Genomic DNA, 228,470 nt, shown 5'->3' with positions numbered 1-228,470 from the left:
AGCTTTTCCGCGCTGGCGCAGACCACCTCGACGCCACCAGTTGCGGGTGCGGTTCCGCCTGTTCTGTTCGTGCACGGCAATGGCGATCATGCCGCACTCTGGATCACGACGCTGTGGCGGATGGAATCGAATGGCGTGCCGCACGAGCGGATGATGGCGATCAGTTTCACCGATCCGCTGGCGCGCACCGATGACCAGGTGGAGCAACCGAACCGTTCCTCGACTGAAGACCAGCGCCGCGAGCTCGGCGACGCTGTCAAGGAATTCAAGCAGCGCACCGGCGCGTCGCGCATTGCGCTGGTCGGCAATTCGCGCGGCGGCTATTCGATCCGCAATTACATCAGGAATGGCGGTGAGGCCGACATCAGTCACGCCGTGCTGTGCGGCGTTCCCAATCACGGCATCTACCATTGGGATGAGGGATTAGGCGGCGAGTTCAACGGCCGCGGTCCGTTCCTGCGCGGCCTGAACGAAGGCGAGAGCGAGGTCACGCCGGGCACCGCGTTCCTCACCTTGCGCAGCGACGGCAACGATAAATTTGCGCAAGCCGACGGTCGCTTTGTCGGCAAGCCGGGCACGCCGACCGGCGTCTCGTCGGACGGCCCCGCGTTGAAAGGTGCGACCAACCTCGTGCTCGGCGCGCTCGATCATCGCGAGGTCGCGTTTCATCCGCGCGCGTTTCGCGAGATCTATAAATTCATCGCGGGCAGGGAGCCGTCGCATATCGAGATCGTGCCGGAAGCGGAAGTGAGGCTGAGCGGATTGGTGACGGGTACGCCGGGCGGCGTCGTCACCAACCGTCCCGTCTCCGGCGCGACGGTCGAAATCTATCGCGTCTCTCCGGACCGCGGCGAACGGAGCGGCGGTCCGATCCATTCGTCGCAAACCGGCGCCGATGGCCGCTGGGGCCCGGCGCAGGTCGAGCCGACATGGTATCTCGAAATCGTGCTGACATCGGCCGGTTCGCCGACGACGCATATCTACCGCTCGCCGTTTCCGCGCTCTTCCGACGTCGTGAATCTGCGTGCCGCGCGCCCGCTTGGTCCGGCCGATGCCGGCGCGGGCGCCGTGGTGCTGATGTCGCGCCCGCGCGGCTATTTCGGCCTGCCGCGCGACGTGGTGCTGATCGACGGCAAGGAGCCGAAAGATGTGAAATCCGGCGTGCCGACCGATTCGATGACGACGTTGCGGCTTCCGGCCGAGGAGGTTGGCCGCTCCGTGGTAGCGATGTTCAATACAGAACGAATCGTGGCGCGAGCCTGGCCGGCCTCGGAAAACCGGATTGCGATTGCCGAACTGACTTATTAGCTGTTGTTGGATCGGTGCGCCTTTGCGGCACCCGGATCAAAGACTTAAATACGATCGTAGCCCGCATGAGCGCAGCGATATGCGGGGCTTTGGCAGAATCCCGGATATCGCGTCGCTCATCCGGGTTACGGGAGTCGCACCCATGAGCATTGCCGGAGTCTACGACATGCCGGTGGCGCGATCACCGCTGGTGCCACCGAGCCCGCCACGGGCGCCCGACGACATGACGGTGTTCGGGCGGATGAAGGCGATCCGCGAAAGTCCGATCGGCAGTTGGGGCCGGCGGGCCTATGAGGACGATATCGTCCAGGGCCGCTTCTTCGGGCGCAGCACCTTCATTCTCAACATACCGGATGCGATCAAGCATGTGCTGGTCGACAATTACGAAAACTATACGCGCACGCCGGTCGGCATCCGGGTGCTGCGGCCGATTCTCGGCAACGGCCTTCTGATCGCGGAAGGACGGGCGTGGAAACATCAGCGCCGCACGCTGGCGCCGGCGTTCACGCCGCGCGCGGTGACGCCGCTCGTTCCGCACATGCTGGCGGCGACCGACGAGACGGTCGCCAAGCTCCGAGCCGCCAGCAACGCCCCCGTCGATCTGCGCGAGGCAATGCAGCGGATGGCGCTCGAGATTGCCGGGCGCACCATGTTCTCGTTCACCATGGACCGCCACGGCTCCGCCTTGCGCGATTTCGTGATGGAGTATGGCGAGCGGCTGGCGCACCCGCATTTCCTCGATATGCTGTTGCCGCTGAGCTGGCCGAGCCCGCAGGACATTTCGCGCGCCCGCTTCCGCAAGCGCTGGACCGCCTTCGTCGGCATGCTGATGGCCGAGCGCCGCGCCGCCGGCAAGACCGCGGGCGCGCCGGCGCGCGACCTGTTCGACCTGATGGGCGACGCCCGCGATCCGGAGACGGGCGAGGCCTTCACCGACGAACAGCTCGGCGACCAGGTCGCGACCATGATTCTCGCCGGCCACGAGACGACGGCGACGGCATTGTTCTGGGCGCTCTATCTGCTGGCGCTCGATCCCGCCACGCAGGAGCAGGTGACGGCGGAAGTGCAGGACGCAACCGTCAACGGCGCGCTCGATATCGACAGACTGAAATTCACCCGCGTGGTGATGGACGAGACCATGCGGCTCTATCCGCCGGCGTTCCTGATCGCCCGCGCGGCGAGCGGGCCGGACACGATCGCTGGTCTGCCGGTCAAGAAGAACGACGTGATCCTGATCGCGCCGTGGCTGCTGCACCGGCATGAAAAATTGTGGCGCGATCCGAACGCCTTCATCCCACAGCGTTTCATGACCGGGACGCCGCCCGACCGCTTCGCCTATCTGCCGTTCGGCGTCGGCGCCCGCGTCTGCATCGGCGCGCATTTCGCGCTGGTCGAAGCCACGCTGGCACTGGCGAAGATGATAGGTGCGTTTCGCGTCATGCTCGTCGACAAGGAGCCGGTGATGCCGATCGGCGTGGTGACGACACAGCCCAGCCGTTCGCCGATGTTTGCCATCACGCCCCGGTAGTATTTTTTTGATCGGGCGGATTGCCGGTTCGCGCCGGGAAAACGCGTCTGAAAGAACGGAGCACCTTGCGGAGTTGGTCCCGTAGCGTCATCTAGTTCTACAGCATCATAACCGCTCAACCTCCTCATCCTGAGGAGCGCGCGAGACGCGCTTCGCGCTCCTCACCATGAAGGGCTTGTGACAGAGTAGGACTAGGTTGTCAGCATGAGCGATACCCAGGCCCAGTTCTCAGTCCTGAAGCAGACCGCGGATCCCGCGGTCGTCGACGCCATCTCGCAACTGATCGCCAAGGGCGAGGATCGCGATCTCAACCGGATCAACCTGCTGGATTTTTCCGCGCGCTACGGGCTCGACGAGGAAAAGGTCATTTCGGCCTTCCTGCATTCGGCGCGGCTCGGGCTGTTCGATCTCACCTGGAATGTGTTGTGTCCCGGCTGCGGCGGCGTGCTCGGTGCGCACAACACGCTGAAATCGCTGCGCCACGACGACTATAATTGCGCGCTGTGCGCGCAAGGCTATGAGGCTTCCGTCGACGACCGCGTCGAGGTCGCGTTCACGGTCAGCCCGCGCGTCCGGCGGATCGCCGCGCACGATCCCAACACGTTGCCGATCTGGGAATATAACCGCCAGATGTTCTGGAGCTCAGGCATGGACCTGAGCGAAGAATCGATCAATCGGCTGATCGACGAGGTCTCGCTCGAAGCCATCGAACTGCCGGCGGGCGAAAAGGCCGTGCTGTCGCTGCAACTGCCCAATCAGTTCGTGATCGTGTTCGAGCCGGTGACGCATTCGGCGCACTTCTTCGATGTCCAGGGCGAGCCGACCCGCGAGCGGCAGCTGTTTTCGATCGTCTTCAACAAGCTGCATGCCCCGACGGGCTCCACGGTGATGCGCCCGGGACCGCTGCGCCTGTCGCTCGAAAACCAGACTGATACACGGGTGCTGCCCGCGGTCTGGATCGCCAACGATACGCTTCATGAGCTGCTCGGCAAGCGCAAGCCGATCCTGACCGCCAAGCGGATGCTGTCGAACCAGACCTTTCGCGACGTGTTCAAGGCGGACAATCTCAACGTCGATCAGCGCTTGAAGATCACCTCGCTGACATTCCTGTTCACGGACCTCAAGGGCTCCACCGCGCTCTATGAGCGGGTCGGCGATCTCGCCGCCTTCGACCTTGTGCGGGCGCATTTCCATGCACTGCTCGAAATCATCGCTTCCGAGAAGGGTGCGGTCGTGAAGACGATCGGCGATGCCGTGATGGCGACCTTCATCAGGCCGGAACATGCGATCGTCGCGGGTCTGCGCATGCGCGCGGCGATGGCGGCGCTGAATGCCGAGCGCGGCCGCGAGGATTTGATCGTCAAGATCGGCATCCACGAGGGGCCGTGCTTGGCGGTGATGCTGAACGAGCGGCAGGATTATTTCGGCCAGACCGTCAACATCGCGTCGCGCGTGCAGAGCCTGTCGACCTCGCAGGAGATCCACATTACGGGTCCGGTGATCGAATCGCCGGCGGTCGCCACCATCCTTCAGAAAGAGGCGATCAGGCCGATCCAGAAAGAAGCCGCGCTGCGCGGCATCGCCGACAAGATGGTGGTGTACGAGATTCCGTGACAAGGTTAGAGAGCGAGCCAGCAAACCGAACTCGTCATGCCCGGCCTTGTGCCGGGCATCACGTCTTTGCGGCATCGAAAGCAAGGAAGACGTGGACGGCCGGGACGAGCCCGGCCATGACGGAGGATGGACTGCTGCCTAAAATGCTTTGTGCGCACTACTCGATCACGATCTCGCCGACCATGCCGAGCTCGGCGTGGGTCTTGCCGTCGCTGCTCTTGATGTCGCAGCGCAGATCGTTGACGCGGCCGGCCGCGACTGGCACCAGCCACCATTCGGCAGATTGTCCCGGATAGACCTCGACCTCGCGGATCGGGCCCTTGAACTCGGCAAGGGTGACCGTCTTGCCGTTCTGCTGCTGCGTCACCTGGACCTTGCGGGTGAATACCATCTGCGAGAACGCGTGCGAGGTGAAGTAATGCGGGTCGTTGCTCGCGTTGCGCAGGATCAGCTTGTAGAGCTTGCCCGTTTCCAGCTTGAGCTGCTTCGGCGCGAATTCGTGTTTGCCGGGCGAGCCGAGATCGACCGTCACCTCGATCGGCGTCTGCCGCGACAGGTCACCTGCCGCAAGCGCGGCTCCGGAAGCAATTCCAAGCACAACGGCCGCGCCAAGCGCGAAGCGGAAGATGGTCATGCACGTTCCCCCGAAATCTCTTGTTGAAACAACGAGTTCATTCTTAATGCAAATGCGAATGACTTGCAATTAGATATTGCCCTGCTTCCTGCGGCGAATCGCGCAACCGGCCGCCTTCTTTCCGAATGCGGCAAGGTTGCGCGCGTTGAACCGGCGCTTGCCCGCCTCGACTCAACAGGATGCGCGGTTCGCTGAGCGGGCCATGGGTGCTGCCCAGGTTTCGCGCAGAAGTTTTCCGCTACCTTCAACGTGACGCCGATTTAATCTGCTTACGTTATCCGTCACGCATCGCGCGGATTGCGAAGGCCAAAGCTTCAACCCATATTCGTTCAACGGCTTCTTCGAATTTTGCAAGGTAGTGTGATGCTCGACGGACTGCGCCAGTTCATTGCCGATATCGTTGCCCCCAGCGCGGATTCGGATCTCGCGTTCGACGACACCGGCTATCTGCTCGCTGCGACCGCGCTGCTGGTTCACGTCGTCTCACTCGACGGCGATCCGAGCGCGGCCGAGAAGCGCAAATTGCACTCTCTGATCGAGAGTCGCTTCAAGCTCGATCCAGGCAAGGCGGATCATCTGATCGCATCGGCAACGCGGGCCGAAGGCGAGGCAGTGGATCTCTATCGTTTCACCAGCGTCATCATGCGCTCGGTCAACGAAGAGGGCCGGCTTCGCATCATCGAGATGATGTGGGAACTGGTATACGCCGACGGCCAGGTCAGCGAATTCGAGGACAACGTCGTCTGGCGCGCGGCCGATCTGCTCGGTATTTCATCACGCGACCGGATCGATCTGAAGCACAAGGTGGCAGAGCAGCGGCAGGCAGGCTTGTCCGACAGCGTTTCGAAAACGGCTGACGCCGCGACGTGACGGCGACGGGCGCCATCGCGCGCTCCCCTCAGATGACGAAACTTTAATGTGCCCTGCGGTCAGCCGCGAAGATCTGCGATGCGTCTGAAACTATTCAGGTTCAATTGCCGGAGCACGTAGCCGCGCATGGGTATATGCCATGCACGTGGCTTGCGTCACACCTCGCGCCTATGCTCTCGTTCCATCGCTATCACTACCACCTGCAATTGATTTCAAGAGCATTCGATCGTGACCGAGCGTGTGACGCTGATTACCGGTGCATCGGCCGGAATAGGCACCGAACTGGCGCGCGTCTTTGCATCCCATGGCCATCGTCTGGCGCTGGTGGCACGGCGCGCCGATCGCCTGACGGCGCTGGCTGCTGAGATCACGGCGGCGGGCGGCAAGGCTCCGATCGTCATTCCCTGTGATCTCGTGCAGTCTGACTGCGGCGACAAGATTGCCGAGGCGCTGGCGGCTTCCGGTGTGGAGGTCGAATACGTTGTCAACAATGCGGGTTTCGGACTGTTCGGCAAGGCGGTGCAGCGCGACCGCGCCGAGCAGCTCGACATGATCGCCGTCAACATCCGCGCGCTGACCGATCTGTCGCTGCGGTTTTCGGACCAGTTGATCCGCAATCGCGGCGGCCTGCTCAATGTCGGCTCGATCGCCGGCTTTCTGCCGGGGCCTGGGATGGCGATCTACTACGCCACCAAGGCCTATGTGCTGTCATTTACGGAGGCGATGCGCGCTGAGTTGGCGCCGCATGGCGTGCGTGTGACGGTGCTGTGTCCCGGTCCCGTGCCGTCGGAATTCCAGGCGCGCGCCGGATTCCGGCCTGGATTCGATACGGCGCTGCTCAAGGTCTTGCCTGCCGATGTGGCGCAGCAGGCCTATCGCGGATTTATGGCTAACAAACGTGCAGTGATGCCCGGTCTCGGCATCAAGATCGTGCCATTTCTGCTCAGACTTTTCCCGCGCGCCTTTATCCTTGGGGCAGTCGGCCGTTTCCAGCTTCGCCAGCGCTAAGGAAATCCCGGGTTTTTCCGGTGTCCCGGCCTGTTCGCTCCGCGATCGGGCGCCTGAGCGCGTCTGGCCCGCGGTTTGCTTACATTTTTGCTGTGTGCGTGAACTCACGCGAAATTAAGACTCACTTAGGTATGGTTTCGATTCGAGGCACCTGAGCAACGGCGATGTCGTTCCGGTCGTACAGTAGTCACCAAAACGTGCTGCCCTTTCCGGGCCGACGCGCGTTGGGTGCGCCTGACGCCGCGCCGCTCAAGCCGATCCTGATCGTCCTGCACCAGGAGACCTCGACGCCGGGCCGTGTCGGCAACGCCCTGCGCGCCCTCGGCTACCCCCTCGACATCCGGCGCCCGCGGTTCGGCGATCCCTTGCCGGAAACGCTGGCGCTGCATGCCGGCGCCGTCATCTTCGGCGGTCCGATGAGCGCCAACGATTCCGACGACTATGTCCGCCGCGAAATCGACTGGATCGAAATTCCCCTGCGCGAACAGCGGCCGTTTCTCGGCATCTGCCTGGGCGCGCAGATGCTTGCCAAACAATTGGGCGCGCCCGTCGCGCCACATCACGAGGGGCGGGTCGAGGTCGGCTACTATCCGATCCGCCCCACCGAGGCCGGACATGCGCTCTGCCCCGACTGGCCGGCGCTCGTCTATCATTGGCACGGCGAAGGATTTCAGTTGCCTGATGGCACTGAGCTGCTTGCCGAAGGCGACGACTTTCCGGTGCAGGCCTTTCAGCACGGTCATGCATTCGGCCTGCAGTTTCATCCCGACGTCACCTACGCGATGATGCATCGCTGGACCACGCGCGGCTGCGTGCGCATGGATTCGCCGGGCGCGCAACCGCGTCACCTTCACTTCGAGAGCCGCGCGGTGCACGACGTGGCCGAACGCGCGTGGTTGAAGAATTTCATCGCGGGATGGATCGCGCGCGTGCCGCAAGCTGTCATGCTGGAAGCTGCCGAATAGCCGCCACGCGGAATTTTCCCCGCGCGTTTCGGACGTCTTTCAAAAACCCCTGATGTGATAATGTTGCCGCGGCCAAAGAGCTCGCGCGTCAAACGCCAATAAGAAATCAACAGGGAGATCGCCGTGACCTATCAGCACATTCTCTACGAGGTGAGCGACAAGATCGCGACCATCACGCTCAACCGGCCCGACCGGATGAATGCATGGACCGCGACCATGGAGCGCGACGTCCGCCACGCGATGGAGGCGGCGGCCGGCGACGACAATGTCCGCGTCATCATCCTCACCGGCGCCGGCCGCGCCTTCTGCGCAGGCGCAGACATGGAGGCCTTGAAGGCCATCGATCCCAGCGAAATCAGGCGCGGCGAGAATACGCCGTCCTTCGACATGAATCGCCGGGCGGACTGGCAGACGCGCTACGCCTATTATCCGGCGATCCCCAAACCCGTGATCGGCATGCTCAACGGCGCCACCGCCGGCATCGGCCTCGTCCATGCGCTCTATTGCGACCTGCGCTTTGCCGCCGACAACACCGTCTTCACCACCTCGTTCGCGCGCCGCGGGCTGATCGCCGAGCATGGCATCAGCTGGATGCTTCCGCGCATCGTCGGCCACGCCAATGCGCTCGATCTGTTGATGTCCGCGCGGCGGGTGGGAAGCGAGGAAGCGCTGCGGATCGGGCTGGTCAACCGGCTCTATCCGCCGGAGCAGTTGCGCGAGCAGACTTATGCATATGCGCGCGATCTCGCCGATTTCGTCTCGCCCAGCGCCATTTCGGTGATCAAGCGCCAGCTCTACGACGTGCCGTTCCAGACGCTGGCGGAAGCCACCATCGACGCCAACCGCGAAATGCAGATCGCGCTGAAGGGGAGTGATTTTCGGGAGGGGGTGGCGAGCTTCGTGGAGAAGCGGCCGCCAAGGTTTACGGGGAAGTGAGGGGCTGTGGGGGCTTGCCTAGGCCCGTCTTCGCCCTTCGGGCTACGCCGAGGCAGCCTTCGCTACGAGAGGGCTTGCCGAGCCGAAGCAGGCGCAGCCCGCGAAGGCTGGTGGAGCCAGGCGGGATCGAACCGCCGACCTCGTCATTGCGAACGACGCGCTCTCCCAGCTGAGCTATGGCCCCGTCGCGACTGCCTCAAGGTGACCCGAAGCAGCCGACAATCGGCGTCATTTACAGTCCGGCCCAAGGCCAAGTCAAGAACGGTGCAAGAAACTTGAAATGGCCGATTTTGGCGTCTTTTTGCCGGGAACTTCCCTTGTTTGCGGGGGTATGAACCGATATCTAGCTGAATATCCCTCCTCGCGAGCCCCCTCCACATGCGCGCTATCCTGGAAGTCATCCTTATTGTCTTGGATCTCTACATCTGGCTGCTGATCGCCTCGGCTATCCTGTCGTGGTTGATCGCTTTCAATGTCGTCAACACCCGCAACCAGTTCGTGGCGGCGGTGGCCGAGTTCCTGTACCGGATCACCGAGCCGGCGCTGGCGCCGATCCGCAGGTTCATGCCCAATCTGGGTGGACTCGACATCTCGCCGATCATCCTGATCCTGCTCATCATCCTCGTTCAGAAGCTGCTCGCCTACAACGTGATGCCCTTGGTCGTTTAGCGCGCTGATGGATCCCTGGCGCTATTCCAGTGAGGGCATCAGCATCGCGCTGCGGGTGACGCCGCGCGGCGGCCGTGACGATATCGACGGCATCGAGACGCTTGCCAACGGACGCAGCGTGGTCAAGGTGCGCGTCCGCGCCATTGCCGAGGGTGGCGAGGCCAACCGGGCGGTAACCGAATTGCTGGCCAAGGCGCTGGGGGTGCCGAAGGCGAGAGTGAAGATTCTGTCAGGCGTCACCTCGCGCCTCAAGCAGGTCGCCGTCGACGGCGATCCCAAAATGCTCGGCGAAACGCTCCGAAAAGCGGCAGGCGAAAAATCGAAGACGAAGGATTGAGATGACGGCACGCATTATCGACGGAAAGGTCATTGCTGCGGAGCTTCGCGCCCGCGTCGCGGAAGAGGTCGCGCGGGTCAAGCGCGAGCATCGGCTGACGCCGGGCCTTGCGGTGGTGCTGGTCGGCAATGATCCCGCCAGCGAAGTCTATGTCCGCAGCAAGCATACGCAGACCCAGGCCGCCGGCATGGCCTCGTTCGAGCACAAGCTGCCCGCCGATGTCGCGCAGGCCGATCTGCTCGCGCTGATCGCAAAGCTCAACCGCGATCCCGCCGTGCACGGCATTCTCGTGCAATTGCCGCTGCCGAAATCGATCCATACCGAAACCGTCATCAACGCGATCGATCCGGCCAAGGATGTCGATGGCCTACATCCGAACAATGCGGGACGGCTGGCCGGCGGCTTTGCCGCGCTGTCGCCCTGCACGCCGCTGGGCTGCATCATTTTGACCAAGAGCGTGCATGCCTCGCTGGAAGGCATGAACGCGATCGTCATCGGCCGCTCCAACCTGGTCGGCCGCCCGCTGGTGCAATTGCTGCTGAATGAAAATGCGACGGTGACGATCGCGCATTCGCGCTCCAAGGATTTGCCGCAACTCTGCGCCCGCGCCGATCTGGTCTATGCCGCCGTCGGCAAGCCGGAGATGGTGAAAGCGAACTGGATCAAGCCCGGCGCCACCGTGATCGATGTCGGCATCAACCGCACGCCGCTGCCCGACGGCAAGACCCGCCTCGTCGGCGACGTCGCGTTCAAGGAAGTCGCCGAGGTGGCAGGCGCGATCACGCCAGTGCCGGGCGGCGTCGGACAGATGACGGTGGCCTGCCTCCTGGTCAACACGCTGCGCGCAGCGTGTGCGATTAGCGGGTTACCGAAGCCGGCGGTGTAGGTTGCGGTCATTCCGGGGCTATGCGAAGCATCGAACTATGGGGCGCCCCTCGCGCCCCTGAGAATCTCGAGATTCCGGGTCTGGTCCTTCGGACCATCCCGGAATGACGACTAAGTCCTCAGCCCGCCGCGTTCTCGATCAGTCGCCGGTAGAACCGGATCATATCGGCATAACCCTCGATCGAGAGGCGTTCGTTGGTGCCGTGGAAGCGCTTCAGATCATCCGAGTTTGCGCGCACCGGCGAGAAGCGGAAGATCTTGTCGGTAATTCCTGCGTAGTGGCGCGAGTCGGTGGCAGCGACCATCAGGCCGGGCGCGACGATCACGTCTGGATAGACTTCCCGGATGGTGCGGTTGAGCATCTGGAACGACGGGCTTGCCGTCGGTGTCACCGGCGGCGGGTCGGTGTTGCCGGGAAACGGTTTGATGGAAATCCGATCGTTGGCGATCGTGCGGCGGACATGCTCGGTCACGCTCCCTTGCGTGTCGCCGGGGATCAGGCGGAAATTGACGGTGGCCTCGGCGTTGCCGGGCAGCACGTTGTCCTTGTCGCCGGCGTTGAAGATCGTCAGCGCGGTGGTGGTGCGCACGGTCGCCTCGGTCGGCCCGCTCTTTTCGAATTCGCGCAACAGCAGCGGCTTGAACAGCCAGAGGTTCGACAGCACCACGCGGTTGAAACCGGACATCTCGGGCGCCAGCGTGTCGAACATTTCCGCGACCGTGCCGCGGATCTGCATCGGCAGGCGGTGGTCTTCGAGCCGCGCCAGCGCCGCGCTCATCATGCCGATTGCGGTATCGCGTGGCGGCATCGACGAATGACCGGGTGTCGCCTGCGCGTTCAGCACCAGCGTGACATAGCCTTTTTCCGCAACACCGATCAGTGCGGCCGGCTTGTCGAGCCCCTTCATGATGCCTTCGGTGATCAGGAGGCCCTCGTCGATCACGAAATCGAGGCGGACGCCGCGCGAGGCAAGCAATGCCGCGATCGGTTTGGCGCCCGCCGTGCCCGCCGTCTCCTCGTCATGGCCGAAAGCAAAATAGATCGTTCGCTTGGGTCGGAAGCCGGCCTTGGCCATGGCTTCGGCGGCTTCCAGCATGGAATAGAGGTTGCCCTTGTCGTCCCAGGAGCCGCGGCCCCAGATGAAGCCGTCAGCGATCACGCCGTCAAAGGGCGGCTGCTGCCAGTCCTTCTCGGTGCCCGGCGCAATCGGGACGACGTCCTGATGGGCGAGGAAGGCGATCGGCCGCGCCTTCGGATCCGAGCCTTCCCACGTGTAGAGCAGGCTGAAATTGCCGACGAGTTCGCGCCTGGCCGCGGCATGAAAGGCCGGAAAGCTCTTTTCGATATGCGCGTGCATGTCGCGCAGCGCGTCGGCGTGCTGGTCGGGTTGTTCGTAGCTGGAAATGGTGCGGAAGCGGATGGCTTCAGCAAGACGCGCCGCTACGGCCTGTGCATCGACGGGCGCGCGCGGCACGGAAGCGACCTGAAGCTGGCGCGAGCCGTGGGTGAAGGTGTTGAATGCGAGAACGCCGGCGAGGATCAGGACCGCTGCGACCACGAGCAGCAGGATGTTGCGGATCAGCCGGCGCATGATAGCCCCACCATCTCGTCATGCCCGGCCCTGTGCCGGGCATCCACGTCTTAACAGTCCAGCAGCGCCGAAGACGTGGATGGCCGGGACGAGCCCGGCCATGACGGTGAAAGAACGTCCTTCGTTCTGCGAAGCCCCGCCTACTTCTTCTTCGCGCGCTCGATGCCTTCCAGGATCAGCCGGTGGGCGTCGTTGGCGTCGCACCAGCGCAGCACCTTCACCCACTTGCCTTTTTCGAGATCCTTGTAGTGCTCGAAGAAGTGCTGGATCTGCTGCAGCGTGATGTCGGGGAGGTCGCTGTAGTTGCGAACCTTGTCGTAGCGCTGGGTCAATTTTGATGACGGCACGGCGATGATCTTCTCGTCGCCGCCGGCTTCGTCCTCCATCAGCAGCACGCCGACCGGCCGCACGCTCATCACCGCGCCCGGCGCGATCGCGCGGGTATTGGCGACCAGCACGTCGCAGGGGTCGCCGTCGCCTGACAGCGTGTGCGGGATGAAGCCGTAATTGCCGGGATAGCGCATCGCCGTGTAGAGGAAGCGATCGACCACCAGCGTGCCGGCTTCCTTGTCCATTTCATATTTGATCGGCTCGCCGCCTACCGGCACCTCGATGATGACGTTGACGTCGTGGGGCGGATTTACTCCGATCGGGATGGCGTCAATGCGCATTAGGAACTCCGCTTGGCGTTGAAATGGCGCCTGGAATCAGGCGCGCGTCAGGGTCCCTTTAGACCCGCAGCGGAGCAGGGAAAAGGCTGAATTCGAGCATGATCCGGAAAAGTGGGTACCGGTTTTCCGCGCGACAAACGCAAGCGTTTGCGCGGAGATCATGCTCAAAACAAAGAGCTTCAGTTGGTCCAGGCGAAGGCGACTTTATCGAGCGATTTGGGCCCGAACTTCTCCGAGGAGCGGGCCACCATGCGGCCGCCGAGCGCGCGGTAAAACTCCGTCGCCGGATCATTGTCCGACAGCGCCCAAATCACCATGCTCTTCAGCCCGCTCTGCATCAGGTCGCGGCGGGCGGCGGTGAACAGGCGGCGACCGAAGCCGAGGCCCTGGAATTCCGGCCGCAGATAGAGCTCGTAAATCTCGCCTTCGAAATGCAGGCTGCGGGCGCGGTTGCGGCCGTAATTGGCGTAGCCCGCGACCTTGTCGCCGAACACCAGCACGCTGACGCGGCTGCCCTTGCGGATCGCGCTGTCCCACCATTGCGGGCCGCGGCGGTTGATGAGCTTTTCGAGCTCGGCGCCCGGAATGATGCCCTGATAGGCGGACCGCCAGGCTTCATCATGGGTAGCCGCCACCGCGGCTGCGTCTGCAGCCTTGGCGGGTCGAACCTCGATCAGGGTTGTGCTCATGAGCTAATCAAAGCAAGTCGGCGGGCCGGCTTCAAGGTCCATCGTTAATTATGGGTTAACCTGTGGATTTTGTGCATCAGTTTTAGCGTCGTATGTATCGAAAGAGGACAAGGGTGCTGTCCCAACTGGTATTCCCTGATGCGACGGAGGCGAAACGGTTGTCGGAAGCATCCAGCCCAACGCCTCCGCGACTTTCGTTCACGGAAAAATGCGCTGGATTTGATTCGGCGGCGGTATTCTGTTGGTGACGTCGCAATACGCCCCTCCTTCGGCTGCATCAGGCCAGTTCATGCACCCGCTAAACCTGCTTTTTGCGCTGGTTCTCGTTGCCGCGCTTGGTGTCAGGGCCGCATCCGCGCAGCCCGGCCCCGGTGCGCAAGGCACGGAAGGCGAGCCATATCGCCGGCAGCACTGGCTGGTGCCTGCGCCCGATCCTGTAACGGTTGCGCATGCGGTGCTGTTCAGGCCATCAGGCGAGGGACCGTTTCCGCTGGCCGTGATCGCGCACGCCTCCACCCAGAACGTGTTGCGGCGGGCGCAAATGCTGCAACCCGAATACCGCGCGCTCGCCGCCTGGCTGGTGGGCCGCGGTTTTGCGGTGCTGGTCCCCGAACGTCCCGGCCATGGCGCGACGGGCGGAAAATACGTCGAGGATCAGGGCGGCTGCGACGAGGCCGATTATGCGAAGGCTGGCCGCGCCACGGCTGATACAATCGCCGCCGCGGCGGGGTTCATGCGCAGGCAACCCTTCATTCGTCCCGAGGGCATGGTCGTGATCGGCCATTCGGCCGGCGCCTGGGGCGCGCTGGCGCTGGCGGGCGAAGATCCGAAGAGCATTGCAGCGATCGTCGCGTTCGCGCCGGGGCGCGGCGGGCATGCCAATGATCTCCCCAACCGGGTCTGCGCGCCGCATACGCTGACCGCGGCGGCGGGCGAGTTCGGCAGGGCGGCGCGCGTGAAAGTAATCTGGCTGGTGGCCGCCAATGACAGCTATTTTTCGCCGGCGCTGTCGCGCCAACTGGCCGATGCGTTTCGTGGCGCCGGCGGCAAGGCCGATTTTCGGGTGCTGCCGGCTCATGGCAGCGAGGGCCACTGGCTTGTGGAAACCGATGATGGCGTCAAGCTCGCCGCAGGCGAACTCGATCGCGCCTTGAAGGCGCGGTCTCCAAATCAGGCGAAGAAGCCATGACGCTGTATTTCCTGGTCAAATATCTGCATGTGATCGGCGCCATCGTCATCCTCGGCACCGGCGCCGGCATCGCGTTCTTCATGCTGATGGCGCATCGCAGCCGCGACGCGGCATTCATCGCGCACACGGCCGGGACTGTCGTGATCGCCGACATGCTGTTCACGCTCACGGCGGTGCTGCTGCAGCCGGTGAGCGGCGGCGTGCTGATGTGGCTGTCCTCCACCGCATGGAGCGAGCGATGGCTGCTGACCTCGCTCGGGCTCTATGCGGTCGTGGGGCTGTTCTGGGTGCCTGTTATCTTCATGCAGATCGAAATGCGCGACCTCGCGCGCAAGGCGGCGGAGCAAAACCGGGAGTTGCCGCCGCGCTATTTCGCACTTTTCCACCGCTGGTTTTGGTTCGGGATTCCCGGATTTGGCTCAGTCATGGCTATTCTCTGGTTGATGATCGCCAAACCGCTTTAGACACGCATGAACGCCGACATCCGAAAAATCCTGGTGCTCGGCGCTTCCGGCCTGATCGGCCGCTTCGTCACCGACGATCTGCGCGCGCGGGGATTTCGCGTGGTCGGCGTCGCCCGCAAACTGGCCGCTTCGCAGAAGGACGGCGCGCTCGATCTCGAACTGCCGATCATGTCGATGGACACGCCGGCGCTGGCGCGGCTGCTGCGCGATCACGGCATCGGCGTCGTCGTCAATTGCGTCGGCGTGCTGCAGGACGGTCCCGGCAGCGACACAGCCGCCGTGCATCGCGAATTCGTGGCGCGCCTGTTGCAGGCGATCCGCGAATGCCGCCACATGATCCGACTGGTGCATATCTCGATTCCCGGCACCGCCGGCACCGACGCCACTTCCTTCAGCACCACCAAGCGCGAGGGCGAACGGCTGATCGCCGAATCCGGCATCCCGTACGCGATCCTGCGGCCGGGCTTCGTGGTGGCTTTGGCCGCCTATGGCGGAAGTGCCATGCTGCGTTCGCTCGCCGCACTTCCGATCGATCTTCCGCCCGCCGAACGGCACACGCCGTTCCAGCCGGTCGCCATGGAGGACATCGCCGCGACGATTGCCTGGCTGGCCGAGCGCGATCCCGGCGAGGTGAACGCCGTGACATGGGACCTGATGCAGGAGCAGCCGGTCACGCTCGGCGACGTAATCGATCAATTCCGCGAGGTGTTCGGCACCATCAGATGGCGGCGCTTTGCGATGCCGACGTTCCTGCTCGACCTCGGCGCCAGGCTCGGCGATCTCTCGAGCCTGCTTGGCTGGGTGCCGCCGATGCGCACCACGGCAATCGCGGAGCTGCGCCGCGGTGTCAGCGGCAGTCCCGCGGACTGGATGAGCGCCACCGGCATCATACCGAAGACGATCGGGCAGATGGCGGGAAGACGCATGGCGACCATTCAGGACAAATGGTTTGCCCGGCTGTTCCCGATCAAGGCGCTTGTCATCGCAAGCCTCGTGCTGTTCTGGGTCGTATCGGGCTTCATTGCGCTCGTGATCTCCTATGACGCGGCGGCCGGAATCCTGCGCAGCCACGGCTTTCCGCCATGGCTTGTCGACCCCATCACCGTCGGCACCAGCCTGATGGACATGAGCATCGGCGTTCTGATCGCATTCCGCCGCACCGCGGCGTTCGGCCTGATCGCGGGTATAATCGCATCACTCGGCTATATGATCGGCGCCGCAATCCTGACGCCCGACCTCTGGATCGAGCCGCTCGGCGCGCTGGTGAAGACGGGTCCTGCGATCGTACTGATGCTGGTGGCGCTGGTAACATTGGATAATCGATGAGCCCAAGCCTATGATCGACTGGCCAGACGATGACGTGATCCTCTACGACGGCGTCTGCGTGTTCTGTTCACGCTGGGTCCGCTTCGTCGCGACACGGGACGTCGCGCGCAGGTTTCGCTTCACCGCGATCCAGTCAGCGTATGGCACAAGGCTGGCGCAGGCGTTCGGCATCGATCCCGATGATCCCGACACCAACGCGGTGGTCCATGGCGGCGTCGCATATTTCAAATCGGATGCGGCGCTGACGGTGCTGAGCGCGCTGCCGGGATGGCGATGGACGCGCATGCTGTTTGCCGTGCCGAAACCGTTGCGGGATGCGGTCTACAGTCTGGTCGCGAAAAATCGCTATCGGATTTTCGGGAAGTATGAAGAATGCTTCGTGCCGGATGCGGAGATGCGGGCGAGGGTGATGGAGTAGATCGCCTCAATCGTCATTGCGAGCGAAGCGAAGCAATCCATGTCACGGCAAGCTCAGAAATGGATTGCTTCGTCGCTTCGCTCCTCGCAATGACGGTGCGAGGCCTCAAGACTTGATCTGCGAAGCCTTCACTTCCTCCGCCGCCCTCTCACCGCTATCCCGCGCCCCGTGCGCGGTCGTGAAGAACTCCGGCGAGGTCGCTTCTCCCGCAAAGAACAGCCGGCCGTCGACCGGCGCTGCCAGTACCGCCCGATCCCCCGCATGTCCCGGCAGCGCGTGCGAGTAGGAGCCGCGCGCAAACGGGTCGTGGGCCCAGCGCGACTCGGCGAGCGGCTTCAGCTTGCGGCGGAAATCGTTGCCGAGGAATGAGACGATCTCGTCGATGCTGGCTGCGGCAATCGCGCCATCGCCGGCATCTTCCAGCGATTGCGCGTAACGGCCGCCGAAGAAGCCTTCGATGCAGGGCTGGCCGAATGGGCGGATGTGATAGGTGCCCATCGCGGTGCGCATGGTGGCGCCGCGCAGATTGCCCTCGATCGGCAGCGCCTCCGGCTCGTCCAGCGCCAGCGTCACCTTGTCGGCGAGGCCGAGCGGCAGGCCGCGCGCGGCGTCGACCTTGGCTGATAGCGCGGGGTGAAAGCGGATCGATTCGTCGGCGATCAGATTGGTCGGCACGGTGACGATTACCTTGTCCGCGGTCAGCGAACCTCGCGAGGTCTCGATGCGGACGCGCTTGCCTGCGTGATCGATCAGCGTCACCGCGCAATTGAGCGCGACTTGGCATGTCGCGCCGTAGGCTGCAACGAGGGCGCCGTAGCCGCGGCGGACGCGCCAGTTGATGTCGGTGTCCTCATAGGCGTCCATGTCGAGAATGGAGACCTGATCGAGCTCGCAGCCGTTCACGTAAGTCGAGATCGCGTCGATCATCGGATTCCAGCGATTGCCGGCTTCCAGATAAAGGCTGGCGACGGCGTCGCGACCGCTCTTCTCCGCTTCCGCCGCGGCCTGCTCGGCGCGGTCATAGAATGCGTTCAGCGCGCGGATGAAGTCGTCGCGGTCTTCCTGCGGGAACGCCTTGCCATGGGCGCGCTCGCGCCAGGGCGGCAGTGATCGGTTGATTTCGAAGCCGAGCTGTTCGGCGATTTTGACGAAGGAATTCTCGTCCGCCGAATGCAGCCAGCCGCAGCCAACGTCGAAGGTGACGTCGGGCGAGGCCATGATCGTGTGGGCACGGCCGCCGACGCGGTCGCGCGCTTCCAGCACGAGGACGGAGAGGCCGGAATCCTTCAGCGCATTCGCGGCGCCGAGGCCGGCAGCGCCGGCGCCGATGATGGCGACATCGACTGAGGAGGGGAGGGACGTCATGCCCTTGGCTCTAGCATGTTCGCCGGCGCGCCTGAAGCCATCCCGCACACAACCGTCGTTACCCGCGAAGGCGGGTGATCCAGTATTCAAGAGGCATTTGTGATTGAATCGAGAGGTCTCGGCGTACTGGGTCCCCCGCCTTCGCGGGGGACGACGGGTAGGGCGGGGCGCTTACGCCACCGCTTCCTTGGCCTTTTCCGCGCGCTTGCGGTCGTTGGCGTCCAAAAACTTCTTGCGCAGGCGGATCGACTTCGGGGTCACTTCGACCAGTTCGTCGTCCTCGATATAGGCCAGCGCCTTTTCCAGCGTCATCCGGATCGGCGGCGTCAGGCGCACCGCTTCGTCCTTGGAGGTGGTGCGGATGTTGGTGAGCTGCTTGCCCTTGAGCACGTTGATCTCAAGATCGTTGTCGCGGGTGTGCTCGCCGACGATCATGCCCTTGTAGACCTTCCACCCGGGCTCGATCATCATCGGGCCGCGGTCTTCCAGCTTGAACATGGCGTAAGCCACCGCCTCACCCTGATCGTTGGAGATCAGCACGCCGTTGCGGCGGCCCTGGATGTCGCCCTTGTAGTTGGCGTAGCCGTGGAACAGGCGGTTCATGATCGCGGTGCCGCGGGTGTCGGTCAGCAGTTCGCCCTGATAGCCAATCAGGCCGCGGGTCGGCGCGTAGAACACCAGCCGCAGGCGGTTGCCGCCGGAGGGGCGCATCTCGATCATCTCGGCCTTGCGCTCGCTCATCTTCTGCACGACGACGCCGGAATGCTCCTCGTCGACGTCGATCACGACTTCCTCGATCGGCTCCTGCCACTGGCCGGTGGCTTCGTCCTTCTGCAGCACGACGCGCGGACGCGACACGGACAGCTCAAAGCCTTCGCGGCGCATGGTCTCGATCAGGATCGCGAGCTGCAATTCGCCGCGGCCCGACACCTCCATGGAATCCTTGTCGGCGGCTTCCACCACGCGCAGCGCGACATTGCCTTCGGCCTCGCGCAGCAGGCGGTCGCGGATCATGCGGCTCGTCACCTTGTCACCTTCGGTGCCGGCGAGCGGGGAGTTGTTGACGATGAACGACATCGACACCGTCGGCGGATCGATCGGCTGCGCCTGCAGCGGTGTCTCTACGCTCGGATCGCAGAAGGTGTCGGCGACGGTGCCCTTGGTCAGGCCCGCAATCGCGACGATGTCGCCGGCTTCGGCTTCGTCCAGCGGGGTGCGCTCGATACCGCGGAAGGCGAGGATTTTCGTGATGCGGCCCTGCTCGATGGTCTTGCCGTCGGCGCCCAGCACCTTCACCTGCTGGTTTGGCTTGATCGCGCCCGAGGTGATGCGACCGGTGATGATGCGGCCGAGATAGGGGTTGGCTTCGAGGATGGTGCCGATCATCCGGAACGGACCTTCCTCGACGCTCGGCGGCGCGACGTGGCGCACGATCAGGTCGAACAGCGGCTGCATGCCGGCATCGTGGGAGCCGTCCGGGCTGTCGGCCATCCAGCCCTGCTTGGCCGATCCGTAGAGGATCGGGAAATCGAGCTGCTCCTCGCTGGCGTCCAGCGCGGCGAACAGGTCGAACACCTCGTTGATGACTTCGGTCGGGCGCGCGTCGGGACGGTCGACCTTGTTGATGACGACGATCGGCTTCAGCCCGACCTTGAGCGCCTTGGAGACCACGAACTTGGTCTGCGGCAGCGGACCTTCGGCGGCGTCGACCAGCACCAGCGCGCCATCGACCATGTTCAGGATGCGCTCGACCTCGCCGCCGAAATCGGCGTGGCCGGGAGTATCGACGATGTTGATGCGTGTGTCCTTCCACTGCACCGAAGCGGCCTTGGCCAGAATGGTGATGCCGCGCTCGCGCTCCAGGTCGTTGGAGTCCATCGCGCGCTCGGTCACCTTCTGGTTCTCGCGATAGGTGCCGGATTGCTGCAGCAGGCGGTCGACGAGGGTGGTCTTGCCGTGGTCGACGTGGGCGATGATGGCGACGTTACGAAGGTTCATGGCTCTTCTTCTGGTCGTGCAAATGGTGGAAGCGCGATCTCACCGGAAAACCGGGACCCACTTTTCCGGATCGCGCTCGAAACCTGGGATGCGAACGGGGCCCTGGCCTCAAACCCGGCCCCAAAAAGGAAGCCCGGCCAAAAGGACCGGGCACACCTTACGCGTTGCGGCGCAATATATTCAGAAAACGCCAAAAAACAATGGTTTGTTTGGCATTTGGTTAGCCGATTTTGGACCTGATTTGGATCTGGCACCGACCCTAATTGTCCTGCCCGGGGTCGGGGTAGACCCCCCGCAAAACCTCGTCAAAATGGCCTTTCACGGCCTCATTGCAGCGGCAGGACCGGTTCCGCAGCACATCCGGGTTGCGGATCACGATCGAACCGCGCCGGGTTTCCAGCGTGCCTTCCGCCTTGAAAGTCTGGATCACCCGGCTGGTGTAGGAGCGGCCGACGCCGAGCAGGGTCGCCAGTTGCTCGTGCGTCAGCGGCACGGTGTCCTCGCCATCGGTGCGCTCCATCGCCGATATGATCCATTTCGCGGTACGCTGCTCGATCGAATGGATCGCGTTGCAGGCGGTGGACTGGAAGATCTGCGCCAGCATGCAATCCGCATAGCGCGCGAAGATGTTGCTCAGCGTGCGCGATTTCGATTTTGCCGCATCGAGCTTTCCTACCGGGAGGCGCACGAACGGTCCGGCGAACTTGACGGTGATGCGGGTATAGGCGGGCAGGTGGCCCTGGCTGACGATGCCGCCGACCGCGCCTTCGCGGCCGATCAGGATGGTTTCGACGTCACGGCCGTCCTCGCTGGCGACCATGTAGGAGACGAGGCTGGGGCCGCAGGGGAAATGCACCGTCTCGACATTGTCGCCGGGACTGTAGAGCAGGTCGTTCGGATGGTTGTCGGCCGCGACGAGATGCGGTTGGATCAACGCGAAATCGGCATCGTTCAAACGGCGCAGCAGATTGTTGAACGGCCGCTCGCCGGCAATCCCTTTTTGTCGCGTAGGCATGAAGGTTCCTCGTTCCCTCCAACGGACAATAATCGGTTTGGCGCACCGATGTGTGCACAAGTGGACAGACGGTAGAACGGACATGTGGTGGTTTCAGTTCCGGAACCGGCAGATGCGCTTTGCAGGCGTCAGTCGCCAGCCCCCGGGGCTTCGGCCCGGATTCCCGATCACGTCTGAACCTTGAACTGGCGAGAACATGGACCGCGCCTCCCATGACGGCATGCCCGGCGACGTGCTGGTCGTCGAAGATGATCCGATCATCGCGCTCGACTTCGAAGACACGATTTTGGCTTTTGGCGTGAAGACGGTGCGGATCGCGGCGAACGTGACCAAGGCGCTCGAACTGATCGCGGACCGGCCGCCGGAATTTGCGCTGCTCGATGTCAGCCTTGTCAGCGAGAAGAGCTTTGCGGTGGCCGAACGGCTGGAAGCGCTGAAAATTCCGTTTGCCTTCGTCACCGGCTATGGCGCCGACGCCGCGCTGCCGGAGGCATTCGCGACCAAGCCGCGGCTGCCCAAGCCCTGTTCGGCGGATGCGCTCGAGACGATGCTAATGCGCCGCGGCGCGAGGTCTTGAGCGGCCGCTAGACCAGCTTGGGATCGAGCGTCGTCGACCACAGTGCAACATCGGCGCGGTCGCGCAAGGTCACCGTCATCTGCCCGCTGCTTCCGTCGATCCTGACGTGACCGAAGAACTGCATGCCGGCGGACGGCGGCAGGTTTTGATTGCCGGGCCCCGCCGCCTTGATGAACTTCACTTCGGGACCGAAGGTATTGTCGAGGTCGTTCGGACCGAATGTGCCGGCGTGGAACGGACCGGCGACAAACTCCCAGAACGGGTCGAATTCCCCGAACTGCGCCTTGTCGGGATTGTAGTAGTGCGCGGCCGCGTAGTGCACATCCGCGGTCAGCCACACGGTGTTGACCACGCCTGATGTCTTGATGAAGCGCAGGAGATCGGCGATCTCCAGTTCGCGACCGCGCGGCGGGCCGTCGCCCTGCGCAACGGCCTCCGAGCCCTTCTTGTTGCGGGCATCGTCATAGACGATGATGCTGAGCGGCATGTCGGATGCGATCACCTTCCAGGTGGCGCGCGAATTCATCAGTCCGCGTTTCAACCAGGCGAGCTGTTCGGGCCCGAGGAAATAGCTTTCGGGTCCGTAAGCGGTCTGCTGGTTCGGACCATTCGGTCCGCGATAGCTGCGCTCGTCCAGCATGAATACGTCGAGATGCGGTCCGTAATAGAGCGTGCGGTAGACCCGCCCCGGCTCCGTGATGCTCTCGCGGATCGGATACATTTCGTGGAAGGCGCGCGCCGCGCGGGCGGCGAGCAGGGCGATGTTGCGCTCCTTGTAGGCGGCAGGCAATTCCTTGGAGGATGACCAGTTGTTGACGACCTCATGGTCGTCCCACTGCACGAACACGGGCACCTCGGCATTAAACGCGCGCAAATGCTCGTCCATGAAATTGTACCGGTGCGCGCCGCGGAATTCGTCGAGCGTTTCGGCAACCTTTTCCTTCTCAGGCGTCGTCACGTTCTTCCAGACCTTGCCGTCGGCAAGCGTTACCTCGCTCTTGAGTGGTCCGTCGGCATAGATGGTGTCGCCGGAGTGCAGCAGGAAATCCGGCCGATGCTTGCGCATGGTGGCGAAGGTCAACATGCCACCGTCATCCGGGTTGATACCCCAGCCCTGTCCGGCAACGTCGCCGCCCCAGACGAAACTGACGTCGCGGCGATCGGCTGGCGCGGTGCGGAAGCGCCCGACCACCGGCTCGCTTTCAACGCCGATATGCGCGAGGTCGCGAAACCTGACGCGGTAGAAAATATCCTGCCCGGCAGGCAGGTTCTCCAACAGCATCTTTGCGGTGAAGTCGCTTTCGGGAAGGGCTGCAATCGGTGGCAGCGACCGCGCATTGGCAAAGGAATCCGAGGTGGCGACCTCGACCAGCATTTGCGAGGGACGATCGGCGCGCGCCCATACCACGCCGCCGTCGGTGCCGACATCGCCGGATTGCACGCCGGAGGTGATGAGTGGCCGGTCGGCGGCGCGGCTGAGATAGGGCGTTGCAAGTGCGACAGCGCCCGCGCCCGTCGTGGCGAGAAAGCGCCGGCGGGAAATCCTGCCTGAAATCCTGAACGTCATACGAGCCCCCGCTATTCCGCGGCCAGAATGCGCGGAAAGTGCCGAGAGGGCCAGAGCATGATCCGGAAAAGTGTGCAGCGGTTTTCCCTCGCGACAAACGCGAACGCGTTTGCGCGGAGATCATGCTCAAACAAAAAGATAAAGCGGGATGACGATTCGTCACCCCGCTTTAGACGGAATTGATGACGGTTCGATTACCGGATTGGCAGCTCAGGCATTGCTGGCCGCGCGGAATTGCGCGCTCGCCCGCTGCAGGTTCTGCGGCATGCTCATCAACAACGTCTTGCGGTCGGCCACCGCGTTGTGGAACTGCTCGATCGCGATGTTGAACGCGGTCAATGTGCCTTCCTCGATCGTGCCATGCTCGTAGCATTCCAGCGTGTGGCGCAGGATGTCATCCGCTTCCGCCTGCATCTGGTCGAGCTCTTCCATCGAATCGCATTGGCGGGCGGCGGTGAGCATGTCGAGCAGCCGGTCGCGCTGTGAGACGTTGACGTTGCGCTCGTCCTTCTTGAGATATCCGGCGAACCAGGCGCCGGCAGAGCCCATCGCCGATAGCGCCATCAGGCTCCACCAGATGTAGTCGCTGTAGCGGTCGAGGAAGGTTTTTTCCTCACCGTCGACAAAGGCGGCGGCGCCGGGATGCACGGGGATCGTGGCGTCCTTGTCGGTATCGGGCGTCTCGATCTTGGCGGCGAGCGGAAAATCGTTCTTCAAGTTCTGGCGGATCGCAAACAACTGCCGCGTAAAGATCGCGACGGTCGATTCCGAAATGCCTCGGCGCGCCACGATGTGATGCGCAAAACTGATGGTTTTGACCTCTTCCTCGGGCCGGCCTGGCGCGCTGCCAAAAGCGCCCGCCGGGATTTCGGCGGCCTCGTAGGCAGGAAAGTTCTGTGCAATCGCCTCGGCAGAATCGATCGCGAGGAATTTCGGCGTGCCGCCGTCGCGCACCGATGCGGCGATCGCGTCTGCCGTGATCTTGCTGTTGACCGGGCCGGCGGCGAGATAGGCATCTGCCTTCTGATGGCGGATGGCCTCCGCGGCCTCGTTGGCGGGGAACTGGACGATCTCGACCTTGGCCGGATCCACGCCGTATTGCCGCAGGATCACCTTCAGCAGATTGACGTTGGCCTGGGTGCGGCCAACGACGGCAATGCGGCGTCCGGCGAGCTGGCCGATTTTCGTGACGCCGGGGGCGGCCTTCTTGCCCTTGCTCTTGCCGGCCGACACGACCCATAGCACTACGACGTTCTTGCGCAGCGTCGCCACCGCCTGCGCATTCTTCGGTACGTCGAGGTCGCCCCGGATGATGGCGAGGTCGGCCTTGCCTTCTCCGAGCAGGTTGGCGCTGGCAATCGCGCCGTCGGTCTGCACCGGACGCAGCCGGACCAGGCTGTTGCGCTGGTTATTGAAGGCCTGCGCCAGGTTCTGAACCACCTTGAGGTCGTCGCTGGCGGCAGGGCCGACGGCGATCCGCAAGGTCACGGGCCGCATGGCAAAATAATAGCCGGCCGCCAGCGCGCCGACGATGGCGAGCACGCCAGCCAGGGTGACGAACGTCAGCCGTCGTTTCGCGGAGCGGGGCGAGGGCGGGGCCGGCATTGCCTCAGAATGGGGGCCGTCGGTCATCAATCCCTGGGTAATCGTTCGAGGTACAATTTTATGCCGTCGGCACGGTTACGCCGGCATCCTAGCAAATTCCCCCGCCTAACGATTATTACATCTGCGTCATGGTTACCGGCGTCCCCAAGCGGGCATTGGATGCCTTGCGGCCCATTTTGGGGCGGGCCGATGTGGCCTTCGGTGTTAGGGTGGAGAGGCTGTCTGAAACGGGAGACGATCATGGTGGAACGGCTGTCGTCGGAGGCGCGCAAATCAGCCCTGGCGGAACTTTCCGGCTGGTCCGAGGTATCAGGACGCGAGGCGATCCAGCGCACCTTCACCTTCAGGGACTTCAACGAGGCTTTCGGATTCATGTCCCGCGCCGCCCTGGTGGCCGAGAAGAACGATCATCATCCGGAATGGAAGAACGTCTACAAGACGGTGGAAGTCGTGCTCGCGACCCATGACGCCGGCGGCGTGACCCGGCGCGACATCGATCTGGCGAAGGCCATGAACGCGATCGCGCGGCAATTGGGCGTCGCCTGAGTTGGGTGGCCTGCGATCTTGCGTGGCGGGGTCGACATCCCCAATTCATCGTTATGTTGGGTGGAGGCGGCGATCTGCCGCGCCCGACTCTTGAGGGGAGCGCCGCAATGGCATCGTCCGACCACAGCATGGGTTTCGAACCGGCCGACCGGCTGGCGCGGGATCAGGAGAGCGTGCGCCGGCGCTTCTGGATCAAGCTCAAGCAGGTGGTGGCGCAGCTTCCCTTCGCCGAAGACCTGCTCGCGGCCTATTACTGTGCGTTCGACAAGGAGACGCCGCGGCATGTGCAGGCGGCGCTGCTTGGCGCCGTCGCCTATTTCATCGTGCCGTTCGATTTCATGCCGGACGTGCTGCCATTGCTCGGCTTCACCGACGATGCCGCCGTTCTGGCCACCGCCATCCGCATGGTCGCGAGCCACATCACGCAGGAGCATCGTGATGCCGCCCGCGCTGCACTCAAGCGCGGGATCGACACCGCCGAGGCGACGGAATAGCCGTCGCCTCATCAGCTACGGCTAGCGCTGCGTCGGCGCGGGACCTTGCGCTCTCGCGCTTCGCTCGGCTTCCCAGGCCTGGAACTGCTTGAACAGGGCTTCCTTGTCCGCGTCCGACTTTACGCCTGCTGCGGTGGTCGGGCTCTGTTTCAGGAATTCATCGAACCTGGCGCGCGACACCGCCTCGATATTGCGGGTCTTGAGCCACTGTTCGGCAACCGGAAGGCGCTGCCAGTCCGGCAACGGCGCCGCCAGCGAGACTTCCTTCCACTTCGGATGGAATGGCGGGTTCTGGAACGTCGGGAACTTGGTGAAGAAGGCGTCCACGAACTGGGCCAGCTTGCGGTAGCGGTCGGTGTTGGGCGCCCAATTGTAGGCCGCGAGCACCGCAGGCACGGCAATGGTATCGACCTTCGCCCCTTCCGCGATCAGGTTGGGATAATCCTTCGAGGTCAGTACCGCGGGCAGATAGTCGCCCTGCAGTGGCTTTGAATAGTCGACCGGAACCATATGGAAGCGGTCGTCCTTGAATGCTGCGACGGACTTGTACGGCTTGCCGCCGACGGCAATCACCGCGTCGATCTCGCCCGCCCGCATCTTCTCCATCGCGATGCGCTGCTCGATATAGAGGAAGTTCGGCTTGATGCCGAGCCGCTCGAAAACGATTGCCGCAGTGACGAAGGTGCCGCCATTGGGAAGGTCGACGCTGACCTTCTTGCCGTTGAGCTGGTTGATGTTCGTTATCGACTTCGACGCAAGGACGTACATCTCTTCATTGTAGAGCTTGGTCACATAGGTGAACTGCTTCTTGATGTCCTTCGCAAAGCCCTTCTTCTCGAGATAGTCGAGCGTGTCGGCGCGCACGATGCCGAGGTCGACACCCTGCAGGAACAGGATGTCGGCCACGCTCTGCACTGAACCGCGCCCGACGATGGGGAGTACGCGCAACTTGTTCCCATCGTCGAGCACGGAAGCGAGGTCGGCGCCGAATTGCACATAGGTGCCGCCGATCGTTCCGGAAATCAGTGTGACTGTGTTGGCGTTCAGCGCCTGCTTGGTGGCGACTGAGCCGAACTGGAAAATGGCCTTCAGACTTTCGCTTACTTTGGCCGGGTCGTACTCCGTATCAGCGGCCTTGGCCGCCGTATTGCTGCATGCCACCGTCATGGCAAGCAATGCCATTCCCAATAAGTGTCGCATGGGTTCCTCTATGCGCTGGTCGTGAGTAATTTTCTTGAGTAATTGCCCAAAGCGTGATGACTTTTCTTCGAATCGTCATCTCGCTTTATCTTTTGTTCTGAGCAGGACTTTTTCGGAAAACCGCTACACCCTTTTCCGGATCATGCTCTATTGCAACTGGCCGAGACGCCGCCTCGCGTCGGCCGAACCGAGCTGGGCGGCCTTCTGGTACCAGACCTTCGCCGCCGCGGGATCGGGTGTGACGCTCCGCAAATCCTGGCTGCCCAGCACTTGCGGATCATACGTGCCGGCCAGCATCAATGCTGCCTCCGGCTCCTGCGCGTCTGCCGCGCGCTCAAGCAATAGTCGGGCGGAAGTAATATCGCCGATCGCAAGCAGGCCCTTCGCCCGCTTCAGCAGCGCCGCGAGTTCGTCCGGATCGATGCGTCGTGCCGGAGGAGGGGCCGCTTGCGTGACGGGCGCCGGCTCACGAACCGTCGGCGCGACCGCAGCAACAGCCGGGGTCACCGGATTGATCGCAGCAACCACTTCGCGGGAGGCTTCGCGCGCCACTGGCTCGGGCACCGCGACCTTGTTGCCCTTTAGCGCGGTCTGATAGGCGGCGGCGATTTCGTCACGGGACGGCGACGCGGATGCCATTGCGTTGGCAGGCGAGCGGCGAGCGGCTGCCATCTCCGCGCCGGCCGGTTCTGCGGCTAGCGGCGGCGCAGCAACGCGCGCCGGTTGCGGTGCCGGCTCGGGTACCGCCGCAGCGAGCTGGGCAGGAGGCGGCGCACTGCCGCCTCCGCCGCCGCCGAGCGAGGCGTTGAAGATGACGGCACGCGTCGAGTCGATGGAGAACAGCGCGAGAACCGCCGCAATCGCCGAAACCACGGCGACGCCGGTCACGATGCGCCCGGCGCGGGCCTTCTTCAGCCCGCCGCTGCCGAACCTCCCGCTGCCGAACGAATATTCGGAAAGCTGCTGATGCGACTCTTCCTCGTAGTTGGAGAGGAAGAGCGGCACCGCTTCGTGCGGCGGCAGATCTTCCGGCAGTACATCTGTCCGATCGAAAGCCGGCGCAAAAGGCTGCGCATATTGCGGCTGGTCGTATTGGGACTGCTCGTATTGAGATTGTTGGTATTGAGGCTCGTCGTATCGGGGTTCGTAGCGGAGCTGTTCGTATCGAGGTTGATCGGCCTCATACAGCCTGGGATCGCTGATGGCTTCGTCAAACCTGTCGAACGGATCTCTCGCCTGAACAGGCCTGGTATTTTCCGCCATGGTGATGCTCCCCACTACCGAACGCAACTAACGGGCGTCCCCTGTACTTGCTTCTTGCTCTTGTTGACGTACAGGAGCCCCCTCATCCGGCGGCTAAAATCGCACACGGAATGGGTTCAAAAAACGACAATCGCCGGGGGGAATTAGGAAATTTTTTGGTATGATTAAGGCGGGCAAGCGGCATGACGCCGTTCAGAAACACGCATTGTTACCGAGAAGCCATATCAGTGATATGAAAAGGTGGAACAAAAACGGCCCGAGCAAGCCACGGGCCGTTTTCGCTTTTTCCAGCTGACGGCAATTCAATAGAGGGCCCGGTTCCCTCTCAGGGATGCAGGATCACCTTGCCCATCGCCTTGCGGCCGGCCAGCACCTTGAGGGCATCGGCGGTCTGTGCCAGCGGGAAGGTGCGGTCGACGTGGGAGGAGATCTTGCCTTCCGCAGTCCACTTCACGAGCTTTTCCAGGTTGGCGCGGTTCTTTTCCGGATTGACCCTGGTCCAGGCGCCCCAGAACACGCCGCGGATGTCGCAACCTTTGAGTAGCGCGAGGTTGAGCGGCATCTTCGGAATGTCGCCCGCGGCAAAGCCGATCACCAGGAAGCGGCCTTCCCAGGCGATCGCGCGCAAGGCGGCCTCGGCGTAAGTACCGCCGACCGGATCGAATATAATGTCGGCGCCCTTGCCTCCGGTGAGCCGGCGCAAGCCCTCTTTCAGGTCTTCCTTGCTGTAATTCAGCGTCAGTTCGGCGCCATGCGCCTTGGCAAACTCGAGCTTCTCGTCCGACGAGGCGCAGGCGATCACCTTCAGGCCCATCAGCTTGCCGAGCTCGCAGGCCGCAAGACCGGTGCCGCCGGCGGCGCCCAGCACGGCGAGCGTCTCGCCGGGCTTCGGGCTGGCGCGATCTTCCAGCGCATGCAGCGCGGTGCCGTAGATGATGATGATCCCGGCGGCGCGATCGAAATCCAGATTGTCGGGGATCTTCACGATCGAATTCGCCGGAAGCGCGATCTTCTCGCGTGCGCCGTTATGGCCGCACGAGGCCACCACGCGGTCGCCGACCTTCAGGTCGGTAACGCCGGCGCCGACACTTTCGATCACGCCGGCGACCTCGGCGGCCGGCGAGAACGGGAACGGCGGCTTGATCTGGTACTTGCCCTGGATCATCAGGATGTCGAAGAAATTCAGCGCGGCCGCCTTGATCGCGATCACGGCCTGTCCCGGTTCGGCGACCGGATCGGGCACGTCGGCCAGCACGAGATCGTCGGGTTGGCAATATTGCGAGCAGAGAATGGCTTTCATGGACGCACCTGATTGTCGGACCGGAAGGCTTGCAACTTCATGCCGGATTTGAAGCCGGGCTACAATCCGATTCGGATGCATGGCCTCATGGTGGTTCAAGGGGATTCAAACGATGTTTGAAAAGGGCTTGCTGGCGGGGAAGCGGATATTGGTCACCGGCGGCGGCTCGGGCCTCGGGGCTGCGATGGGGCGCCGCTTCGTCGAGCTCGGCGCGGAACTGATCATTTGCGGGCGCCGGCTCGAATTGCTGGAGACGACGGCAGCGCAGATGCGCGATGAACTCGGCGGCAAGGTCACGGTCGCGCAATGCGATATCCGCGACGGTGCCGCGGTCGATGCGATGATGGACCAGATCTGGCGCGCGGCGCCGATCGACGTTCTGGTCAACAATGCTGCCGCGACCTTCATCGCCCAGACCGAACATTTGTCGTTCCGCGCCGCCGACGCGATCCTGGCGCCGACACTGCACGGTGCGATGTATTGCACGCTCGCCGCGGGCAGGCGGTGGATCGACGGCAAGCATAAGGGCGTGGTCTTAAGCATTCTCTCGACCTCGACCATCACCGGCCGCGCCTTCACAGTGCCCTCGGCGATGGCGAAATCCGCCGTGCTCGCGATGACCAAAAGCCTTGCAGTGGAGTGGGGACCAAAGGGGGTGCGCACGGTCGCGATCGCGCCCGGCGCGTTTCCGACGCCGGGCGCCTCGGGTCAGCTTCGTCCCGAGGGCCGCGATGAAAGCTGGGCGCAGCGCAATCCGCTCGGCCGCGCCGGCGAGCATGACGAACTTGCGAACCTCGCGAGCTTCCTGATTTCGGATCAGGCCGGCTATATCAATGGTGAGATGGTAGTGCAGGATGGCGGCTCGCATTTGCGCAGTTCCGGCGCCGAGGATCTGCTGCAATGGACCGATGCGCAGTGGCAGAAGCAGCGCGAGCGTCGTCCCAAAGGATGATAAGGGGCAGAAACCGAAGCCCGTGCTCTGATTCGCTGAAAGCGACCTGAGACGAAGGGTCGCCACAGCGGTGACAGCGATGTAACCGCCTTCCCAAAAAAGCATTTCCCGGCTATCCATCCCCGGCGGCGCGATGCGCCCCCGGGCCATCATCCAGTCACAATGATAAGGGAACCAGTTGTCCGTGTTGCGAATACTGACATTTCTGGTTGCGATTGCGGCGTTGTGCGGGGCGACATCCCTCGCACAGGCACAGGGCACTGCTTCGAAGGGTGCCAAGGAGAACGCCAAGGATGCGGCGAAGTCTGCGCCTGCACCGGCGGCCAAGCAACCTGCCAAGCCGGAGTCGGCCGCAGCCGCTGCCGCAGGTGGCGCGGAGCCGACCCTGATCGGCCAGTACGGCACCTGGGGTGCCTACACGGCGACACCGAACGGCAGGAAGGTTTGCTTCGCGTTGGCGAAGCCGTCGTCGTCCAAAACCAATCCGCCGAATCGTCCGCGCGATCCCGCCTACGCATTCGTCTCGACGCGGCCCGCCGAAAGGGTCGTCAACGAAGTTTCGATCATGATGGGCTATGCGCTGAAGCCGGGATCGGAATCGTCACTCGAGGTCGGCGGCGCTGCCTACGCGATGTACACCCAGGGCGACGGGCTCTGGATCAAGAACGCCGCGGAGGAAGAGCAGATGGTCAGCGCCATGCGCAAATCCGCCGAAGTCACCGTCAAGGGCATTTCGGCCAAGGGCACCGAGACCACCGACATCTTCTCGCTGAAGGGGCTGTCCCAGGCACTCGACCGGCTGGCGCAGGATTGCAAGCGCTAGGCGGCTTTTAAGCCCCAAAATGGCGTTGTTTAAGGGCTCTGGAAGTCCTATTTGAGTGTACTTGTCGGGTGGGCAAAGTCGCGCAGCGCCGTGCCCACCATTAACGTTTCTGGTGGGTACGCTGCGCTTTGGCCCACCCTACGCCTCAACGATCCCGTGTGAGTAAATGACGCTTTCATCTTCCGTGGCGCCGCTCGAGAAGGTTCCGCTCGAAACCTATGTGCCGCCGGCAAAACCCTCGCTGATCGGCCTGTCGCGCGCCGAGATCGCCGACCGGCTCGGCGAGATCGGTATTGCGCCCGCCCAGCGCAAGATGCGCACGCAGCAGCTCTGGCACTGGATGTATTTTCGCGGCGCCAGATCCTTTGCCGAGATGACCAGTGTCTCCAAGGATATGCGCGCAGAGCTCGAACAGCATTTCACCGTCGACCGCCCCGAAGTGGTAGCCGAGCAGATTTCCAACGACGGCACCCGCAAATGGCTGTTGCGCCTGCCGAGCGGCGATGCCTTGCAGAAGGCGCACGAAGTCGAGTGCGTCTACATTCCCGAGACCGATCGCGGCACCCTCTGCGTCTCCTCGCAGGTCGGCTGCACGCTGAATTGCTCGTTCTGTCACACCGGCACGCAGCGGCTGGTGCGCAATCTCACCGCGGGCGAAATCGTCGGCCAGATCATGGTGGCGCGCGATCGCCTCAACGACTGGGCCGATCGCGAGACGCCGACCGGCAGCCGCCTCGTCACCAACATCGTCATGATGGGCATGGGCGAGCCGCTCTATAATTTCGACGCGGTGCGCGACGCGCTGCTGATTGTGGCCGACAATGAAGGCATCGGCATTTCCCGCCGGCGCATCACGCTGTCGACCTCGGGCGTGGTGCCCAACATCATCCGCACCGGCGAGGAGATCGGCGTCATGCTGGCGATCTCGCTGCATGCGGTGCGCGACGAGTTGCGCAACGAGCTGGTGCCGCTGAACCGCAAATATCCGATTGCCGACCTGCTGCAGGCTTGCCGCGACTATCCTGGCTCGTCGAACGCGCGCCGCATCACCTTCGAATATGTGATGCTCAAGGGCGTCAATGATTCCCTCGACGACGCCAAGCTGCTGGTGAAGCTGCTCAAGGGCATTCCGGCCAAGATCAACCTGATCCCGTTCAATCCGTGGCCGGGCACGCGTTACGAGTGCTCGGACTGGGAGCAGATCGAAAAGTTCTCCGAATACATCTTCAATGCCGGCTATTCCTCGCCGGTGCGCACCCCGCGCGGCCGCGACATCCTCGCCGCCTGCGGCCAGCTGAAGTCGGAGACCGAAAAACTGTCCGCACGCGAGCGCCAGGCACTGCGCGCCATGGCGATGACGGATTGAGGATGAGCAATCCCGTCATTGCTTCGTCGCTTGCGCTCCGTCGCGCAAACGTTTCGCGTTGGCCGTACGCAATGACGGGGTGTAAGCCGTGGCACTAATCGGCCGCATCTTCGTCGTCCTGTTCGCTTTCCTCGCCGCCTGCTTCGTGGCCGGGATGATCGTGGTCGGCGCGGTGTTGTATCCGGAATTCAGCGATCTCGGCGGCGTACCGATCGACCAGAGCGCGATCAACGTCGTGCTCGGCTTCGGCTTCATTTTTCTGTCTGGCTTTGCGCTGCTGCCGGCACTGGTCATCGTCCTGATTACCGAGGCTTTCTATATCCGCAGCGTGCTCGCTTACGCCGTCGGCGGCGCCATCGTCGGCGCGGCCTGCTATCTCGGCCTTACGCCATTCGATCCGGAATCGCTGCGCTTCGACGGCATCGTGCACCGCCACCTCGAAATCATGACCGGGGCGGGCATCGTTGCCGGCCTCGTTTACTGGATGATCGCCGGGCGATCCGCTGGCGCCTGGCGCGAACCGCCGCCTACCTTGCGGCCGCCGCCGCCGCTGCCATCGCAGTCACGGCCATTCTCCTGATGTTTTCTCCCCGTCTCCCCCAGGGGGCGGGAAGCGCGCTTGTGCCTTTTCATCCCCAATCGCCTCGGCTAAACCCCGCGCCATGAACCGTACCGGACTTATTATCGCGCTGGGCTTGTCGCTCGTCATCGGACTGCTGTTTGGAATCTTTCCCGAACTCGATCTGCAACTGGCGGCATTGTTTTACGATGCTGCGAGCGCCTCGTTTCCGCTGAAGCAGAACGGGCTGGCCGCGTTCGCGCGCGATGGCGCGATGTGGATCGCCTGGGCGCTGGCGTTGCCCGCACTGATTGCCATCGTCGCCAAAATAATGCGGCCGGATAGGCCGATCCTGGTTCCGGGACGCGCGGCAGTGTTCCTGCTGGTCACGATCCTGCTCTCTGCGGTCGTGCTGACCAATCTCACCTTCAAGAGCTATTGGGGCCGGCCGCGGCCTGTGATGGTGACGGAGTTCAACGGCCCCTGGCAATTCGTGCCGTGGTGGGATCCGCGCGGCGAGTGCGGCCGCAACTGCTCGTTCTTCTCCGGCGAGGGCGCCACGGCGTTCTGGGCTTACGCGCCGGCCGCGCTGACCCCGCCGCAATGGCGGCCCATGGCCTATGTGGCGGCGACCCTGTTCGGGGTCGCGACCTCCCTGCTGCGGATGGCGTTCGGCGGGCATTTCTTTACGGACGTCGCCGCCGCGGGCCTCGTCAGCTTTTTCGTGATCTGGCTGGCCTATGCCTTTATTTACCGCTGGCCGTCGACCCGGCTGACGAATGCGCAGATCGAGGCCGCCCTGGCGCGCTGGGGCTCGCCTGGATACCGCCTGTGGCAGCGCTGGCGCGGGCGCGAGGCGGGGTAATCCGACCTTAGGCGCGAAAGGCCACTAAACGCGTGCCCGTCAGCGCGAAATTTGATATTCGCGCGGGGCCAAGCCACTAGAGCTCAGCGGTTCTGATTGGATCAGAACCGAAGCTCCAGATTCTTGTTTTGACGCGTTTTCTTCACGCGAACCGGTATCCACTTCGCTTGAAAACGCTATAACGACCTCCGCCATTTCGACCGATTGGAAGCTCCATGAGTACGATTCTGAAAAGCCTGCCCAAGGGGGAAAAAGTCGGCATCGCTTTCTCCGGCGGTCTCGATACCAGCGCGGCGCTGCTCTGGATGAAGCAAAAGGGCGCGCGCGTCTTTGCCTATACCGCGAACCTCGGCCAGCCCGACGAGGCCGACTATGACGAGATTCCGCGCAAGGCGCTGGAGTTCGGCGGCGAGAAGGCCCGGCTTGTCGATTGCCGCACCCAACTGGTTCATGAAGGGATTGCCGCCATCCAGTCCGGCGCCTTCCATGTCTCGACTGGCGGCATCACCTATTTCAACACCACGCCGCTCGGCCGCGCCGTCACCGGCACGATGCTGGTCTCGGCCATGAAGGAAGACGGCGTCAACATCTGGGGCGACGGCTCCACCTTCAAAGGCAACGACATCGAGCGGTTCTATCGCTACGGCCTTTTGACCAACCCGAATTTGCGGATCTACAAGCCCTGGCTCGACCAGCAGTTCATCGACGAACTGGGCGGCCGCGCGGAGATGTCGGCGTTCATGACCGCCAATGGGTTCGCCTACAAGATGAGCGCCGAAAAGGCGTACTCGACCGACAGCAATCTGCTGGGCGCCACCCATGAGGCAAAGGATCTCGAGAACCTCGACAGCGGCATCAAGATCGTCAATCCGATCATGGGCGTGCCGTTCTGGCGCGACGACTGCGCCGTCAAGGCCGAGAAGATTGTCGTGCGTTTCGAGGAGGGCCAGCCCGTCGCGCTGAACGGCCAGACATTCACCGATCCCGTCGCGCTGTTCCTCGAAGCCAACGCGATCGGCGGCCGGCATGGCCTTGGCATGAGCGACCAGATCGAGAACCGGATCATCGAGGCGAAGAGCCGCGGCATCTATGAAGCCCCCGGCATGGCGCTCTTGCACATCGCCTACGAACGCTTGGTCACTGGCATCCACAACGAAGACACGATCGAGCAATACCGGATCAGCGGCATGCGGCTTGGCCGCTTGCTCTATCAGGGCCGATGGTTCGATTCGCAGGCGCTGATGCTGCGCGAAACCGCCCAGCGCTGGGTGGCGCGTGCCGTGACCGGCGAGGTGACGCTCGAGCTGCGCCGCGGCAACGACTACTCGATCCTGAACACCGAGAGTCCCAATCTGACTTATCAGCCGGAACGGCTGAGCATGGAGAAGGTCGAGGACGCCGCGTTCACGCCGGCCGACCGTATCGGCCAGCTCACCATGCGCAATCTCGACATCGCCGACACCAGGGCCAAGCTGAAGGTCTATGGCGATACGGGTTTGCTGTCGCCTGCGGAAGGCTCCGAGATCTTCAAGCTCGAGAGCGACAAGGGTTGAGCCACGCGGAGTTTCGGCTCCTCGTGTTACGGAGACGTCATTTTGTGCGGCTAGGCTCGCCGCGCAGCGCGCACGGCGTTGAATTCGGCCGGCCGCGGCATCACCAACGATCGCGGGGCATCCATCATGATCAAGCCAATCGCCGCCACCGCCATTACCGTCCTGTTGTCGGCATCGCCGGCATCAGCTCAAACGATCTATCCGATCGATCGCGCTGAAATCCTCGCCGGTGCCCGTTTCGATTTCAAGGTCGAATTTCCCGATCGCGTCGACCCGGCGAAACTGAAAGTCACGGTGAACGGGACGGACTATTCCGCCGTGCTCGGCCAGAGCGGAACCTTTGTCGATCGCGAAGACGGCAAGGATCAGTCGTCGTTGATCCTGCGCGATGTCGTATTGTCCAAGCCCGGCAGCGTGACGGTCGAGGCCAGTGACGGTACAAGCAACCGCAGCGTCGTGTGGACGGTCTACGATACCGGATCGCGCAAGGCCAAGAACGTGATCCTGTTCATCGGCGACGGTTTGTCGCCCGCCCACCGGGTCGCCGCGCGCATCCTCTCCAAGGGAATTACGGAGGGCAAGAGCCGCGGCAAGCTCGCCATCGACGACATGCCGCGAATGGCGCTCGTCGCCACCGCCGGCTCCGACTCCATCATCACCGATTCGGCGAATGCGGCCAGCGCCTACGCCACCGGCCACAAGACCGCGGTCAATGCGATGGGCGTCTATGCCGATCGCACCGCGAGTCCGTTCGACGATCCCAGGGTCGAAACCATCACCAGCCTGGCGAAGCGGCGGCATGGCATGAGCATCGGCATTGTCACCAACACCGAAATCGAGGACGCGACGCCGGCCGCGATGGTGGCGCACACCCGCCGCCGCGCCTCCTATGACGAGATCGTCGAGCAATTTTTCGCGGCGAAGCCGGACGTCCTGATGGGCGGCGGCAGCGCGAACTTTCTGCCCAAGGCTTCGACCGGTTCCAGGCGCAAGGACGATGTCGATTACATCGCGCGCTTTCGCGACGCCGGTTATCAGGTGGCGATGACCAAGCCTGAGCTGGATGCGTCGGCGGCGAAATCCGACACGCGTCAACTGCTCGGGCTGTTCGCCACCGGCAATATGGATGGTGCGCTGGATCGCAAGTTTCTCAAGGGCGGCGGCGTCAAGAAATTTCCCGAGCAGCCCGATTTGACCGAACAGGTGCAGGCGGCGCTGAACGTGCTCTCAAGGAACGAGGCCGGCTTCTTCCTGATGGTGGAGTCCGGGATGATCGACAAATACGCGCATCTGCTGGACATGGAGCGCGCCGTCTACGACACGATCATGCTCGACAACGCCGTTCGCCTGACACGCGACTGGGCGCGCGCTCGCGGCGATGACACGCTGATCCTGGTGCTGGCCGACCACAATCATCCGAACAGCCTGGTCGGAACCATCAATGACGACATGAGCACGACGCCCAACGTCTCCCTGCGCGAGCGCGTCGGCGTCTATGAGAAGGCCGGATTTCCCAACTATCCGGCTCCCGATGCGGATGGTTATCCGTCGCGCGTGGATGTCAGCCGGCGGCTCGCGATCTTTTCCGCCAGCCTGCCGGATCATTACGAAACTTTCCGCCCGAAGCTCGACAATCCCAACGAGCCGACGGTGAAGGGTGATGATGCCGGCACGTTCAAGGCAAATGACAAATACAGGGATGTCCCGGGCGTCGCACTGCGCTTCGGCAATCTGCCGGCGATGATCGGTGCCAGCGTGCATTCGGGCGAGGACGTCATCCTGACGGCAACCGGGCCGGGGAGCGAGCGGGTGCAGGGCTCGATGGATAACACCGATGTATTCCGCATCATGGCGGACGCACTCGGCCTCGCCGCGGTGGGGCCGTAGTTTCAGGAAGGCGAGGGCGGCGCAAACATCAGCTTGATGCAGCTTCGAAAGGTCAGAATCTGTCGTTCGAGGCGGCTCGGATCGTTCAGCGTCTTGGACATGATGATGGCGCCGTCGACGATGCAGGACAGCATGTCGGCGACATCGTCGAGATCGACCGGCTCCCTCGGCGGATAGACCACGGCGATGCCATCGAGAATGGCGCGGAAGCGCGCGTTCCAGGCGCGCACGGACTGCGCGGTGAGGTCGCGTATCTCGCGATCGAACAGCCGCTCCTGATAGCAGATGCTGGCGATGAGGCAGCCCGGATGGCCGCCCGGCAGATCGGCCATCGTTTCCGCCAGCAGCTTCAGCGAAATCAGGAACGCCTGCAGCGGGTCGTCAGAAAGCTCACGGCCGCGCCCGAAGATGTCGTCGAAGAGCTGGTCGTTGGTCGCGACATAGCGGCGGAGCATCTCGCGCGCGAGCGCATTCTTGTCCTTGAAGTGATAGAAGAAGCCGCTCTTGGTGAGGCCGGCTTCCGCGATCACCTCCTCGATCGAGGTGGCGCCGAATCCCTTGGCGAGAACGGCCGCCTCCGCGATTTCGAGAATTCGCTCGCGCGTCGCTTCGCCCTTGCTCATCCGGGGTTCCAGAACTGTACTCATGGTACGGTTTCTCCGCGGCGGCCAGTGCGACCGCGCTGCCGCTCAATCTACAACCATCTGATTTCGTACCACTTTGCGGCTTCCGGTTCAGCCGCACCGCAAGCCGTCTAGGCCACCGCGACACTATGAGGCACCAACATCGCCGGACTTATCAGATGCGGGAGAGACGTATCGAGGTCCCTCAATGGCGGAGATGTTGAAATGGCCAGATACCGAAACGCCCTGCCGCAGCGCCGCGGCGGCATTTTCCTTACCGATGGCGGCATGGAAACGACGCTGATCTTCCACCACGGCGTGGAGCTGCCGCACTTTGCCGCCTTTGTGCTGCTCGACAGCGCCGAAGGCCGGGAGCAGCTCAAGCAATATTACGCCGCCTACCTTGCGGTCGCTCGAGAGCATGGCACAGGCTTCGTGCTCGACAGCCCGACATGGCGCGCCAATCCGGACTGGGGCACCAAGCTCGGCTACGATGCGGTCGCGCTCAAGGCGATCAATGTCCGCTCGATTGCATTCCTGGAAGAGCTGCGCGCCGGTTGGGAGCGGCCGGGCGCGTCCTGCATCATCAGCGGCGCCATCGGTCCGCGCGGCGATGGCTACAAGGCGGGCAACATGGATGCTGCGGAAGCCGAGGACTATCATCGGGCGCAGATCGCGGCCTTCGTCGAGGGCGGCGCCGACATGATTACCGCCTACACGCTCACCAGCATCAATGAAGCGATCGGCATCGCGCGCGCCGCGAAGGCGCTCGCGATACCGGCGGCGATCTCGTTCACCGTCGAAACCAATGGCCGCCTGGTGAAGGGCGAGACGCTGCGTGAGGCGATCGAGGCCGTGGATCGCGAAACCGATAGCGCGCCCGAATACTTCCTGATCAACTGCGCGCACCCGACGCATTTCGAAGATGCGTTGCAGGCGGGCGAAGCCTGGACGGAACGCATCCATGGCATCAGGGCCAACGCCTCGACCAAGAGCCATGCTGAACTCGACGAATCCGAAACGCTCGATGCCGGTGACCCAGCCGATCTCGGGCGGCGTTACGTTGCCCTCAGAAGCGCGTTTCCGAAGATGCGGATTCTCGGCGGCTGCTGCGGCACCGATCACCGGCACGCCGCCGCTATTTGCGCGGCCTGCGTGACGCCGCGGGCGCTCAGCGCGTGATAGCGTTTTCGAGCGAAGTGGATACCGGTTCGCGTAAAGAAAACGCGTCAAAATAGAAACTCAAAAAAATGGCCGGGATCGCTCCCGGCCATTTTCGTTCCGTAACCAGCGCCTCAGCGCGGCGGCGCGGTGCCGGGCGGGGGCGGCGGCAGCGAGGCCTGCCCGCCATTGAGCAGCGGCGTGATGTTGCGGATGGTGACGCGCCGGTTGATCTCGCTCGGCCCGTCGACCTGCTCCTTCGGATACTGCTCGCCATAACCCTGCGAGGTCAGGTTCTCCGCCGGCACGTTGAACTGCTGCGTCAGCAGCGTTGCGGCGGATTCCGCGCGGCGGTCCGACAGCGACAGATTGTCGACATCGGAGCCCACCTTGTCGGTGTGACCTTCGATCAGGAACACTGCGCGCGGATTGGCCTGGACCGCCTGGTTCAGGCCGTCGGCGATCACCTGCAGCTTCGCCGCCTGGTCCGGCGGGATCTCCCACGAACCGGTCGCGAAGTTGATGGAGTTGACGTCGATGCTCGGCATCTGCATCCGCACATTTGGGCTGTAGCGGATTTCGTCGAGCGAGTAGCGCCGGTTGATCCGTTGCACCGGCGGCGCCCTCAGGGTTTCGTAGATCACTTCCGGGGGTGCTTCGTCCGCGGCGACGATGTAGCGGTCGTATGGCATGTTGACCACTGGCGGCGGCAGATCGACATAGAAGCCGCCGACGGCTTGCGGATCGCGGTAGCTGTTGTCGATGATGATGATCTCACGGCCACGGTCGTCGCGGCGGATGCGGCGCAGCAGCCGCCCGTCACTGCCGACCACGGTGATGATCTGGCTGCCATCCGGCCGGACTACGACGGTGCGGGTTTCGCCGCCGACGGTCTGGGTCTGGATGTCGCGCGCACCATAGCGGAAGCGATAGAGATCGTTGCCGCGGACGTATTGTTGTCCGCTCGGGTCACGGATGATGACGCGGTCCGGCTCATAGTAGACCGTGCGGCCGCCCTCGGTGACCTCCCGTCGCTGGCTGTGCATGTTGGCGATGGTCGCGCCGACCACGGCGCCTGCGACGACGCCCGCGCCGATCGCGAGCGGCGTCAGGTTTTCACGCCGTGGCTGTGGCGGTGGCGGTAGTGGCGTTGTGACCGTGGGTGCGGCCCGGAACGCGGGTGCAACCGTCGGCGGAGCGAATTGCGCCCTGCCGGGCGGGGGCGCTGCGGCTGGCGTGCCGGGGACGACACTTGGCGCCGCGGCGCCGGCGGGAGCCGCGCGCGGAGTTCCCGCGGCGGGCGGCGCGGCTGGAGCCCTCGCAGCCGGCGGCGTTGTCGGCGCACCGGGTCGCACCGGTGGCGCGCCGGCGGCCGGAGGCGTCGGAGTGGCTTGGCCCGCAGCCGGCGGCGCGCCGGGGCGGCCGGTCGGGGCGGTTGGCGCGGCCGTGGGTGCGCCCGCGGCCGGCGGCGTTGCGGTCGGTGCGCCAGGCGGTGTTGCACCGGGACGCGGCGGCGGCGCAGCGGTGCTTCCGCCGGGCAGAGGCGCGGTCGTCGGCGATGCCGCTGGTGCAGCCGGGGTGGCGGCAGGCGCCGGCGGCTGCCTGGTGCCGGCGGCCGGTGGCGGCACAGGCGAAGGCGTTCCCTTCTGGGGAGAAGCGGGCGGCGGTGGCGGTGTCGGCGCGGCAGGTTGCTTCGGCGCTGCAGGCGCTGCGGCCGGCGGCGGAGGCGGCGGTGCTGTCGGACGTGCAGGTGCCGCCGCGGGAGGTGCTGCCGGTGCCCTGGGGGCGGCGTCGGGAGGAGGTGTCGGGCGCGCAGGTGCAGCCGCCGGCGGCGGTGCAGGCGTCGGACGTGGTGGTGGCGCCGCAGCGGGCGGTGGCGGCGGAGGCGTGGGACGCGGCGGCGGCGCGGCTGCGGGGGGCGGCGGAGGCGGGGCCTGACGCTGAGGTGCTGCCGCCGGGGGTGGCGGCGGAGCCGCGGGCGCCTTGGGGGCAGCAGCCGGCGGCGGCGCGCCCTTCTGTGGCTGTTGGCCTCTCTGTGGCTGCTGGCCTCCCCTGGCTCGGCCATCCTCTTCCTTGGCTTGCGCCACGACGATCGGCGCGGCCTGCGCATGCGATGCGGAGGTCACGAACTGCGTCGCCGTCAAAGCAGTCGTGGCGAGTAGCAGAATGCGGAAGTTTGTCATGATATCCTTGGTCCCCGAAGATAGGCCTGACAGCAACGGAAGGGCCCTCATTGACATGTCAGTTGGTCGATGAGCGGCTAATCATTAGGCCGGAATGTGGCGGCCTACAAATGCTCGGATGCTTTTTATTTCATTGGCGCAATGGGTTGCATGCATCCCTGTTCATTGCGCGTTCAGGCGAGGTGTTCATCCGGCCCCCGGATCGGTGGCGGGGTTGGGTGTGCGGGGCCCGTTCGGCCCGCGTACTGGCAACTCGTCCGGCAGCTTGCCCGGCAACTCCTGCGGTTGTGGGGGTTGACCCGGTTCACGGAAGGGTGGTGGGACCTCCGGACGGGGGCTCCCGGGTGGGGCCTCCCGTGGCGGCTCGGTTGGTTGTCCTGGCGTCGCCGGCGGTATCTCCGGCGGTTCGATCGGCATCACATCTCCTGAACACTTAAGCTCCGGGTGCGACAACGACTGCGACAGCCTCAGGTTCCCATGCGATTCAAAATGGAACCGGTGGAACCGGCTCAAGCGGGCGCGTGGCAGACCGCCTCGATATTGTGGCCGTCGGGATCGAGCACGAACGCGCCGTAGTAATTCGGATGATAGTGCGCGCGAATTCCCGGTGCGCCGTTGTCGCGTCCGCCGGCGGCAAGCGCCGCCTTGTAAAAGGCGTCCACCGTCGCGCGGTCCTTTGCCACGATCGCGACATGCAACGGCTTGTCCAGCCCGCCTTCGCCGCCGATCCAGAAATCGGGTTTTCCATTGGCGCCGAAACCTGCGGCGAGCTCCTCGCCGGGTCGATCCTGCTCGACCTCCATCACGAGGACGTAGTCGAGCGGCGCAAGGGCTTTCAGGTAAAACGCCTTGGAACGCGCGTAATCCGAAACCGGAAATCCGACGTGGTCGATCATCAAGCTCTCCCGTGGTTGGAGGAATGATTTGCGCAGCGGTAATTCAGCCTCGTGCCAGCAGCGTGTTGCTGCGGGTTCTCCCGGTCTCGACATAACCCCGCGCCCGCATGTCGGCGAGGCAGTCCTGCTGCCATTCGTCCCTTGACAGATGCTCGATCACGACCGCACGCGGCCACAACGCCTGCGGCGCGTCGGCGAAGAAGCCGATCAACACGCGATCCTCAAACCCTTCGACATCGATCTTGAGCGCGTCGACACGCGCGGCGCCGGCTTCTTCGAGGATGCGCTGCAGTCGCAGCGACGGCACCGTGATCGCCTTGCCGGAGGCCTCGCCCGACACGATGTGGCTGGCGCCGAGATTGTCGCCGTCGGTTTCGATCATCAATTCGCCGTCGGCGGGACCGGCGGCGGCCGCCACCAGTCGCACCTGGCTGTAGCCGGACGCGGCGTTATTGAAGGCGAGCCGCGCATGGGTGACCGGATGCGGCTCGATCGCGATCACCTTGCCGCCGGCGCCGACATGGCGCGCCAAGGCAAGCGCATAGGTGCCGACATTGGCGCCGACATCGACGAATACGCCGCCGGCGGGCACATGCGCGCGCAGAAAATCCAGCTCCTCGATGTTGTAGGCGGGATTGAACAGCGCGCCGCGCTCGGTGGCGCTGGCCTGGTGATAGAAGCGGAACGAGGCGCCTTGATAGGGCACGTCGACCGGACCGGCGCGCAACAGATTCACCAGCCGCGACAGCCAGGGGCGAAACGCGCCGCGCTTCAGCCGCGTGCGGTGCGCAAGCGAAATGATCGCAGCCTGTGCGGCACTCGGGGCGAATGCGCCGAACGGCGCGGGCGAAGGATCGTTGTCGGGCGTCAAACGGTGGTCCTCGGATAGAAGCGGCGCATGCATAGCCGGTTTTGCAGCGGCGAAACAGGTTCAATTATGGCCGCGATCGGCTTGGTCATCGGAAAGGTAGTCGTCCGGTACGCCGCGGCCCATCCGCGTCATTGCGAGCGCAGCGAAGCAATCCATCGCGCGGCAAGTGGAGAGGTGGATTGCTTCGCTGCGCTCGCAATGACGGCCTGATAGATCGTTCACGCCACTCCGCGAGAAAAAGACTACGCCGCTTTCTTCGCGGCCTTCCGATGGCGCAGGAAGCGGCCGAGCAGGCGGCGTTTGTCCTTGCGCGGGATCAGGTCGACGTCGCTGACCAGCTTGGCGCCGCCCTTGCGCCGCTCCAGCACGATCTTGCGGCTGTGAAACGCCTCCAGTTCGGCGCGGTGGGCAACGCTGACGATGGTGGCCTTCGGCAGCTCCTTGATGACGATCTCCATCATCTTGTCCTGGCTCTTTTCATCGAGCGCCGACGTCGCCTCGTCCAGCACCACGATGTCGGGGTTGTGCAGCAACAGGCGTGCGAACGCCAGCCGCTGCTTCTCGCCGCCGGACAGCGTCTGGTCCCACGGTCCCTCTTCCTCGATCTTCTCCTTGAGATGGTCGAGGCCGACCTTGTGCAGGGCGTCGTGAATCTGCTCCGTGAGCCAGTCGTCGGCCGCGCCGGGATAGGCGATCGCGCGCCGCAGCGTGCCGGAGGGGATGTACGGCTTTTGCGGCAGCATGAAGAGCCGGCGATCGGGATGGAAGTTGACGCTGCCGCCGCCCCAGGGCCACAGCCCGGCGAGCGCGCGCACCAGCGTGCTCTTGCCGGTGCCGGACTCGCCCGCCACCAATAGCCGCTCGCCGGGATCGATCGCTACCTCGGTCTCGCCGACGACCGCCGTGCCGTCGTCGAGCGTCACCGAGAGATCGTTGAGGCTGAGCATGGCGCCGCCCTGGGTCTCGCCGCGCTGGATGCGGCCGATGCCGTCGCCCTGCTCGGCGCGCTCGAGGCCGTCGAGCGACATCATCAATGAGGCGATGCGGCGTGCCCCGGCGTTCCAGTCGGCGAGCCGCGGATAATTGTCGACCAGCCAGCCGAACGCGGTCTGCACGATGGTGAAGGCGGACGCCGCCTGCATCACCTGACCGAGCGTCATGCTGCCGTCGAGAAATTTCGGCGCGCACAACAATAGCGGCACGACCGGTGCGATGAGGCTGGATCCCTGCGATACCAGCGTGGTGCGCATATGTTGGCCGGCGACGCGCGCCCATTGCCGCAGCACGTTGGAAAATGTCCTGTCGATGCCGTCTCGCTCTTCCTCTTCGCCGCCGAGCAGCGCGATGCTTTCGCCGTTCTCGCGCACGCGGGTCAGGACGTAGCGGTATTCGGCCTCGGCCTGGTTCTTGTCTTCGGATACCTGCACGAAGCTTCGTCCGATCGCCATGATCGAGCCGGAGGCGATCGCGGCATAGACGATCGCGGCGATTACAAGGAAGCCGGGAATGGTGATGGTGGAGCCGCCCATCGTCAGTGTCAGCGCGCCGCCGATGGTCCAGAGCACGACGATGAAGGTGGCGGCCGACAAAAATGCCGACGTGACGCCGGCGACGAAATCCACCGGCGAGTCGGTCGCGATCCGCAAATCCTCGGCGATGCGATATTCCGGATTCTTGTGATCGCCGCCGACGAGATCGAGCTGGTAGTAGCGGCCATTGGCCAGCCAGCGCGAGATCACCGAATGGGTCAGCCACGCGCGCCAGCGGCGCTGGATGCCCATGCGGGCGAACACCTGCGCCACGCCGAGCAGCACGCTGCCGATCGCGAGCGGAAAGAATACCGCCGCGAGATAGTACACGGTAGCGGAATCGCGCTTCTCGATGGCGTCGAAGATCGCGCGATTCCAGACGTTGATGCCGTACTGAAAGCCGACATTGGTGATGATCAGGAGCAACAGCCCGATCGAGAACAGCCACGCCAGCCGGTCGCCGCTCCGGCCCCAATAGCCGCGCGCGCTGATCCAGAACCGCGTCAGCAGATAGTCCTTGCGGGCCTGTTCAGCCTCTTCGGGGGACAATTCCGGATCCGGCTCGACGACCTCCGGCGGCGGCGGTTCGACGTGATCGCCGGTTTCAGCGACAACCTCGGCGAGTTCGGCTTTTTCTTCGGAATCCGGCGTGCTTTCGCCGGGGTCCGGCTTCTTGCTTGCTTTGACGGGTTTGTTCGCGGCGGATTTCTTCGCTGACGATTTGCCGGTTGCTTTGCCCATGGCGGCCCAACGGCAGCCAAATCAAAAGGTTCCCCCGGGTTCCGGATCGCCTATGCCGGCGGCACCAGAAGGCCGCGCACGGACCTGTCTGCCAGCGATGCGGTTGCTTTCAGGATGATGCGGAGGCCGCCGCTTGTGTAACGCCTCGCCGGGCAACCCGGTGCAGCACGCGGGAGAGCTGCTCGATCGAATAGGGTTTTTGCAGCAGCTCGAAACCGTGGCTGCCGTGCTCCGACAGCACATGGCTGTAGCCGCTGGTCAACACCACCGGCAGCTCGGGGTAGTGGCGGCGGATTTCCTGGGCGAGTTCGATGCCGGACATTCCGGGCATCACGACGTCGGTGAATACGGCGTCGAATCGCTCGGCGCTGCTTGCGAGTTCTTCGAGCGCATGCGTAGCGTTGCCGACGAGTTTGGTGGCATAGCCGAGCTCGGCCAGCGCATCGGTCGTGAATCGTCCGACCTCGGCATTGTCCTCGACCACCAGCACCGACGTTCCGCTTCCATCGATCGCGGCGGCATCTGCCGCCGGTTGTCGCGACTTCCCGCTGCCGGCGGTGCGCGGCAGATACAGCGTGAAAATACTGCCTTTGCCGATTTCGCTGGCGACGGCTACTTCGCCGCCGGATTGCTTGGCGAAGCCGAATACCTGCGACAGGCCGAGCCCGGTGCCGTGGCCGGCCTGCTTGGTCGTGAAGAAGGGTTCGAAGATGCGTTCGAGCCGATCCGGCGGAATGCCGCTGCCGGTGTCGGCGACGGATACGGCGACATAGCCATAGGGATGTTGCGGCAGCGGGGCGGCATTGGGCAGGCTGGCCGCCATTCCCACCGCTATCGTCAGCCGCCCACGGCCCTCCATGGCGTCCCGCGCGTTCACGGCGATGTTGATGATGGCCGTTTCGAACTGGCTGGCGTCGGCGTTGACGAAACACGGCTCTTCCGACCCGAGGATGACGATCTCGATCCGAGGACCGACCAGCGTGCCGATCATTTCGCTCAGCATCTGCACGCTTCGGCTGACGTCGAACACCTCCGGCTTCAGCGCCTGCCGCCGCGCGAAGGCCAGCAACTGCCCGGTCAGCTTGGCGGCGCGGGTTACCGTGTCCGAGATCGCATCGATATAGCGCAACCGCCGCACATCCGGCAGGTCGGGGCGCCGCAGCAGGTCGACGGAAGCACGGATCACGGTGAGCAGATTGTTGAAGTCGTGCGCCACGCCGCCGGTCAGTCGGCCCAGCGCCTCCAGCCGCTGGCCGTGCATCAGCGCTTCCTCGGCCTGCTGGCGCCTTTCGGCCTCGAAAATTAGATGGCGCGTGCGGCGCAAGGCCAGCCCCAGCAGGGCAAATAGCAACGCGGTAGCCGGCGCGCCGAAGATCAGATGCTGGCTCATGGTGGAGAGCCAGCGCGAGCGTATGGTCGAAGTCTCGAGGCCCGCGCCCACATAAATCGGGTATTCCGCGAGCCGCCGGTAGCCGAGGCGGCGTTCGATGCCGTCGGTCGGCGACGTCACGGTGATGAGGCCCGCCTTGGGATTGGCCGCGACCAGTTTCCCGATCGGCCCGTTGCGGTCGAGGCGGATGTCGCGGTCGATGGGGAAGCGCGCCAGCACCGTGCCATCGGCGCGGCCGAGCGCGAAATAGCTGCCGGGCTCCCGGCCGATCCGGGCGTAGTAGTTCTCGAAGTACTCAGGGAATACCGAAGCCTGCAGCACGCCGGCGAAGTTGCCGTCCTCGCTCGGGCGTCGCCGGCTGACGCCGAAAAATGGCGCGCCCTGATAGGGCGGCCGCGGCTTCAGCGCTTCACCGATATAGGTGCCGATGTCGGCGTCGACATGGGTCTTGAAATAGTCGCGGTCGGAAAAATCGATTCCCGGCGCCGGGACGACCAGGCTGTTGACGAGGGCATGGCCCCTGGCGTCGAAGATCCAGGCCGACTTCACCTGCGGCAGCGAGGCGACCAGTCGTTTCAGCCGCAGATGCAGCATCTGCTCGCGCGCCACGATGTCGGCGTCGGGAACGTCGCGGATGATCTCGGCCATCTCCGACAGGCTGCGGTCGATGGTCTCGAATACTTTCAGCGCATGCTCGTGCGCGACATCCAGCGAATGCTCGATTTCGCGATCGGCGGTTTCGCGGATCGAGACCCAGGAGACGGCGGATGCAAATACAAAGAGCGCCAACGGAAGGGCCAGCGAGGCGACCATCATCCATTGCAACAGTCTCAGCGAATTACGTTGCGCGGTCTGCACGCTCGCTCCAGCTCCGCGGCGAGCTTAACGCAAAGTTGTGCGAGGAATAAAGCGGAGCCGGAAAGGGAACTTGTGCGGGAGGTGGGCGGCCGGGATCGATTATAATCGATTCAAATATGATCGGTCCCGTAGCCCGGATGGAGCGAAGCGCAATCCGGGGACAACGTTCCCCCGCCGAGAGAATCCCCGGATTTCGCGGCGCTCCATCCGGGCTGCGGGTCAGCGCCTAGATCTGGCGCTCGACCATCTTCAGCTTGAGTTCGGCGATGGCTTCCGACGGGTTGAGGCCCTTCGGGCATGCCTTGGCGCAGTTCATGATGGTGTGGCAGCGGTAGAGGCGGAACGGATCTTCGAGGTTGTCGAGCCGTTCGCCGGTGGCCTCATCCCGGGAATCCGTGACCCAGCGGTTGGCCTGCAGGAGTGCCGCCGGCCCGAGGAAGCGGTCGCTGTTCCACCAATAGCTCGGGCAGGAGGTCGAGCAGCAGGCGCAGAGGATGCACTCATAGAGACCGTCGAGCTTTTCGCGGTCCTCGTGGCTCTGCTTCCATTCCTTCTGCGGCGTCGGCGTCGTCGTCTTCAGCCACGGCTCGATCGAGGCATATTGGGCGTAGAAGTTGGTGAGATCAGGCACCAGGTCCTTCACGACCGGCTGGTGCGGCAGCGGGTTGACCTTCACCGCGCCGCCTGCGGCGACGTCGTGCATCGACTTGGTGCAGGCCAGCGTGTTCTGGCCATCGATGTTCATGGCGCAGGAACCGCAGACGCCTTCACGGCAGGAGCGGCGGAAGGTCAGGGTCGGGTCGATGTTGTTCTTGATCCAGATCAGGCCGTCCAGCACCATCGGGCCGCAGTCATGGATGTCGACGTGGTAGGTGTCGACGCTCGGGTTCTTGCCGTCGTCCGGATTCCAGCGATACACCCTGAACTCGCGCGTCTCGGTCGCGCCCGCCGGCTTCGGCCAAGCCTTGCCGCCGGTGATCTTTGAATTTTTCGGAAGCGTGAATTCAGCCATTATTCTGACCTCTTGTCATTCCGGGGCGATGCGAAGCATCGAACCCGGAATCTCGAGATTCCGGGTCTGGTCCTTCGGACCATCCCGGAATGACGGGGTGTGGTTCATCAATACACGCGTGCCTTCGGCGGAATGTACTGAACGTCGTTCGTCATCGTGTAGTCGTGCACCGGGCGATAGTCGATCGTGGTGTTGCCGCCATTGTCGATCCACGCCAGCGTATGCTTCATCCAGTTCTTGTCGTCGCGCTCGGAAAAGTCCTCGCGTGCATGCGCGCCGCGGCTTTCGGTGCGGTTCGCCGCCGAATCCATGGTGACGACCGCCTGCGCGATCAGATTGTCGAATTCGAGCGTTTCGACAAGGTCGGAATTCCAGACCAGCGAGCGGTCCGTCGTCGCGACGTCGCCGATGCCGCCATGCACCTTGTGGATCAGGTTCTGACCTTCGTGCAGGATCTCGCCGGTGCGGAACACCGCGCAATTGCTCTGCATGACGTGCTGCATGCCTTCGCGCAGCTTTGCGGTCGGCGTGCCGCCGGAGGCGTAGCGATAATGGTCGAGCCGGCCGAGCGCCATGTCGGACGAATCCTTCGGCAGGTCCGGCTGCTTGCCGTTCGGCGTCAGCTTTTCCGCAAGCCGTAGCGCGGCGGCGCGGCCGAACACGACGAGGTCGATCAGCGAGTTGGAGCCGAGCCGGTTGGCGCCGTGCACGGACACGCAGGCGGCTTCGCCGATCGCCATCAGGCCGGGCACCACGGCATTGTCGTCGCCGTTCTTCTTGGTCAGCACTTCGGCGTGATAATTGGTGGGAATGCCGCCCATGTTGTAGTGCACGGTCGGCACGATCGGGATCGGCTCGCGGGTAACGTCGACATTGGCGAAAATCTTCGCCGATTCGGAAATGCCCGGCAGCCGTTCGTTCAGCACCTTGGGATCGAGATGATCGAGGTGCAGGTAGATGTGGTCCTTCTTCTTGCCGACGCCGCGGCCTTCGCGGATCTCGATGGTCATCGAGCGCGAGACGACATCGCGGGAGGCGAGATCCTTGGCGGAGGGCGCGTAACGCTCCATGAAGCGCTCGCCCTCGGAATTGACGAGATAGCCGCCTTCGCCGCGGGCGCCCTCGGTGACGAGGCAGCCCGAACCGTAGATGCCGGTCGGGTGGAATTGAATGAATTCCATGTCCTGCAGCGGCAGGCCGGCGCGCAGCACCATGCCGCCGCCATCGCCGGTGCAGGTATGCGCTGAGGTGCAGGAGGCGTAGGCGCGGCCATAGCCGCCGGTGGCGAGAATCGTGGTCTGGGCGCGGAAACGATGCAGCGTGCCGTCGTCGAGCTTGAGCGCGATGACGCCGCGGCAGACGCCCTGGTCGTCCATGATCAGGTCGATGGCGAAGAACTCGATGTAGAATTCGGCCGAATGACGCAGCGCCTGGCCGTACATCGTGTGCAGCATGGCATGGCCGGTGCGGTCGGCGGCGGCGCAGGTGCGCTGCGCCTGGCCCTTGCCGTAGTCCATGGTCATGCCGCCGAACGGGCGCTGGTAGATCTTGCCGTCCTCGGTGCGTGAGAACGGCACGCCCCAATGCTCGAGCTCGTAGACGGCTTCCGGCGCGTTGCGCACCATGTATTCGATCGCGTCCTGGTCGCCGAGCCAGTCCGACCCCTTGACGGTGTCGTACATGTGCCAGCGCCAGTCGTCCGGATGCATGTTGCCGAGCGAGGCCGAGATGCCGCCTTGCGCTGCGACCGTATGCGAGCGGGTCGGGAACACTTTTGTGATGCAGGCGGTGCGGAGGCCAGCCTCGCTGCAGCCGACCACGGCGCGCAAGCCGGCGCCGCCAGCGCCGACGACCACGACGTCGTAGGTGTGGTCCTCGATCGGATAGGCTTTTCCGTTGGTGGCCGGGCCACTTCTGACACCGCCACTGCCGTTGGTGGCCTTGCCGTTACCTTCGGCCGAATTCCTAGAAGTCATGGGTCAGACTCCCGATGACAGTTTGAGGATCGCGTAGATCGACGCCAGCGCGACCGCGATACAGAAGAAATTGTTCGCCATCACGCTGGCGAGCTTGAGCTTCTCGTTGTGGATATAATCCTCGATCACGATCTGCATACCGATCTTCATGTGCCAGGCGCTGGCGATGATGAAGAGGACCAGGATGATCGCGATCGGCAACGAGCCGAGAATTTGCGCCGCACCGGCCTGGTTGCGGCCGATCAGCATCAGCACGATGACGATGACGGGCAGGATCAGGAGCGCCATCGCCACTGCGGTGAGGCGCTGGCGCCAGAAATCGCTGGTGCCGGAATGCGAGGAACCGAGATTGCGGACCCGGCCGAGCGGCGTGCGCATCGAGGAACGGCTGCTCATCGTCCGCCTCCGACCGTGTACGCGACGATCCAGACCAGCACGGTCAGCGAAATGCCCGCGATCAGCGCCCCCCAGGTGAGCGCCTCGCGCTCATTGGCCTTGAAGCCGTAGCCGAGGTCCCAGAAGAAGTAGCGGAAACCGCTGCACAGGTGATGCAGCAGCGCCCACGTGTAGCCGAATACGATCAGCTTGCCGATGATGCTGCCGGTGAAGGCCTGGACGTTGGCATAGGCCCCGGGCCCGGAGGCGGCGGCAATCAGCCACCAGGACAGCAGCAGGGTACCGAAATAGAGCGCAATACCGGTGGCGCGATGGATGACGGACAGCGCCATCGTCAGGGTCACGCGGTAGGTCTGCAAATGGGGCGATATCGGTCGTTCGATCCTGGCGGTCATTAGGCGACTTTATGTTGTGTGGGACCGCGGCCAGCCCCATCGGGGAACGCGGTAGATGAATTCTATTTACGGAGTCGAAACAGTCCGCGCAACGATCAAATGGCTTGAAATCGAACCGCGGTTCATTACTAGCGCGGCTATGAAACGCGTTTGATCAGCGGCTTGGTATACCAGAGCCGGCTGGCACAGTTGAAGAATTGAACATTGATTCTATCCATCCGTCTATGCGCTGAGTGACCAAGGGATCGCTGCTGCGTCACCGCTCAACGAGATAATCGACGACGGCCCGCGCCTTCGGAGAAGCCAGCAGCAACGGCTGAAACATCAGGTGCCGCAGCATCGGAACCGGCCGGCAATCGGCGAGCCCGCGCACCAAGAGGCCAGCGGCAAGATCGGGCTCCCGCCCGTCACGGCGGTGTACGCTCTGCCACCGTCTCGTTTGCGGCGGCCGCGAGCGCGTCGCGGCTATTCATCCAGAGCCGACCGGATATGCGGAATTTGCGACCCCGCTTTGGTGCCGCCGCTCGGCGCTGCCGGGTAGCTGAGAGCGCCAGGCAGCGATGATGGTCGCGATCAGGCGGCAAGGGTGTCCCCACGAGATAATGGATACTCCCGCATTTCAGAAACAGCTAAGGCTCCCCGCGGTCGCCACCCGCGGCCGAAAGTCCAGAACGCGAGATACGCAAGACATGATCGCCGGCCTCGATCCGAGAGAACTCATCGAACTCGCATTGCTGCTGATCGCGGTCGGGGCCCTGTCGGGGTTTCTTGCCGGCGTGTTCGGCATCGGCGGCGGCGCGATCCTGGTGCCGGTGTTTTATGAATGCTTCCGCCTCGCCGGCGTCCCGCTGGAGGTACGGATGCCGCTCTGCATCGGCACCTCGCTCGCCATCATCATCCCGACTTCGCTCGCCGCGTTTCGCGCCCATTACAAAAGGGGCGCGGTCGACATGGCGATCCTCAGGCGCTGGTGGCTGCCGATCGTGCTCGGCGTAGGCGCCGGCAGCGTCATAGCGCGCTACGCGCCGGAGCGCCTGTTCAAGATCGTGTTCGTGATGGTGGCGTGGTCGGCGGCGGCGCGGCTGTTGCTGGCACGGGAGACCTGGAAGCTCGGCGACGACGTGCCGAAGGGCTTTCTGATGCGCGTCTACGGTTTTTTCGTTGGCTTGTTATCGACCCTGATGGGCGTGGGCGGCGGATTGTTCGCGAACCTGCTGATGACGTTCTACGGCCGGCCGATCCATCAGGCGGTCGCGACTTCGTCGGCGATTGCGGTGCTGATCTCGATCCCCGGCGCGATCGGCTATGTCTATGCCGGCTGGCCGGCGGCGGCGCGCTTTCCCGACGTCGCCGCGCTGCAACTGCCGTTCACGCTCGGCTATGTCTCGCTGATCGGCGCGCTACTGGTGATGCCGACCACGCTGATCACGGCGCCGCTCGGGGTGCGTGCTGCGCATGCGATGTCGAAGCGCACGCTGGAGATGGCGTTCGGCGCATATATGTTCATTGTCGGTAGCCGGTTCGCGATCAGTCTGCTGTGAGCGCGTAGCCCGGATGGAGCGAAGCGCAATCCGGGACTCTCGCAGATGGATAGGAAGCTCCCGGGTTGCGCTTCGCTCCACCCGGGCTACAGCGCTGTACTACTTCGCGTAAATCTTCGCGTAGGTATCCCGCAAAATATTCTTCTGCACCTTGCCCATCGCGTTGCGTGGCAGTTCGTCGACGACGAAGACGCGCTTGGGCATCTTGAACTTGGCCAGCCGTCCGTCGAGCGCTTTCAGCACGCCCGCTTCGGTGACGTCGGCGCCCTTGTTGCAGACCACCACGGCCGTAACGCCCTCGCCGAAATCGGCATGCGGCACGCCGATCACGGCGGATTCGATCACGCCCGGCATGGCGTCGATCTCGCTCTCGATTTCCTTGGGGTAAACGTTGAAGCCGCCCGAGATCACCAGATCCTTGCCGCGGCCGAGGATGTGGACGTAGCCCTTGGCGTCGATCTTGCCGAGATCGCCGGTGATGAAGAAACCGTCGTCGCGGAATTCGGATTTTGTTTTTTCCGGCATCCGCCAGTAGCCCTTGAACACGTTCGGGCCTTTCACCTCGATCATGCCGATCTCGTCGCGCGCCAATTCCTTGCCGGTCTCGTGATCGGTGACGCGGACGGAGACGCCGGGCAGGGGAAGACCGACCGCGCCGGGCACGCGCTCGCCGTCATAGGGGTTGGACGTGTTCATGTTGGTTTCGGTCATGCCGTAGCGTTCCAGCACGGCGTGGCCGGTGCGCGCGGACCATTCGCGGTGGGTGTCGGCGAGCAGCGGCGCGGAGCCCGAAATGAACAGCCGCATGTGCCTGGTCGATTCCTTGGTCAGTGCCAGGCTCTGCAATAGTCGCGTGTAGAAGGTCGGCACGCCCATCATGACGGTCGCGCGCGCCATCAGCTTGATCATCAGTTCGGGGTCGAGCTTCGGCAGGAAGATCATCGAGGCGCGGGCGAACAGCGTGACGTTGCTGGCCACGAACAGGCCGTGGGTGTGATAGATCGGCAGCGCGTGGATCAGGACATCCTTGTCGGTGAAGCGCCAGTAGTCGACCAGGCTGTAGGAGTTTGACGCGAGATTGTCGTGCGTCAGCATCGCGCCCTTGGAGCGGCCGGTGGTGCCTGATGTGTAGAGAATGGCGGCGAGGTCGTCATTGCTGCGGGCAACCGTTGCGAACGCGGCGTCCGCCTTGGCGGCGGCCTCCGTCAGCGAGCCCTTGCCGTCGGCGCCGAGCGTCTCGACCTTGGCCTTCACCTTCGCCGCGATCGCGCCGATGCCTTCCGCCTTCGAGGGATCGCAGACGACCAGCGACGGCTCGGCATCGCCGATGAAGTAATCGAGCTCGTTCAGCGTATAGGCGGTGTTGAGCGGCAGGTAGACCGCGCCTGCGCGGACCGTCGCGAGGTAGAGGATCAGCGCCGGCACCGATTTCTCGGTTTGCGCCGCGACACGGTCGCCGGGCTTGACGCCGCGCGCCACCAGCACATTCGCCATTTGGCCGGCGCGGGCGATCAACTCGCCATAGCTGATGCGCGTGCCGTCGAGCATTTCGATCGCGAGCCGGTTCGGATCGTCGAGCGTATCGAACAGGCGGGAAAACAGATTGGCGTTGGCGGTCGTGTTCATGCATCATTCCCAAAGAGGGCGCTGGCCCGGGCGGAATTTTCGCCGGCTGGAATAGCAAGAACGCCCTTCAAAAAGCAACGGAGACAGTTTGCATGACAAATAACGGGAAACGGGTGGCCTGGGTGACGGGCGGCGGCAGCGGAATTGGCGCGTCCGGGGCGGAATTCCTGGCGGCGGATGGCTGGACCGTGGTGGTTTCCGGACGCCGGAAAGACGCACTGGACACGGTCGTGGCCAATATCACCAAAAACGGCGGCAAGGCCGAGGCGATCGCGCTCGACGTCAGCAGCAAGGAAGACGTCAACAAGGCGGCCGACCAGATTCTGGCCAAACACGGCCGGATCGACCTTCTGGTCAATAGCGCCGGCCTCAATGTGCCGAAGCGAAGCTGGGCCGACATGGAACTGGAGGGCTGGGACAAGGTCGTCGAGATCAACCTCAACGGCGTGCTCTACTGCATGCGCGCAGTGCTGCCGGCGATGCGCAAACAACAGGACGGCTGCATCATCAACGTCGCGTCCTGGGCCGGCCGTCATGTCTCGAAAATGCCGGGCCCGGCCTACACCACCACGAAACACGCGGTGCTGGCGCTGACCCATTCCTTCAACATGGACGAATGCGTCAATGGGCTTCGCGCCTGCTGCCTGTCGCCGGGCGAGGTCGCGACCCCGATCCTGAAGCTGCGTCCGGTGGTGCCGTCGGAAGCGGAGCAAGCGAAAATGCTGCAGCCGGAAGATTGCGGCCGCACCATCGCCTTCGTCGCCAGCCTGCCGCCCCGCGTCTGCGTCAACGAGATCCTGATCAGCCCGACGCATAATCGCGGATTTATCCAGACACCGGCCAACAGGGATTAGGCACGCGCCGTCATTGCGAGGAGCGATAGCGACGAAGCAATCCATCTATCCGGTATGCCGCGAAATGGATTGCGTCGCTTCGCTCGCAATGACGGTACACCACGATCCGCGCCCCCAAAAGTTTCAGCCATCACGATAATTTATTCGCCGAAACCGCCCCTAAAACCTCCCGTAGCTCGGCTCAACGACGACGAACACAACCGGTCCATCGACCAGCGTCGTTGTTTTCATCACCGGCGGATAACCCGCCGGCCATCGCAATCCTCGGGAGAAGATTCCATGTCCAAACGTATTGCACTGCTGTCGGCCGCCGTGTTCAGCGCACTGGCCTTCACCGCCACCATCACCGCGCCCGCCAGCGCGGAAGAAAAGACCGTGATGGTCGGTGGTGCTGCGATGTTCCCCTCCAAGAACATCATCCAGAACGCCGTCAACTCGAAGGACCACACCACGCTGGTTGCCGCGGTGAAGGCCGCCGGCCTGGTCGGGACGCTGGAAGGCAAGGGCCCGTTCACGGTGTTCGCGCCGACCAACACCGCCTTCGGCAAGCTGCCGGCCGGCACGGTCGAGACGCTGGTGAAGCCTGAGAACAAGGCGACCCTGACCAAGATCCTCACCTACCATGTCGTGCCCGGCAAGCTCGCCGCCGCCGACCTGAAGGACGGCATGAAGCTCAAGACCGCCGAAGGCGAGCAGCTGTCGGTCAAGCTCCAGGACGGCAAGGTCTGGATCATCGACGCCAAGGGCGGAACCTCGCAGGTCACGATCTCGAACGTCAACCAGTCGAACGGCGTGATCCATGTGGTCGATACCGTGCTGATGCCGGCGTCCTAAAACTCCCCGCGCGCACCTGACTGGTCCCAACGGGGGCGCGTGGATTGGGCGAGCCGGGGCAACCCGGCTCGCTTTTTTGTGAATTCGATACGCGCCATGCATCGATCTGATAGCGTCATGGCAGTAACGGAAAGCCGGTTCCCGGCGTATAAACCGATACCGAACCAGAAGCGGGGAAGAGCCATGTCGGCCGTCACAGTCAGCGACGAGCAAGCGACCTCAACCAAGGCCAAGGTCATCCAGCCGGCCTGGGTGCGGGCTCTGCACTGGACCAACGCCTTCGCGATGGTCCTGATGATCATGTCGGGATGGCAGATCTATAACGCCTCGCCGCTGTTCGGTTTCAGCTTCTCTTCGAGCATCACGCTCGGCGGCTGGCTTGGCGGCGCGCTGCTCTGGCATTTCGCCGCGATGTGGCTGTTGATGGTCAACGGCCTGATCTATCTGGTTATGGGCCTTGTCACCGGCCGCTTCCGCAAGAAGCTGCTGCCGATCACGCCGGAGGGCGTGATCTCGGACACCAAGGCGGCGCTGACCGGCGAGCTGTCGCATGCGGATCTCACCAAATACAATCAGGTGCAGAAGCTGCTTTATGCCGGCGTCATCATCGTCGGCATCCTCATCGTGCTGTCGGGTCTGGCGATCTGGAAGCCGGTCCAGTTTCAATATCTGACGGCGCTGTTCGGCGGCTATGAGGCTGCCCGTTACGTCCACTTCTTCTGCATGGCAGGCATCGTCGCCTTCATGGTGATCCATGTCGTGCTCGCTCTTTTGGTGCCGAAGAGCCTGCGCGCCATGATCATTGGCCGCTAGTTCAAGGGAGCAAGACCATGGGCCGCATGCGCAACCTCCTGATCCCCGGCGTCGACAAGACGCTTCTGGTCCGGGACGCCGTCAAGTCCATGCCTGACCTGACGCGCCGGCGCTTCATCACCAGCGGCGCCAGCCTCGGCGCGCTGACGTTGCTGACCGGCTGCGACGTCACGGACAGTTTTTCGGCCGAGGAGATGCTGAAGCAGGTCTCGAAATTCAATGACGGCGTGCAGGCGTTGATATTCAATCCCAATGCGATGGCGCCGACATACCCGGAAAGCGCAATTACAAAACCGTTCCCGTTCAATGGCTATTACGACGTCGACGACGCGCCTGAAATTGACGGCAAGAGCTGGAAGCTCGAAGTGCGCGGCCTGGTCGAGAACAAGAAATCCTGGACGCTGGATGAGCTTTATCAATTGCCGCAGGTCAAGCAAGTCACGCGCCACATCTGCGTCGAAGGCTGGAGCGCGATCGGAAGCTGGACCGGCGTCCCCTTGCGCGATTTCCTGAAAATGATCGGCGCGGATACGCGGGCGAAATATGTCTGGTTCCAGTGCGCCGACAGGGATGGCTACAATTCACCGCTCGACATGCCGTCCGCACTGCATGCGCAGACCCAGATGAGTTTCAAGTTCGCCGACGAGATCCTGCCGCGCGCCTACGGCTTCCCGATGAGAATCCGCGTGCCGACCAAACTCGGCTTCAAGAGCCCGAAATACGTGATCTCGATGGAAGTCACCAACGACTACAAGGGCGGCTTCTGGGAAGACCAGGGGTATAATTCGTTCAGCGGGAGTTAGCTCGCGTCATTCACTACGCGATGCTGCCTGAATTTCGAAACGCGCCACCGCTGTGCCTGCTCGTTTCGTGTTGCCTTTCAGCCGACGGATACGCCTGCCTTTGCCCGGCTTATTCCAAGCGCCAGAATGCGATGCAGCAGGTCCGGGTAATCCAGGCGATCATGCTTGGCGGCCGTCGCGAACTCCTGGCTCTTTGCGATCTCGGGATTGGGGTTCGCTTCAATGAAATACGGCGTGCCGTCGGCTGCGAGGCGAAAGTCGATGCGCGCGTATCCATCGAGGCCCAGCGTTCGGTAGATGCGTTTTGCTATTCGCTGAATACGGGTGCGTAGTTCCGGCGCAAGATCCTTGGCCGGCCCATCTTCAATTCCGACCCGCTCCTGATAATCGGGATCGTGTTTGACCTTCTCGGTGGCAATGTGCCGGGCACCCTGGCCGCCCATGCTGCCGAACTTCAATTCCCAAACCGGCAGGACTCGCAACCTGTTATTGCCGAGTACGCCGACGTAGAGCTCTCGCCCCTCGATATATTGCTCGGCGATGGCGGCAGTTCCGACCCGCTCGTGAATGAAGGCGACGCGCTCCGCGAGCTTCTCGTCCGTATCGACGATGGACGCTTGCGAGATGCCGTACGATCCATCCTCGCTCAAGCTCTTGACGATCAGCGGCAGCGCAAGACGCGCCGGCCGTTTGACCTTGCGGCGCATCGGAAACACGGCGAAGGACGGCACCGCGATCCGGCGATGGTGCACCAGCGTCTTGGAAAGATCCTTGCCGCGCGCCAGGATCAGGCCACGCGGATTGCACCCGGTATATGGGATCTGCATCAGCTCGAGATAGCTTGGAATATGCTGGTCATACACCGGCTCATGGTAAAACTGCTCGAGCAAATTGAAGACCACATGCGGCTTGAAGCCTTCGATCTCGTCGCGCACCGGCTTGATTTCCTCCTGCACGCCGAGTGGGTGAACTTCATGGCCAGCCGCACGCAAGGTACTCACGACGTCGTATTCTGTTTTCCATTCATTGATTTGCCGCGCCGTGTATCCCTCGGTGGAGTCCGGGGGCACGAAGTCCGGATGCATCAGCACCAGAATGCGCAGGCGTCTCATAGCGCGATCCATTTGCGCCGCGACGGACCGAACAGCGCGTGCATGGTCTTGGCTGTCAGCAATATGCTGAAATTGATCACCAGCTTCTGTTGGGAGCCGGCGGCACGCAGATTGAGCTCGCGACAGCGGGAGATCATGTCGTCAAGCACCGCATCCAGTGTAAGCTGGTTCTCGCCCGTCCACCGCGCAACCAGCTGCCTGATTTGAGCGCGGTGCCGCCTGATGAAGAGCGAAGCCGGTTGCTCCCGGCGATGCCGTGGATCGGCGGAGAACAGCCGGGAGAGATCGCGGTCGTAAGTCTTCGGAGGCTTGAATTCGTAGAACGCCTGCTTTTTCTTGTAGTGGTCGCCAAGCGTCTGACTGAGCTCATGCAGCGGATCGACACGCTCCCGCGTCGTGACGGGCGGTCGCTTCCCGGCGATTTCGCCCATCAATTCGTCGACATATTCGAGCTTCTTCAGTGCCGGCCAGCCGGCATAGCGCGTCCGCCAGTTCGAGCGCGGTCGCAGCCACACCGCGAAGGTTTCGGCAAAATCTTCGTCCGGATGGCTCTGTGCGTACCAGAGCCGAAGATGCTGGACATAGCTCCGGCTGGCCGGATTGGGCCGGTAATAGCGCGGGTAGTGCTTCGAGGACGGGCCGAACAGCTGCTGCCAGCGCCGGCGACGTTGCAGCTGGTAGGCGTGCTGTATGGCATGGCCTGCCTCATGACGGAGAATGGCCATGCACTCGGACCAGGTGCCGCCTTCGACGTCGAGCATCATTTTCTTCTCGATCTTCATCAGGCGGGGATGGGTGAGATAGAATGGGATGGCAATGCCGGGCACATCTGCCGGGCTAAACCATTCGCTCGATATCCATGCGTGCGGCCGCAGCCGGATGTCCCGTGCTCCGAGCTCTTCATAGAGCGCGCTGAGACAATCCTCGAGCCAGGTGTCTTCGACTGTAACCCTCAGGCTGCTGAGGCGTTGCTTGAGCAACTGCTCATCCGACAGCTTTTCCCAAGTGTATTTCCGCCGTGGCATAGGCATCCAGAAATCATAAAAACCCGACGCCTGGATGTTGTCACAGGATGCCGCCGGCAACAACCGCCGGGCCTTCGCAGCCTGCCCTTGCGGCGCCGCGAACGGCTACGCGGCCGCCATGTCCATGCGACGACAGAAGCAGGATGCCTTGATCGGAATTTCCGCGCGCGCCTGCGCCAGCTCGAGCCGTTGCCTGATCAAAGCCTTCTCGGCCTTTTCTCCGCGGCGGACCAGGCATTCGTGCAGGCCGTGCAGCGACCACAAATTGTCTGGATGCTGGCAGGCCCGGCTCAGCTTACCGTCAAGCCCGAGATCGGAGCGGTAGACCGCCTCGGCTTCCTCGATCCGTCCCTGCTCGAGGAGAAGGGCCCCCAGGGCATGGCGGGTCGGCTGCATCCATCCCCACGGCTCGTCATAGGGCAGGTCGTCGCTGAGCTCGACCGATTTGCGCAGATGCGCGAAGGCTACGTCATGGTTGCCCTTCCGGTACTCCAGCTCGCCATTCAGCATCGCTTCAGCGACATCCAGGAGATCGACGATCTTGTTGTTGTGGACACGGCGGCTCTCAGGCACGCGGGACTTCGCCGCCATGAACGATGCCTTCTCCGCTTCGGCCTCGGCGACATTGCCAAGCGCCGAATGCGCGACCGCCTTGGCGTAGTGGATCATGGCGACATTCGAGCAGTAGAGATCCCGATCCGCCGGCAGCTCCTGCGCGATGATTTCGCGCCATTTGCCGAAGCGCACGAGCACGTGCTGCTTCATCGTCAGATAGCCTTCGAGAAAATCCGCCATCGGCGGCGATTCAATCCGCAGCACCGCCTCGGGAATCGTGGCGATCAGTTCCTCGGCCGCCGCGATGGCAGGCGTGTACTGTCCCAGGAACATGGCGCCGTAGATCGCAAAGTGGAAGTTGTGAATGACGTAGACGAGGTAGACACCCGGATCTGCCGAATAGGCGAGGAATCGGCGGTCGGTCGCCAGCGCCTTCTGGTTATAGACAAGGACGTCCTTGTAGTGCCCGCACAGCACGTCGAGGTGCGTCGGCATGTGGATCAGGTGGCCGGAATCCGGAACGATCTCGCGCAAGCGGTCGCCGGCCCGCAATGCGGCTTGCGGAAACGGCGACATCTCCATCAGGTGGACGTAGAGGTGGAGCAAGCCTGGGTGGTCCCATGAAGCCGGGACCCGCTCGAGCGCGAATTCCAGCACCGCCCTGCATTCCTCGGTGCCCGCGCCCGCCGGTTTGCCGGAGGGCAGGTCCCACATCTGCCATGGCGTCTCGTTCATGAGCGACTCGGCGAACACCGCCCGGACGTCGAGGTCGTCGGGATAGGCATCGAAGATCTTGCGCATTTCCCTGGTGTAGACCTTGTCCCAGGGCGCCATGTCGTCGATCGCCTCGCGTTGTGGATAGCGCGCGGGAAGTGCCTGGATCATCGCCTGCTCGACCAGCGACGCCTTGCCGGCATGCGCAAGGGCTGCCTGCATGGCGTCGTAAGATGCCGACAGCGCCATCTGCCGTCCGAGCGGGTCGTAGCGAACCCAGGGCAGATTGTAGTTGGGGCCCGAGGCATAGCTGATGCCCCAGTGCGCCATCGCGCATGCGCCGTCGTGCCCCAGCGCCTTCTGAAAGCACTTGATCGCTTCGGCGTGATTGAACCCGAACAGCCAGTTGAGGCCCCGGTCAAACCAAAGCTGGGCGTCGGTCGATGACGTGGTGATGTTGCGGCTGTACTGCCCGAGATCGAAATAGGTTACGTCCCCCTTCGTCTCCATGATCGCTTCTCCGTTTTCGTGTTGCTGGGATGCTTCGGAGTGTCGGCCGATTACGTGCGGTGCTGCTCAGTCACTTTATCACAAGGCGCCGCCGCCTGCCCCCGCAAACTGCCGCAGGCGAGGAAAGCCGCTGGGCAAAGCGAAGCGTGCCCACCATCTCGCTCCGCGCAAGATCATGGTGGGCACGGCGCGAAGGCGCGCGCCTTTGCCCACCCTACGGATTCCGCGCAACCTTCTTCTGAAACGCCGACAGCACCGCACCCAGTGCCAGCATCGCCGCGGAAACGTTCAGCGCAAACGACAGGCTGCCCACCGCGTCCGTGATCGCGCCGACCACGATTGGCCCCAGCGTCTGGCCGATGCCGAAGGAAATGGTCAACGCTGCAATCGCGGTCGGCCAGGCCTGCGGCGGATAGTTGAAGCGGACGAAGGCGGTGGTGGAGCCGACCACCGCGAAGAAGGCGACGCCGAACACCAGCGCCGATATCGCGAGCAGCCACACCGATTGTCCGAAGATCGGCAGCGCGGCGCCGATGGCGTTGACGCCGAGAATGATCGTGGTGGCGAGGCCGCCGCGGTCGAGCGCGAGCACGCGGCGCCACACCCACGGCGTCACGAACGCGCTGACGCCGATCAGGCTCCAGAACGCGCTCTGCGCCGCGGCGCCGCCGCCGGCATCGCGCACATAGGCGATCATGAAGGTCATGTAGGCGATGTAGCCGGCGCCGAACAGGAAGTAGCCGGCGAGATAGATCACGACCGGGGCAATCGCGAATTTGGCCGTTGCTGTTGCGGCAGCCGTTACTCCGTCATGAAGCGGCGCCAATAGCACGGGGATCGTCATGACGACCGCGAGCGCCGTCATCGCCCACCAGACGATCCACCACGAGCCCGGCCCAAACCCTTGCAGCACAAACGGCGCGACCAGCCCGGACGCCAAAATGCCGATCCCGGGGCCGGCATAGAACAGGCTGAGCAGAAAATTCGCCCGCTCGGGCCGTGACTGCGCAATCGTCGCGGCCAGCGTGCCGCCGCCGACGAATCCGGCCGCGGCGCCGACGCCCGCCAGCAGCCGCGCAAAACTCAGGACGTAGAAGTTGCCCGTGATGGCGCACAGCGCCAGCGACAACACGCAGGCCAGCGTGCCCCACCGCACCGAAGCGACAAGGCCAAAGCGCCGGATCATGCGCGACGCCAGCAGCGCGCCCGCGAGATAGCCGGCCGCATTAACCGTGTTCATGAAGCCGGCCGCGGAATAGGACCAGAGCAGCGTGTCGCGCATATCAGGCAGCACCAGGGCATAGGCGAAGCGCCCGATGCCGAGGCCTGCGGTCGGCGCCAGCGACAGGATGAGGATCAGCCGCGCGGGATGCGCGTACGTCGCGGGGCGGTCGGGGGCGTGCAAGAAGTTACTCCGGTGGTGCTGCATTTTGGCAGGCAGCGTGGGGATTGCACAGGTGCGCTGTCCGCAACGGTGTCTTGCCAATCCTGCAACGGCATCACCCGGTCAACACCAGCACGACACCGAGCACGGTCAGCGCGGTGCCCGCTACGATGCGTGCGGTGATCGTGATGTGCTTCAGCACGACGGCGCTCAAGCCCACCGTGACCAGCGGATAGATTGCGGCCAGCGGCGCCACCAGCGTGATCGGTCCGTTGCGGACTGCGGCGAACAGCGTGAGTGCGCTCAGCCCGTTGCTGATGCCGGTCATCGCAAACCAGAACAGGCCGGCGCGCGGCGCCCGCACGACAAAGCTGCCGGTGCGGACACGCTGCACCGTCAGCACCACCAGCGACGACATGACGTAGCCGATCAGGCAGGCCCAAAGCGGGCTGGGCCAGACCGCAAGCCCGAGCTTGACGACCGGGGGCACGATGCCGCGGATCAGCGCGCTGCACAGCGGCAACAGCAGCGCCCAGCTCCGCCAGTGGCCGAGGTCGCGCGGACGGGTCACGGTAATGATCGCGGCGCCAGCGACGGCAACGATGAGGCCGAGCAGTTGCGGCGGATGCAGCGGCTCGTGCAGCAGGATCACCGCCACAGCCACCGCAAATAGCGGCGCGAGGTTGCCGAGCGTCGAGGTAATGACGGGCCCGAGCGCCCGGTTCGAGGCGAAGGTCAAAAGCGTCAGCGAGGCCGGAAAAAACAGGCCGATGGCGATGAAAATCGGCAGGCCGTGCCAGACTACCGGCTCGCCCTGCAGGATCAACGGCGACAGCAGCAGGAACAGGAGCGTGAAGGAGGGGACGCTGATCGCGGCGCCGGAGAGGGGATCGACGGTCCGCAGGCCCAATTGCGCCAGGACGACCCCGGCGCCGAGGAAGCCCGCCGAGGCAAAGGCGTAGATAATGGCAGATGTCATGAGGTCCGTCTTGGTGCCTTCTTGAGGGGCTTGCGGGTTGCTCGTTCCCTGCCTTTCTGGCCTGTCTGCGATGCCTTGCCAATCCGCCTCCGGCGTTTTAGCACTCCGCCCGCAACGAAATCGGTCGTCATGGCCGGGCTTGTCCCGGCCATCCACGTCTTGCCCGGGTTGAGGCAAAAAGACGTGGATGCCCGGCACAAGGCCGGGCATGACGAGTTGGACAAGGTGATGGACCCATGGCGACCCATAAACTGCTGCTTCTCTCTGGCGACGGTATCGGCCCCGAAGTGATGGGGGAGGTGCAGCGCCTGATCGACTGGATCAACGCGCAAGGCATCGCGAAATTCGAGACCGAGCAGGGGCTGGTCGGCGGCTCCGCCTATGACGCGCACAAGGTGTCGATTTCGGAAGGCGACATGGACAAGGCCAAGGCCGCCGATGCCATCATCTTCGGCGCGGTCGGCGGTCCCAAGTGGGACAGCGTCCCCTACGAGGTGCGGCCCGAGGCCGGTCTCCTGCGGCTGCGCAAGGATCTCGGCCTGTTCGCCAATCTGCGGCCTGCGGTGTGCTACCCGGCGCTCGCTGAGGCTTCCAGCCTGAAGCGCGAGGCGGTCGAAGGCCTCGACATCATGATCGTGCGCGAGCTCACTGGCGGCGTCTATTTCGGCGAGCCGAAGACGATCACCGATCTCGGCAACGGCCAGAAGCGCGCCATCGATACCCAGGTTTACGACACCTATGAGATCGAGCGCATCGGCCGCGTCGCCTTCGACCTGGCGCGCAAGCGCCGCAACAAGGTGACCTCGATGGAAAAGCGCAACGTCATGAAGTCGGGCGTGCTCTGGAACGAGGTGATGACGCAAGTTCACGCGCGCGAATACAAGGACGTCACGCTGGAGCACCAGCTCGCCGATTCCGGCGGCATGATGCTGGTGAAGGCGCCGAAGCAGTTCGATGTCATCGTGACCGACAATCTGTTCGGCGACATGCTGTCCGATATCGCGGCGATGCTCACGGGATCGCTCGGCATGCTGCCCTCGGCCTCGCTCGGCGAGATCGACGCCAAGACCAAAAAGCGCCGCTCGCTGTTCGAGCCGGTGCACGGCTCCGCGCCTGACATCGCGGGCAAGGGTCTTGCGAATCCGATCGCGATGATCTCCTCGTTCGGAATGGCGCTGCGCTATTCCTTCGACATGGGCGCGCTGGCCGACAAGGTCGATGCCGCGATCGCCGCGGTGCTCGCGAGCGGACTTCGTACCGCGGACATCAAGTCGGAGGGCACGACGGCGGCTTCGACCACGCAGATGGGCGAGGCGATCCTGAAGGAACTGCAGAAGCTGCACGCGTAAGCGACTTGTAGGGTGGGCAAAGCGCAAGCGTGCCCACCAGCCTACTTGCGCGAGAAGATGGTGGGCACGGCGCGAAGTGCGCCTTTGCCCACCCTACGTTTTCAGCGCCATCAAAAAAATGCCCGGTCGCGAGACCGGGCATTTTTCGTCAGGCTTTGGCCGCCATCAATACAGCGGGAACCGCGTCGGATAGCCACCCATGTCTGCCGGCGGGTTGAGCGGCTGGCGGTCGATCGGACGGTTGAGGTTTTCACGCGCGAAAGTCGGATAGCCGATCTCCGGCGGGAAGGCGTAGTCCTGGAACTTGCGGTCGCCCGGCAGCACTTCGGTGCCGGCATCGAGCCAGGAGCGCGTGGTGACGTAAACGCGGGTGCGACCCTGCTGGTAGGAGCGGTTGGGACCGTTCGCGCCGTAGTAAGGACGGCCGTCCCGGTCATATTGCTGCCTGGACTGGGCGCTGGCGGAGGTCGCGCTGACCGCGACGAGGGCGGCGGCAGCAAGCATCATCGCGAGCTTGCTCGCAGCAGGGAATTTTCGGGTCATTGCATCCTCGTCATTAGCTACCCCTGAGGGGGCCTGGCGGATCGCCAAATCTGGTTGTGCGCATTGTAGCCACGGCGGGACTACCGTCGCTAGGTCAATTGCGCCACACCGCGATGGAATAATACCGCAAGAAGCGAAAAAGTTTCATGAAAACCAGTGTCTTGGCCGCTTGTTGCCACAATTGTAGGGGGCGGGAGCCGAGTCCTGCCCGATGCCGGGCTACAGGGCGCCGCGCAGCCGCGGATTATCCGCGCCCATCACCCAGTCCGCGGACAAGGCCGGCACGCCCGTTACAGCGCAATCGCTGCGTCTGACCTCGGCACGGGCGAACAATTCCGCCAGTTTGGCATCGCTGCCGGCCGTCAGCAGGACCAGCCGGTTGAGCATGCAGCCGATCGCGGCGCGGCGGGCGGGCAGATCCTCGCCCAGGCAGGACCAGCCAGAGAGACGGAATTTCGGCTCGTCGACATGCCTGAAAAATCGCAGGCAGGAGCGGGCAGCCTCGGTGCCGCCGATCCGGCGAAACAGGGTCACGGCGCCGAACTTGCTGTCGATGATTCCAGCCGCCTCCAGCTCGCGCGCGCCCGCCGGATCCATCCGTGCGGCGAGGTAGCCGGCGGCCGAGCCGATCTGGTCGATTTCTTCACCCGGGCGATAGATTTCGAGTTCAGCGACCGGCGTGCCGCCGGCGCCGTTCCAGTGGAACACGTCCTTGCGGCCGCCTTCCGGGTGTCTGAAAATCTCGTAAGTCTCTGTCTTGCCTGGAAAAATAAACTGGCTGACGGCGAATGCCGGCGCCGTGCGGGCAGCTTGGCTCCAGGTTTTGGGCGAGGTCTCCATCGCCGTGACTTCGGGTAGATGCTGCCATAGCGCGATACCGCCAATGGCCATCAGCGCCAGCGTCATCAGATAGGCGCAGAGCCGTGCCAGCGTGCCGCAGACCTCGTCCGCGAAGTTCGCCAGCGCCGGGTGAATTCTCGCCCTATATTGGAAATTGGCCGTTCTGGCCGGAAACGCATGCATCAAACGCCCAAACGCAACCGTCACACGTTGTCTAGATTCTTGTTTTGACGCGTTTTCTTCACGCGAACCGGTATCCACTTCGCTCGAAATCGCTATAAGGACGTTTCTCGCATAGAAGCGCTGCCTTCTCCCTTTCCGCCTCAGGCGGCGGGGCGGCATTTTTTCTCGGAGAGTGAACGATGGGTTACAAAGTCGCTGTCGTCGGTGCGACCGGCAATGTCGGGCGCGAAATGCTCAACATTCTCGACGAGCGCAAATTCCCCGCCGACGAGGTCGTGGTGTTGGCCTCGCGCCGCAGCGTCGGCGTCGAGGTGTCGTATGGCGACCGCACCCTGAAGGTCAAAGCGCTCGAGCATTATGACTTTTCCGATGTCGATATCTGCCTGATGTCGGCCGGCGGCTCGGTGTCGAAGGAATGGTCGCCCAAGATCGGCGCCGCCGGCGCGGTGGTGATCGACAATTCGTCGGCCTGGCGGATGGACCCGGACGTGCCGCTGATCGTGCCGGAAGTGAATGCGGACGCGGCCAAGGATTTTGGCAAGAAGAATATCATCGCCAACCCGAACTGTTCGACCGCGCAGCTCGTGGTGGCGCTGAAGCCGCTGCACGACAAGGCCACCATCAAGCGCGTCGTGGTCGCGACCTATCAATCGGTGTCGGGCGCCGGCAAGGACGCGATGGACGAACTGTTCTCGCAGACCAAGGCCGTCTACACCAATGACGAGCTGGTCAACAAGAAATTCCCCAAGCGCATCGCCTTCAACGTCATCCCCCACATCGACGTCTTCATGGAGGACGGCTACACCAAGGAAGAGTGGAAGATGATGGCGGAGACCAAGAAGATTCTCGATCCCAAGATCAAGCTCTCCGCGACCTGCGTGCGCGTGCCTGTCTTCGTCGGCCATTCCGAGGCCGTCAACATCGAGTTCGAGAATCCGATCACCGCCGATGAAGCGCGCAATATCCTGCGCAATGCGCCGGGCTGCCTCGTCATCGACAAGCAGGAGCCGGGCGGCTACGTCACGCCCTATGAATCGGCCGGCGAGGACGCCACCTATATCAGCCGCATCCGCGAGGACGCGACGGTGGAGAATGGGCTGGTGCTGTGGTGCGTCTCCGACAATCTGCGCAAGGGTGCGGCGCTGAACGCGGTGCAGATCGCCGAATGCCTGATCAACCGCAAGCTGATCAGCGCGAAGAAAAAGGCGGCGTAAGGCGAGAATTCGGCGGGTGGCAAAGCCACCGGGTCGCGCAAATCCGCGCCCGATGACGGGCTCCGCGTGCCCACCATTCAGCATTGCGATCGAGGATGGATGGTGGGCACGGCGCTTCGCACCTTTGCCCACCCTACGGCTACACCGGCTCCCGCACGCTCTGAAACTCCTTTGCCTCCTTGTCGAGCACGAACAGCGAGCCCTCGGCGACGCCGAAATAGGCGCCGTGCAATTCCATTTCGCCACGCTCGACGTGGGTACGCACGAACGGGAACGTCATCAGGTTTTCGATTGAGCGGAAGATCGCGGCCTTTTCGATCCTGACGGTGAAATCCTGCATCGACTCGCGCTCGCGCTGCTCGACGATTTCACCCGGCTTGATGAACATCGCCATCCAGCGGCCGATGAAGTCGCCCGGCGACAGCGGGTCGATCTTGTCGATGAAGGCGCGGATGCCGCCGCACTGGGCGTGGCCGAGCACGACGATGTGCCTGATGCGGAGCACGTTGACGGCATATTCCAGTGCCGCCGAAACGCCGTGGGCGCCGCCGTCCGGCTGATAGACCGGCACCAGATTGGCGACGTTGCGCACCACGAACAATTCGCCGGGACCGGCATCGAAGATCACTTCCGGCGAGACACGGGAATCGCAGCAGCCGATCACCATCACGGCGGGCGACTGGCCGCGCTCGGAAAGTTCCCGATAGCGGGTCTGTTCGGTGGGCAGCCGCTGCGAGGTAAAGGCCCGGTAGCCGTCGAGCAGATGTTGCGGGAATGACGTTGCCATGTTGCCTGTGCCTGTCGTTAGCCCTGCCTAACCATAGACCGATGATCGGAACAAGGCTTTCGGACCGCGGTTTGAAATGTTAGGGCGTGGGGCTCAAAACGCCCCAGAGGAAACCGATCCATGACCCGTCCGCGCCGCAGCCTGTTGTTCATGCCGGGATCGAACGCGCGGGCGCTGGAAAAGGCGCGCAGCCTGCCCGCCGACGGCATCATTCTGGATCTTGAGGACTCGGTGGCGCCGGAAGCCAAGGCTGTCGCCCGCGACCAGATCGCCAAGGCGATCGCCGCCGGCGGCTTCGGCAAGCGCGAGGTCTTGATCCGCGTCAACAGCCTCGATACGCCCTGGTGGGTCGAGGACGTCACCATGGCCGGCAAGGCCCGGCCCGATGGTATTCTGGTTCCCAAGGTTTCCACCGTGGCCGATCTCAACGCCATTGCGAACCGCCTGAGCGATATCAACGCCGACATGTCGATCCGGGTCTGGGCGATGATCGAAACCGCGCGTGCCGTACTCGATGCGGACAAGCTGGCGGCGGCATCGAAGGATTCCGAAACAAGGCTCGCCGGGTTCGTGTTCGGGCCCAATGATATCTCGCGGGAGACGCGTATCCGGATGCAGCCGGGCCGCGCGGCGATGATCCCGATGATCACGCATTGCATCCTGGCGACGCGCGCGCACGGGCTGGAAATTCTCGACGCCCCCTACAGCGACATCAGCAACATCGACGGCTTCGCGACCGAATGCGCCCAGGGCCGCGATCTCGGCTTCGACGGCAAGACGCTGATCCATCCGAGCCACATCGAGGCCTGCAACGCAATCTTCACGCCGCCGGCCGAGGAGGTCGAGCAGGCGCGCAAGATCATTGCAGCGTTCGAAATGCCGGAAAACGCCTCGCGCGGCGCGATCCAGCTCGACGGCCGGATGGTGGAGCGGCTGCACGCCGACATGGCGCGGCGGACAATCGCGATTGCCGACGCAATCGCCGCCATGGGGCACTGAATTTTCCGGTAGATGTCTTCTTCCCTTCTCCCTTGTGGGAGAAGGTGGCGCGAAGCGCCGGATGAGAGGTTCTCTCCGCGCTCAAGACTCGTGGATAGAACCCCTCACCCGTCTCCGCTTCGCGAAGCCACCCTCTCCCACAAGGGGAGAGGGGGACGCGCCAGCCCCTGCGTTACGAAATGATCTGCTGACCAAAACCATCGATCGTCGGCGCATTGCCGCAATATTCCTGGTAATGCGCAGCCGCGGTGCCGGCGGCGAGATCTTTGTCACACTGGCGCTTGTGGATGCACATGGAGCAGACGCGCTCCATGTCACGGAGCACGAGCGGCTCAGTGCGCAATAGACTCTCCTGGTCGATGCCGAGCGCGGTGAGCATTTTCGGCAGCTCGTCCGCGGCATGCGGCCCCCGGCGGACCAGCGCCTCGAGATCGGCGGACGACATCCGCAGATCGCTCGCGATCTGACCGAAATTGGCGGCGTCCATCTCGCGCATCTCCCTGCGCTCGCGCCGGTGCTTCAGCCATTCGCCGAAGATATCGACCATGCGGCTGACGTTGGGATAGGGCTTTTCCTGAACGGTCATGGCACGGCTCCCTTGGGTCGCTCTGATGTCCCAAGGTGAGCGCAAAGCATGCGCCCGTCATTGCGCTGGATCAAATTTGGGAGCGGTGATCTTACCCTCCAGGGGAGGGTGAGTCATCGCGAGCCGAATCTCTCCGCTGCCCACGCATATAAGCTGCCGGGAATCGGCTTCTCGCCGCCGCGCCCTTTTGGCGAGATGTGCAGTCCGACGATCTCTGGATCAGCCAGCAGGCCTGCAAAATCCGTCGGCTCGAAGAACAGCTTCGGCTCGGCGTGCACTGCATAGAACGACCGTTTCGGCAGCGCGTGCTGCAATTCATTCGAGCGGCGCGCGAGCGCGGTGAGCGCGGCGGGGCCGTAGATGGCGACGCGGATGTCGGAGAGGCGGCTCGACCGGTGGCGCAACTGGCGCAGCATGAAGGTGAGGCGATGGCGCAGCGCCAGCCAGTCCGGCGTCAGGTCCTCCTGCTCCATCAGGTCCTCGAACGCCCGCACGATCGGATCGTTCGCCGGCAGGTACAACACCGAGTTGCCGAGCTGGCGCCGGCGCTCCCACGCGAAGTAGGGCTTGGCCGGATCGATCTCGATCGGTTTGAGCAAGAGCACGTCGGCGTCGAGCCACAGCCCCGCGCGCTCGGCCATCAGCCGCATGCGAAAGAAGTCGCTGAACTGCAGGATGGTCCAGTCGCGCCAGCTACCATCCGGCTCGGGCGGGCGCAGCCGCTCTGAAAAGGAGCGCGGCAGGATCGCTTCGGCCTCGGCATTGCCGACGCCGTCGGGCAGGCCCGGTATTGGATCGAAACTGTAGACGGTGACCTTGTGGCCGGCGGCAACCTGCGACCGGAGGCAGGTCAGCCGCAGCCCGTCGAGCCGGCCGTGCCAGAAGGTGACGACGTCAGGCCGCATTCGCGTCGCCTCCGCACATAGAAAAAGAGCCCCGATTTGGTCGGGGCTCTCCTAGCACAATCAGGCCCAGGCGCGCTCTTTCTTCAGCTTCGCCTCGTAGTCGTCGATCGACGACTTCTTTTCCATGGTCAGCCCGATGTCATCGAGGCCGTTCATCAGGCAGTGCTTGCGGAACGGATCGATCTCGAACTTCACCTTGCCGCCGTCGGGACCGCGGATCTCCTGGTTGGCGAGATCGATGGTCAGCGTGGCGTTGGCGCCGCGCTCGGCGTCGTCGAACAGCTTGTCGAGATCTTCCTGGGTGACGCGGATCGGCAAAATGCCGTTCTTGAAGCAGTTGTTGTAGAAGATGTCGCCGAACGAGGTCGAAATCACGCAGCGGATACCGAAATCCAGCAGCGCCCACGGCGCGTGCTCGCGGCTCGAGCCGCAGCCGAAATTGTCGCCGGCGACCAGCACCTTGGCGCTGCGATAGGCCGGCTGGTTGAGCACGAAGTCCGGGTTCTCGCTGCCGTCATCCTTGTAGCGCTGTTCCGAGAAGAGGCCCTTGCCAAGGCCGGTGCGCTTGATGGTCTTGAGGTACTGCTTCGGAATGATCATGTCGGTGTCGACATTGATGATCTTCAGGGGGGCAGCTACGCCTTCCAGTGTGGTGAACTTTTCCATCGATCGCACTTCCCGGTTGAAAAGGTGGGACGGGCTGCTGATTTATCGCGAATATGGCCGCTGCAAAAGGCCAATTTGCGCATAGGCCGCCTGTTCTGGCGCGTTTTGGACGGACAGGCAGCCGGTTCGCGGGAGGACGCCTTAACCTGCGCTGGCCTCGATCGCCTCCATATCGGCGTCCGAAAGCCCGAAATGGTGACCGATCTCATGGATCAGGACGTGGCGGACGATATGACCCAGCGTTTCCTCGTGCTCGGCCCAGTAATCGAGGATCGGACGGCGGTAGAGCCAGACCATGTTGGGCAGGCGGGCGATGTCCTGAGTGCTTTGCTGCGGCAGGCCGATGCCCTGGAACAGGCCGAGCAGGTCGAATTCGCTTTGCGCCTGCAACTCGTCCAGGACCTCGTCGGTCGGAAAGTCGTCGACGCGGATGATCACGCCGTGGCACAGGTCTCGAAACGTCTTTGGCAGGCGCTCGAACACCTCATGCGCCATGGCTTCCATTTCGGCGAGCGAGGGGGCTTTTGCTTCGGTCCACATCAGGACGTATTTAGCGTGTGTTATGTCCCGGCGCATAATGGTTTTGCGACAGTTGACCTTAACGCTCCAATCGGAGACCGTGCGGGCGTTATCAGGCTTGGGTGGGCTTAAGATGAAACGGATTGTGACGGTTGCAGCGTGGGCTGCTTTTGCCGGGCTCCTGCTGCCGGGTGCGGTAGCGCGAGCCCAGACGGCGGCGCCGGAACTGCGGGTCGTGCAGGCACCGAAGGCCGCCGTCACTGATGTCTCCGCGCAGCGCCGGCGTCCGTTGCGCCGCGTACCGATCTATAGCCAGGAGTGGGCGCCCAGCGTCTACCCCCGCTACAACCCCGGGCCCAACGCCGTGCGGGATTGCACCGCGCATTACGTCCAAGAGTACCGGCCGAGCGGCACGGTGATCACCCCGCGTATGAATTGCTACTGGCGGCCGGGCTAAATTCTTCCACTCTTCGTTAGCGCGTTGACCGACGCGATCGCCGTGAAATCATGACGGCGGTCGGCGCCGCATTGCGCGCGCCGATTGCGATGAAAGCGGCGGCCTTCGTTCATCTTCGTGGCGCATTCATTCAGGGCGCATTCAAGTCGCGACCATCAGATTGGATGCAGCGTTGCGGCGAGCGATTCGACGCAGACGTGACACCCGATCCAAGGAGAGGATTTATGCAGTTCACGAAAATTCTGGGACTTGCTGCCGTTGGCGCGTTGCTTGCGCTCGCTGCGCCGGTCGAACGCGCCAATGCGCTGTCGCTCAGCAATCCCGGCGCCGCCGCGGCGGTTCAGGAGGACGCCAGGCTCGCGACGACCGAAGTTCATTGGCGGCACCATCGCCACCACCATCATCATCGGTGGCACCGCTGGCATCATCGCCACCACCACCATCATCACCATCATCGCCACTGGCATCGCTGGTAAGTGCGACAGCCAGACGCAGCGATCGAGCAGGCCCGTTCAGTACGGGCCTGTTTCGATTCCAGCCATCGCCTTGAAACCGGCGAGATTTCTGCCCGATATCTCTAACATTGGGATTGGCAGGGAGAAGTCCGTCATGAAGAGCTTGATCGGTGCAGCGTTTGTCGCAGCTGCGCTCGCGATTGCCGCACCGGCAGCGATCGATGCGGCCGCCGCGGCGCCGCAGACGAAGGCGCAGCGTGCCGGCATTTCCGGCGCCACGGACTTCAGCGCGCACCGCCATGTCAGGCGCTACAACAGGTACTACGGTTATCATCGTCCGCACTACCATCGGTCTTATTATTACGCGCGGCCGGTCTACTATCGGCCATACCCCTATGACACACCCGCGCCGTTCACCTTCGGCATCGGTTTTGGGCCGGTCTGGTGGTGAGGCACGGACGCGAAAGTTCTGCGATGTGTTCATATTGATGCACAGCGCATTCATGGCGCGTTCACGTGGCTGTCTCTAACTTCACGTTGGGAGCGACCGCACAAGAAAAAGCGACGGAGCCAGCCGCAGAGCGGCACAAGGCGCGCCGTCGCCGGTTTAGGGAGGTTCCATCCATGTCGATATCCGATCCCGGACGCGGCCTGGTCCGCCGTCTGGGCGTTACAGCTGCGGCCCTTTTTGCGTTCGCGGCAGCATCACAACAGCCTGCCGAGGCGCTCTCGCTTGCAAGTCCCGGCACGGCGTCCTCAGCGAAATTTGCAACCGATGGACTGACGACCCAGGTTCAACACCGCGGTGGGATGGGCGGCGGCGGTGGTTTCCGTGGCGGTGGAGGCGGCGGTGGCTTCCGCGGCGGCGGTGGCGGCGGCGGTTTCCATGGCGGCGGCTTCCGCGGCGGCGGTGCGGCGTTTCATGGTGGCGGCTTCCGCGGTGGCGGCGCGGCGTTTCGCGGCGGTGGGTTCAGGGGTGGAGGGATGGCGATCCACCGTGGCGGCTTTCGTGCGGCGCCGGTGTTCCGCGGCGGCGGTTATCGTGTGGCTCCCGCCTTCTATGGTCGCCGCCACTTTTCCGGATACCGTCACGCGTACCACCGGCCCTTCTTCCATCGGCGTCACTTCCATCGACGCTTCTATTACGCGCCGGCCTACTACTCGTACCCGGCCTACTATTATCCGCGCCGTTGCCGCGTGATCTGGACCTATTACGGACCGCGCAGGATCTGCAGGCCCTGGTATCGGCCCTACTGGCGCGCCCGCTACTACGGCTATTGGTGAAAACGGAAAACGAAACAGGCGCCCGACGGGCGCCTGTTTTTCGAGCGGGAAGATTACTCAAATCCTTTCCCAGGGCTTGACCTTCCACGGCGTCAGCTTCTCCATCCGCCATTGCTGCCAATGCTCCGGCGGCCAGTGGCCAAGGCGCGAGGTTTCCTTGGTGGCGGTGGTCTGAAGGTCGACGATACGCGGCGTGCGGCGGCGCACCTGCTTCGTCGCCTCGCTGATCATATCGACATATTCAAACTTGTCGGTCACGGCCAAAGTCCCTCGCGAAAACGCTTCGCAAGGGACAGTGTGCGCTTTTGCCTGTTAACGCGGCGTTTCCGAAACGCTTCGCTATCTAGACAAACAGAGGGTTAACGCCAGTCCCGGACGTCGACGAAGTGGCCGGCGATCGCGGCCGCCGCGGCCATCGCCGGCGACACCAGGTGGGTGCGGCCCTTGAAGCCCTGGCGGCCCTCGAAATTGCGGTTCGAGGTCGAGGCGCAGCGCTCTTCCGGCGCCAGCTTGTCCGGGTTCATCGCAAGGCACATCGAGCAGCCGGGCTCACGCCACTCGAAGCCGGCCTTGATGAAGATCTTGTCCAGCCCTTCGGCTTCCGCCTGCTCCTTCACGATGCCGGAGCCCGGCACGACCATCGCGTTGACGTGGGCGTTGACCGTCTTGCCCTCGGCGATCTTTGCGGCTGCGCGCAGATCCTCGATGCGGCCGTTGGTGCAGGAGCCGATGAAGACACGATCGAGCTTGATGTCGGTGATCTTCGTGCCCGCGATCAGGCCCATATATTTCAGCGCGCGGTGCTTCGACAGCCGCTTGGCCTCGTCCTCGATCTTGTCGGGATCAGGCACGAAGCCTGCGATCGACACCACGTCCTCGGGCGAGGTGCCCCAGGTCACGATCGGCGGCAGCTTTGCCGCGTCGAGCCGGATCTCGTGGTCGAAATGCGCGCCTTCATCGGAGCGCAGCTTTTCCCAGTAGCGCATCGCGGCATCCCAATCGGCGCCCTTCGGCGACTTCGGGCGGCCCTTGAGGAATTCGAACGCCTTCTCGTCGGGTGCAACCAGGCCGGCGCGGGCGCCGCCTTCGATCGACATGTTGCAGACCGTCATGCGGCCTTCCATCGTCAGCGAACGGATGGCGTCGCCGGCATATTCCAGCACGTAGCCGGTGCCGCCGGCGGTGCCGATCTCGCCGATGATCGCGAGGATGATGTCCTTGCCGGTGACGCCGTCGGGCAATTTGCCGTCGACCACCGCGCGCATGTTCTTTGCCTTTTTCTGGATCAGCGTCTGCGTCGCCAGCACGTGCTCGACTTCCGAGGTGCCGATGCCGTGCGCCAGCGCGCCGAATGCGCCGTGGGTGGAGGTGTGGCTGTCACCGCAGACGATGGTGGTGCCGGGCAGGGTAAAGCCCTGCTCCGGGCCGATCACGTGCACGATGCCCTGGCGCTTGTCGAACTCGTCGTAGTATTCGACGCCGAACTCCTTGGCATTTTCTGCCAGCGCCTTGATTTGCTCGATGCTTTCAGGATCGGGATTGGGCTTGGTGCGGTCAGTGGTCGGAACGTTGTGATCGACCACGGCCAGCGTCTTCTCCGGCGCATGAACCTTGCGGCCCGAAGCGCGCAGGCCCTCGAACGCCTGCGGCGAGGTCACCTCGTGCACCAGATGGCGATCGATATAGAGCAGGCAGGTGCCGTCCTCGGCTTCGTGCACCAGATGGTCGTTCCAGATCTTGTCGTACAGCGTGGTCGGTTTGGACATGAGCGTCAGCTCCAAAGGGAAGTTCTGTGTGAGCGGTTAGGCGCGGAACGCGCGCCAGCAACGAAACGTCAGCGCAGCATCAAGCTGCGCGCGTAAGCGCTGACGTCGCTGATGTCGCGAACCGTCCGAAGAACCGGCCGGGCAGCCGCGAGCGATCGTCGATGACGATCCTCTGGGCGGTGCCGAAGGCGGCGCTGGTACGATCTAGAACCATTCCAGTCTCATATCACATGGCTCATCTAAGTGCGATATGCGTTTGTTGCCACCGTCATTGCGAGCGAAGCGAAGCAATCCATCGCGCGGCATAACGGATAGATGGATTGCTTCGTCGCTTCGCTCCTCGCAATGACGGGAGGCGCAACAAAAAAGCGCGGGGCAAAACCCCGCGCTTTTCGCCACATCCCTTTCGGGAAAAATTACTCGCCGACGGCTGCGGCGCGGTCCTGCTTCTCGACGATGCGGGCCGACTTGCCGCGCAGGTTGCGCAGGTAATACAGCTTGGCGCGACGCACCTTGCCGCGGCGCACCACCTTGATCGAGTCGATCATCGGCGACATGACAGGGAACACGCGCTCGACGCCCTCGCCGTAGGAAATCTTGCGGACGGTGAAGCTCTCGTTGAGCCCGCCGCCGGAACGGCCGATGCAAACGCCTTCATAGGCCTGCACGCGGGTGCGCTCGCCTTCGACCACCTTGACGTTGACGATCACGGTGTCGCCGGGGCCGAATTCCGGAATCGACTTGGTGGCCGACAGTTTTTCGAATTGCTCTTTTTCGAGCTGTTGAATGAGGTTCATTGAAATCTCCATCGGCGGCGCGCCCGGCAGCGGGCTGCGCGACGTCCATCTATCCTGCCATTGCGCGGATTTGGCGCTCGTATAAGGCAAAGGCGAACGCTTGTCACCCGTCTGTCTTGTTTTTTGTGGCTCTTTGGCCGGGCCTGGCCGCCCACAAATCCGGCCGCCGCGCCCGGGTCAGGGCCTCGGCTTCGGCCTTTCGCCAGGCCGCCACCTTGGCGTGGTCGCCGGAAATCAGGATTTCCGGGATGCCGCGGCCCTCGAACTCCTGCGGGCGGGTAAATTGGGGGTATTCCAGTAGTCCTTCGGAAAAACTTTCGTCTTCGCCCGACGCCTGTTTGCCCATGACGCCCGGCAAAAGCCGCACGCAGGCGTCGATCAGCGCCATCGCGGCGATCTCGCCACCCGACAGCACATAATCTCCGATCGAGACCTCTTCGAGGTTCCGCGCCTCGATGACCCGCTGATCGACCCCCTCGAACCGGCCACAGACGATCAGCGGTCCCGGCCCAATGGCGAGTTCCTTGATCCGCGACTGGGTCAATGGCCGACCCCGCGGGCTCATCAGGAGGTGTGGCCGGTCCTGGCCGGCATCGGCGGCGTCGATCGCAGCCGCCAGCACGTCGGCGCGGAGCACCATGCCCGGGCCGCCGCCGGCGGGGGTGTCATCGACGCTGTGATGGCGGTCGGTGGCAGAATCCCTGATGTCACGCGCCTCGAGCGACCACAGGCCTGACGCCAGTGCGCGGCCCGCCAGGCTGACGCCGAGCGGCCCGGGAAACATCTCGGGGAAGAGGGTGAGAACCGTGGCGCGCCAGGTCATATCAAACCCATCACGTGAGCGTCGGGGCTTCGTCGCCTTCGATTTCCTGCGGCAGCTCGATCACCACACGGCCGCCGGCGAGATCGACCGTCGGGACGACGGCATTGGTGAAAGGCAACAGCATGGTGGCGCCCCGCGGCGGCGCGATCTCGATGATGTCGCCGGCGCCGAAATTATGGATCGCAACGACGCGGCCGAGCGGATCGTTGGCGGCATTGACCGCGGCAAGCCCGATCAGGTCGGCGTGGTAATATTCGTCCTCGTCGGTCTCAGGCAATTTGTCGCGCGCGACATAGAGCTCGATGCCGTTGAGCCGTTCGGCGTCCTCGCGGGTGGCAATGCCCTTGAACGTCGCCACCAGATGATCCCTGGCCTCGCGGACATGCGCCACCTCGAACTGGCGTGCGCCGTCCCTGGTCATCAGCGGGCCGTAATCCTTTACGGCCAGCGGATCTTCGGTGAACGTCCACAGCTTCACCGCGCCGCGCACGCCATGCGCGGCGCCGATACGGGCGACGCAAATCGGTGCTGCCACCATGCGTCGCTAAGACTTACGCCTTCGCGGCGGCTTCGGCGGCCTTGCGCTCCTTGCGCGGCACGGCCTTTTCCGGGTTGTTGCGCGCGGCGCGTTTGACGATGCCGGCGGCATCCAGGAAGCGGGTCACGCGATCGGACGGCTGCGCGCCCTTGGCGAGCCAGGACTTCACCTTGTCCATGTCGAGCTTCAGGCGCGACTCATTGTCCTTCGGCAGCAGCGGATTGAAATGGCCGAGACGCTCGATGAAGCGGCCGTCGCGGGGAAAGCGCGAGTCGGCGACGACGACGTGATAGACCGGACGCTTCTTGGTGCCTGCGCGAGCGAGGCGGATAACGACTGACATCTAGTTCTCCTGAGTGGTTCGATTGAAGTCTGTTGGTTGGGTTAGTTCGTCATTGCGAGGAGCGAAGCGACGAAGCAATCCATTCTTTCTTTCCGCGGATCGATGGATTGCTTCGCTGCGCTCGCAATGACGGGTGTTCTCATTTCTTCTTGCCCGGAAAGCCGCCGAGGCCCGGCAGCGTCGGCTTGCCGCTGAGGCCGGTAAGCCCCGGCACATTCGGCAGGCCCTGACGCAGGCCGACGGGAAGATCCTTTGGCAAATTCGGCAGGCCGCCGGTGCCGCCCTGCATCTTGTCGGCCAGCGCCTTCATCTCTTCCGGCGAGGGCGGCTTCATGCCGCCGCCAAAACCCATCGCCTGCGCGATGCCGGCCAGCGGGCCGCGCTTGCCCGAACCCATCGCCTTCATCATGTCGGCCATGTTCCGGTGCATCTTCAGCAGTTTGTTGACCTGCTCGACATTCTGGCCGGCGCCGGCGGCGATGCGCTTCTTGCGGCTGGCTTTCAAAATGTCCGGGCTCTTGCGCTCGGCCCGCGTCATCGAATCGATGATCGCGACCTGGCGTTTGAGGATCTTGTCGTCGATGCCGGCCGCCGCAATCTGGTTCTTCATCTTGGCGATGCCGGGCATCATGCCCATCAGGCCGCTGATGCCACCCATGTTCGACATCTGCAGCAACTGCTCGCGCATGTCGTTGAGATCGAACTGACCCTTGCGCATCCGCTCGGCGGTGCGCGCGGCCTTTTCGGCGTCGATATTCGCCGCGGCCCGCTCGACCAGCGAGACCACGTCGCCCATGCCGAGGATGCGGCCGGCGATGCGGCTGGGGTGGAAATCCTCCAGCGCGTCGGTCTTTTCGCCGGTGCCGATCAGCTTGATCGGTTTTCCCGTGACCGCGCGCATCGACAGCGCTGCGCCGCCGCGGCCGTCGCCGTCGACGCGGGTCAGCACGATGCCGGTGAGGCCGACGCGCTGGTCGAACGAGCGCGCGAGATTCACGGCGTCCTGGCCGGTGAGCGAATCCGCGACCAGCAGCACTTCATGCGGGCTGGCAGTGGCTTTGATCTCGGCCGCCTCGCTCATCATCTCTTCGTCGAGCGTGGTGCGGCCGGCGGTGTCGAGCAGCACGACGTCGTAGCCGCCGAGCTTGCCGGCTTCGAGCGCACGTTTGGCGATCTGCGCCGGCTTCTGGCCCGCGACGATCGGCAGCGTCGGGATGTCGAGATCGCGCCCCAGCACGGCCAACTGCTCCATCGCCGCCGGGCGGTAGATGTCGAGCGAGGCCATCAGCACCTTGCGCTTGTCGCGCTGGGTCATGCGGCGGGCGAGTTTTGCCGTGGTGGTGGTTTTGCCGGAGCCCTGCAGGCCGACCATCATGATCGCGACCGGCGGCACCGCGTTGAGATCGATGGTCTGGCCGTCGGCGCCCAGCGTGGCGACCAGTTCGTCATGGACGATCTTGACCACCATCTGGCCGGGCGTGACCGACTTGACGACGGTGGCGCCGATCGCCTGCTCGCGGACGCGGTCGATAAAACTTCTGACGACGTCGAGCGAGACGTCGGCCTCCAGCAGCGCGCGGCGCACCTCGCGCATCGCGGCATCGACGTCCTTTTCGGACAGCGCCCCGCGCCCCGTCAGACGATCGAGTATCCCGCCAAGCTTTTCCGACAGATTGTCGAACAATGCCGTTGTCCTTTGCCTTCGCAGGCGCTGCCCTAGTTCACCACCGTCATACCCCGCGAAAGCGGGGTATCCAGTACGCCGCGGCTTCTCGGTTCAGCCGAGCGGCCTCTGGGATACTGGATCACCCGCTTTCGCGGGTGATGACGACCTGTTTGTCCTGGCGCCGAATGCCAAAACGATCGTCCAAACACTTTCGCGCCCGAGGGCGCATCGCGCTGTCGGGCGTTGGCCTCCGGTCTCATGGGCCGGGCGGCGGGTCGAAAAGATAAGTCTTTCCGAGAAAGTGCGCGGTTTAAACGCCCGGCGGGCGCGAAAGTCAAGGAAACTTGTCGAAAGCGGTATTTTCGTGAGCTTTGGTAGGTAGTTAACCAATGCACGGTTAGCCCGGCCTGGATTGGCAGGATATGGTATAAAGGCACCATGAGACTTATTCCCTGGTATCTGACGCGCGGGGACGTGCTAGGCGGCTTGTTCGTTCTGGCGGTGCTCTGCCTCCTGATCTTCATCTACATTCGATTTCCAGGCCGCACCGCCCAGACGACGGGCTTTGGCCCGGATTGGGACTGCAAGAGCGTCCCGCAGGGCGACCCCATTTGCGTGAAAAGAATCGCGCGATAATTGGGCGTGGAAATTCCGCCGCAGGTTCCAACTGGCCCGGCGCACGCCATATAACGCCCCATGTCTCCTGTTCTCTCCCGCCTGTCGTGATGCCCGTCACCCGCCGCCGCGTCTTTGCATTGCTCGCCGGGGCCGCCACGGCTATTGGCGTGCCGTCTGTCTGGATCAGCAATATGAAAACCTATGACGGTCCCACTTCCGATCATTTCGACGGCATGCGCTTCTTCGATCCCGATGGCGTGCCGCCGAAATCATTGGCCGAGGTGCTGCGCTGGCAGTTCGGCACGGACCGCAAGCGCGCGAGCTGGCCGGATTGGGTCCCGAACACGCACAGCGATACGCCGCCGCCGCGCGTTAGCGGCGACAAGGTGCGGCTGTCGTTCGTCGGCCATGTCTCCTGGCTGATCCAGACGCGGGACCTCAACATCCTCGTCGATCCCGTGTGGTCGCTGCGCGCCTCGCCGCTCTCTTTCGCCGGGCCGAAGCGGCACAACGATCCCGGTATCGCCTTCGACGCACTGCCCAAGATCGACGTCGTGCTGGTCAGTCACGGCCATTACGACCATCTCGACATCGTGACACTGTCGAAGCTTACGGAAAAATTCTCGCCGCGCGTCATCACACCGCTCGGCAATGACGTCACCATGCGCGATACGGACGCCGCGATCAAAGCCGAAGGGTTCGACTGGCAGGATCGCGTCGAACTCGGCAACGGCATCGCGGTGACGCTGGTGCCGACGCGGCACTGGTCGGCGCGCGGCCTGTTCGACCGCAACAAGGCGCTGTGGGCGAGCTTTGTGCTGGAGACGCCGGCGGGAAAACTCTACATCGTCTGCGATTCCGGCTACGGCGAGGGCACGCACTTTCGTCGCGCTGCCGAAAAGCATGGGCCGCTGCGGCTGGCGATCCTGCCGATCGGCGCCTATGAGCCGCGCTGGTTCATGAAGGATCAGCACATGAATCCGTCGGATGCGGTGAAGGCATTGGCCGATTGCGGCGCCGAGAGTGCGCTCGCGCATCACCACGGCACGTTCCAGCTCACCGATGAAGCTATCGACGCGCCGGTGAATGCCTTGGCTGACGCGCTCAAGGAAGCGAAGATCCCGCCGGAGCGGTTCGCGGCGCTGAAGCCGGGCCAGGTTTACGAGATTTAACCTCTCGTCGTCCCTGCGAACGCAGGGACCCATACTCACCGTAGATAAATGTTTGGGAAAGGTTGGGGCAACAGCTTGGCATAACCACGTCCGCCTGTGGTTATGGGTCCCTGCGTTCGCAGGGACGACAGCGGCTACTCCTTCGGCTTGATCGCCCAGGACACGTTCACGGTCACCGACAGCATCTCTTCGCCTTGTGCCACCGGCGCGCCCGTGGCCATCGGAGCCGCCACCTTGCCGCGGAATACCGGGGTGGGCGATCCGCCTTCCTCGACGCTGATCGGTGCGCCGAGCGTGACGCCGGCGGCCCTGGCGTAGATTTCGGCCTTGCGACGCGCATCCGCGATCGCCTTCTCGCGAGCTTCGTCCAGGTGCTTTGAGGCCTGCGTCACCGTGAAGCTGATGCCGCCGATGTCATTGGCGCCGGCGCCCACCAGCACGTCGATCACGTTCGCGACCTTGGTGACATCGCGGATCCTGACCGTGACGCGGTTGCTGGCGCGGAAGCTCACGATACCTGCCGTGCGCTCCGCCGTTCTGGGCGACGTAGCAAACTGCGGCTGCAGCGACAGCCGCGAAGTCTGGTAGTCCTTCTCCTCGATGCCGGCACCCTTCAGCGCCAGCAGCACCTTGCCCATCGTGGCGTTATTGGCATCCGACGCCTCGCGGGCGGTTTTGGCGTCCGACGTCACGCCGGCGTCGATCTGGGCTTGATCGGGCGCCACCGACACGTTCGCTTCGCCGGTCACGGAAATTGCGGGTGGCGGCACCGTCTGTGCCAATGCGGGCGCGGCGAGCCAGGCGGCGGTTACGGCGGCAAGGGCGATCGATTGCTTCATGCGTCTCATCTCAGCGGCACATAAACGTTGATCACCAGCTTATCCTCCGCCGTCTTCAGCGGATTGGTGATGTATTCCTCGATGAAGGTGTCCTTGGCTTCCAGCTTCTTGTCGTCGAGATGGTTGGTGATCGCCTCGTAGGTGTTGTCCATGTTGTCGTAGGAGCCGCGATGGACGAATTTCAGCGCCTTGCCCTCGGGCGATTTGCCCATGCTCATGTCCTTGGTCAGGTTCTTGACGTCCTGATCGACCGGAATCTGCGCCAGGAACGTAAAGCCGGTATCGTCGGTCGAGGTGTAGACGATCATTGAATTGCCGGCAGCCCTGATGCCCTGCTTGTCGAGCAGGGCGGTCAGCGCCTTGAACGAATCGATCAGGGTGTCGAACGCCGAATCCCAATTGGCCGTGCCCTTCATCACCACGACCTTCTTGGGCTCGAGGGTGAATTCCTCGCCAAAGGGATCGGCGGTCTGGACGCTGGCGGCAGGCGGGGGCGGCGTGGGCGTCGGGGCTTTTTCGGCCGTGGGCGCATCTGCCGGGGACTTGGTTTCGGCCGGCGGCGGGACCGGCACGGCTGACGGCGCGGGGCTGGGCACGGGCGAGGGGCTTGCGGCCGGGGAGGCGGAAGGCGCCGGCGATTGCGCCAGGGCGGCCCCGCCAAATCCAACTATGGAGAGCGCGACCGCGGCCGCACGGAAAGTGCTTGTCAGCTTCATTTCAGGTATTCTCCATCCACCCCGCCACCTGGCGGCGGCATGTCCCCGGTCCGCGCCCGCCAGAATGGCGCCATTTCCCTAACACGCAAGGTCCGCATTCGTCCCATGACAGATGCGTCATATGCCCCCGCGTACTAGGCAATTGACCATCATTCGCCATATAAGGGCGGCATAAATTAGGAAATTCCATGAGCGCGCTGGCCAACCACGCATTTGCCAAGATGAACGGTATCGGCAACGAAATCGTCGTCGTGGACCTGCGCGATTCCAAGGCGGGTTCGAAGGCCGCCGTGACGCCGGAAGACGCCCGCGCCGTGGCTTCGCCCGCGGGCGTGCCCTATGACCAGTTGATGGTATTGCAGCCGCCGCGGCTGCAGGGCACCGAAGCCTTTATCCGCATCTACAACAGCGACGGCTCGGAGGCCGGCGCCTGCGGCAACGGCATGCGCTGCGTGGTGCGCCGGCTGTTCGAGAAGACCGGCCAGACCGCCGTGACCTTCGAGACCCGCGCCGGCCTGTTGAATTGCTGGCAGGGTCCGGCGCCGGACCTCTACACCGTCGACATGGGCGCACCAAAATTCGGCTGGCAGGATATTCCGCTGGCGGAAGAATTTCGCGACACCCGCTATATCGAATTGCAGGTCGGGCCGATCGATGCGCCGGTCTTGCATTCGCCCTCGGTCGTCTCGATGGGCAATCCGCACGCGATCTTCTGGGTCGACGACGTCAACGCCTACGATATCGAACGCTTCGGGCCGCTCCTCGAAAATCACCCGATCTTTCCCGAGCGCGCCAACATCACGCTGGCCCATATCGTCGATCGCGACCACATCACCATCCGTACCTGGGAGCGCGGCGCCGGATTAACCAAAGCCTGTGGCTCGGCGGCTTGTGCCACCGCGGTCGCTGCCGCCCGGCTGAAGCGCGCCAATCGCACCGTCGAGATCGCGTTGCCCGGCGGCAAGCTTTCCATCGAATGGCGCGAGCGCGACGACCATGTGCTGATGACCGGTACGGCCGATTTCGAATATGAAGGCCGCTTCGATCCGGCGCTGTTCGCCGACGTCGCTTAGGAATCATGAGCGTCGACGTCCTCACGTTTGGCTGCCGTCTCAACGCGTTCGAATCCGAGGTGATCGCGCGCGAAGCGGAGCGCGCGGGGCTTTCCGATACCATCGTCATCAATAGCTGCGCGGTCACCAACGAGGCGGTGGCGCAGGCGCGGCAGTCGATCCGCCGGCTGAAGCGCGAGCGGCCGGATGTGCGCATCGTCGTCACCGGCTGCGCGGCGCAGACGCAAGCCGAAATGTTCGCCGAAATGGCCGAAGTCGATCGCGTCGTCGGGAATGACGAGAAGATGCGCGGCGAGGCCTGGCGCGATGCGCGGGCGGCGTTCGATGGCGGTTTTGATATCGAGGCAAGCGAGAAGATCGCCGTTGCCGACATCATGGCTGTCAAGGAGATGGCGCCGCATCTGCTTGACGGCTTCAAGGCCGGCCTGCCGCGCGTGTTCGTGCAGGTGCAGAACGGCTGCGACCACCGCTGCACCTTCTGCATCATTCCCTACGGCCGCGGCAATTCGCGCTCGGTGCCGATGGGCGCGGTGGTGGACCAGGTGCGTGCATTGGTCGAGCGCGGCCACGCCGAGATCGTGTTGACCGGCGTCGACCTGACAAGCTACGGCGCCGATCTGCCGGGCACGCCGAAACTCGGGCAACTGACAAAGCAGATCTTGCGGCATGTGCCGGAACTGAAGCGGCTTCGGATTTCCTCGATCGACTCCATCGAGGCCGATCGCGACCTGCTCGATGTCATCGCCAGTGACGAACGGCTGATGCCGCATCTGCATCTGTCGCTGCAATCCGGCGACGACATGATCCTGAAGCGGATGAAGCGGCGGCACTCGCGGCAGGACGCGATCGAGTTCTGCGCGCAGGTGCGGCGGCTGCGCCCGGACATCACGCTCGGCGCCGATATCATCGCGGGCTTTCCGACGGAGACCGAGGAGATGTTTTCGCGTTCGCAGGATCTCGTCCAGGAATGCGATCTCACCTTCCTGCACGTGTTTCCCTATTCGAAGCGACCGGGCACGCCTGCCGCACGGATGCCGCAGGTGGCGGGCGAGGCGATCAAGGCGCGCGCGAAGCGATTGCGGGCAGCGGGTGAGGCGGCGTTGCGAAAGCGGCTGGCGGCAGAGGTCGGCGCGACGCGTCAGGTCTTGATCGAGAGCGCGACGCAGGGGCGGACGGAGCATTTCCTGCCGGTGGCGATAGCGGGAGAAAGATCGGGTGCCGTGATGGCGTTGGCGATCAAGGGCCACGATAGCGCGCGTTTGACGGTGTAATTCTTCCTTCTCCCCTTGTGGGAGAAGGTGGCGCGAAGCGCGGGATGAGGGGTCTCTATCCGCGGAGACAGACCCACCGTAATTCCCGAGATCGCTCTAGGCATGCCACCCACCTTCGGCGACACAGCGACTGCCGCGCCGAATAGCGCCGAGCCTTCGATTTTCTGAGATTCGGGCACGAGCGAACTAAATTTCGTCAGCGGCGATGTCACAAGGCGCAAGGCCGCGGTGTCTTAAGCACGTGATCAACCCAACACCCTCACGCGAAGGAGAACGATTGTGAGCCACGCCACCGCCCAATCCCGCCTGAATTTCATGGAGCAGTCGCCCGACCTTTTCAAGAAGCTCAAGGACCTTGGTATGGCCATCGCTGCCAGCAGTCACATCGAGCCGGGGCTGGGCCAGTTGGTGGACATCCGTGCCTCGCAGATGAACGGCTGCGCCGCCTGCCTGGATATGCACGTCAAGCAGGCCAAACTGGCCGGCGAGCGCGAGTTGCGTCTGTATCACATCGCGATCTGGCGCGAGTCGCCGCTGTTTTCGCCCAAGGAACGTGCCGCGCTGGCCTGGACCGAGGCGCTGACCCAGATCGCGCCGACCGGCGTCTCCGATGACCTCTACGCCGAGTTGCGCGAGCAGTTCAGCGAAAAGGAACTCTCGACGCTGACCTTCCGCGTGATGGGCATCAACGCGGCGAACCGCGCCAACGTGGCCTTCCGCACCCCGCCCGGCAAGTACGATAAGGAAATCGGTCTGAACAAGGCCGGGCTTGCCTAAGCGTGCGTGCGAGCCGGCCAATGTCCCCGCCGCGTTGAGCAATGGTTTTAGGCCGCGTCACGCGTATTCGCGAAGCCCTGCGCGCGCCGGTCCCGCTACTCGAAGCTGCAAATCGAATGTTCGATAGCAATCAACGAACGAAAAGGAAGACATCATGAGCAAGATCTGGTTCGTCACCGGTTCTTCGCGCGGTTTGGGCCGCAGCTTCGTCGAGGCGGCCCTGTCTCGCGGCGACAGGGTGGCCGCGAGCGCCAGAAACACCGGGAGTCTTGATGAGCTGGCCGCCGCCTATGGCGACGCGGTGCTTCCGCTCGAGTTGGACGTGACCGACAAGGTCGCAGTCTTCGAAAGCGTGAAGCGGACCAAGGAGCATTTCGGCCGTCTCGACGTCATCGTGAACAATGCCGGCTACGCGCAGATCGGCGCGATCGAGGAACTGACCGAGCAACAATTGCGCGACCAGTTCGAGACCAACGTGTTCGGCGCGGTATGGGTCATTCAGGCCGCGCTGCCTTATCTGCGCGAGCAAGGCGCAGGGCACATCATCCAGATGTCCTCGATCGCCGGGCTCATCGCAATGCCGCTCGGCGGCGCATACCAAGCCTCCAAATGGTCCCTCGAAGCCCTGAACGACACCCTTGCCCAGGAAGTCGCCGACTTTGGCATCAAGGTGACCGTGGTCGAGCCCACCGGCTTCGCCACCAGGTCCGGCAAGAACCCAAATCCACTAGCCAATGGTCACATGGCCAAGGCCAACCCGGTCTACGACGGACTCCGCCAGCGTCTCGCCGGACTCGCCGGCAAGCAGCCCCCTGGTGATCCGACCGCCGCCGCCCAGGCACTCCTCAAGATTGTCGATTCCGACAACCCGCCCTTGCGGGTGCTCTTTGGCCAGGGCTTCTACCCGATGCTCCAGCAAGTCTACGCCGACCGGCTCAAGACCTGGGCCGACTGGCAGGACCTCTCGGTCGAGGCTCACGGCAAGCTCGATCAAGGGACCGGTGCACCCTCCGCCTGACTTTTCGAGATCTGAGACGCGTGGGGGATATACTGGAGCGTCACGATGGGAACTAACTGAAGGAAGGCCTATCATTACTGCCAAACTCAATCCCGCCATCGTAGCGCCGGCGCTGAAGAAGCAGCGGTAAGACCTTCAGCAACGAAAGGCATCGGTCGGAAGAAGAAGGAACGAGATTTGAACAACCACGCGATTGACGCTGCGACGAAGGCTTTCGTAGCCTACCGCGATCTTCTATTCACCGTCGCATATGAAATGCTCGGATCGGCATCCGACGCTGAAGACGTCCTTCAAGAAACCTGGCTGAGGTGGGTCAAGGTTGACTTGGCACAAGTACGCGACCAGCGCGCCTATCTTTTCCGAATTACGACACGGCAGGCGCTGAACCGGCTCCGCACACTGAAGCGCCGCAAGGAGGAGTATGTCGGCCCGTGGCTACCCGAGCCGTTGATCACTGCGCCAGACATGACCGAGGACCTTGAACTCGCCGAGAGTGTATCGTTGGCGCTCATGATCGTTCTCGAGACGCTGTCACCGATCGAGCGTGCCGTCTTCGTTCTTCGTGAGGCCTTTGATGTCAGCTATGACGAGATCGCCGCCATCGTCGACAAGAGCCCCACGGCCGTCCGTCAAATAGCGCATCGCGCCCGCCAGCATGTCAACGCGCGACGCCCTCGCCAAGTAGTCTCCCCGGGAGAGGCGCGGCGGGCACTGGAGTTGTTTCGCCGCGCGCTCGAATCCGGGAATCCGCAGGACCTCATCAACGTGCTCGCGCCCGACGTCGTCTTTGTGAGCGACGGCGGCGGTGTAAAGCAGGCTGCGCTGCGGCCGATCATTGGGGCAAAGAGGATCATCCGGGTGCTCCTCCACGGTCTCCCAAAGATCGAAGGTGCCCTCACTGGCGAACCCACGGTAGTCAACGGCAACCCGGCACTGATCATGCGCCTTGATGGGAAGATCGACGGCATCCTCGCCGTCCGGGTCGAGGACGCGCGCATCACCGGCCTTTACTACGTCCGAAACCCGGAGAAGCTGACCCGGATCGAATCCGAAACGCCGCTGACCCTCGGATGAGCGGCGGCCCCGAACTGGCCATTGCGATCAAGGGTCGTGGCGGCACGATGCCGCTGCTGAAGATTTTCCGTGTCGATCGGAGGTTACGGTGCAGTGCAGTTATCTCGATGACAGTGCATTTAACGTTCGACGCGTATTGAGTGACCCCTCCCGTCTCGCCGCCGCTTCGCGCCGTCGATCCACCTTCTCCCACAAGGGGAGAAGGGAAGGGAGCGTGCGTAGCCACTACTCCCCGTTCCACCCGCACTTCCTGAGCCGCTCGCACATATGCTCCGGCGTCGGCGCGGTCACGCGCACCGGCTCCTTGTTCTTCGAAATCGGAATCACGATCTCGCGGGAATGCAGATGCAGGATCGGCTCGCCGAAGCGCGGGCCGTTGCCGTAGATGTTGTCGCCGACGATCGGCCAGCCCATGGCCGACGTATGCACGCGCAATTGGTGGGTGCGGCCGGTAACCGGCTCAAGCGCGAGCCAGGCGAGGCCCTCGCCGCGGCCGCAGACCTTCCAGGTCGTTATGGCTTTCTGGCCTTCGGGATCCGGCTTCTGCCACCAGCCGCGCTCGGCGTTGAGCCGGCCCAGCGGCATGTCGATGGTGCCTTCGTCCTCGGCCGGCCCGCCCTCGACCACGGCCCAATAGGTCTTTCCTACTTTGCCGTGCTTGAACAAGAGGCCGAGCGAGGCGGTGGCCTTGCGATGGCGTCCGAGCACCAGACAGCCTGATGTATCCTTGTCGAGCCGGTGGGCAAGCACCGGCGGCCGCGGCAGGCCGAAGCGCAGGCCGTCGAACGACGCCTCCAGATTGGCGCCGCCCTTGGGGCCGCGGTGCACCGGCAAACCGGCAGGTTTGTCGATAACCAGCATCAGCCCGTCGCGATGGAGCACGCGGGCCTGGATTTCTTCCGCCGTTAATCCACGGACATCAAGCGATGTCCGTGGAACATCAAAGGACGCCCCTGAACTATCAAACGATTTGTTGTGACTTCCGCTCATGGCGCGAAACCGCTAACACGTCCCCGACATGAGCGATACCACTCCCGGAACCCCCAAATTGAGCTGGTGGCGGCGGCTTTCGAGCGGCCTGAAGCGGACGTCCAGTTCGCTCGGGACGGCCGTTGCCGACCTCGTCACCAAGCGCAAGCTCGACCGCGCCATGCTCGACGACATCGAGGATGTGCTGCTGCGCGCCGATCTCGGCACCGCCGTCGCGGTCCGCATCGCAGACGCCGTCGGAGCCGGCCGCTACGACAAGGCGATTTCGGCGGACGAAGTGAAGACGGTCGTCGCGAGCGAAGTCGAGAAGGTGCTGTCGCCGGTGGCCAAGCCGCTGGAGATCGATGCGACGCAAAAACCGTTCGTCATTCTCGTTGTCGGCGTCAACGGCTCCGGCAAGACCACCACCATCGGCAAGCTTGCCGCGAAATTGAGCGCCGAGGGCCGCAAGGTGATGATGGCGGCCGGCGACACCTTTCGCGCCGCGGCGATCGAACAGCTCAAGGTCTGGGGCGAACGGACGAAATCTCCGGTCATTGCGGGTGCGCAGGGCTCGGATTCCGCAAGCCTTGCCTTCAACGCGCTGAGCGCGGCAAAGGAACAAAAAATCGACGTGCTGCTGGTCGATACGGCGGGACGTTTGCAGAACAAGGCCGAGCTGATGAACGAGCTGGAAAAGGTCGTTCGCGTCATCAAGAAGGTCGATGCGTCAGCGCCGCATGCGGTGCTGCTCGTGCTCGATGCCACGGTGGGACAAAATGCGCTGTCGCAGGTCGAGGCGTTTCATCGTACCGCTGGCGTCACCGGCCTCGTGATGACGAAGCTCGACGGCACCGCGCGGGGCGGCATCCTGGTGGCGCTGGCGGAGAAGTTCAAACTGCCGGTGCACTTCATCGGCGTCGGCGAAGGCGTCGACGATCTCGCGCCGTTCACCGCGCGGGATTTCGCCAACGCCATTGCGGGGATTGAAAGTTAGTATGGACAAGACCCAGCCGCATCCGATGTTCAAGCTCGCGACCGAACTCGGTCCGCTGATCGTGTTCTTTATCGCCAACGCGAAGTTCAATCTGTTCGTCGCAACCGGCGCCTTCATGGTGGCGATCGTGGCGGCGATGATCGCCTCCTATGTGGTGGTGCGGCATGTGCCTGTCATGGCTGTTGTCACCGCTGTCATCGTGCTGGTGTTCGGCACGCTGACGCTGGTGCTGCACGACGAGACCTTCATCAAGGTCAAGCCGACCATGGTCTACGGCTTGTTCGCGGTGGTCCTGGGCGGCGGTCTTTTGTTCGGCCGCTCGTTCATGGCGATCCTGTTCGATCAGGTGTTCAACCTGACGCCGAAGGGCTGGCGCATCCTGACCATGCGCTGGGCGTTGTTCTTTTTCGCCATGGCGATCCTGAACGAATTGATCTGGCGCACGCAGTCGACCGACTTCTGGGTGAATTTCAAGGTGTTCGGCGCGATCCCGATCACGATGGTCTTTGCGATGTTCCAGATGCCGGTCATCAAGCGCTATCACCTGGAGCCGGCTTCGCTCGAAGCCAGCGAGGCGGAAGCGGGGGATGTAAGCAAGGGGTAGGTGGCGTGTCCCGGATGTCATTGCGAGGAGCGTAGCGACGAAGCAATCCATGCTTCAGCAGGTGGAGAAATGGATTGCTTCGCTGCGCTCGCAATGACGGAGGATAGGTCGCCACCTCTCCGCAAGCAGTAGGACAGAAGCGCCTCAGCTCTTCTGCTTGGCGATGATCTTGTCCTTGATCTTGTCGTAGGTCGCCTGCGGAACGATGCTCTTCTGCACCAGCTCGTCCTTGCCCTTGTACGGACGCCCGGCGATGATTTTTGCCGAGTAGGCCTTGCCGACGCCCGGCAGTGCATCGAGCTGGTCGGCAGTCGCCGAGTTGATGTCCAGCAGCTCAACCTTTGGCGCGGGCGCCATCTTCGACTCGGACGCTTTCGGCGCGGGAGCCATCTTGCTTTCGGACTTGGTTGCGGGCTGCGTGCTCTGGGCCATCGACGGCGTTGCCGTCAGCAGGCCGAGCGTGAGCGCGGTGGCGAGAAGAGAAGCGAGCGTGAAATGACGCATAGGGTGTCCCTCCAAGGACGGTTAAAGTAGCACCCTAAAACTAGCTGCGAATAGATGGCGGCGCCATGGCTGGCAAATGAACGGCAGATAAAAGCGGAAGATTATTTGTCTCGTCATTCCGGGGCGTGCGCAGCACGAACTATGGGGCGCCGCTTGCGCCCCTGAGAATCTCGAACTTCCGGGTTCGATGCTTCGCATCGCCCCGGAATGACGACTACGTCGTCACTTCAGCGCCTTCTCGATCTCAACCTTCAGCACGCTGTCGAGATTGGCTCGCGTCACCGGCCCGACCAGCTTGTAGCGGATGGTGCCGTCGCGACCGACCACGAAGGTTTCCGGCACGCCGTAGACGCCCCATTCGATCGAGGCCCGGCCGTTGCTGTCGGCGCCGACGGCGGTGAACGGATTGCCGTAACGGCCGAGGAAGCGGCGGGCGTTGTCGGGCGAATCCTTGTAGTTGATACCGACGATCTGTATCCGCGTGTCCTTGGCCAGCGCGGTCAGCAGCGGCGCCTCGTCGTGACAGGGCACGCACCAGGAGGCCCAGACGTTGACGACGGAAACCTTGCCCTTGAACATTGCAGGGTCGAGCCCCGGCACGGCGACGCCGTTATGGACGAGCCCCTCCAGCGCCGGCAGCGTGGCTTGCGGCGCCGGACGGCCGATCAGGGCGGAAGGGATTTTGGCGGGATCGCCGCCGTAGAGCCGCAGCAGGAACAGTGCGGCGATGGCGATGAAGGCGATCAGCGGCAGCGCCACCAGCCAGCGCCAGCGGCGCGGTTGATCCGGTGCGGCGGGCGCGCTCATCGAATGTCCGTCGCCTGGCGGCCGGAGCGCCGGGTCACGCCAGAGGCATCGAGTTGGCGCAGGCGCTCCTTCTGATGACGATAATCGATGGTGATCCAGACGATGAGAAGCAGCACGACTGCCGCCACCAGCGTGTAGGACGTCACGATAAAGGATGCGTAGGGGCCGAGCGACATCGCGTCACGCCGCCTGCTGGCTGGCTTGCATCATCTGCAAGCTGCGCACCCGCCGGCGCAGGATCTCGTTGCGCATCGCCGCCAGGTGCAGCGTCACGAACAAAAGCGAAAATCCGACCGCCATCACCAGAAGGGGAATCAGGAACGCCTTGTCGAGCGACGTGCCGCCCATCCGCAATACGGCCGCCGGCTGATGCAGCGTGTTCCACCAGTCGACCGAGAACTTGATGATCGGCAGGTTGAGCGCGCCGACCAGCGTCAGGACGGCGGCGGCGCGTGCCGCCCGCGATGGATCGTCCACCGCGCGCCACAGCGCCATCAGGCCGAGATACATCAGGAACAGGATCAGGACCGAGGTCAGCCGCGCGTCCCATTCCCAGTAGGTGCCCCACATCGGCCGGCCCCACAGCGAGCCGGTGACGAGCGCGAGAAAGGTGAAGGCAGCGCCGATCGGTGCGGCGGCCTTGGCCGCGACGTCGGCGAGCGGATGCCGCCACACCAGCGTGCCGAGCGCGCTCAGGCTCATCACGCCCCAGACGAACATCGCAAGCCAGGCGTTGGGGACGTGGATGAACATGATCTTCACGGTGGCGCCCTGCTGGTAGTCATCGGGCGCCATCGCTGCCTGATAGAGGCCCACCAGCAGCAGGATCGCGGTCGCGCCCGCCAACCATGGCAGGACACGCGCCGTCAACGACAGGAATTTGGTGGGATTGGCGAGATCGATCAGCGTCATGGCATCCTGATAGTCGTCAGCGGCGGGGCAGGCAATGCGGCTTGTTTTGTTTCATGTCGCCTCCGCGAGAGTTGATCGGCGTCAAGTGGCAGTCAGTCCAGGCCATGCCGCAGGCTGGCCGCGGCGGCGAACGGTCCTACCACGAGGCTCACCAGCGACAGCGCGCACAGGATCGAAAACGGTGTTCCAAACGACAGCGGACCCGCAATCGCCGCCTGCGAGGCCGCGACGCCGAAAATAAGTACCGGGATCGACAGCGGCAGCACCAGCACCGCGAGCAACAGGCCGCCGCGGTGCAATGTCACGGCGAGCGCCGCGCCGATCATGCCCGTGAATGTCAGCGCCGGCGTTCCCACCAAAAGCGTCAGCGCCACGGCCGATGTCGCCGAGGCGTCGAGATTGAGCAACAGCCCGAGCACGGGCGTCGCCACGATCAGCGGCAGTCCGGCCGCTAGCCAGTGGGCGAGGGCCTTCGCCGCGCAGGCCAGTTCCAACGGGGTGCGGCCCATCACGATCAGGTCGAGCGAGCCGTCCTCGTGGTCGGCCGTGAAGAGACGGTCGAGCGTCAACAGGCTCGCCAGCAGCGCGCCGAGCCAGAGGATCGCCGGCCCGAGCCGCGTCAGCAGCGGCAGGTCGGGTCCGATCGCAAACGGCATCAGCACGGTGACGGTGAGAAAAAACAGCACGCCGATCAGCGCCCCGCCGCCGACCCGGAGCGCGATCCTGATGTCCCGTCGAATCAGCGCGGTGAGGGCGGTCATGTCGCGCCCCCCATCCGCAGTTCCCTGCTCTCGATGCCAAGCGGCGTGTGGGTCGCGGCGATAACGATCCCGCCGCTGGCGAGATGCTCCCGCATCACCCCCACGAAAAGGGCCTGGCCGGCGGTATCGAGCGCCGAGGTCGGCTCGTCCAACAGCCAGACCGGCCGCCGCACCACCAGGAGGCGCGCGATCGACAGCCGGCGCCGCTGGCCGGCCGAAAGAAACGCCGCGGGCAGGTGGGTGGCGTGGCCGAGGCCCACCGCGGCGAGGCATTGGCCGACATCGCCGGCCTTCCCGCCGAGAAAATCGCGCCAGAATGAGAGGTTTTCGTGCACGCTCAGCGCCGGCTTCAGCGCATCGCGATGGCCGAGATAATGGGATTGTTCCGGCAGCGTCAGCTCGCCGTCGCCGCCTTCCAGCGCGAGCGATCCGCCCGCCGGCACCAGAAGACCCGCGATCAGGCGCAACAGCGAGGTCTTGCCGGAGCCGTTCGGCCCGACCACCGCCAGCGCCTCGCCGGACGAGGCCTCGAAATCGAGGCCGGAGAACACGCCTCGGCCGCCCCTGATACAGTCGATTTGACGTCCCGAGAGCCGCATTTTACGTCGTCACAGCCCTCTGAAATTGATGGGTACCGCGTCAGAATTTGTGGGTACCGCATTGCTGCAGCACGCTTGTCGGTGTGGCGGCGCTTCTAGAAAGATTCTATAAGCCCGGAACTTGATGCAGCACACGATCGGCGCCTGCAAGCCATCAGGCCAGCCTCACGCTGAAGGTGTTTAAATACCCTTGCCGGGTATAACTAGAATTTGGGATTTCCTGACATGACCTCGCTCGACAGCTTCAAATGCCGCAAGACCCTCAAGGTCGGCAGCAAGACCTACGTGTATTACAGCCTGCCCGCCGCCGAGAAGAACGGTCTGAAGGGAATTTCCAAGCTGCCCTATTCGATGAAGGTGCTCTTGGAAAACCTGCTGCGCAACGAGGACGACCGCACGGTCAAGAAGGAAGACATCGTTGCAGTTTCGAAGTGGCTCAGGAAGCGCAAGCTCGAGCATGAAGTGGCGTTCCGCCCGGCCCGCGTGCTGATGCAGGATTTCACCGGCGTGCCGGCGGTGGTCGATCTCGCCGCGATGCGCAACGCGATGCAGGCGCTCGGCGGCGATGCCGAGAAGATCAACCCGCTGGTGCCGGTCGATCTCGTCATCGACCACTCCGTGATCGTCAACTTCTTCGGTGACAACAAGGCGTTCGGCAAGAACGTCGTCGAGGAATACAAGCAGAACCAGGAACGCTACGAATTCCTGAAGTGGGGTCAGAAGGCGTTCTCGAACTTCTCCGTGGTGCCGCCCGGCACCGGCATCTGCCACCAGGTCAATCTCGAATATCTCGCGCAGACGGTATGGACCAGGAAGGAGAAGATGACGGTCGGCAAGAAGACCGGCACCTTCGAGGTCGCCTATCCGGATTCGCTCGTCGGCACCGACTCGCACACCACCATGGTCAACGGCCTTGCCGTGCTCGGCTGGGGCGTCGGCGGCATCGAGGCGGAAGCCTGCATGCTCGGCCAGCCGCTGTCGATGCTGCTGCCGGAAGTCGTCGGCTTCAAGCTCAAGGGCCAGCTCAAGGAAGGCGTCACCGCGACGGACCTCGTGCTGACGGTCACGCAGATGCTGCGCAAGCAGGGCGTGGTCGGCAAGTTCGTCGAGTTCTTCGGCCCCGGCCTCGATTATCTCTCGGTCGCGGACAAGGCGACCATCGGCAACATGGCGCCGGAATACGGCGCGACCTGCGGCTTCTTCCCGGTCGACGCCGCGACCATCGACTATCTCAAGACCTCGGGCCGCAAGGCTGACCGTGTCGCGCTCGTTGCCGCCTATGCCAAGGCGCAGGGCCTGTTCCGCACTGCCAAGTCCGCCGACCCGGTCTTCACGGAAACGCTGACGCTCGATCTCAAGGACGTCGTGCCGTCGATGGCCGGCCCGAAGCGCCCCGAAGGCCGCGTCGCGCTGCCAGCGGTTTCCACCGGCTTCGCCACCGCGCTCGCCGGCGAATACAAGAAGCCCGAAGGTGCCGAGAACCGCTATGCGGTCGAGGGCCGCAATTTCGATCTCGGCCATGGCGATGTCGTGATCGCGGCGATCACCTCCTGCACCAACACTTCCAACCCGAGCGTGCTGATCGGCGCGGGCCTCTTGGCGCGCAACGCCGCCGCCAAGGGGCTGACGGCCAAGCCGTGGGTGAAGACGTCGCTGGCGCCCGGAAGCCAGGTGGTCGCGGAATATCTCGCCAATTCGGGTCTGCAGAAGGATCTCGACAAAGTCGGCTTCAACCTGGTCGGCTTCGGCTGCACCACCTGTATCGGCAATTCGGGCCCGCTGCCGGAGGAGATTTCGAAATCCATCAACGACAATGGCATCGTCGCCGCGGCCGTGCTGTCGGGCAACCGCAACTTCGAGGGCCGCGTCTCGCCGGACGTGCAGGCGAACTATCTGGCCTCGCCGCCGCTGGTGGTGGCTTACGCGCTGGCGGGCACGGTGACCAAGGACCTGGCGGTCGAGCCGATCGGCACCGGCAAGGACGGCAAGCCGGTGTACCTGAAGGACATCTGGCCGACCACGAAGGAGATCAACGCCTTCATGAAGAAGTTCGTCACGGCGACGATCTTCAAGAAGCGCTACGCCGACGTGTTCAAGGGCGACACCAACTGGCGCAAGATCAAGACCACCGACAGCGAGACCTATCGCTGGAACATGTCGTCGACCTATGTGCAGAACCCGCCCTATTTCGAGGGCATGAAGAAGCAGCCCGATCCCGTCGCCGACGTGGTCGATGCGCGGATTCTGGCGATGTTCGGCGACAAGATCACCACCGACCACATCTCGCCGGCCGGCTCGATCAAGCTGACCTCGCCCGCCGGCAAATTCCTCAGTGAGCACCAGGTGCGTCCGGCCGACTTCAACCAGTATGGCACGCGGCGCGGCAATCACGAGATCATGATGCGCGGCACCTTCGCCAACATCCGCATCAAGAACTTCATGCTGAAGGGCGCCGACGGCAATATTCCGGAAGGCGGACTAACCAAGCACTGGCCTGACGGCGAGCAGATGTCGATCTACGACGCGGCGATGAAGTACCAGCAGGAGAACGTGCCGCTGGTGGTGTTCGCCGGCGCCGAGTACGGCAACGGCTCCTCGCGCGACTGGGCCGCGAAGGGCACCCGCCTGCTCGGCGTTCGCGCCGTGATCTGCCAGAGCTTCGAGCGCATCCATCGCTCCAACCTGGTTGGCATGGGTGTGTTGCCGCTCACCTTCGAGGACGGCACGTCATGGACATCGCTTGGTCTGAAGGGCGACGAGACGGTGACGATTCGGGGTCTGCAGGGTGACCTGAAGCCGCGTCAGACCTTGACGGCCGAGATCGTTTCCGGCGACGGTTCGCTGCAGCGCGTGCCGCTGCTGTGCCGCATCGATACCCTCGACGAGCTCGAGTACTATCGAAACGGCGGCATTCTGCATTATGTGCTGCGCAAACTCGCGGCTTAGAGTTCTCTTTCTGACGCGTTTTCTTCACGCGAACCGGTAACCACTTCGCTTGAAAACGCTTTGAAACGCGGATTTGTGATCAGTGCCTCACTTCGAAGTGAGTGGCGACAAGAAAGAAGGCGGCCTATGAAAAGGCCGCTTTCGCGCGTCTGGGGCACGCATTCAGGAGCTCACACCATGCCCCGTACAAATACGGATCGAAAACCCTACAGCCGGTTCGCAGCATGTCAGCGATGATGGCCTACAACTGCATATCGCGATGGTCCGGCGCGCTCGGCGTCTGCGCGATCGTCGCGGTCATCCGCCCGGCTCACGCCGATCCGCGCGCCGTCGTTGAACTGTTCACCTCGCAGGGCTGTTCGTCGTGTCCGCCGGCCGACCAGATCGTCGGCGAACTGGCCAAGGATCCGTCGGTGATCGCGCTGAGCATGCCGGTCGACTACTGGGATTATCTCGGCTGGAAGGACACGCTGGCGGACTCGCGTTTCAGCGCGCGTCAGAAAGCCTATTCGCATGTCCGCGGCGATAGGAATCTCTACACGCCGCAGATGATCGTCAACGGCTCCGCGCAGGTGATCGGCAGCGATCGCGCCGCCATCGATGGCGCCATCAAGACGACCAGCAAGACCGAAGGCGTGATGTCACTGCCGGTGACGATGACGTTGTCGGGCAAGCTGCTCAACGTCTCGGTCGATGCGAGCAAGGTGTCGACGCCGGGCCGTGGCGAAATCTGGATCTGCTCGGTCTCGAAGGCGGTGCCGATTTCGATCGGGCGCGGCGAAAACCGCGGTCAGCAGATCACCTATTACAACGTGGTCCGTAATCTGGTGAAGGTCGGCGACTGGAACGGCAGTTCGGGAAGCTGGACTGTGCCGCTGGAAAATATTTCCCGCGACGGCGTCGATGGTGCGGTCGTCTATGTCCAGGACGGCAGTCGCGACAAGCCGGGCGCGATGCTCGGCGCCGCCTACACCGCGCTACGCTGACAAGCTGATTCTACTGTCGGTCCGAAACGCGCTACGTCAGGTGCAGGGCTAGCGATGTGCGCTCGCATGTCGGGCGGAATCCATCCGCCTGATCGCGGCTATTTGATTCTCTGATATGTCGATGCAGATCAGGGCTCGCGTTGCACGCGCGCAATGACGGCTGACTTTTGTCGAAGCGGTCACTACAAACGAAAAAGGACCAACTTTCGTTGGCCCAGTATCGGGATCAACTCCCTTCTGCGAACAGGCCCGATCCCGACGGCCCCGGGGGGCTGGGGGCTGAGGAATCCGGAACCGAAAGGACCGGGCCAACGCAGGATTGTTTTTTCGCAATCCAGCGGGGCAGGCGGTTGGCGGAAGTAGGGCAGCAATAAGATTCCGCTAACGATCCCGTGAATCCCCGGGGATCGATATTTCGCCATTTCGGCGGTTCCATGCGGTTTTCCTCGCATTTCCAGCCCCCTTGCGGCATTCCGCGGTTAGCGCGATCATGTAGGCTGGATGACAGGAGGCGCTCCATGAACCCGATATCGGAGGACACCGATCCAAGCGCGAACCGCGCAGTGGCGCGTCCCGCCACTGCAGTTCCCCCGCCGAATCGGGTCACTTTCAATCGTCTCGAACTCAACCGTATCCTCAATTTGTATGGCCGCATGGTCGCCGACGGCGAATGGCGCGACTATGCCATCGACTTCATGAAAGACCGCGCGGTGTTTTCGGTGTTCCGCCGCGCTTCCGAAGTCCCGCTTTACCGTATCGAGAAGGACCCGCGGCTCGCGCGCAAGCAGGGCATGTACAGCGTGATCTCGGCGACCGGGCTGATCCTGCGCCGCGGCCACGAGCTCGAACGCGTGCTGCTGGTGATCGACCGCAAGCTGGCGGTGGTTTGACGGAGTTGCCGTAGGGGGGCAAAGGCGCACTTGCGCCGTGCCCACCATCTTTCCCCGAAATGCCGCGCTGATGGTGGGCACGCGGAGCCTGTCATCGGGCGCGCATTCGCGCGACCCGTTGGCTTTGCCCACCCTACGGCTACGAAGCCGTCTCAATCCTTCGGCACCGTCGTGCCGCCTTCACCGAGCGCGAGCTGCATCATCACCGTGTCGAGCCAGCGGCCGAATTTGAGGCCGACATTGGCGTGCGTCCCGATCATCTGGAAACCGCATTTGGTGTGAAGGCCGATCGAGCCGGCATTGGCGGAATCGCCGATCACGGCGATCATCTGCCGGAAACCGCGCGCCTCGCATTCCGGGATCAGCCGCTGCATCAATTGCAGGCCGATGCCGCGCCGGTGCGTCGAAGGCTTCAGGTAGACCGAGTTCTCCACCGTGAAGCGATAGGCCGGCCGCGGCCGATAGGGGCCGGCATAGGCGTAGCCGATCACTTCGCCTTCGACCGCGGCGGCAAAATAGGGAAAGCCGTCATCCATCAGCACTTTGAACCGCCGGGTCATTTCGGCGAGGTCGGGTGGAATCAGCTCGAACGTGGCGGTGCCGTAGCGCACTGCTTGTTCGTAGATTTCTGTGATGGCAGGGAGGTCGGCCTCGGTGGCGGGCCGGATTTCAGGAGCGGGCAATTCAGAAGCGGGCATGGCAATAAGATACCAGCAGGCAAGTGTGGATCAACGCTCTTTCCGTCATGGCCCGGGTGAGGCCCGGGCATGACGAGCACTGATCAAAAGAAAAGCCCCGGCCGCGAGGCCGGGGCTTCAACTTGTGAACCTGGTCGGCAGCGGCTAGTCGCGCTGGCCGAGGAGCTGCAGCAGCAGCGTGAACAGGTTGATGAAGTTCAGATAGAGCGACAGCGCACCCGAGATCGCCGCCTTCTCCGCAATCTCGCCGCCTTCAGCGGCGTAGCCGTAGATGTAGTCGTTCTTCAGCCGCTGGGTATCCCAAGCGGTGAGGCCCGCGAACACCAGCACGCCGACCACCGAGACGATGAACTGCAGCATCGAACTCGCCAGGAACAGGTTGACCAGGCTCGCGATGACGACGCCGATCAGGCCCATGAACAGGAACGACCCCATGCCGCTCATGTCACGCTTGGTGGTGTAGCCGTAGAGGCTCAGCGCGCCGAAGGTCGCCGCGGTGATGAAGAACACCCGCACGATCGAGGTGTGCGTATACACCAGGAAGATCGAAGACAGCGAAATGCCCATCAGCGCCGAGAACACCCAGAACAGCAGCTGAGCGGTCGCCGGCCGCAGCCGGTTGATGCCGGCCGAGATCGCGAACACCATGACCAGCGGCGCGAGGATGAACAGCCACTTCAACGGGCTGACATACATCGCGTAGCCGAACGGCGTCAGGAAGGCATTGCCGAACCGGGCGGCGGCGCCGGCCTGGTCGGTGGTCACTGCAGCCATGTAGACGCCGAGCGCCGCAAGGCCGGTGATGGCCAGGCCGATGCTCATGTAGTTGTAGATGCGCAGCATGTAGGCGCGCAGACCGGCATCGACGGCCGCTGCGTCAACGCGTCCGGCGGCCCGGCCGAAAGGAGATACGTAGTTACGGTCTAGGTCCGACATGGTCGAATTCCCGTTGGTTGGCCGGCGGAGCGCAAGGGGTTTGCGGCACCGGTTAGATTTCTTAGCTCAGATGTCCCGATCTGCCGACGTTAACTTCACGTCATGAACCCGGCCACTGATCCTGGCTGGTATGTGGGAAACTAACACATTCGACGCAAGCTTCCACGCGCGGCTGAATGTCGCTTCTGCCTGCTATTTGCGCGTAAAGCTTGCGTTAACCCGGCTTTCCGCCGCTACAAATTGTCACAAATTCCGCAACACGCTGGCTGGCTTCTGGTTCAGCGCCAGCAACGTCCCGGCGAGCCCAAGCCCCACCGTGACGATCAGGGCCGCGACAACCACGCCGGCCGCGCTGCCGGCCTGCCAGACGAAACTCAGCGTCATCAGCCGGGTCACGATCAGCCACGCGGCGATCGAGCCTGCGATGACGCCGAATACCGCGGTGGCAAGGCCGATCATCAGGTATTCCAGTGCGTAGGCGCCGAGCAGCCGCGCCCGGGTTGCGCCCAGCGTCTTCAGGATCACCGCGTCGTAGACCCGGTGGCGATGGCCTGCGGCGAGCGCGCCGCCGAGCACCAGGATGGCCGAGATCAGCGTCACCGCGCTGGCGCCGCGGATGGCGAGCACGAGGTTGGTGACGACGGTGCCGATGGTTTCCAGCGCTTCGCGGACCCGCACGCTGGTCACCATCGGAAACGCGTCCGCCACCTGCTTGATGATTCGCGCGTCGCCCGCCGGGTCCGGGTGGACCTCGGACAAGGTCGCGACATGGCTGTGCGGCGCGCCCTTGAACGCGTTGGGCGAGAACACCAGCACGAAATTGATGCCGAGCCCTTGCCAGTCGACATTGCGGAAATTGCTGATCCGGGCCGGAATGTCGCGGCCGAGCACGTTGACGACGATCTCGTCGCCTATTCTGAGCTTCAGCCCGTCGGCGATCTTCTTCTCCAGCGAGACCAGCGGCGGCCCCTTATAGTCCGCGTTCCACCATTCGCCTTCGACCACCTTCGAGCCCTTGGGAACTTCGTTGGTGTAGGTCAGGCCGCGGTCGCTCTGCAGCACCCACTCGGAATCCTGCGACGGGTTGAGTTCGTCGGCCTTGACGCCGCGGGCCGCGACGATGCGCCCGCGCAGCATCGGCACATCCTCAACCGTCGATTGCGGCGCGACCTGCTTGAGGAAGGCGCCGAAGCGGTCGGAATCGGCGGTCGGGATGTCGATGAAGTAGAACGAGGGAGCTTTCTCCGGCAACGCGGCCAGGAACTGCCGGCGCAGATTGCCGTCGATCTGGGTGATGGTGACGAGCACCGCGAGCCCGAGGCCGAGCGACATCACGACCGAAGGCGTCAGCGCGCCGGGCCGGTAGATGTTGGCGATCGCCAGCCGCAGCATGGTGATGCGGCTTCGCGGCATCCGGCGTGCCAGCGCCATCAGTCCGGCAGCGACGCCGCGCAGCAGCGCGAATACCGCAACCGAGGACACGACGAACACCGCCGCAACCCGTTTGTCGTAGGAAAGCCCGATGGCCACAGTGACCAGCAGCACGATCACCGCGGCCATCAGCGCGAGATAGCCCCAGCGCGGGCGGTGCCATTCGCGCGCGACTTCCTCGCGAAACAGCGCCGCCACCGGCACGTCGTGCACCCGGCCGAGCGGCCATAATCCGAACGCGAGCGCGGTGAGGAGGCCGTAGACGAACGACAGCGCCAATTCGTCCGGATGCAAAGCAGGGATCACCGGCAGCGGCAGCACCTTGCCGAACACGCCGACGATGAGGAACGGCAAAGCCGCGCCGGCCGCCAAGCCAATCACCGAACCGACCGCGGCGAGCAGGACCACCTGCGTCAGATAGATCGTGAAGACGTCGCGCCCCGTGGCGCCGAGCGCCTTGAACGAGGCAATGACGTCGCGGCGGCGATCGATATGGCTCTTGACCGCGTTGGCGACGCCGACGCCGCCGACCAGGAGCGCGGCGAGGCCGACCAGCGTCAGGAACTGGCTGAAGCGGTTGATGGTGCGTTCGAGTTGCGGGGAGGCGTTGCTGCTGCTGCGGATCCACCAGCCGGCCTCGGGGAGGGCGCTCCGCGCATTCTCGATCAATTGGGTCGCGGCGCGATCGTCGGCCGCATTGTTCGGCAGCTTCACGCGGTAGATCCAGCGCACCAGGCTGCCGGGCTGCAGCAATCCGGAGGCGCGCAGGCTCGCCTCGCTGACGAGAACGCGCGGGCCCAGCCCGACATTGCCGGCCAGCTTGTCCGGCTCGGCGCTGACGACGCTGCGAATCTGGAACGTGGCGTTGCCGATCGTGATGCGGTCGCCGAGCTTGAGATCGAGCCGCGCCAGCAGCGTGGAATCCACCGCTGCGCCGAACGCGCCGTCACGCTCGGCCAGCAAATCCGCCATCGGCATTTTCGGCTCGAGCGTCACCTCCCCGAGCATCGGGTAGTTGCCGTCGACGGCCTTGAGTTCGACCAGCGCCAGCTTGCCGTCATTGCTGCGGGCCATGACGCGCAGCGCGGCCGCCACCGAAACCTGGCCGCGCGCCCGCAGGAAACCGATTTCCTCCGGCTTGGCCTCGCGCTGGATCAGCGAGAAGGCGACGTCGCCGCCCAGCAAGGTGCGGCCCTCGCGCGTCAAACCTTCACCGAGGCTCGCGGCGACCGAGCCGACGCCGGCAATCGCCATGACGCCGAGCGCGATGCAGGCGATGAAGACGTAGAAGCCGCGCAAGCCCCCGCGCAATTCGCGCAGCGCGTAACGGAAAGCCAACGACGACGCGCGGCTGCGATAGACGGGTTCGGAAACGGTGGTCATGAGTGGCTGTCGATCCGGCCCGAGCGCAGCCGCACCACGCGGTCGCAACGCTGCGCCAGAGAGCTGTCATGCGTCACCAGCACCAGTGTCATGCCGCGCTCGGCATGCTTGGTGAAGAGCATGTCGACGATCTGCTTGCCGGTGGCTTCATCGAGATTGCCGGTCGGCTCGTCGGCAACGAGGATAGCGGGATCGGGCGCCAGCGCGCGGGCGAGCGCCACGCGCTGCTGCTCGCCGCCGGACAGTTGCGTTGGGTAATGATGCAGGCGCTCGCCGAGGCCGACGGACGCGAGCTCCTTCGCCGCGCGCTCCGCCGCATCGGGATTGCCGGCGAGTTCCAGCGGCACCGCGACGTTTTCCAGCGCGGTCATGGTCGGGATCAGATGAAACGACTGGAACACGATGCCGACCTGGCGGCCGCGGAAGCGGGCCAGTGCATCCTCGTCGAGGGCATTGAACGGTGTACCGTTCACCACCACCTCTCCGCTGTCAGGACGTTCCAACCCCGCCATCACCATCAGCAAGGTCGATTTGCCCGAGCCTGAAGGTCCGATCAGGCCGATCGCCTCGCCCGATGCCACACGAAGGCTGATATCTTTCAGGATATGAACGCGGGCGGCGCCGGTGCCGAGCGAGAGGTTGACGTTGGAAATGGAAATGGTGTCCGGCTCAAGGCCGGTCAGCGAAGAGGGTTCGATGAGACTGTCCATGGCTCGGTCATATGGCACTTCCGCCGCTCGGGTCGAGGGCTTGAAATGGATGTTTGCGCACATACGCGTGTTGATTATGGCTTTGATGACGGCCGGGCCGGTCTGGGCCCAGACCCCGGTCACGGCACCCGCCAAACCCGTCAAAATGGTCGTTCTCGGCGATTCCCTGAGCGCCGGGCTTGGCCTTTCTGCGCCGGCGGCGTTCCCGGCCCGTCTACAAAAAACGTTGGCTGACAAAGGGATAAAGGTCGACATGACCAATGCCGGGGTGTCCGGCGACACGACTTCCGGCGGCCGCGACCGGCTGGACTGGTCGATCCCGGAGGGAACCGAGGCGGTGATCGTCGAACTCGGCGCCAACGACGCGCTTCGCGGGATCGATCCCGCCGTCACCCGCGAAGCCCTGACCGACATCCTGACCCGGCTGAAGGCGCGCAAGATCGCCGTTCTCTTGTGCGGAATGGTGGCGCCGCCCAATTACGGCAGCGACTATGCGGCGCGCTTCAACGTCATCTATCCGGAGCTTGCGAAATCGTTCGGCGTACCGCTCTACCCATTTTTCCTGGAGGGCGTTGCCGCCGACGCCAAGCTCAACCAGGCCGACGGCATCCACCCGACCGCCGAGGGCGTCGATGTCATCGTGAAGAATATTCTGCCTACCGTGGAAGCATTTCTCGGCACGATCTCCGGGCAGCGGAGTTGAAAAAAGGAGCACAGATAAGGTTACCCAAAGGTTTTCCCGTAGCATTGCGGTGTGCGCGGCCCACGTGCTTCGCAGAGTCACATAAGTCGGGTAGAAAATAACTATCGGTGATTCGTCACCGGGCGCTGTTACAGGACATGGTCCTTTTCAAGGTCATGCCCAAGCATCGGGAGTCATGCGATGCCGCGTTTGTTTGCTGGACTGGAAATTCCGGCCGAGATCGGCCAGAGCCTTTCCAATTTGCGTGGTGGCCTTCCCGGCGCACGCTGGATCGATCCCGAAAATTACCACGTTACGTTGCGCTTCATCGGCGACATCGACGGCATGTCGGCGAATGAAATCGCCTCGATGCTGTTTCGGGTCAACCGCAAGCCGTTCGAGGTCAAGGTACAGGGCCTGCAGAGCTTTGGCGGCAAGAAGCCGCGCGCCGTGGTTGCCTCCGTGGAGCCGAGCCGGCCGCTGATCGAGCTGCAGGCCGAGCTCGAACGGCTGATGCAGCGGATCGGTCTCGATCCCGAAGGGCGCAAGTTCACCCCACATGTGACGCTGGCGCGGCTGCATGATGCGTCGAGCCGGGACGTCGCCGATTATCTCTCGGTGCGCGGCTATTTCCCGAGCCGGACGTTCATGGCCTCACGCTTCGTGCTGTTCTCGTCGCGTGCGTCCACCGGCGGCGGGCCCTATGTGGTCGAGGATTCCTACGCGCTGAGTGCGTGAGCGGGCAGGGCTCTCGCCGCTTCTCCGCTGTCATCATCCGCGAACGCGGATGATCCAGTATTCCAGAGGCGTCTGCGATAGAACCGAAAAGCCGCGGCGTACTGGGTACCCCGCCTTCGCCTTCGCGGGGTATGACGATCCAGGAATGGTTTCGTTTGCATACCCCCAGCACCAATTCTCGGCTTGCAATTTCCGCTCGCTTGAGGCCGAAAGGGGCCATGCTGTCGACTGACCCCACCTCGTTCCACGCACAGTATCAGGCGCTGGTTTCCTCCGGCGCGATCGAGGCCGATCCCGCGCAGGCGGAAGCCGCGGAGGCGTTCGCCGCGCTTGAAGAGCGGTTGTCGAGCTACAAGCCGGCGAAGAAGCTCAGCCTGCTTGGCCGTCTCTTCGGCGACAAGAGCGAAGCGCCGCCGCGCGGGCTTTACGTTCACGGCGAGGTCGGCCGCGGCAAGACCATGCTGATGGATCTGTTCTTTCAGCACTCGCCGGTCCAGCACAAGCGCCGCGCCCATTTCCACGAATTCATGGCGGAAGCGCATGAGAAGATCTACGCCTATCGCCAGAACATCGCGCGCGGTGAAATCGAAGATAGCGACGTGATCGAGCTGACGGCCAACGCCATCTTCGACGAGGCGTGGCTGCTGTGTTTCGACGAATTTCACGTCACCGACATTGCCGACGCCATGATCCTCGGGCGGCTGTTCTCAAAACTGTTCGAGCTCGGCACGGTGGTGGTAGCGACCTCGAACGTCGCGCCCGAAGACCTCTACAAGGGCGGTCTCAACCGCGCGCTGTTCCTGCCCTTCATCACCCAGATCTCGGATCGCATGGACGTGCTGCGGCTCGATGCGCGCACCGATTTCCGCCTGGAAAAACTCGCCGGCGTGAAAATGTGGCTGGTGCCGCCGGATGATGAAGCCGGCGCCGCGCTCGACCGCGCCTGGCGCAAGATGACGGGTAATGCGCCCTGCAAGCCGCGCGATATCGCGATCAAGGGCCGCGTGCTGCGCGTGCCCTGTTCGGCGCATGGCGTCGCGCGGTTTTCCTTTGCCGACATCTGCGAAAAGCCACTCGCCGCATCGGATTACCTGCGGCTGGCGCATGATTATCACACCATCCTGATCGACCGCATTCCGGTGATGGATTACGCCGAGCGCAACGCCGCCAAGCGTTTCATCTCGCTGATCGACACGCTCTATGACAATGCCGTGAAGCTGATGGCCTCGGCCGAAGCCGATCCGGTGTCGCTGTACTTGGCGACCGAAGGCATTGAGGCCATGGAGTTCAAACGAACCGCCTCGCGGCTGATCGAGATGAGTTCTGAGTCCTATCTGGCGCTTCCCCACGGGCGGAAGGACTCCGCGGCCAGCGGATCGAGCACGGGGTTGGTGGAGACTTGATCCGTCATTCCGGGGCGATGCGCAGCATCGAACCCGGAATCTCGCGCCACAACTTCTGGATTCCGGGTTCGCGCTGTCGCGCGCCCCGGAATGACGATCGCTGGCATACCTGACCGAATTCAAGGCAGGGCCTTAGAATTGGGCGTGCCCCGTCTTGAACCGGTCAATCGAAAGGGATAGCAAGCCACCCAACTTCCTCGTCCACCCCCTCACTCTTCGTCTTAGAAGGACAAATTTCCCATGGCGCGCGACAAGATTGCTTTGATTGGCTCCGGTCAGATCGGCGGAACGCTGGCTCACCTCATCGGCCTGAAGGAGCTCGGCGACGTCGTGCTGTTCGACATCGCCGAGGGCGTTCCCCAGGGCAAGGCGCTCGACATCGCGCAGTCGTCCCCGGTCGACGGTTTCGACTCCAATCTCACCGGCGCCAATTCCTATGAGGCGCTCGATGGCGCCAAGGTCTGCATCGTCACCGCCGGCGTGCCGCGCAAGCCCGGCATGAGCCGTGACGACCTCTTGAGCATCAATCTCAAGGTCATGGAACAGGTCGGCGCCGGCATCAAGAAATATGCCCCCGACGCCTTCGTTATCTGCATCACCAATCCGCTGGACGCGATGGTGTGGGCGCTGCAGAAGGCCTCCGGCCTGCCGCACAAGAAGGTTGTCGGCATGGCCGGCGTGCTCGATTCCGCGCGCTTCCGCTATTTCCTCGCCGATGAGTTCAACGTCTCGGTCGAGGACGTCACCGCCTTCGTGCTCGGCGGCCACGGCGACACCATGGTGCCGCTGACCCGCTATTCCACCGTTGCCGGCATTCCGCTGCCCGATCTCGTCAAGATGGGCTGGACCTCGCAGGCGCGCATCGACGAGATCGTCGACCGCACCCGCAACGGCGGCGCCGAGATCGTCAACCTCCTGAAGACCGGTTCGGCTTTCTACGCGCCCGCTGCGTCCGCGATCGCGATGGCCGAGAGCTACCTGAAGGACAAGAAGCGCGTGCTGCCCTGCGCCGCCTATCTCAACGGCGAATACAACGTGAAGGACATGTATGTCGGCGTTCCCGTCGTGATCGGCTCGAAGGGTGTCGAGCGCGTCGTCGAGATCGAGCTGGCCGGCAAGGATCGCGAAGCCTTCGACAAGTCGGTCGGTGCGGTCCAGGGCCTGGTCGACGCCTGCAAGAAGATCGCGCCCGACCTGCTCGGACGTTGATTTTTCTCAGCTTTCGCTCCCTCACGGGGGCGAAAGCGTTTTCAGGGTTGCAGTTCTTTTGGTATATGGTATGCCAACTACCAATGCCGGTGAACTGTAGAACTCGCCGCTTAAGGGTTTTGGGGAGCGTCCAAGATGAATATCCACGAATACCAGGCCAAGGCTCTGCTGCATGAATTCGGCGTGCCGATTTCGCGCGGCGTGGCTGTGTTGAAGGCCTCGGATTCTGAAGCCGCCGCCAAGCAGCTCCCCGGCCCGATCTGGGTGGTGAAGAGCCAGATCCATGCCGGCGGCCGCGGCAAGGGCAAGTTCAAGGAAGCTTCCGCCGGCGACAAGGGCGGCGTCCGCATCGCCAAGTCGGTCGCCGAGGTCAACGAATTCGCCAAGCAGATGCTGGGCGCGACGCTCGTCACGATCCAGACCGGCGCGCAGGGCAAGCAGCTCAACCGCCTCTACATCGAGGAAGGCTCCGACATCGACAAGGAGTTCTATCTCTCGATCCTGGTCGATCGCGAATCTTCCAAAGTGTCGTTCGTGGTTTCGACCGAGGGCGGCGTCAACATCGAGGAAGTCGCGCACAACAACCCGGAAAAGATCGTGACCTTCTCGGTCGATCCGGCCACCGGCATCATGGGCCATCACGGCCGCACGGTGGCGAAGGCGCTCAACCTCTCCGGCGATCTCGCCAAGCAGGCCGAGAAACTGGTGGCGCAGCTCTACAGCGCCTTCACCGCCAAGGACATGGCGATGCTGGAAATCAATCCGCTCGTCGTCACCAAGCAGGGTCAGCTGCGCGTGCTCGACGCGAAAGTCTCGTTCGACGACAACGCGATGTACCGCCATCCCGAAGTCGCCGCGCTGCGCGACGAGACCGAGGAGGACGCCAAGGAAATCGAGGCGTCGAAATACGATCTCAATTACGTCGCCCTCGACGGCACCATCGGCTGCATGGTCAACGGCGCCGGCCTTGCCATGGCGACCATGGACATCATCAAGCTCTATGGCATGGAGCCCGCCAACTTCCTCGACGTCGGCGGCGGCGCCAGCGTGGAAAAGGTGGCGGCGGCCTTCAAGATCATCACCGCCGATCCGAACGTGAAGGGCATTCTGGTCAACATCTTCGGCGGCATCATGAAATGCGATATCATCGCCGAGGGCGTGGTCGCCGCGGTGAAGCAGGTCGGCCTGCAGGTGCCGCTGGTGGTACGGCTTGAAGGCACCAATGTCGAAGCCGGCAAGAAGATCATCAGCCAGTCCGGCCTCAACGTGGTGTCGGCCGACAATCTCGACGATGCCGCACAGAAGATCGTGAAAGCCGTCAAGGGAGGCTAGCGATGGCTGACCATCTCGCCGCACCGACACCGCTTCCGGAGCATCAGAAGCTCGCGGCACTCGCGGGCGAATGGGCCGGCGAGGAAATGGTCTATCCGTCGCGCTGGACCGCGGGCGGTCCGGCGACCTCCCATGTCGTCGCGCGCATCGGTCTCAACGGCTTCTATTTGATCCAGGACACCCGCCAGATGCGGGACGGCAAGGAATCCTTCGCCACCCACGGCGTGTTCACCTACGACCGCGACGACCGGACCTACAAATTGTTCTGGCACGATTCACTCGGCTACTATTCGCCGGCGCCGGCCTCCGGCGCCTGGGTCGGCAACAAGCTGACCCTGGTGCGTGGCTCGCTGCGCGGCAATGCGCGCCATGTCTACGAAGTCGTCGACGACAACAGCTACACCATGAAAGTTCAGTTCTCACCGGATGCCGAGGGATGGGCCGACGTGCTCACCGGCGTCTACCGGCGCATCCACTAAACCCATCGTTCCCGGTCACCCACGAAAGCGTGCTCAATCATGTCCGTTCTGATCGACAAGAATACCAAAGTCATCTGCCAGGGTTTCACGGGCAAGAACGGCACGTTCCATTCGGAAGCCGCGATCGCTTACGGCACCAGGATGGTGGGCGGTACCTCGCCGGGTAAAGGCGGCTCCAAGCATCTCAATTTGCCTGTCTTCGACACCGTGCGCGAGGCGCGCGAGAAGACCGGCGCGGACGCGAGCGTGATCTACGTTCCCCCGCCGGGCGCGGCGGATGCGATCTGCGAAGCGATCGACGCCGAAATTCCGCTGATCGTCTGCATCACCGAGGGCATTCCGGTGCTCGACATGGTGCGCGTCAAAAGGTCGTTGAGTGGATCGAAATCGCGCCTGATCGGGCCGAACTGCCCGGGCGTGATGACCGCGGGCGAGTGCAAGATCGGCATCATGCCGGCCAACATCTTCAAGCCGGGCAGCGTCGGGATCGTTTCGCGCTCGGGCACGTTGACCTATGAAGCCGTGTTCCAGACCACCCAGGAGGGCCTCGGCCAGACCACCGCGGTCGGCATCGGCGGCGACCCGGTCAAGGGCACCGAATTCATCGACGTGCTGGAGATGTTCCTCAAGGACGAGAAGACCACCTCGATCATCATGATAGGTGAAATCGGCGGCTCCGCCGAGGAAGACGCGGCCCAGTTCATCAAGGACGAGGCCAAGCGCGGCCGGAAGAAGCCGATGGTCGGTTTCATCGCCGGCGTCACCGCGCCTCCCGGCCGCCGCATGGGTCATGCCGGCGCCATCATCTCCGGCGGCAAGGGCGACGCCGGATCGAAGACGGCGGCGATGGAAGCCGCCGGAATTACGGTGTCCCCGTCGCCGGCGCGGCTCGGACATACCCTTGCCGAAAAATTGAAATCTTAATTCAGTCCTTGGTTCTTTTAGGCGGGAATATCCTGCCTAAATAGGGTAAAGCTTCTTACCGAGCTGGTTCGGGCTTCCGGACCGGCTAAAGCGCCGTTTTCCACGCGCAAAGCGACAATTACCAGGACGCCAACATGTCTCGCCAGGACGCGAACGCAGCATTTGCCCTCTCTTCCTTTTTGCAGGGCACCAACGCCACCTACATCGACGAGCTCTATGCCCGCTACGAGCAGGACCCCGGCTCTGTCGACAGCGAATGGCAGGAATTCTTCAGGAGCCTGAAAGACACCCCGGCCGACGTCCAGAAGAACGCAGAGGGCCCGTCCTGGGGCCGCGACAACTGGCCGCTCACACCGCAGGACGAACTGACCTCGGCGCTGGACGGCAACTGGATCACCGTCGAGAAGGCCGTCGGCGCCAAGCTGGCCGCCAAGGCGCAGGCCAAGGGCGCTGAATTGTCCCCTGCCGAGGTCAACCAGGCGACACGCGATTCCGTCCGCGCCCTGATGCTGATCCGCGCCTACCGCATGCGCGGTCACTTCCACGCCAAGCTCGACCCGCTCGGCATCGAGGCGCCGCGTGATCGCGAAGAGCTCGATCCGCGCACCTACGGCTTCACCGAGGCCGATTTCGACCGCAAGATCTTCCTCGACCACGTGCTCGGCCTCGAATACGGCAACCTTCGCGAGATCGTCGCGATCTGCGAGCGGACCTATTGCCAGACGCTCGGCGTCGAGTTCATGCACATCTCCAACGCGGCGCAGAAGGCCTGGATCCAGGAGCGCATCGAGGGGCCGGACAAGGAAATCAGCTTCACCCCGGAAGGCCGCCGCGCCATCCTCAACAAGCTGATCGAGGCCGAGGGCTTCGAGAAATTCTGTGACGTCAAATTCACCGGCACCAAGCGCTTCGGCCTTGACGGCGCCGAGTCGCTGATCCCGGCGCTGGAGCAGATCATCAAGCGCGGCGGCAATCTCGGCGTGAAGGAGATCGTGCTCGGCATGCCGCATCGCGGCCGCCTTAACGTGCTGACCCAGGTGATGGGCAAGTCGCACCGCGCGCTGTTCCACGAGTTCAAGGGCGGCTCCGCCAACCCCGAGGACGTCGAAGGCTCCGGCGACGTCAAGTATCACCTCGGCGCGTCGTCCGACCGCGAGTTCGACGGCAACAAGATCCATCTGTCGCTGACCGCCAACCCGTCGCATCTGGAAATCGTCGATCCCGTCGTGCTCGGCAAGGTGCGCGCCAAGCAGGACCAGCATGGCGATCCGCCCGACATGCGCATCTCGGTGCTGCCGCTGCTGCTGCACGGCGACGCGGCGTTTGCGGGACAAGGCGTGGTGGCGGAATGCTTCGGTCTCTCCGATCTGAAGGGTTATCGCACCGGCGGCTCGCTGCATTTCATCGTCAACAACCAGATCGGCTTCACCACCTATCCACGCTATTCGCGCTCCTCGCCCTATCCGTCCGACGTCGCGAAGATGATCGACGCGCCGATCTTCCACGTGAATGGCGACGATCCGGAAGCCGTGGTGTTCGCCGCCAAGGTTGCGATCGAGTTCCGGCAGAAGTTCCACAAGCCCGTCGTCATCGACATGTTCTGCTACCGCAGATTTGGCCACAACGAGGGCGACGAGCCGGGCTTTACCCAGCCAGTGATGTACAAGCGGATCGGTTCGCATCCGTCCACGCTCTCGATCTATGCCAAGCGCCTGGTCGCCGACGGCGTGCTGACCGAGGGCGAGGTCGAAAAGGCCAAGGCCGACTGGCGCACGCGGCTCGACGCCGAGCTCGAGGCAGGCTCCGGCTACAAGCCCAACAAGGCGGACTGGCTCGACGGCAAATGGGCCGGCTTCAAGGTCGCCGACCAGGAAGAGGACGCGCGGCGCGGCGTCACCGGCGTCGATATCGGCATCCTCAAGGATATCGGCCGCAAGATCACCAAGGTGCCCGATGGTTTCCGGGTTCACCGCACCATCCAGCGTTTCCTGGAAAACCGCGCCAAGGCGATCGACAATGGCGTCGGCATCGACTGGGCGACCGGCGAGGCGCTGGCGTTCTGCACGCTGATGCAGGAAGGCCATCACGTCCGCCTGTCGGGACAGGACAGTGAGCGCGGCACCTTCTCGCAGCGCCATTCGGTCCTGATCGACCAGGAAGACGAGAGCCGCTACACGCCGTTCAACCATCTCGGCCACGACCAGGGACACTACGAGGTCATCAACTCGCTATTGTCGGAAGAGGCGGTGCTCGGTTTCGAGTATGGCTATTCGCTGGCCGAACCGAACGCGCTGGCGATGTGGGAAGCGCAGTTCGGCGACTTCGCCAACGGCGCCCAGGTGGTGTTCGACCAGTTCATTTCGTCGGGCGAACGCAAATGGCTGCGCATGTCCGGCCTCGTCTGCCTGCTGCCGCATGGCTACGAAGGGCAGGGGCCGGAACACTCCTCGGCGCGGCTCGAGCGCTTCCTGCAGATGTGCGCCGAAGACAACATGCAGGTGGTGTACCCGACCACGCCGGCGAATTACTTCCACGTGCTGCGGCGGCAGCTCCATCGCGAGATCCGCAAGCCCTTGATCATGATGACGCCGAAGTCGCTGCTGCGCCACAAGCGCGCGATTTCGCGGCTCGACGAGCTCGGCAAGGACACGACGTTCCACCGCATCCTGTACGATGACGCGCAGATGCTGCCCGACGAGAAGATCAAGCTGGCGCCTGATGACAAGATCCGCCGCGTCGTGCTGTGCTCGGGCAAGGTCTATTACGATCTCTACGAGGAGCGCGAGAAGCGCGGCATCGACGACATCTACATCCTGCGCGTCGAGCAGCTCTATCCGGTGCCGCTGAAGGCGCTGGTACAGGAACTCGTACGCTTCAAGAACGCTGAAGTCGTGTGGTGCCAGGAAGAGCCGCGCAACATGGGTGCGTGGCACTTCATCGAGCCCTATCTCGAATGGGTGCTGAACCAGATCCATGCGCCGAACCGCCGTCCGCGTTACGCCGGCCGTGCGGCGTCGGCGGCAACCGCCACCGGTCTGATGTCGAAGCACCAGGCACAGCTCAAGGCGATGCTGGACGAGGCGCTGAACTAGAGCACAATGAAATCAGGGTTGATTGCGACCGCGAAGAAGGTGCGCTCCCTCTCCCGCTTGCGGGGGAGGGTTGGGGTGGGGGTGTCTCCGCAGGCGACACTGCCCGATTGGAGAGAGCCCCCACCCGGCGCTTCGCGCCGACCTCCCCCGCAAGCGGGAGAGGTGAAGCGCGTCTGCGGCCAAATCAATCAAGCCAAAAATCGTCCGGCTCTAGCCTTCCCGCCGTTTGTCGCGCCCCGCCCCGGTGCGCGATGGCGCGCCAGGCGGGCGATGACCGCTTTGGAATTGATGACGCTTAAGGATACCAAGGAAACCATATCATGACTGAAATTCGTGTTCCGACGCTGGGTGAGTCCGTGACGGAAGCCACCATCGGCCGCTGGTTCAAGAAGGCGGGCGACGCAGTGGCCGTGGATGAGCCGTTGGTCGAGCTCGAGACCGACAAGGTCACCATCGAAGTGCCGGCGCCCTCTGCCGGTGTGCTCGGCGAGATCGCGGCCAAGGACGGCGAGACCGTCGCCGTCGGCGCGCTGCTCGGGCAGATCAATGAAGGCGCCGCCGGCGCCGCCAAGCCGGCCGCGGCCGCGCCCGCGAAAGCTGCCGCTCCGGCGGCAGCGCCTGCCGCGGCTCCGAAGGCTGTTGCAGCGGATGCGCCGCTGGCGCCGTCGGTTCGCAAGCTCTCCGCCGAGAGCGGCATCGATGCCGCGACCGTGCCCGGCTCCGGCAAGGACGGCCGTGTCACCAAGGGCGACATGCTGGCCGCGATCGAGAAGGCGGCTTCCGCGCCGACCCCGGTCAATCAGCCGGCCGCTTCCGTGCAGGTCCGTGCGCCGTCGCCGGCCGATGATGCCGCCCGCGAAGAGCGCGTGAAGATGACGCGGCTGCGCCAGACCATCGCGCGGCGGCTGAAGGACGTGCAGAACACCGCTGCGATGCTGACGACCTTCAACGAGGTCGACATGAGCCACATCATGGCGATGCGGTCGCAGTACAAGGACATGTTCGAGAAGAAGCACGGCTCGAAGCTCGGCTTCATGGGCTTCTTCACCAAGGCGGTGGTACAGGCGCTGAAGGACATTCCGGCCGTCAACGCCGAAATCGACGGCTCCGACCTGATCTACAAGAACTACTACCACATCGGCGTTGCCGTCGGCACCGACAAGGGCCTCGTCGTGCCCGTGGTGCGCGACTGCGACCACAAGTCGATTTCCGACATCGAGAAGGGAATCGCCGATTTCGGCCGCCGCGCCCGCGATGGCCAGCTCAAGATCGACGAGATGCAGGGCGGCACCTTCACCATCACCAATGGCGGCATCTACGGCTCGCTGATGTCGACGCCGATCCTCAACGCGCCGCAGTCCGGCATCCTCGGCATGCACAAGATCCAGGAGCGACCGATGGTGGTCGCCGGCAAGATCGAGGTGCGCCCGATGATGTATCTGGCGCTGTCCTACGATCACCGCGTGATCGACGGCAAGGAAGCGGTGACCTTCCTGGTGCGCGTCAAGGAGAGCCTGGAAGATCCGGCGCGGCTGGTGCTGGATCTCTGAGGCGTCAAGCTTGTAGGCATCGGTATCAAGAGCCGGCGCCGCGAGCCATGGATCGATGCGCGCTCATGTGCGGAGGCTGATGTGACAGACAAGGTTGTTGTAATCACCGGCGGCAGCCGCGGCATCGGCCGCGCTACCGCGCTCGCGGCCGCCGCGCGCGGCTATCGCATCGTTGTCGGCTACGCCAGCAACAAGGCGGCGGCCGATGAGGTCGTCGCGCTGATCGAGGGCAAGAACGGCAAGGCGATATCAGTGAAATGCGATGTAGCCGAGGAAAGCGATATCCTGGAGCTGTTCAAGGCGGCGGACAAGTTCGGCACGTTGGGAGCGCTCGTCAATAATGGCGGTATTGTCGGCACGAGCGGCGTGCGCGTCGACGAGATGTCGGCCGAGCGCATCCAGCGCGTGATGGCGGTCAACGTCACGGGCTCCATCCTCTGCGCGCGCGAGGCGGTGAAGCGCATGTCGACGAAGCACGGCGGCAAAGGCGGCGTCATCGTCAACCTTTCCTCGGTTGCAGCGAGACTCGGTGCGCCGAACACCTATGTCGACTACGCCGCTTCCAAGGGAGCGATCGATTCCTTCACGGTCGGACTTGGCTATGAAGTCGCCGGTGAAGGCATCCGCGTCGCAGGCATCCGGCCCGGACTGATCGACACCGAAATCCACGCTGCGGGCGGCGAGCCCGATCGCGCCCATCGGCTCGCGCATCTGGTGCCGATGAAGCGCGTCGGCAGCGCCGAAGAAATCGCCAATGCCATCGTCTGGCTGATCTCGGACGAGGCATCCTACGTCACCAGCGCCATCCTCGATGTCTCGGGTGGGCGGTAATCCCTGACACCTTTCTGAAAGCTACAGGACTTCATCATGGCTACCTACGATCTCGTCGTCATCGGCACCGGGCCGGGCGGATATGTCTGCGCGGTGCGCGCGGCGCAACTCGGCATGAAGGTGGCGGTGGTCGAGAAGAACGCAACGCTGGGCGGCACCTGCCTCAATGTCGGCTGCATGCCGTCGAAGGCGTTGCTGCATGCCTCCGAAATGTTTGAGGAAGCCGCGCACTCCTTTGCCAAGATGGGCGTCAGCGTTTCCACGCCAAAGCTCGATCTGCCGGCGATGATGAACTTCAAGCAGCAGGGCATCGACGGCAACGTCAAGGGCGTCGAGTTCCTGATGAAGAAGAACAAGATCGACGTGCTGAAAGGCGCCGGCAAGATCCTCGGTACCGGCAAGGTCGAAGTCAGCGGCAATGGCAAGACCGAGACGGTTGAGACGAAGAATATCGTCATTGCTACCGGCTCCGATATCGCGCGGCTGAAAGGCATCGAGATCGACGAGAAGCGCGTGGTGTCGTCGACCGGCGCGCTTTCGCTGGCAAAAGTGCCGGAGAAAATGCTGATCATCGGCGCCGGCGTGATCGGCCTCGAACTCGGCTCAGTGTGGCGCCGGCTGGGGGCGGAAGTCATGGTCGTCGAATTCCTCGACCGCATCCTGCCCGGCATGGACGGCGAAGTGGCGAAGCAATTCCAGCGCATGCTCGAAAAGCAGGGTTTTGCGTTCAAGCTCGGCTCCAAGGTCACCGGCGTTGATACCGCGGGCAAGACGTTGAAGGTCAGTGTCGAACCGGCAGCCGGCGGAGCGGCAGAGACGCTCGAAACCGATGTGGTCCTGGTCTGCATCGGCCGCGTGCCCTACACCGAAGGGCTGGGCCTCAAGGAAGCCGGCATTGCGCTCGACAATCGCGGGCGCGTGCAGATCGATTCGCATTTCTCGACCAGCGTGAAGGGCGTGTATGCGATCGGCGACGTGGTCGCGGGGCCGATGCTCGCGCACAAGGCCGAGGACGAAGGCGTCGCCTGCGCCGAGATCATCGCGGGCCAGGCCGGTCACGTGAACTACGATGTCATTCCAGGCGTCGTGTATACCACGCCGGAAGTGTCGTCGGTCGGCAAGACCGAGGAAGAGCTGAAGCAGGCGGGCGTGGCTTATACCTCGGGCAAGTTTCCGTTCACCGCCAACGGCCGTTCCAAGGTCAATCAGACCACTGACGGTTTCGTGAAGATTCTCGCAGATGCGAAGACCGATCGCGTGCTCGGCGTGCATATCGTCGGCCGCGAAGCCGGCGAAATGATCCACGAAGCCTGCGTTCTGATGGAGTTTGGCGGCTCCGCCGAAGATCTGGCGCGCACGTGCCACGCTCACCCGACCCGTTCGGAAGCCGTCAAGGAAGCCGCGCTTGCGGTCGGAAAACGTGCCATCCATATGTGATGGGGAGCCCGGCACTTGCCGGCAGACCATGGTTGAAGAAGTGGGTATCCGGTTCTCGAAAAGGCCACGCTTTTGAACGAGGGGATGGAGCGGAGCGACCAATCAATGGATGTCGTTCCGCTCTAGAGATCAGAATCGATGATGCGCCGCCTGTTACAGCCGTTCTGGGTCCTGCTCGCGATCATCTTCCTGATCGAAGCCTGGCTGTGGGATCATCTCGAGCCGATCGTCGAGCGCATCGTTGCGCTGATCCCGCTCCGCGCCTTCAAGCAATGGCTGTCCGATCGCGTCGATGCGCTGTCGCCGGCAATGACGCTGATCGTCTTTGCCGTGCCGGTCATCCCGCTGTTCCCGCTGAAGCTGGTCGGCCTCTGGCTGCTGGCGAATGAATACTGGCTCAGCGCCGCCGTCGTGATCGTGCTGGGAAAATTCCTCGGCCTCGGCGTGACCGCCTTCATCTTCGACGTGACGCGCGCCAAGCTCCTGCAGATGGCGTGGTTCAAGAAGACCTATGAATTCATCATGGCGATGCGCGCCAAGGCGGCAGAACTCGTCCAGCCAATCAAGCAGCGCATCCGCGACATCCTGCGTGGCGACGGCACCGGCTGGTCATCGCGCATGCTGCGAACCATCGCACGCTTTCGCAAGAGCGTGCATCAGGCGCGGTAGTGGCGTCACCACAGGTGTTGTAGGGTGGGCAAAGGAGCGAAGCGACGTGCCCACCATCCATCACCGAAATCGCCGTGAGATGGTGGGCACGCTGCGCTTTGCCCACCCTACGGATCTGGATCACCCGCATTCGCTTTCGCGGGTGATGACAGTGAGCATCAATGCAGATGCAAGAGATGCGGCGCGTAGAGGCCGAGCCCGGTGATGGCGATGCCCACGATTGCCAATAAGCCTGACACCCAGGCCAGAACCAGCATGCCGGTGATGATGGTGGCCGACGCCAGCACAATCCCGATCTGGAAGGCGGCGGAAGCGATTTCGTAGTGGTGATACTTCGCCGTGGCCTCGTCGCGCTGGTGCTCGGCGTGCTTGGCGCGCTTGGCGAGTTCTTCCGAACCTTCGCCAGTCTCCGGCTCCGAACGATAGCGCTGTGCGGTCTTGTTCCAGTCGTCGATCTGCTTTTGCAGCGCCGCCTTGGCGGCCTCGTCGCCGACGGTACCCATGCTGAGCTTGGCGTGCTCGGCGGTGGCCTGCACCACGGTGCGACGGATGCTCTTGGCCTGGAAGAACGCCCAGAGATTCGAGGCCTCGACATTCCTGCTGATCGCTTCGGTCTGCGCGCCCTTGCCCAGCGTTTCCGACAGCGCCAGGAACAGGGCGATCACCGCGATCAGCAACGCGATCTTCTTGTTCGAGCCTGACGCGTGCTCGGCATGCTCCGCGTGCTCCATGCTTTCATGTGCGCCCATGTCTATCTCCCCAAGGTGAATCGTGACCACGATTGCCGGAACGGTCCGTTCAACGCAAGAGTTAAGCGGATTTTGGGCGCGTCCATTACTGGATTGCTCCATCCGTATTTTTGAGCTCTCAATATGACAACCGCCGAATTCGTTGCGGCCTGCTTCTGGCCGCTTGTCGTTTCTTCGCCGCGTTGCTGAACACCGTTCGTGTCCAGGTAGTATGGCGGTCGATTTGCCTCTATGCCGCGCTCGCCGGTACGATTTACGTCATCCTGTGGGGAGCTCACGGTCGTAGCTCAATGGTCGCCGCCGGTCGTGACGACCGGCCATCTCGTGCCCCGGACGCAAGTGGCCCGAGTGTCGCGAGCCGGGGCCCGCTCTACTTTGCATGGGGTTGTTTTCGATATTTTGTGTTTGCGGGCGTCATCCGCGTGGGTGGGCGCTCTTGTACACTTGCAGCAGTCGCTCGCTGTCGATCCCGGTGTAGATCTGGGTGGTCGAAAGCGAGGCGTGGCCGAGCAGTTCCTGGATCGCGCGCAAATCGCCGCCGCGGCTGAGCAAATGGGTGGCAAAGGAATGCCGCAGCGCGTGGGGTGTGGCGCTGTCTGGCAGTCCGAGCGCGCCGCGCAGCCGCTCCATGGTGAGCTGGATGATTCGCGGAGATAGCGGCCCGCCGCGCGCGCCGACGAAGATCGGCCCGGCCGGCGGCAATGAATGCGGGCACATCGCAACATAGTCGGCGATCAGGGCAAGCACGTTCTGCAGCACCGGCACCATCCGGGTCTTGTTGCCCTTGCCGGTGACGATGATGACGTCGCCTTCGCCCGGTTTCGGCACGTCGCGGCGTTTCAGCCCGAGCGCTTCGGAGATGCGCAGGCCCGATCCGTAGAGCAGCGCCATGACAGCGGCGTCGCGCGCCAGAATCCAGGGCTCGCGTTCCTCGCCGGCGCGCTCGTCGGCATCGGCAAAGCGCTTCGCAGCGTCCATCTGGATTGGTTTCGGCAGGCTCTTTGCAATTTTCGGCGCGCGGATGGCGGAGAGGGCGCCGACCCTGCCTTTTCCCTCCCGTTCCAGAAAGCGCCCGAACGAGCGCAAGCCCGCCAGCGCCCGCATCAGCGAGCGTCCGCCGATGTCGTCGGCGCGGCGCATTGCCATGAAGGCCCTGATGTCGGTGGCCTCCAGCGCGGCAAACCGTTTCAGCGTAACTTGACCGCCCCAGTGCTCACTGAGAAAGGTGAGGCATTGGCGTAGGTCGCGGGCGTAGGCTTCGAGCGTCTTTGGCGACAGCCGCCGCTCGGCGCGCAGATGCGTCAGCCAGCGCCCGACCTCCCGCGCGAACGCCTCGTCGGTGCCATCGAGCTCGACCGCTTGCAGTGCCGGAACTTCGCTTGCCATCATCTCTGCCTTGGAGTTTGCCTTGTAGTTTACCTTGGAGACGGCGCTTCAACGCATTATATCGCACCTCTTTCGTTTACCGTTCGCTAACTGGCCGGGGCGGCGCTAGCCTCGCTGTGGATACCTCAAGCCTGATTCCCCGGATGGACCACGCCACCCGCCAAACCAGCTCCTCGGCCTCGTCGACCCGCGTCGTCGACGTGCTGGTGCCGGTCGCGCTCAATCAAAACTATTCCTACCGCGTGCCGCGCGGCATGGAGCTGAAGCCGGGCGATGTCGTCTGCGTGCCGCTCGGTCCGCGCGAGGTGGTCGCGGTGGTGTGGGCGGAGAACGCCAATCCAGATCCACGGCTGCATAACCGCCTGAAGGACGTCGGCGAAAAGCTCGACGTGCCGCCGCTGAAGGAAGAGCTGCGCAGCCTGGTCGACTGGGTCGCCAACTACACGCTCTCAGCGCGTGGCATGGTGCTGCGCATGGCGTTGCGGATGGGCGAAAATCTCGGGCCCGAGCGGATGCGCCTTGGCGTGCGATTGGTGGGCGAGCCGCCACGGCGTCTGACGCCGGCACGACGCCGGCTGATCGAGGTGCTGTCGGACGGCCTCCTGCACGGCAAGTCGGATGCGGCGCGGGAAGCCGGTGTCAGCTCAGGCGTGGTCGACGGCCTGGTCGACGAGGGCACGCTCGCGATCGAGGCGATGCCGCCACCGCCGGCACCGCCGGCGCCGGATCCCGCGTTTGCGCAGCCGGAATTTTCCTATCAGCAGCGCGCGGCGGTGGATGCGATGCGCGCGCTCGCGGCCAATGGCACGTTCCACGTCGCGCTACTCGACGGCGTCACCGGCTCGGGCAAGACGGAAGTCTATTTCGAGGCGATCGCGGAGGTCGTCCGGAGGGCTAAGCAGACGCTGATCCTGATGCCGGAGATCGCGCTGACAGGACAATTCCTCGACCGTTTTGCGCAGCGTTTTGGCGTGCGCCCGATCGAGTGGCACTCCGAACTGACGCCGCGCACTCGCCAACGCAATTGGGCAGCGATATCCGCCGGCGAAGCGCCGGTCGTGGTCGGCGCACGCTCGGCGCTGTTTCTGCCCTATGCGGATCTGGGCCTGATCATCGTCGATGAAGAGCACGACCAGGCGTACAAGCAGGATGACGGCGCGCATTACCACGCCCGCGACATGGCGGTGGTGCGCGCGCACATTGCAAAGATTCCGATCGTGCTGGCGTCGGCGACGCCGTCGGTCGAGAGCGAGGTCAACGCGCGCAAGGGGCGCTATCAGCGCATCGCGCTGCCGTCGCGCTTTGGCGGCCAGCACATGCCGCATATCGAGGCGATCGATCTGCGCCGCGCGCCGCCGCCGCGCGGCCGTTTCATCTCGCCGCCGCTCGCCGAGCAGATCAGGTTCGCGATCGAGAAGCGCGAGCAGGCGCTGCTGTTCCTCAACCGCCGGGGCTACGCGCCGCTGACGCTATGCCGGGCCTGCGGCCACCGCTTTGCCTGCACCATCTGCGACGCCTGGCTGGTCGATCATCGGTTTCGACAGCGCCTGGTCTGCCACCATTGCGGTTTCTCGATGCCGCGACCGAACATCTGCCCGCACTGCCAGGCCGAGGAATCGCTGGTGGCGGTCGGCCCCGGCGTTGAGCGCCTGCAGGAGGAGGCGGCCGCGTTGTTTCCGGAAGCGCGCACCATGGTGCTGTCAAGCGATCTCATCACCTCGATCGAGACCATGCGCAGCGAGCTGAACGAAATCGCCGAGGGACGCGTCGACATCATCATCGGCACGCAACTGGTGGCGAAGGGACATAATTTTCCACGGCTCAATCTGGTCGGCGTGGTCGACGCCGATCTCGGCCTCGGCAATGGCGATCCGCGCGCCGCCGAGCGGACGTTCCAACTGCTCAACCAGGTGATCGGTCGCGCCGGACGCGAGCAGGGCCGCGGCGTAGGCTTTCTGCAGACCCATCAGCCCGAACATCCCGTGATGAAGGCCTTGGTCGCGAGCGACCGCGAAGCGTTCTACGCCAGCGAGATCGATTCCCGCGAGCGCACCGGCTATCCGCCGTTCGGCCGGCTCGCCAGCCTGATCATTTCCGCGGGCGACCGGCCGAGTGCGGAAGGGTTTGCCCGCAGGCTCACCGCCGTCGCGCCGATCGACGATCGCATCCAGGTGCTGGGACCGGCGGAAGCGCCGCTTGCGGTGATCAAGGGCCGCTACCGGTTCCGCATCCTGGTGAAGTCGCTGCGCAACGTCGATTTGTCGGACTATTTGCGCGAGTGGCTCGCTGCGGGGCCGAAGATCAAGGGCAATCTCAAGCTCGAAGTCGACGTCGATCCGCAGAGCTTTTTGTAGTCGCGAGCCGTCGTTCCGGGGCGATGCGGAGCATCGAACCCGGAACCTCGAGATTCCGGGTTCGCGCTATCGCGCGCCCCGGAATGACGCCCCAACAACAACCAAGGCCTGCCGTCATTTGCGACGACAGGCCTTTGTTGCCGCTGCAAGTTCCGCGACGGTTACGCAACGCAACGCTTACTGAAAAATGGCGCGCTATTGGCGCTTTAGGAAACGACCTCGGCGGTGACGTGGCCGACGCCGGCGCCGGTCAGGCCGATGGCGCGGGCAGCGCCCTTGGAGAGGTCGAGCACGCGTCCCTTGATGAAGGGGCCACGGTCGTTGATCGTGACGATCACGCTCTGGCCGCGATGGGTCACGCGGAGCTTGGTGCCGAACGGCAGCGAGCGGTGGGCGGCAGTCATGGCGTTCTGATTGAAGCGCTGTCCGGAGGCGGTCTTGCTGCCGGATTCATTGCCGTAAAAGGAAGCCTTTCCCGAGAAGCCGCGCCCGGTGCTCTGGGAGCCGATCGAGGCGTTGGCGTTCAGCCAGTTGTCGCCGGCCGGCTGAGCCTTGGCGTGATGGGAATGGTGGTGATGATGACGGTGATGCCTGGATTTGGCGGATGCTTCGGTGATGCTGCCGCCGACCAGGAGAGTTGCGGCGATCAGGGCCACCGCGGTGCGCGACCGGGTTAGAGTTCCCGGCACAACATTATTGGTATGCAACATTAAACTAGTCCCTCAGACAGTATTGCCACATGCGTGACAAATGGAACCCCCGTCCCAGTTTCAGCGGTTGCCGTTTGGGCACGCAATAAGGCATGAATTGGGCAGTAGTTCCTGATTACTGGCGGCTGACATATCTTGTTACCGGATGCAACTAATCAGGCGATATTCCGTAATCTTGAACTTTAACGGAATTTTAACTCATTAAATACTGTCTATTACTTATTAATACAGTCATCCTTAGGAGTGGAAAGATTTAGGCAAGTAATGGCCAAATGGAGGAGATCGGCCGGCTTCGTTCCGAGGGGGCCGGCTCATAGCCGCCATGCAAATACGATTGGAACCAATGCGTCGCTCGGTGACGCGTGCGAGACCCCGTTTGGGGCCCGGCCAAATTCCGGCGCGATGAGTTGTCTCAAAACAACCTTCAACCGGGCCTGAAAATCGACATGCGACAAGGCATCGCCCGAACGCGCGGTCATGTTGCACCTGCGCGATTGCTATGTTAGCAAAGCCGCGATTTTACCGATCCCGGCACCTCCATGCCGGTCGAAAATCGAAGTCCCGCTTGAATTCCAAGGGCTTGGATCGCTAGGCGCCGCTACCCGTGGCGACGGTTTTTCCCTTGCGAGTTTGACAGCAAATTAAAGAGCGAGTCTGTGGCTGCTGAAGATCCGTCCGTTTCGGGAGTGTCCGGCCGTTATGCTACGGCCTTGTTCGAGTTGGCGCGCGAGGAGAAATCCATCGACGCAGTAAAGGCCGATCTCGATAAATTCGAGGCCATGCTGAACGAAAGCGCCGATCTCAAGCGCCTCGTCCGCAGCCCGGTCTTCTCGGCAGATGCGCAGGCCAAGGCGCTCAATGCCCTGCTCGACAAGGCCGGAATTACCGGCACTTCCGCCAAATTCCTTAAAGTGTTGACCGCCAACCGCCGGCTGTTTGCCGTGGCCGATGTGATCCGCGCCTACCGTGCGCTGGTGGCGAAGTTCAAGGGCGAGGCGACCGCCGACGTCACCGTCGCCGAACAGCTCAATGAAAAGAATCTCGACGCGCTGAAGACCGCACTGAAATCAGTGACGGGCAAGGACGTCGCGCTCAACGTGAAAGTCGATCCCTCCATCATTGGCGGCCTGGTGGTCAAGCTTGGCAGCCGCATGGTGGATAGTTCGCTTCGCACCAAACTCAATTCGATCAAGCACGCGATGAAAGAGGCAGGCTGATGGACATCCGCGCCGCGGAAATTTCCGCGATCCTCAAGGACCAGATCAAGAATTTCGGCCAGGAGGCTGAGGTCACCGAAGTCGGACAGGTGCTGTCCGTCGGCGACGGTATCGCCCGCGTTTACGGTCTGGACAACGTCCAGGCCGGTGAAATGGTCGAGTTCGAGAACGGCACCCGCGGCATGGCGCTGAACCTCGAAACCGACAACGTCGGTATCGTGATCTTCGGCGCCGACCGTGAAATCAAGGAAGGCCAGACCGTCAAGCGCACCCGCGCCATCGTGGACACGCCGGTCGGCAAGGGTCTGCTCGGCCGCGTCGTCGACGCGCTGGGTAACCCGATTGACGGCAAGGGCCCGATCCAGGCCACCGAACGCAAGCGCGTCGACGTCAAGGCGCCCGGCATCATTCCGCGCAAATCGGTGAGCGAGCCGATGGCGACCGGCCTCAAGGCGATCGATGCACTGATCCCGGTCGGCCGCGGCCAGCGCGAGCTGATCATCGGCGACCGTCAGACCGGCAAGACCGCGATTGCGCTCGACACCATCCTGAACCAGAAGCCGCTCAACGCGCAGCCGGACGAGAACATCAAGCTGTATTGCGTCTACGTCGCGATCGGCCAGAAGCGTTCGACCGTTGCCCAGTTCGTCAAGGTGCTGGAAGAGCAGGGCGCGCTGGAATACTCGATCATCGTCGCCGCCACCGCATCCGATCCCGCGCCGATGCAGTACATCGCGCCGTTCACCGGTTGCACCATGGGCGAGTACTTCCGCGACAACGGCATGCACGCCGTGATCATCTATGATGACTTGTCCAAGCAGGCCGTCGCCTATCGCCAGATGTCGCTCCTGCTGCGCCGCCCGCCGGGCCGCGAAGCCTATCCGGGCGACGTGTTCTACCTGCACTCCCGCCTGCTCGAGCGCGCGGCGAAGCTGAACAAAGACCAGGGTTCGGGCTCGCTGACGGCGCTGCCGGTCATCGAGACCCAGGCCAACGACGTGTCGGCCTACATCCCGACCAACGTGATTTCGATTACCGACGGCCAGATCTTCCTGGAAACCGACCTGTTCTTCCAGGGCATCCGTCCCGCGGTGAACGTCGGTCTGTCGGTGTCGCGCGTGGGCTCTTCGGCGCAGACCAAGGCGATGAAGAAGGTCGCCGGCAAGATCAAGGGCGAGCTGGCGCAGTACCGCGAAATGGCGGCGTTCGCGCAGTTCGGCTCCGACCTCGACGCCTCGACCCAGCGCCTGCTGAACCGCGGTTCGCGCCTGACCGAACTCCTGAAGCAGCCGCAGTTCTCGCCGCTGAAGATGGAAGAGCAGGTCTGCGTGATCTGGGCCGGCACCAACGGCTATCTCGATGCGCTCCCGCTCAACAAGGTGCGCGCCTTCGAGGACGGCCTGCTGTCGCTGCTGCGCGGCAAGAACGCCGACATTCTCAGCGGCATCCGTGACAGCCGCGATCTCTCCGACGATCTCGCCGGCAAGCTGAAGAGCGTGGTCGAAGGTTACGCCAAGGCATTTGCTTAACTGTCATCGTCCCGACCATCCACGTCTTCGGCGTGGATGAAGCAAAGACGTGGATGCCCGGCACAAGGCCGGGCATGACGAATTAAGGGGTTCGCGACCGGGTTGAGAGACAGGTCGCCAGGGTGAACTGAGAATGGCTTCACTTAAAGACATGCGGGTCCGCATCGCCTCGACGAAGGCGACGCAGAAGATCACCAAGGCGATGCAGATGGTCGCGGCGTCGAAGCTGCGGCGAGCGCAGAGCGCCGCCGAAGCGGCCCGGCCCTACGCCGAAAAGATGGATGCGGTGATTTCCAACATCGCCGCGGCTGCCGCCGGTTCGCCTGGCGCGCCGGCGCTGCTCGGCGGCACCGGCAGGGATCAGGTGCACCTATTGCTGGTCTGCACCGGCGAACGCGGCCTGTGCGGCGCGTTCAATTCGGCAATCGTGCGTCTGGCTCGCGAGCGGGCGCTGTCGCTGATGAACCAGGGCAAGGACGTCAAGATTTTCTGCGTCGGCCGCAAAGGCTACGATCAGCTGCGCCGCACCTTCGACAAGCAGATCATCGATCATGTCGATCTGCGCGGAGTTCGCCAGCTCGGCTTCGTCAACGCCGAGGATGTCGCCAGGAAGGTGCTGGCACTGTTCGAAGCCGGCGAGTTCGACGTCTGCACGCTGTTCTATTCGCGCTTCAAGTCCGTCATCGCGCAGATCCCGACCGCCCAGCAGGTCATTCCGCTGGTGGTCGACGAGCCGGCCGCCAATGCCGGTCCGTCGACCTCTTACGAATACGAGCCGGAAGAAGACGAGATTCTGACGCGGCTGTTGCCGCGCAATCTTGCGGTGCAGATCTTCCGTGCGCTCCTGGAAAACAACGCCTCTTTCTACGGCGCGCAGATGAGCGCGATGGATAACGCCACCCGCAACGCCGGCGAAATGATCCGCAAGCAAACCCTGGTCTACAACCGAACCCGTCAAGCCCAGATCACCAAGGAGCTGATCGAGATCATCTCCGGCGCCGAGGCGGTCTAGCGCACGAACCAACCGACGGTCGTTCAAGTACAGAATTTCGAAGGAGAGCAATTCATGGCCACAGCAGCTAACCAGATCGGTCGCGTCACCCAAGTCATGGGCGCCGTTGTCGACGTGCAGTTCGAGGGTCATCTGCCGGCCATTCTCAATTCGCTGGAAACCAAGAACGGCGGCAACCGCCTGGTGCTGGAAGTCGCGCAGCATCTCGGTGAGTCCACCGTGCGCACGATCGCGATGGACGCTACCGAAGGTCTGGTGCGCGGTCAGGAAGTGACCGACACTGGCGAGCCCATCGCCATTCCGGTCGGTGACGGCACGCTCGGGCGCATCATGAACGTCATCGGCGAGCCGATCGACGAAGCCGGCCCGATCAAGTCCGAAGGCAAGCGCGCCATCCACCAGGAAGCGCCGACCTACACCGACCAGTCGACTGAGGCTGAAATTCTGGTCACCGGCATCAAGGTCGTCGACCTGCTCGCGCCCTACGCCAAGGGCGGTAAGATCGGCCTGTTCGGCGGCGCCGGCGTCGGCAAGACCGTGCTGATTCAGGAATTGATCAACAACGTCGCCAAGGCGCACGGTGGTTACTCGGTGTTCGCCGGTGTCGGCGAGCGTACCCGCGAAGGTAACGACCTCTATCACGAGTTCATCGAGTCCAAGGTGAACGCCGATCCGCACAATCCCGATCCGAACGTGAAGTCGAAGTGCGCGCTGGTGTTCGGTCAGATGAACGAGCCGCCCGGTGCCCGCGCACGCGTCGGCCTCACCGGTCTGACGGTCGCCGAGCACTTCCGCGACCAGGGCCAGGACGTGCTGTTCTTCGTCGACAACATCTTCCGCTTCACGCAGGCCGGCTCCGAAGTGTCGGCGCTGCTTGGTCGTATTCCTTCCGCGGTGGGTTATCAGCCGACGCTCGCTACCGACATGGGCGCGCTGCAGGAGCGCATCACCACCACGCAGAAGGGCTCGATCACCTCGGTGCAGGCGATCTACGTGCCGGCCGACGACTTGACCGACCCGGCGCCCGCGACCTCGTTCGCGCACTTGGACGCCACCACGGTGCTGAGCCGTGCGATCTCGGAAAAGGGCATCTATCCGGCGGTCGACCCGCTCGACTCCACCTCGCGCATGCTCTCCCCGCTCGTCGTCGGCGAAGAGCACTATCAAACCGCGCGCATGGTTCAGCAGGTGCTGCAGAAGTACAAGTCGCTGCAGGACATCATCGCCATTCTCGGCATGGACGAACTGTCGGAAGAGGACAAGATCACCGTGGCTCGCGCCCGCAAGGTCGAGCGCTTCCTGTCGCAGCCGTTCCACGTCGCCGAAGTCTTCACGGGTTCGCCGGGCAAGTTCGTCGACCTCGCCGACACCATCAAGGGCTTCCGCGGCCTCTGCGAAGGCAAGTACGACCATCTGCCGGAAGCGGCGTTCTATATGGTCGGCACCATCGAAGAAGCCGTCGAGAAGGGCAAGAAGCTGGCTGCTGAAGCGGCCTAAGGCGCGAATGGCGAATAGGGAGTAGCCAATAGCGCCGCTCCCATTCTTCCCACTCGCTACTCGCTACTCGCTACTCGCTACTCGCAGGTTCTCCATGGCTACCTTCCACTTCGATCTCGTTTCGCCTGAAAAGCTCGCCTTCTCCGGCGAAGTCGATCAGGTCGACATTCCCGGTCTGGAAGGCGATTTCGGCGTGCTCGCCGGACATGCGCCGGTCGTGGCCGCGGTTCGTCCGGGCATCCTGACCATCATCGCCGGCGGCACCCGTGAAAAGGTGATCGTGCTCGGCGGCCTTGCGGAAATGTCGGAGAGCGGCCTCACCGTGCTCGCCGATGTCGCCACCTCGATCGAGGACGTCGACCGCGCGCAGTTCGCCGAGACCATCGCCGAGATGGAAGCGAAGCTCGCCGAAAAGGAAGGCGGAGAGCTCGATCACGCCATCGAGCGGCTCGACCACTACAAGAGCATCCAGATCGAGCTCAACGCCACAGCCATGCACTAAGCCCCGGGGCATCGCTCCGGGGCGGAATGAAGGCCCGGTTGCTATCAGCGCTCGTCACGCCGTGACGGGCGCTTTTTGTGTTGGCCTGAAAGCTTCGCTTCCCCATGCGGGAATGGCTTCGATGGCAAGTTGCGCCGGGGAACTTCTGGCGGCATTCTGCCGCACCGGAACGTGGGGTCGGGGCTGCTGTTCATGAAGCGCAAGATCGCGGCGATTTTTGCGGCCGATATTGCCGGTTACTCCAGACTGGTTGCTGAGGACGAGGAAGAGACGCTGCGTCGCCTGGCGTCCTACCGTCAGGTCACCGATGATTTCATCGCCAAGGGCGGCGGCCGCATTTTCAATACCGCTGGTGATGCCGTGCTCGCCGAATTTCCAAGCGCGGTCGAGGCCATGCGCTGTGCGATCGATATCCAGGAGAGCCTGCGCACCCGTAACATGGCCTACCCGCCCAGCCGGCAGATGGCATTCCGCATCGGCATCACCATCGGCGATGTGGTCGAGCGGGACGGCGACCTCCTGGGCGACGGCGTCAACATCGCCGCGCGGCTGGAGGGCCTCGCCGAGGTCGGCGGCATCTGCGTCTCGCGTGCCGTGCATGAGCAGGTTGCCAACAAGTTGTCGGTGCAGTTCGCCGATATCGGCGCGCAGGAAGTGAAGAACATCCCGACGCCGGTGCACGCCTATATGGTGGCGATGCGCCGCGAGGACGGCACCTACACGACGCCGCAGGTCAAGAAGCCGGCCAAGCCACAAGGCGCCACGCAGCCGAACTGGATGTGGCCGGTTGCGGTCACGGTGGTCGGCCTCGCCGCGATCGGCGTCGGCGGCTTTCTCTATTTCACCAAGCTGGAGACCTCGGCGACCAAGGTCGCGTCTCGCGGCAGCATGGCGAGCCCCGCGCCGGCGCCGTCTGCGATCGCGACCGTGCCTGTGCCTGCAGCCAAAGCCCCGGACAGCCCATCGCCGCAACCGCCGTCGCCATCGGTGGTCGCGTCGGCCGACAAGTTTGTGGCGGCTAGCATTCCCTTCATCAGCGACAAGGCGCGCGCCTCGCTCGCCACCGACTACGCGCCGGCGGCCGACTTCAAGGCGTTCGCGCTCAATGTCGGCGGCTTCCATGCATTCGTCACCGCGCAGCCGAGCGAGGAAGCGGCGAAGAGCGCTGCGGTCGAGCAATGCCAGAAGCGCGCGGAAGCCGCGCAATCGCCGCGCAAATGCGAACTATATGCGGTCGGCGATGCGATCGTGTACGCCCATGGCAAACCGCCGCTGCCGCCATTGCCCTGGGTCCGGCGCGACCCCACAATCGAGCAGCCCTTCGCCGCGAGGAATGTCCCGCTCGCCCGGGACCCCGCCAAGGCTCGGCTTGAAGCGGCCTACGTGCCGGCGCGAAGAAACAAGGCGCTCGCGATCGGACCCGGCGGCGGCGTAGTGTTCTTTCCCATCGCGCTCGAGACGACGGAGGAAGCGGTGCGGCGCGCGCTGGAGTCGTGCGGAGGAATCGCCGGCGTGCCGTGCATGGTCGTCGCGATCAACGATGATTTCGTGGTGCCGATTCCGACCACGCTGAAAGTCACCGGCTTCTTCAGGGCCACCGGCAGCACGATGATATCGGCTGACGCACGCGAGGATGTCGCGCGGCGGATTTCGGAAGCGCAGAGCGGCTGGAACGCGGTCGCGGTCGGCGCGGCTGGCCGGCCGGGACTGGCGTTCAGGGCGGCGAGTGAACAGGCGGCGATCGACGAAGCGCTCGCTGATTGCGTCAAGCGCGACAGCAATTGTCAGGTCATCGGGATTGGCCCGTTTTCGGTCGGGCCGAACTAGTCCATGACGCGCCCGCGCCCAGTTCATCCGACGTCGGCAGTATCCCGGGAGTCCGAACGTCATGCGTCCGTCGGCCGATGGCCAGCAACATGAACAGGTGGCGGTAGCTTTGGTACCGGGCGGCCGGACGGGTGCGTTCCCGCCCGCTGAACATCAGCGTGCCATTCCGGTCATGCACCCGCCATTCGAAACTCCGGCGGCGCTTGGTCACAGTCACGTCGTTCATGTAGGCGAGACACCACGCGTTGCGATTTGTTCCATAACAACTCGTCTGCTGCCATGGTTGCTGTCAAGTGTATACGCGAACGCCCGCCCCAACTATTCCATGAAGCGGGAAGACCGGCCATAGCTCAGAGGTAGCGTATCGCGCCTGATGGGCCTAGCGGGCGAATTCCGCAAACAGCCGGGTCACGGTCCGGTAGACGTCGCGCCGGAAGGGCACCACGAGATCAGCGACGCGTTCCAGCCTTTCCCAGCGCCAGGAATCGAATTCGGCCGGCTGGCCGTTGCGCGGCGTCAGCGGGTCGATCTCCTCGTCGCGGCCGGTGAACCGTAGCGCAAACCATTTCTGCCGCTGACCGCCGAATTTCGCCAGGCGATGGTCGGGCGGACCGTCATAGGGCGGAAATTCGTAATTCATCCAATCGGTCTCGCCGAGGTATTCGGCGCTGACCGCCCCGGTCTCCTCCCAGAGCTCGCGCATCACGGCATCGCGCGGGTTCTCGTCGGCGTCGATGCCGCCCTGCGGCATCTGCCATTCCAGCCCGGGAAGAATGATTTCCGGCCCGTCGTCGCGGAAACGGCGGCCGATCAGCACCTGTCCTGAGCTGTTGAACAGCGCAATTCCCACATTGGGCCGATAGGGTTTGTAGGACATCTCGATGGAAGCACCGGTTCTCGTTGCGAAAAGGCGTCGAGGCGAAAGGACTAACCGCCCGCGAGGCTGGAAAATTCCTTGACCACGCGTTCATAGACCGGCCGCTTGAACGGAACGATCAGGGTCGGAAGATTCTTCATCGGCTCCCAACGCCAGCTCACGAATTCGGCCTTGTGTCCGCCGCCGCCGGGGCTGGCGACATTGATCTCCGCGTCTTTGCCGGTGAAGCGCACCGCGTACCATTTCTGCCGTTGCCCGCGATAACGCCCCTTCCAGGCGCGGCCGGCCACCGTGCGTGGAATGTCGTAGATCAGCCAGTCCGGGACCTCGCCGAGCTTCTCCACCGAGCGGACGCTGGTTTCCTCGTAAAGCTCGCGCTTGGCGGCCTCCCAGGTATCCTCGCCGGGATCGACCCCGCCCTGCGGCATCTGCCAGACATGGGTTTCATCGACATGTTCAATGCCGCCGGCGCGGCGGCCGATGAAGACCAGCCCGGCCGCGTTGATCAGCATCATGCCGACGCAGGTCCGGTAAGGCAGGTCCTCGTAGCGCGCCATTTCCGTCAGCTCTCCCTTGCCTGCATCAAGTCACCCACAATCGGTCTGACTGGCGCAGTCGGGAAAGTCCGGTTCGCCGCCATCAGCTTGATCTCTAGCCTGATTTTGATTTCAGCATCGCCGTTGTCAATGGCACAAGCATGATGCCGCGGCTGTCCAGCGTCTTGATCCAGGCGGCAAGGCGATCGATCGAAATCGGCAGGGCCGAGGCGACGCCCACCGCCATTCCGCGTTCCTTGGCGAGCGTCTCCAGCTTGACCAGCGTCCGGTCGATCTCGGCCGAGGTCGGTACGGTGTCGATGGTAAAATCGGCCTTGGCGAAAGGCATCGATTGCGCCGCCGTGAGCGATCCGGCGGCGCTGCGCGGCGAGGAGCCGTCATCAAGATAGCCGAGGCCGCGCTTGGCCGCCTCGCGGATGATCGGCTGCATCACGGTGTCGGTTGCCGTGAAACGTGCGCCCATGAAGTTGGCAATCCCGGCATAACCTTGAAAGCGGCTGAGGTGCCAGTAGAGCCGGTCGATGTTCTGCTCTGGCGTCAGCGTCGTCAGCAGGGTCTGCGGTCCGGGATCGTTATCGGGATAGTCGAACGGCTCCATCGGAACCTGCAGCAGGATCTCGTGGCGCTGCGCCCGGGCCCGCTCGGCCAGTTTGGCGGGGTCCGCGCCGTAAGGCGTGAAGGCCAGCGTCACGGCCGGCGGCAGTTTCATGATGGCATCGGTGGTCTTGGCGGCGCCGACGCCGAGGCCGCCGACCACAATGGCGATCACCGGCATCCTGGCGGCCTTGATGCGGTCGGCGTCGGCCGCGTAGACCGTGAAGGGCTTGAGGCCGTCGGCCACCACCGGGATCATGCCGTACTTCGACTTTTCCAGCAGCCGCTGATCGATGCCGGCCATCGGGCTTGCCGGCGCGGATTCCGCGCCTGCCTTGTCGCCGGCGTCGCCGCCGATCACGATGTCCTGGCGCTTGCCGCTGGAGCCGTCGATGATGGTGACGGTCTTGTTGTCGCCGGCCGGGGCTTGCACGGGTGCCGATTTCGTAGCCTTCTCGGTGACAGGCTGCTTGTCGTCCGTCGCCGGCGTGCGCAAGGCGATACGGGCGACGGGCTCCCCACCCAGCGGATTATCGACAAAGAGGGCGACGGTCAGGAAGCCGACCAGGAACAGGCCGAGCAGCACCGCCAACGCCTGCATCGCGGTGAACGGCAGTCGAAACCGGCGCTTCTTGCGCTCCGTTTTCTGCCCGAGCGGCGTGCTCAGTTCGTCGGCCGTTTCCGTCATAGACCTCCCCGAATCAACCACGCCGACGATACCACGATGAGCCGGATTCGAGCGCCTGCGCCGGCCCCGCAAAAGCACCGGTCGGCCCGCAGGGGATGGAATGAAAAAGGGGCGGCCCGAGAGCCGCCCCTTTGTTTGTTCTGACGAAAACCCGCCGGATCAGTTCGCCGCCTTGGTGGCGGGCTTGTCGACTGCCGCCTTGTCGCCGGTTGCCGGCGCGCTCGCCGTCGACTTGATGCCGTGCAGCAGGTCGGCCGCGGTCTTCAGCGCCTTGTCGTCCTTGGCATCCGGCGGCACGTAGGACTGCGAGCCGGTCTTTTCGTCGCCGTCATTCTTCAGATGGCCGCGCAGCGAAGCTTCGCCCTTGGTGTCGGTCCGCGACTTCAGCTCATCCGGCACATCCTGCAACACCTCGATATCAGGCACGATACCCTTGGCCTGGATCGACTTGCCGGACGGCGTGTAATAGCGCGCGGTGGTCAGGCGCAGCGCGCCGTTGCCACTGCCGAGTGGGATGATGGTCTGCACCGAGCCCTTGCCGAACGAGCGGGTGCCGACCAGCGTCGCACGCTTGTGGTCCTGCAGCGCGCCCGCGACGATTTCGGAGGCTGAGGCCGAGCCGCCATTGACCAGCACGATGATCGGCTTGCCCTTCGTCAGGTCGCCCGCATGGGCGGCGCGGCGCTGGGTTTCCTCGGCATTGCGGCCGCGGGTCGAAACGATCTCGCCCTTCTCGAGGAAGGTGTCGGAAACCGTCACCGCTTCCTCCAGCAGGCCGCCGGGATTGTTGCGGAGGTCGATGATGAAGCCCTTCAGCTTGTCGCCACCGATCTGATTGGTGAGGTTGCCGATCTCGCGCTTCAGACCTTCGGTGGTCTGCTCGTTGAAGGTGGTGACGCGGATATAGGCGATATCGTCCTGTTCGACGCGTGCACGGACCGAGCGGACGCGGATGTTGTCGCGCACCAGCGTGACTTCGATCGGATTGTCCTGGCCCTTGCGGATGATCTTGAGACGGATCTTGGTGTTGACCGGTCCGCGCATCTTCTCGACCGCCTGGTTGAGGGTGAGACCCTGCACGGCTTCGTCGTCGAGATTGGTGATGATGTCGTTGGCCATGATGCCGGCCTTCGACGCCGGCGTGTCATCGATCGGCGAAACGACCTTGATCAGACCGTCTTCCATCGTGACCTCGATGCCGAGCCCGCCGAATTCACCGCGGGTCTGCACCTGCATGTCGCGAAAACTCTTCGCGTCCATGTAGCTGGAATGCGGATCTAAGCCGGCCAGCATGCCTGATATCGCCGACTCGACCAGCTTGCCGTCGTCGGGCTTCTCGACATAGTCGCTGCGCACGCGCTCGAACACGTCGCCGAACAGATTGAGCTGGCGATAGGTGTCCGAGGTTGCGGCACGCGCACTCGATCCCATCAGCACGGAACGAGGCTGGGTGACGAAAAGCGTCAAAGCCGCACCGGTGGCGGCGCTGAGAAGAATTACAGAAGTCTTGCGCATCATCCGCGAACCTTTTCGCCTTCGTTAGCGGCCCACCATGGGCCTGAGTCGATTGGAGTGCCGTCCTTACGGAACTCGACGTAGAGCACCGGCTGACTCGCGGTCGTCGCGAGAATGGATGCGACCTGGGACGTTGTCCCCATGGTCGCGACCGGCTCTCCCGTAAGTACAAATTGGCCGATGTTTACCGAAATGCGCTCCATCCCGGCGATCAGGACATGATACCCGCCCCCGGCATTGAGGATCAAGAGTTGTCCGTAGCTGCGGAACGGCCCGGCGTAAACAACCCAGCCGTCACACGGTGTTGTGACCTGAGCTCCGGCTCGGGTGGTCAAAGAAATGCCTTTTTCCACGCCACCTGCGCCGTCGGAACCGCCAAAGTCGCGAATCTTGCGGCCATTGACCGGAAAGGCGAACAGTCCCTTCGCAGAAGCGAATGCGATCGCCGGGCTGAGCCGGGCGGGATCTTTCAGAGCCCTCAGATTGGGCTTGCCGCCGGGGGCGGGCGGGGCGCCCTGCAGGCTGGCAGTGGCGGCCGCCTTGGCGGCGCTTTTCAGGTCCTGCTCCATTTTCGTGATCAGGCCCTGCAAACTGTCGACCTGCTTGGACAGGTTGATGGCGCGCGCGCCTTCGGCCTCCATGTCCCTTTCGATCGCGCTCTGCTTGCGCTGCCGCTCTTCCACCAGCGCCGCCAGCCTGATGGAATCGTCCTTCAGCCTGTCCCGGTCCCGAGCCAGGACGTCGCGCTGGTTGGCGATGTCCTTGCGCAGATTCACCAGTTCGGTGAGGTCGGCCGTGAGTTTTTCCGCGCGGCCGCGCAACTCGGGGACGACGGACCCAAGCAGCATGGCCGTGCGCAGCGATTGCAGCGCGTCCTCGGGCCTTACCAACAAGGCCGGCGGCGTGCGCCGGCCGGCCCGCTGCAGCGCCGCCAGCACCTCGACGATTTCGGAACGGCGTGAATCGAGCGAAGCGCGGATCTGCATCTCGCGGCTGTCGAGCGGCCGCAGCCGCCCCTCGGTCTCGCCGATGCGGGTCTCGAGGCTGCGCACCTGCGCGGCGATGTCGATCACTTGCTGGTTGAGCTTGGAGCGGTCCTGTCCGATTGCCGCGATGTCGGCCTTCAGTTTCTGTTGCAACTCGGCTGCCTTGCGCTGCTCCTGGCGCGCCGCCTCCAATTCCTGCTCGCGCTGCTTGAGGGCGTCAGGGGAAACTGCCGTCGCTTGCTGCGTGGGCGCCGTGGGTTGCTGCGCCAGCGCGGGCGATGCCATGGCGAAGCTTGCGGAAAGCAAGATCAGGGGAAACGACACGGCTGACATCCGCGACACGCCGCGATCGGCGGTGCCAGGGTATGAATGAATGTCCCGCGTTGAATGCATCCGGCTATGCTGCGTTGTCTGTATTCACGTCACCGTGCCTTACGCGCGATGGTAGGGGTGGCCGGCCAGAATGGTGGCGGCCCGGTAAATCTGTTCGAGAAGCATGACGCGGACCATTTGATGCGGCCAGGTCGCCGAGCCGAACGCAATGCGCAATTTAGCCTTGCGCTGCAATTCGGGCGAAAGTCCGTCCGCACCTCCGATGGCGAAAATTGTGCTGGCGATCCCTTCATCCCGCCACTGGCCGAGCTGCCGGGCAAACGTCGCGCTATCGATGCTCTTGCCGTGCTCGTCCAGCGCCACCAGCACTGATTTCTCCGGTATCGCTGCCGAAATCGCCGCGGCTTCCTCCGAGATCCGGGTCGCGGTGTCGCGCGCACGGCTTTCCGGAATTTCATGAATCGCAAGGCCGCGGAAGCCGAGCTTGCGGCCGATGTCCTCGAAGCGCTCGCGATAGCGTTCGGCCAGCTCCTGTTCCGGACCCTGTTTCAGCCGGCCGATCGAGACCACGACGAGGCGCATGATTGCTGTTTCCGGCGTGCACTTTCCGGCACGCGCTTTCCGCGCGCGTCAGGCAAACTACATGCGCCTCAGCCGATTCGCATCGGCCGAGCGTTCAGATCGCTGCCGCCGCCGGGTTCTGCGCCCACAACCTTTCGATGTTGTAGAATTCGCGCACCTCGGGTCTGAACACATGCACGACCACATCGCCGGAATCGATCAGCACCCAGTCGCAATTGGGCAAGCCCTCGACATGGATGTTCTTGATGCCGGTTTCCTTCAGGGCTTTCGTGACGTTTTCCGCGATCGCGCCGACGTGCCGGTTGGCGCGTCCTGACGTAACGATCATGTAGTCGGAAAAGGCGGATTTGCCGCGAAGGTCGATGGTGACCGTTTCTTCCGCCTTCATATCGTCGAGGCGGGAGAGGATCATATTCAGCGTCTTGTCGGCGTCAGGTTGCGCCTTCAAGGCCGCAGCTTGTGTCGATGTTTTACGCGGGGTCTTGGCAGACTTGCTGGGAACCTTTGGTAAAACAGACTTTGACTTGGACAATACAGATGTGGCCAGGGACCATTCCTTTCACTGTATCGCAAACGCCGAATCCCGGCGTCGCGGACCATATTAGGCATGTGGGGTTAACGGTTTCAATATTCCAGTGTCCCCACCCGCCGGTTCAGACCAGACTGTCACTTCTTTGCCTTCCAGCTACCGTCAGGGTTCCGCAGGCCGGTTGAGGACATGTTCAGTTTCAGACCGGTGAGGAAAACCCAGGCGGGAGCGCGTTGATCTGCCAGCTGGGCCGCCTGGTTTGCAGGCAACCGATAGCGCGCCAGGGCCTGCGCGGCCGGCGCAGCTAGCGCGCGGAAACTTTCTGGCGGACGGTCGATCACCGCAATCGGCACCTCTGCGGCAATGCGCCGCCAGTTCTGCCAACGATGGAATTGCGCAAGATTGTCGGCGCCCATGATCCAGACGAAATGCACGCCGGAAACGCGGCGGCGCAAGTGGATGATCGTATCGACAGTATATCTGACACCAATGACAGCTTCGAGACAGCTGACGTCGATGCGCGGATCGTCGGCGATCTTCAGTGCGGCATCGGCGCGTTCTGCAAGGCCATGCAGCCGGCCGTTATCCTTGAGCGGATTGCCCGGCGTCAGCAGCCACCAGACGCGATCGAGCTTCAGGCGCTTGAGCGCAAACAGGCTGATCGCGCGATGCGCCGCGTGCGGCGGATTGAACGAGCCGCCGAGCAGGCCGATCCGCATGCCGTTGGCGTGAAAGGGGATGGCCTGCGCGGCGGATTGCAGTCGCATCACAGCCGGGTCACTGCGGGCACGGGCTAGAGCTATTTCCGTTTCGATGGAATCGAAACGGAGCTCCAGAATCTTGTTTTGACGCGTTTTCTTGACGCGAACCGGTTTCCACTTCGCTCGAAAACGCTCTGTGGTTCACGGCCGCGTCTGCCCGGTGCCGTGAACACGGTATTTGAAGCTCGTCAGTTGTTCGGCGCCGACCGGGCCGCGGGCGTGGAATTTGCCGGTGGCGATGCCGATTTCCGCGCCGAAGCCGAACTCGCCGCCGTCGGCGAACTGCGTCGAGGCGTTGTGCAGCACGATCGCCGAGTCGACCTCGCTGAGGAATTTTTCGGCCGCTTTGGCATCCTCGGTTACGATCGCGTCAGTGTGGCGCGAGCCGTGGTTCTGGATATGCGTGATCGCCCCGTCGACGCCGTCGACGATGCGCGCAGCGATGACGGCATCGAGATACTCGGTATCCCAATCCTCGTCCGTTGCCGGCTTCACGCGCGCATCGATGTTCTGCACGGCGTCGTCACCGCGCACCTCGCAGCCGGATTCGAGCAGCATCTCGACCAGCGGCTTGAGCGTCGCCGCGGCGCCCGCGCGATCGACCAGCAGCGTCTCGGCCGCGCCGCAGACGCCGGTCCGGCGCATCTTGGCGTTCAGCACGATCGACTTAGCCATGTCGAGCTTGGCGCTGGCATCGACATAGACGTGGTTGACGCCTTCGAGATGCGCAAACACCGGCACGCGTGCTTCTGCTTCGACGCGTGCCACCAGGCTCTTGCCGCCGCGCGGCACGATCACGTCGATGCCGCCGTTCAATCCCGACAGCATCAGGCCGACCGCCGCGCGGTCGCGTGTCGGCACCAGCGTGATCGCAGCTTCCGGCAGACCCGCCTCGCGCAGGCCCTGCGAGAGGCATTCGTGTATGGCGCGGCACGAGCGGAAGCTGTCGGAGCCGCCGCGCAGGATCACGGCGTTGCCGGACTTCAGGCACAGCACGCCGGCGTCCGCGGCGACATTGGGACGGCTCTCGAAGATCACGCCGATCACCCCGAGGGGCACACGCACGCGCTCGATCGTCATGCCGTTCGGCCGCTGCCAGCTCTCGGTGACGGTGCCGACGGGATCGGGAATGGCGCGCACCGTGGCGACACCATCAGCCATGGATTCGATCCGGGCCGGCGTCAGCGTCAGGCGATCGATGAAGGCCGAGGTCGCGCCGCCGGCGCGCACTTCCGCAACATCCTCGGCATTGGCCGCGAGGATCTTTGCCGCATTGGCGCGGATAACCCGCGCGATGGCCTCCAGCGCCCGGTCCTTCTGCTCTGGCGGCGCCAGGGCCAGCACCCGCGCGGCAGCGCGCGCTTGCGAAGCGAGGTCGGTCATCAAAGCGGGCAGATCGGCGTTGCCGTCGATTGCCTTCAGGGGGGCGGTCATCGGAGGTCTCGGGAGCTAGAGTAAGGCCATGTCCTAGCACGGAAATCCCGCATTTGCGAGGTCCGGAACCGGCATGGCTGGCTGGCGCTCGGGGCTAGGCCAGTGAACCAGTCGCAAATCGAACCTGACGCAGGAGACGGCTTGCGTGGCCCATGAATATCATTAAATAATACTTTGTGATATACGGAGAGCGCGATGGCCACCAGCTACAGCATCGGCAAACATTTCGAGCAGATGATCGAGGGCCTGATCGAGAGCGGCCGCTACTCGACGGCCAGCGAGGTCATGCGCGACGGCTTGCGGCTGGTTGAGGAGCGCGAAGAACGGCGCAAGGCAAAGCTCGAAGCATTGCGCGCCGAGATTCAGAAGGGCCTCGACAGCGGGCCGATGGAGGAAGTCAATATCTCCGAATGGATCGAGAGCATAAAGACGCGGGGACGGCAAAGACTCGCCGCGCGAAAACGTGCCGAATAGATTTCGCAAACTTCCGCAGGCTGACCTCGATCTCGATTCGATCTGGAATTTTATCGCCGTTGACGACGTTCAGGCCGCTGACCGGCTGATGGATCGCATCGGCGGCGTTTTTCAGATGCTTGTCGAGAATCCGTTAGCTGGGCGCGAACGTCCCGAACTGCGAAGGAATTTGCGCAGCTTCCCCGTCGGAAACTACCTTATCTTCTATAGCCCTGTCTCTGACGGCGTCGAAGTCATTCGCGTGATGAACAGTCGCCAGGACATCGACGCCGACGATATGGCGTGATGCCTAAGCGGGATCGGTCGATCGCGGACCACCCACCACCAGATCATCGCGATGGATCATCTCCGCCCGGCCGCTGATGCCGAGAATCGCCATCACGTCCGGCGACGAGCGGCCCTTGATTTTCTCCGCATCCTCGGCGTCGTAGGCGATGAGGCCGCGGCCGATTTCGTGGGTATCGGGGCCGCGCACTACCACCGCGTCGCCGCGGGCGAACTGGCCGTCGATCCTGATCACGCCGGCCGGCAGCAGGCTCTTGCCGGCACGCAGTGCCGCGACCGCGCCGGCATCGATGGTCAGCGTACCTTTTGGCTCCAGCGAGCCTGCGATCCAGCGCTTCCGCGCGGTGACGGGATTGGCGGGCGTCAGGAACCAGGTGCAGCGTCCGCCGTCCGCAATGGCCTGCAGCGGATGCTCGATCTTGCCCGAGGCGATCAGCATATGCGTGCCCGAGGTGGTCGCGATCTTCGCCGCCTCGATCTTGGTGAACATGCCGCCGCGCGACAATTCGGATTCAGCCGCGCCCGCCATGCCCTCGATTTCCGAGGTAACGGACTCCACAATCGGAATCAGTTTGGCGTTCGGATTGGCGCCGGGTGGGGCGTCATAAAGTCCGTCGATGTCGGACAGCAGTATCAAGAGATCGGCGCTCGCCATGGTGGCGACGCGCGCGGCGAGGCGATCATTGTCGCCATAGCGGATCTCGTTGGTGGCGACCGTGTCGTTTTCGTTGATCACGGGCACCGCGCGCCATTCCAGAAGTTTGGCGATGGTCGAGCGGGCGTTGAGATAGCGCCTGCGCTCCTCGGTATCCTGCAGCGTCACCAGGATCTGCCCGGCGCCGATGCCGTGCGCCCCCAGCACCTCCGACCAGATTCGCGCCAGCGCGATCTGCCCCACAGCGGCGGCGCCCTGGCTTTCCTCGAGCTTCAGGGGACCGCGCGGCAGCTTCAACCGGCTGCGCCCAAGCGCGATCGACCCTGATGAAACCACCAGCACATCGCGGCCTTCACCGTGCAGCTTGGCGATATCGGCGACCAGCGCCGATAGCCACTTGGCGCGGACCTCGCCGGCATCGGAATCGACCAGCAGCGAGGAGCCGACCTTGACGACGATGCGGCGGAAATTTTTGAGCGCGGGGCGTTTCATGATGAAGTCGAAATAAAAGGGATTGTCGGGAAGCAATACGCGCCAGCTCCGCGATTTGGAAGTGGCGCGGCCGCGGCAAAGGCCAGGTTTGAGCTAGCCCTGCGGCGGCGTCACCGGCGCCCACGGCGCCTGCCCACCCTTGGCCTTGAGCGACACCGGGGCCTCGCCGATCACCTCGACCAGCGCGTTGAGCGCCTCCTGCACCCCTTCCTGGGTGGCGGCGGAGAGCAACAGCGGTGTCTTCTTCGCGGCGCGCTTCAGCCGATCCTTCTGCTTCTTCAGTTCGTCCGGCGCTACCGCGTCGATCTTGTTCAGCGCGACGATCTCGATCTTGTCGGCGAGGTGGCCCTCATAGGCCTCGAGCTCGGTTCGCACCGTCTTGTAGGCCTTGCCGGCATGCTCGCAGGTCGCGTCGATCAGATGCAGCAGCACGCGGCAGCGCTCGACATGGCCGAGAAAGCGGTCGCCGAGGCCGGCGCCCTCATGCGCGCCCTCGATCAGGCCGGGAATGTCGGCGAGCACGAATTCGCGGCCCTGCGCGTTCACGACGCCGAGCTGCGGATGCAGCGTGGTGAAGGGATAATCGGCGATCTTCGGCTTGGCCGCGCTCACGACGGAGAGGAAGGTCGATTTGCCGGCGTTGGGCAGGCCGACGAGGCCGGCATCCGCAATCAGTTTCAGCCGTAGCCAGATCCAGCGCTCCTCGCCTTCCTGGCCGGGATTGGCGTTGCGCGGCGCGCGGTTGGTCGAGGATTTGAAATGCGCGTTCCCAAAGCCGCCATTGCCACCCAGCGCCAGCACGAACTTTTCGCCGAGCTCGGTGAAGTCGTGGATCAGCGTTTCGCGATCCTCGTCAAAAATCTGCGTACCGACCGGCACCTTGAGCACGATCGATTTGCCGTTGGCGCCATGGCGGTCCTTGCCCATGCCATTGGTGCCCTTCTGCGCCTTGAAGTGCTGCTGGTAGCGGTAATCGATCAGCGTGTTCAGCCCGTCGACCACCTCGAGGATGACGTCGCCGCCACGGCCACCATTGCCGCCGGAGGGGCCGCCGAACTCGATGAACTTCTCGCGGCGGAACGCCACGCAGCCGTTGCCGCCGTCGCCGGAGCGGATGTAGACCTTTGCTTCGTCGAGGAATTTCATGATCGCCACTAGGTAGGGCAGGGGGCGTCGGACGGCAACCCTCAAGCGGTACCACATTGGCAAAAAGCCTTAATTTTCGGGCCTTTTTGCGGCCTCGGCGAAGGTCCTCCGGCGCTACGGCGGCGGGAGATCGCCGGCGCCCCGTTTCTCAGGCTCCGGAGGAGATGTCGAAAAGTTGTAGGGCTGTGGGTACGTCGTCTTTATGAACTGTCGAGCCAGCTGCGGTGCCGCGGTACTGGTGCCGATCAGGCGAAACATGCTGCCGCTCCTAGTGCCTCCGGCGAGCATGCCGGTGAGTGCGTAGGACTCGTCGCAGGGCAGCACGTAATCAGGACCGACTCGACGTGTTGCCGAACTGCCGCGCGCGGGGCCGGCCGACGAATAAAGCGACTTGCGCCCGTCGAACAGAATGTAACCGCCGGCAACATGCACGTGGGCGTCGTTGGCGGTGGCGATTCCGTTGAGAGTGCCGAAACGGGAGACGAGCGATCCGGTCTTGTCAAACTCACCGTTCACCCGCGTGTAGGCGGCGGTTGCTGATCGGGTTCGCTCCCAATTCTGGTCGACAAACAGCGATCGCTTGGCACCGGTCGTCACGCCCATGTTCGGATTAGTTCGTGCCGCATAGGCATGGACTTCAGCGTTTACGGGAATCCCGGCGACCTTGATCGTGTAATCTCCATGTTCTTGTGCCGCGATCCCTGGAGCGGCAACAGTGGGGCCGACTTCAAGCCGCCACATCGTGCTGCTGCCCATGACGACATTGCTGGCCACCGGAATGTTGTTTCCGCGGGGCGACGTTAGCGTAACGGCAGCGCCGGTGGCGGCGGCGGTATCCATCCATACTTCGGAGAAACAAAGCACGGTATTGTCAGGAGGAAGGCGCCAGGTCCATTCGACTTGACCAGGTTGTCCGCTGCTCCGGGTGAAGAAAGCGTGTTCCTCGGTGAGATACGTATTGCCCGCCGGCAGGAAGATATCGAGCTTGGGCTTCCCGGCGCTGCCGTCGAACTCCGTGACAAGCGCGCTCAATATGGCCTCAAGGTCCGCCGTGCCGTCATGCGGTCCGGTGGTTGGCCCGTAGCTGAGATTAATGATCACGCGCTTCGTGACACTCGGGTCGGCAAAAGACATGATGTACCGGATGCCCTCGAAGACATAACCCTTGAGCCATACGCCGGTCGCATCACGGATGCAGTCATCGGAAAACTGCACGAATACCAGATCTGCGTCGCAGGCAGGATCAGTTGTGGCATTTCCCGGATTCCAGCTCGGCGGATCGCGGCGGTCTCCGCCGCCGGATGAGGGACCGATCCGCGACGAGATTGGGGTGAGCCCGACGAGTACGTCCATCACATGCGCGCCGTGCGACTGCTGGCTTGCGAGCCTTGCAAAACGGCCATGCGCGTAACAGCCGTCCTCGTCGATGCTTCCGGCAGGTGTCAAATGCAGTGACATCCATTCGTCGAGCCCGATCTGGCTGGTCGATGGAGGGTCGCGGCGGTATTCGAGGCCGTAGGCGAAATCAGTTAGCGCCTGGCCGAAAAAACGACTGTTGACCTGGACAGGTTGCTTGCCGCGGTTCTGGTCCCAAATTCCCCGCACCCGTGTGCTGACAGAACCCGCTGCGCCCCGCAGAAACTGTGCAGCAGCAAACGGGCAGCCATCGTCCATCATGCCAATCAGCAGTTCGGCCGACGACTTCTTTCCCTCATTCCAGCGTTGGACGATCTTGCGCTTGGTGAACGGCGGCAATACCGACAGCTTCAGAGGAAGCGACAGCTCGACCCTGGAAATGTATTGCTCCCACAGGACGAACAAAGGGCCGCCCGGCGCCACTGGGGTCACCGCCGTCGTTGGGGCGCGCACGGTGGCAAATGGGATGTTGTCGTCGGCCGGACCTAGGTCGACCGAGGGGCTGGACGAGCCTGGATACAGATCGGACAGAGCTGCATTTAGACGATCCACGAACTCGTCTTGTTGTCCAGCTTTCTTGAACTCCGCGAGGAGAAACAGTCTGAAATTCGCTCGCTCGTCGAAAAATGCGAAGTATTCAAAGTTCGTCGAAATGGCGTACCGGAGGTATGGGCCAAAGCAGTTCGGGTAGCTCTCACCGTCGGGCATGGATTGTTCTCCACGTCAGGTTACACGCCAAATCTGCCGGTCCACTCCCTCCTCGCCCTACGCCAGACGTGCCTCATCAAATTGGATTGCGGGACGTACGCCGCTCCGGCGGATGCAGAGTAGAGCGGGCCGACCGCGAGATCCTGGCTCGGGGTCGTCGATGTCGATGCAGCGGTGTTGAATGGATTGAAATCCGTGGTGGAATAGGGGCCGTCGATCCCCGCAGCAAGGAACTTCCGGTTCATGTATAGCTGGTTACCGGTACAGCGCCCGTAGAAGTACTCGCCCAAAGCCACGCCCAACATGCGTCCTGCCATGCTGTCGACCGGGAAGTGGACTCCCGCAATGACGCGATTGGTCGTGATTCGAGCCGACAAACGATCCAACTGGTCAATCACCCAGGCATGTGACGGGTACGTCGCCGGATCGAGGCTCAGCAGCATCTTGAGAACGTGAGCCACCGCATAGGCCTGCGTCCCATGTCCCATAGGGAAGCTGTTGTGACCTGGGGTCGTGATCATCGGTTGCACTTGCGCGTTGTATTCGACCGGGCGATAGCACGCCAGCGCGTGTTTGAACCGCATCTCCACATAGACGCAGAACTGCAGCACCATGTTGATGAGCTCGAACGTGCGTCTGGTTCGCTCGGGATGCAGGTAGACGATCGACGACCAGAACGCGTATTGCGGATCGATCTCCGCCATTATTTCGGTGGCCCGTTCGTTACGCAGTTGGGCCCAGTTGAGGACGAGCGGAATCTGACTCTGGAATGTTGCGCGTGCCGGACGTTGGATTTCCGCAATCAGGTTGCCGAACGACAGGACCTGGAAACCGTTGCCCGACGTCAGAAAGGTGATGCCTTGCAGCATCTCGCCGATCGCTATCGTGGCGCGAACCCACGGCTCCCACCGCTCCATTTGCCTCGGCTGATCGATGCCTGGGAAAGACGGTTCGTAGTGACTGGTGTCGGTAACAATGGTCCCATCACGCGAATGGATGAGCGCGTCCACCATGACTGGATTGGCATACACATCGGCCAGCGTACCAAGAACCGCTCCGCCTGCTCCGCCAACGCCGCCGGCTCCACCTGCCCCACCAGCGCCCCCGGCACCACCAGCGCCGCCCGCGCCACCTGCTCCGCCTGCACCTCCAGCTCCGCCCAGTTGGGTCATTTCGGCCTCCCTGTGGGTTGGTCAATTCCGAGGGTAAGCTTCCATTGCGCTAACTTGCGCCGCCGCACCGGCTTCGAGTGTGTGATCCTTCACACACGTTTGGGTATTTTTCTCAGCGTCAATGCCGGTTCGAGTTGCCGTTTCCCGAGGGGAGACCTGCCATTGCCAGGCAGCGCGCCCAGTGCCGTCCGGTCTCGAGCTCCGCACTCGGCATTCGTGCAAGATATCGTTCCACCGTCAGTAGCGGCTCGAGCTGTCGCATCTTGGCGAGCGTCTCGCGTCCCTCTTCCACTCGACCCTGGGCCACGAGCGAGATCGTCAGAGCCCTCCACGTGGATGGGTGCATGCGGTGGAGCACCAGCGATGAGCGCGCAAGCCTTTCGGCATTCTCGTATTGATGCGCGGAAAGCTGTGCCGTTGCGGCAAGGGACTCGAAATAGTAGCGCTGCGGATCGAGCGGAGAGAGCTCCATCGCGCGTCGCGTCGCGTCGACAGCCGCTTTCCCTTCCCCCATGAACGCGTCAACGGTGCCGAGATAGAGCCAGCCGAGCGCGTGGCTGGGGTTGGCGTTCACCGCTTCGTTGCAGCGCTTGCGGGCGGTCTCCAGGTCCTTCAGCAAATGACAATAGACAAATCCCTCGGTCGCAAGCGCGAGCGCGTCCGAGGGGTCCCGGTCGAGGGCCGCGTGGGTGGTGCTTAAGGCCTCGACCGCCTCGCGCTTGCGATCCTCAGACCAGCCGCGCGTCACCTGCAGAATGTACCAGTTGCCGAGCCACGCGCGCGGAGCCGCGATCCGGCTGTGCCGGTCAATCAGTTCGTCAAGGATTTTGCGCGTCTGGAGAAACTCCTCCTTGCTGGAGCGATGCATCAACTTGATGCTGCCGAGCAGCAGCGAGTAGCTCTCGAGAGTGGGGAGCGGCTGGGTCAGAATATGCTCCACCTCGGCGTCGAGTACGGACAAGTTCACTGCCTGGGCGATACGATCCGCCAATTCGCTTTCCGGCTTCAGAAGATCGCCGATTTCGCCGTTCAGCCGGTCGGTCCAGACAACTTGGTTGCTGCGTACCTCCGAAAGTTCGGCAGTCACCATGATCTTGCCGGCATCCGCAACATACGCGCCGCTGAGGACATAGGTGGCGCCAAGATGCGCCGACACCGCTTCGACATTGTTCACACGGCCGCGGAACACGGCCGTCGACAGGCGTGAAATCACCCTCAGGTCCGTCGCCTTCGAGAGCCGCCAAATCACGCTATCCGCAATCAGGTTGCCGACATCGATAAGCGCGGGTGCGTCATTCCTCGCGGAGAAAGGGATCACGGCAATAGTCGGCTGCATGGCCGTTCCATAATGGCGTCGCCCGGTGAGGCTAGGGTGCGCCGCCGGGCCAACACGGTAGGCACGTACCGGCTTGTCAAAATGCTTGAGAATGCACTCGCCAAGGTCTTCGCACGATGCATCGACCCCGTGCGTAAGCTCGTCGCGTGCTGTGGCGCTGCCGATGGTTTCGCCGGGGCGCGCCAGGCTTGCCAAGGCCCCCGCGAGCTGTTCATGCGCGGAAGCGCTGGCGATCGTCTCGCCCGGACCGGCCAGCGTAGCGAGTCGCGCTGCCAAGTTTACGCCGGTCCCGTAAATGTCGAGCCCATCGCTCCACGCCATCGCGGCATTGACGCCGGCGCGAAGATGAAAATGCTGACTTTCCGGGAAGCCGGAGTTATGCGCGTCAAGTGTCCGGTGCATCTCGGCGGCGGCATCGACCGCTTCAGGCACCGTCTCGAAACGCGCCATCAATCCATCGCCCAGGCTTTTCACCAGGACGCCGCGATGGCGAGGCAGTATCGAAGTAGTGACGATGTCGATGAAGTCTGCCCAGCGACGAACCGTAGAATCCTCGTGCTCCCGCATGAGGCGCACCGATTCCACGAGATCAACCAGCAGCACGACGGTCTCTTGGCGAACGAGTGCGACGCCTGCGCCCCGAACATCAAATCGCCCGGTCCCGGCGGCCTGTTCTTCGCCCTTGCCTACCGCGTCATTGTTCATGCTGAGCTTCGCGATCCCGGCCTCACATCCTAGATGGTCTACTATGCTGAGCCAAGAGGGGCGAAACTGGGTCGTTCGGCAATGCTGTCGGATGAGTTACGTCCAGCGTGCCACGATCCTGCCTTGCAGCCGCTGCCGTGCTATGCTCCCGCCGGTCGCCGCCGCACAAGAAACTTCTGCCTTCCCTCCAGCACCAATTCCTTGCGCTGGTTGAACACGGTCGAGCGCAGCGTCACCACGCCGGTGCTGCGGCCGGGGACGAGCTCGATGACTTCGAGCGCGGGGTAGACGGTGTCGCCGGCATAGACCGGCTTCAAGAACTTGCTCGACTGTTCGAGGAAGCCGACGAGCGATTCCTCGACGATATAGGGAAACAGGCCGGCGCCCGGCGCGGTGTGGACCAGGGTCTGGAAGCCGTGCGCGAGCAGATCCGGCATGCCGCGAGCACGGCAATATTCGACGTCGTAATGGATCGGATGGGTGTCGCCGCTGGCGGTCTGGAACGCGGCGAACACGGCCGACGTCTGGGTCCGGCTCGGAATCACGAAGCGTTCGCCGAGCACGAAATCCTCGAACCAGCGCTGTTCGCTCACCATGCGGTGCTGGGCGGGGTTGAAGTCGGTCATGTCGATTTCCTGTGGCGCTTTTCAGAGGGTGTACCGGTATCACAGAGCGCGGCCGCTGCGACAATTGGTTCAATTCGTCGTGCCCGGGCTTGTCCCGGGCGTCCACTTGCTTAAAACAGCGGCGCAAGAACGTGGAGGGCCGAAGCACGTCCGGCCGTCACTGGGAACCACCGGAAACGTCGCGCCCGCCAATGAGCCTGTTCGCCAAAATTTCCACCTATGACGAGCGTTCGGCGCGGCTGGCCGGCATCGGCTTGATGCTGCTGTCGATCTTCATGTTCTCGTTCGGCGACGCGCTCGGAAAATTCATGGTCGCGACCTATTCGGTCGGCCAGTTGTTGTGGCTGCGCGCCTGCGCGGCCCTGCTCGTGCTGTTGCCGGTGATCTGGAAGCAGCGCGCCGAGTTCAATCGCATCGAACGGCCATGGCTGCAGTTGTTGCGCGTGACGCTCTCGACGCTCGAGGTCGCAGCCTTCTTTCTCGCCACCGTCTATTTGCCGCTCGCCGACGTCATTACCTACTATCTGGCTTCGCCGATCTTCGTCACGGCGTTGTCGGGCATCGTGCTCGGCGAGCGTGTCGGCTGGCGGCGCTGGACCGCGATCCTGATCGGATTCTGCGGCGTGCTGATCGCGCTGCGCCCGTCGACGCAGACGGTGAGCTGGCCGGCGATGATCGCGCTCGGCGGCAGCCTGTCGTTTGCGTTCCTGATGCTGATCACGCGCTCGCTGCGGGACACGCCGGATATCGTGCTAACGACGTCGCAGTTCGGCGGCACCTTTCTGCTCGGGGCGCTGATGTCGCCGATCGGCTGGGTGACGCCGACCCTCGGCAGCCTTGGCCTGTTTGCTGCGGCGGGCGTGATCTCCGTCTTTGCGCTGTTGTGCATCAACCGTTCGCTGAAGCTGGCGCCGGCGAGCGTCGTGGTGCCGTATCAATATTCGATGATCGTATGGGCCGTGATCTTCGGCTTCGTGGTGTGGGGTGACGTGCCGTCGATCTCGACGCTGATCGGCGCGGCGATCATCATCGGCGCGGGATTCTATATCTTTATGCGCGAGCAGAAGTTGGGCCGCGAGGAAGCGGTGGTAAATCCGCCGGCGTGAGTCCTTGCTACCCTCGAGACGAGCGAGCTACGCTCGTCTCGGACCCCTCTAGGGGAGGGTGCAAGCGACCTGCTACCTTCTCGTCGAACTCCCCCAGTTCTTCAGCGACGCCCACACGCCCCGCGTCAGGCGAAAGCGGTCGACCGGGGTTGAGGATCCCAGCGCCTCGAAGCGGTGCAGCTCGACGCCGCTCCACTGGAAGCCGCATTTCTCCAGAATGTTGCGCGACGCCGGGTTGGCGACGCGGGCGCCGGAAATCAGGTGCTCGGCATCGAATTCCTCGAAGAAGAAATCGATCATCGCGCGGGCGGCTTCGGTGCCGAAGCCCTGGCCCCAATGCGCGACGCCGAGCCAGTAGCCGAGTTCCGGCGCGTCCGGCTCGCTGCGGTCGATGCCGACCATGCCGACCGGCGAATGGTTCTGCTCGATCAGAAACACCGTCTCGCTGTTGTCGGCGGCCTTGGCGCGCACGAATTCGACCGCATGATCCTGCAGATAGGGATGCGGCAGGCGCCGGGTGTTTTCCGCTATGCGGCGATCATTGGCGAGATGCGCAATCGCTTTTACGTCCGCGAGTGTCGGCCGGCGCAACGTCAGCCGTTCGGTCTCGAGGACGCAGCTACTCGCCGCACGCAAGGGCGAGGTCTGGATCGGGATGTCCTGCAACATGTCGGGCTCCTGATTGCGAAAATGCGCAAATTAAAAAGGGGAGGCCGGTTTCCCGCCTCCCCTGGAGCCCTTTTCGACTCCGCCGGTTCAACAGGACCCGGCGGACTCGAATTTTGTCCACCGTCTATTCGGCCGCCTCCGTCATCGGAACTACCGATACGAAAGTGCGACCATTGGCTTTTGCGCGAAACTCGACATGACCTTCGACCTTGGCAAAGAGAGTATGGTCGGTGCCCATGCCGACATTAAGGCCGGGATGCCAGGTGGTGCCGCGTTGACGCGCGATGATGTTGCCGGGAATCACGTGTTCGCCGCCGTACGCCTTGATGCCAAGGCGCTTGCCCGCTGAATCGCGACCATTTCGCGATGAACCGCCTGCTTTTTTGTGAGCCATGGCTCGTCTCCGACTTCTCGAATATTTCTAGATCAATTCCTTGACGGAATCATTTCACTTTTTCTCACGCCTCAACTTTTCGTAGAGGCGCCTTACTTTTCGCTCTTGCCCTTCGCGGCGGCCTTCTTGGCCGGGGCCTTCTTTGCCGCAGGCTTCGCCGCAGCCTTTTTCGCGGGCGCCTTCTTCTTGGCCGGCGCCTCATCGCCTTCGGCGGCTGACGCTACGACCTTTTCCTTCTTCGGCCGCGGGCCGATCGAAGGCTTGGCGTTATCGGTCAGGATCTCGGTGATGCGAAGCACCGTGATCTCGTCGCGATAGCCGCGCTTGCGGCGCGAATTCTTGCGGCGACGCTTCTTGAACGCGATCACCTTGGGGCCGCGCTTGTGGTCCAGCACTTCGGCCGCAACGGAAGCGCCTGCCACCGTCGGCGTGCCCAGCACCGGCGTGTCACCGCCGACCACCAGAACTTCACCAAGCTGCACGATCGTGCCGACGTCGCCGGCGATCTTGCCTATCTCGAGCACATCATCCGGAACGACGCGGTACTGCCGGCCGCCGGTTTTGATGACTGCGAACATCGTTTTATTCCTTCGTGTTCGATCCCGGCCTCGGACATATTCCCGAAAGGGCTGTCCGGGTCGGCTTTTTGGTCAGTCGTTATGGGTACGATTTTCGCGCGGCCGGGGAGCAAACCCCTTGAGATTTCGCGCAAAAACAAGCGGCGCGAGAAATCCCGCGCCGGATGCGGGGACTTATAGCCGGAGAATGCCGGGAGTCAAGGCGGAACGGCCCAAAAACCCGCCAAAAATGAAGGATTTGGGCCGAAATGGACGAATAGGAGGTCGGGGTTCTGTTTGCCATTCGCTACTCGCCATTCGCCCTCCTCTCCATGAAACCAATGGGTTCCCCGCCCGTTGTCGCCGGCGAGATACGGCAGGGGTAAGGGCAATGGCAGAAGACACGGGTACGACTACGGGCATCGCCCGCCACGGCGCCACCCGCCTGCCCTCGGTCGAGGTCGACAGCTTCAATGTCGAACTGAAGGACGATGAGGGCTTTCTCGGCGACCGCGCCAGCAAGGGGGCTTTCCGCAAGATCCTGGACGACCTCCGCAAGCCGCTGAAGAAAAACGGCGACGATCCGCTGGGGAAGAAGTCCAGCGGCGAGATCGCGAAAAGCGAGCTGGACGCGGCGCTGGCGGGCGAGGATGTCGGCGCCGCCGCGCTGGTGCACGGCGCGATCGAGGAATTCGCCCAGGAGCTGGCCTATGTGACGGGGCGATTTCTCAAGACCAAGGCGTGGGCAGACACCGAGTGCATCGTGGTTGGCGGCGGTTTCCGGCAGAGCCGCGTCGGCGAGCTCGCGATCGCCCGCACCGACATCATTCTCAAGGCTGAGGATTTCGACGTCGATCTGGTGCCGATCCGCTTTCATCCCGATAATGCCGGCCTGATCGGAACGCTGCATCTGGCGCCGTCCTGGATCTTCGAGGGCCATGACAGCATCCTCGCGGTCGATATCGGCGGCACCAACATCCGCTGCGGCGTGGTGGAAACGCGCTGGAAGAAGGCACCCGATCTTTCCAAGGCGGAAGTGTGGAAGTCCGAGCTGTGGCGACATGCCGATGACGAGCCGACGCGCGAGGGCGCGGTCAAGCGGCTGGTCAAGATGTTGAAGGATCTGATCGCGGCCGCTGAGGCCGAAGGCCTGAAGCTTGCGCCATTCATCGGTATCGCGTGCCCCGGCGTCATCAACGAGGACGGCTCGATCGAAAAGGGCGCGCAGAACCTGCCGGGCAATTGGGAAAGCTCGAAGTTCAATCTGCCGGCCAGCCTGGTGGAGGCGATCCCGCAGATCGGCGATCACGACACCGCCGTGCTGATGCACAATGACGGCGTCGTGCAGGGTCTTTCCGAGGTTCCCTTCATGCAGGATGTCGAGCATTGGGGCGTGCTGACGATCGGCACCGGGCTTGGCAATGCGCGCTTCACCAACAGGCGGAAAGACAACGGCAAGGACGAGAAAAAGGCCAGGAAGAGCAAGGATTAAGCACCTGGATTAACGTTTTGCGCGGGTAGTAAGGTTGACTGGTTAGGTTAAAATCCACTTCGCGTTGCCGTTTCGCGGCGCCTTGCTACCGTCGCCCGCGTCGCTCCGCTGACCGGCGAAGCCGCACTTCCCGGCCAGAATTTCAAAGCAGCGGCACGGGACCGTCAGTTTTTGTCGCGTCTGGCGGTCCCACCCCATTTTTCATCAACCTTCCATCTGCGATTAATGCCAGCCGACGCGTTCGAAGAACGCTGCAATCTCCGATGCTGCGCGATCGGGGTCTTCGCGATGTGGGAAATGCCCGACGTCGGGAAACATCGCGAGATCGAGATCGGCGAACGTTTCGCCGAGCCGATCGGTCCAGGCATAGGGAAACAGCGGATCATGCTCCGCCCAGCGAACGCAAGTCGGCAGCTCTATCGGCGTCGCCGGAGGCGCTTCGCCTTTCAGCATCTTGATGCGCGCCGAATGGGCCGCGCGATAATAGGCAAAACCGCCGGCGAGATTGCCGGCCTTCATGAAATTGTCGGTGAAAGCCTCGATCACCTCGTCGAATGCCTGTTTCCGATGCGTCCAGTGTTTCAGGAAGTAGCCGATATAGGCACGGCAGTTTTCCCGCGTCGCGCCGACCAGCTTTGGCGCGATCTCCAGCTGGTTGAACGACTGGTACCAGATGTTGTTGAGCCGGTCCGGTTCCGCCATGCGCGGCCCAATGCCGGGATAGACGAAGTCGAAGAAGAACAATCCGGCGATGCGGCCGGGCGCCGCGCGCGCCAGCGGCTGCATCAACCCGCCGCCGACATCATGGCCGACGATGCCGGCCCGCTCGAGGCCAAGCGCATCGATTAACGCCAGCATGTCGGCGGCGTGCTGATCGGGACCGTGCGGTCCGTCCGGCTTGTCGCTGGCGCCAAAGCCGCGGAGATCCGGGGCATATAGTGTGAAGCGGTCGGCGAGCCGCGTCATTACCGGCTCCCAGCTCAGCCAGAATTCCGGCCAGCCATGCAACAACAATAGCGGCCGCCCGCTCCCGGTTTGTGCGACATGGAACGCCGCTCCGTTGGCCCGAACCGTCAGATGCTCCATTTCCGGCTCCCTTTTTGCGCTTCTGCCCTCGGAAATCTTGTGCTCCGCGCCTTGTCTGTCCCGTCATCCTCGCCTAGAACACGGCCCGACCACGCGGCCGATTCCGGCCCGTCTTGGCGCCTGGAGAGGTGGCAGAGTGGTTGAATGCACCGCACTCGAAATGCGGCATAGGTGCAAGCCTATCGGGGGTTCGAATCCCTCCCTCTCCGCCACTTTAAAGCAGCTTCGAGAAAGCCCCGTAAAATAAGGACTTCTTGCACGACCGGGCTTGACGGTGTAGCGAGCCCGGCAGCGTCCGCTCAGGAGCCAATGAAATCGGGGCCGAGGGCAACCTTCAGATGACGGATGAGGGTCTCATCGTCTACGGGTTTTCTCAGATAGGCGACAGCGCCATCGTTCAACGCGCAAGAACGGCTGGCGGGATCAGTGGAAGACGTGACGACGATGACGGGAATGGTCGAGCCCAGCGACCTGAGGTGTTGCTGGAGTTCTAGTCCGCTCATGCCGGGCATGTGTATGTCGGTAATAAGGCAGTCAAAAGCCCCGGGCACATAAGCCGCCAGGAACGCTTCGGGCCCATCGAAGGTGAGACACGACAAGGTAAGCACCTGAAGGAGTTCGAAGAGCGCGAGGCGCATGCCTTCATCGTCGTCGACAACTGCAATTACGGGCGGATTGGGCAAGGGCTATCCTAGTGGCTGCAACCGGCTTTTGGCCGCAACCGCATTTCTGGCCAAAAGCGCAGTCAATTTGTAACCACACCGTAGTCTATACGGGGGCTCCCTGCTCGCGCACGACTGATCGGCAATGCTTCCCAGGCGCGGATCAGGCTCCCAACGGAAGTAGCATGCATTTTCCGCATGACGTTGCAGCGGTGCAGCTTTACGGTGACGATGCTGATGCCGAGGTCAAATGCGATCTGCTTGTTGAGGCGGCCCTTTGCCACTTCGCGCAATACCTGACGCTCACGCACAGTCAGAGTTTCGAACCGATTCAGATGTTGCTGGACGACGCTGGCCGCTGCTCGCTGCGCGACATCCCGCTCGATCCCGGTCTTGATCGCATCAAGCAAGTCCTGCTCGCGAAACGGCTTGGTAAGGACGTCAACCGCGCCGGCTTTCATCGCTTCGACCGTCATGGGAATGTCAGCATGTCCGGTCAGGAAGACAATGGGCTTCGCTTTTCCATTCGAATTCAGGCGCCGCTGAAAATCGAGTCCACTCAGTCCTGGCATACGCACGTCCAGAACCAAACAACCAGCCCGTTCGTCGATCGACGACTGCATCAACTCCTGCGTAGAAGCGAAGCAGGCGGTGTCAAGGCCAACGGATTCTACAAGCTCCCGGACGGACACCCGGACTTCATCGTCGTCGTCGACAATAAGAACCTGCGCGCGATCCTCAGCAGTATTCTGCATATTCATATGAGGCCTCCTGAGTTCGATGAAACAACCTGTTCGTCAGCGCGTATTCCATGTGCCTTCAGCAACTCGCAAACCGCTTCTCCCGGACCATTCATTGGCATCGTCCTTCACGTCGATCGGCAACGAGAAAGTGAACGTCGCTCCATTGCGTTCGTTCCTCTCCGCCCATAGCCGCCCGCCGTGGGACTCGACAATCGAGCGGCAGATCGCCAGCCCCATGCCCATCCCGTGCTCTTTGGTCGTAAAGAACGGCTCGAATATTTTTTCGGGAAACTCGATACCCCGGCCGTGATCGCTGATGGCGATCTGAACTGTATCCTCCATTCGCCGCACGCTGATCCTGAGGGCTTTGTCGCCCGTGAGGGAGTCCATCGCATCCATGCCGTTTCGAATGAGATTGACGAGCACCTGCTGTAGCTGCACGCGATCGAACGCGAGAAGCGGCAGACTCCGTTCGATATCAATCTCCATGCGAACGTTACGCCGCGCTGCCTCCTCGGCAACGAGGTTGCGTGCCTCGGCAACGACGCTCGCGAGCGTTCCAGAGATCCTCGGTCCCAGGTCCTGCCGGAATAACGCGCGGGTGTGGCTGACAACTTCCGCCGCCGAGTGCGCGTTCCGGATAACCCGCTCGACGGTTGCCTTCGCCCGCTCCAGGTTAGGCGGATCGCCCTCAAGCCAGCGCTTGCAGGCATGCGAGTTGGCTACGATGGCAGCCAACGGCTGATTCACCTCATGCGCGATGGACGCCGAAAGCTCGGCCAGGCTTGCAGCCTGTGCGGCCTGAGCGAGATTGGCGGACGCTTGCTGCAACGCATCCTGTGCGCGCCTCTCATCTTCGATGTCGAGAGAAACTGCATACCATTGTACGATCGTGCTCTCTTGATCGCGCAGAGGCTCCGCCCTGCCTTCGGTCCAGCGATAGATCCCGTCTTTCCCGCGTTGGCGAAACCGCATCAGGAAAGGTTCGCCTGTTTGGAGGCAATTCAACAACGTGTGCTGCATTTCGGGGAGATCATCGGGATGAGTTGTCGTGCGTAGCTGTTCCTGAAGAGAGTCGAAGTGCGGTACGGAGAATCCAAGGTAGTCCTGGTATCGCTTATTGACGTAGGTTGGCTGGCCTGCGGCTGTGAAGCTGAAGATGTAGACAGGCACCGCATCAATCATCTGCTGCAACCGCCGCTCGCTCAGCCGCACGGCCTCTTCGGCACGCATTTGGTCGTCAACATCGTGAGTGAGGCCGTACCATTGGATAATGTGTCCACTCTCGTCCCGCATCGGATACGCGCGGCCTGACATCCAGCGATGGACGCCGTCGGCGCGGCGCAGGCGATAGGTCATGGAAAAAGGCGCGCCGGTGGCAAGCGAATGATTGAAGCCTTCCAATACGCCGGCTGTATCATCGGGATGGATGATTGCTGCCAGGGTGGCCGCCAGTCGGCTCACGCCAGGCTTATCGTAATCTGCGACATCCGAGCCCAGGAACTCGATCGTCCGCTTGTTGAAGAAGTTTGGCTCGCCGTCCCGATTCAATCGCCATAGGAGGCTCGGAACCATGTCAACGAGTTGCGACAGTTCTCGTTCGCGGTCACGCAGCGCTTCCTGCGCGATTACCAGGTCATGGATATCGACGCTCACGCCGAACCACTGAACTATCTTGCCGGACTCGTCGCGCAACGGCTCCGCGCGACTTTCAACCCACCGATGGGCGCCGTTGGATCGGCGTTGACGATATCGTCCCACGAACGACGCGCCGGTGTCGATTGAGTGTGCGAGCGCCTGGTCCATCGCGTCGCGGTCGTCCGGATGGATGACCGTGAGGGATCGAGACCCGTCAGGCGCAACCAGGTCCCTCAGGGTGACACCGGTAACTTCGCTGACTCGCTTGTTGAGATAACACGGTATTCCTTCTGGCGTCGTACACCAGATCAGCGCCGGCACTGTGTCGATCAACTGTTGAAGCTGCCGCTCGCTCCGCCGCAGCGCCGCTTCGGCGTGCATCTGATCATCGATATCGTGGCAGACGCCGTACCACTGGGCGATGCATCCGCCCTGATCCCGTATCGGCTCCGCGCGGCCTGACATCCAGCGATAGACCCCGTCGGCGCGCTTGAGACGGTATCGCATGGCAAACGTCTCACCAGTGACGAGGCAACGTCTGAGTGTTTGCGCGAACTCCGCTGAATCGTCTGGATGGACGGTCGCAATGACCGCCTCTATACCACTCTTGGCCGACTTCACTGTCTCCGTAACGTCCAACCCGAGGAAATCGACCATGCGCTGGTTGAAGTAGATCAGCTTGCCGTCCGGTTTCAGTCGCCAGAGGAGGCTAGGAACCACGTCCAGCAGCTGCAAGAGCTCTTGCTCTCGGTCGCTCAACGCCACGTCGGCCTGTTTGTGTTCGTTAGCGTCAATCGTTGTGCCGTGCGCACCAGCGGTGCCACTCTGGTTATGGCACAGGGGCCGCTTCGCACTTCTGAGATAGCGATACGCACTTTCGGTGCGCCGCAAAGGAAGCTCGATGTCACGACGGTCACCCGTCATTTGGTCCGTCATTGCCCTGTTCCTTGGCCTGAGCCTGGATCACATTGTCCCGCGCAGCTCGACACGCGGGATTTGGAAGCGATAGTCAAAACAGATTGAACGTCACGTCGATATTGCCCCGGGTTGCCTTGGAATAAGGGCAGAAAAGCTTCGCCTCTTGCACGAGGCTTTGTGCGACCGCGCGCTCGACGCCGGGAATGCTGATGCTGAGACGTGCGCTCAGGAAATAGTCGGTGTCATCGGCAAGGTGCAGATCGACCTCGGCGTCGATCGTGACTTCGCCTAAGGCGACTTTCCTTTTCCGCGCGACGAGTGCGATCGCACCCTCGAAACAAGCCGACCAGCCGGCGGCGAACAATTGCTCGGGATTGGTGCCCATGCCGGCCGAACAGGGGGGCGCCAGCTTCACGTCGAGCTGGCCGTCGGAGCTGCGCGACACGCCATGGTCGCGGCCGCCGGTCGTGCGGGTTCTGGCGGTGTAGACAACTGTCCCGGTTCTGGCCTTGGCTCCCATAATGCACCTCGGCCCTCGTCATTCACTGTGGATGGACTCTCTTGACCGGCTGCACCCGGCTACCGATGGCATTTGACGACGGCCCCAAACGATACGACTGTCCTCCGGGCATGGCCCGTAAACCGTTGTGAAATGTTGATGCCCACGCCCCGCCAAATGTTTAGGCACCCAAGTATGGACAAAAGGCCGCAAGGCAGTTTGGTCCGCACATTCAAATAGATAGCGCAGGTTCATGTCGTAGACTGCGACTAGGCCGGGCCATGGTGGAAAGATTGCAATGATTTCGACAGCAGCACCAAACCAGGACGTCTTGTTGTTCGGACCCTTTCGCCTGGCCGCGAGCGAGCGGCTGCTCACGAGAGACGGCGTGCCTGTTGAATTGGGGGCGCGCGCTTTCGAGATACTGCTTGCTCTCGTCTCAACGCCTAACGAAGTCGTCAGCAAGAATGATTTGCTGTCGCGAGTCTGGTCCGGCGTTACGGTCGAAGAGAGCAGCCTGCGCGTTCACGTGGCGAGCCTCCGCAAGGCGCTGGGAGACGGCAGGGATGGCGCGCGGTACATCACGACTCTCGCCGGGCGGGGTTATTGCTTCGTCGCGCCTGTCTCGCGTGTCAGCAGTACGTCCAACAGGGTGTCTGCCGTTGATTCAGTCGGTCTTTCTCCGCACGCCAACCTTCCGAGCCGCCTGAGCCGGATCGTCGGCCGGGCTAACGACATCGCCAAGCTGTCGGGTGATCTGATTGATTCGCGCTTGGTTACCATTGTCGGCGCCGGCGGCGTCGGCAAGACGACAGTCGCTATCGCAGTTGCGCATCAGCTGGAGGATGCCTTCGGCGGGTCCGTCCTCTTCGTCGATTTCGGAATGCTGAGCGATCCTGCGCTGGTTTCAACGGCGGTCGCCTCCACGCTGGGGCGGTCGGTTCAGTCGGACGACGCCACACCCAGTCTCATTGCATTTCTCAAGAGCCGGCGCGTTCTTCTGATCCTCGACACCTGCGAACATCTGGTGGAAACGGTTGCCCCGCTGGTGGCAAGGATTATTGAGTCGGCACCGCAGGTGCATATCCTGGCTACGAGCCGCGAGGCGCTGCGGGTCGAAGGTGAGCATGTTTATCGGCTGGACGCCCTTGCTTGTCCGCCGGACTCCCAGGGGCTTACCGCGGAGGCGATCTCAGAGTTCCCGGCAATGCAGCTGTTCGTGGAGCGCGCGATTGCGAGCGGGGCGAGCCTCGAACTCAGCAACGCGGAAGTGCCGATTGTTGCGGACATCTGCCGGAAGCTTGACGGTGTAGCCCTTGCGATCGAGCTTGCGGCCCGGCGGGTAGAATCCCACGGTCTGCAGCAGACCGCCGCCCTTCTCGACGAACAACTGACGCGACTGTGGCAGGGGTCGCGTACCGCGCCGCCGCGCCAGAAGACGCTGCAGGCCACGCTCGACTGGAGCTATGGACTTCTATCCGACATTGAGCGTTCGGTGCTGCGCCGGCTCGCCGTCTTCGTTGGGCATTTCACGCTCGATGCGGCCCTCGACGTAGTCACCATCGAGACCCTTGATCGATCCACTGTGCTTGGCGCGATCGACGGCCTCGTTGCAAAGTCGATATTGGCCACCCGTCCCATTGGCGCGATGATGCGCTACAGGTTGCTCGATGCGACGCGCGCTTATGCCCTCGACATCAGGGTCGATGATTCGGATGCCGTTGAGCTGGCGACGCGTCATGCGATGTACTACCAACGATGGCTGGAGCAAACCGGAGCTCAATGGCCAACTTATTCGACCGGTGCGCAGCGTGCGCCGTACTTCGCCGCTCTTAACAATGTCCGTGCGGCATTGAATTGGTGCTTTGGCGGCAACGGCAGAATTGATATCGGCGTTCGCCTTGCCGCCGCAGCGGCGCCCGTCTTCCTGGCTGTGTCGTTGCTCACGGAAGGTTGCCGTTGGTCCGAACGCGCAATTGGTGCCCTCGACGATGCCACGCGCGGTGGAGCCGAGGAGATGCGGCTTCAGGCGGTGCTTGGAGTGGCGATGATGTTCACGCGCGGTAACGACGAAGCCGCGCGGGTGGCCCTGGATAGGAGCCTCGCCATTGCCGAAGGAATTGGTGACGCTCCCGAGCAAATGCAGGTCTTGAACCTGTTGCACACCTTCCATCACCGCACCGGTGATTTCAGAGCGGCTCTACACTATGCAAGGAGCAGTTTGTCTGTTGCCAAAATCATCGCTACCCCGGCTGCCCTCGGCCTGGCCCACTGCCTCGTGGGGAGCGCGCTCCATCATACAGGTGACCTTGGTGGCGCTCGCGCCGTATTGGAGACTGCGCTCCAGAGCGGGCCGAGCCAGAGGCCGACCAGCACGATTTATATCGACTATGCGCACTACAACTACGCCGGCATCGCTTTGGCACGAACGCTTTGGTTGCAAGGCCATCCGGTTCAGGCCATGGAGTTGGCTAACCGGAGTGTCAAGGAAGCGTCATCAATGGCACATCCGGTGGCGGTATCTAGAGCTTTGGTCTGGGCCGTCTCCGTATTCTTGTGGGCCGGCGATCTTGAAAGTGCTGATGCGAATGCGGATGCGCTGATCTCCCATGCTGAATCACAGGCGATGGGGCCCTATCTCGCTGTTGGACGTGCCTACAAGGCCATGCTCGCCATCCGCCTCGGCGATGCGAGGGCGGGAGTTGAGAACCTGCAGCAGTGCCTCAAGGAACTGCGTGCGACACGATACGAACTTATGACCGCGACCTTTAACATTTCGCATATTCAGGGATTAGCGGCGCTCGGACGCTTCAACGAGGCCCTTGCTTTGATCGAGGAGACAGCCAGGCGGCTCGAGTCGAGCGGCAATCTCTTTTACATGCCTGAATTACTGCGGGTGAAGGGCAGCGTGCTTCTCGCGATGCCGCAGCGGCAGGTGAATGATGCGGAAATCTGCTTTACGCAGTCGCTCGAATTCAGCCGCCGCCAGGGCGCGCGGGCCTGGGAGCTGCGAACCGCGACCGATCTCGCGGCGCTGCTCGCGGCTCAAGGGCGGCCAGATAGCGCCCGCCGGCTGCTGCAGCCTGTCTTCGAGCGCTTCGACGAAGGTCTGGAGACCGCAGATCTGAAAGCTGCCGGGCACCTCCTGGCGGGCCTTTGAGGTAGTACACTGCTCTGACGCGAACATCGGTACTTCGCGCCAGAGCCGAAGCGCGCGAATGCGAGCTACATAGACGGCGAGCGGCGCGGATTCGTGGATTTCCGGCATGAGCCCCGTTCGTGTCGTTGGACGCGGACGCTGTCGTGATCACAGGGATCTTCATCAGCGCGGCAAGCTCGCAAGCATCACGACGTTGGAGTGCAACTCTGCGGCGCCGATGTCCTTCACAGTTTGGAACAGGCCGGCTTGGTGACCGGGCAGCAAGATTGTAAGCGGATTGCGAGGTCATCTTCTTGATGATGCTCTGATCTGCGAGTCTGATGGTTCTGATAACCATTAGGCTTAGAATGGACACAGTGGATGATGCTATCACTGAGCCGATTCATCGGCTTGACGTGTTCACCGGTGCATGTCGCCGGCGAACGTAGAGCGACGAGGACAAGGAACGGATCATCGCAGAGATCGTAGCGAGCGGTGAGTCTGTCTCTGCCGTAGCCTGACGGCACGGGCTTTCGCCGCAGCAATTATTTGGCTGGCGACGGGATTTGCAGGCGTCCCAGACCGCGGTAACGCGTTGTACCCCGGACATGGGTGGACAGCTTCGTGCCGGACGGCTTGTCGAGGGGCTGCAAGGTTTTTGGCTCCAGATCTGTGCTCCAGGTCAAAGTAACCAAGATCAAAGTGCATGAAGCCGGCGGGCAGTGCCGTTGCTTTCCGTGATGCCAGGCCTTGGCCGGTCAGCACGGGTGAAGAGGTCGATATTTTTTGGGGTGCCGACGGAGGCGGTCGCATGCTGTGACGACTCGTCGCGATCGTGGAACGGATAGGCCGGTTCGGACAATCCGTCGTTGCAGCGTGGTGAGTTCGTATTGAGCTGCGCGAACGTGTCGCTTCCTTTTTAAGGTGAGATTCATGCGCTCGTGACGGCCGATGCGATTAGACAGCCTTGCATACGCAACCTCACGCATATGAAGCAGTTCACTATCAAAACAAACTTCCAATCACTAAAAAGATATGAGGTGGTCCATTGTCTTGTCTAACTAAGGTTGTAGGATCATCAGAGACATCCCGGTCTTGGCCGCGCACGTTTTTGCAGGTGGCGGCGTCCCAATCGTGGACATCATGCTCATAAGTAATTGCGCGGTATCTGAACGCTTCAAGTCAATTTTTAACTGAGGGTTGGGACAATGCCTCTGCTGCAGATCAATCTGTTCGGTGGCGTCGAGGTAATGCAGGTCTCCGGCGAGTCGGTGTCGATCCCGAGTCGGAAGGCCGCGACGCTTCTAGGCTATGTCGCTCTCAGCTCTCCTCGCGGCATTTCGCGCAGCAAGCTCGCAGCGCTGCTGTGGGACGGACACTTTGCAGATCGCGCGCGCGCCAGCCTTCGACAGGCTTTGCTCACATTGCGTCATGTGCTGCCGCAATACGCCGACGTGATCTCGGCGGATCGCGGGGACATCCGCATCTGTCCGGACGCCGTAAAGACCGATGTCGGGGAGTTCGAACAGCTCCTGAAGGAGGGCGATCCCGAACGGCTGGCGCGCGCGGCGGCGCTTTATCGCGGCGAACTTCTCGATGGCATCAGCTCAACCTCATGTGCTTTTGAAGCCTGGCTGTCTGCCGAGCGCCAACGCCTCCGGATGCAAGCCATGCGGGCCGTTGTGGGCCTCTTGGACGCCGGCGGGCGCGAGCGAATGGATATCGCGATCGCGCTTGCATTGCGTATTCTTGCGATCGACCCGCTGCAGGAGGACGTGCACCGCATCTTGATGCGCTGTTATGCACAGCAGGGCCGTCGCGCGGACGCTTTGCGTCAGTACGATCTTTGCCGCACCGTGCTGTGGAAGGAAGTTCGCGCTGTGCCTGAAGGAGAAACCGAACAATTGCAGCGCGACATCCGGCGCATGTTCCGCACCGACAATTCGCGTCCGCCTCAACCAAATTGCCCGGTGCCATAGACTTTGACGCAACTTTCACGCTCCGCATGACACCTGGATCACGATCCCACGCGTAACATCAGCCTCACCTTCGTACGCGAAGTGATCCCGGTCCTGCACTGTAGGCGCGCGTCGCTTACGGGCCAGGCCACATATTGGAGGCTTTACTCATGAATGGAACGCAGCAAGGAATTGAAGACTACAGTCAGTTGGACCCGCAAGGGATATTCGGCTCGATCCTCGGCGGCGCCGCCGGAAGAGTTATCGGCGGCCTGATCGGCGGCAAGACCGGGAGAAATATCGGTGGTGTCGTGGGCAAGGTTGGCGGCGGGTTCCTGCCGTTCTCCGCCGGGCCGGACACGGCTCAACCGACGGACATGGAGCTGCAGAGCTTCTGGAGCGTACTGAAGAAGATTGGTCAGGGTGCTCAGACCGGCCTGGATATCGGTAAGCAACTCGGCATTTTCAGCGCCGGCCAGCCCGGCTTCCAGCCGGCTGCGGAAGCGCCGCCGACGGACATGGAGCTGCAAAGCTTCTGGAGCGTGCTGAAGAAGATCGGCCGGGGTGTGCAGACCGGCGTGAATGTCGGTAAGCAACTGGGCGTCTTCGAGGCCGGTCAGCCCGGCTTCCAGCCCGCCGCGGAAGCGCCGCCGACGGACATGGAGCTGCAAAGCTTCTGGAGCGTGCTGAAGAAGATCGGCCGGGGTGTGCAGACCGGCGTGAATGTCGGCAAGCAACTGGGCGTCTTCGATGCCGGTCAGCCCGGCTTCCAGCCGGCGGAAGCACCGCCGACGGACATGGAGCTGCAGAGCTTCTGGAGCGTGCTGAAGAAGATCGGCCGGGGTGTGCAGACCGGCGTGAATGTCGGCAAGCAACTGGGCGTCTTCGACGCCGGTCAGCCCGGCTTCCAGCCAGCCGCGGAAGCACCGCCGACGGACATGGAGCTGCAGAGCTTCTGGAGCGTGCTGAAGAAGATCGGCCGGGGTGTGCAGACCGGCGTGAATGTCGGCAAGCAACTGGGCGTCTTCGAAGCCGGTCAGCCCGGCTTCCAGCCGGCCGCGGAAGCGCCGCCGACGGACATGGAGCTGCAGAGCTTCTGGAGCGTGCTGAAGAAGATCGGCCAGGGTGCGCAGACCGGCCTTGATATCGGTAAGCAACTGGGCATTTTCAGTGCCGGTCAGCCCGGCTTCCAGCCGGCGGAAGCACCGCCGACGGACATGGAACTGCAGAGCTTCTGGAGCGTGCTGAAAAAGATTGGCCAGGGTGCGCAGACCGGCTTGGATATCGGTCGCAAACTCGGCGTCTTCGACGCCGGCCAGCCCGGCGGCACGATGCATTAGACCTGACGACGAAGGGCGGACGCAAGTCCGCCCTTCGCGCAGCAGATGTGAATGGAGCCCAGATGGCGGATCCAAACTCGCCGCAGGAATTCATCGTGCAAGGAGAGCCGGTCAAATCCGGTCAGCTTGCCGATCACTTGAAGCGCGAAGCCGGCGTGAAACGGGTCGCGCAAATAGCGCCCGACGTCGTCATCCTTTCCATGACGAGCACGCAGGCCAATCGCCTCAAATCGGCGTTCACCACCATCGTGGTGGAGCCGAACTCGACGCTGAAGCAATTCGATCCCGACTGATTTTGGTGGGCAAGCCCATAACTCGCAAAACATCAAGGAGGCCGCATATGGCCGCAAGAAGCAAATCTGGAACTCCGGACCACAGTGATCATGATGAAACGGCCGACAGCGGCGCGCATTCGGAACAAGCGCCCGCGTCGGCAGCATCGGCGGCAAATGGCGGAGGTACGGCGGCGCCTCCATCGGGGCAGGAGGCCGCAGCGATCGCGCCGCGCCCGGCGCAATTCATGATCGCACCACAGCAGCAAAGCGGAGTTGCGACCTTCAGTGCCGATTTCGTGGTCCAGCAGCTCACCAATAGCCCTGACATCGAGGTGGTGAAGACGGTGCAGCCGCCGCGCCTGTTCGGATTTCAGAGCGCAGAATTTGGACAAGCGCCACTCAGTTCGCTGGTGCTCGCCCGCATGGCTCCCGACAAGGCCAAGCTATTGCAGACCCAGGCAGGAACGCGCCTTGCGGTGGAGCGTGATGAGCGGCTGAGCTACATGCTCGACCCGACCACACCGCAAATGCCCAATCCCGGCGTACTTACGCCGTTGGCTGACGGCTTCTCGACGACGATCGAGGTGTTGGGCCAGACCGGCCCGCTGCCGGATGCCGAGGTCTATGTGTTCGGCAGCATGTGGCCGACCCAAGGTGTCACCGATGCCGCCGGCCGCGTTACGCTGAACATGCAGGGCGAAAGGCCTGATACCATCCGATCGATCCTCGTCAAGGCGAAGGTCGACTACTGGACTTTCTGGCTCGATCGCCCGCAGCTCGTTCCCAGTACTGTCAACCGGATCGTCGTGAGAGCCCTCGCGGCGTCGCTGCGCGACTTCCCCGGACGGCAGTTGATGGGCTGGGGTGAGCGGGCGATGGGTCTTGATCGCGTGCCCCCGGGCTATGATGGCGCCGGTGTGAAAATCGCGGTCATCGATTCCGGCACGGCGCCAACCCATCGCAATTTGCGCGGGGTCACGCGCGGCACCAGCATCGTCGGCAATGATAAAATGGCCTGGACCGTCGATACGATCGGCCACGGCTCGCATTGCGCCGGGGTCATCGCCGGCGGGCCGGTTCCCGGCGGTGGCGGCATCCGCGGCTTCGCTCCCGCGGCGGAGATCCATGTCTGCCGAATCTTCCCCGGTGGTCGCTTCAGCGATCTCGTCCAGGCGCTGGATTACTGCATGGAGCAGGGTATCGACGTCGCCAACATGAGCCTGGGCGGCGGCGAGCCTTCGAAGATCATCGAGGATCGTATCGTGCGGGCCAAGCAAATGGGCATGGCCTGTATCATCGCTGCTGGCAATTCCTCGGGGCCGGTGCAGTTTCCGGCTTCGACGCCGCATTGCCTGGCGGTCGCCGCGATGGGCAAATGGGGCGAATTCCCCGAGGACAGCTACCATGCGCAGCAAGCGTTGGATGGCTTCCGGAGTCGCGACGGATATTTTCCGGCAAAGTTCAGCTGCTTCGGGCCGGAGATCGACGTCTGCGCGCCCGGCGTCGGCATCGTCTCGTCGCTTCCAGCCGATGGCTTCGGCGCATGGGACGGGACCTCAATGGCGACACCGCACGTCACGGGCCTCGCCGCGCTCGTGCTGGCGCATCACCCGGACTTCAAGGGTGCGTTCCAGAATCGCGACGGGCGCCGTGTGGAACGGCTGTTCCAGATCCTGAAGGAGACGGCGACGCCGCTGCAATTCGGCGATCCAAACCGTACGGGCGCCGGATTGCCGAACGCGATGCGGGCGCTGGGCCTCGAAACGGGTGTCGCCCCGGGCGCCGCCGCGCCTGGAGCCGATCCCTCGCTGGACACCCTCCGTCGTCTGCTGGGACTGGCGCAAGTCGATGCACCCAGCATGGTTCCGGCCGGTGCAATGGCGCCGCAGTCCGTCCATCCGATGCAGAACGGCGCGAGCCACGTCGCGCGGGGTCCGGCGCAAACGACGGGCGCGACATCAGCCCCAACCATAATGGACCCCAATCCGCCGCAGATTCGGGAGATCATGCACAAGGTCGGATTGCTGTAACGCCAAGGCCTTGGGTGTTTGCCGCAATGGGGCACAGCTGCAACAACAGCTGTGCCTCGCGCACGTCGGCATGAGCATAAGCCGCACGAACGCGCAGACTGGCGCTGCAGGTGTGTGGGAGGCTTTGTAAACTCGCGGCAAGTACCAGCCTCGACCTTCCCGTCGATGGCTCCCTGTTCAAGCGTGCGAGATTTCACACGGCGCGATGGAAGGCGAGACCAGTTCGGCTCCGCTCCGCTCCGTGATCTCGGCGATCTTGCCGTCGACGATGTGGATGCGGCGGTCGGCGCGGGCGGCGAGCGCGGGGTCGTGGGTCACCACGATCACGGTTTGGCCGTTGTCGGCGATGTCGCGGAGGATCGAGAACACCTGTTCCGTCGATTTGGTATCGAGCGCGCCGGTCGGCTCGTCGGCGACGATGATCTCGGGGCGGTTGGCCAGCGCGCGGGCGATCGCGACGCGCTGGCGCTGGCCGCCGGAGAGCTGGTTGGGACGCTTGTTGGCGTGTTCGGCAAGCCCGAGCGAACCGAGCAGCGCGAGGCCGCGCGCGCGCATCTCGCCTTCGGCCATCACGCCAGCGGCGCGCATCGGCAGCAGCACATTGTCGAGCGAGGTGAACTCCGGCAGCAGGAAGTGAAACTGGAACACGAAGCCGCACTTGGTGAGGCGGACGTCGGCGCGCTCGGATTCCGACAGTTTCGAGGTCGGCTGGCCGCAGATCATGACCTCGCCCTCGCTGGGAGCATCGAGCAGGCCCAAAAGATAAAGCAGTGACGATTTGCCCGATCCCGACGGTCCGGTAATGGCGACGAATTCACCCTTGCTCACCGCCAGATCGATGCCGTTGACGAGGGTGTGCGAAACATCGCCTTCGATGCGACGAACGAGATCTACCGCCTGCAAGGCAACTTCGGTCATGACGCCCCCCGGATGATTTCAACTGGATGAACCCGCGTTGCCTTGCGTGCCGGGAAATAGGCCGCGCCTGCGCAGCAGAGCAGGGATATGCCGCCGACGACCACATAGTGCATCGCTGAATAATAGATCGATATCGGCGTGGTGGTGCCCGTCAGCGGACTGAAGATCGTGATCTTCGACCAGCCGTAGCAGAGCAGGTAACCCAGGACCCAACCGAACAGAATGCCGACAATGCCGATGATGGCGGCTTCGATGATGAAGATGCGTCGGACCGCATATTCGCGCATGCCCAGCGACTTCATGATCGCGATGTCCTGCCGTTTCTCGTGCGTGATCGTCGAAATGATGTTGTAGGTGGCGAAGGACGAGGTCAGCAACATCGCGCCCATCACCGTCAGCACGATGAAATCGCGCACGGTAAAGGATGACAGCAGATCGGCATTGGCTTCCTGCCAGGACACCGACTTGTAGCCGGTCTGCGCTTCGACCCGCGCGGCGACCTTCTGCGCCAGCATCGGATCGTTCAACCGCAGCCGCAGCTGGTTGACGACGCCGTTTTGCCCCATCATGACCTGGGCCGGCCCCATCAGCGAGTAGATCTGGCTCTCATCGACGCGCTTCATGCCGGAGCGATACAGCCCGGCCACCGTCGAATTCAATTGAATGCCTTGGCCGCCGATCAGTAGCACGGTGTCGCCGGCTTTCACGCCGAGTTTTTCGGCCAAAGCCTCGCCCATGATGATGCCGTTCGGCGCACGTGAAAGGTCATCGATTTTTCCCTCTCGCATTTGCGAGGCGAGTTTCGAGACTTGAATCTCACGGCGGGTGTCAATGCCGGTCAAGGTGATGCCGATGCGCGCACCGCCGTGATTGATGATCGCGGTGGTCTTCGCCGAGGGAGCTACGTCTCCTGGTATCCAGGAGCGCAGCGAATTCATCACCGTCTCAGGATATTTGATGCCGGGACGTTTGCCGACATTGGCGATGTCGGCCATCTGCACCGCTCCATATTCCTGCTCGGCAGGCTGCGTCGGCACGGAGCGCCGCTCATCCTCGATCGTGATATGCGGCATGGTGTCGACAAGCTGCCGCAGGAAGTCGAGCTGCGAGCCCTGCATCAGGCCGGCCATCATGATGGTGAAGCCGACGCCCATCGACACGCCCGCCATGCCGACGAGGGTCTGCCGCACGCGGGTGCTGACATGGGTCCATGCAATGTTGAACAGGAGTTTCACGGCGACTACCGGCTGTTGCTGATGAGGTTACGGCGCGCGTCGTTGACGACGGAATCGATGTGGGCGGTCATCGCTGCCGAAATTACCGCATCATCCGGATCCGAACGGACGGTGGTGGCCGAGGCGACGACGGCGGCCTCGGGTGTCGCGGCGGGCTGATCGGCCGGTTCACTCGCGGACGCCGGTTCCAAAGCCCTGGTCAGGCTGTTGCTGTCGATGCGAATCCTGGCACCATCGGCGAGATCGATGCGGGCGGGCGAAAGCACTGATGTGCCCTTGGACAGATCGCCGATCACCTCGATATTGCGGTTGCCGCGGATGCCGACCTTCACAGGCACGCGCCGGACCCGGCCGTCATCGACCGTCTGAACCGCATCGCCTGCGACGGCTTCGGCCGGCACGACGACCGCTGCCTGCTTCTCGCGGAAGATGATGTTGACTTCGACCGACATGCCGATGCGCAGCTGTGTATCCTGTGGCAGTCGCAGATAAACGCGGAAGGTCTTGCGGGTCGGGTCGCCCTTCGGCGTGATCTGGGAGACGTTGGCGCGCAGCGCCTTGCCTGGAAACGCCTCGCTGCGCAGAAAGGCCTTCTGGCCGGCCGCGATCCGGTTGATCTCCTCCTCGTTGATTTCGGCAACGACATGCATCGGGGCCGGCGGTCCGACCGTGAACAGGACGTCGGTGGGGCCTGCGATCTCGCCGACCTCGCCGTCGCGCCGCAACACCATGCCGTCGAGCGGCGCTCGCAGCACCAGCGAGTCGAGCCGCACCTTCTGCGCGGCGATCCGCGATTTTGCATCTTCGAGCTTGGTCCAGCGCTGCTCGTATTCGGTACGCGTGGCGTCGTTCTTGTCGCGATCCTTCTCGGCGCGCGACAGGTCGCGTTCGAGCTGGCCCCGATTGATTTCCATCTGGTCCAGCGCGCTGCGCTCCTCGGCGTCGTCCTGGCGGCCGAGGACCTGGCCGGACTTGACCACCTGTCCCTCGCATCGGCACAGCTCGACCAGTCGGCGGCGCTGCAGCGGCACCACCTTGGCCCAGCGCTCGGGCTCGACGGTGCCCGTGCCGTAAACGGCTTCGGAAACCGGCGCGAGGCTCGCAATGCTGGTGGTCACCAGCGGCGCATGAAGGAAATGGGAATAGACGTAATACCCGGCCCCGGCCGCGGCGACAGTGAGAATGCCGGTTGCGATGAGATGCTTCAATTTCATGGCGCGTCCTGTCAATCAGAAGCCGAACCGCTTGCGCAGGCCCGAGGGAACCTGGTCCATCAGATCACGAACATCATCTCTCTTGGCGTTCTTCGCCGGAGTTGCCGACGAGACCTTGGGTGATGCCGGCAATGTCGTGACGTTGGATGGCACCGGCTGTGCGATCGCCGCCGCCGGCGCGGCTGCGGGCGCTGGCTGCACGGCCGCTTGTGCAGGCGCTGGCGCCGGTGGAGGCGCAGCCGCCGCGGGTTGGTCGGACGCGTCGTCCCCAGCTCTTTCGATAATCGAAGCCTTGTTCGAAACCTTGACCGAATCCCTGGTCATGCCGGCAACCCGGACGGCACGCCAGGCTCTTGCAGCCACCACGGCACGGCCGATCTCGTCGCTCGTCATCTTCTTCATCAGCAGCGACATCAGTTGCCGCGCACCGTTGCGGTCCTCGTCGAGCTTGCTCGCGGACGCGACGATATGGGCCCAGCTATAGGCCTTCACATTATCCTTCGGTGTGCCGCGCCCGCTGGCGTAGAGGCCGGCAACGATCAGCATGGCGTGGGCATGTCCCTGATCGGTCGCGCGCGAGAACCAGCGAAATGCCTCCTGGTCGCTGCGCGGACGGCCGACGCCCGCTGAATAGAGCGCCCCGGTATAGAACTGGGCCTCATCATCGCCCGTCTGCGCCGCCTGTTCGTAGCGATTGGCCATCTCCCGATCGGACGCGGAGTCGGCAAGCGCAGCAGCGGGAAGGCCGGTCAGCACGGTGAGGCAGCAGGCGATAACGACGGCTGCCCGTTTCATGGATCTGAAATTGGAGATGCGCTGCATCGTACACGCTCTCAGCTTTGTTCTGTTACGCCGGAAAGTCGTCGAGCGGCCAACGCGGGTAGTCCCCCCACAGCGCCTCTCGTGAACTGAAGCCTAGCTCACTTGCGCGCGGGCAAATGTGCGGCCTGTCACATATTGCGCTTGCTGCCGCCGGAACCCGGTTTTATTCGTCAGTTCCGGTCGCCCCGCGTCGCCCGCCAGGCGAAGGCAATGCGCATCAAGGATGCTGCATCTCGCGCGGGAATCGACTCCCTCAGCCTGCTATCGCGCCAACGCCGGGAGGATGTGGTAGCGACCGATCTCGTGAGAAAATTCGCCGCGGTTCACCAGGAGAAGCAGGCCGATCCTTCGTTTCGGCACCAGTCCTACATAGGCGGACGCATTGTTGAGGCCGCCCGGTTTGTCGACGATGTCAACTCCGCTGAGAGCTATATTCTCCCAGGCCATCGCTTGGCCGAACTGCTGGTCAATATGGAACGCCTCGCGCTGGGTCATTCGCAAGGCCTCGCGCAACTGCGGATCGGCCACGTTGCCGTCGATGCAGGCAGTCATGAAGGTGGCGAGGTCCCGCGCAGTGGAGAACATCTGTCCGGTGCCGGGAAAATCGAAATAGCCCTGCTGGTTTCCGACAGTACCGATCGGCGTGCCCTGGTCGGAATAACCCTGGACGGTTTTCTGTAACAGTTCCGGAGGCATGATCGCACGGTTGTCCCGCCCGCGTTCCGGGATCGCCGTGGAATGCATGCCGAGCGGGATCAGAATGCGGCTTTCGACAAGCTGTCGGATCGGGACACCATAGCGACGCTCGAGTGCGAGCTGGAGCAGGACGTAGCCCGCGTGCGTATAGATGCGCTGCTTGCCTGGCGCCTCGCCGGCATGCGGCGTCCAGGCGTTGAGCATGTCGATGAATTCAGCCAGCGAATATGAGGCGTTCGGCCACGGCGGATGATCCGTCGGCAGCAACAGACCGGACGTGTGGGTCGCGAGCTGGCCGAGGGTGACCCGACTGATATAGTCGCCGCGCAATTCGGGAATATATTTGTTGACGGGGTCGTCCAGGCTCAATTCGCCGCGGAGCTCGCCGAGTGCGAGCAGCGTGGCCTCAAACAGCTTTCGGACCGAAGCGACATTGAACAGCGTGTCCGATGTGACGGGCCGCTTCTCGGCTTCATCAGCAAAGCCGAAATTGAAAAACTGTATCCGACCGGCGACGTAAGCGGCGGCCGCGACGCCGCCTGGATGGTCGGCCGTCGCCAGCGGAGCAAGGTTCTCCGTCACGATCTCTCTTACATGCGCGTCCATCTCGGGATCCGCACGAATAGCGCGCGCCCCGCCGAGTAGAAATAACAGCGAGAGGCATAGAGCTGCGCCTGAGCGGCAAAGCCACGATCTCGTTGAACCCGCCGCCATCCGAACCTGCATGCGAGATTGCCACGCGCGGGCAACCAGCGACCTGAAGGCTGCCTGTCGGAAACCGCGCATAGCAAAGCTAGAAAACCGCGGCGCAACAGCCCAATCACTTCAAGCGGGGACCCGTGCACGATTGTTTGATCATGCCGGGCTTCACAGGCTTCCTCCGCCAAACGTGATCCGCTCGAACTGGTCGCGTCCGGCGCGACGCCCCAGATCTGCGACATGGGTCGTTTCGCCACAACCGCCGCGCTGTACGCGCAGTTCCGTCCGCCCTATCCGCCCGAATTCTTCCGGGCCGTTGCTGAACGTCTGAGGCTTGGAAAGCAGCATGCTCTGATCGACCTTGGCACGGGTCCGGGACTCATCGCTCTCGGCTTTGCCCCGTATGTCGGACGGATCGTGGGTGTGGATCCGGAGCCGGCCATGCTTGAGGTCGCAGGACGGGCCGCTGCTCGTGCAGGACATGAGCTTGCCCTGATAGAGAGCGCGGCCGAGGCGTTGCCGCGCGACATTGGCTCGTTTGACGTCGTTACGATCGGTCGCGCGCTGCACGGGATGGATCGCGACCTGGTCGGTCCGCTGCTGGAACGGCTGGTCGCTCCGGGCGGCGTGGTCCTCGTCTGCTCGGCGCGTTCAGCTACCGATGGCCGCAACGGCTGGCTTGAGGCATACAATGAGGCGCGGCGTTTTTGGTCTGGGGCGACGATCGACCGCAAGCGTTATCGTTCCGATCTCGCGGCCGTTCTTGCCGGTACACGATTTCGCACCGGAGAAGCGATCGCGGCAGAAAGCAGCCACGAATTGAGCGCAAAAGATTTGGCCAGCCGCATGCTCACATTCTCAGGTTCTTCGCCCGCGGTGCTCGGTAACAAGGTCACCGCAATGCTGCGCGACGTCGAGCAACGCCTGCTTCCTTTCAGCCGTGCCGGATCGCTCAGCGAGGTCGTTATTGCGCGTGCGGATGTTGCTGGCACGCCTCCACGCGGGCGCTAGGGGCGGGTGTGCCGCGTTTGCCCGGGCTTCCCGACGCTATGGAGAATTTGCGGGCGCAGGCACAGCAGGTGACCTCGGCGTTGCCAAGCGCAATTTGGTCCAGGGGCCGCGCGACATCAGAGGTATCGAGAAGCTCGCCCGAGCAAGGCCCGGACGAGCTTTTTCCTTGGTTGCGAATCAATAGACGTAGCAGACGTTGACCCTGCCGTAGGGAGTCCACTTCCAGCAGCTGTTATAGACATGGAAATGGGGGCGGAAATGATGGTGATGGCCGTGCCAGTGGCCATGACCATGTCCGAAATGACCATGATGGTGATGGCCGTGACCATGACCGTGACCGTGGCCATGACCATGGCCGTGACCACCGGCGAAAGCCTGGCTCGGGATCGTCAGGGATGCCGCGGCCAGCGCCAGAGCGCCGACAGCGGCCGGAATGATTTTCTTGATGCTAGTCATGGAGAGTCTCCTGGGCGTCGTGCGCAGCGCGGGGATCGCTCTGCCTTGCTGCAACCCTAGGAACGCTCCTCGCGGCGCGATGTGATTAACGTCACACACGGCGGCACCTGATGGCGTGGTCCGATGATTTACCAAACCGGCCGCACCCGAAATGCGATACGTAAGGCCATGCGCATCGGCGAACTCTTCATCCTCGGCTTCTTCGGCAAGACCGTTCCCGACTGGTTGAACCAATTCGCCGCCCGCTACGGCCTCGGCGGCGTCATCCTGTTCGACTATTCCTGCCGAACGCAACAATACGACAACAACATTTGTTCACCTGAACAGGTGCAGCGCCTCTGCACGGAGATTTCAGCGCTGCCGTCGGGACCGATGGTGTTCATCGATCAGGAGGGCGGCCTGGTGCGGCGGCTGAAGGAAGGCCGCGGCTTTGCGCCGTTGCCGAGCGCGAAGGAGTTCAACCATCTCGCGCCGGATCACAAGCGCGCGCTCCTCACCGCGAGCTTTGCCGAGATGCGGCGGCTCGGCATTCACTATGATTTCGCGCCTGTCATCGACGTCGATTACAATCCCGATAATCCGAACATTGGCAAGATCAAGCGTTCCTATTCCGCTGACATCACCGAGGTAGAGGCCAATGCGCTGCTGGCGAGCGAGGTGGCGCGGGCGCAACGCGTCGGCCTGTGCCTCAAGCATTTTCCCGGCATCGGCGGCGCGATGGTGGATTCGCATCAGGAGTTCATGGATATTTCGGATACGCTGCGACCGGAGCAGGAAGAGCTGTTCTATTCGCTCGCGTCAAAAATGTTCGGCGATGCGGTGCTGGTCAGCCATGCGATCGTCAGGCAATGGGATCGAGAGTGCCCGATGACCTTGTCGGCAGCAGGGCTCGGCCGCCTGCGCAAGCGCCTTCCGGATACGCTCCTGATCACCGACGACATGCAGATGCAGGGATTGCAGAAGGCGCTGGGCACGAAAGAAGCCAGCCTGCAATCGCTCAAGGCGGGCATGGACATGCTCTGTATCGGCAACAACCTGTTCGATCAGGAGCAGGAGATGGCGGCGATAGCCGAGTACATCGGCGAAAGCCTGCGCGACGGAATCCTGTCCGCATCGGCGATAGAACAATCCATCGCGCGGGTTCGCAAGCGCAAGGCGCTGTTGACGGCCTGACGCCTATTGCTGCTGCGCCTTTTCGTGCGCCGCGACGCCGATCGCCTTGTAATCATAGGTCGGATAGAACTCGGTGCGGTAGCTGCCCCAGGCTGTGTTCTCCAGGATGCGGTTGACCTCGCGCAGCCGCGACGCCGGCAGCCGCAGCGTCACCACCTGCCCGATGCCCATCATGACGTACCAGCTCACGACTTCGACGCCGTCGGGCGGGAAAGCCTTGTAGTAGCCCTGGCGCTGCAGTTGCGCGTTGAGTTCGCTCAGGGGGCGCGACTGGTCGTGCTTCAGGAAGACGGTGAGCATCACGGCGTTGTCCGCCGTCGGCGGCGCATTCTCCGCCGGTGGCGATGCTGTTTGTGGCGATGCGGTCTGCGCCGCTGCGCCCGCGGTGAACGCCAGGGCACCAGCCAGCACGGCCAGCCTCATCCATGATCCCTTTGCATGCGGCATCGCCGTCTCCTTTTCTGGATTCGTTGCGGGATGAATCTAAGCCTCGATCATTGCGAGGCTGCGGCAGCGGTAAACCGGAATCGATCAAAATGGCGGCATGAGCCGCGTCTTCGGGGTCGGCTGTGAAGCAATTCACACCCGGGCGAAAGCGTTTGCGCTAATCCGCCATGATGCGCGGCCCGCCCCAGCCAGCAAGGATTGAGCCATGAAAACGCGGCGGATGGCCTATTGGTGGTTCAGATTTGTGCTCTCGGGACGATTTCTCGAGAAGTTCCTCAACCTGCGCCGCTTTTGATTGGGCGCCGCGACGGCAGCCCGTCCCAACAGATTCAACCGGGAGATCGCAGCCGGACATCATCGTGGGGTGGCGCCGGGAGAGGGGCCGGCGGGCTCGGAAAGCTCGCAAGAGCGGTTGTGATCCATTAACAAAGTAAATGTAGGTACCGTGGAAATACGGGGCGGGAGCGGCCCATTTCTTAAGAACTATTCACGCCGTTTGGTTCGAAATGGCCGCATTTAACGTCGATTTCGTGGGCATTTTGGCAAATCTTGCGCTGCTGACGAGCAGCGTTGCCGGTATTCTCCGTATTCTTACTGAGTGCGAAATTAACCATGATCAAAGGGTGGAACCGATAAAATAGTTATATGTCAGGACAAGACCATCGAGCCACTGATTCGCACTTCACCAAGTGGATGGAAAGCGTCACGCCTTTCGAAGAGACCCCTGACATCGTCCAATTGTCCGCTGCGCGCACGCGGGCCGCGGAGGAGGCGAGCGCTGCAATTGCCCGGCAGTTGAACGGGCCGCTGACGGCGTTGCTGCTCTACATGAATGAGATCAAGCAGCACAGCCATCAGTTTTCGCAGACGCCCGGCAACCGGCTCTATCTGCAACAGGTGGTGGAGAACGCGCTTCAGCAAACTGAACGTGTCTGCGCCCTGGTGAAGCAGATGTCGGACAGTCTTCCGGCGGGGGCCTCCGATCTCCTTTGCAGGCAGGCAGGCGAGGGTCAGGCCGGCCGGCCGGCGGATGGCGCCCGCAAGCCGGGCCTGGCGTTCGCGCCGGAGTCCGGCCAGAAGCCGCTGACCAAGCGCGAGCGCGAGGTGCTCAGCCTGATCAGCGAGGGTTGCTCCAACAAGCAGGGCGCCTTGCGGATGAACATCAGCCCGAGGACGTTCGAGAGCCATCGTGCCGAGGCCATGCGCAAGCTTGGCGCCCGCAATACCGCGGATCTGGTTCGCAAGGCGCTGCTGCAGCCCGCCTGATCTTTCCCGAAGCAGTATCCGTGATGCGTGGCTGCGCGTGCGGCTTCAAGCTATTGATGTTGGGGGAGGGCGTGCCGGCGATCTTCGCGGGATCGCCGCTCGCCGTTCAGCAGAGGTCTTCCATGAAGGAGCGACCGCGGGGCGCAGGCCGCAACGCGAGCGTCGGCCTGGGCTCTTCCGGGATGATCGTGATGGTCCACGCCGCCGGAACACTCGACTTGTTTTCCACGATGGATCGAACGTGGCCGGTAACCGCCGATCCAGCCGAACGCACGGTGGCGGTCCTGCCATTGAACTGTGCGATACGGAAACGCCGCACTTCTTTCTGATCGCTCGTTTCAAACGTGAACATGAGGGGACTCCTTCGTCCACGCAACTATCCTCAGTCAACGTTATCCGGAGGTGAAAATCTCCAACCGTAGAAGTACGGCTAACTGCGGGGCGGAGCGAACCGGTTCGGCTATCGAAAGGGATTCCCGTGAGATACGCCGCGTGCATGTCGTCGCATAGGCGTCGAGCAGGATGAGCGGATGCAGGCGCGGCCTTGCGGTTGGCGGCGCGTTCGGGACGGCGTCAGCCGGCTGCGTCCGGGAATACCGCTTCCATCTTGGTCTTCAGCGTGGCGGCGTTGAACGGCTTGACGATGTAATTGTTGACGCCGGCCTTCTTCGCGGCAATGACGTTTTCAGTCTTCGATTCCGCCGTGATCATGATGAAGGGCGTCTTGGAAAATTCAGGGCTGGCGCGGACTTCCTTGAGCAGGTCGTAACCGGTCATCGGCTCCATGTTCCAGTCGGAGATCACGAGGCCGTATCGCTTGGTCTGCATCTTGGCGAGCGCGGCCGATCCATCGCTGGCCTCGTCGACATTCTCGAATCCGAGCTGCTTGAGAAGGTTACGGATGATGCGGATCATGGTGCTGTAGTCATCGACCACCAGGATCGGCATCGACAGGTCAAAAGCCATGTTTTACTCCGCGCAAGCAGCAAGCCGCCGAACACAGGTGAATGTGCGTTACACGCGAAAGAGTCTCGATTGCCTTTCGAACCCGCACCCGTCAGCACGGTGACAACTATCAGGGCTCGTTGAACAGCGCGTTAATTCGAGGCCGGCTGAAACGCCGCAGGGCCGTCTTTGGCCGTAGTAATACGGTGAGGTACCGCGGCATGACGCAATCATTGCGCGCAACGGTATCGCAATGCACATCGCAGATCGGGCCGCGGCCGTCGTCGATCGCGGGAAGCCGTCATGCGGCCGCGCAGTGGATGCGCGGATGCAGCAGCCGCGTGTACTGCGCCTTGACCGTCGCGTAGCATTCGCAGGAGGTCTTGATCAGGCCGTCCACGTTGGTGATTTCGATATGCCCGCGGCTGTAGTGGATGAAGTTCGCGTGCTGCAGCGTGTTGGCCACCAGCGAAACGCTGTTGCGGCGCGCACCGATCATCTGGGCCATCGCTTCCTGGGTCAGGACGATCTTGTCGCTGCCGGAGAGGTCGCGCGTATGCAACAGGCATCGCGCCAGCCGCGATTCCACCGTGTGCGAGGCGTTGCAGCCCGCCGTCTGCTGGATCTGCGCATAGACGGCGAGGCCGTGGCGTACCAGCGCAGTGCGCAACGTCGTGCTCTGATCTGCAGCAAAACGAAGCTGGTCCAGGTCGATCGTCGAGGCGGTGCCGGGCACCAACACCACGGCGCTGTTGAGCGCGACCGCGTCGCCAAGCGCGGAGAATGCACCGAAAATGCTGTCGCGACCGATCATCGCGACCTGGACATGCTCGCCGCGCGCCAGCTTCACGACCAGCGAGATAACGCCCTTGTGCGGAAGATATGCGCGCTTGAGCGCTTCGTCGACTTCGACCAGGACCATGTCCGGACTGAGATCGGCGGCGCGCAGATGAGGACGAATCAACTCAAAATCGTCCGCGGTCAGCGAGGACAGAAATCCATTCGGAGAACGAGGGGCTGAATCCAAAGCAGTCTCCTGCCTTACGGGCCAAGCCGGTCTCTGCTGCCTACTATCCGAAATGCAGGATGATCCTTGCATACTTCATTGGCAAGAAAAATTGCCAAAAGGACGCACGGGCTTGGCGCCAATGCCGCGCCGGCATGGCCGGGCCTGCTCCTTTCCGTGGGTTTTCGAGGCGCGCTGCTCCGTTTGTCGCTGACGTAGGCCGCAGCAGGCCGTGCCCGATGCTGCGACGGGCGCATTGGTCAGCGTCGGTCCGTCGCGGAGCATCCTGCCGGCAAGGTCGTCGCTATCGAATGATCGCATCGTCGATGCGGGCACTACCGGGCGAACGTAGATTCATGTCCCCGTGCGCCGGTCAGGACGAGCGTCCTATGAGCGGACCGACGTTTGGTGGAGGGCGCGATGCGAACTCCGCCTCGATGCGGAGCGTGCACGTGCCGGGCGTTTCGATCAACGATGGCCCAAGCGTGGGTGCGGGGGCTAGGTATGAGTTCCTTTTCTACCTTAAATAGCGGAGCCAGTCTTATGCACCATAAAGGGCGGCCGCGTGATCCATTCCGGCGGAAACGCCGTGGCGCGCTGATTGGAAGGCGAACGGCCATTGCGGTTGGAACCGAAAGTTCCATGGCGAGACCGCGCACGGCAACGCTGCGGCCGTCGGGAACGCGCCACCGAACATTTCGAGAGTGAGGGCGAATAGGGGCTGAACTGCCAGGGAGAAGCCATGCGGCGTTCGCTGATCGCGTCTGTCACGGCGAGGGCAGCGGTAGCAGCCGACACGAGCGCGCGCCGAAGATCCCCTGGTTGCGATGTCGGGATACGCCTTTGCCAATCTCGACTCGCCGGCGTCGGAATTCCTGCGCACCTTATAGTCGCGCTCCCGCGATTGAAGTTGTTGCTGCGACGAGACCCGGATGTGTGCGGTTAAGTGTCTGTTTACCATAAATCACGTTGGCGAAACTTTTCTTGGCGTTTCGTACTCGTACGGATCGGCGCGTTAACCTGCAGGTAGCGGTGGAGGACCAGTGTGGCAGCATCGCCCAAAGAAGTTTGTGGCGTTGCGTCAATCGTGTTCATCCAGAAGGGTATGAGTTATGTCCGGTATTGTTCTCTCCGCTTCGGTTCGCCAGAACCTCCTCTCGCTGCAGTCGACCGCCGATCTGCTCGCCACCACGCAGAATCGCCTTGCCACCGGCAAGAAGGTCAACACGGCCCTCGACAATCCCACCAACTACTTCACGGCGTCGTCGCTCGATGCGCGCGCCGGCGACATCAACAATCTCCTCGACGGCATCGGCAACGGCGTGCAGGTCCTGCAGGCCGCCAACACCGGCATCACCTCGCTGCAGAAGCTCGTCGACTCCGCCAAGTCTGTCGCCAATCAGGCGCTGCAGACGACGGTCGGCTTCTCGACCAAGTCGTCGTTCACATCAGTCGTGATCGACGGCGCAACGGCTGACAATCTTGTCGCCGATCAGGCCCCGACCAACGCCGCGTTCACCGGTACTTCAGCCCCGCAGCGCGCTGCGTATACCAGCACTGCGGTGGCTACCCCGGGCGGCCAGCTCCAGACGGCCGGCCCGGTCAACGCGACCGATTCGTCGCTTCTGTCGGAACTCACCGTTGCGGTCGCCGCTAACGACACGCTGATTGTCAACGGCAAGACGATCACCTTCCAGGCCGGCGCGAATGGCCTCGTCGGTTCGGGCAACGCCTATACGATGGGTGTCGATACCTCGCTGAGCGATTTGATGACGGCGATCGACACGCTGTCGGGTAACACGACCCCGGCCAACGCCTCGACGGCAACGGGCGGCATCATCACCCTGAGGTCCGGTACGGCCGCCGACCTCGTCGTGACCGGTACCGCGGCCGCCGCGCTCGAAATCAACACTGCCGCTCAAAGCACTGCTACCCGCGGCGGTGGCGCCGTGACGGCCGGTGCCTTGGCCGGCACCACCAAGCTGAGCGTCGGCGACGGCACGGCTGCTTCGCTGTCGAACGCCTTCGCGGTCGGTGACACCATCACCGTCAACGGCAAGACGCTGACCTTCGTGGCCGCGACCGCGACCGGCACCGATCCGAACGAAATCAAGGTCGACAGCGACGTCACCGGCCTGCTGGCGAAGATCGACGGTCTGACCGGCTCGTCGACGGCCTCGACGATCACCGGCGGCCAGATCACGCTGAACACCGGCGCGCTGAGCGACCTGACGCTGACCAGCAGCAACACCGCAGCTCTCACCGCGCTCGGTCTGGCAGGCGGCGTGACGCAGGCTCGCACGGAAGTCCCGGGCGTGCTGGAAGGCAAGACCCTGAAGATCGCTGCGACCGGCGGCGGCACTGCCACCGACATCGTGTTCGGCGCGGCTGCGGGGCGCATCTCCAACCTCAACCAGCTGAACGAGGCCCTCGCCGCCAACAACCTGCAGGCCACTTTCGTGTCCGGCAAGCTGACGATCACCACGACGAACGAAGCGGCTTCGGCCACGATCGGTGCGATCACCGGTTCCGCGGTTGGCGCCGGCCAGGCGTTCGCTGCTGGCACCACGGCTCCGGCTCCGGTCGTTGACGCGGACGCCAAGCTGGCCCGTGACAACCTGGTCACCCAGTACAACAACATCATCAATCAGATCACCACCACCGCGCAGGATGCGTCCTTCAACGGCATCAACCTGCTCGGCGGTGACACTCTGAAGCTGACGTTCAACGAAACCGGCAAGTCCACGCTGAGCATCCAGGGCGTAAACTTCAACCCGGCCGGCCTCGGCCTCGACGTCCTGAGCACGGGCGCCTTCAAGGACAACGCTGCGATCAACGACATCGTGACGGCGCTGAACGGCGCGTCGTCCACGCTCCGCTCGCAGGCTTCGGCTTTCGGTTCGAACTTGTCGATCGTGCAGATCCGTCAGGACTTCTCGAAGAACCTGATCAACGTGCTGCAGACCGGATCGTCGAACCTGACGCTGGCCGACACCAACGAGGAAGCGGCGAACAGCCAGGCGCTGTCGACCCGCCAGTCGATCGCGGTGTCCGCGCTGGCGCTGGCCAACCAGTCGCAGCAGAGCGTGCTGCAGCTCCTGCGCTAAGCGGGGCGACGTCAACGATCAAGGCGGCGGGGCAAACCCCGCCGCCACCATCGATCCAGATTTCCTGAATATTATCTGGCGGCATATCCGCCGCGCATTTGCACGAACGATGTTTCGCAAACGTCGTGAGCCCAGCGCTCACGCGTCTTCGAACGGGGGACGATTGTGCCGCTACGTGTTGAACTGAAGCCATTTGAACGGATCGTTATCGGGGAAACCGTTCTCGTCAATTCCGGTACGCGTACCTCGTTCCTGATCGACGGCGAGGCACCGATCCTGCGCGAGCGGGACACCATCAACGCCGAGACCGCTAACACGCCGGCCAAGCGGCTCTATCTCTGCATTCAGACCATGTATCTGAAGAACGACATCCCGCGTTACCGGATCGCCTATCAAGGCTATTTGCGTGAACTGCGCGATGCCAGGCCGGGCGACCGCCTCACGATCGATGCCGCCAACAATCATGTTGCCGCGGGCGCGCTCTACAAGGCGCTCAAGGAAATCAGAAAGCTGGTCAAGCGCGAAGACGAGTTGCTCGCCGCCTGATCCGCTCGACCTTCGCCGCGCGCAAACCGGCACATCGGGCCGTTTCCTAAATTGTCATCCGGAGTGCCGGCCTTCCGCGGGCGGAGCTTTCATATGTCGTCGATCGCGTCGTCGGATCGTGGTCGCGAACGGCCTATCACGACATATTCACCATATCCGTATTAGCACGGACAGTGAAATTAACGTTGCCGTGAAACCCGAGGGGTAATTTTTCATAAGGCCGATATCCGAATTTTCTGAAGGCGTGCTCATATGGATGATCTGTTGCGGGAGTTCCTGACGGAGACCAACGAGAGCCTGGATACGGTCGACAATCAGTTGGTGCGGTTCGAGCAGGACCCGAGCGACGCGAAGATTCTGGATAACATCTTCCGGCTGGTCCACACGATCAAGGGCACCTGCGGCTTCCTGGGGTTGCCGCGGCTGGAAGCGCTGGCCCATGCCGGCGAGACCCTGATGGGCAAATTCCGCGACGGCATGCCGGTCAAGGCCGAAGCCGTGACGCTGATCCTGTCCTCGATCGACCGCATCAAGGAAATCCTCGCCGGCCTGGAAGCCACCGAGACCGAGCCCGAAGGCACCGACGAAGACCTGATCGAGAAGCTGCATGCGATGGCCGAAGGCGGCCATCATGGGCACGCCGAGGCCACGGCGCCGCCGCCCGCACCCGCGCCCGTTCCCATCGCGCCGCCGGCCCCGCCCGCGATGACCCGGGGCACGCTGGTCGAGCAGGTGCTGGAACGCCCGTTGCGTCCGGGCGAAGTCTCGCTCGACGATCTCGAGCGCGCCTTCCGCGAGACCGAGACCGAAGTGGCAGCAGCGCCCGTCGCCAAGGCCGCGCCCGCGCCGGAGGCCAAGGAAACCGCCAAGGAAGCTGCGAAAGAAAAGGCAAAACCCGCCAAGCGCGCCGCCCCGGTCGAGACCGATGGCGAGGTCGCCGACAAGATCGCCAACCAGTCGATCCGCGTCAACGTCGACACCCTCGAACATTTGATGACCATGGTCTCCGAGCTGGTGTTGACCCGCAACCAGCTCCTGGAAATCTCCCGCCGCAACGAGGACACCGAGTTCAAGGTGCCGCTGCAGCGGCTCTCCAACGTCACCGCCGAGCTGCAGGAAGGCGTCATGAAGACGCGGATGCAGCCGATCGGCAATGCCTGGCAGAAGCTGCCGCGCATCGTCCGCGACCTCTCCGGCGAACTCGGCAAGCAGATCGAGCTGGAGATGCACGGCGCCGACACCGAGCTCGACCGCCAGGTGCTCGACCTGATCAAGGATCCGTTGACGCACATGGTGCGCAACTCCGCCGACCATGGTCTGGAGACCCCGGCCGAGCGCGTCGCCTCTGGCAAGGGCGAGCAGGGCACCATCCGCCTCTCCGCCTATCACGAGGGCGGCCACATCATCATCTGCATTGCGGACAATGGCAGGGGTCTCAACACCGAGCGGATCAAGGCGAAGGCGCTGCAGAACGGTCTCGTCACCGAGACCGAACTGGAGAAGATGACCGAAGCCCAGATCCACAAGTTCATCTTCGCGCCGGGCTTCTCGACCGCGGCCACCGTCACCTCGGTCTCGGGCCGCGGCGTCGGCATGGACGTGGTGCGCACCAATATCGACCAGATCGGCGGCACCATCGACATCAAGAGCGTGGCGGGTGAGGGCTCGTCCGTCACCATCAAGATCCCGCTGACCTTGGCGATCGTCTCGGCCCTGATCGTCGAAGCCGGCGGCGACCGCTTTGCGATTCCGCAACTGTCCGTGGTCGAGCTGGTCCGGGCGCGGGCCAACTCCGAGCACCGCATCGAGCGCATCAAGGACACCGCGGTGCTTCGGCTGCGCAACAAGCTGTTGCCGCTGATGCACCTGAAGAAGCTCCTCAAGATCGACGACGGCTCTTCCACCGACCCCGAGAATGGCTTCATCGTGGTCACTCAAGTGGGCAGCCAGACCTTCGGCATCGTGGTCGACGGCGTGTTCCACACCGAAGAAATCGTGGTCAAGCCGATGTCCACAAAACTGCGGCACATCGACATGTTCTCCGGCAACACCATCCTGGGCGATGGCGCCGTGATCATGATCATCGACCCCAACGGCATTGCCAAGGCGCTCGGTGCCTCCGGCGCCTCGGCCCATGAGATGGCCGATGACGCCTCCGCCGCGCATGCGATCGGCGGCGAACAGCTCACCTCGCTGCTCGTGTTCCGCGCCGGCTCCTCGCAGCCCAAGGCGGTGCCGCTCGGCCTCGTCACCCGGCTGGAGGAGATCGCCACCGACAAGATCGAGCTCAGTAACGGCCGCCACATGGTGCAGTACCGCGAGCAACTGATGCCCCTGGTGCAGATGAACGGGGTCAGCGTCCAGACCACGGGCTCGCAGCCGATCCTGGTGTTCGCCGACGACGGCCGCTCGATGGGGCTCGTGGTCGACGAGATCATCGACATCGTCGAGGAGCGGCTGCACATCGAGGTCGCCGGCCAGCAGGATGGCATTCTCGGCTCGGCCGTGATCAAGGGCCAGGCCACCGAGGTGATCGATGTCGGCCACTTCCTGCCGATGGCGTTTGCCGACTGGTTCTCGCGCAAGGAGATGCGGGCGTCCTCGACCGCGCAGTCGGTGCTGCTGGTCGACGACAGCGCGTTCTTCCGCAACATGCTGGCCCCGGTGCTGAAAGCCGCCGGCTACAAGGTGCGGGTCGCCGTCAACGCCCAGGAGGGCCTCGCCGCGCTGCGCTCGAGCCAGACCTTCGACGTGGTGCTGACCGACATCGAAATGCCCGACATGAACGGCTTCGAGTTCGCCGAGACGATCCGCGCCGACCACAATCTGAGCACGATGCCGATCATCGCGCTGTCCTCGCTGGTGTCGCCGGCGGCGATCGAGCGCGGGCGGCAGGCCGGCTTCCACGATTACGTCGCCAAGTTCGACCGTCCCGGCCTGATCGCGGCGCTGAAGGAACAGACCGCCGAAGACAGGCGCGCGGCATAAGCAGAGCTTAGCCGGGGCATAAGGAAGCAAGACCATGACAACCAAGACCGACACCATCGAGGGCACCGTGGCCGAATACGTCACCGCCGTGATCGGGGGCCAATTGTTCGGCCTGCCGATCTCGCGGGTGCAGGACGTGTTCATGCCGGAGCGGCTGACGCGGGTGCCGCTGGCCTCCGCGGAGATCGCCGGCGTGCTCAATTTGCGCGGCCGCATCGTCACCGTGGTCGACATGCGCGCCCGGCTCGGACTGCCCAAGAACGACGACGGCAAGCCGCCGATGGCGGTCGGCGTCGACCTCAGGGGCGAGTCCTACGGGCTTCTAATTGACCAGATCGGCGAGGTGCTCCGGCTGCCTGACGCCAGCCGCGAGGAAAACCCCGTCAACCTCGATCCGCGCTTCGCCAAGCTCGCCGGCGGCGTGCACCGCCTCGACGGCCAGCTCATGGTCGTCCTCGACGTCGATCGCGTTCTCGAAATCGTGCCGAAAGCAGCCCTCGCAGCGTAACGCCGCGCATCAAGCAAGGAGGCCAACATGAAAACCTGTCTTGTCGTCGACGATTCCAGCGTGGTGCGCAAGATCGCGCGCCGCATCCTGGAAGAAATGGACTTTCAGATCATCGAAGCCGAAGACGGCGAGCAGGCGCTGGAAGCCTGCAAGCGCGCGATGCCGGAAGCGGTTCTGCTCGACTGGAATATGCCTGTCATGGACGGCTACGAATTCCTCGGCCATCTGCGCCGCTTGCCCGGCGGCGACGTGCCCAAGGTGGTATTCTGCACCACCGAGAACGGCATGGACCATATTTCGCGCGCGCTGCATGCCGGCGCCAACGAATACATCATGAAGCCGTTCGACAAGGACATCGTCACCGCGAAGTTCCAGGAAGTCGGCTTGGTCGAACTGACCGACCAGAACTCGATCTGATCCTTATCCGCTTGCGCTTGAGAGGCTACCCGTGAACCCGCCAGACTATGAGTATCTGCGTAAGCTCTTGAAGGATCATTCCGGTCTCGATCTTTCCGCAGACAAGCAGTATCTGATCGAAAGCCGCCTGCTTCCGCTGTCGCGCAAATGCGGCGTGGCTGGAATCGGCGAACTCGTGCTGAAAATGAAGGGCGGGTCTTCGACGATCATCGCCCAGGTGGTCGAAGCCATGACCACCAACGAGACCTTCTTCTTCCGCGACAAGATTCCGTTCGAGCATTTCCGCGATACGATCGTGCCGGAGATGTTGAAGGCGCGCGCCGCCCGCAAGAGCATCAGGATATGGTGCGCCGCCGGCTCGACCGGTCAGGAGCCGTATTCGCTCGCGATGGCGCTGAAGGAAATGGGCCCGGCGCTTGCCGGCTGGCGGACCGAGATCATCGCCACCGACCTGTCGCAGGAAGTGCTGGAGAAATCGAAGTCGGGCATCTACAGCCAGTTCGAGGTCCAGCGCGGTCTTCCGATTCAGCTGCTCGTCAAATATTTCAAGCAGAACGGCGAATTGTGGCAGATCAGCCCGGAGTTGCGCGGCATGGTGCAGCATCGCCAGCTCAATCTGCTGCACGACTTCTCCCTGCTCGGCAATTTCGACATCATCTTCTGCCGCAACGTGCTGATCTATTTCGATCAGGAAACCAAGATCAATATCTTCGGCCGTCTCGCCAAGGCGATGGAAGGCGATGGCTTCCTGGTGCTGGGCGCTGCGGAAACGGTCGTTGGCCTGACCGATGTCTTCAAGCCGTTCCCGGACAAGCGTGGCCTCTATCGGCCGAGCGGTGCGCGGGCGGCTTCCCCGCAGGCCGGCGTGTCGATACCAAAAATCGCCGCGATGGCGGGACGGTGAGCGATGACGGAAGACGGCAAGGGCGCGGAGAGGGTCACGTTCAGCCGGGGCTATGACGTCTGCCTCATGGCGATCGACGGCACCTGGCGCCGGGATTGCCAGCTCAACGCGATCTCGGACACCGACGCCACGCTGACCGTGGAAGGCTCCATTCAAGGCCTCAATCTCAAGGAGTTCTTCCTGCTGTTGTCCTCGACCGGTCTTGCCTATCGCCGCTGCGAGCTTGTTCGCGTCAACGGCACGGAAATGGACATTCGCTTCCTGCGCGGCAAGCACGGCAAGAAAAAATCGGGCGCTTCGTCAAAGGCGGAAGCGGAAGCCTAAGGTGCGATCGGTTCCCGCCGGCCGATCAGATAGGCAGCAGTCGGGTTGTCCGGCCCGAACATGCAAAGGCCGTGGCTCATATTGTTGAGCGCCGCGTCGAGCTTCTCCATCGTCGTGGCGGCATCCGGGTCGGACGGTGCGCCGATGGCATGCCGGACACCAGGCAGCGATCGCAGCAGGTGGTTAACGGCGCGGGAAAGTTGGGAAGAAAATTTGCGGCGAGGGAACATCGCAGGAGGGCGCCGTGTCGCCTTACGTCCCGACGACCGCAAGCGCCGGCAGGCTGGCGGCGGATGGATCGTCCGCGCCGGAAGCGAGCAGGGAACGCAGGGCGATGCCAGGATTGACGTCGCAGGCCTGCACCGCGGCGGCCTTCATGTAGCGGGGAGATATGTCGTCGAGGACGATGAGGTCGATGGAACTCTCGGGGCTGCCGGGCGATGTATCCCTGGGGTCATGGGGCGCCTGTGCAACACCGTCGCCCGCCGCGTTTTGCATGAGTGCACTCCTTGGTTACTTTTTTAGGCGTGCGTTGCTACTTGTGCGTTAAGCCGTGGTCCCGTACAAATACGGTCCGGTATGGTGTTGAATACCGTTATCCGAGTGTGAGTCACATTCAACCACGCATGGACGATGGAACATGGCTGAGAAGGCCCCCTCCCGTGGGGAGATTTTCGTAGTCGATGACGACCCTGCCGTTCGCGACACACTTTCGATGGTCCTGACGGCAGGCGGCTATCAGGTCATCTGTTTCGCCGACGGCGCTGCACTGCTGGCGATTGCACGAACGCGAACGCCAGCCTGCATCCTGCTCGATGTGCATATCCCCGGTAAGTCCGGTCTCGACATTCTGAGAGAGCTGCATGGCGAGGACTATCCTGCGCCGATCTTCATGATCTCAGGGCAGGGCGATATCGCCATGGCGGTGAGCGCCATCAAGAACGGCGCGCTGGATTTCATCGAGAAGCCGTTTCGTGGCAGCGAAATCGTGGCAAGGCTCGATGAGGCGATCGAGGCCTACGCTCGCCGGCAGGCACAAAACGCCCCGTCGCGGATTGCGACCCTGCATTTTCCGGGACGCGAGCCGCTCACGCGGCGCGAGCGCGAGGTGCTGGAGCAGTTCACCGCCGGCGCATCCAACAAGGAAGCCGGGCGGCATCTCGGGATCAGCCCGCGCACGATCGAGGATCACCGCGCCAATATCATGAAGAAGCTTGGCGCGCGGAATGCCGCAGACCTGGTCCGCATCGTGATGACCACGCAGCGTCAGGGCCAGGTCTGATCGCGGGCGCCGTGGCCTGATCGCAGACAAACGCTGTACCCGGCGCAGATCTGCGCGGGCTGCGTTCAGTCGGCGAGCGCTTTCCGGATCATGATCGCCATGTCGGATTTCCGATACGGCTTGGCGAGCAGCAGCACGCCTTCATCCAGCCGGCCGTGGTGAATGATGGCGTTCTCGGTGTAGCCCGACGTGAACAATACCTTCAGCTCGGGCCTCACCTTCAATATCTCGTTGGCGAGCTGGCGGCCGTTTATGCCGGGCATGATCACGTCGGTGAACAGAAGGTCGAAGGCGTGGCCGGTGTGGACGAGCGCGAGAGCTTCCGTGGCGTTCGCCGCATCCAGCGTGACGTAGCCGAGCGAGTGCAGTTGCGTCAGCACATAGTCGCGCACCAGCTTGTCGTCTTCCACCACCAGGATTGTCTCGTGGCCGCCCTCGACGGCCGGCGCCAGCGTTGCTTCGGCCGCCGGCAAAGTGCCCATGGCCGGCGGCAGGTACATCTTGATCGTCGTGCCGTGGCCCTCTTCGCTGTAGATCATGATGTGGCCGGCCGATTGCTTGACGAAGCCGTACACCATGCTGAGCCCAAGGCCGGTGCCCTTGCCGGGTCCCTTTGAGGTGAAAAACGGATTGAATACCTTGTCGAGCATCGCGGCCGGGATGCCGGTGCCGGTATCGCTCACCGCGATCATGGCGTAGCGTCCCGGCCGGACGTCGCTGTGCATCCTCGCATAATTCTCGTCGAGCATGACGAAGCCGGTCTCGATGATCAGCTTGCCGCCATCGGGCATGGCGTCGCGGGCGTTGAGGGCCAGATTGAGAATCGCGGTGGCGAGCTGATTGGGATCGACGATCGCCGGGCACGTCTCGTCTTCGAACACGGATTCGATCTCGACATGTTCGCCGAGCGTTCGCTGCAGCAGCTTCGCGGTGTCGATGATCAGCGTGTTGACGTCGGTTACCTTGGGTTCGAGCGGCTGCTTGCGCGCAAAGGCGAGCAGGTGCTGGGTGAGGTCGGCACCGCGCGAGGCCGCCTCGTCGATCATTCGCGTGATGGCGGCAAGCTGCGGTTCACCCTTGACGGCATCCGCGAGAATTTCGATCGTTCCCGTGATCACCGTCAGGATGTTGTTGAAGTCGTGCGCGATGCCGCCGGTGAGCTGTCCCATCGCCTCCATTTTCTCGGCCTGCCGGATCCTGTCTTCGGCGGCGATCTTGTCGGTGAGGTCGCGGATGAATGCGTTGAATACGAAGCCGCCGCGCGTCCTCAGCGCGGCGATGCTCAGCTCCACCGTGATCTCCTTACCATCCCTCCGCCTGATCTGAAGTTCGCGCCGCGGCTGACGGACCGCCTCACTGCCGGAAAGCAGGAAGGCTTGCAGGGCTTTCTTGAGCGGGCCTTGCCCGTCCCGCTGGCCCATCAGGTCGAACACATTCTTGCCGAACGCTTCATCGCGCGGCCAGCCGAAGATATTTTCGGCCTGCGCATTCCAGTCGCGGATGAAGCCCTGCTCATCGACCTGGACGAAGGCGTCGAGTGCCGTGTCGACGATGCCGCGGGCAAGCTGCTCGCTTTCGCGCAGCGCCTCCTGCGCCAGCCGGCTCTCGGTCATGTCGCGACCGACGAAGAAGAAGCGCTTGACCGGCTCGGACCATGTCCCGAGCCATGACAGCCACACCTCTCGTCCGCTCTTGTGAAAGCAGCGGGTGTCGGAAAGCTTCGGACGCTTGCCGCGCCGCGCATCGCGCATTTCCCGCCGCGAGTTCTCGAGATGGTCGGGATGGATGAAGTCCTCCCCGCTGCGGCCGATCATTTCCTCCGGCCGGTAACCCAATATCGCCTCGCAGCTCGGGCTGATCTGAACCAGACGCCCTCGGGAATCCATCACCATGATCAGATCCTGCGAGGTCTCGAAAACACGGCGAAGCTCTTCGGTCTGTTGCCGCAGTGCCTGTCTGGTCGCGTTGGTTTCGGTGATGTCACGCACCACCTTCGAGATGCCGATAATCGCTCCCGAGGGCGACTTGATCGGGGAAATGCTGAGCGAGACTTCGATACGTTTTCCGTCCTTGTGCAGGCGCACCGTCTCATTGTGCTCGATGCGCTCGCCCCAGCCGATCCGTCGCAACGTGTCATGGATCTCGGGCAGCCGGTCGACGGGCACCAGCAGCGTGAGGTTCTTGCCCGCGGCTTCCGCAGCGGTGTAGCCGAACAGCCGCTCGGCGGCCGAGTTCCAGCCGGTGATGGTGCCGTCGAGCGATGTCGTGATGATGGCGTCGTTGGAGGATTCGACCGCCGCGCTGAACAAGCGCTCGCGCGCAGCGTGATGATCGCGCGCTGCCTCGGTGCGGCGATGCTCCTGCACCTCCCGTTCGAGAGCGGCGGTCTTTGCATTTACTTCGTCGATCGCCTGCGCAAACGCGCGCGCAAGTACGCCGGTCTCGCCGCGTGCTTCGACCGGAATGGCGATCCTCTTGTTGCTCGCCACGCCTTGCACGGCTTCGGTCAACTGGACGATCGGGCGGGTCAGCGATCTCGCGACCAGCAGCGCCAGCACGACCGCGCCCGACATCGCAATGCCGCCGACGAGCAGGGAAGCGTTCCTGATGCTCGCGGCCGGCGCCATGATGACGGAGTTAGGCGTCGTTTCAATGATGCCGGCCCATTCGACCCCGGCCAGAAGCGCGGGCGCGAAGGCTATTCCGCCCGGCCGCCCGGCTTGATCCGGCACGATATCAGCGCTCGCTTGCGTTGCCCCGGCCTGCGACGCCAGATGCAGGAAGTCGGCTTTCCAGTTGTTCGGCTTGCCGAGCAACGCGCCGAACTCGCGCGAACGATCGGGATGAATGAGGTAGTCGCCTTGCTTGTTGACGACGTATACGGTCTCGCCAGGCAATACCGACGACCTGATGCGGTCGAACGCACGCCGCATGTCGAGATTGATCATGAAAAGGCCGAACAGTTTGCCGTCGTCTGCGAATATCGGCGTCGCGATGCGAAGCGTCGGCCTGTGCACCGCCTCGATCAGTCCGTTCCGGCGACCCAGATCGAGCGGCGAGACGTAGATTTGCCCGGGGCCTAGCCGGATCGTTTCCGGGAAGTAGCTGCGAGTGTTTCTCTTCAGCAATCCCTCTTCGGGCACGATCCGAACTGTGTCGTTCGGTCCCGCGCGATCGACGCGGACAAGCTCACGGCCATCGTCATCGAGGCCTATGATCCGAAGCATCGCATAGGCGGGCTTGGCTTCAAGTTCGGCCGCGAAATCTGAGGCAAGGCGGTCACGCCAGGTCTTTTCGGAGACGCCATCGACCGGATCTATGCCTCCCGATTTGCGGGCGCGGATCAATCCGTGCAGCGCCGCTGCGGAACGAAAGCTCGAAACATCTCCGGTCGCACTGGCCGCGTAATATTCGAGGTCGGTGGCAAGCTGCCGCGAATGCGTCTCGATGCGGTCGCGGGCGCGCAGCAGGAGCGCCTGTTCCAGGTTGCGATAGCTCAGCCATCCGAGCGCGGAAACCGCGATCGCGACCAACGCAATCATCGCGATGGCAAGCCTGGTTGTGAGCGTCATGTCGCTGCTCGTTCGTCCTCCCACTCCGGCCGGCAAATCGCCGGACTGGAGCGATGCTATGGCGCATTATGGGGAGGAAGCAACACCGCCGACAGGGCGTGGCTGCACGTCCCGACCGGCGGCCTCCAGGCAGTCCGTGACCGCTGCCAGGAGGTCGGCGGGCCGGAACGGCTTCTGCAGGCTGGAGACCGCGCCGAGCTTGGTCGCCATGGTCAGGAAGTCCGGGGCCGTGTCCGATTCCGACGCGAGCGGCCGGCCGGAGATGACGATGATCGGGATTTGCGGCCGATGCTGACGGACCATCCGCATGGTTTCAAATCCGTCCATTCCCGGCATAAAAATGTCGAGGAACAGCAGATCGAAATCTCCGGTCTGACAGAGTGCGAGACCTTTGCGGCCGTCGCTCGCCGTGACCACGCTGTGGCCGGCACGCTCCAGCAACAGGCGGATGGTCATCTGGACCGCCGCATCGTCATCCACGACCAAAATTCGTGCCAAAGCAAAAGTTCTCCGGGCCCTGCTGGAATCATGTGCACGGTGATTCGAGTTTTGCTGAATCCCCGCATGGCTGCAACTGGTTCCCCGGCAGCGACGTTCCCGCCGCGCCGTCAAAAAGTTCCCGATATGCGCATGTTGTCGGGCAGAAAGATGCCAGGCGCAGCTGTCAGCGAGCGCGATGCGTCGGCGCGAATGCATGCGGCGAGGCCGCTTGCCGTCAATTGCTGAGATATTCGGGGTAGCGCGCGCGAATCTGGGCGAGTTCGCTGAGCGTGCCCGACAAATGGGTGCGCAAGTGCTTCTGCGCCTCGTCGGGTTTGCCGCTCTCGATCGCTTTCGCAATCAGCTTGTGATGGCGCACGATATCCTGCGCCTTGCCGGGGGAGGGCAGATGCATCCGGCGCAAGCGGTCGATATGTCCGCTGCGGCTGCGCACCAGCGACCAGATGTCCTGCTTGTCGGTGGCGGCATAGAGCTGGGCGTGGAACTCGTTGTCGGCCGCCATGAACTTTTCGAAGTCGCCGGCCTTGGCGAATTGCTGCTGGCGGACGATCGTCGCGTTGAGTTCGGCGACGAAGGCCGGGTCATGGCGCAGTGCCAGCATGCGGACGATTTCGAGCTCGACCGCCTGGCGCAGGAAATGCGCCTGCTGCGCCAGCCGCACGTCGACCTGGCTGACCACGGTGGCGTATTGCGGGAAAACGTCGACCAGCCCTTCCTCCTCGAGCCGCATCAGCGCATCGCGGATCGGCGTCGAGCTGACGCCGAATTGCCCGGCCAGCGCGGCGCGCGACAGCGGCGATCCCGGCGGCAATTCCAGTGAAATGATCATGCCGCGCAGGCGCTCGAACACCTGCGGCGCCGCCTGACGGTCGCGGTCGAGCCGGTCGGCGGAACGCGGGGTAACGCGGCGGGGAGCGACTTGCGATGGTGTCATTCGAGCCGGTCGTTTCAGAAGGGGCTTGCCACAGATGCACTAATACATTAGTGCATCTCCCCCAACAGCGTCAACGATAGACCGGAGGAGATGCACAATGAAAAACAGGATGTGGAGCGCCTGCGCGGGCGCCGCTATGGCCCTCGCCATGATGCTGCCGGGCTCGCAGGCCGTGGCGCAGCAGAAGTCAGAGATTTCGCTGTCGCGGCAGCCGGGCATTTTCTACATGCCCTCGCACATCATGGAAAAGCACAAGCTGATCGAGAAGCATGCGGCCTCTCTCGGCGTTCCCGGCGTCACCACCAAATGGATCAACCTGAGCGGCGGCGGTGCGCAGACCGATGCGCTGCTCGCCGGCAGCGTCGACATCCTCAATACCGGAACCGGCAATCTGCTGCTGCTCTGGGACCGCACCCGCGGGGGCGTCAAGGGCATCGTCGCCACCTCGGCGCAGCCGATGACGCTGATCAGCCGCGATCCGCACATCAAATCGATCAAGGATTTCGGCCCGAACGACAAGATCGCGGTGCCGACGGTCAAGGTCTCGACCCAGGCGATCGTGCTGCAGATCGCAGCCGCCGAAGCGTTCGGCGCCGACCAGTGGTCGAAGCTCGACGCCAATACCGTGCAACTCGGCCATCCCGACGCCTACGTCGCCATGACCAACGCCCAGCACGAGGTACGCAATCATTTTGCGATCCCGCCGTTCACCTTCCTCGAACTGAAGAACGTGCCCGGCGCGCATGTGGTGCTGTCCTCGCCCGACGTGATGGGGGGCCCGCTCAGCCAGGCGCAGTTCTTCACCACGACCAAATTCGCCGACGCCAATCCGAAGATCGTGCAGGCGGTGCGCGACGCCACCAAGGAAGCGCAGGATTTGATCCGCAGCGACACCAAGGCCGCCGTCGAGATCTACAAGGAGGTCACCGGCGACAAGACCAGCGTCGAGGATTTGTTGGCGTGGCTGAAGGAGCCCGGCATGATGGAGTGGAACCTGCAGCCGCAGGGCACCATGAAGTTCGCCGCCCATCTGTCCAAGGTCGGCACACTCAAGACCATGCCCAAGGCGTGGACCGACTACTACCTGCCGGTCGCGCACGACCTGAAGGGCAATTGATCGCCATGACCGCGCTTCTCGATGTCAGTGACGTAACGCTGCGCTACAAGACTTCGAGCGCGGTGGTGACCGCGACCGAGCGGGTCAGCTTCACGGTCGATCGTTCCGATCGCTTCGTGCTGCTCGGCCCCTCCGGTTGCGGCAAGTCGACGCTGTTGAAGGCGGTCGGCGGCTACATGAAACCGAGCGAAGGCAAGATGCGGATTTCGGGCCGCGAAATATCCGAGCCCGGCGCTGACCGCATGATGATCTTCCAGGAGTTCGACCAGCTGCTGCCGTGGAAGACGGTGCTGGAAAACGTGATGTTTCCGCTCTTGATGACGCGAAAACTGCCGCGCAAGGACGCGGAGATGCGGGCGCGGGCCTATATTGAGAAGGTCAGCCTGACGCGCGTGGTCGATGCCTATCCGCACACGCTGTCGGGCGGCATGAAGCAGCGCGTCGCGATCGCGCGCGGCATGGCGATGGAGCCGGATATCCTGCTGATGGACGAGCCGTTCGCCGCGCTCGACGCGCTGACGCGGCGCACTTGCCAGGACGAATTGCTGCAGCTCTGGGCGGAAACCAAATTCACCGTTCTGTTCGTGACGCATTCGATCGCGGAGGCGATCAAGATCGGCAACCGCATCCTGCTGCTGTCGCCGCATCCCGGCCGGGTCAAGGCCGAGGTGGTCGACGTCGACAAGGTCAACGGCGAGGACGGCAGCGCGGCGCGGCTGGAAAAGCAGATCCACGATCTGTTGTTCGCCGACAACGCTACGGCACATTGAAGGGAGCGCGCGATGGGTGAAGCAAGAATCCTGCTGCGCGATGCCGCCGATCTGACGGCGGCGGTGCCGGCCGAAGTCGAGCGCAAGCTGACCGTGCTGGAACTGTTGTGGAACGACGGCTTCGTCCGCAAATCCCTGATCATCATCTTTCTCGCCGCGGCGTGGGAAACCTACGGCACCATCCTCGACAATCCACTGCTGTTTCCGACCTTCCACGACACCATCGTCACCATGTTCGAGAAGGTGCGCGACGGCACTATTCCCCTGCGTGCCTGGGCGTCGCTGAAGGTGCTGTTCATGGGCTATGCCGCCGGCATCGCGCTGGCGGCGATCTTCACGATCCTCGCGATCTCGACCCGGATCGGTACGGATTTCCTCGAAACCATCACGGCGATGTTCAATCCGCTGCCGGCGATCGCGCTGTTGCCGCTGGCGCTGATCTGGTTCGGGCTCGGCAATGGCAGTCTTGTTTTCGTGCTGATCCATTCGGTGCTGTGGCCGGTCGCGCTCAATACCCATTCCGGCTTCAAGAGCGTGTCGAACACGCTGCGCATGGTCGGCCGCAATTACGGCCTGCGCGGGCTTCCCTATGTGTTCCGCATCCTGATTCCCGCGGCGTTCGCCTCGATCCTGACCGGATTGAAGATCGGCTGGGCATTCGCCTGGCGCACGCTGATCGCCGCCGAACTGGTGTTCGGTGTGTCGTCGGGGCAGGGCGGTCTCGGCTGGTTTATCTTCGAGAACCGCAATCTCCTGGACATCCCTGCGGTGTTCGCCGGCCTGTTGACGGTGATCGTGATCGGCTTGATTGTCGAGAACCTGATCTTCCGCACGATCGAGCGCAACACCGTCCAGAAATGGGGCACGCAATCATGAGCAGCAAGAAGAAGCCCGCCGACCTCCGCAGCGCCCGCTGGTTCGCCCCCGACGATCTCCGCGCCTTCGGCCACAGATCGCGCGCGATGCAGATGGGCTACGCGCCGGAAGAGTGGAAGGGCCGGCCGGTCATTGCGATCCTCAACACCTGGTCGGACGCGCAGCCCTGCCATATGCACTTCAAGAGCCGCGTCGACGACGTCAAGCGTGGCATCCTGATGGCGGGCGGTTTCCCGATGGAATTACCGGCGCTGTCACTGTCGGAATCGTTCCTGAAGCCGACCACCATGCTCTATCGCAACATGCTGGCGATGGACGCCGAGGAGTTGCTGCGCGGTCATCCCGTCGACGGCGTCGTGTTGATGGGCGGCTGCGACAAGACCACGCCGGGGCTGCTGCTGGGGGCCACCAGCATGAACCTGCCGACGATCTATCTTCCCGCCGGACCCATGCTGCGCGGCAACTGGAAGGGCAAGACGCTGGGCTCGGGCTCCGACGCCTGGAAATACTGGGACGAGCGGCGCGCCGGAAAAATTTCCGACAAGGATTGGGTCGATGTCGAAGCCGGGATCGCCCGCAGCTACGGCACCTGCATGACCATGGGCACGGCGTCCACCATGACGGCGATTGCGGAATCGATCGGCATGACGCTGCCGGGCGCGTCCTCGATTCCCGCCGCCGATGCCGGCCACATCCGCATGGCCTCCGAATGCGGCCGCCGCATTGTCGAGATGGTGTGGGAAGACCTGACGCCGGAGACGATTCAGAGCCGAAAGGCGTTCGAGAACGCGATCACCGTCGCGATGGCCATGGGCTGCTCGACCAATGCGATCATCCATCTGATCGCGCAGGCGCGCCGCGCCGGTCAGGACATCGGGCTCGACGATTTCGAAAAGGCGAGCCGCAAGGTGCCCGTGATCGCCAATGTGCGGCCGAGCGGCGACAAATATCTGATGGAGGACTTCTTCTATGCCGGCGGCCTGCCGGGGCTGATGAGCCGCATCAGGGAGCATCTGCATCTCGACGTCATGACCGTCACCGGCCAGACGCTCGGCGACAACATCGCCCGCGCCGAGGTCTATAATGACGACGTCATTCGCACAGTGAAGGATCCGATCTATGCTGAGGGCGCGCTGGCTGTGCTCAAGGGCAATCTTGCGCCCGATGGCTGCGTGATCAAGCCGAGCGCCTGCGAGCCGCGCTTTCTCAAGCACACCGGGCCTGCGCTGGTGTTCGACGATTATCCCTCGATGAAGAAGGCGATCGACGATCCGAATCTGGATGTCACTGCCGACCATGTGCTGATCCTGCGCAACGCCGGCCCGCAGGGCGGCCCCGGCATGCCGGAATGGGGCATGTTGCCGATCCCGACAAAACTGGTGAAGCAGGGCGTGCGCGACATGGTGCGGCTGTCGGATGCGCGCATGAGCGGCACCAGCTACGGCGCCTGCATCCTGCACGTCTCGCCGGAATCCTATGTCGGCGGGCCGCTGGCGCTGGTGCGCACCGGCGACAAGATCACGCTCGACGTCAACGCCCGAACCATCAACCTCGATGTGCCGGAGGCGGAGCTGGCCAAGCGCCGCGCCGAATGGAAGGCGCCGGAGCCGCGCTACGAGCGCGGCTATGGCTGGATGTTCACCCGCCACATCAAGCAGGCCAACGAAGGCTGCGATTTCGATTTTCTGGAGACCGGATTTGGGGCCCCGGTCAGCGAGCCGTCGATTTACTAGCCGCCGTCGTTCCGGGTTCGATGCTGGCGCTTCGCCCCGGAATGACTGCCAAACAAAAAGCATCACAGGGGAGGACCACCATGACCATCAATCGACGCAATCTGCTCGCGGGCGCCGGTGCCGCCGCCGCTTCTACGGTTCTCGCGCGAACCGCCGGCGCGCAATCGTTCCCGTTCACGCCGAACCAGCGCTATCCCGATCCCGCCGTGCAGATCCTCGATCCAAGCTTCGCAAAATACCGGATCTATTCCTCGACGGTCGAGCAGGTCGCGACCGGCATGCGCTGGGCCGAAGGTCCCGCTTACTTCCCCGAGGGCGGCTATCTCCTGTTCTCCGACATTCCCAACAACCGCATCATGAAGTTCGACGAGAAGACCAACCAGACCTCGGTCTTCCGCGCCAACGCCAACTACGCCAATGGCAACGCGCGCGATCGTCAGGGCCGGCTCGTCACCTGCGAGCACTCGGTCACCCGCCGTGTCACCCGCACCGAGAAGGACGGCAAGCTCACGGTGCTGGCCGACAAGTTCGAGGGCAAGCGGCTGAACGCGCCGAACGACATCGTGGTGAAATCCGACGACACCATCTGGTTCACCGATCCCCTGTTCGGCATCAACGGCGAGTGGGAAGGCAAGAAGGAGAAGCCCGAGCAGGCTACCACCAACGTCTACCGCCTGACCAAGGATGGCAAGCTTACCGCTGTCATCACCGATATCTTCAATCCCAACGGCCTCGCCTTCTCGCCCGACGAGAAAAAGCTCTACGTCGTGGAATGGAAGGGCACGCCGAACCGCAGCATCTGGAGCTTTGACGTCAATGATGACGGTACGGTCGGCAACAAGACCAAGCTGATCGACGCCGCGGATCAGGGCGCGATCGACGGTTTTCGCGTCGATCGCGACGGTAATCTGTGGTGCGGCTGGGGCTCCAACGGCGCGCTGCAATCCGAGCCGACCGAGGTCGGCGGCCGAAAGGTGTTCCAGCTCAGGGGCAAGTCGGAAGACCTCGACGGCGTGATGGTGTTCAGCTCCACTGGCAAGCCGCTCGCCCATATCCGCCTGCCGGAACGCTGCGCCAACCTCACCTTCGGCGGCCCGAAGAACAACCGCCTCTACATGACGAGCTGCCACTCGGTCTACGCGCTATATGTGGAATCGCACGGGGCGGTTTGAGCCACGATGTCGTTCCGGGGGCGCGAAGCGAACTATGGTGCGCAATTGCGCACCTGAGAACCTCGAGATTTCGGGTCTGGTGCTGGCGCACCATCCCGGAATGACGAATAAAAGGGATGCATGAAATGACAAACCTGAGCGACGCCACCCGCAACAAACTCAAGACCGTCTCCACCGCCACCGTCGCCACCGCCTTGTTCAAGCGCGGCTTCCGCATCCAGATGATTCAGGACGTGCATCCGCTCGGCCCGAACCAGCCGGTGCTGGTCGGCGAGGCTTTTACGCTGCGCTACATGCCGGCGCGCGAGGATCTCAACAAGATCGACGTGTTCCGCGATCGCGGCCACCCGCAGCGCAAGGCGGTGGAGGATTGCCCGCCCGGCGCGGTTCTGGTGATGGACAGCCGCAAGGACGCGCGCGCGGCGTCTGCCGGCGCCATCCTGGTGACGCGGCTGATGCAGCGCGGCTGCGCCGGCGTGATCACCGATGGCGGTTTTCGCGACTCGTTTGAAATCGCCGCCCTCGGCTTCCCCGCCTATCACCACCGGCCCAGCGCGCCGACCAATCTGACGCTGCATCAGGCAATCGAGATCAACGTGCCGATCGGCTGCGGCGACGCGCCGGTGTTCCCCGGCGACGTCATCCTTGGTGATGCCGACGGCGTGATCGTGATCCCTGCGCACCTCGCCGACGAGATCGCCGACGAAGCGGTCGAGATGACCGCGTTCGAGGATTTTGTTACGGAGGAGGTGCGCAAGGGTCGCTCGATCCTCGGCCTCTATCCCGCAACAGACGAGCAGACGCCGAAGGATTTTGCTGCTTGGCGCAAGGCCAACGGACGATAGCCCTCTATTCCCGGACGCGGGATGCAAAAACGATGTAACAGTGGAGAGACCACCATGCTGATGTTCAACAATCTGATCGACGGCGAATGGTTGTCCGATGGCGCTCGCGCGCCGAACGTCAATCCATCCGATACCAAGGACATCGTCGGCGAAGCCGTGCGCGGCACGCGTGCGCAAGCCGAGGCTGCGATTGCGGCTGCCAAAGCGGCGTTTCCGGCATGGTCGCGATCGACGCCGCAAGCGCGCTACGACATCCTGAAAAAGGCATCGGACGAAATCCTGGCCCGCAAGGACGAACTGGGCCGGCTGTTGTCGCGCGAGGAAGGCAAGACGCTGCCGGAAGGCGTCGGCGAAGTCGCGCGCGCCGGCCAGATCTTTGCGTTCTTTGCCGGCGAATGCCTGCGGATGGCCGGTGAGAAGCTCGCTTCCGTGCGCCCGGGCATCGACATCGAGATTACACGCGAAGCGCTGGGCGTTGTCGGCCTGATCACGCCGTGGAATTTCCCGATCGCCATTCCGGCCTGGAAGATCGCCCCGGCTTTGGCCTATGGCAATACTGTGGTGGTCAAGCCGGCAGATCTTGTTCCGGGCTCGACCTGGGCGCTGGTCGATATCCTGCATCGCGCCGGCCTGCCCAAGGGCGTGCTCAATCTTGTGATCGGGCGCGGCTCGGAAGTCGGCGCGGTCCTGCTTGAGCATCCCGACGTTGCCGCGATCAGCTTCACCGGCTCGGTGGCCACCGGCCAGAAGGTGGCTGCGGCCTGCATCGCCTCGCGACCGATGAAGAAGTTTCAGCTCGAAATGGGCGGTAAGAATCCGCTGGTCGTGCTCGACGACGCGGATCTGAAGGTCGCCGTGGAATGCGCCGCCAACAGCGCGTTCTTTTCCACCGGCCAGCGCTGCACCGCCGCCTCGCGGCTGATCGTCACATCAGGCATTCACGACAAATTCGTCGAGGCCCTGACCGAGCGGATGCGCGGCCTGAAGGTCGATGACGCGGTGAAGGCCGGTACCGATATCGGCCCCGTCGTCGATCAGAGCCAGCTCGATCAGGATCTCAAATATATCAGCATCGGCAAGGACGAAGGCGCCAAGCTCGCCTTTGGCGGCGAGCGGCTCAACCGAGAGGCGCCCGGCTTCTACCTGCAGCCAGCGTTGTTCACCGATGTGAGCAACAAGATGCGGATCGCGCGCGAGGAGATCTTTGGGCCGGTGGCCGCGGTCATCCGGGTCAAGGATTATGCCGAAGCGCTGGCGACCGCGAACGACACCGATTTCGGTCTGTCATCCGGCATCTGCACCACCAGCCTGAAATACGCCAGCGACTACAAGCGCAATTCCGAAGCCGGCATGGTGATGGTCAATCTGCCGATCGCCGGCGTCGATTACCACGTGCCGTTCGGTGGCCGAAAAGGCTCCAGCTTCGGCGCCCGCGAGCAGGGCCGCTATGCCGCCGAATTTTATACAACGGTGAAGACGGCCTACACGTTGCCGTGAGGTGATGATTCAGGTGTTGTCGCTATGGGCGCGTGGCCAGCCACGCGCCGTCGTGCCTAAATGAAGTCCCGTCTGATCGTACCCAGATAATCCTCAGTCCATTGGATTCAATTCAGACCTCCGCGCTCTCCACCAATCCCACCGCCCACAGCGCGAACGCATAGGCGATCGCGACTTCATCGAGCCGGTTGAAGCGGCCGGATGCGCCGCCATGGCCCGCGCCCATATTGGTGCGCAGCAGCACCGGGCCGCCGCCCGACATCGTCGGGCGCAGCCGCGCGATCCATTTCGCCGGCTCCCAATAGGTGACGCGCGGATCGGTCAGTCCGCCCATCGCCAGGATCGCCGGATATTCCTTGGCGGCGAGATTGTCGTACGGCGAATAGGACAAAATGGTGCGAAAATCTTTCTCGCTCTCGATCGGGTTGCCCCATTCCGGCCATTCCGGCGGCGTCAACGGCAGCGTGTCGTCGAGCATCGTATTCAGCACGTCGACGAACGGCACTTCCGCGACGATGCCGGCGAACAACTCGCCTGACCGGTTGGCGACCGCGCCCATCAGCATGCCGCCCGCGCTGCCGCCATGGCCGACGATGCGTTTTGAGCCCGTGTACTTTGCCTCGATCAGCGCGCGGCCGGCGGCGGCGAAATCGTCGAACGAGTTCGTCTTCTTCTCGCGTTTGCCGTCGAGATACCAGCCCCAGCCCTTGTCCGCGCCGCCGCGGATATGCGCGATCGCATAGACAAAGCCGCGATCGACCAGCGACAGCCGATTGGCGGCAAAGGATGCGGGCATCGCCATGCCGTAGGAGCCGTAGCCATACAGCAACAGCGGCGCGCTGCCGTCGCGCACAAGGTCTTTCCGATGAAGGATCGAGACCGGCACCTGCGCGCCGTCATGCGATGTCGCCATGATGCGCGTGGTGACGTAGTCGGCGGGATTATGGCCCGATGGAATCTCCTGCCGCTTGCGTAAGCTCCGCGCCCGCGTCGCCATGTCGTAATCATAGACCTCCGCCGGCGTCGTCATCGACGAATAGGAGAACCGCAAATTCGTGGTCTCGAACTCGTAGCTGCCCATGGTGTCCAGCGAGTAGGCCGCCTCGTCGAAGGCAATGGCGTGCTCTTCTCCGGTTCTGAGATCCCGGATGATGATCGACGGCAGCGCATTGGCGCGCTCCAGCCGCACCATGTGGTCGGCATAGAGCTCGACATCGAGCACGTAAACGCCCTCGCGATACGGAATCAGGTCGCGCCAGTTGGCGCGTTCGGGCGCGGCGAGCGGCGCGGTGACGACCTTGAAGTCGATGGCGTTGTCCGCATTGGTGAGAATGAACAGCTCATCGCCGCGATCGGCGATCGAATATTGCACGCCTTCCTCGCGCGCCGCGACGAGGCGCGTCGGCGCGTCGGGGTTGGCGAGATCGATCAGCTGTTGTTCCGAGGTCTCGTGGTCACCACCGGCGATGACGCAAAAGCGGCCCGAGGAACTTTCATGCAGATGGGTGAACCAGCCGGAATCCTGCTCTTCATAAACAAGCGTGTCGTCCGCCTGCTTTGTGCCGAGCCTGTGCCGCCACACCTGCATCGGCCGGTGATTGTCGTCGAGCTTGACGTAGAAAAAGCTCAAGCTGTCCGTGGTCCAGACGATGCCGCCGTCGGTCTCCTCGATCAGGTCGTCGCGGTCGGTGCCTGTGCTCCAGTCACGCACGCGGATCGAAAAATACTCCGAGCCCTTGGTGTCGGCGCTCCATGCTTGCAATTGATGGTCATGCGAATGCCGCGCGCTGCCGAACTTGAAATATTCATGATCCTTGGCCAGCGCATCGCCGTCGAGAACGATCTGCACGTCGCCGCCATCGCGCGGCGTGCGGCCGAACATTTCGTGCTGTCCGCCCTCGCGGAATTTTCGCAAGTAAGCGAACGGGCCGTCCGGCGCCGGCACGCTGGAATCGTCTTCCTTGATCCGCCCGCGCATTTCCGCGACCAGCTTCTTCTGCAAGGGCGCGGTGTGGCCGAGCAGGCTCTCGGTGTAGTCGTTCTCGGCTTCCAGATATTTTCGGATATCCGGATCGAGGATCGAGGGGTCGCGCAGCACTTCCTGCCAGCGGGCGTCTTTCAGCCAGGCGTAATCGTCTGTCACCGTGATGCCGTGTGTGGTGAAGGTATGCGGGTGCTTCGGCGCTACGGGGGGCGACAGGGCAGTTTTTCTGGCGGCGGCTTGGGTCACGCGGTCCTCGTATGGCTCAATGATTGAGCCTTATATCGGGGTGAATGTGGCGGATTACCAGATGCGATCCGTAGGGTGGGCAAAGCGAAGCGTGCCCACCATTCCTTTTGCGGGATGCTTGATGGTGAGCACGGCGCAAGAGCGCCTTTGCCCACCCTACGGCTCCGAACCTCTAACTGTTCCTTAACCTCGCCCCGGCGCCGCCCCCGAACATCGGGATCCGGTTCACCGCCAGCACCACCGTAAAGGTGATCACCAGCATCGCGATGCCGAGCACCGCAATCGCGGCGAGGTCGCCGCTCTCGTTGAGGTCGTAGATCAAAACCGACAGCACCTTGGTCTGCGAGGTAAACAGCACGATCGCGGCGGATAGTTCCCGCATCACGCCGATGAAGATGAAGCACCAGGTCGCGATCACGCCGGTGCGCAACAAGGGCGCGGTGATCTGGCGCAGCGCCTGCAGCCGCGTCGCGCCGAGGATGCGGCTGGCGTCTTCCAGCTCGGGGTGAATGGTGGCGAATGCGGCCTGCAGTTGCTGATAGGCAGAAGGAAGATTGATGGTGAGGAACGCCAGCAGCAGGATCCACAGCGTGCCGTAGAGCACGAAAGGCGGCCGCGTGTAGCTCAGGAATAATCCGACGCCGAGGACAATGCCGGGCACGGCGACCGGGGCGGTGGCGAGAAAGCCGAGCAGGCGATGGGTCGCGATCACGCGGCGGGTCGTGACATAGGCGACCACGAGCGCGAGGATGGTGCCGACGGTCGCTGTCGATGCGCCCAGGATCACCGTGTTCCTGAGCGCAAGCTGGGTCGACGACAATTCGGTGAACACGAACACGATATTGTGCAGCGTGGCCGTCGATGGCGTCACCAGCGTGGTCGCGTTCGGCGAAAACGCCGCGTTGAGCAGCGCGAAGTAGGGCAGGAACACCGGATTGAGCAGCACGAGGAGGCAGAACGCCAGCGCCGCCCAGCGCCATACCCCCATCTCGATCGGCCGCGGTGCGCCGTATTTGCCGCCGACCACGGAAAAACCGCGGCGGCCGAGCAGGAATTTCTGGCCCTGCAGCAGCAGGATCGTCAGCAGCAATAACGGCACGGCGGCGGCGGCGGCGAGCTCGAGCTTGGGCGGATACTGGAACAGGCTCCAGATTTTCGTCGTCATGGTGTGGAAGCCTGCCGGCAGCGCCAGGATTGCGGGCGATCCGAACAGCGTCATCGCCTGCAGGAACGCGATCAGCGCGCCGGCGACCAGTGCGGGCAGGGCGAGCGGAATCGTGACGCGCCGCGCCGTGGTCCAGGCCTTGCCGCCGAGAATGGCGGAGGCGTCTTCCAGTTCGCCCGGCATGTTGTCGAGCGCGTTGGCGACCAGCACGAACACGAACGGAAAGGTGTAGCAGGAGATCACGAAAATCAGCCCGGTCAGCGAATAGATGTCGAACAGGGGATCTTCGGCGCCGGTGAGATAGCGATAGAGCTGGTTCAGCATGCCGCTGTTCGGCGCCGCCAGCAGTTCCCAGGCGACAGCGCCGAGAAACGGCGGGGTGACGAAAGAAGCCGTCACCAGCGCCCGGATGATCTGCCGCCCCGGCATGTCGGTGCGCGACACCAGCCAGCCGATCGGAGCGGCGACCAGGCAGCAGATCGTTGCCGACGTGGTGGCGATGATCGCGGTCGTCATCAACGGATCGAGGAATGCGGGATCCGTGAACAGCGTGACGAAATTCTGCAGCGTCGGCCGCCGCGCCTTGTCGGTGAAGGCAAACACCACCAGCCACGACAGCGGCAGCACGATCAGCACGATCATGAAGGCCGCGAACAGCCATAGGACGGGGCGCGTGAAGTCGATGCGGCGTTTGGGAGTGTCGGTGGCGGTGATGGTGGTCATGCTCTCTCCGTCATTCCGGGGCGCGCCTTAGCGCGAACCCGGAATCTCGAGATTCCCCGATGCGCAAATTTGCGCATCTGAGGTCTGGTCCTTCGGACCATCCCGGAATGACGGTGGTATATCCGGCGAACAGCATCCTCAAACCCTGAACAGCCGCGCATAGCGCGTCTTGATTTCTTCCGTCATCTTTTCCACGCCCTCGGCATCCTCCTTCATCAGCTTGATATCGGAGATCTTCCGACGCCCCGGCTTCGACTGTACCTGCGCATGAACCGAATATTGCGCGGTGAAGTCGACAAAGAACTGCTGCGTCTCGCGGGTATGCAGCCAGGCCTGAAACAGCTTTGCGGCATTGGGATGCGGTGCGGTTTTGAAGATGCCGGTTGGCCCCGAAATCGTCGGCGTTCCCTCGGTCGGGTACACCGGCTCTACGGGCTGGCCGGCCTCCTTCAAAAGCACGATGCCGTATTCGTTGCCGTCGGCCATCACGGCGCGCTCGCCGAGCGACAGCTTCTTCGGCGGATCGGTCGACGACTGCACCTGCATCACGCGCTGCTTCGCCAGTTTCTCCATGTATTCCCAGCCGAGCTCGCGCACCATCTGGAACGTTGCGGTCATGATGGTGCCGCTATAGGCCGGGTGTCCCTTCACCATCTTGCCGGCCCATTTGGGATCGAGCAGGTCGGCAAAGCTCTTTGGCGCGTCCTCCGGCTTCACCAGATTGGTGTTGTAGGCGATCGACGACAGCCACACCCGCGAGGTCGCGAACAGGCCGTCGGGATCGCGATAATTTTCCGGAAAATGCTTTGCGACATCCTCCGGCACGAACGGCATCAGCCAGCCGTTTTTCTTCCAGCTGATGAAATGCGAGGCGTCGGAGGAGTTGACGATATCAGCGGCACGAATGTTGCTCGCAAATTCCTGGTCGATCCGCTGGAACAGCCGCTCCGAGCCGGAACGCTCGATCTGGATGGTGATGCCCGGAAAGGCCGCCTCGAACGCCTTGCCGAGCTTCTCGCCAACCGGCAGGTCCATCGAGGAATAGAAAATCAGTTTGCCTTCCTTCTTCGCCGCCTCCACCAGCGCTGATGTCACCGCGATCGGCTCCGGCGCCTGCGCGCGAAGGGGAGTGGCAAACACGCTTCCCGCGGTAAGCGTGGCCGCGCCCTGCAGGATATCGCGTCTCGAAAGTTTTCGTCTCCTCACCGCGTCCTCCCGTGTTATTCCTGTTTATCGGCTGAGCGCCCGGCAGCGCTCGGGTGGGAGTGTCAGCCAGACCTCGCTGCCTTTCGGCACATTGGTTTCGGTCGGCGTGGTGGCGCGCAAGCTGGTGCCGTCGGCGACCTCCACCATGTAGTCGCGCGCCGCGCCGAGATAGACCTGCCGCGTAACGACCGCCTTGATCGCATTTTCTGTTGAAGCCGGCGCCTGCGTCGAAAGCCCGATATCGTGTTGCCGTATCGCGACCACAGCGTCTTGGCCCGCTGTGAGCGGCGCGCCGACGACCTTCAATGTCGCGCCCGCGAAGGCGACATGGTTGGCGTCGCGCGCGGTGCCCTTGATGACGTTGCTGGCGCCGATGAAGCGCGCGACGAATTCGGATTCCGGCCGCGCGTAAATGTCCTCGGGCGTACCGATCTGGTCGACCCGGCCGCCGTTCATGACTGCGATCAGGTCGGCCGTGGTCATGGCCTCGGACTGGTCGTGGGTGACATAGACGGTGGTGTAGCGATATTCGTCGTGCAGCCGGCGAATCTCGAACCGCATCTCCTCGCGCAAATTGGCATCGAGATTGGAAAGCGGCTCGTCGAGCAACAGCGTCTCCGGCTCGACGATCAGCGCGCGCGCCAGCGCCACGCGCTGCTGCTGCCCGCCGGAGAGTTCACCGGGATAACGCTGCGCCAGCGCCTCGAGTTTTGTCGTGGCCAGGATTGCCGCCAGCTTCTTGGCGATGGTGTCGCGATCGAGCTTGCGCAGGCGCAGGCCGTAGACGATGTTTTCCGTCACCGTCATGTGCGGCCACAGCGCGTAACTCTGAAAGATCATCGACATGTTGCGCTGCTCGGGCGGCAGCGTGCGCGTTTTCGACGACACCAGCCGTTCCCCGACATGGATCTCGCCGTCGGAAGGTTCGAGGAAGCCCGCAATCAGCCGCAGCGTTGTGGTCTTGCCGCAGCCGGAAGGGCCGAGCAGGCAGACCAGTTGCCCATGGTCGATTTTCAGCGAGACGTTATCGACCACCGCAAGCGAGCCAAATCGCTTGGTCAGGCCGCGCAAACCAACGGACGCCAATCGCCTCACTCCCACTCTTTGTTCGTGCACGGATCAGCGCCCGGCTTGGTATGCCAGTATACGCACTAATGCGTGTAGGGAAAGAGAGTTGGCTCCGGAACGAAAACGACGTTGTCGTCCCTGCGAACGCAGGGACCCATACGCCGCGGCCCCGCGGAAGTGGCACGCGAGGAGATGGCGTCTCTCACAATGTGAAATCGTGGTTATGGGTCCCTGCGTTCGCAGGGACGACAGCTCTTACGCCCCGACGTTCTCGCCGAGATATTCGATCGCGGCTTCGGTTCCGCCCTTGCCGTGGGGAATGCCGAGCGCGTTGAGGCCGACTTCGACCACGCCGAGCGTGCCCAAAATCATCGGCGCATTCACATGGCCCATATGGGCGATGCGGAACGCCTGGCCGGAGAGTTCGCCGATTCCGGTGCCGAGCACCACGCCGCATTTCTCCTTGCAGTAGCGCTGCAGCGCGGCGGGATCGTGCCCGTTCATGGTCACCGTCGTCACCGTGTTGGAGCGCTCATTGGCTTCCGCGATGTTGAAGCCGAGCACCTGGCCCTCGCCCCACACCGCAACCGCGCGGCGCACCGCTTCGCCGAGCAGGCGATGGCGCAGATGCGCGTTCTCCAGCCCCTCGGCATGGAGCATGTCGATCGCCTTGCGCAGCGCGAACAGCAGATGCACCGGCGCGGTGCCGGCATATTTGCGGTAGTGCTCGCTGCCTTCGCGCTCGGTCCAGTCCCAATAGGGCGTGCGCAGATCGGCCTTCTTGTGAACCTGCAGCGCGCGCTCGTTGGCGGCGACGAAGCCTAAGCCCGGCGGCGTCATCAGGCCCTTCTGCGAGCCGGACATCGCGACATCGATGCCCCATTTGTCCATCTCGAACGGCATGCAGCCGAGCGACGCCACGGTGTCGACCATGAACAGCGCCGGATGTCCGGTCGATCTGATCGCCTTGCCGATCGCCTCGATGTCGTTATAGGCGCCGGAAGCCGTATCGACCTGCACCGCCACGATCGCCTTGATGGTGTGATCCTTGTCCTGCCTCAGCCGCGCCTCGACCTCGGCCGCTCGGATCGCACGCCGCCAGTCGCCCTTGAGCACCTCGACCTCGGCGCCCATCGCGGCAGCGGCCTGGCCCCAGCCGATCGCAAAGCGCCCGCTTTCCAGCACCAGCACCTTGTCGCCGCGCGACAGCACGTTGGAGAGCGTGGCCTCCCACGCGCCATGGCCGTTGGCGATATAGATGTAGGATTTGCCCTTGGTCGCGAACAGTTTTGATAGATCGGCGAGCAGGCTTTCGGTCAGTTCCACCATCTGGCTGGAATAGATGTCGAGCGCCGGGCGATGCATCGCCTGCAGCACTTCGTCGGGCATGGTGGTAGGTCCCGGGATGGCCAGAAACTCCCGGCCCGCGCGAACGGTCATTGTTGGTTTTCCTTATGGGCAAGCACGCGGAATCGAGGCGTGAGGTTTGGCCGAGATAATATTCGATCGGAACCGTCATTGCGAGCGCAGCGACGCAATCCAGGGTCGCAAAAGAGGATCAAATTGTTCTGATTGCTCCGCGCCTCGAAACTGCGCCGCACGTTATTTCCCCACGGCATCCGCGATCGCGCGCCAGATCTGGTCCTTCAATTGGGTCGCCGGCGGGCTCGGGATCGCAACCGCGGGTCCCTCGCGCTTCTTGCAGGCTTCCACCAGCCGCAGCACCCAGATTTCGCCGTCAGTGTAATAGAGGTCGCCGCCGCCATTACGCCCCGCGAGTGTCGGCCCGATCCCGGTGACCTGGTATTTCGCTTCCACCATGCCGGCATTTTCCAGGTCAGCCGCAAGCAACGCGCGCTCAGCGTCGAGATCGGGGCTGATGTGGTGCGTGACGGCGGCGGTGTAGTGGCTGACGCCGACGCCGCGATCTTGCGTCGCGGCGCCGAGCCAGACCGGACGCTTCTCCTCGCCGCTCTCCAGCACCTTCCAGTAGCGCACATGATTGCGGCGGTCGGCGCTGGTCCCGATCGGCTTTTCAAACGCAAGATCCTCGCGGCGGCCGAGATAATAGAGATTGCTGACCGGCGCGTCCTTGTAGGGACGGTCGAGCAGCACGCTGCCGACAATCTCGATCGAGGATTTCAGCGTGATCCGGTCGGCTGGATACCAGCCGGCCGCGTGCATCGCGCAGACGATGTCGCTCGTGTCGCCGATCAGCCCGACATTCATGGGGTCGCCCGGAATACCCTGGGCGGTGCGCGTCACCATCGGCATCTCGGCGAGCCCGCGCTGATGCTCGTAATGCGTCCAGAAACCCGGCAGCACCAGGTAGGCGAGGAGACCGTACCCGCCGAGGATGACGGCCGCGAGCATGAAGGCGCGACGCCATCCGCCCCGCCGTTGCCGCCGCAATCGCTTTTCGATGCGTTGATCAGGCACCGTCGCTGCCGCTCTCTCTCCCTGCTCCTCTTCGCGGGGAGAGGGTTCTGTGTGTCCACAAACTCGTCATGCCCGGGCTTGTCCCGGGCATCCACGTCTTAATCTCCGCGCCAAAAGACGTGGATGGCCGGGACAAGCCCGGCCATGACGATAGGCGATAAGCCTACCGCAAGCGGGGCGAGGCAAGAAAGAAAACTACCGCCGCGTCTCTCTGCAGCCCGCGGCTTCGGCCTCCTCGACCGAGCAGAACCAGCGCGTGCCCTTCGAAATCTTCATCTCGATCTTCGCATACCAGCGGCTGGTCGGCTGATGATAGATGCACTCGCCGGAGCGGTTGACGTTGCCCTTGATGGTGCAATCGGGCGATGGCGCGACCGGGCCGGATGCCGATGCCAGCAGAACCGCCCTGGCATTTTCGGGCGGTGTGACGGCGCCGAGAACGGCGGTCTTCTTGTTGCGGACGCGCCAGTCCCACGGCGCGATGAACGCGCCCTGCCACATCCCGACCTTGGCCTCGCGCGCGGCCTTTTCGTCCGCCTCGTAATCGCGCGAGATCCGCGTCAGCGCCAGTGCCCAGCCGTTCGACACCAGCCATTTCTGGATGTCCTCGCCATCCGCCTGGCAGCGCGCCACGATGCGGCCGCGGCGATCGACGACGTTGCGCGCCTGACAGGTCCAGCTCTTGCCCCCGAAGCGTTTTGTCAGTTCGTCGCGCGCGGCAGCACCGCAGGTCCAGCGCTCGGCCTTGGTATTGAGGCAGAGCTGATCGACGGCCGGCGCGTCGATACCGCCGAGGCGGATGCGGTGGTTGCCGATCTGCAGCTGATCGCCTTCGCGGATCTTCGGCACGCCGGTGATGTCGGCCGCGTGGGAGACGGCGGGAAGCGACAGCAGCAAGAGCGCGGACAGCAATCTCCGTAATGTCATCAGCGGTCCCAGCGGAATGATGCGCACCAATTCGGCGGATTGTGCGGACAAAGCGGCCGACGTGCCAGAGCCGCAGCGTCGCATCGCTTTCAACTTCCTGTCATTTGTGAGCCCTTCCGCAAGCGCCGGAATCGTAGGGTGGGCAAAGGCGCTCTTGCGCCGTGCCCACCATCTATCCGCAACGCATCGTCTGGATGGTGGGCACGCTTCGCCTTGCCCACCCTACGAATTCCCCATCACCCGCCGCGCCAGCGCCAGGCCCATCAGCACGAACGCCGACGTCACCTCGGGGCCGCCGACCAGAATCCGCGTCGGCGTCTTCATCTTGTTCCACTCATAGGCGCGGTACGGCCCGCGCCGGCCGCCTTCGCCGAGCTGGGCGACGATGCAGTTGAGCGCTGGCGCGAACGTCGAGGCGTCGGCGCCGAGATGCGCCAGCGCCATCAACGCCAGCGCGGCGTCGAACGGATTCATCTCGCGCGCGATCAATTCACCCTCGACATAGGCGAGCACCTTGCCCCGGATGAATTCGAACGCGCCGTCTGGATCGATTCTCCGCCGCGCGGCTTCGGGCAATGCCATGAATGCGGCATGGCAGCGGCCGAAATAGGCGGAGTACAGTTCCGGCAGATAGTAGATATGCGAGCGCGGATCGGCGAAGGCGCCGCTTTCGGCGAGCCTCCGCTGGAAGCCGATGATGCGATGCACGGTCTCCAGCCGCTGCGGCGTCTCCAGGATCTTCCAGCGCGCAAGGTTGCGGAAAGAGACTTCGAGAATATCGAGATTGAGGGTGGGATCGAGGTCGTTGCCGTAGGGGCGCTCGCCCTTGATATTGTCGATCCAGGTGACGACGCCGCCTTCGTAATCGATATTGTCGTTGAGGGGCACGGTGACGCGCGGCTCGTTGGCGCCCTCGCGCACCTGATAGCCGCGGTAGAAATCGAGCAGCGGCTGGTCGAGGATCGGGTCGGTCGAACCCGCTTGCGTCGCCGCCGAAAACGAGCACGCGGTGGTGTCGCAGTCCGGCACGTAGATGCCGAAGCCCAGGTCCTGCTTGATCTGGGCGAAGAAGCGCGAGAAGCGCGGATGCGGCAGCGGCGCTAGCGCGGTGATCACCCGCACCGTCGAGCCGTCATGCGAGGGCACTTCCTCGGCCGAAGTCTTCAGGCAGAAATCCACCATCTCGTCGATCGCGCGCTTTGACGCCACGGTCTCTTCCTTCGACGCCAGCCCGGTCTCGAGATAGCTTAGCAGCGCCTCGGTGAAGAAGGCGTCGTAATAGGCGGAGCGGTGGCGGATCTGCACCGGCTCCCACATCGGCTCGGCGATACCCGTCCAAGGAGGGTTGATCAGCGCGCGGGCCGGCGAATGCGCGATGAAGATCCGCGCCAGGCTGAACAACAGCGTCGAGTTCTTGTAGCCGCGCGAGTTCAGCCCGGTCAGCGCCATCAGCATTTCGCGCCCGCCCATGTCGGCATCGCCGATCAGGTTGAAGGCGGCGTAGGTCGGCAGGAAGCCGTTTTTCGAAAACGAGCCCAGCAGATGCGCGCCGCAGCGGCGGATCACCCGGTCGATCTCGGCGGCACCGGGCGCCTGCGCCGGCGCCTTCACATGAGGCGGGGAGGGGTGGCGGACGTCGATGTCGGCCATCAGCTCGGCGATCGGCTGGCCGACCGCGGCCCAGTCCGGCTCGGCATCGTCGCGGGCCCGGACCAGCGCCTCGCGCAGGGCGCCAAGCCGCTTCTCGTCCTGCAGGGCCGGATGCCCGGTCCGCCGCAACAGCGGCCGCAGCGCCGGGTTACCGAGCGCGGTACGATAGAACTTCCCCAGGTGCGGGTCGCCGCCGCGGTATTTCAGCAGCACGGGGTCGCAGACGTCGTAGAGCGACGGGCCGTCTTTCCGCGCGGTCAGCGCCCGAAATGCGGCGCCGGCGATGGTGTGAAAACCCATGCAGTTTCTTTCCGCCGGAACGGTGAAGGGAGGGCCGCGTTGAGCATGGCAAATAGCTTAGCGCGGCCACCGCCGGCCGGATTCGGGCCTGCAAGCCCTTGAAAACTATACAAATCGGCAGAAAACACAAACAGTGATGCAGGTCACATAGCAAATCTTAACCTTTATCCATCGTCTGTCGCGGGCGGCCCCATGCATCAAATGAGGTTGTTCGGGAGGGGCTGACAGGCTAAAAGCCGGGTTGTTGCGGTGCCGCAAATTGAGCGCAATTGGGCGGCACACACCGTGCAACCCCTTCAAACCTGAATGCTGCTCACGCGACTAACTGGCGCGGTCTTGCTCGGCGCCTTCAGACAGAAACTTGGGAATGGTAACGCGATGAACCTCGGTCAGCTCCACATTTCCCGCCGCAGCGTCACCATTGCCGTGGCGTTTGTCGGCCTGGTGTCGCTGGCGATCGGCGCCCATGCCGCGCTGAACAAGCGTTCGCTCGACGCCGCCAAGGCTGTTGGCACCGAGCAGACCGGCTCGATCGGGGCTTCCGGCAACCGCGTCGCGCTGGTCATCGGCAACGGCCATTATCCGGATGCGTCAGCGCCGCTGTCCCAGCCCATCAACGATGCCCGCGGCCTCACCGCTGCGCTGCGCGCCAAGGGTTTTGACGTCGACGTGGTCGAGGATGCCACCAAGGACGACATGGCCCGCGCCGTCGCCCGCCTGAAGGACAAGATCAAGCCGGACACGGTCGCGATGCTGTTCTTCGGCGGCTTTGGCGTCCAGGTCGGCCGCGAGAGCTTCATGATCCCGGTCGATGCCGCGATCTGGAAGGAGGGCGACGTCCGCCGCGACGGCGTCTCGATTGAGCAGGTGCTGGACGCGATGACCGAGAAGGGCGCCAAGGCCAAGCTCGTCGTCGTCGACGCGTCCCGCCGCAATCCCTATGAGCGCCGCTTCCGCTCTTACTCCCACGGCCTCGCCCCGATCTCGGCGCCGGAGAACGCGTTGATCCTGACCTCGGCGACGCCGGGCAAGGTCGCCGATGACGGCAAGGGCCAGTACAGCGTGCTCGTCACCGAGCTGCTGAACAATCTCAGTTCGCAGTCCGGCGCCGCCAGCGCCTTCAACAAGACCCGCATCTCGATCTCCCGCGCCTCCGATGGCGAGCAGGTGCCGCAGGTCTCCTCGTCCCTGATGGAAGACGTCCGCATCGGCGGGTAATTCGGGCTGTCATGCTCGGGCTTGACCCGCGCACCCATCAAGACATCGCTCTCTTTCGTCATGGCCGGGCTTGTCCCGGCCATCCACGTCTTTGCATCCGCCGAAATGTAGAAAGTGGATGCCCGGGACATCTGGCGCGAACGCGCTTCGCGCTTCTGCCCGGGCATGACGGTGGCCTCTACTTCGCGTCGGCGCTCGCCGTCACCGCCCGCACCGGATCGCCCTCGCGCAGCAGCGCGCCGGCGCGCGCCACCACGATGTCGCCTTCCTGCAGGCCGGAGGTGATCTCGACCTGGCCGGCCGCCATCAGTCCGGTCTCCACCCGCCGCGTTTCGACGCGGGCGCGCCGCACCACCTGCACCACGGTGCCGGCGGTGCCGTAGAGGATCGCGGTCAGCGGCACCGCGACGCCGCAGCTCTGCCCGGTCTTGATCTGCGCGCGGCCCGATGAATTGACCAGCAGGCGGCGGTTGGTGGTGACGCCGACGAACACTTGCGCGAGCTGGCTGTTCGGCTCCACGGTGGTCGAGAGCCGCCGCACCTTGCCGTCGACCTCGCCGGCGCCGATCACCTTGATCCGCGCGGTCTGGTTCACCTGCAGCTTCTGGATATCGCGCGTCGGCACCATGCCGACCAGGTCGAACTCGCCGCGCGCGATGATCGAGAACAGCGCCTCGCCCTTGGCTGAGGCCATCGCGCCGACCGACGCGGTGGAGGCCGAGACCACCCCCGCCACCGGCGCCTGCACCGTGATCGATCCGCCCTCGGGCAAATTCAGCTTCGCCATCGCCTGCCCCGCGGTAACGCTGTCGCCCGCATCCACCATCACCTCGGCCACCTTCAGCCCCATCCGCTCGGGCCGCACCTGCGTCTCCTCGCGCGGAATGATGGTGCCGGAGACCTCGACGATATTGGCAAAACAGGATTTCGCGGCCTTGAGCACGGTGACCGCGGCGCCCTTGGGGGCGGCGTCCTCGTCGGCAGCGAGGAGGGCGGTGGGGGAAAGGCAGAGCGCGCTTGCGACAATCACGGCAGTGAGCTTCGGCGTGAGATCGCGCGCAGCAAGAACGGGCATCGGCAATTCCTTCTCAAATTCAGGGCCTTGGATACCAGAAAGGGCACGTTGGCGCCAAGCGGGATTAATGGCTGTCGCCAGCAGCGATTTCTGTCGGCGCCACATTCCCGCGCTCATTGATTTTGTTTTGGCACGTGGAGAAATGTTCAACTCGTCGTGTTTCGAGACGTGCGTTCCGCGTTCCTTCGGAACAAGCGCAAGCGCGCTTATTGCCTGAGATGACGGATCGAGATCGTGCTGTTTGAAATCAATGGCGCATTAGTAGCAAAGCGACCTGTCCGCCGTAGCTCGCCAGAGCGAAGGCGGAAGCGGGCCCGCCATATCTCCCCGGCGCGACGCTGCTGACACCATGCTGGCAGCAGGCCTTCGGTAGAAAGGGAGGACAGGCAGGGCCAACGGGTTCCGGCTTTGGAGAACACAGCAATGACTGTTCTGACCAGCATACAGAGTTCCGCCACCAGGCCATTTGCGTTGCGAACTGCGGTTAGGCTGGCGCACCTGCGCCGTTTCATCAACCGCTTCTTCGCAGGCGTGATCGCGCGCCATGAGGCTAACGCCGTGCGCGCCGCGCTCTACCAGCTCGACGACCGCGAACTCAGGGATATCGGCATCTGCCGCGGGCAGATCGAGAGCAACCTTGAAGACCTTGCGCAGACCCGCGCGCGACTGCAGCAGCCGGGGTGGCATTGAGGGGGATGGGAGGCGGCGGCGCTGTGCGGCGCGCGTTACTTCGTCGTCGTCCCTGCGAACGCAGGGACCCATACGCCGCGGCCAGCGTAACGGGCACGCGGGGAGACGGCTTTGTTTCAACAACTCAGAGCAGTGGTTATGGGTGCCTGCGTTCGCAGGGACGACGGTTAGGATTTTTTCTTCAACCTTGCCGCGGCGGACGCGGCATCCACCACATTATCCACCGCCTCGCGCCAGCTCACGATCTCCGCCGCCAAAATCGGATGATTGAATCCCTTCAGGTTCAAATCATCGATCGGCCGACCCTCAACCCACTGCTCCACCATGCCGTAGACGCGCCTGGACACCACGATCTGGTTCGCCTTCGCCTCATCGCACAGCCGCGAGGCCAGATTGGTCACGCTGCCGATCGCCGCATATTCAAGCCGCTGCTCGAAACCGATCTGGCCGAGCGTCGCATAACCCAGCGCGATGCCGATGCCGAAGCCGAGATTGTGGCCGCGGTTGCGCCATTTCTCGGTCAGGCCGCCGACCGTGTCGCGCATTTCCACCGCCATCCGCACCGCGCGCGCGGTGTGGTCGTCGAACTGGATCGGCGCGTTGAACAGGATCATCACGCCGTCGCCGGCGTAGCGGTCGAGCGTGCCCTCATACTTGAAGATCAACTCGCCCAGGGCTGCATGATATTCGCGTAGCACGTTCATCGCCTCTTCCGGCTCGGTGGTCTCGGTGAACGCGGTGAACCCGCGCAGATCGCAGAACACCACGGTCACTTCGCGGCGGTGGCTGTCGAGCAGGCCCTCATGGCCGTCGGAGGAGGCGATCAGTTGCGCCACCTGCGGCGCGAGGAAACGCTCCAGACGCCGGATGCGCTCGATCTCGCCGAGCTGCGTCTCGACGCGCTCCTCCAGCGAGCGGTTCCAGTCGCGGAGCTGGTCGGTCTGCTCCTGCAGCTTGCTCGCCTGCTGGCTGACGATGCTGTTGGCGTCCTGCAGCTCGCGGCTCTTGTGGTCCACTTCGGTGAACAGCCGCGCATTGCGCATCGCCAGCACCGCCTGGTGCGCAAAGGTCTTCATCAGGCCGATCAGGTTGGCGGAGAAGTCGCCCTCGTTCCGCCGCAGCACCACCAGCGATCCCAGAATGCCGGTCTGGTCGACGAGCGGCACCACCAGCACCGAGTGGAAGCCCGCTTCGATCGCGACATCGCGCAGCGGATGTTCCGATATCGCGCTGAGCTGAGGAATCGCGATCGGCTCGCCGCTGGTGGCGGCTTCGCCGAGCGGAGAGTGGTCGGCGTCGATGGCGCGATGGCGGCCCTCGGCCGATTTGTCGATGCCGATCGCCTCGGTGAGGTTGAACTGATGATTGCCGGCGTCATAGCCATAGATCAGCACGGCGTCGGCGTGGGTGATTTCGAGCGCGCGCGCGGCGACCGTCGGCAGCACAGCGTTGAGGTCGAGCGAGGAGGCGACCGCGCGGCCGACCTCCTCGAGCACCTTGAGCTCGTTGATCGATTGCGCCAGGTCCCGCGTCCGCTCTTTGACCTTCGATTCGAGGTTCGAATAGGTCTCGGCGAGTTGCCCGGCCATGCCGTTGAACTGGTTGGCGAGCTCCTCCAGCTCGTCCGCGGTCTTCACCTCGATGCGGTGGCCGAAATCGCCGGCGCCGAGCCGCCGCGCGCCGGCCTGCAGCGCCGTGATCGGCACCAGCATGCGCCGCGCCATGATGGTGCCGGCGATGATCGCGACCACGAGACCGAGCCCGATCAGAAGCGCGATCCGTACCAGCTGATCGCGGATCGGCGTCAGCGCCTGCGCCGTCGGCTGCTCGAAGAACACGCGCCAGCCGAGTTTCGGCACCACGCTCGATGTCGTCAGCACGGCATCGCCCCTGATATCGCTGCCCGACGCCGGCGCGACGCCGCCGGGCCTGCTGACGGCTGCGACCTGCGGCAGCTTCGACAAATTCTTGCTGACCTCGGGCCCGGTCGAGGACGTGGCCAGCACGTCGCCCCTGGCGTCCGTGACATAGGCGTACGCCACCCTGCCGATCTGGGCGTCGATCAGGAACTCGGACAGGAAATCAAGATCGATCTCGGCGACGGTGATGCTGCCATCGGCATGCGACAGCACGATCGACATGAACGGCCGCTCGCCGCGGAAGTAGGCTGGGGCAAAACTGGTGCCGCGTGCGGCGGTCTCGGTCAGCCTGACGTCCCGGGAGAAGTCCGCGTTGCTGCCGGGCGTGACGATCTGGCGCGTCATGCGAAGCTGTTCGCGGCCCTGGGCATTGAGCAGCGAGAGCTGGCTCACCTGCTGCACCTGCCGCAGCAATTGCGCATAATCGTCGCGGCGCAGGTCCGTCGTGTTGGAGGAAGCACGCGTCACCCAGTTGATCTGCCGCTCGAGGTCGGACATCGATTGCTGGATTCGCTTGGCGGTCGCCTCCGCCTTTTCCGACATGCCGTCGTGGATCGAGCTCTTGATGCCGCGATAGGTGATCCAGATTTCCATCGCGCCGTTGACGGCCAGCACGAACACGACGAGCCCGACCAGCGCGACGACGTATTTGGCGAACAGCCCCTCGCGCAGAAACCAGACCCTGTCCTTGCCCTCGCTCATCCGGACCCTCGTGCGCCACGCCCAAGAATAGCGCGCGCAGCCGTTCGTCGCTTGTGGGGCATGCCACAATTGGCGCCCCGAAATGAGGGCCTTTTTAGCACGAATCGAGAGGGCCGGCCGACCGTTCGCCGGCATGGTTAGCCGCGATTTTAGGCAGAAATCACGCCATATTCGTCGTTCCGGTGTGAGCTTCGCAGCCTCACCGATTGAACAACTGCCGCAACACTTCGTTCATCGGCTGGCTGTCCTGCTGCGCGGTCGTATCGCCGGGCGGCGCCGGAGCGGCGGGTTCGGCCGGCGCTGGCGCAGCCTGGGTCGGCGCCTCGGCGGGCGAGGTTGGCGTCAGGCTGCGTTGACCGCCCGGCCGCGCGCCGCTCTGGCCTTGCCCTTGTCCTTGGCTCTGGCCCAATCCGCTCAGACCCTGCTGAATCAGATTGCCGATGGTCTCGCCGAGCTGGCCGCCGAGCGGCTCGTTCGGCTTGCCGGCCTGGCCGGTGCCGGGTGCATTGCCCTGTCCGCCACCCGTCCCCGGCTGTCCGCCGAGCAGGTTGCCGATCGCAGCGCCAAGCCCGGCGCCATTGGGCCCGAACAGGCCCTTGCCCATTTCTTTCAGCTTGGCATAGCCCGCCTCCGGATTGTCGAGGATGCCCTGCAATTCCGGATAGATCCGCGGACTCCCCCATGGGCCTTCGATCATCACGGGAATGCCGAACCCGACCGGATCGCCGGCGCGACCCTGGCCTTCGGTGGTCATCACGAGTTTTGGCTCAACGCGAAAACCGATCTGCTTGGTGCCGAGATCGATGGTGCCGACGCCGGTCATCTTCACCAGCGGCCCGACGAGATTGAGGTCGGTGGTCTGCGCCTGGCCCTTGTCGATCCTGAACGACGCCGACAATTGCGACAGATCCGTCGCTTTCTCCGCGCCCTCCTGCCAGCCCGACAAAGTACTCGCCGTCAGCGAGCGGATCATCTGCGCGACATTGAGCCCCTTGATCGCGCCGTCCTGAAACACGACGAAGGCGGTGCCGGCCATGTTCGACATGATCGCGCGCTGGCTGGTGCCGGAGGAGCGCACGCTGATCTTCGCCTGCATCTTGCCGTCAAGCTTGTCGAAATCGGCAAGGCCGCTCAGCAGCGGTAGCGCGCGCACGCCGGTGAGGTCGGCGCGCATCGCATAGGTGGGAGTGGCGGTCGAGACGTCGGCGGTCAGGTCGCCGCTGGCGTTGCCCTCATAGGCGCCGAGATTGGAAACCTGCGCCTTCAAGACACCGTTGGTGAGGTTGGCCTCGATCGCGGCGGGGGTGAAGCGCGCGTCGCCGACCTTGAGTTCGGCCGCGGAAATGCGCGCCTGCAGGTCGACGTAATTGAGGCCATTGACGTCGATCGTCGCATTGCTCCAGGGCTGCGCCGAGGAAGAATCGGTGCTGCGCGACATCGCGACCGTAAGCCGCTGGAAATCGAGGTCGAGCTTGACCAGCGGCTTGCTCGACAGATCGACCGAGGCCCAGCCGTTGAATGCGCCGTCGCCGAGCGCGCCGGTGACGCTGTTGATCATCACGACCGAGCCGTTGAGCCGGGCTTCGGCCTTGGCCGTGAGCTGCGCAGGCAGGAGGTCGGGTGCGTCGATCTTGATCTCGGCCGGGATGTTCTGACGCTCGACCGGGCTTGCGGGCAGCGCCGCCTTGATCTCGAATTTCAGCGGAGAGCTGCTGCTGCGTCCGCTGCCGGTCACCACCACTTTGCGGTCGGCATCGATGGTGATGTCGGCGTTAACGGTCTCGATTCTTCGCTCGACGCGGTCGCGCACATTGGAGAACACGATGGTGCCGCCGGTGACGCTGATATGCTCGATCGAAAAGTCGGCGGCGGACTTGCCGCTTGCGGGCTTCGCGGCGGAGGTAGCGTCCCTCGCGCGCTCGCGTTGCAGCGGCAGATTCACCACCGGGCGGATGATCACGAGGTCGGTGATTTGGGGCTTGCCGGCCCACACGCTCGCAAGCGTCACGTCGGCCTCGATGACCGAGGCCGCGAAGCGGCGGTTGATGTCGCGATCGCTCGGCGGCTGCAGCGTGACGTCGTACAGCCGGATGTTAAGCTGCGGCCACAGGCCGACCTTGGCGCCGCCATTGATGGCGAGCTTGTAGCCGGTCTCGCGCTCGACCCGCTCCTGGATCTGCGCCGTCAGGTAGCCGGAGGGGACGCCGATCACCAGCAGCAGCGCGATGACGACGACCACGGCGACGATGGCGGCGCCGGCAATTTTCAGTGCTCTCATATCGATATTCCAGACCGCGCAAACGGCTCTTATTTCGGTGGCTCGACACGCCGTCGCAACCGGTCAGGCGAGCTTATCCCGGAAAGGGATAGCGCCCAAAGCAGCCAAAAATATTCCGCAGCTGCTGCAAAGTTATGTGACTTATGACACACTTGCCGGCAGGAGAAACCTGCTAACGGCGTTCGGGGGCGGTAAAGCCGATCTGGAAGGCAAGACAATGAGCAAACAGGCCGAATTTGCGGTCATTTTGAAAATGAACCCGATGTTCGCCGATCTGGGCGCTGACGAATTGCAGCGCATTTCCGGCCTTTGCCACACCCAGCAGCTCGGCATCGGCGAAATGTTGTTCCAGAAGGGCGATCCTGGCGACGCCCTGTACGGCGTCCGCCGCGGCCAGATCCGGATCGAGACCGGCGCCTCCGACGGCAGCCGCCTGACGCTGAATTTCATGGGCCCCGGTGACCTCTTCGGCGAGGTCGCCGTGCTCGACGGCCAGAGCCGCACCGCGGACGCTACCGCCGGCGAGCCGTCGGAACTGTTCGTGCTGCGGCGCGAGGATTTCCTCGCCTTCCTTGAGCGCGAGCCCAAGGTCGCGATCAAGATCATCATGCTGTTGTGCCAGCGCATCCGCTGGCAGAGCGAACGGATGGAAGAATCGGTGCTGCAACCGCTGCCGGTCAGGTTGGCGCGGCGCCTCTGCGCGCTGGCTTCCGATTTCGGTTCCGAAGTCCATATCTCGCAGGAACAGCTCGGCGTCTTCGTCGGCGCCGCCCGCGAAAGCGTCAACCGTCAGCTGCAGCTCTGGCGCAAGGACGGCATCCTGGACCTGCAGCGCGGACGGATATTGCTGCAGAACATGACCAAGCTGACGGCGGTGGCGAGGAACGAGTAGGTTACTGTCCGTCGTCAGGTATCGCCTGCTGCCGTACAATGATCGCATGAACAGGATACTCAAGGAAATGATCGAGCATGCCGAGACCTGGCCGCTCGAGGACCAGCAGGAGCTTGCCGAATACGCCCGCGAGATCGAGGCGCGCCGGACAGGCGTTTACACGATGTCAGACGACGAGCGGGTGGCGGTCAGCAGGGGGCTGGCTGAGGCCGATCGTGGGGAATTCGTGTCGGACGAGCTGATTGCCGAAGCCGACAAGCGCCACGACGGATGAGGGTATGCTATACGCCCGCGGCGTTCTCCGATCGAGAGCGAATATTTGAGAGAGCGATCCGCAACTGGTGCGGCAAATGTCGCGGCAAGTTTGCGTGAAGCGGTGCGTTCCCTCACTTCGCCGCAGGCCACATCGCCGGTGGCGGGGAGGGCGGGCCCTTGGTGGCGGGCGGCTCGCCATGATGATCCGCCTCGTGACCGGCGGGCTCGCTCTCGCCGCTGGAGACGAGTAGTTTCTGGCCCAAGCGCCAGCACAGGGCGCCGATATCGTCCATCACCATGAACATCGCCGGCACGAACACCAGCGACAGGATGGTGGAGAAGATCAGGCCGCCGATCACCGCGAGCGCCATCGGCGAGCGGAATTCGCCGCCAGCGCCGAAGGCGAGCGCTGACGGCATCATGCCGGCGGCCATCGCGATCGTCGTCATCACGATCGGGCGGGCGCGCTTCATGCCGGCGTCGATGATCGCCTCGTCGCGCTTCTTGCCCTCGCGAATTGCCTCGACGGCGAATTCGACCAGCATGATGGCGTTCTTGGTGACGATGCCCATCAGCATCAGGATGCCGATCCACACCGGCGTGGTGAGCTGCTTGCCGGTCAGAAGCAACGCAATGATCGCGCCGCCGATCGAGAGCGGCAGCGAGAACAGGATGGTGATCGGCTGCAGGAAGGTGCCGAACAGCAGCACCAGCACTGCGTAGACCATCATCAGGCCGGCGGTGATGGCGGTGGCAAAACCTTCCGACAGCTCGTTGAGGCTTTCGGCGTCGCCGGACGGGCTCACCCTCACGCCCTTCGGCAGGCTCTTCATGACCGGGAGCTCATATATCATCCTGGTCGCGTCGCCGAGCGCTGCGTTGCCCACGAGGTCGGCGGCCACCGTCGCCTGCCGTTCGCGGTCGTAACGGTTGATGCTGGTCGGGCCCTGATCGAGCTGGATGTCGGCAACGACCGACAGCGGCACGCCGCCGCGTTCGCCGCGTTGGCCGAGCGGTACCCGCAACTGCTGCAGCATCTGCAGGTCGCTGCGCGCGCTGTCCTCGAGCTGGACGCGGATCGGCACCTGACGGTCGCCGGCGTCGAATTTCGCCAAGGCCGGACCGACGTCGCCGATGGTAGCGACGCGGATCGTCTGCGACAGGCTTTCGGTGGAGACGCCGAGCCGCGCCGCCAGTTCGGCGCGTGGCCGGATCCGAAGCTCGGGCCGGTCGAGCGCGGTTTCCGAGATCACGTTGGCGATGATCGGAATCCGCTTCATCTGCGTCGCCAATTCGCTGGCGACGTTGTTGACGATGTTGCTGTCGACGCCGGTCACAACAAGCGAAATCGCACGCAGGCCGTTTTCGTCGAGGAACCAGAAACGGATATCGGGAACGTTTTCGAGTTCCTGGCCGATCTCGAGCTCGAGCTGCCGCTGGGTAATCTTGCGATCGGCTTTCGGCGTGTAGTTGATGATCAGCGCGGCGCGGCGAACTTCCTGCGTTCCCGGCGGCACCCTTCCGCCATCGACGAAGATGCTCTTCACTTCGGGCCGCTTGCGCAGGCGGGCGACGATTTCTTCCGTCACCTTTTCGGTGTAGGCGAGCTGCGAGCCGGGCGGCAATTCCATCGCGAGCAGCGAGCGCGCGGTGTCCTGCGCCGGCAGGAAGCCTTGCGGCAGCAGCGTGATGCTCCAGATCGACGCCGCGAACACGCCGAAGCCGATCAGCACGGTGATGAAGTAGTGCTTCACCGACCAGGTCACGAGCCTGGTGTAGGTCTGCAGGATGCGCCCGGGCGGCGGGTCGTCGTGCGGGTGATCCTTGAGGAAGTAGGCCGCGAGCACCGGCGTGACGAAGCGCGCGGCGAGCAGCGAGAAGAACACCTGCACCGACACCGTGATGCCGAACTGCTTGAAGAACTGCCCGGCTATACCTGACATGAAGCTGGCGGGTGCAAAGATCGCGATGATGGTCAGCGAAATCGCGATCACGGCGAGGCCGATTTCGTCGGCAGCTTCGAGTGCCGCACGGTAGGGCGACTTGCCCATGCGCATGTGGCGCACGATGTTCTCGATCTCGACGATGGCATCGTCGACCAGAATACCCGTCGACAGCGTGATAGCGAGGAAAGAGACCAGGTTGAGCGAGAAGCCGAGCAGGTCCATCACCCAGAACGCCGGGAAGATCGACAGCGGCAGCGAGATCGCGGCGATAATGGTGGCTCTGATATCGCGCAGGAACAGGAGCACGATGATGACGGCAAGGATCGCGCCCTCGAACAGGGTCGAGATCGCTGCTTCATAATTGCCCTTGGTGAAGTCGACCGAGGTGTCGATCATCTTCAGGTCGACGTCGGGATAGGCGACTTTCAGCGCATCGATACGCTTCTGCACGGCGGCCGCCACCACCACGTCGCTGGCGCCCTTGGAGCGCTTGATGCCGAGCGCCACCACGGGCTCGCCGTTGAAGCGGGCAAAGGTCCGCCGGTCGGCGATGGTGTCGGTGACGGTGCCGAGATCGTCGAGCCGTACCTCGCCGCCGCCGAACAGCGGGATCATGGTGCCGGCGAGTTCGTTCAGCGTCTTGGCGCCGGCCAGCGTGCGGATCGCCTGGTCGTTCTTGCCGATTTCGGCGCGGCCGCCGGCGAGGTCGACATTGGTGCCGCGCAGGATCTGGCTCACATTGACGGCGGTGAGCCCGGCCGCCTGCAGGCGGTCGGGATCGAGCGACACAAGGATCTCGCGCTCGACACCGCCGATGCGCTCGACCTGCGCCACGCCGCGCACGCCCTGCAGCGCGCGCTTGACGACGTCGTCGACGAAATAGGAGAGCTGCTCCGGCGTCTTGCCCGGCGAGATCGCGGCATAGGTCACGATCGGCAGGCCGATCACGTCGACGCGCTGGATCAGCGGTTCGTTGACGTTTTGCGGCAGGTTGGCGCGAACGCGGGTGACGGCGTCCTTGACGTCGTTCAGGGCGCGGTCGGTGTTGGTCTCCAGCGCGAACTGGATCG

207 protein-coding genes, 2 tRNA genes and 1 pseudogene (2 of these 210 cut by a window edge) are annotated in these 228,470 nt (G+C 63.4%); 98 read left to right on the top strand and 112 right to left on the bottom strand.

Annotation, left to right across the window (positions count from 1 at the left end; genetic code table 11):
- The 3 genes from LMTR21_RS39325 to LMTR21_RS39315 form a co-directional block, all read left to right on the top strand.
- Positions 1-1,308, top strand: partial view of a hydrolase gene (locus LMTR21_RS39325; protein WP_065753911.1) — the 3' portion only. 78 nt of this gene lie to the left of the window's left edge; 1,308 of the gene's 1,386 nt are visible here — the last part of the coding sequence; the start codon falls outside the window, past its left edge; it ends in the stop codon at positions 1,306-1,308.
- 142 nt (positions 1,309-1,450) lie between these two features.
- Entirely contained in the window at positions 1,451-2,836 is a 1,386-nt protein-coding gene (locus LMTR21_RS39320; RefSeq protein WP_065753910.1) for a cytochrome P450, read from the top strand.
- A 204-nt stretch (positions 2,837-3,040) separates the two neighbouring features.
- On the top strand, positions 3,041-4,450 hold the full coding sequence (locus tag LMTR21_RS39315) for an adenylate/guanylate cyclase domain-containing protein (RefSeq protein WP_065753909.1): 1,410 nt from the start codon (positions 3,041-3,043) through the stop codon (positions 4,448-4,450).
- A gap of 157 nt (positions 4,451-4,607) precedes the next feature.
- Here LMTR21_RS39315 and LMTR21_RS39310 read toward each other — a convergent pair whose 3' ends face one another.
- The gene (locus LMTR21_RS39310; protein ID WP_065753908.1) at positions 4,608-5,084 is read right to left on the bottom strand and encodes a cupredoxin domain-containing protein; all 477 of its coding nucleotides are present in this window, start codon (positions 5,082-5,084) and stop codon (positions 4,608-4,610) included.
- 363 nt (positions 5,085-5,447) lie between these two features.
- Here LMTR21_RS39310 and LMTR21_RS39305 point away from each other — a divergent pair, with 363 nt between their 5' ends.
- From LMTR21_RS39305 to LMTR21_RS39290, 4 genes are all read left to right on the top strand, one after another.
- Positions 5,448-5,954: a tellurite resistance TerB family protein gene (locus LMTR21_RS39305; RefSeq protein WP_065753907.1), complete on the top strand. Its 507-nt coding sequence runs from the start codon at positions 5,448-5,450 to the stop codon at positions 5,952-5,954.
- Between the two features lie 228 nt (positions 5,955-6,182).
- Positions 6,183-6,962, top strand: coding sequence for an SDR family NAD(P)-dependent oxidoreductase (locus LMTR21_RS39300; protein ID WP_065753906.1), 780 nt, complete (start codon positions 6,183-6,185; stop codon positions 6,960-6,962).
- 164 nt (positions 6,963-7,126) lie between these two features.
- Positions 7,127-7,927: a glutamine amidotransferase gene (locus LMTR21_RS39295; protein ID WP_065753905.1), complete on the top strand. Its 801-nt coding sequence runs from the start codon at positions 7,127-7,129 to the stop codon at positions 7,925-7,927.
- A gap of 123 nt (positions 7,928-8,050) precedes the next feature.
- On the top strand, positions 8,051-8,863 hold the full coding sequence (locus tag LMTR21_RS39290) for an enoyl-CoA hydratase (protein ID WP_065753904.1): 813 nt from the start codon (positions 8,051-8,053) through the stop codon (positions 8,861-8,863).
- A gap of 108 nt (positions 8,864-8,971) precedes the next feature.
- Here the strand turns inward: LMTR21_RS39290 and LMTR21_RS39285 are convergent.
- Positions 8,972-9,047: transfer RNA gene (locus LMTR21_RS39285), tRNA-Ala, on the bottom strand.
- A 194-nt stretch (positions 9,048-9,241) separates the two neighbouring features.
- Here LMTR21_RS39285 and LMTR21_RS39280 point away from each other — a divergent pair.
- The 3 genes from LMTR21_RS39280 to folD are packed head-to-tail and all read left to right on the top strand — an operon-like array spanning position 9,242 to position 10,755.
- Complete coding sequence (locus LMTR21_RS39280) at positions 9,242-9,532, top strand: YggT family protein (RefSeq protein ID WP_057834887.1); 291 nt, start codon at positions 9,242-9,244, stop codon at positions 9,530-9,532.
- A 7-nt stretch (positions 9,533-9,539) separates the two neighbouring features.
- Positions 9,540-9,869 (top strand): DUF167 domain-containing protein, encoded by a 330-nt coding sequence (locus LMTR21_RS39275; RefSeq protein ID WP_065753903.1) that lies wholly within the window; start codon positions 9,540-9,542, stop codon positions 9,867-9,869.
- A 1-nt stretch (position 9,870) separates the two neighbouring features.
- Positions 9,871-10,755 carry a bifunctional methylenetetrahydrofolate dehydrogenase/methenyltetrahydrofolate cyclohydrolase FolD gene (gene folD, locus LMTR21_RS39270; RefSeq protein WP_065753902.1) on the top strand — a complete coding sequence of 295 codons (885 nt, stop codon included), beginning with the start codon at positions 9,871-9,873 and terminating at the stop codon, positions 10,753-10,755.
- A 118-nt stretch (positions 10,756-10,873) separates the two neighbouring features.
- On the opposite strand, the gene LMTR21_RS39265 is transcribed toward folD, so the two are convergent.
- From LMTR21_RS39265 to LMTR21_RS39255, 3 genes are all read right to left on the bottom strand, one after another.
- Positions 10,874-12,346: a M20 family peptidase gene (locus tag LMTR21_RS39265; RefSeq protein ID WP_148636054.1), complete on the bottom strand. Its 1,473-nt coding sequence runs from the start codon at positions 12,344-12,346 to the stop codon at positions 10,874-10,876.
- A gap of 140 nt (positions 12,347-12,486) precedes the next feature.
- Positions 12,487-13,017 (bottom strand): inorganic diphosphatase, encoded by a 531-nt coding sequence (gene ppa, locus LMTR21_RS39260; protein WP_057834891.1) that lies wholly within the window; start codon positions 13,015-13,017, stop codon positions 12,487-12,489.
- 179 nt (positions 13,018-13,196) lie between these two features.
- Positions 13,197-13,706 (bottom strand): GNAT family N-acetyltransferase, encoded by a 510-nt coding sequence (locus LMTR21_RS39255; protein WP_057834892.1) that lies wholly within the window; start codon positions 13,704-13,706, stop codon positions 13,197-13,199.
- A gap of 289 nt (positions 13,707-13,995) precedes the next feature.
- Here LMTR21_RS39255 and LMTR21_RS39250 point away from each other — a divergent pair, with 289 nt between their 5' ends.
- From LMTR21_RS39250 to LMTR21_RS39235, 4 genes are read left to right on the top strand one after another with little or no spacing between them, the layout of a single operon-like run.
- Positions 13,996-14,895: an alpha/beta hydrolase family protein gene (locus LMTR21_RS39250; protein WP_065753900.1), complete on the top strand. Its 900-nt coding sequence runs from the start codon at positions 13,996-13,998 to the stop codon at positions 14,893-14,895.
- A complete protein-coding gene (locus LMTR21_RS39245) occupies positions 14,892-15,359 on the top strand; it encodes a DUF2269 family protein (protein ID WP_065753899.1) in 468 nt (155 codons plus the stop codon). Before LMTR21_RS39250 ends, LMTR21_RS39245 begins: the two co-directional genes overlap by 4 nt.
- A gap of 6 nt (positions 15,360-15,365) precedes the next feature.
- Positions 15,366-16,685, top strand: coding sequence for an SDR family oxidoreductase (locus tag LMTR21_RS39240; RefSeq protein WP_065753898.1), 1,320 nt, complete (start codon positions 15,366-15,368; stop codon positions 16,683-16,685).
- 10 nt (positions 16,686-16,695) lie between these two features.
- The gene (locus LMTR21_RS39235) at positions 16,696-17,103 is read left to right on the top strand and encodes a thiol-disulfide oxidoreductase DCC family protein (RefSeq protein WP_065753897.1); all 408 of its coding nucleotides are present in this window, start codon (positions 16,696-16,698) and stop codon (positions 17,101-17,103) included.
- Positions 17,104-17,208: 105 nt separating this feature from the next.
- On the opposite strand, the gene LMTR21_RS39230 is transcribed toward LMTR21_RS39235, so the two are convergent.
- From LMTR21_RS39230 to LMTR21_RS39220, 3 genes are all read right to left on the bottom strand, one after another.
- Entirely contained in the window at positions 17,209-18,468 is a 1,260-nt protein-coding gene (locus LMTR21_RS39230; protein ID WP_065753896.1) for a flavin monoamine oxidase family protein, read from the bottom strand.
- Between the two features lie 171 nt (positions 18,469-18,639).
- Positions 18,640-20,466, bottom strand: a complete 1,827-nt coding sequence (typA, locus tag LMTR21_RS39225; RefSeq protein ID WP_065753895.1) for a translational GTPase TypA — start codon at positions 20,464-20,466, stop codon at positions 18,640-18,642.
- A gap of 259 nt (positions 20,467-20,725) precedes the next feature.
- On the bottom strand, positions 20,726-21,481 hold the full coding sequence (locus tag LMTR21_RS39220; protein WP_065753894.1) for a Crp/Fnr family transcriptional regulator: 756 nt from the start codon (positions 21,479-21,481) through the stop codon (positions 20,726-20,728).
- 196 nt (positions 21,482-21,677) lie between these two features.
- On the opposite strand from LMTR21_RS39220, the gene LMTR21_RS39215 reads away from it, so the two are divergent.
- A complete protein-coding gene (locus LMTR21_RS39215; protein WP_065753893.1) occupies positions 21,678-22,058 on the top strand; it encodes a response regulator in 381 nt (126 codons plus the stop codon).
- Positions 22,059-22,065: 7 nt separating this feature from the next.
- On the opposite strand, the gene LMTR21_RS39210 is transcribed toward LMTR21_RS39215, so the two are convergent.
- Together LMTR21_RS39210 and LMTR21_RS39205 are read right to left on the bottom strand one after the other, a co-directional pair.
- Positions 22,066-23,625, bottom strand: coding sequence for an alkaline phosphatase D family protein (locus tag LMTR21_RS39210; RefSeq protein ID WP_065753892.1), 1,560 nt, complete (start codon positions 23,623-23,625; stop codon positions 22,066-22,068).
- A gap of 210 nt (positions 23,626-23,835) precedes the next feature.
- A complete protein-coding gene (locus tag LMTR21_RS39205) occupies positions 23,836-25,257 on the bottom strand; it encodes a TAXI family TRAP transporter solute-binding subunit (RefSeq protein WP_084030685.1) in 1,422 nt (473 codons plus the stop codon).
- Positions 25,258-25,470: 213 nt separating this feature from the next.
- Between LMTR21_RS39205 and LMTR21_RS39200 the strand changes: the two genes are divergently transcribed.
- Entirely contained in the window at positions 25,471-25,776 is a 306-nt protein-coding gene (locus LMTR21_RS39200) for a 4a-hydroxytetrahydrobiopterin dehydratase (protein ID WP_065753890.1), read from the top strand.
- A 107-nt stretch (positions 25,777-25,883) separates the two neighbouring features.
- On the top strand, positions 25,884-26,270 hold the full coding sequence (locus LMTR21_RS39195) for a YkvA family protein (RefSeq protein ID WP_065753889.1): 387 nt from the start codon (positions 25,884-25,886) through the stop codon (positions 26,268-26,270).
- A gap of 21 nt (positions 26,271-26,291) precedes the next feature.
- On the opposite strand, the gene LMTR21_RS39190 is transcribed toward LMTR21_RS39195, so the two are convergent.
- The 3 genes from LMTR21_RS39190 to LMTR21_RS39180 form a co-directional block, all read right to left on the bottom strand.
- Positions 26,292-27,470, bottom strand: coding sequence for a TAXI family TRAP transporter solute-binding subunit (locus tag LMTR21_RS39190; RefSeq protein ID WP_065753888.1), 1,179 nt, complete (start codon positions 27,468-27,470; stop codon positions 26,292-26,294).
- A 147-nt stretch (positions 27,471-27,617) separates the two neighbouring features.
- A complete protein-coding gene (locus LMTR21_RS39185; protein WP_148636053.1) occupies positions 27,618-28,733 on the bottom strand; it encodes an SEL1-like repeat protein in 1,116 nt (371 codons plus the stop codon).
- Between the two features lie 325 nt (positions 28,734-29,058).
- Positions 29,059-30,033 (bottom strand): NADPH:quinone oxidoreductase family protein, encoded by a 975-nt coding sequence (locus LMTR21_RS39180; RefSeq protein WP_065753886.1) that lies wholly within the window; start codon positions 30,031-30,033, stop codon positions 29,059-29,061.
- A gap of 112 nt (positions 30,034-30,145) precedes the next feature.
- On the opposite strand from LMTR21_RS39180, the gene LMTR21_RS39175 reads away from it, so the two are divergent.
- The 7 genes from LMTR21_RS39175 to LMTR21_RS39145 all read left to right on the top strand — a co-directional run bounded on the left by LMTR21_RS39175 (position 30,146) and on the right by LMTR21_RS39145 (position 38,038).
- A complete protein-coding gene (locus tag LMTR21_RS39175; protein ID WP_065753936.1) occupies positions 30,146-30,985 on the top strand; it encodes an SDR family oxidoreductase in 840 nt (279 codons plus the stop codon).
- A 193-nt stretch (positions 30,986-31,178) separates the two neighbouring features.
- Positions 31,179-31,808 carry an invasion associated locus B family protein gene (locus LMTR21_RS39170; RefSeq protein WP_430642614.1) on the top strand — a complete coding sequence of 210 codons (630 nt, stop codon included), beginning with the start codon at positions 31,179-31,181 and terminating at the stop codon, positions 31,806-31,808.
- A gap of 166 nt (positions 31,809-31,974) precedes the next feature.
- Positions 31,975-33,174: a dual-specificity RNA methyltransferase RlmN gene (gene rlmN / locus LMTR21_RS39165; RefSeq protein WP_065753885.1), complete on the top strand. Its 1,200-nt coding sequence runs from the start codon at positions 31,975-31,977 to the stop codon at positions 33,172-33,174.
- A gap of 88 nt (positions 33,175-33,262) precedes the next feature.
- Positions 33,263-33,754: a hypothetical protein gene (locus LMTR21_RS39160; RefSeq protein ID WP_065753884.1), complete on the top strand. Its 492-nt coding sequence runs from the start codon at positions 33,263-33,265 to the stop codon at positions 33,752-33,754.
- An 82-nt stretch (positions 33,755-33,836) separates the two neighbouring features.
- Positions 33,837-34,598: a phosphatase PAP2 family protein gene (locus LMTR21_RS39155; RefSeq protein WP_065753883.1), complete on the top strand. Its 762-nt coding sequence runs from the start codon at positions 33,837-33,839 to the stop codon at positions 34,596-34,598.
- A 215-nt stretch (positions 34,599-34,813) separates the two neighbouring features.
- Positions 34,814-36,151: an argininosuccinate synthase gene (argG, locus tag LMTR21_RS39150; protein ID WP_065753882.1), complete on the top strand. Its 1,338-nt coding sequence runs from the start codon at positions 34,814-34,816 to the stop codon at positions 36,149-36,151.
- Positions 36,152-36,277: 126 nt separating this feature from the next.
- Entirely contained in the window at positions 36,278-38,038 is a 1,761-nt protein-coding gene (locus LMTR21_RS39145; protein WP_187399285.1) for an alkaline phosphatase, read from the top strand.
- Positions 38,039-38,040: 2 nt separating this feature from the next.
- On the opposite strand, the gene LMTR21_RS39140 is transcribed toward LMTR21_RS39145, so the two are convergent.
- Positions 38,041-38,661 (bottom strand): TetR family transcriptional regulator, encoded by a 621-nt coding sequence (locus tag LMTR21_RS39140; protein ID WP_065753881.1) that lies wholly within the window; start codon positions 38,659-38,661, stop codon positions 38,041-38,043.
- A 225-nt stretch (positions 38,662-38,886) separates the two neighbouring features.
- On the opposite strand from LMTR21_RS39140, the gene LMTR21_RS39135 reads away from it, so the two are divergent.
- Positions 38,887-39,843: a homocysteine S-methyltransferase family protein gene (locus LMTR21_RS39135; RefSeq protein ID WP_065753880.1), complete on the top strand. Its 957-nt coding sequence runs from the start codon at positions 38,887-38,889 to the stop codon at positions 39,841-39,843.
- 113 nt (positions 39,844-39,956) lie between these two features.
- Here LMTR21_RS39135 and LMTR21_RS42135 read toward each other — a convergent pair whose 3' ends face one another.
- The 10 genes from LMTR21_RS42135 to sdhC all read right to left on the bottom strand — a co-directional run bounded on the left by LMTR21_RS42135 (position 39,957) and on the right by sdhC (position 52,069).
- On the bottom strand, positions 39,957-42,005 hold the full coding sequence (locus LMTR21_RS42135; protein WP_148636052.1) for an OmpA family protein: 2,049 nt from the start codon (positions 42,003-42,005) through the stop codon (positions 39,957-39,959).
- A gap of 186 nt (positions 42,006-42,191) precedes the next feature.
- Positions 42,192-42,422 (bottom strand): hypothetical protein, encoded by a 231-nt coding sequence (locus tag LMTR21_RS41405; RefSeq protein ID WP_084030490.1) that lies wholly within the window; start codon positions 42,420-42,422, stop codon positions 42,192-42,194.
- A 92-nt stretch (positions 42,423-42,514) separates the two neighbouring features.
- Positions 42,515-42,901 (bottom strand): VOC family protein, encoded by a 387-nt coding sequence (locus tag LMTR21_RS39120; RefSeq protein ID WP_065751693.1) that lies wholly within the window; start codon positions 42,899-42,901, stop codon positions 42,515-42,517.
- 43 nt (positions 42,902-42,944) lie between these two features.
- Positions 42,945-43,772 (bottom strand): FkbM family methyltransferase, encoded by an 828-nt coding sequence (locus tag LMTR21_RS39115; protein ID WP_065751704.1) that lies wholly within the window; start codon positions 43,770-43,772, stop codon positions 42,945-42,947.
- A gap of 242 nt (positions 43,773-44,014) precedes the next feature.
- Positions 44,015-46,042: an ABC transporter ATP-binding protein/permease gene (locus LMTR21_RS39110; protein WP_065751692.1), complete on the bottom strand. Its 2,028-nt coding sequence runs from the start codon at positions 46,040-46,042 to the stop codon at positions 44,015-44,017.
- Positions 46,043-46,151: 109 nt separating this feature from the next.
- Positions 46,152-48,290 (bottom strand): hybrid sensor histidine kinase/response regulator, encoded by a 2,139-nt coding sequence (locus LMTR21_RS39105; protein ID WP_065751691.1) that lies wholly within the window; start codon positions 48,288-48,290, stop codon positions 46,152-46,154.
- Between the two features lie 226 nt (positions 48,291-48,516).
- On the bottom strand, positions 48,517-49,302 hold the full coding sequence (locus LMTR21_RS39100) for a succinate dehydrogenase iron-sulfur subunit (protein ID WP_065751690.1): 786 nt from the start codon (positions 49,300-49,302) through the stop codon (positions 48,517-48,519).
- Between the two features lie 107 nt (positions 49,303-49,409).
- Positions 49,410-51,278 (bottom strand): succinate dehydrogenase flavoprotein subunit, encoded by a 1,869-nt coding sequence (gene sdhA, locus LMTR21_RS39095; protein ID WP_065751689.1) that lies wholly within the window; start codon positions 51,276-51,278, stop codon positions 49,410-49,412.
- Between the two features lie 3 nt (positions 51,279-51,281).
- Positions 51,282-51,656 (bottom strand): succinate dehydrogenase, hydrophobic membrane anchor protein, encoded by a 375-nt coding sequence (gene sdhD, locus LMTR21_RS39090; protein ID WP_141688181.1) that lies wholly within the window; start codon positions 51,654-51,656, stop codon positions 51,282-51,284.
- A gap of 14 nt (positions 51,657-51,670) precedes the next feature.
- Complete coding sequence (gene sdhC, locus LMTR21_RS39085) at positions 51,671-52,069, bottom strand: succinate dehydrogenase, cytochrome b556 subunit (protein ID WP_057837772.1); 399 nt, start codon at positions 52,067-52,069, stop codon at positions 51,671-51,673.
- Between the two features lie 689 nt (positions 52,070-52,758).
- On the opposite strand from sdhC, the gene LMTR21_RS39080 reads away from it, so the two are divergent.
- Positions 52,759-53,610, top strand: coding sequence for a sulfite exporter TauE/SafE family protein (locus tag LMTR21_RS39080; protein WP_065751688.1), 852 nt, complete (start codon positions 52,759-52,761; stop codon positions 53,608-53,610).
- 99 nt (positions 53,611-53,709) lie between these two features.
- Here the strand turns inward: LMTR21_RS39080 and LMTR21_RS39075 are convergent, their stop codons facing one another.
- The gene (locus LMTR21_RS39075) at positions 53,710-55,236 is read right to left on the bottom strand and encodes a malonate--CoA ligase (protein ID WP_065751687.1); all 1,527 of its coding nucleotides are present in this window, start codon (positions 55,234-55,236) and stop codon (positions 53,710-53,712) included.
- A 92-nt stretch (positions 55,237-55,328) separates the two neighbouring features.
- Between LMTR21_RS39075 and LMTR21_RS39070 the strand changes: the two genes are divergently transcribed.
- The 4 genes from LMTR21_RS39070 to LMTR21_RS39055 all read left to right on the top strand — a co-directional run bounded on the left by LMTR21_RS39070 (position 55,329) and on the right by LMTR21_RS39055 (position 58,540).
- The gene (locus LMTR21_RS39070; RefSeq protein WP_065751686.1) at positions 55,329-56,090 is read left to right on the top strand and encodes an SDR family oxidoreductase; all 762 of its coding nucleotides are present in this window, start codon (positions 55,329-55,331) and stop codon (positions 56,088-56,090) included.
- A 279-nt stretch (positions 56,091-56,369) separates the two neighbouring features.
- A complete protein-coding gene (locus LMTR21_RS39065; protein ID WP_065751685.1) occupies positions 56,370-56,924 on the top strand; it encodes a fasciclin domain-containing protein in 555 nt (184 codons plus the stop codon).
- Between the two features lie 183 nt (positions 56,925-57,107).
- Positions 57,108-57,737, top strand: a complete 630-nt coding sequence (locus LMTR21_RS39060; protein WP_065751684.1) for a cytochrome b/b6 domain-containing protein — start codon at positions 57,108-57,110, stop codon at positions 57,735-57,737.
- 17 nt (positions 57,738-57,754) lie between these two features.
- On the top strand, positions 57,755-58,540 hold the full coding sequence (locus LMTR21_RS39055; protein WP_065751683.1) for a molybdopterin-dependent oxidoreductase: 786 nt from the start codon (positions 57,755-57,757) through the stop codon (positions 58,538-58,540).
- Between the two features lie 77 nt (positions 58,541-58,617).
- Here the strand turns inward: LMTR21_RS39055 and LMTR21_RS39050 are convergent, their stop codons facing one another.
- The 5 genes from LMTR21_RS39050 to LMTR21_RS39030 form a co-directional block, all read right to left on the bottom strand.
- The gene (locus tag LMTR21_RS39050; protein ID WP_065751682.1) at positions 58,618-59,652 is read right to left on the bottom strand and encodes a D-alanine--D-alanine ligase family protein; all 1,035 of its coding nucleotides are present in this window, start codon (positions 59,650-59,652) and stop codon (positions 58,618-58,620) included.
- Positions 59,649-60,683, bottom strand: coding sequence for a putative zinc-binding metallopeptidase (locus tag LMTR21_RS39045; RefSeq protein ID WP_246174992.1), 1,035 nt, complete (start codon positions 60,681-60,683; stop codon positions 59,649-59,651). The genes LMTR21_RS39050 and LMTR21_RS39045 overlap by 4 nt, the downstream gene beginning before the upstream one ends.
- Before the next feature lie 99 nt (positions 60,684-60,782).
- Positions 60,783-62,456 (bottom strand): tetratricopeptide repeat protein, encoded by a 1,674-nt coding sequence (locus LMTR21_RS39040; protein WP_065751680.1) that lies wholly within the window; start codon positions 62,454-62,456, stop codon positions 60,783-60,785.
- A 214-nt stretch (positions 62,457-62,670) separates the two neighbouring features.
- Complete coding sequence (locus LMTR21_RS39035) at positions 62,671-63,861, bottom strand: YbfB/YjiJ family MFS transporter (protein ID WP_065751703.1); 1,191 nt, start codon at positions 63,859-63,861, stop codon at positions 62,671-62,673.
- A gap of 94 nt (positions 63,862-63,955) precedes the next feature.
- Positions 63,956-64,819, bottom strand: coding sequence for a DMT family transporter (locus LMTR21_RS39030; RefSeq protein WP_065751679.1), 864 nt, complete (start codon positions 64,817-64,819; stop codon positions 63,956-63,958).
- 236 nt (positions 64,820-65,055) lie between these two features.
- On the opposite strand from LMTR21_RS39030, the gene leuB reads away from it, so the two are divergent.
- On the top strand, positions 65,056-66,168 hold the full coding sequence (gene leuB / locus LMTR21_RS39025) for a 3-isopropylmalate dehydrogenase (protein WP_065751678.1): 1,113 nt from the start codon (positions 65,056-65,058) through the stop codon (positions 66,166-66,168).
- Positions 66,169-66,333: 165 nt separating this feature from the next.
- Here the strand turns inward: leuB and LMTR21_RS39020 are convergent, their stop codons facing one another.
- Positions 66,334-66,711, bottom strand: coding sequence for a hypothetical protein (locus LMTR21_RS39020; protein WP_065751677.1), 378 nt, complete (start codon positions 66,709-66,711; stop codon positions 66,334-66,336).
- Positions 66,712-66,930: 219 nt separating this feature from the next.
- Positions 66,931-67,734 carry a hypothetical protein gene (locus LMTR21_RS39015; protein ID WP_065751676.1) on the bottom strand — a complete coding sequence of 268 codons (804 nt, stop codon included), beginning with the start codon at positions 67,732-67,734 and terminating at the stop codon, positions 66,931-66,933.
- 179 nt (positions 67,735-67,913) lie between these two features.
- Here LMTR21_RS39015 and LMTR21_RS39010 point away from each other — a divergent pair, with 179 nt between their 5' ends.
- Positions 67,914-68,948 carry an aspartate-semialdehyde dehydrogenase gene (locus LMTR21_RS39010; protein WP_065751675.1) on the top strand — a complete coding sequence of 345 codons (1,035 nt, stop codon included), beginning with the start codon at positions 67,914-67,916 and terminating at the stop codon, positions 68,946-68,948.
- Positions 68,949-69,087: 139 nt separating this feature from the next.
- On the opposite strand, the gene LMTR21_RS39005 is transcribed toward LMTR21_RS39010, so the two are convergent.
- A complete protein-coding gene (locus LMTR21_RS39005) occupies positions 69,088-69,735 on the bottom strand; it encodes a carbonic anhydrase (RefSeq protein ID WP_065751674.1) in 648 nt (215 codons plus the stop codon).
- A gap of 120 nt (positions 69,736-69,855) precedes the next feature.
- Between LMTR21_RS39005 and LMTR21_RS39000 the strand changes: the two genes are divergently transcribed.
- Entirely contained in the window at positions 69,856-70,734 is an 879-nt protein-coding gene (locus LMTR21_RS39000; RefSeq protein WP_065751673.1) for an HpcH/HpaI aldolase/citrate lyase family protein, read from the top strand.
- 172 nt (positions 70,735-70,906) lie between these two features.
- Here the strand turns inward: LMTR21_RS39000 and LMTR21_RS38995 are convergent, their stop codons facing one another.
- From LMTR21_RS38995 to LMTR21_RS41685, 5 genes are all read right to left on the bottom strand, one after another.
- The gene (locus LMTR21_RS38995; RefSeq protein ID WP_065751672.1) at positions 70,907-71,320 is read right to left on the bottom strand and encodes a hypothetical protein; all 414 of its coding nucleotides are present in this window, start codon (positions 71,318-71,320) and stop codon (positions 70,907-70,909) included.
- 113 nt (positions 71,321-71,433) lie between these two features.
- Positions 71,434-72,225, bottom strand: coding sequence for a hypothetical protein (locus tag LMTR21_RS38990; protein ID WP_065751671.1), 792 nt, complete (start codon positions 72,223-72,225; stop codon positions 71,434-71,436).
- Between the two features lie 60 nt (positions 72,226-72,285).
- Positions 72,286-72,891, bottom strand: a complete 606-nt coding sequence (gene leuD / locus LMTR21_RS38985; RefSeq protein ID WP_065751670.1) for a 3-isopropylmalate dehydratase small subunit — start codon at positions 72,889-72,891, stop codon at positions 72,286-72,288.
- A gap of 141 nt (positions 72,892-73,032) precedes the next feature.
- Positions 73,033-73,431 (bottom strand): metallopeptidase family protein, encoded by a 399-nt coding sequence (locus LMTR21_RS38980; RefSeq protein ID WP_065751669.1) that lies wholly within the window; start codon positions 73,429-73,431, stop codon positions 73,033-73,035.
- Positions 73,432-74,022: 591 nt separating this feature from the next.
- The gene (locus LMTR21_RS41685) at positions 74,023-74,322 is read right to left on the bottom strand and encodes a hypothetical protein (protein ID WP_187399284.1); all 300 of its coding nucleotides are present in this window, start codon (positions 74,320-74,322) and stop codon (positions 74,023-74,025) included.
- Between the two features lie 154 nt (positions 74,323-74,476).
- On the opposite strand from LMTR21_RS41685, the gene LMTR21_RS38965 reads away from it, so the two are divergent.
- Positions 74,477-74,773, top strand: a complete 297-nt coding sequence (locus LMTR21_RS38965; RefSeq protein WP_065751667.1) for a hypothetical protein — start codon at positions 74,477-74,479, stop codon at positions 74,771-74,773.
- Between the two features lie 173 nt (positions 74,774-74,946).
- Positions 74,947-75,606: a hypothetical protein gene (locus tag LMTR21_RS40485; RefSeq protein WP_187399283.1), complete on the top strand. Its 660-nt coding sequence runs from the start codon at positions 74,947-74,949 to the stop codon at positions 75,604-75,606.
- A 57-nt stretch (positions 75,607-75,663) separates the two neighbouring features.
- Here the strand turns inward: LMTR21_RS40485 and LMTR21_RS38955 are convergent, their stop codons facing one another.
- The 8 genes from LMTR21_RS38955 to ffh form a co-directional block, all read right to left on the bottom strand.
- Entirely contained in the window at positions 75,664-75,864 is a 201-nt protein-coding gene (locus tag LMTR21_RS38955; RefSeq protein ID WP_065751701.1) for a hypothetical protein, read from the bottom strand.
- Positions 75,865-75,965: 101 nt separating this feature from the next.
- Positions 75,966-77,372: a 3-isopropylmalate dehydratase large subunit gene (gene leuC, locus LMTR21_RS38950; RefSeq protein ID WP_065751700.1), complete on the bottom strand. Its 1,407-nt coding sequence runs from the start codon at positions 77,370-77,372 to the stop codon at positions 75,966-75,968.
- Positions 77,373-77,451: 79 nt separating this feature from the next.
- The gene (locus LMTR21_RS41550) at positions 77,452-77,586 is read right to left on the bottom strand and encodes a hypothetical protein (protein WP_283812143.1); all 135 of its coding nucleotides are present in this window, start codon (positions 77,584-77,586) and stop codon (positions 77,452-77,454) included.
- Positions 77,587-77,788: 202 nt separating this feature from the next.
- Positions 77,789-78,169 (bottom strand): 50S ribosomal protein L19, encoded by a 381-nt coding sequence (rplS, locus tag LMTR21_RS38945; RefSeq protein WP_057837799.1) that lies wholly within the window; start codon positions 78,167-78,169, stop codon positions 77,789-77,791.
- A 103-nt stretch (positions 78,170-78,272) separates the two neighbouring features.
- A complete protein-coding gene (gene trmD / locus LMTR21_RS38940; RefSeq protein ID WP_065751665.1) occupies positions 78,273-78,992 on the bottom strand; it encodes a tRNA (guanosine(37)-N1)-methyltransferase TrmD in 720 nt (239 codons plus the stop codon).
- Between the two features lie 10 nt (positions 78,993-79,002).
- Complete coding sequence (gene rimM, locus LMTR21_RS38935) at positions 79,003-79,530, bottom strand: ribosome maturation factor RimM (protein WP_065751664.1); 528 nt, start codon at positions 79,528-79,530, stop codon at positions 79,003-79,005.
- A gap of 13 nt (positions 79,531-79,543) precedes the next feature.
- Positions 79,544-79,873: a 30S ribosomal protein S16 gene (rpsP, locus tag LMTR21_RS38930; protein WP_057837802.1), complete on the bottom strand. Its 330-nt coding sequence runs from the start codon at positions 79,871-79,873 to the stop codon at positions 79,544-79,546.
- Positions 79,874-80,012: 139 nt separating this feature from the next.
- The gene (ffh, locus tag LMTR21_RS38920) at positions 80,013-81,557 is read right to left on the bottom strand and encodes a signal recognition particle protein (RefSeq protein ID WP_065751663.1); all 1,545 of its coding nucleotides are present in this window, start codon (positions 81,555-81,557) and stop codon (positions 80,013-80,015) included.
- A gap of 707 nt (positions 81,558-82,264) precedes the next feature.
- Here ffh and LMTR21_RS38915 point away from each other — a divergent pair.
- On the top strand, positions 82,265-83,329 hold the full coding sequence (locus LMTR21_RS38915; RefSeq protein WP_065751661.1) for an MBL fold metallo-hydrolase: 1,065 nt from the start codon (positions 82,265-82,267) through the stop codon (positions 83,327-83,329).
- Positions 83,330-83,463: 134 nt separating this feature from the next.
- Here LMTR21_RS38915 and LMTR21_RS38910 read toward each other — a convergent pair whose 3' ends face one another.
- Together LMTR21_RS38910 and LMTR21_RS38905 are read right to left on the bottom strand one after the other, a co-directional pair.
- The gene (locus tag LMTR21_RS38910) at positions 83,464-84,177 is read right to left on the bottom strand and encodes an SIMPL domain-containing protein (RefSeq protein ID WP_141688174.1); all 714 of its coding nucleotides are present in this window, start codon (positions 84,175-84,177) and stop codon (positions 83,464-83,466) included.
- Positions 84,174-84,884, bottom strand: coding sequence for a GyrI-like domain-containing protein (locus LMTR21_RS38905; protein ID WP_065751659.1), 711 nt, complete (start codon positions 84,882-84,884; stop codon positions 84,174-84,176). The genes LMTR21_RS38910 and LMTR21_RS38905 overlap by 4 nt, the downstream gene beginning before the upstream one ends.
- A gap of 188 nt (positions 84,885-85,072) precedes the next feature.
- Between LMTR21_RS38905 and dapF the strand changes: the two genes are divergently transcribed.
- The 5 genes from dapF to LMTR21_RS38880 all read left to right on the top strand — a co-directional run bounded on the left by dapF (position 85,073) and on the right by LMTR21_RS38880 (position 90,097).
- On the top strand, positions 85,073-85,957 hold the full coding sequence (dapF, locus tag LMTR21_RS38900) for a diaminopimelate epimerase (RefSeq protein WP_065751658.1): 885 nt from the start codon (positions 85,073-85,075) through the stop codon (positions 85,955-85,957).
- A 5-nt stretch (positions 85,958-85,962) separates the two neighbouring features.
- Complete coding sequence (gene mtaB / locus LMTR21_RS38895) at positions 85,963-87,228, top strand: tRNA (N(6)-L-threonylcarbamoyladenosine(37)-C(2))-methylthiotransferase MtaB (protein WP_065751657.1); 1,266 nt, start codon at positions 85,963-85,965, stop codon at positions 87,226-87,228.
- A gap of 315 nt (positions 87,229-87,543) precedes the next feature.
- A complete protein-coding gene (locus LMTR21_RS38890; protein ID WP_065751656.1) occupies positions 87,544-88,005 on the top strand; it encodes a carboxymuconolactone decarboxylase family protein in 462 nt (153 codons plus the stop codon).
- A gap of 154 nt (positions 88,006-88,159) precedes the next feature.
- Entirely contained in the window at positions 88,160-89,023 is an 864-nt protein-coding gene (locus LMTR21_RS38885) for an SDR family NAD(P)-dependent oxidoreductase (protein ID WP_065751655.1), read from the top strand.
- A gap of 177 nt (positions 89,024-89,200) precedes the next feature.
- Entirely contained in the window at positions 89,201-90,097 is an 897-nt protein-coding gene (locus LMTR21_RS38880; protein WP_065751654.1) for an RNA polymerase sigma-70 factor, read from the top strand.
- A gap of 225 nt (positions 90,098-90,322) precedes the next feature.
- On the opposite strand, the gene LMTR21_RS38875 is transcribed toward LMTR21_RS38880, so the two are convergent.
- Positions 90,323-90,958, bottom strand: a complete 636-nt coding sequence (locus LMTR21_RS38875) for an RluA family pseudouridine synthase (protein WP_246174991.1) — start codon at positions 90,956-90,958, stop codon at positions 90,323-90,325.
- 157 nt (positions 90,959-91,115) lie between these two features.
- On the opposite strand from LMTR21_RS38875, the gene ftsY reads away from it, so the two are divergent.
- Both ftsY and LMTR21_RS38865 read left to right on the top strand, forming a co-directional pair.
- Positions 91,116-92,063, top strand: a complete 948-nt coding sequence (ftsY, locus tag LMTR21_RS38870; protein ID WP_065751653.1) for a signal recognition particle-docking protein FtsY — start codon at positions 91,116-91,118, stop codon at positions 92,061-92,063.
- Between the two features lies 1 nt (position 92,064).
- Complete coding sequence (locus LMTR21_RS38865; protein ID WP_065751652.1) at positions 92,065-92,667, top strand: septation protein A; 603 nt, start codon at positions 92,065-92,067, stop codon at positions 92,665-92,667.
- 144 nt (positions 92,668-92,811) lie between these two features.
- On the opposite strand, the gene LMTR21_RS38860 is transcribed toward LMTR21_RS38865, so the two are convergent.
- From LMTR21_RS38860 to ccmA, 6 genes are all read right to left on the bottom strand, one after another.
- Positions 92,812-93,171: a ComEA family DNA-binding protein gene (locus tag LMTR21_RS38860; protein ID WP_065751651.1), complete on the bottom strand. Its 360-nt coding sequence runs from the start codon at positions 93,169-93,171 to the stop codon at positions 92,812-92,814.
- Positions 93,172-93,393: 222 nt separating this feature from the next.
- Positions 93,394-93,978: a DsbE family thiol:disulfide interchange protein gene (locus LMTR21_RS38855; RefSeq protein ID WP_065751650.1), complete on the bottom strand. Its 585-nt coding sequence runs from the start codon at positions 93,976-93,978 to the stop codon at positions 93,394-93,396.
- On the bottom strand, positions 93,975-94,154 hold the full coding sequence (gene ccmD, locus LMTR21_RS38850) for a heme exporter protein CcmD (protein WP_065751649.1): 180 nt from the start codon (positions 94,152-94,154) through the stop codon (positions 93,975-93,977). Before ccmD ends, LMTR21_RS38855 begins: the two co-directional genes overlap by 4 nt.
- Before the next feature lie 4 nt (positions 94,155-94,158).
- Entirely contained in the window at positions 94,159-94,890 is a 732-nt protein-coding gene (locus LMTR21_RS38845; RefSeq protein WP_065751648.1) for a heme ABC transporter permease, read from the bottom strand.
- 92 nt (positions 94,891-94,982) lie between these two features.
- On the bottom strand, positions 94,983-95,651 hold the full coding sequence (ccmB, locus tag LMTR21_RS38840) for a heme exporter protein CcmB (protein ID WP_065751647.1): 669 nt from the start codon (positions 95,649-95,651) through the stop codon (positions 94,983-94,985).
- A complete protein-coding gene (gene ccmA / locus LMTR21_RS38835) occupies positions 95,648-96,250 on the bottom strand; it encodes a heme ABC exporter ATP-binding protein CcmA (RefSeq protein ID WP_065751646.1) in 603 nt (200 codons plus the stop codon). Before ccmA ends, ccmB begins: the two co-directional genes overlap by 4 nt.
- A 225-nt stretch (positions 96,251-96,475) precedes the next feature.
- Here ccmA and acnA point away from each other — a divergent pair, with 225 nt between their 5' ends.
- From acnA to LMTR21_RS38820, 3 genes are all read left to right on the top strand, one after another.
- Complete coding sequence (acnA, locus tag LMTR21_RS38830; RefSeq protein ID WP_065751645.1) at positions 96,476-99,196, top strand: aconitate hydratase AcnA; 2,721 nt, start codon at positions 96,476-96,478, stop codon at positions 99,194-99,196.
- Positions 99,197-99,420: 224 nt separating this feature from the next.
- The gene (locus tag LMTR21_RS38825) at positions 99,421-100,182 is read left to right on the top strand and encodes a DUF1223 domain-containing protein (RefSeq protein ID WP_065751644.1); all 762 of its coding nucleotides are present in this window, start codon (positions 99,421-99,423) and stop codon (positions 100,180-100,182) included.
- Positions 100,183-100,700: 518 nt separating this feature from the next.
- Positions 100,701-101,072, top strand: a complete 372-nt coding sequence (locus LMTR21_RS38820; protein WP_065751643.1) for a DUF2794 domain-containing protein — start codon at positions 100,701-100,703, stop codon at positions 101,070-101,072.
- Positions 101,073-101,224: 152 nt separating this feature from the next.
- On the opposite strand, the gene LMTR21_RS38815 is transcribed toward LMTR21_RS38820, so the two are convergent.
- The 4 genes from LMTR21_RS38815 to LMTR21_RS38800 all read right to left on the bottom strand — a co-directional run bounded on the left by LMTR21_RS38815 (position 101,225) and on the right by LMTR21_RS38800 (position 106,230).
- On the bottom strand, positions 101,225-101,755 hold the full coding sequence (locus LMTR21_RS38815) for a GNAT family N-acetyltransferase (protein WP_065751698.1): 531 nt from the start codon (positions 101,753-101,755) through the stop codon (positions 101,225-101,227).
- A 159-nt stretch (positions 101,756-101,914) separates the two neighbouring features.
- On the bottom strand, positions 101,915-102,706 hold the full coding sequence (locus LMTR21_RS38810) for a Bax inhibitor-1/YccA family protein (RefSeq protein ID WP_057837821.1): 792 nt from the start codon (positions 102,704-102,706) through the stop codon (positions 101,915-101,917).
- Positions 102,707-102,949: 243 nt separating this feature from the next.
- Positions 102,950-105,520 (bottom strand): ABC transporter permease, encoded by a 2,571-nt coding sequence (locus LMTR21_RS38805; protein ID WP_065751642.1) that lies wholly within the window; start codon positions 105,518-105,520, stop codon positions 102,950-102,952.
- A complete protein-coding gene (locus LMTR21_RS38800) occupies positions 105,517-106,230 on the bottom strand; it encodes an ABC transporter ATP-binding protein (RefSeq protein ID WP_057837823.1) in 714 nt (237 codons plus the stop codon). The genes LMTR21_RS38805 and LMTR21_RS38800 overlap by 4 nt, the downstream gene beginning before the upstream one ends.
- On the opposite strand from LMTR21_RS38800, the gene LMTR21_RS38795 reads away from it, so the two are divergent.
- The 12 genes from LMTR21_RS38795 to LMTR21_RS38740 all read left to right on the top strand — a co-directional run bounded on the left by LMTR21_RS38795 (position 106,229) and on the right by LMTR21_RS38740 (position 120,576).
- A complete protein-coding gene (locus LMTR21_RS38795; RefSeq protein ID WP_187399433.1) occupies positions 106,229-106,933 on the top strand; it encodes an arylesterase in 705 nt (234 codons plus the stop codon). The two genes, LMTR21_RS38800 and LMTR21_RS38795, sit on opposite strands and share 2 nt — an antisense overlap.
- 180 nt (positions 106,934-107,113) lie before the next feature.
- On the top strand, positions 107,114-107,650 hold the full coding sequence (gene thpR / locus LMTR21_RS38790) for an RNA 2',3'-cyclic phosphodiesterase (protein ID WP_065751640.1): 537 nt from the start codon (positions 107,114-107,116) through the stop codon (positions 107,648-107,650).
- A gap of 218 nt (positions 107,651-107,868) precedes the next feature.
- A complete protein-coding gene (gene zapE, locus LMTR21_RS38785; RefSeq protein WP_065751639.1) occupies positions 107,869-109,053 on the top strand; it encodes a cell division protein ZapE in 1,185 nt (394 codons plus the stop codon).
- Positions 109,054-109,293: 240 nt separating this feature from the next.
- Positions 109,294-110,262: a malate dehydrogenase gene (mdh, locus tag LMTR21_RS38780; RefSeq protein WP_057861534.1), complete on the top strand. Its 969-nt coding sequence runs from the start codon at positions 109,294-109,296 to the stop codon at positions 110,260-110,262.
- A gap of 135 nt (positions 110,263-110,397) precedes the next feature.
- Positions 110,398-111,594, top strand: a complete 1,197-nt coding sequence (gene sucC, locus LMTR21_RS38775; protein ID WP_065751638.1) for an ADP-forming succinate--CoA ligase subunit beta — start codon at positions 110,398-110,400, stop codon at positions 111,592-111,594.
- Between the two features lie 2 nt (positions 111,595-111,596).
- Entirely contained in the window at positions 111,597-112,073 is a 477-nt protein-coding gene (locus LMTR21_RS38770) for a DUF1579 family protein (RefSeq protein WP_065751637.1), read from the top strand.
- 39 nt (positions 112,074-112,112) lie between these two features.
- On the top strand, positions 112,113-112,997 hold the full coding sequence (sucD, locus tag LMTR21_RS38765) for a succinate--CoA ligase subunit alpha (protein ID WP_065751636.1): 885 nt from the start codon (positions 112,113-112,115) through the stop codon (positions 112,995-112,997).
- A 134-nt stretch (positions 112,998-113,131) separates the two neighbouring features.
- Positions 113,132-116,089: a 2-oxoglutarate dehydrogenase E1 component gene (locus tag LMTR21_RS38760; RefSeq protein ID WP_065751635.1), complete on the top strand. Its 2,958-nt coding sequence runs from the start codon at positions 113,132-113,134 to the stop codon at positions 116,087-116,089.
- Positions 116,090-116,409: 320 nt separating this feature from the next.
- Positions 116,410-117,639, top strand: coding sequence for a 2-oxoglutarate dehydrogenase complex dihydrolipoyllysine-residue succinyltransferase (gene odhB / locus LMTR21_RS38755; protein WP_065751634.1), 1,230 nt, complete (start codon positions 116,410-116,412; stop codon positions 117,637-117,639).
- 81 nt (positions 117,640-117,720) lie between these two features.
- On the top strand, positions 117,721-118,470 hold the full coding sequence (locus LMTR21_RS38750) for an SDR family oxidoreductase (RefSeq protein WP_065751633.1): 750 nt from the start codon (positions 117,721-117,723) through the stop codon (positions 118,468-118,470).
- Between the two features lie 36 nt (positions 118,471-118,506).
- On the top strand, positions 118,507-119,907 hold the full coding sequence (gene lpdA, locus LMTR21_RS38745; RefSeq protein WP_065751632.1) for a dihydrolipoyl dehydrogenase: 1,401 nt from the start codon (positions 118,507-118,509) through the stop codon (positions 119,905-119,907).
- A gap of 138 nt (positions 119,908-120,045) precedes the next feature.
- On the top strand, positions 120,046-120,576 hold the full coding sequence (locus tag LMTR21_RS38740; RefSeq protein ID WP_065751631.1) for a hypothetical protein: 531 nt from the start codon (positions 120,046-120,048) through the stop codon (positions 120,574-120,576).
- Between the two features lie 158 nt (positions 120,577-120,734).
- Here the strand turns inward: LMTR21_RS38740 and LMTR21_RS38735 are convergent, their stop codons facing one another.
- A complete protein-coding gene (locus LMTR21_RS38735; RefSeq protein ID WP_065751630.1) occupies positions 120,735-121,325 on the bottom strand; it encodes a DUF4337 domain-containing protein in 591 nt (196 codons plus the stop codon).
- A 414-nt stretch (positions 121,326-121,739) separates the two neighbouring features.
- Entirely contained in the window at positions 121,740-122,711 is a 972-nt protein-coding gene (locus tag LMTR21_RS38730; protein WP_065751697.1) for a tyrosine recombinase XerC, read from the bottom strand.
- A 143-nt stretch (positions 122,712-122,854) separates the two neighbouring features.
- Here LMTR21_RS38730 and LMTR21_RS38725 point away from each other — a divergent pair, with 143 nt between their 5' ends.
- A complete protein-coding gene (locus LMTR21_RS38725; protein ID WP_065751629.1) occupies positions 122,855-125,065 on the top strand; it encodes a primosomal protein N' in 2,211 nt (736 codons plus the stop codon).
- A gap of 206 nt (positions 125,066-125,271) precedes the next feature.
- Here the strand turns inward: LMTR21_RS38725 and LMTR21_RS38720 are convergent, their stop codons facing one another.
- Entirely contained in the window at positions 125,272-125,775 is a 504-nt protein-coding gene (locus LMTR21_RS38720) for a septal ring lytic transglycosylase RlpA family protein (RefSeq protein WP_065751628.1), read from the bottom strand.
- A gap of 656 nt (positions 125,776-126,431) precedes the next feature.
- Here LMTR21_RS38720 and LMTR21_RS38715 point away from each other — a divergent pair.
- The 6 genes from LMTR21_RS38715 to LMTR21_RS38690 all read left to right on the top strand — a co-directional run bounded on the left by LMTR21_RS38715 (position 126,432) and on the right by LMTR21_RS38690 (position 133,359).
- Complete coding sequence (locus LMTR21_RS38715) at positions 126,432-126,992, top strand: F0F1 ATP synthase subunit delta (protein ID WP_065751627.1); 561 nt, start codon at positions 126,432-126,434, stop codon at positions 126,990-126,992.
- On the top strand, positions 126,992-128,521 hold the full coding sequence (gene atpA / locus LMTR21_RS38710) for a F0F1 ATP synthase subunit alpha (RefSeq protein ID WP_065751626.1): 1,530 nt from the start codon (positions 126,992-126,994) through the stop codon (positions 128,519-128,521). The genes LMTR21_RS38715 and atpA overlap by 1 nt, the downstream gene beginning before the upstream one ends.
- A 133-nt stretch (positions 128,522-128,654) precedes the next feature.
- Positions 128,655-129,533 carry a F0F1 ATP synthase subunit gamma gene (locus LMTR21_RS38705; RefSeq protein ID WP_065751625.1) on the top strand — a complete coding sequence of 293 codons (879 nt, stop codon included), beginning with the start codon at positions 128,655-128,657 and terminating at the stop codon, positions 129,531-129,533.
- A gap of 54 nt (positions 129,534-129,587) precedes the next feature.
- Positions 129,588-131,030, top strand: a complete 1,443-nt coding sequence (atpD, locus tag LMTR21_RS38700; RefSeq protein ID WP_065751624.1) for a F0F1 ATP synthase subunit beta — start codon at positions 129,588-129,590, stop codon at positions 131,028-131,030.
- A 94-nt stretch (positions 131,031-131,124) separates the two neighbouring features.
- Positions 131,125-131,532 carry a F0F1 ATP synthase subunit epsilon gene (locus LMTR21_RS38695; protein ID WP_065751623.1) on the top strand — a complete coding sequence of 136 codons (408 nt, stop codon included), beginning with the start codon at positions 131,125-131,127 and terminating at the stop codon, positions 131,530-131,532.
- Between the two features lie 192 nt (positions 131,533-131,724).
- A complete protein-coding gene (locus LMTR21_RS38690) occupies positions 131,725-133,359 on the top strand; it encodes an adenylate/guanylate cyclase domain-containing protein (RefSeq protein WP_065751696.1) in 1,635 nt (544 codons plus the stop codon).
- Positions 133,360-133,738: 379 nt separating this feature from the next.
- Here LMTR21_RS38690 and LMTR21_RS38685 read toward each other — a convergent pair whose 3' ends face one another.
- The 9 genes from LMTR21_RS38685 to LMTR21_RS38645 form a co-directional block, all read right to left on the bottom strand.
- Complete coding sequence (locus LMTR21_RS38685; RefSeq protein WP_065751622.1) at positions 133,739-134,236, bottom strand: RNA pyrophosphohydrolase; 498 nt, start codon at positions 134,234-134,236, stop codon at positions 133,739-133,741.
- Positions 134,237-134,286: 50 nt separating this feature from the next.
- On the bottom strand, positions 134,287-134,793 hold the full coding sequence (locus LMTR21_RS38680) for an RNA pyrophosphohydrolase (protein ID WP_057833332.1): 507 nt from the start codon (positions 134,791-134,793) through the stop codon (positions 134,287-134,289).
- Between the two features lie 94 nt (positions 134,794-134,887).
- A complete protein-coding gene (locus LMTR21_RS38675) occupies positions 134,888-136,075 on the bottom strand; it encodes a divergent polysaccharide deacetylase family protein (RefSeq protein WP_065751621.1) in 1,188 nt (395 codons plus the stop codon).
- A gap of 159 nt (positions 136,076-136,234) precedes the next feature.
- Complete coding sequence (locus LMTR21_RS38670; protein ID WP_065751620.1) at positions 136,235-137,593, bottom strand: S41 family peptidase; 1,359 nt, start codon at positions 137,591-137,593, stop codon at positions 136,235-136,237.
- Positions 137,590-138,909, bottom strand: a complete 1,320-nt coding sequence (locus tag LMTR21_RS38665) for a murein hydrolase activator EnvC family protein (protein WP_187399282.1) — start codon at positions 138,907-138,909, stop codon at positions 137,590-137,592. Before LMTR21_RS38665 ends, LMTR21_RS38670 begins: the two co-directional genes overlap by 4 nt.
- A gap of 99 nt (positions 138,910-139,008) precedes the next feature.
- Positions 139,009-139,491 (bottom strand): 23S rRNA (pseudouridine(1915)-N(3))-methyltransferase RlmH, encoded by a 483-nt coding sequence (gene rlmH / locus LMTR21_RS38660; RefSeq protein ID WP_065751618.1) that lies wholly within the window; start codon positions 139,489-139,491, stop codon positions 139,009-139,011.
- Between the two features lie 94 nt (positions 139,492-139,585).
- Complete coding sequence (rsfS, locus tag LMTR21_RS38655) at positions 139,586-139,939, bottom strand: ribosome silencing factor (protein WP_057857335.1); 354 nt, start codon at positions 139,937-139,939, stop codon at positions 139,586-139,588.
- Positions 139,940-140,157: 218 nt separating this feature from the next.
- Entirely contained in the window at positions 140,158-140,787 is a 630-nt protein-coding gene (locus tag LMTR21_RS38650; RefSeq protein ID WP_065751617.1) for a nicotinate-nucleotide adenylyltransferase, read from the bottom strand.
- 135 nt (positions 140,788-140,922) lie between these two features.
- A complete protein-coding gene (locus LMTR21_RS38645; RefSeq protein WP_065751616.1) occupies positions 140,923-142,215 on the bottom strand; it encodes a glutamate-5-semialdehyde dehydrogenase in 1,293 nt (430 codons plus the stop codon).
- Between the two features lie 195 nt (positions 142,216-142,410).
- Here LMTR21_RS38645 and LMTR21_RS38640 point away from each other — a divergent pair, with 195 nt between their 5' ends.
- Positions 142,411-142,689: a type II toxin-antitoxin system ParD family antitoxin gene (locus LMTR21_RS38640; protein WP_065751615.1), complete on the top strand. Its 279-nt coding sequence runs from the start codon at positions 142,411-142,413 to the stop codon at positions 142,687-142,689.
- Positions 142,679-142,975 (top strand): type II toxin-antitoxin system RelE/ParE family toxin, encoded by a 297-nt coding sequence (locus LMTR21_RS38635; RefSeq protein ID WP_065751614.1) that lies wholly within the window; start codon positions 142,679-142,681, stop codon positions 142,973-142,975. The genes LMTR21_RS38640 and LMTR21_RS38635 overlap by 11 nt, the downstream gene beginning before the upstream one ends.
- 3 nt (positions 142,976-142,978) lie before the next feature.
- Here LMTR21_RS38635 and proB read toward each other — a convergent pair whose 3' ends face one another.
- From proB to LMTR21_RS38605, 6 genes are all read right to left on the bottom strand, one after another.
- Positions 142,979-144,121 carry a glutamate 5-kinase gene (gene proB / locus LMTR21_RS38630; RefSeq protein WP_065751695.1) on the bottom strand — a complete coding sequence of 381 codons (1,143 nt, stop codon included), beginning with the start codon at positions 144,119-144,121 and terminating at the stop codon, positions 142,979-142,981.
- 93 nt (positions 144,122-144,214) lie between these two features.
- A complete protein-coding gene (obgE, locus tag LMTR21_RS38625; protein ID WP_065751613.1) occupies positions 144,215-145,267 on the bottom strand; it encodes a GTPase ObgE in 1,053 nt (350 codons plus the stop codon).
- Positions 145,268-145,381: 114 nt separating this feature from the next.
- Positions 145,382-147,391, bottom strand: coding sequence for a S8/S53 family peptidase (locus LMTR21_RS38620; protein WP_065751612.1), 2,010 nt, complete (start codon positions 147,389-147,391; stop codon positions 145,382-145,384).
- Between the two features lie 20 nt (positions 147,392-147,411).
- Positions 147,412-148,563 carry a phosphatase PAP2 family protein gene (locus LMTR21_RS38615; RefSeq protein WP_065751611.1) on the bottom strand — a complete coding sequence of 384 codons (1,152 nt, stop codon included), beginning with the start codon at positions 148,561-148,563 and terminating at the stop codon, positions 147,412-147,414.
- Positions 148,564-148,681: 118 nt separating this feature from the next.
- Complete coding sequence (locus tag LMTR21_RS38610; RefSeq protein WP_084030484.1) at positions 148,682-150,604, bottom strand: adenylate/guanylate cyclase domain-containing protein; 1,923 nt, start codon at positions 150,602-150,604, stop codon at positions 148,682-148,684.
- 140 nt (positions 150,605-150,744) lie between these two features.
- On the bottom strand, positions 150,745-151,230 hold the full coding sequence (locus LMTR21_RS38605) for a MaoC family dehydratase (protein ID WP_065751610.1): 486 nt from the start codon (positions 151,228-151,230) through the stop codon (positions 150,745-150,747).
- A 191-nt stretch (positions 151,231-151,421) separates the two neighbouring features.
- Here LMTR21_RS38605 and LMTR21_RS38600 point away from each other — a divergent pair, with 191 nt between their 5' ends.
- Positions 151,422-152,336 carry a DMT family transporter gene (locus LMTR21_RS38600; RefSeq protein ID WP_065751609.1) on the top strand — a complete coding sequence of 305 codons (915 nt, stop codon included), beginning with the start codon at positions 151,422-151,424 and terminating at the stop codon, positions 152,334-152,336.
- 72 nt (positions 152,337-152,408) lie between these two features.
- Here LMTR21_RS38600 and LMTR21_RS38595 read toward each other — a convergent pair whose 3' ends face one another.
- The 3 genes from LMTR21_RS38595 to rplU form a co-directional block, all read right to left on the bottom strand.
- Positions 152,409-153,005 (bottom strand): GNAT family N-acetyltransferase, encoded by a 597-nt coding sequence (locus LMTR21_RS38595; RefSeq protein WP_065751608.1) that lies wholly within the window; start codon positions 153,003-153,005, stop codon positions 152,409-152,411.
- A 124-nt stretch (positions 153,006-153,129) separates the two neighbouring features.
- Positions 153,130-153,399 carry a 50S ribosomal protein L27 gene (gene rpmA, locus LMTR21_RS38590; RefSeq protein WP_028348532.1) on the bottom strand — a complete coding sequence of 90 codons (270 nt, stop codon included), beginning with the start codon at positions 153,397-153,399 and terminating at the stop codon, positions 153,130-153,132.
- 92 nt (positions 153,400-153,491) lie between these two features.
- On the bottom strand, positions 153,492-153,977 hold the full coding sequence (rplU, locus tag LMTR21_RS38585) for a 50S ribosomal protein L21 (RefSeq protein ID WP_065751607.1): 486 nt from the start codon (positions 153,975-153,977) through the stop codon (positions 153,492-153,494).
- Positions 153,978-154,347: 370 nt separating this feature from the next.
- On the opposite strand from rplU, the gene LMTR21_RS38580 reads away from it, so the two are divergent.
- Positions 154,348-155,448, top strand: coding sequence for an ROK family protein (locus LMTR21_RS38580; RefSeq protein WP_065751606.1), 1,101 nt, complete (start codon positions 154,348-154,350; stop codon positions 155,446-155,448).
- Between the two features lie 222 nt (positions 155,449-155,670).
- Here the strand turns inward: LMTR21_RS38580 and LMTR21_RS38575 are convergent, their stop codons facing one another.
- The gene (locus tag LMTR21_RS38575; RefSeq protein ID WP_065751605.1) at positions 155,671-156,534 is read right to left on the bottom strand and encodes an alpha/beta fold hydrolase; all 864 of its coding nucleotides are present in this window, start codon (positions 156,532-156,534) and stop codon (positions 155,671-155,673) included.
- A 122-nt stretch (positions 156,535-156,656) separates the two neighbouring features.
- On the opposite strand from LMTR21_RS38575, the gene LMTR21_RS38570 reads away from it, so the two are divergent.
- Positions 156,657-156,746 (top strand) — tRNA-Ser (locus LMTR21_RS38570).
- A gap of 87 nt (positions 156,747-156,833) precedes the next feature.
- Here LMTR21_RS38570 and LMTR21_RS38565 read toward each other — a convergent pair.
- From LMTR21_RS38565 to LMTR21_RS38550, 4 genes are all read right to left on the bottom strand, one after another.
- Positions 156,834-157,217: a response regulator transcription factor gene (locus LMTR21_RS38565; RefSeq protein ID WP_210250548.1), complete on the bottom strand. Its 384-nt coding sequence runs from the start codon at positions 157,215-157,217 to the stop codon at positions 156,834-156,836.
- Between the two features lie 62 nt (positions 157,218-157,279).
- On the bottom strand, positions 157,280-157,957 hold the full coding sequence (locus LMTR21_RS38560) for a response regulator transcription factor (RefSeq protein ID WP_065751603.1): 678 nt from the start codon (positions 157,955-157,957) through the stop codon (positions 157,280-157,282).
- 36 nt (positions 157,958-157,993) lie between these two features.
- Entirely contained in the window at positions 157,994-160,513 is a 2,520-nt protein-coding gene (locus LMTR21_RS38555; protein ID WP_065751602.1) for a PAS domain-containing sensor histidine kinase, read from the bottom strand.
- Between the two features lie 73 nt (positions 160,514-160,586).
- Positions 160,587-161,015 carry an organic hydroperoxide resistance protein gene (locus LMTR21_RS38550; RefSeq protein WP_065751601.1) on the bottom strand — a complete coding sequence of 143 codons (429 nt, stop codon included), beginning with the start codon at positions 161,013-161,015 and terminating at the stop codon, positions 160,587-160,589.
- Positions 161,016-161,292: 277 nt separating this feature from the next.
- Here LMTR21_RS38550 and LMTR21_RS38545 point away from each other — a divergent pair, with 277 nt between their 5' ends.
- The 5 genes from LMTR21_RS38545 (at position 161,293) to LMTR21_RS38520 (ending at position 169,736) form a co-directional block, all read left to right on the top strand.
- Positions 161,293-164,154, top strand: a complete 2,862-nt coding sequence (locus LMTR21_RS38545; protein ID WP_065751600.1) for an ATP-binding protein — start codon at positions 161,293-161,295, stop codon at positions 164,152-164,154.
- Between the two features lie 1,229 nt (positions 164,155-165,383).
- On the top strand, positions 165,384-166,112 hold the full coding sequence (locus tag LMTR21_RS38535) for an AfsR/SARP family transcriptional regulator (protein ID WP_187399281.1): 729 nt from the start codon (positions 165,384-165,386) through the stop codon (positions 166,110-166,112).
- Positions 166,113-166,402: 290 nt separating this feature from the next.
- Positions 166,403-167,431, top strand: a complete 1,029-nt coding sequence (locus LMTR21_RS38530; protein ID WP_141688172.1) for a hypothetical protein — start codon at positions 166,403-166,405, stop codon at positions 167,429-167,431.
- Positions 167,432-167,493: 62 nt separating this feature from the next.
- Entirely contained in the window at positions 167,494-167,724 is a 231-nt protein-coding gene (locus LMTR21_RS38525; RefSeq protein WP_065751597.1) for a hypothetical protein, read from the top strand.
- A 227-nt stretch (positions 167,725-167,951) separates the two neighbouring features.
- Complete coding sequence (locus LMTR21_RS38520) at positions 167,952-169,736, top strand: S8 family peptidase (protein ID WP_187399280.1); 1,785 nt, start codon at positions 167,952-167,954, stop codon at positions 169,734-169,736.
- Positions 169,737-169,913: 177 nt separating this feature from the next.
- Here LMTR21_RS38520 and LMTR21_RS38515 read toward each other — a convergent pair whose 3' ends face one another.
- The 5 genes from LMTR21_RS38515 to LMTR21_RS38495 all read right to left on the bottom strand — a co-directional run bounded on the left by LMTR21_RS38515 (position 169,914) and on the right by LMTR21_RS38495 (position 175,227).
- Positions 169,914-170,654 (bottom strand): ABC transporter ATP-binding protein, encoded by a 741-nt coding sequence (locus LMTR21_RS38515; protein ID WP_065751595.1) that lies wholly within the window; start codon positions 170,652-170,654, stop codon positions 169,914-169,916.
- A complete protein-coding gene (locus LMTR21_RS38510; protein WP_065751594.1) occupies positions 170,651-171,889 on the bottom strand; it encodes an ABC transporter permease in 1,239 nt (412 codons plus the stop codon). Before LMTR21_RS38510 ends, LMTR21_RS38515 begins: the two co-directional genes overlap by 4 nt.
- A gap of 5 nt (positions 171,890-171,894) precedes the next feature.
- Positions 171,895-173,103: an efflux RND transporter periplasmic adaptor subunit gene (locus LMTR21_RS38505; RefSeq protein WP_065751593.1), complete on the bottom strand. Its 1,209-nt coding sequence runs from the start codon at positions 173,101-173,103 to the stop codon at positions 171,895-171,897.
- A gap of 15 nt (positions 173,104-173,118) precedes the next feature.
- Positions 173,119-173,898 carry a tetratricopeptide repeat protein gene (locus tag LMTR21_RS38500; protein ID WP_187399279.1) on the bottom strand — a complete coding sequence of 260 codons (780 nt, stop codon included), beginning with the start codon at positions 173,896-173,898 and terminating at the stop codon, positions 173,119-173,121.
- Positions 173,899-174,186: 288 nt separating this feature from the next.
- On the bottom strand, positions 174,187-175,227 hold the full coding sequence (locus LMTR21_RS38495; RefSeq protein WP_065751591.1) for a serine hydrolase: 1,041 nt from the start codon (positions 175,225-175,227) through the stop codon (positions 174,187-174,189).
- 333 nt (positions 175,228-175,560) lie between these two features.
- Between LMTR21_RS38495 and LMTR21_RS38490 the strand changes: the two genes are divergently transcribed.
- Complete coding sequence (locus LMTR21_RS38490; protein ID WP_065751590.1) at positions 175,561-176,331, top strand: class I SAM-dependent methyltransferase; 771 nt, start codon at positions 175,561-175,563, stop codon at positions 176,329-176,331.
- A gap of 177 nt (positions 176,332-176,508) precedes the next feature.
- Here LMTR21_RS38490 and LMTR21_RS40480 read toward each other — a convergent pair whose 3' ends face one another.
- Complete coding sequence (locus tag LMTR21_RS40480) at positions 176,509-176,787, bottom strand: hypothetical protein (RefSeq protein ID WP_084030483.1); 279 nt, start codon at positions 176,785-176,787, stop codon at positions 176,509-176,511.
- Positions 176,788-176,910: 123 nt separating this feature from the next.
- Here LMTR21_RS40480 and LMTR21_RS38480 point away from each other — a divergent pair, with 123 nt between their 5' ends.
- A complete protein-coding gene (locus LMTR21_RS38480; protein ID WP_246174990.1) occupies positions 176,911-177,960 on the top strand; it encodes a glycoside hydrolase family 3 N-terminal domain-containing protein in 1,050 nt (349 codons plus the stop codon).
- Positions 177,961-177,963: 3 nt separating this feature from the next.
- Here LMTR21_RS38480 and LMTR21_RS38475 read toward each other — a convergent pair whose 3' ends face one another.
- Positions 177,964-178,407: a hypothetical protein gene (locus tag LMTR21_RS38475; RefSeq protein ID WP_065751587.1), complete on the bottom strand. Its 444-nt coding sequence runs from the start codon at positions 178,405-178,407 to the stop codon at positions 177,964-177,966.
- 645 nt (positions 178,408-179,052) lie between these two features.
- Here LMTR21_RS38475 and LMTR21_RS38470 point away from each other — a divergent pair.
- On the top strand, positions 179,053-179,673 hold the full coding sequence (locus tag LMTR21_RS38470; protein WP_065751586.1) for a helix-turn-helix domain-containing protein: 621 nt from the start codon (positions 179,053-179,055) through the stop codon (positions 179,671-179,673).
- A gap of 106 nt (positions 179,674-179,779) precedes the next feature.
- Here the strand turns inward: LMTR21_RS38470 and LMTR21_RS38465 are convergent, their stop codons facing one another.
- From LMTR21_RS38465 to LMTR21_RS38455, 3 genes are all read right to left on the bottom strand, one after another.
- Positions 179,780-180,025: a hypothetical protein gene (locus LMTR21_RS38465; protein ID WP_084030482.1), complete on the bottom strand. Its 246-nt coding sequence runs from the start codon at positions 180,023-180,025 to the stop codon at positions 179,780-179,782.
- Between the two features lie 221 nt (positions 180,026-180,246).
- Complete coding sequence (locus LMTR21_RS38460; protein WP_057838002.1) at positions 180,247-180,639, bottom strand: response regulator; 393 nt, start codon at positions 180,637-180,639, stop codon at positions 180,247-180,249.
- Positions 180,640-180,919: 280 nt separating this feature from the next.
- Positions 180,920-181,645, bottom strand: coding sequence for a Crp/Fnr family transcriptional regulator (locus tag LMTR21_RS38455; protein ID WP_065751584.1), 726 nt, complete (start codon positions 181,643-181,645; stop codon positions 180,920-180,922).
- Positions 181,646-182,416: 771 nt separating this feature from the next.
- On the opposite strand from LMTR21_RS38455, the pseudogene LMTR21_RS42130 reads away from it, so the two are divergent.
- The 8 genes and pseudogenes from LMTR21_RS42130 to LMTR21_RS38415 form a co-directional block, all read left to right on the top strand.
- Positions 182,417-182,505: pseudogene (locus LMTR21_RS42130) on the top strand (response regulator); the annotation flags it as partial.
- A gap of 231 nt (positions 182,506-182,736) precedes the next feature.
- Positions 182,737-184,731, top strand: a complete 1,995-nt coding sequence (locus tag LMTR21_RS38445) for a flagellin N-terminal helical domain-containing protein (RefSeq protein WP_065751583.1) — start codon at positions 182,737-182,739, stop codon at positions 184,729-184,731.
- Between the two features lie 165 nt (positions 184,732-184,896).
- Positions 184,897-185,277, top strand: coding sequence for a flagellar biosynthesis repressor FlbT (flbT, locus tag LMTR21_RS38440; RefSeq protein ID WP_065751582.1), 381 nt, complete (start codon positions 184,897-184,899; stop codon positions 185,275-185,277).
- Between the two features lie 252 nt (positions 185,278-185,529).
- On the top strand, positions 185,530-188,265 hold the full coding sequence (locus LMTR21_RS38435; RefSeq protein ID WP_148636051.1) for a hybrid sensor histidine kinase/response regulator: 2,736 nt from the start codon (positions 185,530-185,532) through the stop codon (positions 188,263-188,265).
- 34 nt (positions 188,266-188,299) lie between these two features.
- The gene (locus LMTR21_RS38430) at positions 188,300-188,773 is read left to right on the top strand and encodes a chemotaxis protein CheW (protein ID WP_065752416.1); all 474 of its coding nucleotides are present in this window, start codon (positions 188,300-188,302) and stop codon (positions 188,771-188,773) included.
- 27 nt (positions 188,774-188,800) lie between these two features.
- Entirely contained in the window at positions 188,801-189,190 is a 390-nt protein-coding gene (locus LMTR21_RS38425; RefSeq protein WP_065752415.1) for a response regulator, read from the top strand.
- A 31-nt stretch (positions 189,191-189,221) separates the two neighbouring features.
- Positions 189,222-190,094, top strand: coding sequence for a CheR family methyltransferase (locus LMTR21_RS38420; protein WP_065752414.1), 873 nt, complete (start codon positions 189,222-189,224; stop codon positions 190,092-190,094).
- 3 nt (positions 190,095-190,097) lie between these two features.
- Positions 190,098-190,418, top strand: a complete 321-nt coding sequence (locus LMTR21_RS38415; protein WP_057860317.1) for a hypothetical protein — start codon at positions 190,098-190,100, stop codon at positions 190,416-190,418.
- Here LMTR21_RS38415 and LMTR21_RS38410 read toward each other — a convergent pair.
- The gene (locus LMTR21_RS38410; protein ID WP_141688249.1) at positions 190,415-190,648 is read right to left on the bottom strand and encodes a hypothetical protein; all 234 of its coding nucleotides are present in this window, start codon (positions 190,646-190,648) and stop codon (positions 190,415-190,417) included. The two genes, LMTR21_RS38415 and LMTR21_RS38410, sit on opposite strands and share 4 nt — an antisense overlap.
- Before the next feature lie 22 nt (positions 190,649-190,670).
- Positions 190,671-190,916, bottom strand: a complete 246-nt coding sequence (locus LMTR21_RS38405; RefSeq protein ID WP_065752413.1) for a hypothetical protein — start codon at positions 190,914-190,916, stop codon at positions 190,671-190,673.
- Positions 190,917-191,058: 142 nt separating this feature from the next.
- Here LMTR21_RS38405 and LMTR21_RS38400 point away from each other — a divergent pair, with 142 nt between their 5' ends.
- Entirely contained in the window at positions 191,059-191,700 is a 642-nt protein-coding gene (locus LMTR21_RS38400) for a response regulator transcription factor (protein WP_065752412.1), read from the top strand.
- Positions 191,701-191,765: 65 nt separating this feature from the next.
- On the opposite strand, the gene LMTR21_RS38395 is transcribed toward LMTR21_RS38400, so the two are convergent.
- From LMTR21_RS38395 to LMTR21_RS38385, 3 genes are all read right to left on the bottom strand, one after another.
- Positions 191,766-195,272, bottom strand: a complete 3,507-nt coding sequence (locus tag LMTR21_RS38395; RefSeq protein ID WP_065752411.1) for a PAS domain S-box protein — start codon at positions 195,270-195,272, stop codon at positions 191,766-191,768.
- A 66-nt stretch (positions 195,273-195,338) separates the two neighbouring features.
- The gene (locus LMTR21_RS38390) at positions 195,339-195,770 is read right to left on the bottom strand and encodes a response regulator (RefSeq protein WP_065752410.1); all 432 of its coding nucleotides are present in this window, start codon (positions 195,768-195,770) and stop codon (positions 195,339-195,341) included.
- 217 nt (positions 195,771-195,987) lie between these two features.
- On the bottom strand, positions 195,988-196,707 hold the full coding sequence (locus LMTR21_RS38385) for a GntR family transcriptional regulator (protein ID WP_065752409.1): 720 nt from the start codon (positions 196,705-196,707) through the stop codon (positions 195,988-195,990).
- 109 nt (positions 196,708-196,816) lie between these two features.
- Here LMTR21_RS38385 and LMTR21_RS38380 point away from each other — a divergent pair, with 109 nt between their 5' ends.
- From LMTR21_RS38380 to LMTR21_RS38350, 7 genes are all read left to right on the top strand, one after another.
- Positions 196,817-197,824 (top strand): ABC transporter substrate-binding protein, encoded by a 1,008-nt coding sequence (locus tag LMTR21_RS38380; RefSeq protein ID WP_065752408.1) that lies wholly within the window; start codon positions 196,817-196,819, stop codon positions 197,822-197,824.
- 5 nt (positions 197,825-197,829) lie between these two features.
- Positions 197,830-198,594 (top strand): ABC transporter ATP-binding protein, encoded by a 765-nt coding sequence (locus LMTR21_RS38375; protein ID WP_065752407.1) that lies wholly within the window; start codon positions 197,830-197,832, stop codon positions 198,592-198,594.
- A 12-nt stretch (positions 198,595-198,606) separates the two neighbouring features.
- Positions 198,607-199,470, top strand: a complete 864-nt coding sequence (locus LMTR21_RS38370; protein ID WP_057838918.1) for an ABC transporter permease — start codon at positions 198,607-198,609, stop codon at positions 199,468-199,470.
- Complete coding sequence (gene araD, locus LMTR21_RS38365) at positions 199,467-201,203, top strand: L-arabinonate dehydratase (protein ID WP_065752406.1); 1,737 nt, start codon at positions 199,467-199,469, stop codon at positions 201,201-201,203. The genes LMTR21_RS38370 and araD overlap by 4 nt, the downstream gene beginning before the upstream one ends.
- Before the next feature lie 80 nt (positions 201,204-201,283).
- A complete protein-coding gene (locus LMTR21_RS38360; RefSeq protein ID WP_065752405.1) occupies positions 201,284-202,375 on the top strand; it encodes an SMP-30/gluconolactonase/LRE family protein in 1,092 nt (363 codons plus the stop codon).
- A 125-nt stretch (positions 202,376-202,500) separates the two neighbouring features.
- Positions 202,501-203,220: a ribonuclease activity regulator RraA gene (locus LMTR21_RS38355; RefSeq protein ID WP_065752429.1), complete on the top strand. Its 720-nt coding sequence runs from the start codon at positions 202,501-202,503 to the stop codon at positions 203,218-203,220.
- Between the two features lie 54 nt (positions 203,221-203,274).
- Entirely contained in the window at positions 203,275-204,717 is a 1,443-nt protein-coding gene (locus tag LMTR21_RS38350; RefSeq protein WP_065752404.1) for an aldehyde dehydrogenase family protein, read from the top strand.
- 112 nt (positions 204,718-204,829) lie between these two features.
- Here the strand turns inward: LMTR21_RS38350 and LMTR21_RS38345 are convergent, their stop codons facing one another.
- From LMTR21_RS38345 to LMTR21_RS38310, 8 genes are all read right to left on the bottom strand, one after another.
- Positions 204,830-206,947 (bottom strand): S9 family peptidase, encoded by a 2,118-nt coding sequence (locus LMTR21_RS38345; RefSeq protein ID WP_065752403.1) that lies wholly within the window; start codon positions 206,945-206,947, stop codon positions 204,830-204,832.
- A gap of 172 nt (positions 206,948-207,119) precedes the next feature.
- Positions 207,120-208,835, bottom strand: coding sequence for an ABC transporter permease (locus LMTR21_RS38340; RefSeq protein WP_065752402.1), 1,716 nt, complete (start codon positions 208,833-208,835; stop codon positions 207,120-207,122).
- A gap of 138 nt (positions 208,836-208,973) precedes the next feature.
- Positions 208,974-210,041 carry an ABC transporter substrate-binding protein gene (locus LMTR21_RS38335; RefSeq protein ID WP_065752401.1) on the bottom strand — a complete coding sequence of 356 codons (1,068 nt, stop codon included), beginning with the start codon at positions 210,039-210,041 and terminating at the stop codon, positions 208,974-208,976.
- Positions 210,042-210,065: 24 nt separating this feature from the next.
- On the bottom strand, positions 210,066-211,136 hold the full coding sequence (locus tag LMTR21_RS38330; protein WP_246174989.1) for an ABC transporter ATP-binding protein: 1,071 nt from the start codon (positions 211,134-211,136) through the stop codon (positions 210,066-210,068).
- A gap of 228 nt (positions 211,137-211,364) precedes the next feature.
- Positions 211,365-212,549 (bottom strand): pyridoxal-phosphate-dependent aminotransferase family protein, encoded by a 1,185-nt coding sequence (locus LMTR21_RS38325; protein WP_065752399.1) that lies wholly within the window; start codon positions 212,547-212,549, stop codon positions 211,365-211,367.
- Between the two features lie 162 nt (positions 212,550-212,711).
- Positions 212,712-213,482 (bottom strand): LssY C-terminal domain-containing protein, encoded by a 771-nt coding sequence (locus LMTR21_RS38320; RefSeq protein ID WP_084030561.1) that lies wholly within the window; start codon positions 213,480-213,482, stop codon positions 212,712-212,714.
- Positions 213,483-213,743: 261 nt separating this feature from the next.
- The gene (locus LMTR21_RS38315; protein WP_065752428.1) at positions 213,744-214,475 is read right to left on the bottom strand and encodes a thermonuclease family protein; all 732 of its coding nucleotides are present in this window, start codon (positions 214,473-214,475) and stop codon (positions 213,744-213,746) included.
- A gap of 222 nt (positions 214,476-214,697) precedes the next feature.
- Complete coding sequence (locus tag LMTR21_RS38310) at positions 214,698-216,425, bottom strand: hypothetical protein (protein WP_065752397.1); 1,728 nt, start codon at positions 216,423-216,425, stop codon at positions 214,698-214,700.
- Between the two features lie 378 nt (positions 216,426-216,803).
- On the opposite strand from LMTR21_RS38310, the gene LMTR21_RS38305 reads away from it, so the two are divergent.
- Positions 216,804-217,643 carry a caspase family protein gene (locus tag LMTR21_RS38305; protein ID WP_065752396.1) on the top strand — a complete coding sequence of 280 codons (840 nt, stop codon included), beginning with the start codon at positions 216,804-216,806 and terminating at the stop codon, positions 217,641-217,643.
- Positions 217,644-217,821: 178 nt separating this feature from the next.
- On the opposite strand, the gene LMTR21_RS38300 is transcribed toward LMTR21_RS38305, so the two are convergent.
- Complete coding sequence (locus LMTR21_RS38300) at positions 217,822-218,718, bottom strand: efflux RND transporter periplasmic adaptor subunit (protein WP_065752395.1); 897 nt, start codon at positions 218,716-218,718, stop codon at positions 217,822-217,824.
- Positions 218,719-219,141: 423 nt separating this feature from the next.
- Between LMTR21_RS38300 and LMTR21_RS38295 the strand changes: the two genes are divergently transcribed.
- Positions 219,142-219,408: a DUF1127 domain-containing protein gene (locus tag LMTR21_RS38295; protein ID WP_084030560.1), complete on the top strand. Its 267-nt coding sequence runs from the start codon at positions 219,142-219,144 to the stop codon at positions 219,406-219,408.
- Positions 219,409-219,575: 167 nt separating this feature from the next.
- Here the strand turns inward: LMTR21_RS38295 and LMTR21_RS38290 are convergent, their stop codons facing one another.
- Both LMTR21_RS38290 and LMTR21_RS38285 read right to left on the bottom strand, forming a co-directional pair.
- Positions 219,576-222,029: an adenylate/guanylate cyclase domain-containing protein gene (locus tag LMTR21_RS38290; protein WP_065752393.1), complete on the bottom strand. Its 2,454-nt coding sequence runs from the start codon at positions 222,027-222,029 to the stop codon at positions 219,576-219,578.
- Between the two features lie 199 nt (positions 222,030-222,228).
- Positions 222,229-224,307: an AsmA family protein gene (locus tag LMTR21_RS38285; protein ID WP_065752392.1), complete on the bottom strand. Its 2,079-nt coding sequence runs from the start codon at positions 224,305-224,307 to the stop codon at positions 222,229-222,231.
- Between the two features lie 217 nt (positions 224,308-224,524).
- On the opposite strand from LMTR21_RS38285, the gene LMTR21_RS38280 reads away from it, so the two are divergent.
- Together LMTR21_RS38280 and LMTR21_RS38275 are read left to right on the top strand one after the other, a co-directional pair.
- Positions 224,525-225,199 carry a Crp/Fnr family transcriptional regulator gene (locus tag LMTR21_RS38280; RefSeq protein WP_065752391.1) on the top strand — a complete coding sequence of 225 codons (675 nt, stop codon included), beginning with the start codon at positions 224,525-224,527 and terminating at the stop codon, positions 225,197-225,199.
- 46 nt (positions 225,200-225,245) lie between these two features.
- The gene (locus LMTR21_RS38275; protein WP_065752390.1) at positions 225,246-225,473 is read left to right on the top strand and encodes a hypothetical protein; all 228 of its coding nucleotides are present in this window, start codon (positions 225,246-225,248) and stop codon (positions 225,471-225,473) included.
- A gap of 112 nt (positions 225,474-225,585) precedes the next feature.
- Here LMTR21_RS38275 and LMTR21_RS38270 read toward each other — a convergent pair whose 3' ends face one another.
- Positions 225,586-228,470 carry the 3' portion of an efflux RND transporter permease subunit gene (locus LMTR21_RS38270; protein ID WP_065752389.1) on the bottom strand. The gene runs 280 nt beyond the window's last position, so the window shows 2,885 of its 3,165 coding nt (coding positions 281-3,165); the start codon falls outside the window, past its right edge; the stop codon is at positions 225,586-225,588.

Source organism: Bradyrhizobium paxllaeri (assembly GCF_001693515.2).
Taxonomy (GTDB): domain Bacteria; phylum Pseudomonadota; class Alphaproteobacteria; order Rhizobiales; family Xanthobacteraceae; genus Bradyrhizobium; species Bradyrhizobium paxllaeri.
This window is presented reverse-complemented; position numbering and strand designations above follow the sequence as displayed.

Excerpts from the sequence above, each read along its gene's own strand:
- obgE (WP_065751613.1), bottom strand. The coding sequence starts at position 145,267 with ATGAAATTCCTCGACGAAGCAAAGGTCTACATCCGCTCCGGCGACGGC.
- LMTR21_RS38370 (WP_057838918.1), top strand. The coding sequence starts at position 198,607 with ATGGGTGAAGCAAGAATCCTGCTGCGCGATGCCGCCGATCTGACGGCG.
- LMTR21_RS38405 (WP_065752413.1), bottom strand. The coding sequence starts at position 190,916 with ATGCAAAACGCGGCGGGCGACGGTGTTGCACAGGCGCCCCATGACCCC.
- LMTR21_RS38460 (WP_057838002.1), bottom strand. The coding sequence starts at position 180,639 with ATGGCTTTTGACCTGTCGATGCCGATCCTGGTGGTCGATGACTACAGC.
- LMTR21_RS39070 (WP_065751686.1), top strand. The coding sequence starts at position 55,329 with ATGACAAATAACGGGAAACGGGTGGCCTGGGTGACGGGCGGCGGCAGC.
- trmD (WP_065751665.1), bottom strand. The coding sequence starts at position 78,992 with ATGACCTGGCGCGCCACGGTTCTCACCCTCTTCCCCGAGATGTTTCCC.
- LMTR21_RS39175 (WP_065753936.1), top strand. The coding sequence starts at position 30,146 with ATGTTTGAAAAGGGCTTGCTGGCGGGGAAGCGGATATTGGTCACCGGC.
- LMTR21_RS38800 (WP_057837823.1), bottom strand. The coding sequence starts at position 106,230 with ATGGACAGTCTCATCGAACCCTCTTCGCTGACCGGCCTTGAGCCGGAC.
- ccmA (WP_065751646.1), bottom strand. The coding sequence starts at position 96,250 with ATGCGGCTCTCGGGACGTCAAATCGACTGTATCAGGGGCGGCCGAGGC.
- leuC (WP_065751700.1), bottom strand. The coding sequence starts at position 77,372 with ATGTCCAAACCGACCACGCTGTACGACAAGATCTGGAACGACCATCTG.
- LMTR21_RS38475 (WP_065751587.1), bottom strand. The coding sequence starts at position 178,407 with ATGCCGCATGCAAAGGGATCATGGATGAGGCTGGCCGTGCTGGCTGGT.
- araD (WP_065752406.1), top strand. The coding sequence starts at position 199,467 with ATGAGCAGCAAGAAGAAGCCCGCCGACCTCCGCAGCGCCCGCTGGTTC.
- LMTR21_RS39155 (WP_065753883.1), top strand. The coding sequence starts at position 33,837 with ATGAACCGTACCGGACTTATTATCGCGCTGGGCTTGTCGCTCGTCATC.
- LMTR21_RS39010 (WP_065751675.1), top strand. The coding sequence starts at position 67,914 with ATGGGTTACAAAGTCGCTGTCGTCGGTGCGACCGGCAATGTCGGGCGC.
- LMTR21_RS38560 (WP_065751603.1), bottom strand. The coding sequence starts at position 157,957 with ATGAATATGCAGAATACTGCTGAGGATCGCGCGCAGGTTCTTATTGTC.
- LMTR21_RS38610 (WP_084030484.1), bottom strand. The coding sequence starts at position 150,604 with ATGAACAATGACGCGGTAGGCAAGGGCGAAGAACAGGCCGCCGGGACC.
- LMTR21_RS38305 (WP_065752396.1), top strand. The coding sequence starts at position 216,804 with ATGAACCTCGGTCAGCTCCACATTTCCCGCCGCAGCGTCACCATTGCC.
- LMTR21_RS39280 (WP_057834887.1), top strand. The coding sequence starts at position 9,242 with ATGCGCGCTATCCTGGAAGTCATCCTTATTGTCTTGGATCTCTACATC.
- rlmH (WP_065751618.1), bottom strand. The coding sequence starts at position 139,491 with ATGCGCCTCGTCGTGGTCTCGATCGGCCGGCTGAAACAGGGTCCGGAA.
- LMTR21_RS38415 (WP_057860317.1), top strand. The coding sequence starts at position 190,098 with ATGACGGAAGACGGCAAGGGCGCGGAGAGGGTCACGTTCAGCCGGGGC.
- LMTR21_RS38355 (WP_065752429.1), top strand. The coding sequence starts at position 202,501 with ATGACAAACCTGAGCGACGCCACCCGCAACAAACTCAAGACCGTCTCC.
- LMTR21_RS39140 (WP_065753881.1), bottom strand. The coding sequence starts at position 38,661 with ATGAGCAAGGGCGAAGCGACGCGCGAGCGAATTCTCGAAATCGCGGAG.
- LMTR21_RS39315 (WP_065753909.1), top strand. The coding sequence starts at position 3,041 with ATGAGCGATACCCAGGCCCAGTTCTCAGTCCTGAAGCAGACCGCGGAT.
- LMTR21_RS39000 (WP_065751673.1), top strand. The coding sequence starts at position 69,856 with ATGACCCGTCCGCGCCGCAGCCTGTTGTTCATGCCGGGATCGAACGCG.
- LMTR21_RS38640 (WP_065751615.1), top strand. The coding sequence starts at position 142,411 with ATGGCCACCAGCTACAGCATCGGCAAACATTTCGAGCAGATGATCGAG.
- LMTR21_RS38665 (WP_187399282.1), bottom strand. The coding sequence starts at position 138,909 with ATGTCAGCCGTGTCGTTTCCCCTGATCTTGCTTTCCGCAAGCTTCGCC.
- LMTR21_RS38615 (WP_065751611.1), bottom strand. The coding sequence starts at position 148,563 with ATGACCCAACTGGGCGGAGCTGGAGGTGCAGGCGGAGCAGGTGGCGCG.
- thpR (WP_065751640.1), top strand. The coding sequence starts at position 107,114 with ATGCCGCGTTTGTTTGCTGGACTGGAAATTCCGGCCGAGATCGGCCAG.
- LMTR21_RS40485 (WP_187399283.1), top strand. The coding sequence starts at position 74,947 with ATGTCGATATCCGATCCCGGACGCGGCCTGGTCCGCCGTCTGGGCGTT.
- LMTR21_RS38740 (WP_065751631.1), top strand. The coding sequence starts at position 120,046 with ATGATGCGCCGCCTGTTACAGCCGTTCTGGGTCCTGCTCGCGATCATC.
- LMTR21_RS38995 (WP_065751672.1), bottom strand. The coding sequence starts at position 71,320 with ATGACCGTTCAGGAAAAGCCCTATCCCAACGTCAGCCGCATGGTCGAT.
- LMTR21_RS38290 (WP_065752393.1), bottom strand. The coding sequence starts at position 222,029 with ATGAGCGAGGGCAAGGACAGGGTCTGGTTTCTGCGCGAGGGGCTGTTC.
- LMTR21_RS39065 (WP_065751685.1), top strand. The coding sequence starts at position 56,370 with ATGTCCAAACGTATTGCACTGCTGTCGGCCGCCGTGTTCAGCGCACTG.
- ccmD (WP_065751649.1), bottom strand. The coding sequence starts at position 94,154 with ATGTCGCTCGGCCCCTACGCATCCTTTATCGTGACGTCCTACACGCTG.
- LMTR21_RS38885 (WP_065751655.1), top strand. The coding sequence starts at position 88,160 with ATGAGCAAGATCTGGTTCGTCACCGGTTCTTCGCGCGGTTTGGGCCGC.
- LMTR21_RS39005 (WP_065751674.1), bottom strand. The coding sequence starts at position 69,735 with ATGGCAACGTCATTCCCGCAACATCTGCTCGACGGCTACCGGGCCTTT.
- LMTR21_RS42135 (WP_148636052.1), bottom strand. The coding sequence starts at position 42,005 with ATGACAAACTTCCGCATTCTGCTACTCGCCACGACTGCTTTGACGGCG.
- LMTR21_RS41550 (WP_283812143.1), bottom strand. The coding sequence starts at position 77,586 with ATGGTTCTAGATCGTACCAGCGCCGCCTTCGGCACCGCCCAGAGGATC.
- LMTR21_RS38705 (WP_065751625.1), top strand. The coding sequence starts at position 128,655 with ATGGCTTCACTTAAAGACATGCGGGTCCGCATCGCCTCGACGAAGGCG.
- LMTR21_RS38620 (WP_065751612.1), bottom strand. The coding sequence starts at position 147,391 with ATGCCCGACGGTGAGAGCTACCCGAACTGCTTTGGCCCATACCTCCGG.
- LMTR21_RS38500 (WP_187399279.1), bottom strand. The coding sequence starts at position 173,898 with ATGAAACGGGCAGCCGTCGTTATCGCCTGCTGCCTCACCGTGCTGACC.
- LMTR21_RS38515 (WP_065751595.1), bottom strand. The coding sequence starts at position 170,654 with ATGACCGAAGTTGCCTTGCAGGCGGTAGATCTCGTTCGTCGCATCGAA.
- dapF (WP_065751658.1), top strand. The coding sequence starts at position 85,073 with ATGAGCGCGCTGGCCAACCACGCATTTGCCAAGATGAACGGTATCGGC.
- LMTR21_RS38430 (WP_065752416.1), top strand. The coding sequence starts at position 188,300 with ATGACAACCAAGACCGACACCATCGAGGGCACCGTGGCCGAATACGTC.
- LMTR21_RS39110 (WP_065751692.1), bottom strand. The coding sequence starts at position 46,042 with ATGGGCAAAGCAACCGGCAAATCGTCAGCGAAGAAATCCGCCGCGAAC.
- proB (WP_065751695.1), bottom strand. The coding sequence starts at position 144,121 with ATGAAACGCCCCGCGCTCAAAAATTTCCGCCGCATCGTCGTCAAGGTC.
- ppa (WP_057834891.1), bottom strand. The coding sequence starts at position 13,017 with ATGCGCATTGACGCCATCCCGATCGGAGTAAATCCGCCCCACGACGTC.
- LMTR21_RS39180 (WP_065753886.1), bottom strand. The coding sequence starts at position 30,033 with ATGAAAGCCATTCTCTGCTCGCAATATTGCCAACCCGACGATCTCGTG.
- argG (WP_065753882.1), top strand. The coding sequence starts at position 34,814 with ATGAGTACGATTCTGAAAAGCCTGCCCAAGGGGGAAAAAGTCGGCATC.
- LMTR21_RS39305 (WP_065753907.1), top strand. The coding sequence starts at position 5,448 with ATGCTCGACGGACTGCGCCAGTTCATTGCCGATATCGTTGCCCCCAGC.
- LMTR21_RS39275 (WP_065753903.1), top strand. The coding sequence starts at position 9,540 with ATGGATCCCTGGCGCTATTCCAGTGAGGGCATCAGCATCGCGCTGCGG.
- LMTR21_RS39045 (WP_246174992.1), bottom strand. The coding sequence starts at position 60,683 with ATGCCTATGCCACGGCGGAAATACACTTGGGAAAAGCTGTCGGATGAG.
- LMTR21_RS39195 (WP_065753889.1), top strand. The coding sequence starts at position 25,884 with ATGGCATCGTCCGACCACAGCATGGGTTTCGAACCGGCCGACCGGCTG.
- LMTR21_RS39190 (WP_065753888.1), bottom strand. The coding sequence starts at position 27,470 with ATGCGACACTTATTGGGAATGGCATTGCTTGCCATGACGGTGGCATGC.
- sucD (WP_065751636.1), top strand. The coding sequence starts at position 112,113 with ATGTCCGTTCTGATCGACAAGAATACCAAAGTCATCTGCCAGGGTTTC.
- LMTR21_RS38795 (WP_187399433.1), top strand. The coding sequence starts at position 106,229 with ATGGCTCGGTCATATGGCACTTCCGCCGCTCGGGTCGAGGGCTTGAAA.
- LMTR21_RS38685 (WP_065751622.1), bottom strand. The coding sequence starts at position 134,236 with ATGTCCTACAAACCCTATCGGCCCAATGTGGGAATTGCGCTGTTCAAC.
- LMTR21_RS38760 (WP_065751635.1), top strand. The coding sequence starts at position 113,132 with ATGTCTCGCCAGGACGCGAACGCAGCATTTGCCCTCTCTTCCTTTTTG.
- LMTR21_RS38550 (WP_065751601.1), bottom strand. The coding sequence starts at position 161,015 with ATGGGAGCCAAGGCCAGAACCGGGACAGTTGTCTACACCGCCAGAACC.
- LMTR21_RS38730 (WP_065751697.1), bottom strand. The coding sequence starts at position 122,711 with ATGGCAAGCGAAGTTCCGGCACTGCAAGCGGTCGAGCTCGATGGCACC.
- LMTR21_RS38805 (WP_065751642.1), bottom strand. The coding sequence starts at position 105,520 with ATGACCACCGTTTCCGAACCCGTCTATCGCAGCCGCGCGTCGTCGTTG.
- LMTR21_RS38525 (WP_065751597.1), top strand. The coding sequence starts at position 167,494 with ATGGCGGATCCAAACTCGCCGCAGGAATTCATCGTGCAAGGAGAGCCG.
- LMTR21_RS38650 (WP_065751617.1), bottom strand. The coding sequence starts at position 140,787 with ATGCGACTGCAATCCGCCGCGCAGGCCATCCCCTTTCACGCCAACGGC.
- LMTR21_RS39015 (WP_065751676.1), bottom strand. The coding sequence starts at position 67,734 with ATGCATGCGTTTCCGGCCAGAACGGCCAATTTCCAATATAGGGCGAGA.
- LMTR21_RS39215 (WP_065753893.1), top strand. The coding sequence starts at position 21,678 with ATGGACCGCGCCTCCCATGACGGCATGCCCGGCGACGTGCTGGTCGTC.
- LMTR21_RS38875 (WP_246174991.1), bottom strand. The coding sequence starts at position 90,958 with ATGCTGGTTATCGACAAACCTGCCGGTTTGCCGGTGCACCGCGGCCCC.
- acnA (WP_065751645.1), top strand. The coding sequence starts at position 96,476 with ATGACCTCGCTCGACAGCTTCAAATGCCGCAAGACCCTCAAGGTCGGC.
- LMTR21_RS38890 (WP_065751656.1), top strand. The coding sequence starts at position 87,544 with ATGGAGCAGTCGCCCGACCTTTTCAAGAAGCTCAAGGACCTTGGTATG.
- LMTR21_RS39100 (WP_065751690.1), bottom strand. The coding sequence starts at position 49,302 with ATGGCTGAATTCACGCTTCCGAAAAATTCAAAGATCACCGGCGGCAAG.
- LMTR21_RS39205 (WP_084030685.1), bottom strand. The coding sequence starts at position 25,257 with ATGACCGACGGCCCCCATTCTGAGGCAATGCCGGCCCCGCCCTCGCCC.
- LMTR21_RS38545 (WP_065751600.1), top strand. The coding sequence starts at position 161,293 with ATGATTTCGACAGCAGCACCAAACCAGGACGTCTTGTTGTTCGGACCC.
- leuD (WP_065751670.1), bottom strand. The coding sequence starts at position 72,891 with ATGGAAAAGTTCACCACACTGGAAGGCGTAGCTGCCCCCCTGAAGATC.
- rplU (WP_065751607.1), bottom strand. The coding sequence starts at position 153,977 with ATGTTCGCAGTCATCAAAACCGGCGGCCGGCAGTACCGCGTCGTTCCG.
- LMTR21_RS38990 (WP_065751671.1), bottom strand. The coding sequence starts at position 72,225 with ATGCGGCCTGACGTCGTCACCTTCTGGCACGGCCGGCTCGACGGGCTG.
- LMTR21_RS39255 (WP_057834892.1), bottom strand. The coding sequence starts at position 13,706 with ATGAGCACAACCCTGATCGAGGTTCGACCCGCCAAGGCTGCAGACGCA.
- LMTR21_RS39145 (WP_187399285.1), top strand. The coding sequence starts at position 36,278 with ATGATCAAGCCAATCGCCGCCACCGCCATTACCGTCCTGTTGTCGGCA.
- LMTR21_RS38435 (WP_148636051.1), top strand. The coding sequence starts at position 185,530 with ATGGATGATCTGTTGCGGGAGTTCCTGACGGAGACCAACGAGAGCCTG.
- ftsY (WP_065751653.1), top strand. The coding sequence starts at position 91,116 with ATGAGCGATACCACTCCCGGAACCCCCAAATTGAGCTGGTGGCGGCGG.
- LMTR21_RS38575 (WP_065751605.1), bottom strand. The coding sequence starts at position 156,534 with ATGGAGCATCTGACGGTTCGGGCCAACGGAGCGGCGTTCCATGTCGCA.
- sdhD (WP_141688181.1), bottom strand. The coding sequence starts at position 51,656 with ATGCGCACGCCGCTCGGCCGGGTCCGCAATCTCGGTTCCTCGCATTCC.
- LMTR21_RS41405 (WP_084030490.1), bottom strand. The coding sequence starts at position 42,422 with ATGCCGATCGAACCGCCGGAGATACCGCCGGCGACGCCAGGACAACCA.
- LMTR21_RS38445 (WP_065751583.1), top strand. The coding sequence starts at position 182,737 with ATGTCCGGTATTGTTCTCTCCGCTTCGGTTCGCCAGAACCTCCTCTCG.
- sucC (WP_065751638.1), top strand. The coding sequence starts at position 110,398 with ATGAATATCCACGAATACCAGGCCAAGGCTCTGCTGCATGAATTCGGC.
- lpdA (WP_065751632.1), top strand. The coding sequence starts at position 118,507 with ATGGCTACCTACGATCTCGTCGTCATCGGCACCGGGCCGGGCGGATAT.
- rplS (WP_057837799.1), bottom strand. The coding sequence starts at position 78,169 with ATGAACCTCATTCAACAGCTCGAAAAAGAGCAATTCGAAAAACTGTCG.
- LMTR21_RS39120 (WP_065751693.1), bottom strand. The coding sequence starts at position 42,901 with ATGATCGACCACGTCGGATTTCCGGTTTCGGATTACGCGCGTTCCAAG.
- LMTR21_RS38385 (WP_065752409.1), bottom strand. The coding sequence starts at position 196,707 with ATGACACCATCGCAAGTCGCTCCCCGCCGCGTTACCCCGCGTTCCGCC.
- LMTR21_RS38350 (WP_065752404.1), top strand. The coding sequence starts at position 203,275 with ATGCTGATGTTCAACAATCTGATCGACGGCGAATGGTTGTCCGATGGC.
- LMTR21_RS38735 (WP_065751630.1), bottom strand. The coding sequence starts at position 121,325 with ATGGGCGCACATGAAAGCATGGAGCACGCGGAGCATGCCGAGCACGCG.
- LMTR21_RS39310 (WP_065753908.1), bottom strand. The coding sequence starts at position 5,084 with ATGACCATCTTCCGCTTCGCGCTTGGCGCGGCCGTTGTGCTTGGAATT.
- atpA (WP_065751626.1), top strand. The coding sequence starts at position 126,992 with ATGGACATCCGCGCCGCGGAAATTTCCGCGATCCTCAAGGACCAGATC.
- LMTR21_RS38865 (WP_065751652.1), top strand. The coding sequence starts at position 92,065 with ATGGACAAGACCCAGCCGCATCCGATGTTCAAGCTCGCGACCGAACTC.
- LMTR21_RS39250 (WP_065753900.1), top strand. The coding sequence starts at position 13,996 with ATGCACCCGCTAAACCTGCTTTTTGCGCTGGTTCTCGTTGCCGCGCTT.
- LMTR21_RS38275 (WP_065752390.1), top strand. The coding sequence starts at position 225,246 with ATGAACAGGATACTCAAGGAAATGATCGAGCATGCCGAGACCTGGCCG.
- LMTR21_RS38860 (WP_065751651.1), bottom strand. The coding sequence starts at position 93,171 with ATGCGTCATTTCACGCTCGCTTCTCTTCTCGCCACCGCGCTCACGCTC.
- LMTR21_RS38285 (WP_065752392.1), bottom strand. The coding sequence starts at position 224,307 with ATGAGAGCACTGAAAATTGCCGGCGCCGCCATCGTCGCCGTGGTCGTC.
- LMTR21_RS39135 (WP_065753880.1), top strand. The coding sequence starts at position 38,887 with ATGGCCAGATACCGAAACGCCCTGCCGCAGCGCCGCGGCGGCATTTTC.
- LMTR21_RS38470 (WP_065751586.1), top strand. The coding sequence starts at position 179,053 with ATGTCAGGACAAGACCATCGAGCCACTGATTCGCACTTCACCAAGTGG.
- LMTR21_RS38725 (WP_065751629.1), top strand. The coding sequence starts at position 122,855 with ATGGACCACGCCACCCGCCAAACCAGCTCCTCGGCCTCGTCGACCCGC.
- LMTR21_RS38295 (WP_084030560.1), top strand. The coding sequence starts at position 219,142 with ATGACTGTTCTGACCAGCATACAGAGTTCCGCCACCAGGCCATTTGCG.
- LMTR21_RS38855 (WP_065751650.1), bottom strand. The coding sequence starts at position 93,978 with ATGAGCGCGCCCGCCGCACCGGATCAACCGCGCCGCTGGCGCTGGCTG.
- LMTR21_RS38810 (WP_057837821.1), bottom strand. The coding sequence starts at position 102,706 with ATGTCGGACCTAGACCGTAACTACGTATCTCCTTTCGGCCGGGCCGCC.
- LMTR21_RS38675 (WP_065751621.1), bottom strand. The coding sequence starts at position 136,075 with ATGACGGAAACGGCCGACGAACTGAGCACGCCGCTCGGGCAGAAAACG.
- typA (WP_065753895.1), bottom strand. The coding sequence starts at position 20,466 with ATGAACCTTCGTAACGTCGCCATCATCGCCCACGTCGACCACGGCAAG.
- LMTR21_RS38375 (WP_065752407.1), top strand. The coding sequence starts at position 197,830 with ATGACCGCGCTTCTCGATGTCAGTGACGTAACGCTGCGCTACAAGACT.
- LMTR21_RS39050 (WP_065751682.1), bottom strand. The coding sequence starts at position 59,652 with ATGAGACGCCTGCGCATTCTGGTGCTGATGCATCCGGACTTCGTGCCC.
- LMTR21_RS39030 (WP_065751679.1), bottom strand. The coding sequence starts at position 64,819 with ATGACATCTGCCATTATCTACGCCTTTGCCTCGGCGGGCTTCCTCGGC.
- LMTR21_RS39230 (WP_065753896.1), bottom strand. The coding sequence starts at position 18,468 with ATGACGTCCCTCCCCTCCTCAGTCGATGTCGCCATCATCGGCGCCGGC.
- LMTR21_RS39060 (WP_065751684.1), top strand. The coding sequence starts at position 57,108 with ATGTCGGCCGTCACAGTCAGCGACGAGCAAGCGACCTCAACCAAGGCC.
- LMTR21_RS38360 (WP_065752405.1), top strand. The coding sequence starts at position 201,284 with ATGACCATCAATCGACGCAATCTGCTCGCGGGCGCCGGTGCCGCCGCC.
- LMTR21_RS39320 (WP_065753910.1), top strand. The coding sequence starts at position 1,451 with ATGAGCATTGCCGGAGTCTACGACATGCCGGTGGCGCGATCACCGCTG.
- LMTR21_RS38300 (WP_065752395.1), bottom strand. The coding sequence starts at position 218,718 with ATGCCCGTTCTTGCTGCGCGCGATCTCACGCCGAAGCTCACTGCCGTG.
- LMTR21_RS39075 (WP_065751687.1), bottom strand. The coding sequence starts at position 55,236 with ATGAACACGACCGCCAACGCCAATCTGTTTTCCCGCCTGTTCGATACG.
- LMTR21_RS38825 (WP_065751644.1), top strand. The coding sequence starts at position 99,421 with ATGTCAGCGATGATGGCCTACAACTGCATATCGCGATGGTCCGGCGCG.
- folD (WP_065753902.1), top strand. The coding sequence starts at position 9,871 with ATGACGGCACGCATTATCGACGGAAAGGTCATTGCTGCGGAGCTTCGC.
- LMTR21_RS39055 (WP_065751683.1), top strand. The coding sequence starts at position 57,755 with ATGGGCCGCATGCGCAACCTCCTGATCCCCGGCGTCGACAAGACGCTT.
- LMTR21_RS38600 (WP_065751609.1), top strand. The coding sequence starts at position 151,422 with ATGAGCCTGTTCGCCAAAATTTCCACCTATGACGAGCGTTCGGCGCGG.
- LMTR21_RS39220 (WP_065753894.1), bottom strand. The coding sequence starts at position 21,481 with ATGCCTACGCGACAAAAAGGGATTGCCGGCGAGCGGCCGTTCAACAAT.
- LMTR21_RS38425 (WP_065752415.1), top strand. The coding sequence starts at position 188,801 with ATGAAAACCTGTCTTGTCGTCGACGATTCCAGCGTGGTGCGCAAGATC.
- LMTR21_RS38490 (WP_065751590.1), top strand. The coding sequence starts at position 175,561 with ATGGGTCGTTTCGCCACAACCGCCGCGCTGTACGCGCAGTTCCGTCCG.
- LMTR21_RS38720 (WP_065751628.1), bottom strand. The coding sequence starts at position 125,775 with ATGTTGCATACCAATAATGTTGTGCCGGGAACTCTAACCCGGTCGCGC.
- LMTR21_RS38315 (WP_065752428.1), bottom strand. The coding sequence starts at position 214,475 with ATGACATTACGGAGATTGCTGTCCGCGCTCTTGCTGCTGTCGCTTCCC.
- rlmN (WP_065753885.1), top strand. The coding sequence starts at position 31,975 with ATGACGCTTTCATCTTCCGTGGCGCCGCTCGAGAAGGTTCCGCTCGAA.
- LMTR21_RS38680 (WP_057833332.1), bottom strand. The coding sequence starts at position 134,793 with ATGGCGCGCTACGAGGACCTGCCTTACCGGACCTGCGTCGGCATGATG.
- LMTR21_RS38965 (WP_065751667.1), top strand. The coding sequence starts at position 74,477 with ATGAAGAGCTTGATCGGTGCAGCGTTTGTCGCAGCTGCGCTCGCGATT.
- sdhA (WP_065751689.1), bottom strand. The coding sequence starts at position 51,278 with ATGACTTCTAGGAATTCGGCCGAAGGTAACGGCAAGGCCACCAACGGC.
- LMTR21_RS38905 (WP_065751659.1), bottom strand. The coding sequence starts at position 84,884 with ATGAAGCTGACAAGCACTTTCCGTGCGGCCGCGGTCGCGCTCTCCATA.
- LMTR21_RS38520 (WP_187399280.1), top strand. The coding sequence starts at position 167,952 with ATGATCGCACCACAGCAGCAAAGCGGAGTTGCGACCTTCAGTGCCGAT.
- zapE (WP_065751639.1), top strand. The coding sequence starts at position 107,869 with ATGCTGTCGACTGACCCCACCTCGTTCCACGCACAGTATCAGGCGCTG.
- LMTR21_RS38980 (WP_065751669.1), bottom strand. The coding sequence starts at position 73,431 with ATGTGGACCGAAGCAAAAGCCCCCTCGCTCGCCGAAATGGAAGCCATG.
- LMTR21_RS38410 (WP_141688249.1), bottom strand. The coding sequence starts at position 190,648 with ATGTTCCCTCGCCGCAAATTTTCTTCCCAACTTTCCCGCGCCGTTAAC.
- LMTR21_RS39185 (WP_148636053.1), bottom strand. The coding sequence starts at position 28,733 with ATGGCGGAAAATACCAGGCCTGTTCAGGCGAGAGATCCGTTCGACAGG.
- LMTR21_RS38555 (WP_065751602.1), bottom strand. The coding sequence starts at position 160,513 with ATGACGGACCAAATGACGGGTGACCGTCGTGACATCGAGCTTCCTTTG.
- LMTR21_RS39235 (WP_065753897.1), top strand. The coding sequence starts at position 16,696 with ATGATCGACTGGCCAGACGATGACGTGATCCTCTACGACGGCGTCTGC.
- LMTR21_RS38325 (WP_065752399.1), bottom strand. The coding sequence starts at position 212,549 with ATGACCGTTCGCGCGGGCCGGGAGTTTCTGGCCATCCCGGGACCTACC.
- rpsP (WP_057837802.1), bottom strand. The coding sequence starts at position 79,873 with ATGTCAGTCGTTATCCGCCTCGCTCGCGCAGGCACCAAGAAGCGTCCG.
- LMTR21_RS38670 (WP_065751620.1), bottom strand. The coding sequence starts at position 137,593 with ATGATGCGCAAGACTTCTGTAATTCTTCTCAGCGCCGCCACCGGTGCG.
- LMTR21_RS38645 (WP_065751616.1), bottom strand. The coding sequence starts at position 142,215 with ATGACCGCCCCCCTGAAGGCAATCGACGGCAACGCCGATCTGCCCGCT.
- LMTR21_RS39040 (WP_065751680.1), bottom strand. The coding sequence starts at position 62,456 with ATGGAGACGAAGGGGGACGTAACCTATTTCGATCTCGGGCAGTACAGC.
- LMTR21_RS38845 (WP_065751648.1), bottom strand. The coding sequence starts at position 94,890 with ATGACGCTGATCGATCTCGCCAATCCCACCAAATTCCTGTCGTTGACG.
- LMTR21_RS38690 (WP_065751696.1), top strand. The coding sequence starts at position 131,725 with ATGAAGCGCAAGATCGCGGCGATTTTTGCGGCCGATATTGCCGGTTAC.
- LMTR21_RS38505 (WP_065751593.1), bottom strand. The coding sequence starts at position 173,103 with ATGAAATTGAAGCATCTCATCGCAACCGGCATTCTCACTGTCGCCGCG.
- LMTR21_RS38915 (WP_065751661.1), top strand. The coding sequence starts at position 82,265 with ATGCCCGTCACCCGCCGCCGCGTCTTTGCATTGCTCGCCGGGGCCGCC.
- rpmA (WP_028348532.1), bottom strand. The coding sequence starts at position 153,399 with ATGGCTCACAAAAAAGCAGGCGGTTCATCGCGAAATGGTCGCGATTCA.
- LMTR21_RS38820 (WP_065751643.1), top strand. The coding sequence starts at position 100,701 with ATGAACCCGATATCGGAGGACACCGATCCAAGCGCGAACCGCGCAGTG.
- LMTR21_RS38465 (WP_084030482.1), bottom strand. The coding sequence starts at position 180,025 with ATGTTCACGTTTGAAACGAGCGATCAGAAAGAAGTGCGGCGTTTCCGT.
- odhB (WP_065751634.1), top strand. The coding sequence starts at position 116,410 with ATGACTGAAATTCGTGTTCCGACGCTGGGTGAGTCCGTGACGGAAGCC.
- LMTR21_RS39080 (WP_065751688.1), top strand. The coding sequence starts at position 52,759 with ATGATCGCCGGCCTCGATCCGAGAGAACTCATCGAACTCGCATTGCTG.
- LMTR21_RS38580 (WP_065751606.1), top strand. The coding sequence starts at position 154,348 with ATGGCAGAAGACACGGGTACGACTACGGGCATCGCCCGCCACGGCGCC.
- LMTR21_RS39245 (WP_065753899.1), top strand. The coding sequence starts at position 14,892 with ATGACGCTGTATTTCCTGGTCAAATATCTGCATGTGATCGGCGCCATC.
- atpD (WP_065751624.1), top strand. The coding sequence starts at position 129,588 with ATGGCCACAGCAGCTAACCAGATCGGTCGCGTCACCCAAGTCATGGGC.
- leuB (WP_065751678.1), top strand. The coding sequence starts at position 65,056 with ATGGCGACCCATAAACTGCTGCTTCTCTCTGGCGACGGTATCGGCCCC.
- LMTR21_RS38910 (WP_141688174.1), bottom strand. The coding sequence starts at position 84,177 with ATGAGACGCATGAAGCAATCGATCGCCCTTGCCGCCGTAACCGCCGCC.
- mdh (WP_057861534.1), top strand. The coding sequence starts at position 109,294 with ATGGCGCGCGACAAGATTGCTTTGATTGGCTCCGGTCAGATCGGCGGA.
- mtaB (WP_065751657.1), top strand. The coding sequence starts at position 85,963 with ATGAGCGTCGACGTCCTCACGTTTGGCTGCCGTCTCAACGCGTTCGAA.
- rimM (WP_065751664.1), bottom strand. The coding sequence starts at position 79,530 with ATGGTGGCAGCACCGATTTGCGTCGCCCGTATCGGCGCCGCGCATGGC.
- LMTR21_RS38380 (WP_065752408.1), top strand. The coding sequence starts at position 196,817 with ATGTGGAGCGCCTGCGCGGGCGCCGCTATGGCCCTCGCCATGATGCTG.
- LMTR21_RS41685 (WP_187399284.1), bottom strand. The coding sequence starts at position 74,322 with ATGATGGTGATGATGGTGGTGGTGGCGATGATGCCAGCGGTGCCACCG.
- LMTR21_RS38695 (WP_065751623.1), top strand. The coding sequence starts at position 131,125 with ATGGCTACCTTCCACTTCGATCTCGTTTCGCCTGAAAAGCTCGCCTTC.
- LMTR21_RS38395 (WP_065752411.1), bottom strand. The coding sequence starts at position 195,272 with ATGACGCTCACAACCAGGCTTGCCATCGCGATGATTGCGTTGGTCGCG.
- LMTR21_RS38770 (WP_065751637.1), top strand. The coding sequence starts at position 111,597 with ATGGCTGACCATCTCGCCGCACCGACACCGCTTCCGGAGCATCAGAAG.
- LMTR21_RS38495 (WP_065751591.1), bottom strand. The coding sequence starts at position 175,227 with ATGGACGCGCATGTAAGAGAGATCGTGACGGAGAACCTTGCTCCGCTG.
- sdhC (WP_057837772.1), bottom strand. The coding sequence starts at position 52,069 with ATGACCGCCAGGATCGAACGACCGATATCGCCCCATTTGCAGACCTAC.
- LMTR21_RS39200 (WP_065753890.1), top strand. The coding sequence starts at position 25,471 with ATGGTGGAACGGCTGTCGTCGGAGGCGCGCAAATCAGCCCTGGCGGAA.
- LMTR21_RS38280 (WP_065752391.1), top strand. The coding sequence starts at position 224,525 with ATGAGCAAACAGGCCGAATTTGCGGTCATTTTGAAAATGAACCCGATG.
- LMTR21_RS38340 (WP_065752402.1), bottom strand. The coding sequence starts at position 208,835 with ATGACCACCATCACCGCCACCGACACTCCCAAACGCCGCATCGACTTC.
- LMTR21_RS39240 (WP_065753898.1), top strand. The coding sequence starts at position 15,366 with ATGAACGCCGACATCCGAAAAATCCTGGTGCTCGGCGCTTCCGGCCTG.
- LMTR21_RS38320 (WP_084030561.1), bottom strand. The coding sequence starts at position 213,482 with ATGCTCGCGGCCGTCATCCTCGGCGGGTACGGTCTCCTCGCCTACCTG.
- LMTR21_RS39020 (WP_065751677.1), bottom strand. The coding sequence starts at position 66,711 with ATGACCCGAAAATTCCCTGCTGCGAGCAAGCTCGCGATGATGCTTGCT.
- LMTR21_RS38400 (WP_065752412.1), top strand. The coding sequence starts at position 191,059 with ATGGCTGAGAAGGCCCCCTCCCGTGGGGAGATTTTCGTAGTCGATGAC.
- LMTR21_RS38480 (WP_246174990.1), top strand. The coding sequence starts at position 176,911 with ATGATTTACCAAACCGGCCGCACCCGAAATGCGATACGTAAGGCCATG.
- LMTR21_RS40480 (WP_084030483.1), bottom strand. The coding sequence starts at position 176,787 with ATGACTAGCATCAAGAAAATCATTCCGGCCGCTGTCGGCGCTCTGGCG.
- LMTR21_RS38535 (WP_187399281.1), top strand. The coding sequence starts at position 165,384 with ATGCAGGTCTCCGGCGAGTCGGTGTCGATCCCGAGTCGGAAGGCCGCG.
- LMTR21_RS39265 (WP_148636054.1), bottom strand. The coding sequence starts at position 12,346 with ATGCGCCGGCTGATCCGCAACATCCTGCTGCTCGTGGTCGCAGCGGTC.
- LMTR21_RS39210 (WP_065753892.1), bottom strand. The coding sequence starts at position 23,625 with ATGACGTTCAGGATTTCAGGCAGGATTTCCCGCCGGCGCTTTCTCGCC.
- ccmB (WP_065751647.1), bottom strand. The coding sequence starts at position 95,651 with ATGACCGCCCTCACCGCGCTGATTCGACGGGACATCAGGATCGCGCTC.
- LMTR21_RS38605 (WP_065751610.1), bottom strand. The coding sequence starts at position 151,230 with ATGACCGACTTCAACCCCGCCCAGCACCGCATGGTGAGCGAACAGCGC.
- LMTR21_RS38310 (WP_065752397.1), bottom strand. The coding sequence starts at position 216,425 with ATGGGTTTTCACACCATCGCCGGCGCCGCATTTCGGGCGCTGACCGCG.
- LMTR21_RS39295 (WP_065753905.1), top strand. The coding sequence starts at position 7,127 with ATGTCGTTCCGGTCGTACAGTAGTCACCAAAACGTGCTGCCCTTTCCG.
- LMTR21_RS38595 (WP_065751608.1), bottom strand. The coding sequence starts at position 153,005 with ATGTTGCAGGACATCCCGATCCAGACCTCGCCCTTGCGTGCGGCGAGT.